Genomic DNA, 230,686 nt, shown 5'->3' with positions numbered 1-230,686 from the left:
ATGATAGTCGCTGGTAAGTACATTTTGATGTGAAGATTATCATGGTATTTTTATCAGAAACATAAATTAAAAAGGAAATCACAACATGGCATCGTGGCATATATTAATAATTTTTATAATCACAACTTTGGCATTTGCTTATATGCCCGGTCCTGCAATGTTATATACCGCGACTCAAACGCTGACGAAAGGTCGAAAAGCGGGTTTGATGGCAGTTTTGGGGATTCATTTGGGTGGTTATTTTCATGTGCTGATTGCGACTTTAGGGTTAACTATTATTTTTGAAATTATTCCTATGCTTTATTTTGTTGTAAAGCTGATCGGTGCATGTTGGTTGATATTTTTAGGTTGGCAATTATTACAAACAAAATTCTCTGCCAATACTGGGACTGTTCTAAATGATTTATCGCCTCAGACATTTAGGCAAAGTATTTGGGTGGAAGTTTTAAATCCTAAAACAGCAATTTTCTACGCGGCTTTTTTGCCACAATTTACGGATGTGCATGCGATATTTTCGATTTGGTTGCAATTTTTATTATTGGGATTATTTGTAAATCTAGCCTTTACTTCAGCAGATGTATGTTGTGTTTATTTGGCCCAAGGTATCATAAGAAAATTAAAGACCACAGCGAAAAGACAGCGATGGATGCGTCGTGTTGGAGCAAGTGTTTTTATGGGGATGGGTATATATTTAATTGTAAATGATAAATAATTTATTACTTTGATTTAGAATTTAATATTTTATATATAAATCAAGATAACTCCTAAAAATGATCCAATTATGATCTGGAAATAAATATATGAATAAATCTTTGTTTTATACACATCGTATTATGGTATTTTTTTATGGCTTAATACTTACATTTTTATGGATCGCCTTTATTTCATTAGGAAAATCTGATGAAATTACATTTCTTTTTTTTATTACAGTCATTTATGTTGGGCTTGGATTTTTACATTTAAAGGCTTCAAATGCTGTTAAAAAAGGGTTGGAAGTGGGTAAAAATTTATCGCAAGGATTGGGATGCTTGATGTTAATTGGATTCCCTCTTGGTACCTTGATCGGGATATTTATTTTAATAAGTACAAGTAAAAAGAAATGGCAAATGGGCAATGAGGAAATACATGGTAACTCGCCAAATCCATTAAATGAGTAATTAAATTGTTCAAAAAAGAAAGCACCCCGTAAGGTGCTTTCTTTATATCTTAGATAAGTATTTAAACCGCCGCAGCATCTGTTACTGGAATTTTACCAATCTTGGCTTGCCAGATTTTAGGTGCAATGGCGTGAATTGAAGTACCATTGACATCAACAGCCACAGAAACAGGCATATCTTCGACGACAAATTTGTAGATTGCTTCCATTCCCAAATCTGCAAATGCAACCACTTCAGCTTCACGAACTGCTTTAGAAACAAGGTAAGCTGCGCCACCAACTGCCATCAGGTAAGTCGCTTTATTGTCCTTAATAGCTTCAATTGCAGTTGGGCCACGATCCGCTTTACCAATCATGCCGAACAGGCCAGTGTGTTCAAGCACTTTGCGTGTGAATTTGTCCATACGTGTTGCGGTTGTCGGGCCAGCAGGGCCAACTACTTCATCGCCCACTGGATCAACTGGGCCAACGTAATAGATAAATTTACCTTTAAGATCAACAGGTAATTCTTCGCCATTGTCGATCATATCGACCATGCGTTTATGTGCTGCATCACGACCCGTGTACATCGTACCACTGAGTAGTAATGTATCACCCGGCTGCCATGAGTTCATTTCTTCTTGCGTAATCGTATCTAAATTTACACGTTTAGATTTAGATGAATCCCAAGTCACAGCAGGATAATCTTCAAGTTTTGGTGCCTGAATATGTGCAACACCAGAACCGTCCAGCTGGAAATGTGCATGACGAGTCGCGGCACAGTTTGGAATCATACCTACTGGTTTACCCGCAGCATGGCAAGGATAATCTTTAATCTTAATATCCAGTACTGTCGTTAAACCACCAAGACCTTGCGCGCCAATTCCAAGTGCATTGACTTTCTCAAAGATCTCGATACGAAGTTCTTCCATCTTGCTTTGAGGGCCGCGACGAAGTAATTCGTCCATGTTGATTTCTTCCATCAATGCTTCTTTAGCAAGCATCATGGCTTTTTCAGCAGTACCGCCAATTCCAATTCCGAGCATGCCCGGCGGACACCAACCTGCACCCATCGTTGGAACAGTTTTAAGTACCCAATCCACAATCGAATCGGATGGGTTCAACATCGCAAGTTTAGATTTGTTTTCTGAACCGCCGCCTTTTGCTGCAACGGTAATATCAACTTTATTACCCGGAACGAGTTTGTAGTGAATGACCGCAGGCGTGTTATCTTTGGTATTTTTACGACCAAATGCTGGGTCAGCCAAAACTGAAGCACGTAATACATTTGAATTTTCTAAATAACCCTGACGAACACCTTCGTTAATGGCATCATCTAGACTCATGTTTAAATCAAATTTAACGTCTAGACCTACTTCAAGGAAAACGTTGACGATGCCTGTATCCTGACAGATTGGGCGATGACCTTCTGCACACATACGTGAGTTAATCAAAATTTGTGCGATTGCATCTTTAGCAGCCTGATTTTCTTCACGGTCATATGCGCGACTCATCGCTTGAATAAAATCTTGCGGATGATAGTAAGAAATGAATTGAAGGGCATCCTTGACCGAAGTGATCAAGTCATCTTGTTTGATAATTGTGGTCATCTCAAAATCTCTTGGGCGGGCAGTTAGCTAGCGGCAGTGATTATATGACAAAATCAGCTTACTGTGGGCAGTTTCCCCTAGATTTTGGTCGAAGGTCTAAGCTTATGAGTTGTTGCTAGCTGTTATTAAAAAAACGATGAAAAAGAGAAAAAATATGAGTCATGTACATTTAGCTAAGAATATCATTCAGATTTATCAAAAATTTGGACGAGATTGGAGCAAGCTTCGGGGTAATCATTTATATGAAAAAAAATGGTTAAATCGCTTTTTAGATGTATTGCCTGCCTCTGCAACAGTCTTAGATTTAGGCTGCGGTTCTGGTAACCCGATTGCAGCGTATCTCATAGAAAATGGCTGTCAGGTGACAGGGGTAGATCGCTCAGAGGTGATGTTGGAAATGGCAAGGGAATCTTTTCCTGAACAAACATGGATCAATGCTGATATTCGTCATTTTCACGCTGAGCAAAAGTTTGATGGAATTTTGGCATGGGACAGTTTTTTTCATCTCACGCCAGACGATCAACATGAAATGTTTGCACAATTTTCAGCGCATGCAAAGTTAGGTGCAGCTCTTATGTTTACCAGTGGGCCGAGTTATGGCGAGGCAATTGGAGAGATGTTTGGTGAGGCATTGTATCACGCTAGCCTGAATGCTGAGGAATACCGCACATTATTGACTCAATATGGTTTTGATGTGGTTAAAATGGTTGCACAAGATCCTGAATGCACAGGACACACCGTTTGGCTTGCGAAAAAAATGAATCATATTCCATGATTGAGTTGATGACCATGCAGAAGGATATTGCATCCATAAAAATACAGTTTTATCTACATTACAAAATGAAAAACTATGTCCTAAAAATAGTCATATTCTTTACAGGGTTGTCGGCATAAGATGAGAATGATTTCTATCACAAAGATCAAAAAGGAATAAAAAAATGACCAGTGAAGCCATTCGTGATCCAAAGCAAGATCATCTATTAACTCCTCAAAATTCAGCTTTTATTTGTATCGATTATCAACCAGTTCAAGTCAATTCGATCGCTTCTATGGATCGTCAGTTATTAGTCAATAATATTGTCGGCAGTGCGAAAGCTGCTATTGTTTATGGTTTACCGATTATTCATTCAACTGTAAATGTCAAAACAGGTTTAAACAAACCACCCATTCCTCAATTACGTAAAGTGTTGGCAGATTATCCAACTTATGACCGTACTTCAATTAACTCTTGGGAAGATGTCGAATTTAAAGAAGCTGTGAAGGCTACAGGTCGCAAAAAACTAATTATGACTGCGCTTTGGACAGAAGCTTGTTTAACATTTCCAGCACTTGATGCACTACAGGAAGGTTACGAAGTCTATGTGGTTGCTGATGCAGTAGGTGGAACCTCATTGGCTGCTCACGAGGCTGCATTACGCCGTATTGAACAGGCGGGCGGTAAATTAATTAGTGTGGCACAATTATTCTGTGAATTACAACGTGACTGGCAACGTAAAGAAACAGTGCCTGATTTTATCAAATTGTTCATTGAAACAGGGGGTACAGCAGGTATCCAGTTTTCTTATGATGCCAGTGAATAAATATGAATTAGACTAAAATCATAATTTGGTTTTCATAAAAAAAAGTCCCTTGAAATGTCAGGGACTTTTTTATGGGGTTATCAATTAAGATGCTTTTGTAGCGGCTTTTGCTTCACCCTGTTGTTCAGCCTGAATTGCGGTGAGTGCAATGGTAAACACAATATCATCGACCAACGCACCACGTGACAAATCATTCACTGGTTTATTTAGACCCTGTAACATCGGGCCAACACTGACTACATTGGCAGAGCGTTGAACTGCTTTATAGGTGGTATTTCCTGTATTTAAATCAGGGAAAATAAACACATTGGCTCGACCTGCAACTTGAGAATCTGGTGCTTTTTGACGTCCGACACTTTCGACCGATGCAGCATCATATTGTAATGGCCCATCAATCAATAGATCTGGACGACGTTGTTTTGCAATTTGAGTCGCTTCAGCCACTTTCTCAACATCTGCGCCTGTTCCAGAAGTGCCTGTTGAGTAACTGATCATGGCAATACGTGGTTCAATACCAAAAGCTTTAGCCGAGTCCGCAGACTGAATCGCGATTTCAGCCAATTGTTGCGCATCGGGATCAGGATTAATCGCGCAGTCACCATAGACATAGACTTCATCTGGTAACAGCATAAAGAAAATGGATGAAACCAGTGAATATTCGGGCGCAGTCTTAATCAACTGAAATGCTGGACGAACGGTGTTGGCTGTGGTGTGAATTGCACCTGAAACCAAACCATCGACTTGATCCAATGCCAGCATCATGGTGCCGAGTACGACGGTATCTTGAAGTTGCTCTTTGGCTTGTAACTCATTGAGTTTGCCTTTACGTAGTTCCACCATTGATGCGACATATTGATCGCGAATGGTATCTGGATCAATAATTTCCAGATCATCTGGAAGTTCAATGCCACGTGCTTTAGCGACATCGATTACAGATTCAGGTTTAGCCAGTAAGATACAATGCGCCAGTCCACGTTCTTGGCAAATAGCTGCGGCTTGGACAGTACGAGGTTCATCACCTTCAGGGAGTACAATGCGTTTTTTGGCAGCAATCGATTTTTGCACTAATTCATGACGGAATGCAGATGGAGATAGGCGAGAACGCACATTTCCATTTATCTGAGCCTTGAGCCATTCGGTATCAATATGACTAGAGACAAAGCGCGTGACTTGTTCAGCTCGTTCCGTATCATCAATTGGAATTTCATTACCAAAATCAGCCAGACGTTGCGCTGTTTCCAATGTATTCAACTGAGTGTGCAAAATGGGTAAGCCACGTTTTATCGCATTTTGGCAAAAATCTAAAATATGTGGGCCAGGAGCGGTACGTTCAGTCAGCACCAGACCTGCCAAAGGAATTCCATTACTGGTTGCCAGACTACTTGCCAAAAGGACATCTGTACGTTCCGAAGCACTAATAATCAGTTCGCCCGCGACAAATTTATTGAGTTCATATTCAATGCTTGAAGCAATTAAACTTGAATGTAAAATACGTCGTTGTTTGGCTTCACCTAAATAAACCCATTCGCCATCGATAACAGATGCAATATCCAATGTACGTGGCACACTTAAGGTATTGCTAAAAGGAACCATCCCAATAATTGGTAATTCTTGAGTACCCAAATGACGATTGTATTTTTGTAGTTCAAGACTAAATTTCTCAATTTCAGCATTTAAACGTAAAGATGGATCAATCGTCAGTGGAATTTGAGCTGATTCTTCAGGCAAACCGCGTGTACGCATAAATAGTACGCCAGCAGTTCGATTTGAATTGACTCCCCCAAACTGACGTAAATGTGATTCGATTCTTTCAGCAGTTTTTCGTGGGTTTTGAATGTCTGCGGTGCTGACCAAAATCACTTTGGCATCGAGTGCCTGTGCAAGAGCAGCATTCAATTCACTGGCAAAATGGTCTTGCCCATTAGGCAGTAAACCTTCAACAATAATCACATCCTGTTGTGCTGCAATTGTACGATGCAGACTGACTGCTTCTTCAAGCAACTCGTCCATTTCTCCTGCTGAGATATATTGCAGCAGCTTTTCATGGGAAATGGATTGTGCTGTATTGCGTTGAAATAAATGGTGAAATAGAGATGTTGTACGATCAACCTGATTCTGGTTTTCCTGCGAAAACGGTTTTAAGAATCCTGCTTTAATCCCATTGCAATCTAGTGCATAGACCATTCCAAGACAGGCTGAGGTTAAACCGACTCCCTCAGCTGTTGGAATCATTAAAATTGTATTCATAATGACCTTAGATAAACATTATATTTTTTGAAAATATCTCAAATTAAACTTGCAATATCAGCTGTTTTTTTCGACTGTTGAATCACTTGCTCTGTTTCTTTCGCAATACGACCTTCTTCATCGGTTGGAATCACCCAAATCTGAGGGCCATGACCTTGATCAATACGGCCTTCTGTACCACGTTTAAGTGTATCGTTTTGAAGTTTATCCAGATGAAAGCCAAAATGCGGCAAATACGTCATGGTTTTTTCACGGATATAAGCTGAGTTTTCGCCAATCCCACCTGTAAAAATCAGACCATCGATTTTTGGTAAACCGCAGCTTAAACCAGCTAATGACTTGGCTAAACGGTAACTAAAGACTTCAATCGCAAGCGCCGCATCCTCATTACCATTTTCTGAAGCTTCGATCAGCGTACGCATGTCATTTGATAGATTGTTAGATAAACCTAGTAATCCACTTTCTTTATTCAGCATTTTATCGATTTTGTCGATATCCCAGCCTAGATTGTTGGCAATAAAACTATGAATGCTCGGATCAACATCACCACTTCGGGTTCCCATAACAATGCCTTCAAGTGGGGTTAAACCCATCGAAGTATCAAGGCTCTCACCGTTCCACACGGCACAGGTCGAACTACCATTGCCTAAATGTGCAGTTAACCAACCACCTTGGCGAAATTGACCCGCCAATTCACTAGCACGATCAGATACATATGCATGGCTTGTGCCATGAAAACCATAGCGACGTACATTGTGTTCAGTATAAAAGAACTTAGGTAATGCATAGCGATAAGCGTGTTCAGGCATGCTTTGATGAAATGCGGTATCGAATACGGCCACTTGAGGTAACTCTGGGAATAGACGCATAGTGGCATCAATACCAACCAAATGCGCAGGATTATGCAATGGTGCCAATGGCGTTGCTGCAACAATACGTTCAATAATTTCTGGGGTGAGTAACTCTGCTTTGGTTAAAGTACCACCGTGTACCACACGATGTCCTATCGCTTGCGGTTTATAATTAGCTAAACGCGCCAAGAGTGTTTCAAGCGCTTTTTCATGGTCGGCATGCGGAATGGACAATTCAAGAGGTTCGCCACCCACTGTAATCCCTTTAATCCGAGCTTCTGCTGTACCCAGATTTTCTGCCAAACCGTAAATTCGATTTTCACGGCGATCTGAAATCAGGGCATATTTGATAGAGGAAGAACCACAGTTAATAACTAAAACAGATGTAGACACGGTGTTATACCCAAAATGTTGTAAATTGTTTCCCTAATGCATTGATTTTACTTATCTGCTTATGGCAGGGTAATCATCAATGTGACATGTTGTAACATGCGTCGTTTTTCTGTCCAAGCTAGACTTTAGCCGATTAGACTTAAGCACTATCGAACATTATTTAATTTATCGCTAGCATTCATGAGTTAAAACCAACGAATTACCAACCTATCTGAATTTTCTTTTTAAAAAAAGAATATAACGTTAATTGGCTTATTTTTATAGCTCGATCATGTTGCAATTTATTTAATAAAAAGTATTTTTAATTGGAAAATCAAGCAAATTGTTTAAAGTTAAAGTGAGTTCTGGTTCTGCCGTCTTAACGACAAAACCAGAGGTAATAAATTTTATTGGCGAATTTGCCCATCACCAAAAACGATCCATTTTTGTGAAGTTAAGCCCTCTAAACCCACAGGGCCTCGCGCATGGATTTTGTCGGTAGAGATGCCAATTTCTGCACCTAAGCCATATTCAAAACCATCCGCAAAACGGGTAGATGCATTGATTATGACTGAACTTGAATCTACTTCAGCTAAAAACTTGCGAACCAGTGAATAGTTTTCAGTCACGATGGCATCGGTATGGTGTGAGCCGTATTGATTGATATGTGTGATTGCTTCATCAATTCCTGTGACCACTTTAACTGCAAGAATTGGTGCTAAATATTCGGTATACCAGTCTTCTTCAGTTGCTACTTTGACACTTTCACCAAGTATTCGGCGTGTTTGATCACAGCCACGAAGTTCTACATGTTTTTCAGCGTAAAGTTCAGCAATACGTGGGAGAAACTCTTCTGCAATATTTTCATCGACCAACAACGTTTCCATGGCATTACATACACCATAACGATGAGTCTTGGCATTAAGAGCAATTGGCAGAGCTTTATGTAGGTCTGCTTCAGCCTCAACAAAAACGTGACAATTTCCATCAAGATGTTTAATGACAGGAATGCGTGCTTCATTGGTAATTCGTTCAATTAAGCTTTTACCGCCACGTGGGATAATCACATCGACATATTCGCTCATGGTAATGAGCTGACCTACTGCTGCACGATCAGAAGTTGTGATGACTTGAACAGCATGTTCAGGTAGGCCTGCTTTTTTAAGGCCGTGTTGAATAGCTTCCGCAATGGCTTTATTGGATTCAAGTGCTTCTGATCCACCACGTAAAATAATCGCATTGCCAGATTTAAGCGCAAGAGAAGCGGCTTCTAGTGTTACATTTGGGCGTGACTCATAAATCATGCCAACGACACCTAAAGGAACACGCATTTTTCCCAGTTGAATGCCAGTTGGGCGATAGGACATATCGGTAATTTCACCGATAGGATCTTTAAGCGCAATCACATCTTTTAAGCCCTGTAACATGCCTTTAAAGCGTGTGGGGTTAAGTTCTAAACGATCAAGTAGAGCACTATCCAGATTGTTATCATGCGCTTTTTTCATGTCGATCGCATTTGCCGCTAAAATTTGCGGTTGACGATCTTCTAGCGCAGTAAAAATGGCTGAAAGCGCATTGTTTTTGACTAAGGTCGATGCGCTAGCAAGCAGGCGGGAGGCCTGACGCGCATTTTGACCTACTGTTTGCATATATTGTTCAATTGAATCGTGCATAGCAGTCTTGATCGGTTAAAAATTCATAAAGGTACAAGTGCATAGTAACAGGCTCTCACCAGATTGGTATAGTCATCATCGTGCTGTAACTTTGAGCAAATGAGTTATTTTATAAAAAAGTGTGAAATTGTTATGGTGGCTTTAAATATTTTGAAACTGGAATAATCTCGAAAATAGATGAGCGGTCATGAAACATGTTGCTTAAAAAAGTCACATCTGTATAGAATGAAACAATAAGGCTATTGACGTTATACAAAAAAATTGAGTAAGGATACATAGCCGTTGTGTCGCATGGAACGGAGCTTGCATAGATAAAAAACAACGCAGGCAGGAGGCAGGAAATGAATTCCATTATCCAGATGGACGCGGATCTTCACCAAGCAGGTTCACCTTTTGGTTTCTTTGATCTTTATCATAAAGATATTTTTAAACAATCTGCTCGCGAAACGTGGATTGATGGATGGAAAGTAGAATACATGGCTATGGCTGATGTACGTACAATTCATCAAACACCGATAGTGATTGTTGGTGGCGCTTTTCAAAACTTCAACTCTTATAAATATTGTGTAGAGCAACTTTTCGCCTGTGGACCAGTGATCTTAATTGATTTGCCTTCAATGGGTGCGAATCAGCAAATCACCAATCGGGATAATGGTGTTTCTGCGGGAACGCTTGAATTGTCTGATTTATCCAAAATGCTAGGGGAATGGCTAGATATTGTGGGTATTTCAAAAGTTTCCATGATGGGGATGTCACTTGGTTCAGTGGTTGCTTCTTCTTTTGCGCATCAGCGACCTGAGTTGGTTGACCGTATGGTTCTAATGGGTGTGATGCAAAAGACCCGTAAAAGTTGGCGTATGATTCTGGATGAATCACTGAAGTTGATGCAGGAAGACCGAATGGAAGAATTTGGTCAAGCGGTGATTTTGTATTTGGTGAATCATGCCAAAATGGATAAAACACGTATGTCACCAACCGCCAGACGTTTGTTTTTTCGGCAAATGGCTGAATTTACCAAAACTGAGCGTTTACGTTATGAAATCAACTGTAATCGTTTATTGCGCTTAAAAGATGTTCCAATTCCGCAGTGCAAAACCTTAGTTGCTGCTGGACAGTATGATAGTTTTACCTTGCCTTTTGAAAATGCAAATTTTGCTTTGCAATGTCCTGATATGCAGTTTGCTTTGATCGCCAATGCGGATCATGTTCCACAACTTCAGCGCCGTAAAGAAACGATGCATTTGTTTGCAACCTATTTAAATGGTGAATCGATTCATGGTCTGGATGGAATTATTACCATGACACGTGAACAAATGAAAAATATGGATCGTCGTGGTGAAGAACGTATAGAAGTCATGCAACCACATACGCAACTGACGCACCGTTATTTGCCTGAGCAGTTCAATGTCACCATTAGTGATTTAAGTTTCTTTGGTGTATTGTTGCAATTAGATCGGTCGAGTGAAGCCAGCCGCGTTGAAAGTTATCCGCGAGACTTGGCTTTACATCTAGAAGATGAAGAAGGTGTGTTTAGTATTGAATGTTTGATATTTCAGGTGGAGTCATCTGGAGTAAGGGCGATCTTTAAGCATGGTAGTTTTGCGGTTGCAGATCGTTTGCTGCGCTATGTGGCGCGACAAAAAGAACATCAACTTCAGTACGCTGAGGTGGTGTAACGCGATTAAAGATATCTGAGAAGCCATATCTTGCCGCGTTATTTGGGGATAAAAAACAGCGTTTTAAACGCTGTTTTTTATTGCAAAAATGTAGAGTAATACATCGGTTTTAACGCTGTTTCTTATGGCTGGCATGGATTGTCCAGACCAAATCGCCCATGTGCTCATGGGTTTGAGATGGGTGTGGGTTTTCTGAGTCAAAATAATGTGTGGGTTGTATGACTTCTACGTCATCAAAACCATTTTCCATAAAAAAAGTTTTAACATCGGCTGGCGTAGTAAAGTGAAAGCTAAAGGCGCTGCGAGACATCCATTTTAGAAGTTTGCTGCTACTCCAGATAATATTTGCCAACTTGTTTTTGACAGGTTCAGGGTACAAGTCTGTGAGATAATGTAGTTCCTTAAATGGCTTACCATATTCAGCAATTGACTGAATTAATTGAGCTAATAAAGGTTTATCAAAATAATTAATCAGCCCTTCACTTATCACCACGAGAGGGTGGGAGGGGTTAAATAAGTCAAACGCTTGTTTAAATTCTTCGGTAAATAAATCAACAGACAGCATTTCGGGTGCATTTGCTTCGATTTGCTGCAATGCAGCCTGTTTGGTTTGTGCCATGTCTGGTAAATCTAGTTCACGGTAAGTGATCTCTGGATAGTGTTGTCTAAACCACCAACCTCGCGGTGAAAGACCACTGGCTATTTCGAGTATCTGTAACTGAGGATGTTGCTCAATTAGCGTTTTAAGCTGATCATCCAGTAAGGTATGTCGTTGTTTGAGAGTACTTCGCATACTGCCGCCGACATATTTTTCTGCCCAACTTTCCAGAGGGTGAACCAGCGCAGCTAAGGACTTTCCCTTTTTGGTAGCAAATACTTGATGTGAGATCCCCATTTGATACCAGATATAACCTGTGTAGTGAGCGGTAAAAGAGATATGTCGATGTTTTGAAAGCGGTTGGGTCATATTCCTGAGCCTGTTATTTTATTTATCATCCATGCATAATTTTAGCCATCATGAATATACCCGTATATTCATGATGTAAAAGCGACTTTATTATAACCTTCAATGCTTTAAAAGCTATCTTTGAATTTTTCGATCTGCGCCTTATGAGATTGCCAGACGTCTCCTAATTCAAGCGTATTGCCAATCTTTAATTCAGGAATCTTGCCTCGCATACGTTCCAAGCGTTGCTGATGTGGTAAAGCTAGATGTTCAATAGAATCGAGTGCCAAACAAGCCGATGAGCGGTCATTGCACACCAATCCCATGTCACAGCCTGCTGAAAGGGCAGCTTGTAAACGTGCATCTGCTCCACCCGCAACACAAGCTGCTTGCATACTCAGGTCATCTGAAAATAACACGCCATCAAAACCTAGCTGCTTACGCAAAATTTCCTGAACCCAGAATGGTGAAAAACCGGCAGGGTTAGGATCGACCTGTTCATAAATCACATGGGCAGGCATGAGTGCATCCAGTTGTGGCATCAATTGGATAAACGTCTGCATGTCTTTTTGATAGATTTCATCATAACTACGATGATCAATCGCTGCGGCAACATGAGAGTCTGCCTGCACAGAGCCATGACCAGGAAAATGTTTGCCTGTGTTTGCCATACCTGCTTGTTGCATACCTTTCATAAATGCAGCAGCTAATGGCACAATATCCTGCGTATTTTTGGCAAAACCACGATCACCAATCACATCACTTACGTCATTGATATCCAAAACAGGTGCAAAGCTAAAATCAATGCCCACTGCCAAAACTTCAGTTGCCATGAGCCAGCCACATTGCTCAGCCAATTGAATCGCTTGTTCTGGTTGATGTTGATACAACTCACCAAAACGCCCCATCGCAGGTAATAAGGTAAATCCTGTTTTTAAACGCTGGACACGCCCGCCTTCCTGATCAACTGCAATTAAAATATCTGGACGGATTTGGCGCATGTGATCTGTTAATGCACGCACTTGTTGTGGCGATTCAATATTTCGTGCAAATAAAATCATGCCACCGACTTGCGGAGTGCGTAAGAGTTCAATATCTTCTTGTGTAAGTTCTGTGCCAGCAATGTCTAGCATCAAAGCGCCGATCATAAAGGTTGCTCGTCTAATTCTTGGATAAAACAATAGCGGAATTTTGCAATGATTTGCTACATTCTGTCAGCATAGAATATGATAAAACTACACGACATACACAAATTAAGTTGGGTAAGATGTTGAATCTGTGACATTCGGGGTCGATGGCACAGCATGTAATATTGGAAAATCCAAGGAAGTATTAAAAATTTATGAAACTTCAAATGATAGCTTGTGCAGTTGCAGTCGCGACTGGTGGATTGTTCTTCACACATGCGATAAACGAAGCAATTGCGGCAACTGATACTGCACCTGCGGCCATCTCTCAAACCATTCAACCGACTCAGGAACAAGCACTGGTTTCTCGCCAGTTAGCGACTTTGGTAGATCGTCAGCATTATTTAAATATGCGTCTGGATGCCAATACTTCCAATCGTATTTTAGATATGTATCTGGATAGTCTAGATCCTGATCATTCTTTATTTTTGGCTTCTGAGGTTCAGGACTACAAAACAAAATATGGCTCGACTTTTGGCGCAGCGCTGAAAGCAGGCAATTTGACAGGTCCGTATGCGATTCATGATCAATACCGTAAACGCTTACGTGCCTTTTATGAATACATGTTGTCTGAACTGAAAAAACCACAAAATCTGCATCAGCCTAACGTTTTTATTGATACTGATCGTGAGAAGGCAACGTATTTTAAAAATACCGCAGAACAGCAAGATTACTGGCGTAAAATGTTAGTGTCACAGCTCATTAACCTCACCATTAGTAAAGAAGAAGATCTGGCTAAACAAAAAGCTTTGAAAGACAACCCAGAGTTGGCGAATGGCCAGGATTTAACCAGTCCGGAAGATCTAACACCTGTTCAAACACTCACGAAACGTTATACCCGTCAGCTTGAGCGTATTAGTCGCGTTAAAAGTGATGATGTGTTAGATAAAACTTTAAACGCCATGATGGCAACTTACGATCCGCACAGTAATTACTATCCACCGATTGATGCGATGGAGTTGAATCGTCAGACTACGCTGCAACTGGAAGGAATAGGTGTTTCTATTCGACCTGAGCGCGGTAATGAAGACTATATTAAAATTGAAACCATTGTAGAAGGTGGTCCTGCAAGTAAGTCGGGTCAGGTCAAATCGGGTGATCGCATTGTTGGGGTTGCTCAAGATGGCGACAAAATGGTAGACGTGATTGGTTGGTCTAGTTCTGAGATTGTCGGGTTGATTCGTGGCAAACGTGGAACTAAAGTCACCATTAAATTGCTAGGACCAGGTGCATCTATGAGTCAGGCGCGTACTGTAAGTTTGGTGCGTGATGTGATCCAGGAAGAAGATGCAGGTGTACGTTCACGTACAATTGATGTTATGCGTGATGGGAAAAAACATACCTTTGGTGTGATTGAAATCCCATCGTTCTATTTGAACTATCGTGCGCGCCGTGCGGGAACAGAATATCGTTCAGTGTCTGAAGATACCAACAATGCTTTAAAATCTCTTTCTGCCAAAAAAGTAGATGGCATTCTTATTGATTTGCGCAATAATCCAGGTGGTTCACTTGAAGAAGTGGCACGTATGCTTGGACAGGTAATCAAATCTGGGCCAGTCGTGCAAATTCGTGATGGTAATGGCAATGTGAGTGTGTTTGAAGATAACGATGGCGGCGCACAAACTTACGCAGGCCCATTGGCAATTTTAGTAAATCTGGCTTCAGCTTCTGCGAGTGAAATCTACTCCGCTGCCATTCAGGATTATGAGCGTGGAATCGTGATTGGAAGTACCACGACAGGTAAGGGTACAGCGCAGGTTCAATTAGATACCTTGGCACATGGTCAGGCGACGTTAACTCAACGTAAGTTCTATCGTATTACAGGTGGAAGTACTCAAAATAAAGGCGTTATTCCAGACATCAAACTGGTCGATATTTATGATGAGGAGTTTGGTGAGCGTAAAGCTAAAAATGCATTGAAGTGGGATACCATTCCAACTGCTCCGTTTAAGCGGGAAGGTTCAATTCAGCCTTATGTAGAAAAACTGTCTGAAGAATCTAAAGCTCGTGTTGCAGTCGATCCTCAATTTAAATATCTTGAGGCACGACGTGCGATTGCTGATAAAACCAAAGATCAAAAACGTATTGTTTTAGATATTGATCAGCGTAAAGCGGAAATTTTAGGGCTTGAAAAACAAACCCTTGATGCAGAAAATCAACGTCGTGCAGCGACAGGCTTAAAACCTTTTAGTAATTGGGAGAGTTATCAAGCATCACTAGATGCATTGAGCGAATCTCGTGCCAAAATGAAGATCAATGCGCGTCCACCTTTACCTGAAGAAGAAACTTTTGTGAATGAAGCGGCGAATGTATTATTAGATTATGCCAAAGCACAGAAGCATTGATTCTCTTTGAGTAAGCAACAAAAAAGCATATTTCGATATGCTTTTTTTATGTCAAAAAACTGTCATCTGGGTATCATCAAAATGTAAAAACGATTGTCTAATATTTGAGCTATGAAAATAAATCAAATGGATAGTTGTATGCAAGGTTCATTCGCTACAACGCTGCTAAAACAAGAAAATTTCCCTGAAAATTTTAAATTCTACTTTAAAAACAGACATGCAAAAATCAGTCAGGATTGGCATGAACTGGATAAATTGGTACGTCCTAAACTTAAAATTGCCATTGTCACCGAGACATGGCCACCTGAAATTAATGGTGTGGCTTTGTCACTGTTACAATTATGCAAGGGTTTACAGCAGCAAGGACATAAGATTTTACTGGTTCGACCTCATCAAAATCTAAAGTGTGAAGAATTTTCACCGAATAAAGAATGTTTGGTGATGTCACAAACTTTACCTAAATATCCTGGTTTACAGTTTGGTTGGCCTCAATATTTAAAAGTCACAAAAGCGCTTGCTACATTTTCACCAGATGTGGTGCATATTGTTACTGAAGGGCCGTTGGGATTGACTGCATTGCATGCAGCACGTAGCAGGAATATTCCTGTATCAAGCGGTTTTCACTCACCTTTTCAGGATTTTAGCCGTTTCTTCGATTTAGCTTTTTTGCTCAAACCAATTCAGGGTTACTTGCGTTGGTTTCATAACAGCACAGATATGACCTGTGTGCCAAGCAAAGATACTGAAAAAGCATTGCGTGGTTTCGGAATTACATGTCCTTTAAGTATTGTAGGACGGGGTGTAGATACTGAAAAATTTTCCCCACAATATCATTGTAAGAAATTACGGGAAAGTTGGGATGCATCAGATGATACAACGGTCATGTTGTATGTTGGACGTTTATCACCTGAAAAAGAAATTCATTTGTTAATTCAAAGTTATGCAGCAATGCAACGTATGCAGCATCGAAAATTTAAACTGGTGATTGTGGGTGATGGGCCAGATCGTATGCGTCTCGAGCAGATGGCGGAGAATTGTGAGGTTGTTTTTACAGGAAGTTTAACTGGCAAGAATCTTGCAACTGCTTATGCAAGTGCTGATGTCTTTGTATTTGCTAGTCAGGTAGAAACCTTTGGTAACGTGGTACTTGAGGCAATGGCAAGTGGGTTACCTGTAGTGGCTTATGATTATGCTTGTGCCAGTCAGTATGTAGAGCACGGGGTGAGTGGTTGGCTAAGTCCATTAGGTCAAGTCAATACATTTATTCAAACCTTATATCAATTGCCTGTAAGATCACAGTTAAAACAGATGGGAATACATGCACTTAAGCATGTTAAACAAAGCGGTTGGCAACAACCTGTATATCAAATGGAACAAGCCTTATATCAGGTGGTCAAAGAGTTCTACCGAGTATAAATCTCCGTTTAAGTGAGAGGAGTGTCACCATGAATTTTAAAAACGCTAAAATTAGAATACTCGATTTAGATTTAAAAGGTTGTCTGTATCTGAACCATTTTTCGCATTCACAGCGAATTGCGCATTTCTTTAAAATCATCAGTCGGCTTGGTGATGGTCTATTTTGGTACGTCATGCTGTTTATGGTTTGGCTATCTCAAGGGTTGTTTTATGGTCTACAAATCATTTACTTATTATTAGGTGGTTCTGTGGGAACTGGAATTTACAAGTTTCTAAAACATAAAACCACACGCCCGCGCCCTTATCAGGTGCATCAGGTGATTGTACTGGGTGAACGCCCATTGGATCATTTTAGTTTTCCATCGGGGCATACTTTACACGCGGTTATGGCGAGCATCGCATTAGGTTATATCCAGCCAATTTTGGTGGTTATTATGCTTCCTTTTACTATTTTGGTAGCTTTGTCTCGCATGGTATTGGGATTACATTATCCAAGTGATGTGATTGTTGGGGCTGTCATTGGGACTGTGGTTGGTTGTGGAATTATTTTTGCAGCACCATTGATGAATATTCATTTATAAGTTTGAATGTGCATTGCCCTTTAATAAATCCAACAGTTCACATGTTCGCTTTGCCTGAAATTTGCTAAAGTAGCATTATTTGATTGATGCAACAGGACATACCATGGGCTTACGCTGGACGGATACCATTGATATCGCAATTGAACTGAGTGATGCACACCCAGATGTTGATCCACAATGGGTTCGTTTTACTGATTTACACGCATGGATTTGTGCTTTGCCAGATTTCTCTGATGATCCTGCAAAATCGACTGAAGGGCTGTTAGAAGCCATTCAAATGACATGGATTGATGAAGTTCGCTAAAAAATCATCGGAAATTTATAACTTTTACACAATCAAGGCTGATTATTACCGTTGACATCGGTATAATGCGCCCAATTTTTTACGTTTAAAATTTTAAGCGAGGAGCCACTCATGGCAATCGAACGTACTTTATCGATCATCAAACCAGATGCTGTTGGTAAAAACCACATTGGCGAAATCATTGCACGTTTTGAGAAAGCGGGTTTAAAACCAGTTGCGATCAAATACAAGCATTTGTCTCAAGCAGAAGCTGAAGGCTTCTATGCAGAGCACAAAGAGCGCGGTTTCTTTGCTGACCTAGTTGCATTCATGACTTCTGGTCCAGTTGTTGTTTCTGCACTTGAAGGCGAAAATGCAGTTCTTGCACACCGTGAAATTTTGGGCGCAACGAATCCGAAAGAAGCAGCACCAGGTACAATCCGCGCTGACTTCGCAACAAGCATCGATGAAAATGCTGCACATGGTTCTGACTCTGTAGCATCTGCTGAGCGTGAAATTGCGTATTTCTTCGCTGCTGAAGAGATCTTCCCACGCACTCGTTAATCGAGAGCATCCAAACCAGATAAGTGGTATTATACTTATCTGGTTTTTTATTTTTCTCTGAATAAATTTGCTGAAATATTAGGCAAGATTTCTTCGTCACTTCTATGGTTTAGGTAATCTCATGGCTTCTGTAATAGATCTCCCAGCACCAACAGAACATGCACAGCCTGCTGATGCGGTGCAAAATGCTGTCCGTGCCAAAGTTAATCTATTGGGTATGTCTCGCGCAGAACTAGAAGGATTTTTTGAACAATTAGGAGAGAAAAAGTTTCGTGCAGGACAAGTGATGAAGTGGATTCATCAGTATTTTGTCACTGATTTTGCTGAAATGACCAATATTTCAGGTAAATTGCGCACCAAACTTGAACAGGTATGTGAAATTACAGCGCCTGAAGTCGTACATCGTCACTACTCTAAAGATGGAACCCGTAAATGGGTGTTCCGTGTGGGTGATGGTGCAGGTTCGTTAGTTGAAACCGTATTGATTCCTGCTGAAGACAAGACTGGGTCACGTAAAACACTGTGTATTTCATCACAAGTGGGTTGTGCACTGGATTGTTCATTTTGTTCTACGGGTAAGCAAGGTTTCCAGCGCGATTTAAATCCTGATGAAATTATTGGACAACTTTGGGTCGCCAATCAGTCTTATATGGAAGATGTGCCTGTAGCAGAACGTAGTCGTTCCGTCACAAATGTCGTGATGATGGGCATGGGTGAGCCATTGCTAAATTACAATGCGGTACTTAGCTCAATGCAATTGATGCTAGATGACTTTGCTTATGGGATGTCCAAGCGCCGTGTAACGTTATCTACCTCTGGCGTGGTTCCAAAGATTGATCAACTGGCACAGGATATTGATGTCGCTCTCGCAATTTCTTTGCATGCACCTAATGATGAACTGCGTAATGAGTTAGTTCCAATCAATAAAAAATATCCACTTGAGCAATTGATTGCAGCGTGTCAGCGTTATCTGGCAAAAGGTGGCAATGAAAGTACGCGTAAACATGTCACGATTGAATATGTGATGTTAGATGGTGTAAATGATCACCCTGAACATGCACAACAAATGATTAAACTATTAAAAAATTTACCAAGTAAAATAAATTTGATTCCATTTAATCCATTTCCGCATGCGCCATATGGTCGTTCTAGCCGAAATCGAATTATTGCCTTTCAAAAAACTTTGTCTGATGCTGGATTTGTGTGTACGATTCGACAGACACGTGGCGATGATATTGATGCGGCATGTGGTCAACTGGTAGGGCAGGTCGCAGATCGAACTCGTCGTGCTGAACAATGGAAAAAGAAAGTCGCAGAGCGACAAGAGATTATTCGTTCACAGGGATAATATATTGGGGGTAGAGTTGTTGAGTAGATTCACTTCACGTTCCACAGTCTGGATTTCAGCATGTTTAATGGCATTGCTGTTAACGGGATGCCAATCTCAAAAAACAACCAAAGACCCAAAAAAAGCTGTACAGGTGCGCACGCAACTGGCAGCTGAATATATTAAGGCAGGTGATCTGGATGCGGCTAAGCGTGCATTAGATCAGGCTTTGGATGTGAACTCGCGTGATTCCATGGCCAATATGATGATGGGTGTGCTTTTACAACAAGAAGGCAGTGCAACAAATCTCGAGAAAGCAGACACGTATTTTAAACGTGCAATCTCGGAAGAACCTACTAATGCACAGGCTCGTAATAATTATGGTACGTACTTATACCAATTGAAACGTTATAATGACGCGATTGAACAATTTACGATTGCAGGGGCAACATTGGGGTACGATCAGCGTTATCGTGCTCTAGAAAATCTGGGGCGTATATATGTATTGCTTGGCGATCGTGTGAATGCTGAAAAGTCATTCAAACAAGCTTTACAGGCAAACCGCGACTCTTATGTATCTATGTTAGAGTTGTCAGAGATTTTTTATTTGCAACAGCAAATGCCAGCGGCGACTCAAATGTATGAACAATATGTCCGTACAGTGGGACAAACCAATCAAGGCGCACGTGCGCTTTGGGTGGGGATTCGTGTTGCACGAGCCAATGGTGATCGAGTTGGAATGCAAGCACTGGTGAATCAACTTCGTGCTTTATTTCCCGATAGTTCAGAATATAAACGTTATTTGCAATTACAGTACAGTACTGAGGCCGTATGGAAATAAATCCTAATTCACAGCAGCCAACTGGCTCAAGTTCACCTACTTCAGCATTAGGAAATGTTCAACGTCCAGGTGAGTACTTACGTCAGATTCGTCTTGCCCAGAAGCTTGAGTTAAATGAAGTGGCATCTGATTTAAATATGCCACCTAAAACCTTAACCGCTTTAGAGCAAGATGACTATAAAAGCTTGCCAGAACCTGCATTTATCAAAGGGTATTATCGCTCTTATGCGAAATACTTAAAAACAGATGCAACTGCGATTATTCAGCGCTTCGATGAAATTTATGCGAATGATACAGGTTTGTTACCAAATCATGCTTTAACCAACTCCCCAATTAAAATTATGGGGAAATTACCTGGTTCAAAAAGTGATCGGAACAGAAAGTGGTTGAAACGTAGTCTTATTCTGATTTTGGCTTTGATTGTGATTGGTATTATTGTGACCATGGTTCAAAACTGGTCTACCAAGAAAAATAATACGGTCGCACCGCAAAGTTCAAGTGTTGAAGTTTTACCATTAAATACAGGAGCAGCAACTTCTGGAGATGAGTTGGTGCTTAACTTTAATCGTCCGACATCGGTACATATTGTCGATTCTACTGGTAAAGTCTTGGCAACAGGGCGTCAGGCATCGACTATAACCTTAAATGGTCAATCGCCATTTCAAATTCGTCTGGATGATGCAGCGGCTGTGTCATTAAGTCTAAACCAAGAACCGATTTCATTGTCTCCATATACGGTAAATGGAAAAGCAGATTTCCGTTTATCTCGTTAATGAAGATTAAATGAGAGTGAAATAATGATCCAGAATCCAATCAAGCGTCGACCAACACGAAAAATTCGTGTTGGCTCAGTGTATGTCGGTGGAGATGCACCTATTAGTGTGCAAAGCATGACCAATACTGAAACCTGTGATGTTGATGCGACTGTCGCACAAATTCAGCGCTGTGCTGACGTAGGTGCAGACATTATGCGGGTGTCTGTCCCATCAATGGAAGCTGCGGAAGCTTTTGGTGAAATTCGTAAACGAGTCACTGTTCCTTTAGTTGCTGATATTCACTTCGATCATAGAATTGCATTGGCAGTTGCAGACTATGGTGCAGATTGCCTACGTATTAACCCTGGTAATATCGGTTCTGATCAAAAAGTACGTGAAGTCGTAGCGGCAGCGCGTCATCATGGTATTTCGATTCGTATTGGGGTCAATGCGGGGTCTTTGGAAAAAGATTTGCAGAAAAAATATGGCGAACCTACAGGGCAAGCTTTACTTGAATCTGCACTACGTCATATTGATATTTTAGATCGACTGAATTTCCACGAATTTAAAGTCAGTGTCAAAGCTTCCAATGTTTTTCTGACCATGGATGCCTATCGTTTACTTTCTCAGCAGATTGATAACCCATTACATCTAGGTGTGACTGAGGCGGGGATTTATCGTACAGGTACAGTGAAGTCTGCGATTGCATTGGGTGGTCTGCTCATGGAAGGCGTGGGAGATACCATGCGTATTTCACTGGCTGCTGAACCAGAAGATGAAATTAAAATCGGTTTTGATATTTTAAAATCATTGGGATTACGTTCTAACGGCATTAACTTTATTGCTTGCCCAAGCTGTTCACGTCAGGAATTTAACGTGATTAAAGTGATGCAGATGCTAGAAGAACGTCTGGAAGATATACGTACACCAATGGATGTTTCTGTGATTGGGTGTAAAGTCAACGGGCCTGGTGAGGCCAAAGAAGCTGATATTGGAGTCGTTGGGGCATCTCCTCGTTCATTGGTCTATCGCAATGGTGAAAAAAGCCATTTAATTGATACAGATCAATTGGTCGAAGAAATTGAGTCAATGGTGCGTGATCGTGTAAAAGCGATTGAAGAAGCAAAATCTAAAGAAATTATTCGTACAAGTTTTGAGTAAGTCATGAGTTCAATTGTTGCAATCAAGGGTTTTAACGATATTCTTCCGAGCCAAACGGCTGCATGGAGACGTTTAGAACAACATCTGGCATCTTTAATGGATACTTATGGCTATCAGCAAATTCGGTTACCAATTGTTGAGCAAACAGGTTTATTTAAACGTGCTATTGGTGATGCGACGGATATTGTTGAAAAAGAAATGTATACTTTTTTTGACAAAGGAACACCGCCTGAATCATTAACTTTACGTCCCGAAGGTACGGCTGGTTGTGTTCGTGCAATGCTAGAACATAATTTATTACGTGGGGCTACACCACGTGTCTGGTATCTTGGGCCGATGTTTCGTTATGAAAAACCACAAAAAGGGCGTTATCGTCAATTCCATCAGTTTGGGGTGGAAACCTTTGGCGTGGCAACCCCTGATATTGATGCTGAAGTGATTTTATTGACTGCGCGTTTGTGGAAACGTTTAGGAATGGCGGATAAAGTCCAGCTTGAACTGAATACTTTAGGCGAAATCGACGAACGTGCAGAATATCGTGCAGCTTTGGTTGAGTTTTTGACTCAGCATAAAGATGCTTTGGATGAAGATTCACAGCGCCGTTTAACCACAAATCCTCTGCGAATTTTAGATTCAAAAATTGAATCGACACAGAAAATTTTAGAAAATGCGCCGAAATTGCATGACTTCATTCAAGAAGACAGCATGAATCACTTTAAACAACTGCAACAGTATTTAACTGATGCAGGTATTTCTTTTGTGATCAACCAAAAGCTGGTACGTGGTCTGGATTATTACAACAAAACTGTTTTTGAGTGGACGACTACAGCATTGGGTTCACAGGGCACCGTTTGTGCAGGTGGACGTTACGATGGTTTAGTTGGACAATTGAAAGGTAAAGCAGATCAATCTGTTCCTGCTGTTGGTTTTGCAATGGGTATGGAGCGTTTATTGTTGCTTCTTGAGCAAATTGAACAAGCACAGGCTGTCCGTGATTGTGATGTGTTTTTGGTGGCTGAACCTGCTTATCAGGGGCATGCACTGATTTTGGCAGAACAATTACGTGATCAGCTTGAAACAAGCAATAGTTCACTGCGTATCAAAACTGGTTCACAGGGCAGTATGAAAAGCCAGATGAAAAAAGCAGATCAGTCTGGTGCTGTTTATGCCATGATTTTGGGTGAGCGCGAATGGAATGCTGGTGAGTTGACCATAAAAGAGTTGGCAACCGCTGAACAATCCAATGTGGCGATTGACCAACTGGTTTCATTTTTAACTAAAAAATTGGCAAAATAAGCGAAAAAGCTGAAGGAAAAAGGAACGTAGATGAGTGCGTTAACTGAAGAAGAACAACTGGATCATTTAAAGTCGTTCGGTAAAAAATATGGCTCTGCCATCATTAGTGGTATTTTGATTGCGCTCATCGCCTTTTTTGGATGGCAATATTGGCAGAAAAAAACACTGGCTGAAAATCAGGTGCGTACTGCAAAAGTACAGCAACTTATGGATCAGGCGCAGGGTGCTGAGTCGAATCCAGATGCTTTAAGTAATTTATATGCCTCTGCAGATAAAATTACCAAAGATGCGCCAGATTCAGTACAAGCCATTCAAACTGAACTGATGTTGGCAAAAGTAGCTTATGATAAAGCTGATTATGCCGCAGCAGAAAAGTCATTAAAGAAAGTCGAAAACTCAAAACTTAATGATAACGGTCTATTGCAATTGGTTAAACTTCGTCTAGCTTATGCTCAACTTGCGCAAAATAAATATGACGATGCGTTAAAAACCTTGTCATCGGTCACGGATCCTGCATTTAAGGCTACGGCTGAAGAAGCACGTGGCGACATATATGTCGCGAAAAAAGATATTGCTTCTGCAAAAAAAGCGTATCAAAGTGCGTGGGATGATTTATTGAAACGCAAGCAAGAGCGTCAAATTTTACAAATTAAACTCGAAAGTGTTGGCGTTTTAGTAGATGATCCTGAGATTGAACGCCCGATTTTAGACACACAGGTGGATAAGTCTTAATGGATAGAAAATTTACGCTCCCGTTTACGCTTGCATTGGTTGCAGCAGCTTTGGTTGGTTGCTCGAGTAATAAACTTAAAGTGGAAGAACCGAAACCCAATCCTTTGCCAAAACTGGCACAGGCAAAAACTTTGGTTCCTGTATTTTCACAAAGTGTTTCTTCAACAGATGAAGCAGATCCACTACGTTTGCAGCTTGATTCTGACAATGGCGTGAATTTTATTGTAAATCCAAAAGGTGAAGTTTCTGCCTATCGTGGTAAACAACGTGTGTGGGAAACTCGTGTCAATAAACACGGATTGACTTCAGGTGTCGAAGCCAAAGAAGGCGTAGTCTTAGTGGGTAGTGCTAAAGGTGAACTCTTTGCACTGGATGAAAGCACGGGTCAGAAAAAATGGCAGGCACAGTTAAGTGGTGCTTTACTTAGTCCATCTTTAATCAAAGATGGACGGGCAGTGACCATTGCCAATGATGGTACAGTCTTTGCGCACGATTTACAGACTGGACAGCAACTTTGGGCGTATAAAATGCCAAACGTACAGTTTAGTCTACGTGGTCAGCCATCGCCTGTTATGTTGGATGATCATACTGTCATCGTAGCATCGGCTAATGCTTATGTTTACGGCATTGATGTGATTAGTGGTGTACCTCGTTTTCAACGTCGTGTTGCAGTCAGTGAAGGTCGTTCAGATGTGCAACGCCTAATTGATATTGATGGTGATCCCGTGGTGGTTGGCCAGTTTCTAGTAACCACCAGTTATCAGGGGCAAGTCACTGTAATTGATGTCGCTGCACAGCAAGTGGTCTGGAGCGAAAACGCCAGTAGTAATAAACGTGCTGAGGTCAGCAATGACAAAGTTTTCGTGGCACAAACCGACGGTAAACTGGTAGCATACAACCTTAGCACAGGCGAAAAAGCGTGGGAAAGTGACGCTTTGATGCACCGCCAGTTGAGTAACCCAGTCGTGTTAGGTTCTGATCTTGTGGTGGGTGATCTGGATGGTTATTTGCACCTAATTGATCCAAATAGCGGACAACTTGTTGGTCGATCAAAAACCAGTGGTGACGTACGTACTTTACGCGTAGTTGATAATCAACTTTATGTGTCTACTCGCAAAGGTGCATTTACTGTTTGGCAAAACCGTTAATTTTATACGGGCTTGTGCTAAACTAGCAGCTAGCGAATTTTATGCTTCATATTCGTCGGGGTGTTTGAATACACAATATTCAAAACCCCGTTGTTTTTTATTCAGGCCTTTGGCCTAAAATCTTCCTTATTATTTCCTTGTTCATGCCAAATGGCTGATCTTGAATGTAGGTTACTTTATGAAACCCGTTATTGCGCTCATTGGTCGTCCCAACGTCGGAAAATCAACGCTATTTAACCAGATTACCAAGAGTCGTGATGCGCTTGTTGCCGATTTTGCGGGGCTTACTCGTGACCGTAAATATGGTGATGCCGTTTACCAAAATAAATCCTTTATTGTGGTAGATACAGGCGGTATCGGCGAAAGTGAGGCGGGGATCGATGCTTACATGGCGGAACAGTCAAAAACCGCCATCAATGAAGCTGACATTATTATTTTCGTGGTGGATGCTCGTGCAGGATTACTTGCTTCAGATGAACAAATTGCCCGTGAAATACGCAGTCTGGGTAAGAAAATTTATTTAGTTGCCAATAAAGTGGATGGTGTACACGCTGAAGCAGCCGTGGTCGAGTTTTATAAACTAGGCTTTGGTGAACCGATCCATGTTGCAGCGAGTCATGGTCGCGGTGTGGCACAGATGCTTGAAGATGTGCTTGAAGATGTTCCTGAAGATGAAAATCCAGAAGAACATGACAAAAATACAGGACTAAGACTCGCGATTATTGGTCGTCCAAATGTTGGTAAATCTACGCTAGTCAACCGGTTGTTAGGCGAAGAACGTGTTGTGGCATTTGATGAGCCTGGAACGACACGTGATTCGATTTATATCCCTTATGAACGTGATGGTCGCCAATATACCCTGATCGATACAGCAGGGGTACGCCGTAAGGGTAAAGTTGATGAAATGATTGAAAAATTTTCAATTGTAAAGACCTTACAAGCGATTAAAGATGCGCATGTGATTGTTGTGGTTTTGGATGCTCGTGAAGGTGTGGTTGAGCAAGATCTACATCTAATTGGCTATGCGCTTGAAGCGGGCCGTGCCATGGTGGTTGCCATTAATAAATGGGACAACATGACTGAGTATGATCGCAAGCAATGTAAACTGGATGTTGATCGTCGTTTTGACTTTATTCCTTGGGCAAAAGTACATCTGATTTCTGCCTTGCATGGCACAGGCGTAGGTGAGTTATATCCATCGATTCACCGTGCTTATGATTCTTCGCATTTAAAAGTTTCACCTGCGAAATTAACCCAAATTTTAAATGATGCAACAGATGCGCATCAACCGCCGATGATTAGCGGTAAGCGTATTAAAATGCGTTATGCGCATATGGGTGGGCAAAATCCTCCGACTATCGTAATTCATGGAAATAAAGTAGATAAAACTCCAGCAGATTATCGTCGTTATTTGGAAAATGTGTTTCGTAAAGTTTATAAGCTTGAAGGTACTCCTGTGCGAATTGACTTTAAAACGTCTGAAAACCCATTTGAAGGACGTAAGTCGCAAATCGATGAGCGCGTCGCTGCGCGTAAACGTCGTTATATTCAAAAATTTAAGAAAGCCGAGAAAAAATTTAAGCGTTAAATTGTGCATAATAAAAAACCCCGATCCAATTTCGGGGTTTTTTATTTATAAGCACTGTATCTTGTTGTTATTTCAGTTAAAATGTAATTTTTTGTTAATTTGAAGACTGGTGCTATAATTTTGCACCAATTTATTCCCCTTTTGTCATAGGCTCGCGTTCAGCATGATCAGATTTCATCTCTCAGCGCTTCGATTGTGCTGTACACAACAAGAGTGTACCGCGCTAGAGTCTTTGCCTGCCATGCAGCGCAGGCGACTTTCGCCTTTGGCAAAATTGGCGATAAATGCCGCCGTGCAAACTCTGGGGCAGCAATCTGTAGATTATATTGTATGGGCTTCTCAGTATGGCGATGAAGTCAAAACATTAGGTATTTTACAAGATGTTTTGACCAATCAAATGCCATCACCTACGCAATTTTCGACTTCGGTTCATAATGCAATTGCTGGTCTTTATTCTATTTTGTGTAAAGACGATACCATTTCGACCAGTTTAAGTAGCGGTTGGTCAGAAGCAATGATCGAAGCCTATGCTATTTTAAAAAGTCAGCCTCAGATTAAAACTGTTTTAGTGGTTTATTATGACGCGCCATTACCTGAAATTTATCAGGATCGACGACATTTTGAGCCGTTTGCTATATCGACTTTAGTCAGTCTGGAACATGCCAATGCTGAGTTGAGTACAGTTGAACAGACTCAACATATTGACGCGCTCAGTTTTTATTCCTTCTGGCAAGATGAGCATCAAACAGAATGGCTAGGATGGCAAAAATGTTAAACAAAGCATCATTAAAAAATAAGATCAATTATATTTGGCGTGTTGCAGCAACAGGTTTCAGTTTTGCCAGTTTTGGTATTGGGGGCGTGGCAATCGCGACTGTGGTTGCACCTTTGGTAAATTTAACTGCGCAGGATCAGGCGACTCGTCGACAACGTGCTCAACAGGTGATTCGTACCAGTTTTAAAGGCTTTACCGAAATGATGGTCAAGTTGGGCATTATGACTTATTCGGTTGAGGGTTTGGAAAAATTACAGCAAAGTCGACAAGAATTAGTAATCGCTAATCATCCGACTTTAATTGATGTTGTGGTTTTAATTGGATTGATGCAACAAGCCAATTGCGTGGTAAAGCAGTCGCTCTGGTCAAATCCATTTACACGAGGCCCTGTGCGCAGCGCGGGTTACGTTTTAAATGCAGGATCTAATCAATTTATCCATGATTGTGTTACAAGCTTACAGCAAGATAATGCGGCATCGTTAATCATTTTTCCTGAAGGAACGAGGACACAAAAAGATGAACAGATTAATGAGTTTCAGCGTGGCGCTGCCAATATTGCAATTCGTGCCGATGTTCCGATTCGACCTGTGTTGATTCGTTGCACACCCACAACTTTAACCAAAAATGAAAAGTGGTATCACATTCCTGCGAAGCCCTTTCTAATTGAGATTAAAATTTTGGATGCCATCCATATTTCAGAGGTACTTTCTGATTTGACGGTCAGTCCTAAAAATGTCCGCGCTCTCAATCAGTATTTACAGCAATTTTTTAAGCAAGAGTTATCTAAATGAGCAATTTGGCCAACGAATTAAAACAAATGATTATTGATGTTTTAGCACTTGAAGACATCACCGTTCAGGATATTGATGATCAGGCACCATTATTTGGAGAGGGACTAGGGCTAGATTCAATAGACGCTTTGGAGTTAGGGCTTGCCCTCAAAAAACGTTACAACATTCATTTAAATGCTGAATCGGATGAGACCAAACAGCATTTTCGCTCAATTCAAAGTCTAGTGACTTTGGTTGAAGCTCAACAAAAAGTATAAGAGGTAGCTATGTTAAGTCAGGAACACATTCTTTCGACCTTACGTGAATGGATGCAGGATTTATTTGAAATTGAGCCTGAAACAATCCAATTAGAATCCAATCTATATTCGGATCTGGATGTTGATAGTATTGATGCAGTGGATTTAATCGTAAAAATTAAAGAGTTGACAGGTAAACAGGTGAAACCTGAGGACTTTAAAAATGTCAAAACAGTGCACGATGTTGTGACTGTTATTCAGAATATGACAGCTTAATGAATCACTTTTTGAAATGGATAACAGCGATTTTTTTTATCGCTTATCCTTTTATTGTGGGTTGGAGTCTATCCCACGGTCATTTTTTTGCCGTCAGTATATTGCTGGTGGCGGTGGGTATGTCACGCCTTGTGTTTAAATCCAATGCATTATTATGGCCACTTTCTATGTTTGCCATTTTATGTGGTGGTTTAAGCGTGATGTTGAATGATCATGCATGGCTTAAATTTTATCCAGTTCTGATGAGTCTGGGAGCTTTGGGTATATTTGCATCGACCTTATGGCGACCACCTTCCATGATTGAGCGTTTCGCACGAATCATGCAGCCCAATTTACCTGAGTCGGGAGTACAATGGACGCGAAAAGTCACCATAGTCTGGTGTGGTTTTTTTCTATTCAATGCAGCTATGGCTTGGTGTACGATTGTTTATGCACCGACCCAGATTTGGGTGTTATATAATGGCTTTATTTCTTATGTCCTCATGGGCATTCTTTTACTTGGTGAATTTATTTTAAGAAAACGCCATCAGCGTTTAAACAATAATGATGAACAATTCCTTTAATCCATTTATTCAGTCACAACAGACCTTAGCGATTACCGTTGACCAACAGCAAATTTCTTTTGCTGCATTTTGGCAAGATGTGTCGCAGCAAGCGCAATGGCTTTCTTTACGACCTGAATCCATCTGGGCGCTTTGGCATCAAGATAGTTACGAGTTTCTGGTGTTATTGTTTGCAGCACTTCAAGCAAAGAAAAGGATCGTGTTGCCTCCACATCGGGTGGCACAACTTGAACAAAATTTAGCTGAACAAAATATTTATTTTTTATCACGTCAGACTTTTACTGAAGTAAACTCGAATTTTGTACTTGATTTTAGTCAGAATTTTCTTGAACAAGCGCAGATCGATTTTTACACTTCTGGTTCAACGGGTGAACCCAAACGTATTGAACGCACTTTAGCGCAATTGTTTAAAGAAGTGCATGGACTCGATCAGACATTTTGCTTAACTGAACAAGTCATTGCATTGGCTACGGTCAGTCATCAGCATATTTATGGTTTATTGTTTAAAGTGCTCTGGCCATTATTTACTGGACGAAGTTTTTTTAGTCCTCAACTGGTTTTTCCAGAAGATGTGATTGCCATACAAAAACATTTTGCTGAATTTGGACTGCAAAACTATGTGATTTCTAGTCCTGCTTTACTCAAACGCTGGACGTTTGATATCAAACTCGTAGATAGTCAGGCCGTATTTTCTTCTGGCGGAAAATTGGAAAATGGTGTTCGACCCTTACTCAATTATACGATTACTGAGATTTTAGGAAGTTCAGAGACGGGTGGAATTGCCTATCGAACTGAAGATGAAAGTGCATGGCAAGCCTTTGCGGATGTGAATATTGAAATTCATCAACAGCTTTTAAATGTACAAACTGAACACGCCTTTTGTTCTGACTGGATTGAAACTGGGGATCTGGCAGAATGGGGAAATGCCAATAACCCAAAAACTGGATTTAAATTATTGGGTCGTGCCGATCGTTTGATCAAGCTGGAAGAAAAACGTCTGAGTTTGGATGCGATTGAGCAAACGATTCAAACATTACCAGCGGTAAAACAATGTCATGCTTTATTGGTAGAGCAGGAACAGCGTCAGTTTTTGGCGTGTATTGTGGTTTTGCACGATGCCGCACGTCAACAGTTACAATGCATAGGTAAACACGCATTTGTATCTGAGATAAAACAACAATTACGTGATGGCTTGGAAAATATCGCAATTCCCCGTTTATGGCGATTTTTGACAGAGCTTCCACAAAACACTCAGTCAAAATTGGATAAACATTATTTAAAAAGTTTGTTTCAGCCGATGCTGCAACCTGTGGTTCTGTCGCAGTTACAAGCAAGTGAATGTCATCAACTGAAACTGGAATTTATGCCTGAACTGCTATGTTTTAAAGGTCATTTTCCAAATCAACCGATATATCCAGGTGTTGGGCAAATTGGATTTATTCAGACATTTGCCAGACAAATCTGGGGTGATTTAGATTGGTGCAATGGTTATGAACAACTTAAATTTCAACATCTGATTGAGCCGTATCATGTTATTGAGTTAAAACTGACGCGCAAACAGCATAAAGTGAGTTTTGAGCTATCTGATGTACAGCAAACTTTGGCATCAGGTCGTTTGTTATTTGCATTGAAAGATTCGGATGAGGAGACAGTTTGATGCAAACTTATGGTTTTGTTATTCCTGTGTTTAATCATCCGCATTATCTTGACGAATTAATGGCAGTTCTAAGTCAGTATAATTTACCTGTGATTGTGGTGAATGATGGTAGTCATGATGAATGTACAATGCGATTGAGAGCATTGGATCAGCTTTATTCGCAGCTTCATTTAATTGAGCATGATCATAATCAGGGCAAAGGTCAGGCAGTCATTACTGGATTGAACTATGCAGGGCAAATGGGACTCAGCCATGCTTTGCAGATAGATGCGGATGGTCAACATCAATGGACAGATATCGATAAGTTTCTGCAATTATCTCAGCAGCATCCTGATGCAGTTGTGATTGGTCAACCTGTATTTGATTTATCCGTCCCCAAAAAACGCTTGTATGGGCGATATGTCACGCATGTCTGGGTTTGGATTAATAGTTTGTCTTTTGATATTAAAGACAGTATGTGTGGTTTTCGGATCTATCCTTTAGCACCAACATTAAAAATTTTAAAACAAGCAAAGTTTCAACCACGTATGGGCTTCGACAGTGAAATTTTAGTCCGTCTAAAGTGGGAAAATGCCAAATTTATAAATGTCCCAACGCCTGTGATTTATCCTGAACATGGGATTTCTCATTTTCATGTCTGGCGCGATAACTTGGGAATGAGTCAGGCACACGCGCGGTTATTTGCTGGCATGTTATGGCGTTTACCCAAACTCATTAAACAAAAAATACAAGGCTAAACATGCAGCGCCAATCTTCTAACTGGAGCGATCGTAAAGAGCGAGGTGGACTGGGGCTGCTCACGCTAGTGCTCTATTTTTATCGTTTGGGTGGGCGTTGGTTATGTAAGGTCGTATTGTACTTTATTATTATGTGGTACTGGCTTTTTGCAGTTTCTGCACGGCAGGCATCACTTGATTATTTGCGCCAATTACATTTATTTGCAGGTGTACATTCTCCATTTTCAAGTTTACCTTCATGGGCAAATAGCTATCAGCATTTTGTCCAATTTGGCATGAGTATTTTGGATAAAATGGAAGGTTGGCTCGGGAATATCCCTGAACAACAGTTACAGTTGTTTGGTCATCAGCATTTTCAACAGGCGTACCAGAAAGGTGCATTATTAGTCGTATCGCATTTTGGCAATATTGAACTGTTACGTGCTGTTAAATCTCAACATTCTCAGAAAATCAATGTATTGGTCTATCAAAAACATGCCACACAATTTAATGCTTTTCTGAAAAAACTCAACGATCAAGCTGACGTGAATCTGATTTCTGTCGATGAATTGGGACTAGAAACAGCCATTTTATTAGAAGAAAAAATGCAACAAGGTGAATGGGTGATTGTCGCGGCAGATCGTGCGCCTGTGCAATCTGATCGCGTTCAACATATTGAGTTTCTTGGTAAAGATGCAGTGTGGCCACAGGGTGCGTGGATACTGGCAAGTTTACTCAAAGTTCCTGTTTTGGCGGTGTTTTGTTATCGACAGCAGCAACATTTTGAAGTGCATATTCATAAAATTGCAGATGTCATCGATTTACCACGAAAGACCCGTATGCAAGCCATGCAAACGGTGACCCGACAATATGTAGCTTTGCTTGAGCAGCATTGCTTACGCGCACCGTATCAATGGTTTAATTTTTATCATTTTTGGACGAAGTAAATTGAATAACAGTATATTAAATACGGGCATAGAACAATTCATTACCGTAGGGATAGAGCCATTAAGTATTGAAGATGTGGTGCGTGTTGCACATGGTTATTGTCAGGTTTCATTACCACAACAACAAACGTGGCGTGATTTTATTCAAAAAGGCGCTGACTTTCTGGATGAATTATTAGAGCAGGAAGGTGTCATTTACGGGGTTACAACAGGTTATGGAGATTCTTGTTTAGTTGAAGTCCCTGCGCATCAGGTTAATGAACTGCCTTTACATCTTTCTCGTTTTCATGGCTGTGGCTTAGGTAAAAATTTGGAATTGGTGACTGCGCGTGCTGTAGTCGTTACGCGATTATGTTCTTTGGCAAGAGGTTATTCTGGGGTTTCACTGGCGTTACTAGAGCGTCTAGTTTGGTTACTCAATCAAAATGTAATTCCTGTCATTCCATCCGAAGGTTCTGTTGGCGCGAGCGGCGATTTAACCCCGCTTTCTTATATTGCGGGGGTATTGGTCGGTGAGCGAGATGTCTATTACCAAGGTCAAATTGTACCTGTCCAACAGGTGTATACAGCAAAAGGTATCGAGCCTTTGACTTTGCGCCCTAAAGAGGGACTGGCTTTGATGAATGGAACAGCAGTCATGACAGCAATGGCATGTTTAAATTATAAACGTGCTGAGCAAGTTGCCCATGCTGCAACATTAATTACTGCTTTAAATGTTTTGGCATTGGAAGGGAATCCGACTCATTTTGATGAAGTGCTTTTTGCTCAAAAGCCACATGCGGGGCAACAGAAAGTTGCAGCACAATTACGTGATTGGCTAGAAAGCGAAGTACAGACAGCCCACCAAAGTCCGCGTTTGCAGGATCGTTACTCATTACGCTGTGCACCGCATATTATTGGTGTTTTTGAAGATTCTAAAGTTTGGTTACGTCAATTTATTGAAAATGAATTGAATTCGAGTAATGACAATCCTTTGATTGATCCTATCAATCTGCGTGTTTTGCATGGCGGACATTTTTATGGGGGACATATTGCGCAAGCGATGGATAGTTTAAAAATCATGATTGCCAATATTGCCGATTTACTGGATCGGCAATTAGCGCAATTGGTCGATCATAAAATGAATCACGGCTTACCGCGTAATTTAACAGGTGCAACAGCAGACCGCTTACCTTTAAATCATGGTTTTAAAGCGGTACAAATTGGCGTATCTGCATGGACAGCCGAAGCATTGAAACAAACCTTATCGGCCTCCATTTTTTCGCGTTCAACGGAATGTCACAATCAGGATAAAGTCAGCATGGGCACAATTGCGGCACGAGATGCCGAACGTGTGATTGTATTGACTGAACAAGTGGTCGCTGCCTTATGTTGTGCCAGTGTGCAGGCAATTCATTTAAAAGGCTTAAACCAACAGCTTTCGCCAGTGCTGCGAGCATTTATGGACTGGACTTTACACAGTTTTGCATTGGTGGTGGAAGACCGACCATTACAAACTGAATTACAACAAATGATTGATCGTTTTGCCAACTTTGAACTGTCTAATACGGATTGGATGCTGCAACAGGAGCAAGCTTATGCAAGCTGAAGTCGTTATTGAAGTTCCTTTTCATGATGTCGATATTATGAATGTGGTTTGGCATGGGCATTATCTGAAATATTTTGAAATCGCCCGCTGTAAGCTTTTGGATCAGTTTCATTATAACTATATGCAAATGCAGGCTTCAGGTTATGCGTGGCCTGTGATTGAAAGCCATGTACGCTATGTACAGGGTATTCAGTTTGAGCAAAAAATTCGGGTACGTGCGATTTTAAAAGAGTGGGAAAATCGTTTAAAAATTGATTATGTGATTTTTGATGAAGCGACTGGAAAACGACTAACCAAAGGTTATACCACGCAGGTCGCCGTTGAAATTCAAACACGGGAAATGTGTTTTCAGTCTCCGCAAGTGTTATTTGATTGTCTGAATGCATGGTCTGAGTTTCAACCCGCGCAGGAGCAAAAACCATGATGGTTTCTATTTTAAATCAACATAAAAAAAGATTTAATTTTGTTCTACTCACAACTTTCGTATTTTGGGTTTTAAGTCTTTCGGTTACTGTGCAGGCAGCTTCACCACAAGCTGAACAGATTTTTAAACAGCTTTCACAAACCACCTTGATACGAGCCAAATTTGAACAGCAAAAAAAACTGGCATCTCTCCAAAAAACTTTTGTTTCCAACGGGGATGTGGTTTTTTCTAAAAGCAATGGTGTGCTGTGGCAGTTACAGCGTCCAGTCCAAGCAGACCTTGTGGTAACGCCCAAAAAACTGGTTCAGAAAACAGCAAAAACCTTGAGTCAGCTTGACGTCAGCAAGTCGCCTTATGGTTCAGTTGCGACTTTATTTTTGCAATTGATGTCGGGCAACTCAGCACTTTTAGATCAACATTTTACCGTCAATAAAACCAGTATCACAGCACAAGGTTGGTCAATCAGTTTGCGTCCTAAAAGCAGCTTATTTAAAAAGTTATTTGTACAGGTGGATGTACAGGGGCAACAATATGTAAATCAAATTATTATCGCAGAACAAGGTCGTAATATAACCACGATTCATTTTAGTCAGCAACATTCACAACCAGCGGCACTCACGACTGATGAACAAGCACTTTTCCAATTGGCAAAATAAATGTAGCGTGGTCTGGCTGGTCATACTCGTTGTGATCAGTTTGATCATGGGCGTGGCATGGCTAAAAAAAGATATTCATATTCAGACCAATATTTTTGCTTTACTTCCTAAACTGAATCAGGATACAGATTTAGCTGAGACGCAGCACTATGTCAGTGAACAGTTAAATAGTAATATTTTTGTCGTGATTGATGCTAAAGATAGCCAACAATTACAACAAGCAACGGACTATCTACAACATTCCGTCAGCCAGAGCAATGTTTTTGAACCTTTAACGGCGCAGGTTGATACTGAGCAATTAGGGCGAATTTTGTATCAACATCGTGCAGGCTTATTGAGTGCTGAAGATCAACAGTTACTTGTACAAAAAGATTATTCGAGTTTGACTGAAAAAAGCCTGATGCAATTGTTTACACCAGGTTTACCGATTAGCGCGGAAAGCTTAAAACAAGATCCATTCATGCTATTTAGCCGTTATTTGCTTGGAGTGAGTCAACAGGTACAACATGACAATGTTGAACTGGAAAACGGTTTTGCTACGATTCATGATCATGACAAAATTTCACGTTTGTTCAGCCTAAAATTAAAACAAAGCCCTTATAACATTGATTATCAGGAGCAAGCTTCAGCTTGGATCGATACGACTCAAAAGCAACTTGCCCAGATGAATGTTAAAAGTCACTGGACTGGAACATTATTATTTTCCAACTATGGTACGCAGTCGGCAAAACAAGAGATTTCGACCATCGGCGTAGGTTCAAGTCTGGGACTAGTGCTATTGGTCTGGTTTGGTTTTCGTTCGTTACGCCCTTTATTGACTGAGTTTGTTGCTGTTTCGACAGGGTGTTTAGTGGCTTTTGCCGCCACTCACTGGATATTTGGTGAAATCCATCTGATGACCTTGGTGTTTGGGGCGAGCCTGATCGGAGTTTGTGTCGATTTTTCATTTTACTTTATGGCAATGCAATCTCAGCACCGTAAGCTGAGTGGTTTTGAAGTTCTACGTCCGCTATTGCCGAGCTTGTTTATGGGATTGATGACTACAATCGTGGCCTATGTGTTTTTAAGCTTTAGCCCTTTCCCTGGTTTTAAGCAAATCGCAGTGTTTTCCATTGTTGGTTTGGCTTCGGCATGGTTGACCAGTATTTTATTATTGCCGCGTTTACCTGCCTTAAATGCTGAACCTGCCATTCAACGATTAAAGTGGATTGGTGAATTTAGAATCTGGTTTCAGCAGCATCGACTAATTCGCTATGTCACTTTGCTGACTATTGTGTTCATTGGAGTGAGCAGTTTATTTTTCTTAAAAACCAATGATGATATTCGCAATTTACAAAGTATGGATAAATCCTTAAAGCAGGAAGATCAGTATGTGCGCGAACGATTTATGGGGCAGCAGGATAGCGATTATTTTGTGGTGCGGGGGCATACGCCAGAACAAATGCAAGCCAATGAACAGGTGTTGATTCAAAAGTTACAGCATTTACAAAATCAAGATCAACTCACAAGTTTTCAGGCTTTAGGACAATGGATTCCTACGCAGCAACAACAGCAACAAAATATTGCCCAGCTTCAGTCGATTTCAGAATCTGTGTTAGAGCAGTATGCGCAAAATATGGGCTTATCCGTAAATGACGTAAAAACATGGCAGCAACAATTAGCTACTTTACCATTATTATCACTACAGGATTTTAAGCAGCATCCATTGGCCTTTTTGCAGGTTCGTTCTAACGAGCGTTTGGTACTTTTAAACGGAGTTAAGCATCTAAATGCTTTAAAACAATTGCAAAACGAGCAAATAATTTTACAGCAACCCATGAATCAGTTATCCGATTTATTTAAACAGCACCGTTTACAGGCACAATCTTTATTTGTCTATGCCTTGATTGCACTGGCGATCGGTCTAGGTGTGATTTATGGTTGGCGCTCTATTGTACCTCTGGTAATGCCTGTCAGTCTGGCGCTGTTGACGACTTTTGCGATACAGGCTTGGTTGGGGGTTGAACTCAATCTGTTTAGTATCATGGGTACTTTTCTGATTGTGGGTATTGGCGTGGATTATGCGATTTTTTATCGACATGGTCATGATCATCCGCAAATAGTAGGTATGGCATTATTCTTATGTATGATGTCGACTTTGCTCGGCTTTGGTTTATTATCATTGAGTCATACTTATGCGATTCATTGTTTTGGTTTAACAGTACTTTTTGGGGTCATTTTTTCATTTATTTATGCCACGTTGTTCACTCCATCGGATGAGCAACACGTGGTGATTTCACGTTATCAGTCAAAGAACTGAGATTAAAAAGGTCAATGTGCCATGCAAGATATGCAACAAAACACGATACAACAAACAGATGTGATCATTATTGGGGCAGGGCCATCGGGCAGTTCAGCAGCTGCTTTATTACGAAAAAAAGGTTTTCAGGTCGCTATCATTGAAAAACAGCATTTTCCTCGGTTTTCAATTGGTGAGTCTTTATTACCACAATGTATGGTCTTTTTAGATGAGGCGAGTTTATTAGACACCGTACGTGAACATGTCGGAACATGCGGCTTCCAGTTTAAAAATGGCGCAGCTTTTTTACGAGGAGGGAAGCGCAGTTTTTATGACTTTACCCAAAAATTTAGTGAGGGGCCGGGGACGACATGGCAAGTTCGCCGTGCTGATTTTGATCAGTTATTAGCTGAAGGGGCGCAAGCTTTAGGTGCTGATATTCGATTTGGACATGAAGTCATTGCTGTGGATGTTAAAACCTCACAGCCGATTTTGACGATTCAGCCTGAACAGGGTACAGCCTATCAAATTCAGGCAAAATTTTTATTGGATGCCAGCGGTTTTGGTCGAATTTTACCTAAATTTTTAAATCTAGAATCACCTTCAAATTTTCCTGTACGTCGTGCGTTGTTTACCCACATTGAAGATGGTATTGGGCTTGATACTGACTTTGATCGCAATAAAATTTTGATTACTGTGCATGATAAAGATCATCGTGCATGGTATTGGCTGATTCCTTTTGCCGATGGACGTAGTTCTTTTGGTGTCGTCGCAGAACAGGATTTTTTTGATGCTTATCTGACTGGCAATGCCGAGCAGGATCAAAATGAAGTCTTACTAAAACGGATTTTGGCAGATGACGAGAGCCTGTCTAAAGTTCTGGCTCAGGCAAAGTTTGATACACCTGTGCGGACATTGGTCGGTTACTCTGCCAATGTTAAACATTTGGCGCAGTCTAATTATGCATTATTAGGTAATGCGGGTGAGTTTTTAGATCCTGTGTTTTCGTCAGGAGTCACTATCGCTTTAAAATCATCTAGTCTGGCAATCCCACTGGTGGAACGTGCGATTAAAGGTGAGCAAATTGATTGGCAAACTGAATATGAACAACCCTTGCGTCAGGGAATCAATGTATTTCGTGCCTATGTTGAAGCATGGTATACAGGTGAGTTTCAGGATGTCGTATTTTCCAGACACAAAAATCCAGACATTGAACGGATGATTGCTTCACTTTTGGCTGGTTATGCATGGGACGAACGCAATCCGATGTATAAAAATGCCAAACGCCGCTTAGCCACTCTGGCTGAGTATTGCCGTGAAGATATTTCTCCTGCACAGCTATCGGAAATTTAAGATGCAATGGATTCGTTTATTGTTATTGGGCTGTATATTGACCGCATTTTCGGGTTGTCAGCATATGATGCCTAAAGCTGTGGGTCTTGAGAGCGGGACATGGCAACAGCAAACGTATCAGCGTCAAGATCAGGTGGATGTACAATGGCGCAAGCAGAGTTTTAGCTTTCTACTCTATCAGCAGCAGCACGGACAAGTATTGCAATTAATCGCGTTGAGCTTGACAGGTCAGCAGTTATTCCAAGTTGAATACAATGGTCAACATATTCAGGTGAAACAGCGTATTGAGCAAATGCGTTTATTACCGTTCGAATTTTTAGTTCGTGATATTTTATTGGCGACCTATCCTGATTTTGACAGTCAGCAGTCAAAGGTCATGGAAAAAAAATTGAATAAAACGGATGAAGAGATTTATATTCAAAAAAATTTGGTTTTAAAGATTCATCATCAACACGATCAGATTTATCTTGAAAATGTTCAAGTGCCTTATCAAATGACATTTTCACCAATTGAAAATACTTTGCAGTCCAATGAATAGATAAAATTATGCAACAAAAACAAAATTCTTCTGCTGTTGGTATTCAACTGAGCAGCAGCCTTTCAGCTTTAGGCAATTGTCCTGAACAGTTACGTCAGCGTTTAACTCTGTCAGAAACCAGCTTATCTATACAATCTGAATGGCTGCCTGAGCGTTCGGTCTGGGTAGGGGCATATACAGGACATTTGATAGAAAACTTACCAAATGCCTGTGAAGCTTGTTCATCTCGTAATTTACGTTTTGCTGTGACGGCTTTACAACAAATTGAAATACCTTTACGTGATTTAACTGAAAAGATTCCCCTAAGCCGCTTAGCGATTGTGATGGGCACATCAACATCTGGTATTGCAGATAATGAGCCGCTATTGGCTCAACATTTTCAGGGAAATGTTGGCTCGTCTATCGATCATCATAAACAGGAAATGAACGCATTGGCTAAAGGCTTGCAGGCCTATTTAGGCTGGCAGGGCGCAGCTTATACCATTTCGACTGCATGTTCATCCAGTGCCAAAGCATTTATTGCGGGGCAAAGGCTACTCAATGCTGATCTCGCTGATGCCGTTTTAGTGGGTGGGGTAGACACACTGTGCCGTTTAACTTTAAATGGTTTTGATAGTCTGGAAAGTCTATCAAAGGGAATTTGTCAGCCATGCGGTCTTGAGCGAGATGGTATTAATATCGGTGAAGCCGCCAGTTTGTTTCTATTGACCAAAGATTCTGCTCCAGTGATGTTTCTTGGTGGTGGTGAATCGATGGATGCATGGCATATTTCTGCACCGCATCCAGAAGGTTTAGGCGCTGCTCAAGCCATGCAACGCGCTTTGGCGGATGCTCAGTTGAATGCCAGTCAGATTGATTATTTAAATTTGCATGGTACAGCCACACCGCAAAACGATGCGATGGAAATTAAGGCAGTACGACAGGTTTTCAATGAGCATGGTGTGCCGATGAGTAGCACCAAACACAAAACTGGGCATTGTCTGGGTGCTGCTGGTGCAGTTGAGGCTTATATCTGCCAACAGGTTTTGCTCGATCAGACATGGTTGCCGCTGCATCAACAAGGTCAACTTGATCCTGAATTGGCTGACCAACACTTTGTTAATCAAAGTAGGGTTAGTCCACAAACAGTTGTTGATCGACCTTTAAATTATGTCATGAGTAATTCATTTGCCTTTGGTGGCAGTAATGTCAGCTTAATTTTTGGAAGATCTTTGCCATGAATATTCAGCAAAAAGCAATTGAATATATTCCTCATCAAGAACCGATGGTGTTTATCGATGATTTGGTCGAGATATTTGAACAATCTGCCGTTGCCAATCTGAACATTCGCCCAGAACTTTTATTCTGTGGTGTAGAGGGTTTACCGACATGGACCAGTATCGAGCTGATGGCACAAACCATCAGTGCCTTTTCAGGTTGGAAAGGGCAACAGCAAGGTCATACTCCCAAAGTTGGTTTTTTATTGGGAACACGTAAATTAAATCTACCTGTGCCTTTTTTTGAAATAGGGAGTACTTTAATCATTCGGGTCGAACAGCAATATTTACATGAAGGTTTGGGACAATTTGCCTGTGAGATTGACTATAAAAATCATAAAATCTCAGCCCTATTAAGTGTTTATGAGCCGACAGGCGATCAAGATAATAAGGAAAATGTGTGAATAGACGTATTTTAGTCACTGGCTCAAGTCGTGGAATTGGTAAAGCGATTGCTTTGCAGCTCGCGCAGGCTGGTTTTGATGTTACGGTTCATGCGCGTTCGCGTGTTGAAGAAGCCCAAGCTGTAGCAGAGCAAATTCGAAGTTTAGGGCAAAATAGTCATATATTGATGTTTGACGTGACTGAACGTGAAGTTGTGCGTCAGATGCTTGAGCAAGATGTTGAAACTCATGGCGCATTTTATGGTGTCGTCTTAAATGCGGGTTTAACCCATGATGCTGCTTTCCCAGCATTAAGTGATCATGAATGGGATGACGTAATTTCGACCTCTCTGGATGGTTTTTATAATGTGCTTAAGCCGTTAATTATGCCGATGATTCATTTGAGAAAAGGGGGGCGTATCGTGACCTTATCTTCAGTTTCTGGGGTCATGGGCAATCGTGGTCAAGTCAATTATAGTGCCGCAAAAGCGGGCTTAATTGGTGCGACCAAAGCTTTATCACTAGAGTTGGCAAAGCGGAAAATTACCGTCAACTGCGTCGCTCCGGGTCTAATTGAAACTGAAATGGTTACTGAAGAAGTCAAGCAACATGCTTTAAAAATGATTCCATTGCAACGTATGGGAAATGTGGACGAAGTTGCCAGTGTCGTGAAATTTTTGTGTTCCGATGATGCATCTTATATCACACGACAAGTGATTTCAGTCAATGGAGGGCTGATCTAATGAAGCGTGTTGTGGTCACAGGTATGGCAGGAATTACTTCGCTTGGTGAAACGGCAGATGCTATTTTTGAACAATTTGCTCAGGCTAAAAGTGGCATTCGTTATATGCCCGATTGGGAGAAATATACAGATTTGCGCACCAAGCTGGGTGGGCCTGTCGAAAACTTTACGGTTCCAAAGCATTTTAATCGCAAAGTCACACGTGGAATGGGCCGAGTAGCCTTAATGTCAGTGGTCTGCGCTGAAACTGCACTGACAGATGCAGGTTTATTAAATGATCCCATTTTAAAAAGTGGCGATGCAGGTGTGGCATTTGGTTCATCTGCGGGAAGTGTCGATGCCGTACGCGAATTTGGTTGTATGTTGATTGATAATGACATGAGCCAAATGAATGCGACCACGTATATTCGAATGATGTCACATACCAGTGCGGTAAATATGACCGTTTATTTCGGTTTAAAGGGTTTAACATTACCGACATCTAGTGCTTGTACATCAGGCTCAATGGCGATTGGACAGGCTTTTGAAGCGATTAAGTACGGCAAACAAACCGTGATGCTGGCTGGCGGTGCAGAAGAACTCAGTGCGGCTGGGGCTGCGGTATTTGATGTATTATTAGCCACCAGTGGTATGAATGATCAGCCTGAACGAACTCCGCGGCCTTTTGATCAAAACCGTGATGGGTTGGTGATTGGTGAAGGGGCAGGCTGTTTAATTTTAGAAGAATATGAGCATGCCAAAGCACGGGGCGCAAAAATTTATGCAGAAATTTTGGGTTATGGCAGTAATACCGATGGTCAGCATGTAACCAGACCCGATCAAGAGATGATGGCGCGTTGTATGCAACTCTCTTTAAAAGATGCAGGACTAATGGCGGATCAGATTGATTATGTTAATGCACATGGAACATCGACTGATCAGGGTGATATTGCTGAAACCCAAGCCACTGCACAAGTTTTGGGTAAAAAACCGATTAGCTCACTGAAAAGTTATTTTGGTCATACGCTTGGTGCTTGTGGCGCGATTGAAGCATGGCTGAGCATCGAAATGATGCATCGGAAGCAATTCATTCCAACTCTAAATCTAGATCATATTGATCCGCTTTGTGGTGATCTGGATTATATTACAGGGCACGCAAGACCTTTAAATGCCAATATTATTATGAGTAACAATTTTGCTTTTGGGGGAATTAATACCTCCTTAATTTTTAAAAACCTTAAATAAGAGGAATACAACAATGTCACTTAAGAAACAATTCAGCCTTGCTGTACTTTGTATGGGATTAATGGGAACTGTACAGGCAGCAGATCAAGTTCATGATTTTGATTTTAAAACAGCTGTAGATCATGCAGTCGCTGATGGAACACTAGATGGTTCTGTAAAGTTTTATTTGAGTGGAACAAAATCAGGTGGCAAGGTTTTACAACAGGGAGCTGTTACGAATAAAAAAACCAATGGCTTTGCCAAGTCTGCTGAAAGCTCTTGTGATCGAGTATTACGTTCAGCTCTGATTCAGTTACAAAGTGCAGCAAAGGCTAAAGGCGGCAATGCAGTCACCAATATTGTGAGCTATTTCAAATCCAATGAAGCGAAAAGCAGTACGACTTACCAATGCTATAAAGGTATGGCTGTGACAAGTGTGGCGCTAAAAGGGGATATTGTTAAGTTTTAACTCAGTCTAAAATAATTTTATCCAGAAGTGAGCCAATGAGCATAAAAAATATTGAGGTGTATATTCGATCATTGGCTGATCTTCTTAATGTATCTGTTCAAGATTTTGCCAGTCGTACTGAATATCAAGCTTATAAAAAAAACAAAATTTATCAGTATCGTGATGAATTAATTTCAAAATTTTTACATGTGCCTATTTCACAATTACAGTATGCGATTGCGGAGCAAGGTAAACCCTATCTACTCGATCATTCCTTACAATTTAATCATTCGCATAGCCAGAATGACTATGCATTGGCACTGAGTTTAAATGTTCAGGATGTGGGTGTGGATATAGAAAGCTTGGATCGAAAAATCCGCTTTGAAGCATTGGCTCAACATGCTTTTCATCCGCAAGAATACCAATGTTGGAAAGCTTTAGGGGAAGATATCAATTATTGGTTTAAGGTCTGGACCACCAAAGAGGCATTATTAAAAGCGCATGGCATGGGGATTCGTCTGGATTTAAATACTTTAAATACTCAGATGCATCCAACACACGACAATGGCCAGATTATTGATGAACGTGTAGGTGTATTTGCGTATCAATGTTTTGATTTGGGACATGCCATGCTGAGTGTGGCGTGGCGTTCTGGAATGGGGTGTGGTCAGTTTATTGTGCCAAAAATTCAGATTATAAATTTAAATGTATAAATTTTTTAAAGTAAAACTTTGGGTGTTATATGAAATTAAAAGTCACTGATCGGGATATCACTTGTCTTTATTATTTATTTTTAATTTGTGCTTTTTGTTCATTCGGTGCTGAAGTCTACGAGAAGTTATTTATTGGTAAAGTAACAATCAACTTATCTTCATTTTATACATTTTTATTTTTTGCCTTAATTACTCGATATTATTATGCCATTATTTATCTACTGATTAAGCTTGAGTGTATCAATCAGCAAGAGCGTCAAAAACAATTAAGCCAAGAGAAAGAAGTGAGAAATAAGCACTTTTAATAAAAAATGCCAGTATTTCACTGGCATTTTTACGTCTTAACTTTTTCAAAGATATTTAAGGAATATCATCTTCAAACTCAGGTTTAACCTGAACGATGAAGTCCTGACGGTTTAGGCCACGCCATAAGGCAAAGGCTGTTCCGATATAAATTGAAGAATAAGTTCCGACAAATACACCGACACACATCGCGACAGAGAACCATTTTAAGCCATCTCCACCCAAGAACATCATAGACACCACAACAAGAAGTAGCGTCATAGAAGTATGAATGGTACGGCGTAACGTTTCAGTCAGTGCAATATCAACGATCTCGCGTGGAGTTGCACCGCGAATCTTACGAAAGTTTTCACGAATACGGTCTGACACGACGATATTATCGTTCAAAGAGAAACCAATTACCGCCAATACTGCTGCAAGAACAGTCAGGTCAAATGGCCATTGAAACAATGCAAACGCACCAATGATGATTAAAATGTCATGGAATAATGACATGATCGCACCAAGTGCCAGTTTGAACTCAAAGCGGATGGTGACATAGATGAGCATGAGTAAAAGTGCCAAAGCCACAGCACCCGCAGAACGGATATAAAGCTCATTCCCGACCTGTCCACCAACTGCATCGACTTTGTGTACCATCGCAGTATTGTTTGGAAGCTGAGCCGCTTGAGAAATTGCTTTACCTAAGTCATCTACCTTAATTTCTTGTACAGGCATGCGTACCAGTAGGTCTTTATTACTGCCTAAAGTTTGCACTACAGCATCTTTAAAACCTGCTTTTTCTAAAGCCTGACTTACCGCAGCTTGATTGACAGGCTGTGAGTAATTAATTTCTGCTGAGATACCACCCGTAAAATCAAGACCAAGATTTAAACCTTTGGTCGCGATAAAGAAAATACTGGCAAGTGTCAGTAGAATCGAGAAGATTGCCGCTGGTTTGGCGATCTTCATGAACGGGATAATGCGTTCGTTATCTGGGCGGCCGTATTGTTTTGGTTGAGTCACATCAGTCATCATCGATCTCCTTATATGCTCAACTTTTTCAAATTACGACGTTTGCCATAAATGAGCTGGACAATCGCACGAGTCACTGTAATTGCAGTAAACATCGAGCAGACGATACCAATCATCAGAGTCACTGCAAAGCCTTTAATTGGACCTGTACCGATGGCAAAAAGAATAAATGCAACAAGGAACGTAGTGAGGTTTGAGTCAAAAATAGTGTTATATGCTCGATCATAACCCGCAACAATGGCTTGTTTGGGCGATGCTCCCCATTTCATTTCTTCACGTATTCGTTCACAGATCAGAACGTTGGCATCAACTGCCATACCGATGGTGATCACGATCCCTGCAATACCTGGTAAGGTAAGGGAAGCACCAATCCACGACATTACCGTTAAAATCATGGCAAGGTTAAAGACCAAGGCGAAGTTGGCAATCAAACCAAACAGACGGAAGAAAATGATCATCCAGATTGCGACTAAAATAAAGCCGACTTCGGTCGATAAGATACCTTTGTCGATATTTTCTTGACCTAAGCTTGGGCCAACAACGCGTTCTTCAACAAAGTACATTGGTGCTGCCAATGCGCCTGCACGTAACATCAATGCAAGTTCAGAAGCTTCTTGTGGAGATGCAAGTCCAGTAATACGGAATTGTGAACCCAAAACAGCTTGAATGGTTGCAGCATTAATGACTACCGACTCTGTATAGGGTGTACGAACTTCTGTTTGTGCGCCTGTTACAGGATCGGCCACATAGCTAATACGTTGTTTATTTTCAATAAACAATACGGCCATGCGTTTTCCGACAGAATTACGTGTAGCATCTGCCATGAGTTTACCACCCGCACTGTCTAGTGTGATGTTCACCTCTGCGCCGCCTGTATCCTGACTAAAGCCAGAACTGGCATTTTGAACACGTTCACCGGTCAAAATACGGTTACGGTTCAGCAATAACTGACGACCACTATCTAGTGATTCGTAAGCAAATACTTCTGTACCAGGCGGTAATGGCTGACCATTATATTTACCTGTATAGCGGTCAATATATTGATCGTTCTGGTCTGAAACCAAACGGAATTCGAGATTCGCTGTACGGCCTAAAACACGTTTGGCTTCTGCTGTATCCTGTACGCCCGGTAATTCCACCACGATGCGGTTATTACCCTGAGTTTGTACCAGTGCTTCTGCCACACCCAATTCATTAATACGATTACGCAATGTGGTTAAGTTCTGATTCACTGCATAAGACTGAATTTCTTGGCGACGAGCATCGGTATAAGTCAAACGCAAGCTTGAGCCACTTTCAGTTGCTACAGCCTGTTGTGTGAACTCATTACCATTACGACGTAAAAAATCCATAGCCGAATCACGGTCAGTATTGTTGGCAAACTGAACGGTAATCGCATTGTTGTTGAGTGAAAGACTATTAAACTTGATATTGTTGTCGCGGAATTGACGACGAATATCACTTGCCGACGTTTCCATACGTTGCGTAATGGCTTTGTCCATATCTACTTCGAGTAGAAAGTGGACACCACCACGTAAGTCAAGACCAAGTTTCATTGGTTTTGCCCCAATCTTTTGCAACCATTCAGGTGTTGTTGGTGCAAGATTGAGTGCCACCACATAGTTTTCACCCAAGTCACGACGTAATACATCCTGTGCTTTAAGCTGATCTTCAGATGAACTTAAACGCAATAAGGCTGCATTGGCACTGAAGCTATTGTCATGGCTTGGAATATTGGCAGTTTTTAAAATTTGCTCTGCTTTTTGTATAATGCTCTGATCAATTTGAGTACCGGCTTTGGCACCTGAAATCTGAACAGCAGGTTCATCTGGATACAAACTTGGCAGCGCGTAAAGTGTACTGATAATAAGAACAACTACAATCAGTACATATTTCCATGCAGGGTAACGCATTCGCTTTCTTCTTAAAATGGAAAAGTCGTGCAACATGCACGACTGTTTTTATGATTAAAGGTTATTCAGAGTGCCTTCAGGAAGAACTGAAATAACACTTGCGCGTTGAATTTTAACTTCATTACCACGATTGAGTTCAACCACCGCGTAATCACCTTCGATTTTAGTGATACGACCCATCAAACCACCAGCAAAAACCACTTCACTGCCGACCCCTAAACTTTCAATCAGGCTACGATGCTCTTTGGCACGTTTGGATTGAGGACGCCAGATCAGAAAATAGAAAATTGCAATAAATACAGCAATCATCAGTAAGTTGGTGACCATGCTTGGACCTTGTGCCGCTGCAGGTGCTGCGTGAGCAGAAGAAATTAAAAAGCTCATTCTGATTTCCTAAACTAAAAACCTAAATTAAAAAAAGGACTGTCAAATCCTGACAAAATACGAGTTCGTTCTGCAATTTACCTTGTCTTTTTGTTGAGCGCAAATCTTGTTGCATCAATCGACAGGGCAAGGAGGAACTTCTAAGCCGCGACGGGTATAAAAGTCAGTCACAAATTCATCAAAAGTCCCATTATCTAAAGCATTTCGAATATCTTGAGTAAAACGCTGGTAGTAACGTAGATTGTGGATTGTACCGAGCATAGATGCCAACATTTCGCCACATTTTTCAAGATGATACAAATACGCGCGAGTGAAGTTCTGACAGGTATAGCAATCGCAATGCGGATCAAGTGGACTTTGATCATGACGATACTTGCTATTACGAATACGTACTAGACCGTCGGTCACAAAGTAATGCCCATTACGTGCATTACGAGTTGGCATCACGCAGTCAAACATATCAATACCGCGACGAATGCCTTCCACAATATCTTCTGGCTTACCAACACCCATCAGGTAACGTGGTTTATCATGCGGCATTTTATTTGGAAGATAATCTAGAACCTTGATCATTTCATCTTTCGGCTCACCAACAGATAAACCACCAATCGCATAGCCATCAAAACCAACTTCAAGCAAGCCATTTAAAGATTCATCGCGCAAATCTTCATACATGCCGCCCTGAATAATGCCAAATAAAGCATTGGTATTTTTCAGTTCATCATGATGATGCGTTTTACAGCGTTTTGCCCAACGTAAAGAAAGTTGTAAAGACTTTTGTGCTTCTTCGTGTGTTGCAGGATAAGGTGTACACTCATCAAATATCATCACGATATCCGAGTTAAGCACCTGCTGAATTTCCATTGAAATTTCAGGTGACAAAAACACTTTTAAACCATCAATTGGTGAACGGAAAGTCACGCCTTCTTCTTTAATCTTACGCATTGCGCCGAGACTAAAGACCTGAAAACCGCCAGAATCGGTCAAGATCGGCTTATTCCATTTGATGAATTCATGCAACCCACCATGTTCTTTGATGACTTCAAGGCCAGGACGCAAGTACAAGTGGAAGGTATTGCCCAAAATAATTTGTGCCTGAATTTCTTCAATGTCACGTGGCAACATGCCTTTGACCGTACCATAAGTACCCACGGGCATAAATACAGGTGTTTCAACCACGCCATGTTCAAGGGTCAAACGGCCACGACGGGCGCGCCCCGACTGACCTAATTTTTCAAACTTCATGCAACTTTCCAAATCGAGGCGAAAAAACAGTTCGCTGATGGCTAAAATAAAGAGCGCTATTTTCCTAGATTTATGCAGGGAGTTCTACTACTAAATGTTATATAGGCGATAAAAAACCAAATTGTACGATCAACCACCTATGACATTATGATTGGGTTGCTAAATTGAAAAAGTGATCCATTGCTCAAGATTGAGAATAGACCACAATTTTAAAAATCCATGATTTAAAAATTTGGACGATAATCAAAACTCTGCGCAGCAGCATGATCACGAAATGGACGAATCGATTTCTTGCCTAACGTTAAGGTGTTAATTATATTGTTAGGGAACACTTCAATGTGATTATTAAACAATTCAACATTGCGGTTAAAAATGGTGATGGCAGCACTGACATTATCATTTTGCTCATCAATCTCATTCATCATGCGTAAATAGATTTCATTGGCTTTGAGTTCTGGATAATTTTCAACGACGATATTTAAACTACGCATCAATTCTTTATTTAAGTTCTCAATACGTTGCAATTGAGCAATATCTGCATGATCGACATTCAGGTTAAGAATGCTTTGGCGTAACTCAGTCACTTTTTCCAAAGTTCCTTTTTCAAAACTGGCATATTGTTCAACCATTGGCGCAAGTTCGTCCAATACTTTTAATTTTTGGCGTTCATAAGTCGCCACATCAGCCCATGCGCGTTTGGTTGCATTAAAATGCAATACAATTTTATTGCGAATTAAAATACCAAAAATAATAATGACTAAAATAATGAGCAGAAAAATCCACAAACCCATTGTATATCCCCAAGATTTTTATTTTAAAAATGTGCTGAGATCAGAACACAGTTGTTCATAATGTTTTAATCGAAAGGTACGTAAATGTCCACGTAAACTTGAAATATCCTGAATTTCTCTTGTTTTTGAACTGAGCTCAAATAGATTCGTATCGCCTAAAAAGCACATCATATTTTGATGAGAATGAAAAATCAGTTCACCTTTACGCACTTTAAAAAAATCAGACAAGCGCAATAATAATGCTGGATTAAGCGTTTTGACCAAATGAAGTTGATCCATACCATAGATTTGTAGTTGCTGATTAATCTGAATATCACTGCTGTTCCATTGGACTTCGTATGGAAAACCAATGTCCCGACGTAAATTAGTTACCGCGAGTCCACCTATTTGTGTCTCAAAGATAAAAATACCCCATTGATTTTTTTCTGTTCGGTTAATGCTGACTTTGTCTCCATCAGCATCTCGGATAGAGATTTCTTCGATGTAAGAATATTGAAAAATAAAAGCAGGGTAGTGATGACCTTCATCATCGCTGATATTTGCACTGGCATACGACACAATCTGATTTGATGTAGAGCCTTTATTAAACAATGGGAAGCTGTTTTTGAGTTGATTAATCAACAAGGTTGAATTCATGCCCAAAGGAAAATGTTCTGGGATCCGCCCAAATTTTAAATCGTAACGGGTCTCAATCGATTTTTCTTCCAAATAACGAATGACTTCTTCAATGGCATCATCAGTTTCATATAAGATGAATGCCAAAAAAAACAAGCCGATGGTGCAGAACAGACCTAAAGCAAAAGGAAGCCCTAAGCGAGGTAGGGCAAACATCATGAAGAAACTGATTACGCCGAGTACCATCAAAAACTTGGGCAAACCATTGTCAAAATGTAGTGTGGGGTTGTCTCCCCATGGATGTAATTGGTCGAGGATTTGCTGATGTGTTTGCGCTTTTTCACCAATCGTCCAAAGCCGTACAATATTACGAAATACATGCGCATTTTTTTTACGACGAATATGTAATGCGCGTTGTAAGCTCTCGACTGGCATCTTGATGATTTACCTTATTGAGTCTGATCGATTAGCATGGCATCACCATAACTAAAAAAGCGATATTTTTCAGCGACTGCATGTTGATAAGCTTTTAAAATATTTTCACGATTTGAGAGTGCCGAAACTAACATCAATAAGGTTGATTCAGGCAAATGAAAATTGGTAATCAAGCGATCTACCACACAAAACTGATAACCTGGATAGATAAAAATTTGAGTATCTCCTGTCCAAGCCGCAATCTGCCCCTGATGTGCCTGCGCTGCGCTTTCCAGTGCGCGAGTTGCGGTTGTTCCAACAGCAATAACTTTATTGCCACGTGCCTTTGTTTGACGAATTAACTCGACAGTGGCTTCTGGTACATCACACCATTCACTATGCATAATATGATTTTTAATATCATCTGTACGCACAGGCATAAATGTTCCTGCACCAACATGTAAAGTGACAAATGTTTTCTGAATGCCTTTTTGTGCTAACTGCTCAAGCAGTGTTTCATCAAAATGTAGACTTGCAGTTGGTGCAGCGACACTGGCAATTTTTTCGGGATCATGAAACACCGTTTGATAACGCTCTGTATCAATGGTTTCTGCTTCGCGATTAAAGTATGGTGGAATAGGGAGTTGTCCATAACGATCTAAGACTGACAATATAGGTTGAGAAAATTCCACCACAAATAAATTCTCATGACGACCCTGTACAACGACCTTGACTCCATCTTCACCCATAAATAGCTCTGCGCCAGCTTTGGGGGTATTGCTGGCTTTTATATGACAATGGGCAATGGTTTGATCCAGCATACGTTCAACTAAAACTTCAACGGCACCACCACTTGCACGTTTACCTTTCAAACGCGCTTTCATGACTTTGGTATCGTTAAGAACCAATAAATCACCTTCATTTAATAAATCTACGATATCCGTAAATAGACGGTCATGATATTGGCCTTGTGCATCTAGATGAAGAAGGCGCGAAGCACTGCGTGATTCAAGTGGATAACGGGCGATTAATTCATCTGGAAGATCAAAGTTAAAGTCTGAAAGCTGCATAATACGGGACATTACAAAATTTGCGCCTAGTATAGTCTTTTTGGCTTTTAGAGGGGAGTCATCATTATTTTATCCCGATAAAAGTTTGTTTGCTGCAAAAGTAGGCAATAGTCAAAGACTTATCGTTGACAAGTTTTTTAAACGCGCTATTATACGCAACACAAAGCAAGCATCATACTCTCCCGAGGTGGTGAAATTGGTAGACGCGGTGGACTCAAAATCCACTGTCAGCGATGACGTGTCGGTTCGAGTCCGACCCTCGGGACCACTTATAAATCAATAAGTTATAATAAATTCAGTTCCCATGCATTTCACAAATTATGTAGACTTTTTTAAATCTGTAGCTCTTTTGTAGACAGTTGCTAATATTTCTCTATCTATTCTATTATCGCCAAATGTTCTGAATTGTCAGTATATACATGGTTACCTATAAAATTACTAAATCGTTCGTCGACAAAGTTGAGTTTGAACAAACTGGTCAAAAAATCTATCGTGATGCTTCTTTTTAGTCAGTTTTAACCGTAAGTAATGAAATTACGTAAAGTAAAAGTGATGGGTTATTTTGCTCAACCTGACAAAGAACAGTATCTAACGGCAAAAACCTCTAGCAAAATGCGTACTTTTGGTATGTCACAGAAATCACGTAAGGTAATTTGAAACATGTGTGCCTAATGGGTTTAATCTTGAACTAAAAACAAAATAGGTTAATAATAACTATTATCATTTGTTTCTTGGTTATTGAGTCCATGGATACGCCTCCTGTTGAAAGCTTGGAAACGCTGTATCGGCAACACCATTCATGGATTTACACATGGTTGTATAAAAAACTAGGAAACTCTGCCGATGCGGCTGATCTTGCACAAGATACGTTTATTCGTGTTTTTAATAAAAAGCCTCTGCATGAAATTGAACAACCGCGAGCATATTTGACCACAGTTGCCAAAAGTTTGATGATGAATTGGTTTAATCGAAAACGAATAGAGCAAGCCTATATCGAGGTATTAGCTAAACAACCAGAATGGGAACAACCCTCTCCTGAACAAAACTATTTGATTATTGAAACATTGGTTGAAGTTATTCAGTTACTAGAAACACTCCCAAGACAAGTTCGAGATGTATTTTTACATGCACAAATTGAAGATATGAGTTACGAACAGATTGCTTGTAAATTCAATATTTCTCTGAGCACAGTAAAAAGGCATATGAAAAAAGCTTACGTGCATTGTTTGACAGCAATGTTGGAACATGAGCTTTAATGTTTAAATCGCGAAAGTCAGAAATATTAGATCAGGCCGTTGAATGGCTGATGCGAATTAAGCAGGGGTCTTTGACGGAGTCTGAGTATCAACAGTTGGCGGAATGGCAAAATCGTAGTCGATTGCATCAAAAAATCTGGCACAAGGCGATCGAACTGGAACAGAAATTTCAGCAACTTCCTCCAAATATCGCGATGCCTGTGATTCAAAAGCAACCATTGAAATCACATCTAAACAATTGGTTGTTGGTTCTGGGAATTTTACCTACGGTCTACTTGATATATTGGCTCAATCAACAGCAACAATGGACGGCAGATTATCGTAGTGGTACAGGTGAGCAAACAACAGTTCAGCTACCTGATGGTGGTAAAATAGTGTTGAATACAAACAGTGCTATTGATGTGAAATACACGGCAGAGCGAAGAAATATCATATTACGTAAAGGCGAGATATGGATTGAAACTCATCATGATTCACAGCATCGTCCATTTATTGTTTACACCCAACAAGGACAAGCACAAGCATTAGGTACAAAATATCTGGTTAAAATGGATCAAAACTCGTCATTTGTGGCGGTAGAAAAAGGTGCAGTGAAAATACAGGCTCATGCCAATGATCATCCTCAAATTTTAAATGCAGGGCAACAAACTGTATTTAATCGGTATACAATCCAAACTACGCAAGATTTTGATGTGAGCCAATTTGCATGGACGAAAGGATTGCTTATGGTCGATGAAATGCCACTATCACAATTTGTAAAACGATTAGAGCCATATCAAAAAGGGGTCATTTATCTGGATTCTGATATTAAAAATATTAGAATATCTGGTACTTATCCTACAAATAATCTGCAACAAGCCTACACAATGCTGGAACATACCTACTCAGTTGAAATTGATCATTATGCAATGAATCATGTTGTTCGGATTCGTTCAAAAAATAATTAAAAAATAAAGTGACACTTTTTTGCCGTTTAACTGTCATTAAGTATGAGGCATTTCATTCTTCTTTCTGATGGGGTATATATGAACAAGCAAGAAAGCGTAAAGCAAATTTCCAGAAAAAAATTAGTCAGTGCAATTCGGTCAGTGATGTTTGGTCTTTGTATCAGTTCTACTGCATTCGTTCATGCAGAGCAGCATGCAACACAACCATATGATGTCGCAGCGGGATCATTAGGTTCAGCCTTATCTAGTTTTGCGGTACAGTCTGGCGTTGCCTTGACGTTTGATCCTGCATTAACACGTGGTTTAAAGACTAAAGGTTTGAAAGGGCAATATAGTTTAGAACAAGGCTTCGCAGAATTATTAAAAAATACCAATTATGAAATTAGACAAATCAACAACAGCTATTATTTAGAACAAAAAATACAAAACAATAAAAATGCAGAAGTTGTGAAGTTAAGCACACTTCAGTCCAAAGCTAGTCACGAAAATTATTTAAATTCTGATACATCTTCAGATTCGGTATTACCGATTATTACCCTGAAAGCTGAAAATCAGGAGAGTCCTTTAAAGCGTAAATCTGCAATCACTGTTTTAGGTAATCAAAGTGTTTTAGACACACCCTTTTCAGTCACTGTGGTTAATCATGAAGATATTGAAAAAAGGGGTGCCAAATCTGTTGGTCAAATCTTTGCAAATGATGCTTCAGTCTACTCGCCAGCTAGCGTGATGACGACAAATTGGTGGGCGACACAAATTCGAGGGCTGGGGGTAAAAAATTATTATATTAATGATGTGCCCATGACATTGAACTGGGGAGGAGATTTTCCTGTCGAGTTTGCAGACAATGTCGTCGCATTAAAAGGGTTAACAGGTTTCATGTATGGCTTTGGCTCACCAGGTGGTGCGATCAGTTATCAATTAAAGCAAGCAACTAAAGAGCCTCAAACCAGTTTGGATTTAGGTTATCGAACAGATCGTATTTTTTCTGCTATGGTGGATACTAGCAGCCATTTTGCACCAGCAAATATTAACTATCGGTTTATTTTGGGAGGTGAAACTGGTACAGCATATAATGACTCAAAAACTGATCGTTTCTTTACTGGATTGATGCTAGATAAGCAATTGCTTGATAATCTGACTTGGGATGCAAATGTCATTTATGAGAAAAATGACTTGGAAAAAGAACCGATGCAGTTTGCATTATGGTCTTATGATCCCACAAATAGTGGGGCGAGTTTACCCAAAGTAACCTATAAATATCAAAATCTAAATGTCGACAACTCGTATTATAAAACAGAAACCTTGATGGCATCTTCAGGACTAAAATGGCAAATTAACGATGACTGGTACGCAAAATATCAGTTTGGCTATACCCGAAAACGTCATGATTCAAATAAATCATTTGCAGATATAAAAAATAGTGCAGGTGACTATGATGGAATTATTTATCAATTTTCATCATTAGATGAAAATTACTTTAATCAATTAATGTTTAACGGTTTAGTGAATTTTGGTCAAATCAGAAACAATCTGGTTTTTGGTATCGGACAAAATGAAAATGCATCACGTTTTGCTAAAAATTCAGTCTGGGATACGTTTTTTACGGGTAATCTTTATCAACCAACCAATTATAGTATAGATTTAAACCCTGATTTTTCCTTGGGTGATAAATCAACTACGACACAAAACTTTGCATTTTTAAGTGATACGATTGATTTTACTGACCAATTTAAAACCATTCTAGGCGTTCGTTATACTGACTATAAGGATGACTCATCCGACCCTGATTATAAAACAAATGCAACAACGCCGACATTTGCATTAATCTATAAACCTAATGCAGACTCTGCACTTTATGCGAGTTATGTAGAGGCTCTGGAAGCGGGGCAACTGGTGAGTGGTGAATATACCAATGCTGGAGAAATTCTAGATGCCACGATTAGCAAACAATATGAATTTGGCTTCAAATATGATTTAGACAAACTTTCATTGAGTACAGGGCTATTTAGAATAGAACGTACTAGTCTTATTACGGAAGGAACTGGCAATCAAAAAGCGCTTGTTCAGGATGGTATGACGATTTATGAAGGGGCTGAACTGAACACAAATTATAAAGTTTCTGATCAATGGAAACTTGGGGTGAGTCTTATTCATCTTGATGCAAAGTTAGATGGCTTAAGTACCAGTAATCAGAATCTGAAAGGAAATACCCCAGCAGCAACACCAGAATGGCAAGTCGTGTTAAATACAGATTACCTCATTCCAGTTGTAGAAGGCTTAAGTTTGCATGCCAATGTCAGATATAATGGTACTTCATATTTGGCTGATGAAAATACGCTCAAGACACCAGCTTACACGGTTGCAAATGCAGGATTATCGTATAAATTTAGGCTTGCACAACACGATGCTATGCTGAATGCTAACGTTAATAATTTATTTAATAAAAAATATTGGACGGTGAATAATGGTGGATATTTTTCTGCTGGCGAAGCTGTAAATGGCTCTGTAGGATTAAAAGTGAATTGGTAATATTTGAGTTCGAGGCGATGCACTATTTGCAAAGGTAGCCATCGTCGCTATCGGGATCGTGGCTATAGCCTAAACCCATAAATTAAAAGCCATCTGAAATATACACCATCTAGATGAGAATCATCTTCTCTTTCATGGGTTTGGCTCAATCAGCATCACTGAATGACCAAGCCCTTATCTATTTCAGAGGTTTATATTATGAATATTACATGTCCACATTGTCATTCCGAACATGTCATCCGTGTGGTTCAACACACTACAATGCGGTGATCACAACAGTATTTAACTGCATCAGCCTCCTTTGCTTCCATGGGTGCAGCCCTATCCAAAAGCTTGCCTGTATCGCCATTGATTGGCGGGATTGCAGGCGTGGTAGTCGGTGGTTTACTCAATAGTTTGTTTGAGAGTAAACCTGTGACCCAGAGTACAAATAGTTGCTTTCAATGCCAGAGCTGTGGTCAGTTGTTTTATAGATTATTAGATCAAATAAGTTAATAAATGTAGAGCAATGAGACTGATTCTCCCTGCTTTTAAACTAGATGATTACAGCTCAAATGTAACTCTAAGCCGTAGAAATAAGATTCAATAATATAGTAATAAAATCAGTAATTAATCTTCAATCAATAAATTTGATCGACAAGCTTCTAGAATTTCATCAGCTAGTTTGGAGTCATCTAAACACGCTCTTGAAAGTACAATAGCGCCTACAGATTCAGCAAGAATACCAATGGCTTTTTTTCTTTGATCTTCAATACTTCCTTTTTGATTTTTTCGTAGATCGTCAGTAATGAATTCAATTAATTTTTCTATACCCGTTTCAAACTCTACTTTTACTTCATCTGCTTGTCTGGCGGCATCACAAGAAAGTGCCGTTAGCGAACACCCCAGATCTCGATGATCTCTGTGAGTTCTTGAAACATATAAACGAATAAACTGGTTTAAATCTAAGTCGTGAATACGATGCAGTATTTCTTGTACTCCATTTTTGACTGTAATGCTGATCAAATCTGTTTTAGAGCTGAAATGCTTATAAAAACCACCATGAGTAAATCCTGCACCCGACATTAAATCAGCAATTCCAATACCGTCATAACCATGAGCCCGAAAAAGTTGAGTGGCCTTTTGAATAATTTTTTCACGGTTTTGTTGTGCCTGAATTTTACTCACTTTCATCTTTAAAGCCTCCTAAGCACATCGTATTTTGCATAAATTATACATTGATTATGATTGACATCAAAATTTAGTTATTTTAGATTATAGTCATCATTAAAAAAGAGCAACTCAAATGACAACACCATCAAAAGTCTTGATTACTGGGTCATCCACTGGAATTGGTGCTATATATGCAGATCGATTTGCACAACGTGGCTATCATTTGATTTTGGTTGCGCGTGACTTAACGCGTTTAAATCAACTCGCCCAACAACTCACACAGACCTATAAGGTTGAGATCGAAGTGATTCAGGCAGATTTAACACAAGATCAAGAGATCAGCAGGGTTGAACAGGTTCTTCAACAAGACCCAAACATTGAGATTCTGGTTAATAATGCAGGAATGAGTGTGAGTGGAAGTTTTGGCCAGCAAAACTTAAACAAGATTGAGCAACTCATAGCTTTGAACATGACAGCCGTCGTCAGACTCTCCCATGCAGTTTGCCAACAATTGATTCAAAAAAAATCAGGTGCAATCATTAATATTGGTTCTGTAGTTGGACTTGCGCCAGAATTTGGCTTAACTCTGTATGGGGGGAGTAAGGCTTTTATTCAGTATTTTAGTCAGGCACTCAATCTGGAATTAAAAGATAAAGGGGTTTATGTTCAGGCTGTACTTCCTTCTGCCACCAAAACAGAAATATGGGAACGTTCTGGTTCGGATATAAAAAATTTACCGCCCATGATGGACGCAAATGATTTGGTCGATGCAGCATTGGTGGGCTTTGATAAAAAAGAAAATATCACCATACCTGTGCTACAGGATGAAAATAAATGGAAAGATTATGAGCAATTACGCATGAAGTTATTACCTGAGTTTTCAACAGCAAAAGTTGCACCCCGCTATCAAAAAGTATGATTAAAAATAAATAAAGAGGAAAATATATGAATGTTTTTGATGCTATTCAACAACGCCGTGCAATGAAGCGTTTTGATCCAGAGTTTCAATTATCTCAAATAGATAAAAAGCAGCTTCTAAACAATGTCATGCAAAATGCTCCCAGTGCATTTAATTTACAGCATTGGCGTCCTGTCTTAATCGAAGATATTGAATTAAGACAACAGGTTCGAAAAATTGCATGGGATCAGCCTCAGGTCACTGAAGCATCATTGCTGATCGTCTTGTGTGCCAAACTAGATACATGGGAAAAAGATGCGAGTCAGGTCTGGACAGGTGTTCCTGAAGAAACCCAGAAAGTGATGGTGGGTGCGATTGACCAATATTATCGTGGGCGTTCGCAAACACAACGTGATGAAGTTATGCGCAGTGCAGGAATATTTGCTCAGACCTTAATGCTACTTGCAAAGGATCAAGGTTTAGATAGCTGTCCTATGGATGGTTTTGATTTTGATGCAATGGGGAAGCTTATACAGCTTCCAGAAGATCACGTGGTTTGCCTGATGATTGCGGTAGGTAAGGGAGCAAGCCAACCTTACCCTCGAATTGGTAAACTTCCCTATGATGATTTGGTGAAGCTCAATCATTTTTAATCCAAATTTGAATATTTCATCATCTAAAATCATGCTTAGATTGCCAAATGTGCTTCAGTTGAGGTTCATTTGGTTATTGCGATAAAGCAGTAACGAGCTCCAATGAAAAAAGAATAGGTTGTTTTTAGAGAATTCAGAATGAGGGATTTTCCCTCAATTTAAATCTGGTTTAGGAAAATCTCTGAGGCTGTAATTCTGGCTGCTCTGCGTCCATAATCACATAGATGACTTTAATGCCCCCTTCGGAAAATTCATATTTAGACAATTTGAAATGTAGATTCTCATTAAAGAACTCCCACATTGCGATGATCGACGGTAATTGTGTACTCATTTCAGTTTTCATAATGATTTGATTGTTGTAATGATGAATGAAAGCAAAGATAGCATTGATCTAAATCATGAAATATTACAGTGCTGTTGTTCATGTAATGCGTTTCGCAACAAAATGTAGAGTTTGCATTAACGTTGTGACTAGAAGATGACTAAATCAAACTTTTTTATCTTAATCGGGCACATGCTTTCGTGATGTTTTTAAAGAAGTATTTATTTAGATAATTTAAAATTAATTCTTGTTATGTAATAAGAGCTAAACATTCATGGTGAAAGATACCGTTTTTTAACAACGGGTCAAAAATATGTCAAGCTTTAAAATAAATACACTTTTATTGTCGCTAGTATCATGTTCTGTATTTTTTACGGGGTGCAACGATAGCCATTCTTCTGATGATGGCTCTACCGCGACTCAGGATACGCCAACAGCTCCGAAAGGCGTAGGTTATGAAGATACAGCGCCCCTACCATCGAATACGCTAGCAACCGTTGATTCATGGATAACAAACCAGAGAGGGGATGCTCGATATGCGACTGTAGAAACAAATGCGGGCGTAAGAGTGCTAAGTGGTTTTCTGGATGTATGGACTCCATCAAGTTTGTTTGTCGATGCTGGTGTATCAGCGCAAGCCCAAGATGGATTTCCTGCTGTCATGCAATCGAACTGGACAGGTTTACCTGGTGATTCTACCGATGGCAGTAAAAAAAATGTAGACGTGTTGAATTACAATATCAATTATTCAATTCAAACTACACATAATCGAACAGAAGATGACGCTATTCGTGCTTATCTGGATGATCGACGAGGCAAAAGCTATAGCGTGACTTCTGGTTTGGGTGCATTGACGGATCAATGGAGAACATTAACAGGTCAGACGACCACTATTAACTCGGTGCCAAATGATGCTTCACAAGTAAAATATGATGATAAGGGGAATAATACAGGGCTTACAACTGCTGAAGGCAATACTAATTTTGGTAAAGTTGTAGAGTTTATTCAAGCTATGGGGAATAACTCCTCGACTGAACCTGCGAAACGTTTCTATAAATATGCTCGTCCGTATCGTTGGAGTACAGATGTAATTGTTGTTCCAAGTCTGGAGCCTGCAAAAAGTAGTACACCATCTACAGATGGAGGTTTCCCAAGTGGTCATACGGCTGAAGCGGGACGTAATGCAATTGCGATGGCATATTTGGTGCCACAGCGTTATCAGGAATTGATTGCCCGTGGTATGGATTTAGGCGATTCACGTATTATTGCAGGTATGCATTCTGCAATGGATGTTATTGGTGGAAGACTTCAGTCGATTGCAGCAGATGTTGCTAACTTAAACGCAATGACCGTCGAGCAAAGAAAAGAAGCATATCTACAAGCACAAACACAGTTGATGAAAGCAAGTAATACGTCAACATTTGAGTCATTTTATACTTTCGCCAAAACTCCCTACGATTCCCACGACCGATTTGCTGACCTTGAAAAACTCAAACAGCAGGTCAACCATTGGATGACCTATGGATTTAGCCAGATTGGTGATAAAACCCGAATTGCAACAGTTCCAAAAGGTGCGGAAGTTTTACTCGAAACACGCTTCCCTTATTTGAGTGCTGATCAGCGCCGTATTGTTTTAAAATCAACTGCTCTTGCCTCAGGATATCCAGTTATGGACGATGTTGAAGGATATGGTCGATTAAATTTATTTAAAGCTGGTGCAGGGTATGGCAGTTTTAATGGGGATGTCTATCTGACAATGGATGCCAGTTTCGGTGGGTTTAATCAATATGACCAGTGGAGTAATGATATTACGGGTGATGGTAAGCTCACCAAGTTAGGTAGTGGAACATTGGCATTGAGTGGAAATAATGCCTTTACAGGCGGTATCGATCTTAAACAAGGGGGGATTGAACTATTGTCTGAGAATGCCGCTGGTCAAGGTGATATTTATATGCATGAAAACAGCATGTTCAATCTCAGTGCGACTAAGACGATAAGTATTTCGGGTAACTTTACTCAACTTTCGGGAACTAACATTCAAGTTAATTTCCAGTCAAACCTAAAACCTGCCATGCAAGTTGGTAAAACTGCTACTTTAAATGGAACATTGCAGTTAGTGACAAAAACTAATTTAGCAGCAGGAACCTATACCGTATTATCGGCTAAAAAACTACAGGGTAGTTTTAAGAAAGTCACACTAAACGGTAAAGACATTACGCCAAGCTATCAGAATAATAGTGTGACTTTCAGTATTTCTTAACGTCTAATTTTAACACTGAAATTTGCGGCCTACTCTTAGAGTAGGCTTGCTTTTGATAGATTAATTTGTACTAGCTCAAACCCGATCAGACATTTAGCTAAATTATTTGCTTTTGCGATAGTTAATTATTGGATTGTCGTATTCCAACAATTTTATCGTGAGTTAGTTAAGCTAAACATTGTTGGGCTTATTTATTTGCTTCGTTGAATAACATGCCTGACCAAATGATAGCGTTTTTTTATCTCACTCATTGCAAGATAATAATGCCTTTTTAAAATTGATGTTTTTAAGACATTATTATCTTTTTTAAGATTAAAGATAGATTGCGACAGTTTGCGTACCTTGTAAAATCAAGTTTCCATTTTGATCCCATAGTTGCATTTGTTGATAAGAATAACCATGTTCCGCAAACAGGCTGTATGAGCGGATTAAGTGCCACTCAGATTGTTCAATTGGACGTAGAATATCCAGATTCCAGTTCATCGAGCTAATAGGGGCAAATTCAGAAAATGTCGTCATGGCAGCAGGCGGTAAACCATCAGCCAAAGCAAGTAGGCTGACATAAGGATTTACCCCATCATCATCCAGATGTTTGATCCATGCAATCAATTCAGGATGATCTGAACCACTGACTGGCATAGACCCCCCCGCAGGACGTAAATCCAGATTTGCCAATGACGCAGGCGCAAGTGGATGTTGTAAGCGCTGATAATGTTCGGGAGATTTTACCTGCTGTGATGGACTAAAATCGTGTGCAATTTGGCTTGCTCGATCTTGTGTAAAAAGGAACGTCACCGATAAACCTAATTCACCATTTGAAAAGCCATCGACTTGATACCAGCGAGAGGATTTTGACTGTTTTAGTAATTTCGATTTAAATTCCAGATTTTCAGCCATGACACCAATAAAGGCAATTTGTGCCGATCTTAATCTTAGATTCTGTTCAGATTCAATTTCTGCAATGATGGATTGCAAGGCAAGAGCTGAAGATAACCCACCATAAACGGTACGTCCTTGAAACCAGTTTGGTGGAGGCGTAAAGGGTTCATTAAAATTGATACTTTTGATAAGTTCGGCTAAATATGGCATGTGATGTTCCTTTTAACTGAGCTGTTGAAGCATAGTTTTTAGATGATGGCGTGTAGTAGCGAGTACTTGTTTAGCCCGTTCTTCATTTTGAATGACTCTCGCAAAGGTCATACAGCCGATCATTTCGGTGAGTAATATGGTTGCAAGCTCTGCTGGATTGGATGTTGTTGATAGTTGTTTAATTGCATTGGACAACTCCAGAAGCAATAAATCCATTCCTTGTTCAAAGACAAGTTGTGTTGACGCTGGCATTTTTGAGATTTCGGTGATGAGTGCTGCCGCAGGACAGCCTAGCTCTGGGTGAGTTCGATGTTTCTCACTTAAGTATTTATCTATATAGTTTTCTAAACCTGATAATGTGTCATCTGTATTCAGGCATTCTTTCAACATTTCCATGCGATCAAGAAACATTTTCTCAATTGCGACATTGATTAAATCCTCTTTGGACTTAAAGTGGGCATAAAACCCACCATGTGTCAGCCCAACTTTAGACATAAGTTTGGGAATACCAATATCTGAACCATTCTTACGAATGGCGAGCATGGCTTCTTTTAGCACTTTATCGTAAGTCTTTTGTTTATGTTCTGGATTATAACGCATCTGATTTACCTTATTCGCCTTGAATGAATCTACTACCAACAGTTTGATATACAAAAATATTTAAATGAGTGCTAACTGCCTGTGCATCTGCTATTTTAAGTTGAAATGAACGCATTTTTTTCCTCCAGTTAATGAGTATCTTTAGGCACTGTCGAGCCTTTTGCTTTGGCAAAAGGAATCAGCAGAGTGGCGATAAAGAACATGATTGCCATCAGGCGAAAGACTTGATCAAAGGCAAGGCTGAGCGCCTGTTGTTTAACGACTTTTTCAAGTATGCTCATTGCTTGAACGAGGGTTTGTTGTGAATCACTGTTGATCTGACTAAGTTGCTGAGTAAGTTGAAGAAATGTGGCATTGAATTGTTGAGGGTGTATGCCTAAATTTTCACTCAGCCTTAAATGACTAATACGGCTCTGATCTTGTAACCACGTATTTACTAGCGCAATGCCAATAGCACCGCCTAAATTACGCATCAGATTAAACAGGCCTGATGCATAACGTAGTTCCATATTTTTAAAACCAGACAATGCAACATTCACACTCGGCACAATACACAACATGATGGATAAGCCACGTAGAATTTGTGGAATTAGAAATTCTGAGAATCCCCATTCATGGTTCATGTTTGACATAAGCCATAAACTATAGGCAAATAGTGGTAAACCGATAGAAAATAAGATGCGGGCATCTGCTTTTTCGGATAGTTTTGCCGCAATAATGGTACTGAAAAACTGGGCAATTCCGACCACGAAAACGGTGAGACCAATTTGCAAACTACTAAAGCCACGAATAGTCACTAGATAAACGGGCACTAAATACGTTGAAGAATATAGACCAAAACCAATCACAAAGTTAAAAATACAGGCAAATAAAAAGCTGGAATTTTTAAAAGCGGTAAGTTTCACAATTGGATTGGCTGAAAAGAAAGAGCGTTCCAAAAACAGACAAAATGAAGCAAGGGAAATCCAAGCGCAAATGGCAATGGTATGATCATTAAACCAGTCCACTTGTGGACCTTCTTCCAGTACATACTGCAAGCAACCCAACGCAAAAATCATGGCAAATAAATGTATCCAGTCAATTTTTTTGAATAATTTAAAATTTGCCTGATCAACCTGAATTTTCTGATAAGCGAACCAAGTCACCAGTGTGCCAGGAATAATATTGATAAAGAAAATCCAGTGCCAACCAATATAGCTGGTAATGATTCCTCCAATGGTCGGCCCTAAAGTGGGTGCTAATACCGACACCATGCCAAGAATAGCAGGTATGATCACTCGTTCTTTTTCATCAAATAATAAAAAACCGACAGCAAATACGGTGGGTATCATTGCGCCACCTGTAAATCCTTGAATGGCCCGAAATATCGTCATACTTTCGATATTCCATGCAAAACCACAGGCAAAACTGGATAAGGTAAATAACCCAGCAGAGATTGAAAATAAAAAACGGGTAGACATGGCTTGAGCCAAAAATGCGGAAAATGGAATCATGACAATCTCAGCCATGAGATAAGCCGTTTGTACCCAACTGATTTCATCGGGGGAGGCCAATAATCCTGCTTGAATATCGTTGAGTGATGCCGCCACAATTTGAGTGTCTAGCAAGGCGAGGAACATCCCAAACGCCATGATTCCGAAGATCAGCATTTTCTGATTTTTGCTAAGCGGCTGTACGATGTTAGATCCATTGATCTGATTTGAATTCATACTGATCTTCCACATCAACATACAGGTTCAATCATCATTGTTGAAAGACTGACCTATTGCATCACCCATGCAGTCATTATATGATGATCATAATATTATACTTATCATATAATGACGCCAAAAATAAATCAACCTTCCAGAGTCAAGGGGAGATCAAAGGAGTTCTTATGGAATCTGAATCTATCGTTTCTGAAGAAACAGTTGAACATCCAGTTGTGGAGAATGACATTCAATCACCACAAAAAGATTCAAAAAAACAGAAAATGCTTGTTATTGCAATTGCTTTGACCTGTATTGGTGGGGGTATCGGCTATATTTTGCTGCCCGCAAGTTCACAAAGTACCGACAATGCATATGTTAGTACTGACAGCATTGCGGTTGCCCCCAAAGTACAGGGTTTGGTTGCACAGGTTTATGTTCAGGATAATCAGGTTATCCATCAAGGCGATCCATTAATTCAAATTGATACAGAAGAATTTGATACAAAAGTAAATTCGGCTAAAGCAGACTTGGCTAATGCTTTGGCAAATGTAAATTCAGTTAAGGCAGAATTTGTGACGCTAAATTCTGAAGAAAAGTATGCATCATCCAATATTCAAGCTGCCCAAAGTTCGATTGTCTCGGCACAAGAAAATGCAAAAACGGCACTACAGAATAAAAAGCGTTATGACCAACTCTTGAAAGCGGGAGCAGTTTCTCAACAAGAAACGGAAGATTTTAATAATACAGCAGTCTCTGCGACACAGTCATTAAGTCGAATAGAAGCCGAACTTAATATTGCAAAAAGTGCCGCAGATGTGACTCATTCAAAACGCATTGCACTGGATGCTAAACTTGATCAGGCTCATGCAAATGTTGAGAAGGCGCAGGCAAATTTAGAATTAGTATTACAAAACCAAAAACATAGCTTAATTGTTTCGCCTATAAATGGATTGGTTGCGAATCGACAAGCTCAGGTTGGTGATTATGTGCAAGTTGGTCGCCAGTTATTGACATTAGTTCCCGAACAGCAACGCTATATTATTGCAAATTTCAAAGAAACCCAGATTGCTGAAATGCATGCAGGGCAAATTGCTGAGATTAAGATTGATGCTTTACCCCAGTATCAATTTAGTGGGCATGTTCAAAGTTTAGCTCCAGGTTCAGGTTCTACGTTTGCGTTATTACCTTTTGAACCTGGTACAGGAAACTTCACCAAAATTGTTCAGCGTGTCCCTGTGAAAATTACGTTTGATACAAAACAAAATGGCCTTGATCTACTCCGTCCTGGTTTATCTGCTGACGTAAAAGTTCAACTCAAATAAAATCAGGGGACTATCCATTGTTCTAATCACAAGTGTTTTTCTGGCGTTGCTCAGGCGATAAGAGTGGAATTCACTTAAAAAGAACACAGTGGCTATCGAATTGTTTGCCAACCAGTACAATAGCCCACCTTAAAGAATATTTGGTATTTCACCTAAAGCAAAAAAACCGCCATTAATGGCGATTTTTTCAATGACAATTGATATGTCGTTCAACCGACAATGGTAAAAATTACCAACTCAACGCACCACCTGTTTGATAGTCTGTTACGCGTGTCTCAAAGAAATTTTTCTCTTTACGTAAGTCCATCATCTCAGACATCCATTGGAATGGATTATTTACGCCTGGATATTGTTCAGGTAAACCAAGTTGTGCCAAACGGCGATTACAGATGAATTTTAAATATTCTTCCATCATCGCTGCATTCATGCCAAGTACACCACGAGGCATAGTATCGCGAGCATATTCGATTTCAAGCAATGTTCCTTCTAGAATCATCTGAATGACTTCCTGCTGAAACTCGGCAGTCCACAAATGTGGATTTTCGATCTTGATCTGGTTGATCATATCGATACCAAAATTCACATGCATAGATTCATCACGTAAAATGTACTGGAACTGTTCAGAAACACCATTCATCTTATTACGACGACCCATACTCAAAATCTGAGTAAAGCCACAGTAGAAGAAAATTCCCTCAAGTACGCAATAGAATGCGATCAGATTACGCAGTAATTGTTGATCTGTTTCAGGTGTTCCTGTTTCAAACTTTGGATCGCTCAAAGATTGCGTGTATTTCAAGCCCCAAGCTGCTTTTCGAGCCACACTTGGAATCTCATGATACATATTGAAGATTTCACCTTCGTCCATGCCCAAAGATTCAATACAATATTGATAAGCGTGGGTGTGAATTGCCTCTTCAAATGCCTGACGCAGAATATACTGGCGACATTCAGGATTGGTAATTAAACGGTAAATCGCGAGAACCAGATTATTTGCAACCAGTGAGTCTGCCGTCGAGAAAAAGCCAAGATTGCGTTTAACAATAATACGCTCATCTTCAGTCAAGCCATTCTCAGATTTCCATAATGCAATATCATGGTTCATGTTGACTTCTTGTGGCATCCAATGATTGGCACAACCATCCAGATATTTCTGCCAAGCCCATTCATATTTGAAAGGAACTAATTGGTTCAAGTCGGCACGACAGTTAATCATGGCCTTATCATCGACCTGCACACGCGCAGCACCAGTTTCAAGCTCTTCTAAACCTGCACTGATATCCAGATTTTTTAAGGATTCAGATGCTCGAGCCAGCGAATTGGTTGAATCTGTTGATCGACTGGAATTGGTTCCAGTGGATTGTACATTTGCCACACGCGACGATGATGGCTCTGCATCAGATACCAACGGCGTAGCAGGCGTTTTTTGCGGTTCGATGGGCGCAGACTTGTGTTCAGGTGCAGCCGGTTTTTGCGAATCATCTTCGAAATCGTCCCAACTCAGGATAGACATAATCAAATTCTCTCTTCGTTGTTAATATCGTTATCGACACCTTTCTACGAAGATGCCATTACTATACGCTTATTCTGTGTAAGCAAAATTAAGTTTTGTCGATGGATGTTCTAAAATCATTCGATAGAACAAATATCCCCACTACTTATTTTGATTACGCTGTTGATTACGAATCTTAAAAAAAGCGTAAACCATAGGCGCGTAAAAGAACAAAAAGGCAAAAACCAGTACAACTAGACCTAATGTATAGTTATGACTAAGATGTAACATAATTTTTACCTCTCTTATAAAAGGAAATATCAAGATCTGATATTTCCTTTAAGGGTGTCTTACTGACAAGCTTCACAATCAGGATTGTCGATTGAACAAGCCATTGGAACTGGTGCTGCCGTCGTGAAACCATCTTCTGCTGCCACTTCAGGTTTTACTTCCTGAGCAACGGCTGCAACAGGCGCAGCTACAGTTGTTGCCTTAACTGCATTTAATGCGCCTGTATTGATGGTTGATTTTTCAGCAGAAGTTGCACCTAAAGCTCGGAGGTAATACGTAGTTTTTAGACCACGTAACCAAGCCATTTTATAAGTGATGTCCAGTTTCTTACCGTTGGCACCTGCAATATACAGGTTCAATGATTGTGCTTGATCAATCCATTTTTGACGACGTGAAGCAGCATCTACAATCCAGCGTGGCTCAACTTCAAATGCAGTTGCAAAGATCGCTTTAAGTTCTTCTGGAATACGTGAAATCTTTTGTACAGAACCTTCAAAGTGTTTCAGATCATTGACCATCACGCTGTCCCAAAGACCACGATCTTTCAATGCGCGGACAAGGTACGGGTTGATTACTGTGAATTCACCAGAAAGGTTCGATTTCACATATAAGTTTTGGAATGTCGGTTCAATTGATTGAGACACACCACAAATATTGGAAATCGTTGCAGTTGGTGCAATCGCCATAACATTTGAGTTACGCATACCATCTTTTTGAACTTTGGTACGTAAAGTATCCCAGTCCAGACGTTGAGTGCGATCTACTTCAAACATACGTTCAGGACGTGTCTTAGCCACAAGATCCAGAGAGTCGATTGGTAAAATACCTTGATCCCAGAGTGAACCCTTAAAGGTTGAGTAAACGCCACGCTCAAGTGCAAGATCGCTTGAAGTTTGAATTGCGTAGTAGCTGATCACTTCCATCGACTCATCGGCAAAATTAACTGCCTCATCGGAACCATACGCCATATTCATTTCATATAGCGCATCTTGGAAGCCCATGATGCCCATGCCAACAGGACGATGTTTTAGGTTTGAATTTTTCGCTTGTGGTACAGCATAGTAGTTAATGTCGATGACGTTATCGAGCATACGTACGGCTGTTTTAATAGTGCGAGCCAGTTTATCACGATCCAGTTCACCACCTTGTACGTGTTGCACAAGGTTGATTGAACCTAGGTTACATACTGCAATTTCATCCTGATTGGTATTCAGGGTAATTTCGGTACACAGGTTCGACGAGTGAACGACACCCACATGTTGTTGTGGTGAGCGCAGGTTACACACATCTTTAAACGTAATCCATGGATGACCTGTTTCAAACAGCATAGACAGCATTTTGCGCCATAAGTCCTGAGCGCGAACTTTCTTGTGCAAGAAGTTTTGTTCTTTAGCAATTGCTTCATAGTGTGCATAGCGCTCAGCAAAGGCTTGACCTGTTAAATCATGCAAGTCTGGTACTTCAGAAGGAGTGAACAATGTCCATTCACCATCTTCAAACACGCGGTGCATAAATAAGTCTGGAACCCAGTTCGCTGTATTCATATCATGAGTACGACGACGGTCATCACCCGTGTTTTTGCGTAGCTCAAGAAACTCTTCGATATCCAAGTGCCAAGTTTCAAGGTAAGCACACACAGCACCTTTACGCTTACCACCCTGATTCACTGCAACAGCAGTATCATTGGCAACCTTCAGGAATGGAACAACACCCTGAGATTTACCATTTGTACCTTTAATATAAGAGTTAAGTGCACGTACAGGTGTCCAGTCGTTACCTAGTCCGCCAGCCCATTTAGATAACATTGCGTTGTCACGCATTGCACCATAAATGTTATATAAGTCATCACCAATGGTGGTTAGATAACAGCTAGATAACTGTGGGCGCAATGTGCCTGAGTTAAATAGGGTAGGCGTCGATGCCATGTAGTCGAAACTAGACAATAAGTCATAAAACTCGATGGCACGTTCTTCACGATTGGCTTCATTAATTGACAGACCCATCGAAACACGCATAAAGAACAATTGCGGAAGTTCGTAGCGAATGCCATCTGAGTGAATAAAGTAACGGTCATATAAGGTTTGTAAACCTAAATAGGTAAACTGATTTGAACGTTCTGGTTTGATTGCTGCTGCAAGTTTGGCTAGATCAAAGTTTAATAATTCTGGATCTAGTAACTCAAGCTCAACTCCTTTTTTAAGGAAGGTTTCAAGCGCGTCACTTTCAAGCGTATCTTCAGATAAACCTAAAAATTCAAGACCTTTGGCAACCAGTTCATTACGCAATAAACGCGCAGTGACATAGGTATAGTTTGGTTCATGTTCAATACGAGTACGTGTTGCCATCATCATTGTGGTGGCAATATCACTGGCTTTTACACCGTTATATAGGTTTTTGATGGTTTCATCGACAATCGCTTGAACATCGATACCCTCAAGACCTTCAGCCGCTTTTTCAACCTCTGCTGATAGCGCATCCAGATCCAAAGGCTGGAGCTGACCATTGGCATCTGTAATCTGTAAAGTCGGATGGTGATTAGCACCAGCTTGCTGACGAGCATTGGCACGTTGATCACGATAGATGACATAAGCACGGGCAACTTTTTGCTCACCAGTACGCATAAGCGCCAGTTCAACTTGATCCTGAATTTCTTCAATATGGATCGTGCCACCAGAAGGTAAACGACGGTTAAAAGTATTCATGACCATTTCAGTCAGTTGAGTAATACGGTCATGGATACGGCTTGAATCCGTTCCCTGTTGACCCTCTACCGCCAGAAATGCTTTACCAATCGCAACGGAAATTTTTTCTGCATCAAATACAGCAACTTCCCCAGTACGTTTAATCACCTGAAGTTGGCCAGGAGTTGAAGTGATTACGCTCATGTCAGCATAGCTCCATTGTCATCTATAGTTATGTTCATTGGACCGTTTGAATCGGGCGAAAAAAGTAGCTCGATATTTGAGGGATAAACACAAGACTTAGTGGTTAATGTTTATTTTAAACACAAGATACGGGAATTTTAGCCTGAGATCAATCTTGACATTTTATTAATTTTTTATTCATTCATTATGTATCTGATTCTGCGATGCATAGCTTAACAAAGTCCTGAAAAATTGCGTATAGATAACTGTGTGGATAACTCAAAAAACAGACATTTAGATGATCAAACTCATCCTATGGAAATATTTTGTATAATATTTATGCGTCTTATTTGCGAGATTTAGATAAGTGGCAAATTTTAAGTCAAAAAAATAAAATTACTGAAAATTCAAGAGCTAATAAATTTGCAACAAAATACAACTGGCGTGTATCAGTTTGGTGAACGAGGACTTGTTTACAATGTAAACGTGTGTATATTGCATTCTATGCAGCATGTCTATCTGTCGGATTTTAAACAGATACACTTAAACATATTACAGGGGCAATGTATGAGCCAAGAAGAAAAGTTACCCAAGATCCTTATCGTAGAAGATGACGAACGTCTTGCGCGTCTTACGCAAGAATATTTGATTCGTAATGGTCTGGAAGTTGGGGTTGAAACAGATGGTAATCGTGCAATTCGCCGTATTATCAGTGAACAGCCAGATCTTGTGGTGCTTGATGTGATGTTACCAGGTGCAGATGGTTTAACCGTATGTCGTGAAGTTCGACCTCACTACCATTCACCTATTTTAATGTTAACCGCACGTACTGAAGATATGGATCAAGTCTTGGGTCTAGAAATGGGTGCGGATGATTATGTGGCTAAACCTGTGCAGCCGCGTGTATTATTAGCGCGCATTCGTGCTTTATTACGTCGTACTGATAAAACAGTTGAAGATGAAGTTGCGCAGCGTATCGAATTTGATGATTTAGTCATCGATAATGGTGGACGCTCAGTCACTTTAAATGGCGATCTAGTTGATTTCACAAGTGCTGAATACGATTTATTGTGGTTATTGGCTTCAAATGCAGGTCGTATTTTATCTCGTGAAGACATTTTTGAGCGTCTGCGTGGAATTGAGTATGACGGTCAGGATCGTTCGATTGATGTGCGTATTTCACGCATTCGTCCAAAAATTGGCGATGATCCAGAAAATCCGAAGCGTATTAAAACTGTACGTAGTAAAGGTTATTTATTTGTAAAAGAAACCAATGGTATGTAATTCATCCATTGTTCAGTAAAAATCTCCCTATAAGGTTGATCGAGTGTTTAAACACAGTATCTTCTTACGCATTTATGCGGGTTTGGTGGTCTTGGTCATGTTGGTGGCATTGTTTTGCTACCTCTTGGTTCAGATCATCAATTACCAACGTGCTCAGGAATATCGCGAATCCTTGACCGATGGCATATCATTTGTGATTAGTGAGGGCGTGGCTCGACAGCCAGGAGAGCAGCAAAAACTGGACTGGATTTCAGATGCTTCAGATTTACTTGAGTTGCCTATTTATTATGTCGATTCAAATAAAATTGAACTTTCCAGAACAGAAAAAAAACGAATTGAAGAGCAAAAGTCTGTTGTTCGTTACGATGCTGAAAATAGCATTGCTTATGTGATTATTGGTTTGCCTGAAGATAATAAGCATTTTCTATATGTTAAGGTGGATAAAATTGGTGAGCGCCAGATGAAAGCGCTGCCAATTTTTATTCTGGATTATTTGATTTATTATCCAGGTCAGGAAAAAGAATATATTAGTCGTATTAAAAAACATTTTTCCTATCCTCTTTCAATCGAAAACGTCAAGGATATTCAGTTAGATTCGGAGCAAATTGGTCGGTTGCGTCAGGATCAAAGCGTCATGTTGTATAAAGATAGTGCAACAATACGTGGAACCACAATTTCTATTGTTTCCCCAATGCCAAATAATCCGACCGAAGTTTTGGTTTTGGGTCCAGTACCAATGTTTAACTGGATGCCATTTCAGTTATCGGCAGGGATTACTTTATTTAGTTTATTTCTGTTGAGTCTGGGCGTTTATGGATTGATTTTGCCTTTGGAGCGAAAAATTCGACAAGTACGTTATGCATTAAATCGTATGAAGTCGGGTGATTTGTCATTACGTGTACCCATTGAAGGTAGTGATGAAATGGCGAATCTAGCGTCTAGTTATAATAACATGTCAGATCATATTCAGCGCCTTATCGAAGCTCAACGTGAACTCATGCGAGCCGTATCGCATGAGTTAAGAACACCTGTGGCGCGGATTCGTTTTGGGATGGAAATGCTGGCTGAAGAAGATGATTACAATTATCGGATTCAGCAAATGGAGATGATCGATAAAGATATTGAGGCGCTTAATACCTTAATTGATGAGATTATGACTTATGCCAAGTTAGAGCAGGGCACCCCATCACTCGATTTTGAAGAAATTGCATTATTGGATGTGCTGGATCAGGTTGCCGTCGAAACAGAAGCACTCAAAACCCAAAAAGAAATTGAACTTATACCACCGCCGAATTATGTGATTGCCGATGCTGAGCGTCGATATCTGCATCGTGTCGTTCAAAATTTGGTGGGAAATGCAGTACGCCATTGTGATCATAAGGTGCGTATGAGTGGGGGTATAAGTGCAGATGGCAATGCTTTTGTTTGCGTAGAAGATGATGGCTCTGGTATTCCAGAAGAAGATCGTAAGCGTGTTTTTGAAGCCTTTGCTCGTCTGGATGATAGTCGGACTCGAGCGTCAGGTGGTTATGGTTTGGGGTTATCGATAGTGAGTCGAATCGCTTATTGGTTCGGCGGCACGATTACTGTAGATGAAAGTCCAGATCTGGGAGGAGCGCGTTTTATTATGCTTTGGCCAGCAAAACGCTTTAATCAAAAGCTCAAACAAAAAAATCTGTCAAAACAAAAAGAAAGCACTCAATAGAGTGCTTTCTTTTTTACTGTTCCATTCTGGATAAAGTTAACCTATTTGAGAATGTGATCTTCATTTATTCTTGTAATGTCGCATCTGGAACAATTAAGGGTTTACCCGCGCGTAAGCTCAATAGAGCATCCTGATTAAAATCAATGAGAAGAAAATTATTTTCGACATCAATTTTATATCCGCTAATGATTTTTTGATCACCGTTGAGGGTTTCAACACGATATTCATCAGTAATATTAAGAATGCCTTCCAGATTGGTTGTGGTTGAAGCAAAATCCTGACGGAATAAGTCATAGATGTCACGTAAATCAAAAATAGCATTGTCTGCATCTGGATGTTTTAGAGCGTACTCCTGAATATGTCGAATAAGTAATTGGGCATAAAGAAAGTAGTTAGGTTTGTGTGTGTATTGCAGACTCATTGATTTTACTCCTTATTCTTGGTTTTAGCATACACATTGACTCTAAGCTGATGTGTATAAAGTTAATTAAAGCATGTAACTGAATTGCAGCGATTTATAGTTAATTTCTGATTATTTTGTGTCTGATCCTGAAATTAGATGATCTAATAAGTTTTACTTTTTATAGTCAGCCAAATTTGAATCGGAATAAAAAGATTACATTTGAAATCATTTTACCTATTTTCAAAAATAGCATGCTATTTTGAATAAGAGATAGTCTTTTTATTGCTTTCATTTTCGGCAAAATCATCTCAATATGTAATCGTATTTCGTTGGGAATTTAAAGAGAGTGATATTTTTAAAAAAAATAGTAAAATAATTCAAAAAAATACATAGAGAGTTTGGTTATATAGAGCTAAATGTGAATTAGGACAAAATTGTCCGAAATATTGGTTAAAATGTAAGAAAATGAAAAAAATAATCATAATGTGAGAATCGATTTAATAAACCGATAACTACCAGTGGATTTAGCGTTCAAGCCATATGTTTTCTAAAATTGCCCAAAAAATCATCCTAAAGACTAGGGTGTGTCACCTAGCAACAGAAATTAGAAATCAGGTACAATTGGCGGGATTAATTTTATGTTTGGTGTATTTGAAGGCCAATACATACATTCTCTGTTAAATAATAGGCCTGCCAGGAGTTATCCCCGCATGAGTGCCATTACTCCATACGATTGGGCAATTATTGCCTTCGTGATCGGTGTTACATTTCTGTGCGTTTTTATGCTTACCGTTCCCTTGCTCCTAGGGGGTAAATCGTGGGGGCGCGCGAAGCAAGAGCAATTTGAATCAGGTGTTGTTAGTGCAGGTGGTGCTCGTATCCGCTTATCTGCAAAATTCTATCTGGTCGCGATTTTCTTCGTTGTTTTTGACCTTGAAGCGCTCTATTTATACGCATGGGCAACCTCTGTTCGTGAAGTGGGCTGGCTTGGTTTTACCACTGTCGTGATTTTCGTTGTCGATTTGTTGATTGCTTTGGTTTATGCATTTGCTGTAGGTGCACTAAACTGGGCTCCTGCGGATCGTCGTAAGTCAGCAGGAATTAAACCTAAAGTGGGTTCAGCGCATATGAATATTGCTGATATTACTCGCTTCAACTCTATTGAGGAGTTGGTTATGGATCCTACAGGACATATTCCAGCTCAATCCTCAGGTCGTATGAAATCTATTTCATCGACTAAAACATCATCTGAACAGGAGTAACTCGGGATGAAATATACATTAACCCGTGCGAATCCGAGTGCCGATCAATACCCATTGCAAGAACGCCAAGTTGTCACCGATCCGCTTGAGGAAGAAGTCAATAAAAATGTCTTCATGACTCGTCTGGAAGATGTGATGCACAATGTGGTCAACTGGGGACGTAAAAACTCAGTCTGGCCATTTAACTTTGGTACTTCATGCTGTTACGTTGAGTACGCAACGACCTTAACAGGTGTGCATGATTTGTCACGTTTTGGTGCTGAGGTTATTCGTGCTTCACCACGTCAGGCGGATTTAATGATTGTTGCTGGAACCTGCTTTGTCAAAATGGCGCCAGTAATTCAACGTCTTTATGAGCAAATGCTTGAGCCAAAATGGGTCATTTCCATGGGCGCTTGTGCTAACTCGGGCGGTATGTACGACATTTATTCGGTTGTACAGGGTGTTGATAAAATTATTCCTGTTGACGTGTACGTCCCAGGTTGCCCACCACGTCCTGAAGCATTGATTCAAGCACTTATGTTACTTCAAGACCAAATTCAGTTAGAGCGCCGTCCACTTTCTGCCGTAATTGGTGATGATCTTAAGCCAGTGTATAAGCCAAAGATGATGCCAGAACGCGATCGCAAAAATGCAGAACGTATTGCGGTGAAAAACTTACGCTCTATGGATGAAATTAAATAATTTTTTCATGATGAAGTTTTGACATATCCCTCGGATATGGTTCATCGGGAAAATTGACAGAATTTGTATTAAATAGGAAGCCAAGCCAATGGCTGAAACTGACATTGCTATGCCAGAATCAACACCAGTTGATTCACGCCCAGCATTTGCAATTGTAGAAGAGCTCCAAACCAAGTTTGGTGAAAACTTCTACGTGCAACCGACTTGTGAAGAGTTTCCGACTGTCTGGGTTGAGCGCGCACGCGTACAAGATGTATTGATGTTCTTGCGTAAAGTAGAACGTCCATATGTGATGCTATTCGATTTGTCTGCGATAGATGAACGTTTGCGTAATAACCGTGATGGGTTACCTGGATCTGACTTCACCGTGTTTTATCACTTATTATCTTTAGAACGTAATAGTGATATTCGTATCAAAGTTGCGTTGAATGAAAGTGATATTAACATTCCTACAGCGACGAACATTTGGCCAAATGCCAACTGGTACGAACGCGAAGCCTACGATATGTTTGGGATCAATTTCGAAGGGCATCCAATGCTGCGTCGAATTTTATTGCCAACTTACTGGGAAGGTCATCCACTGCGCAAGGAATATTCTGCGCGTGCTACTGAATATACACCGTATATGCAGAACAAAGCCAAACAGGATTTTGAGCAAGAACATCTTCGTTTTGTTCCAGAAGATTGGGGTCTAAAACGCGGCAACGCAGATGAAGACTTTATGTTCTTGAACTTGGGTCCTAACCATCCATCTGCGCATGGTGCATTCCGTGTTATTTTGCAGTTAGATGGTGAAGAAGTAAAAGACTGTGTCCCTGATATCGGTTATCACCACCGTGGTGTGGAAAAGATGGCTGAGCGTCAAACTTGGCATTCTTTCATTCCATATACCGATCGTGTCGACTACTTAGGCGGTTGTGCGCAAAATATGCCTTATGTCATGGGTGTTGAGCAGCTTGCGGGTATTAAAGTCCCTGAACGTGCGCAATGTATCCGTGTCATGATGTCGGAATTGTTCCGTATCAATAACCACTTGTTGTATATCGGTACTGCGATTCAGGATGCGGGGGGGATGACTCCAGTATTCTATATGTTTGCCGATCGTCAAAAAGTCTATGATGCTATTGAGGCGATTACAGGTTTCCGTATGCATCCAGCATGGTTCCGTATTGGCGGAACTGCCCATGATCTTCCAAATAATTGGCAAAAACTGATTCGTGACATTCTCGAATGGATGCCAAAACGTTTGAAGGAATATCATACTGCTGCACTAAAAAACTCAGTATTTGAAGGTCGTACCCGTAATGTTGCTCAATATGATGCAAAATCTGCATTGGCTTGGGGTATCACAGGTACTGGTTTACGTGCTACAGGTATTGATTTTGATGTACGTAAATATCGTCCGTACAGTGGCTATGAAAATTACGATTTTGAAGTGCCGCTTGAATACGAAGGCGATGCTTACGCTCGTGTGATGGTTCACTATCGTGAAATCGAAGAATCTCTAAAAATCATTAAACAGTGTCTGGATAATATGCCATCTGGTCCGTATAAAGCGGATCATCCTCTGGCAGTTCCACCACCGAAAGACAAAACCCTGCAAGATATTGAAACCTTGATTACGCACTTTTTGAGCGTGTCTTGGGGGCCTGTCATGCCAGCAGGTGAAGCGTCTGTGATGGCAGAAGTGGTGAAAGGTGCATCTAACTATTATCTGACTTCCGATAAGTCAACGATGAGTTATCGTACTCGTATTCGTACACCAACCTTCACTCACTTGCAGCAAATTCCATCGGTGATTAACGGCAGTCTGGTTTCAGACTTGATCATTTATCTGGCGACCATCGATGTGGTTATGGCCGACGTGGATCGTTAAGGGGTACGCATTATGATGATTCTGACTGATAAAAAGCCACGTGTGAATGTTCAAGAGATTTTGACTGCGGATGAGATCCACGACATTGAACACCACATTGATCATTATCCTTATCCACGTGCTGCATCACTCGATGCACTTAAGTGCGTACAACGCCGTAATGGCTGGGTAGATGATGCACAAATGAATGCAATTGCGCAGTTATTAACGATTAGCGTTGCAGATTTGGAAGGTGTGGCGACATTTTATAACCGTATTTATCGCCAGCCTGTGGGTCGTCACGTAATTTTATTGTGTGACTCGATTGCTTGTTTCCTGATGGGTGCTGAAACTTTAGCTGAAGCGTTTCAACGTGAGCTTGGGATTCAGTATGGTCAAACCACGCAAGATGGCCGTTTTACCTTATTACCAATCTGCTGTTTAGGTAATTGTGATAAAGGCCCAACACTTATGATTGATGAAGATACCCATGGTTTGGTAGATGTATCTTCGGTCAAACAGTTATTGGAGAAGTATGTATGAATACTGAACCAAAACCGATTTATGGCGAAGGTAATCCAGAAACTCATCCGCTCACTTGGCGTTTGAGTAAACAGGAACATGTCCGTAATGCTGATGATTATGAAGCTTTAGAGGGTTACGCAGGCTTCAAAAAAGCCATTGAGTTGAAACCCGCAGAAGTTTTGGAAGTCATTAAAGCGGCAACGGTCAAAGGTCGTGGTGGGGCAGGTTTCCCAGCAGGAATTAAATGGTCGTTGATGGCACCGAATGATGGTGGTCCACGCTATCTCATCTGTAATGCCGATGAAATGGAACCCGGTACGTTTAAAGACCGCTTGCTGATGGAGCGCCTTCCACATCAATTGATTGAAGGGATGTTAATCGCTGCATATACCTTAGAGGCAACGCAGGGTTATATCTTCATTCGTGGTGAATATATCGAAGCGGCTCAATACTTAAATGAAGCTTTGGAACAAGTTCGTGCCAAAGGTTATTTGGGTAACAATATTTTAGATACGGGTTGGAGCTTCGACCTTTTTGTACATACAGGTGCGGGACGTTATATTTGCGGTGAAGAAACTGCATTGATTAACTCGCTAGAAGGTCGTCGTGCTAATCCACGAACTAAACCGCCATTCCCGCAAGTTGCAGGAGCATGGGGTCGTCCAACTATCGTCAACAACGTCGAAACTTATAACAACTTGCCTGCGATCATGCTGCGTGGGCCTGAGTGGTATATCGGTTTATCTGCGGGTAAATCCAAAGATCCGGGCACTAAAATTTATGGTGCCTCAGGTAAGGTTAAATTCCCAGGTCTTTGGGAGTTGCCATTTGGTACGACTGCGCGTGAAGTGATTGAAGATTACGCGGGTGGTATGCGTGATGGACTTAAACTTAAAGCATGGTTACCAGGTGGTGCCTCAACTGACTTTTTAGCAGCTGAGCATATTGATCTTCCAATGGATTCGGAAAGCATCATGAAAGCGGGTTCACGTTTAGGAACTTGCTTGTTGATGGTCGTTGATGAAACTCAGTGTATGGTTTCTGCGGTACGTAACCTTGAAGAGTTCTTTGCGCGTGAATCGTGTGGCTGGTGTACACCTTGCCGTGATGGTTTACCTTGGGCTGTGAAAGCGCTGAAAGCACTTGAGAATGGTGAAGGCAAGATGGAGGACATTCAACATCTGTCTGAACTGACCAAAAAGTTGTGGATCGGTAAAACCTTCTGTGCCCACGCACCGGGTGCGATGGAGCCGCTTATGGGCGCACTCAAATATTTCCGTAGCGAGTTTGAAGCAAAAGTGACCAATCGTCCTGTTGCCCAAGCCAGCCACGTAGAACAAGTTTAAGGAATTCGACTATGGCTACAATTCATGTCGATGGAAAATCATATGAAGTCAATGGGTCAGAAAACCTGCTACAAGCATGTTTGTCCCTAGGCATCGACATTCCATATTTTTGTTGGCACCCATCCTTAGGTTCTGTTGGCTCATGTCGTCAATGTGCGGTGACCCAGTATGCAAATGCTGAGGATACCCGTGGACGTCTGGTGATGTCATGTATGACACCTGCAGCTGACAACACGTTTATTTCGATCGAAGATAAAGAAGCGGTTGATTTTCGTGAGTCAGTGGTTGAGTTTTTAATGACCAACCACCCGCACGACTGTCCAGTCTGTGAAGAAGGTGGTCACTGTCATTTACAAGATATGACTGTGATGACTGGTCATGACCGTCGTCGTTATCGTTTTACTAAACGTACCCATCATAATCAGGAATTGGGTTCGTTTATTGCGCACGAAATGAACCGTTGTATTGCTTGTTATCGTTGCGTGCGTTACTACAAAGATTATGCTGGTGGTACAGACTTTGGTGTTTATGCCAATGCATCACGGGTTTATTTCGGTCGTCCAGAGTCTGGCACTTTGGAGTCTGAATTTTCAGGTAACCTGACAGAAGTTTGTCCAACAGGTGTATTTACCGATAAAACTCACTCTGAACGTTATAACCGTAAATGGGACATGCAGTATGCACCAAGCGTGTGTCAGGGCTGTTCTTCAGGTTGTAATATTTCTCCGGGTGAGCGTTATGGTGAGTTGCGTCGTGTAGAAAACCGTTTTAACGGTGAAGTAAATCAATACTTCCTATGTGATAAAGGTCGCTTTGGTACGGGGTATGTGAACCGTGCAGATCGTCCGCGTCAGCCACAGTTCCGTGTTGGTGAAAAAGTAAGCTCTGTTTCAGTTGATCAAGCACTAGATGAAGTCATCTTAAAACTTCAAGGCAAAAAAGTACTGGGAATTGGTTCACCACGTGCAAGCCTTGAATCTAACTATGCTTTACGCGAACTGGTTGGACAAGAAAACTATTCAACAGGACTTTCGCAAAAAGAACAGAGCTTGGTTGAACTTGCGGCTTCAATCATGCAAACAGAGGGTGTTTACAACCCAAATATGCGTGAAGTCGAAAGCTATGATGCCGTACTGATTTTAGGTGAAGACCTCACTCAAACTGCACCACGTATGGCATTGTCAGTTCGTCAAGCAGCGAAAAATAAAGCCAAGCAAATGGCGGCAGATCGTCGTACTCCAGACTGGTTGGCGGAGCCTGTACAACGTATTGGTCAGGATGAAAAATCTCCGATTTATATTTTGGCAGCGACTCAAACTCGGTTAGCTGATGTCGCAACAGGTGAAGTAGTTGCATCACCAAATGACATCGCGCGTCTAGGTTTTGCTATTGCGGCGGCTGTTAAAGGCGAAACCCTCAATGGTCTAGATGATGATGCCAAAGCCTTTGCTCAAAGCATTGCTGATAGCTTAAAAGCTGCGAAAAAACCTTTGGTGATTTCGGGTACTAGCTTACAAGATCCTGCGATTATGGAAGCTGCTGCGCAAGTAGCACAAAATCTAGGCAATGCTGGTCTTACACTGACTGTGCCTGAAGTGAACTCAATGGGTCTGGCATTGTTTGGTGGTCAAAGCTTAGAACAAGCCTTTGCACAAGATTATGACACTCTTGTTATTGTAGAAAATGACCTATTCCGTCGTTTACCTGCATCTCAAGTCAAAGCTGCATTTGCAAAAGCAGAAACGGTGATTGTACTAGATCATAGTGAAACTGAGACTGTGAAACAGGCTGATATCGTGCTTTCAGCGGCAAGTTTTGCTGAGGGTGATGGTACGGTCGTGAGTCAAGAAGGTCGTGCGCAACGTTTTTACCAAGTATATGACCCAAGCTACTACAAGCCAGAGTATGCCATTAAAGAATCTTGGCGCTGGTTACATGCTATTGAAACAGGTCTACATGGGAAAGCGATTAACTGGACTTTACTCGATGATGTCATTGAATCTGTCGTGAAAAATGTTCCTGTGCTTGAAGCGATTCAGGACGTTGCACCAGATGCAGGCTACCGTGTTCATGGTTTAAAAATTGCTCGTGAACCGCGTCGTTATTCAGGTCGTACTGCACTTCGTGCACCAATTTCTGTACATGAACCAAAACAACCTGTTGATGTCGATTCTGCCTTAACCTTCTCGATGGAAGGCTACGTTGGCCCACAAAAAGCGTCATCTTTAGTACCATTTGCATGGGCACCGGGTTGGAACTCACCACAATCTTGGAATAAATACCAAGATGAAGTCGGTGGTCACTTAAAAGGTGGCGACTCAGGTATTCGTTTATTTGATCGTTTACCAAAACGTCCTGCGCGTAGTTTTGTTGCACCTTCAGCGATTACTGTGAATAGTGAAAGCTTCCGTTTGGTTCCAATGCATCACATTTTTGCATCGGGTGAATTTACGATTAAAACACCTGCGATGCAGTCTCGTATTCCGACAGCAGCTTTTGCATTGGGCGAACAGGATGCAACCCGTTTGAATCTCAAAGATGGTGAACGTCTTTCTGTTCAAGCAGGTGAAACAACTGTCAGTCTGCCTGTACAGGTGATTGAATATTTACCAACAGGTTATATCGGTTATCCAATTGGGTTGGCACCAACAGTGTCTTTGGCTGAACCTGTATCAGTCGCGGTAGGAGTGTAATTCATGCAACAAGAAATTATGCGTCAAACACCGCTTTGGGCTGAGAACTGGCCAATTGCTTATGCTGTGGTTCAAGCGATTGTCATTATGCTTGTAGTTGTATTAATTGCAGCATTAATGTCATTTATTGAACGTCGTCTTTTGGCACTCTGGCAAGACCGTTATGGTCCTAACCGTGTGGGTCCGGGCGGTATGTTTCAGATCGTGGCAGATATGCTTAAGATCATGTTCAAAGAAGACTGGACACCAAAATTTGCCGATAAATTGACGTTTCGTATGGCGCCGGCAGTTGCAATGGCAACTGCGGTCTTGTCATTTATGGTGATTCCAATTAGCCCGACGCTAGGCGTTGCGGATATGAGTATTGGTCTATTGTTCTTTATGGCAATGGCGGGTATTGCAGTTTATGCGGTGCTCTTTGGTGGTTGGTCATCAAACAACAAATACTCGTTACTGGGTGGTTTACGTTCTGCTGCTCAAACCATTTCTTATGAAGTGTTTCTAGGTATTTCTCTGATGGGAGTAGTTGCCATCGCAGGTTCATTTAACCTGCGTGAAATCGTGGAAGCACAACGTGATGTGTGGTTTATCATTCCGCAGTTTATTGGCTTCATGGTATTTGTGGTCGCGGGTGTTGCGGTAACTCACCGCCATCCATTTGACCAACCAGAAGCTGAGCAAGAATTGGCTGAAGGTTATCACGTTGAATATGGAGGTATGAAGTGGGGGATGTTCTTCGTTGCAGAATACGTGAATATCGTACTGATTTCTGCCTTGATTGTGACCTTATTCTTTGGTGGTTGGCTTGCGCCATTTAACCTTGAAATTCCGTTTGTTCCGCCTGTGTTCTGGTTCATTATCAAAACAGCATTTTTTATGATGATGTTTATTTTGGCTCGTGGTTCTTTAATGCGTCCGCGTTATGACCAAGTGATGAACTTTGGTTGGAAAATTTGTTTGCCGCTGGCGTTAGTCAACTTACTCGTGACTGGTGCTGTGATTCTGATGAATCAGGCCTAAGACAGCAGGGAGTACAAAATGTATAAAGTTCTAGCTGGAGTTGGGTCAATCGTTCGTACTTTGTGGATGGTTTTTACCCACATCACGCGTAAACGAGACACAATTCTTTATCCTGAAGTCCCAGGCGAGGAAATTGTACCGCCTCGCTATCGTGGCCGTATTGTTTTAACCCGTGATCCAGATGGTGAAGAACGCTGTGTCGCGTGTAACCTCTGTGCGGTGGCTTGCCCAGTCGGCTGTATTTCACTACAAAAGGCAGAAAAAGAAGACGGACGTTGGTATCCAGAGTTTTTCCGTATCAACTTCTCTCGTTGTATTTTCTGTGGCATGTGTGAAGAAGCTTGTCCAACGACAGCGATTCAGCTTACTCCTGACTTTGAGTTGGGTGAGTACGTGCGTCAGGACTTGGTTTATGAGAAAGAAAATCTACTGATTTCTGGTCCAGGTAAATATCCTGACTATAACTTCTATCGTGTTGCTGGTATGGCAATCGACGGTAAAGGTAAAGGTCAGGCGCAAAAAGAAAGTGCACCTATTGATGTACGGAGTTTATTACCATGATGTGGCCATTTTATTTGATGGCTCTTGTGGCCATTGTCTCTACGATTCGCGTGGTAACCAATGCGAATCCAGTACATGCTTTATTGAGTCTGATTGTTTCATTACTTGCAGTTGCAGGTATTTTCATGATTGTCGGTGCGCCATTTGCTGGTGCGCTTGAAATCATCGTTTATGCTGGCGCGATTATGGTTTTGTTCGTTTTCGTGGTGATGATGCTGAATTTAGGTCAGCATACCGTTGAACAGGAACGTAAATGGTTAAGCTCTGAAACATGGGCTGTTCCGGCACTGATGAGCTTCTTGCTTGGATTGATCTTGGTCTGGATGCTATCTAGTGATTACACTGTGCCAGGACAAGTGATGGGACGTGAGGTGATTGGTCCTAAAGCAGTCGGGCAAGCACTTTTTACTCATTATTTATTATTGGTTGAAGTTGCCGCGATGTTATTGCTTGCAGCATTGGTTGCAGCATTCCACTTAGGTAAACGTGAACCAAGTGCGGAAGGGGAACAATAACAATGGGCAATATCCCTTTAGAACATGGTTTGATTGTGGCGACCATTCTTTTTGCACTGGGCTTTTACGGTGTAATGGTACGACGCAACCTTTTATTTATGCTCATGAGCCTTGAAATCATGATGAATGCTGCGGCATTGGCGTTTGTTTTGGTCGGTAGTGCATGGGCGCAACCCGATGGTCAGATTATGTTTATCCTAATCTTGACCCTTGCTGCAGCAGAGGCTTGTATTGGTCTTGCGATCGTCCTTCAGTTTTACCATCGCTTCCACCATCTGGATGTGGATGCTGCTAGTGAGATGCGCGGATGAGTACTTTATATTTAACGATTCTTTTTCCGCTAATTGGTTTTATTTTATTAGCGATAGGGCGCGATAAGCTCTCTGAAAATGTAGCGGCAATTATTGGTGTCGGTTCAGTTGGACTCTCTGCATTATTTGCATTGATTGCAGGGCTTGCGTTTACGAGCAGTGGGCAACCATTTTTTGTTCAGCATTTGTGGACTTGGTTTAATGTCGGTGGTTTTGCACCGGGGATTACTCTGCACTTAGATGGCTTGTCATTACTCATGACAGGTATGATTACGGGCGTCGGTTTTCTCATCCATATCTTTGCCTCTTGGTATATGCGTGGTGAAGAGGGTTACGCGCGTTTCTTCTCTTATTTCAACCTGTTTGTTGCCAGCATGTTGGTGTTGGTTCTTGGCGATAACTTGGCGTTATTGTTCTTGGGTTGGGAAGGTGTAGGTCTGTGCTCATATCTATTGATTGGTTTTTATTATTCAAATCCTGACAATGGCTGGGCAGCAATTAAGGCATTTACAGTAACGCGTGTCGGTGATGTATTCTTACTTATTGCGTTGTTCTTGCTTTATCAACAGTTTGGTACGTTAAATACTCAATACATCGTTGAAAATGCTGCAACAGTCATGACCCAAAGTTCATCGCTTTCCATTTGGACTGCATTGATGTTGTTCTTGGGTGCGGCAGGTAAATCTGCACAGATTCCATTACAAACATGGTTGGCCGATGCGATGGCAGGCCCTACGCCTGTTTCGGCACTCATCCACGCTGCAACGATGGTGACAGCGGGTGTTTATCTGACCAGCCGTATGCATACCGTGATTGAAATGGCGCCAGCAGTGATGCAATTCATTTCGATTACAGGTGCAGTGACGCTTTTGGTTGCAGGTTTTGCGGCATTGGTTCAAACCGATATCAAACGTATTCTGGCTTACTCAACGATGAGTCAGTTAGGTTATATGTTTATGGCAGTGGGTGCAGAAGCCTATCAGGCGGGTCTGTTCCATATGCTTGCTCACGCATTCTTTAAAGCGCTATTGTTCTTGTCTTCTGGTGCAGTGATTCTGGCGTGTCATCACGAACAAAATATTTTCAAAATGGGTGGTTTGCGTAAGAAGATCCCATTTGTATTCTGGTGTTTTGTGATTGGCGGCGGCGCGCTTGCAGCACTTCCAATCGTGACCGTGGGCTTCTTCTCTAAAGATGCAATTCTGGGTGCAGTTTATGCCCACTCTACGATTGCAAACTTACCGCTTTACAATACATTGTATTGGGTGGGTGTTGCAGGTGCATTCTTAACATCTATTTATACATTCCGTTTAATTTGGGTCGTATTCTTTGGCGAAGAGAAAACAGAAGCACATGCAATTCATGGTGTGACTTACTGGGGACCATTGGCCATACTTGCTTTCTTATCAACAGGTTTTGGTTATTTCCTACAAGCACCAGTGTCGAAATTATTAACAAGTGCCAATATTCCTGCATTTATGATTCCAGAAAGTCTGGAAGCGGCAGTTTCACATGCTGAACATTTAGCAAGTGGTGTAGCAATTGCTGGTTTGATTGTTGGTATCTTGCTGTTTGTATTTGCTTATGCTGCTGTAAAATCTTTTGCTCAAACCAGTTTGGGTTCAGGTTTAGCGCACATTTGCCGTACGGCTTTTGGTTTTGATGCACTGTATAACATCGTGTTTGTAAAACCTTATTTGTTTATTGCGAAGCTTTTCGGTCGTGATCCAGTTGACAGCATGTGGTTGGTGCTTCCTGCACTAGTGAAAAGTGGCAATAGCTTTACTAGCTCACGTCAAACAGGTTCATTGCGTGAATACGCATCCAGTATGTCGCTTGGTGTAGTCGTACTGTTGATGATCCTTATCGTTATTCAGGTGGTGGGGAAATAAAATGGAAAACAATTTAATTTTACCCGCGCTGATTTTAGTTCCTTTCATTGCTGGTTTTATTTGCTGGTTGGTCGATAAACTTGATCAGCATTTACCACGCTGGATTGCATTAATTGGTATGCTGGTGACTTTGGGCTTGACGCTTGCACTTTGGCAAAGTGGTCAATTTCATTATGAACTAGGTGCTCGTGTTCCAACTTGGTCAGCTGAGTTTAATTTACCTTGGATTCAGACTTTAGGAATTAACATTCACCTTGCTGTCGATGGTTTATCATTATTAATGGTTGGCTTGACTGCATTGCTTGGTGTTTTGGCTGTAGGTTGTTCATGGGGTGAAATCCAGAAAAATGTGGGTTTCTTCCACTTAAACCTATTATGGTCTTTAGGTGGTGTCATCGGGGTTTTCCTTGCAGTTGATTTGTTCCTGTTCTTCTTCTTCTGGGAGATGATGCTAGTTCCAATTTACTTCCTGATTGCGCTTTGGGGACACCGTGGTGCAGATGGTAAATCACGTGTTTACGCAGCAACCAAATTCTTCCTTTATACCCAGATTGCTGGTTTAATCATGCTGATTGGTATTTTGGGTCTTGTCGTCTATGGTTACATGATGACGGGTTCAATTGGGTTTGATTATAACTACTTGCTTGCAGTCGCGAACACACTTGACCAACAAGCTCCTGCTGTTGCTTATGCCTTTATGGTGTGTATGTTTATCGGTTTTGCGGTGAAATTACCCGTATTCCCATTACATGGCTGGCTACCAGATGCGCATGCTCAAGCACCTACAGCAGGTTCTGTAGACTTAGCGGGTATTTTGATTAAAACCGCTGCTTATGGTTTGCTTCGCTTTGTGATCCCATTCTTTCCAGCAGCTTCGGCACAATTTGCAGATATCGCAATTATTCTTGGTTTGATTGGTATCTTTTACGGCGCATGGTGTGCATATCAACAAACTGATATGAAACGTCTGCTTGCTTATACCTCGATTTCACATATGGGCTTTGTGCTTCTTGCGATTTATGCGGGTAATCTGCTGACTTATCAAGGTCTTATGATCATGATGTTGGCGCACGGTCTTTCATCTGCTGCATTGTTTATTATGTCTGGGCAGGTCTATGAACGTTTGCATACACGTGATTTACGTTTAATGGGCGGATTACGTGGACAGCTTCAATATTTACCATTCTTCCTGATGTTCTTTGTTGCAGCTTTGGTTGGTATTCCTGGCTTAGGTAACTTTATTGGTGAATTCCTGATATTGATGGGATCATTTAATAAATATCCTGTGTTCACAATTATTGCTGCGATCAGTTTAGTATTTGCTGGTCTATATGGTCTGATTTTGATTCATAAAGCCTTGTTTGGTGAGCCAAATGCAGAACAGAAACAAAAATATACTCTACCACTCAAAGATTTGAATTTGCGTGAATTGAGTATTTTGATGATCTGTTTGATTGGATTGGTTTGGTTAGGTCTATATCCTCAAACTTTCCTCGACATGTCTCACTCAAGCATGCAATGGTTGGCCAACAGCTATAGTCCTGTGCAACCCGTGGTTGACCTGACTCAGCAAGCAGCAACTCAGCTTAGTAATGTGGAGATCCAATAAGCCATGAACTTCACAATGTCTTTTTCTCAGCTTATGCCTTTGGCACCCGTGATGATTGTGGCATTGACCGCAGTCGTCGTGATGATTCTGATTGCAATTAAACGTAATCATAATTTAATTGCAACAGCTTCAGTGGTGGGTCTAAACCTTGCTGCAGCTTATATTCTTTTGACAATGTTTGGTGGTCATTTCGTACCTTCCAATGTCATGGGAATGTTTATGGTGGATCCGTTTACACTGATTTACCAATTACTTATTATTGTGGCTTCACTTGCATGCTGTACCTTGTCGCATGCATATATTGAAACCTACAAAGATAATCGCGAAGAACTATATTTATTGCTTCTGATCTCGGTGTCAGGTGCAATGCTCATGGTTGCAAGCGCACATTACGCTTCTTTCTTCATTAGTCTTGAATTAATGTCGATTCCTGTATATGGCTTGCTTGCCTATACTTACCAGCGTAGTCGCTCGCTTGAAGCTGGTGTGAAGTACCTTGTACTTTCTGCAACGGCATCTGCAATGCTGTTGATGGGTATGGCATATATTTATGCTTATACAGGTTCATTATCATTCTATGATTCTGTACAGGCATTATTTAATGCGATTCGTCAGCCAATGGTGATTTTAGGCCTAGCACTGATTATCTTTGCTGTCGCATTCAAGCTATCATTAGCCCCATTTCACAAATGGACACCAGATGTTTATGCAGGTGCGCCTGCACCGATCGCGACTTTCTTAGCTTCTGCGGCTAAGGTGGCAACGATTGGTCTATTTGTGCGCTACATGTTGACCTCTGGTGCTATCCTTGTTGATTCACTCGTCACCATCTTAACCATTATTGCAGTTCTATCAATTTTAGTGGGTAACTTACTTGCAGTACGTCAGGTGAACCTAAAGCGTATTCTAGGTTATTCATCGATTGCCCATTTTGGTTATCTGTTGATTGCACTTATTAGCATGACCTATGCAAGTTTAGGTAGCGTCACAGTGTATGTCGTGACGTATGTGCTGACTACAATTGGTGCATTTGGTGCGGTTGCTCTGATGTCTAGTCCATACAATAATGTCGATGAAGCAGAAAGTCTTGCGGATTATCGTGGTTTATTCTGGCGTCGTCCTGTATTAACTGCGACTTTAACCGTAATGATGTTGTCACTGGCTGGTATTCCATTGACCGCAGGCTTTATTGGTAAGTTCCTTGTGGTGATGGCTGCGGTAACGACTCAGCATTGGTTCCTTGCAGCCATGATTATTGTGGGTAGTGGGATTGGCTTGTACTACTATTTACGTGTGATGGTTGTAATGTATATGACACCTCCTGATGTTCCTCGTATCGATGCGGATAAGCATTGGGGGCAAAAAGTAGGTGGAATCATGGTCTTGGCTGCCGCTGCATTGGTTTTAATTATTGGTATCTATCCAGATCCAGTGATTAAACTAGCCTTAGAAGGCGAGATTTTATCACCTTTACATTTTGTGTTATCACAACAGCATTAAGCTTGTGTTTTAACAAAAAAAACCTCCATTCGTGGAGGTTTTTTAATTTTCGTCAGCAAAACTATTTATAATATATCAAGTTTAATGTTGTTTTAGGTGTTCTCCCGTGCCCATTCAAGAAATCCGTCATCCTCTCATTCGTCATAAACTTGGCTTATTGCGACGTTCGGATATCAGCACAAAAAATTTTCGTGAACTTGCTCAGGAAGTCACGATGCTTCTGACCTATGAAGCGACAAAAGATTTACAATTGGTTGATCATGAAATCTCTGGTTGGGCTGGCACAGTCACCACTCAACGTATCGCGGGTAAAAAAATTACCATTGTTCCAATTCTACGCGCAGGCATTGGTATGCTAGAAGGCGTACTTAACCTGATTCCAAGTGCCAAAGTAAGTGTACTAGGACTGGAGCGTGATGAAGAAACGTTACAGGCACGAACGTATTATAAAAAATTAGTTCCTGATGTAGCGAATCGTATTGCGATGATTATCGACCCAATGTTAGCGACGGGTAGCTCACTTGTTGCTGCGATTGATGTGTTAAAGGCCAGTGGTTGTAAAGATATTCGAGTTATGATTTTGGTTGCTGCTCCAGAAGGCATTAAAAAAGTGCAGGAATTGCACCCCGAAGTGGAAATTTATACCGCATCTATTGATGAAGGTCTGAATGCTCAAGGTTATATTGTTCCTGGTCTTGGAGATGCTGGAGACAAAATCTTTGGCAGTGTCCAAAAAGATTAAAAGCTTTGTTAAAAAACGCCGCCGTTTGGTGGCTTTTTTTTGAAAAAAAGTTAGGGGTGTCATCAAAATTATTGTTTAATTTATTTTAAAATTAAAATAACCTTAAATTTATAATAAATATTAAATGGAAATAATTATTTACTACCTCAGGTGAATAATAAAATACAATTATAACTATGGAGATAATATGAATAATGTTAGTGATAATTGTTATCAATTGAGATAGGATTGCGCTAATTTTATACAGGGGTACATTTAATGTTTAATACTCAACCCAAAATATTAGCCCGTACAATTTCAGTTATGATGTTCATGGCGGCTGGTAGTAGTTTTATTCACGCTGAAGATATCTTACCGACGATAAAACTGAAAGCAGACGATCAAGATCAGCAAGGTTATACCGTTAAAAAATCTAAATCTGCAACCAAAATGGATTTGGCGCTGAAAGATACACCTCAGTCAGTGAGTGTCATTACTGCGGAACAAATACAAGATCAACAATTAAAAGCACTGAGTGAAGTGTTGGATCAAACGCCAGGTATTTACCAACAACGTTATGGTGCTGCAGGTGCAGTAGGTACTGGCGGAGAATATGCAAGTTATTATGCACGTGGTTCTAAAGTAAACAATTTTTTGATTGATGGCGTTGTTTCAACACCTGTAACAACGGGTCGTACTGGTATGTCGATGAGTACATTGGATCCTGCCATCTATGAAAATGTTACAGTTGTAAAAGGTGCGACTGGCTTAACTTCAGGCGTGGGGTATCCCAGCGCAGCAGTTAACTTAAGTCGAAAACTTGCAACCTCGAAAGTTTCAACAGGTAGTATTAATCTAAGTACATCTTCTTTTGATGATAAATGGGCAGGATTCCGTACGGTTGTAGATGCACAGACACCATTGAATGAATCTGGAACTATTCGAGGTCGTACTGTTGTATCTTATGATGATGACGACTCATTTATGGATTGGGGTGATTCTAATTCTGGGTTGTTTTATACCACTTTAGGCGCTGATTTAGATGCTAATACAACTTTAAACGTCGGTGCTTTATATCAACGTGCCAAATCTAAAGGCTTAAGTGTTCATGGGTTTACCAATTATAGTAATGGTGTATTCAGTACTCGAGATCGTGAAGATAATTCCGCAGCACGTTGGGCTTATGGAAATGTAGATACAATTAATGCTTTTGTTGAATTAGAACATCGCTTCGAAAATGGCTGGAATGTCCAAGCAAATTATAATTATTTAACCCAAGATACAGATGCAGTATATGCTGTTGTTGGGTCAAATCCAGGACGTACGGCAAATTATGCCAATAATACTGGTCGAGTCACGGCGGGTTATCAAAAACTCCAACCAGAGTTACATGGACTTGATCTTTCTGCATCTGGACCTTATCAGCTTTTTGGTCGTGAGCATCAAATGATGGTTGGTGCTAGCTACCAAAATGTGCAGGCGGATGATCCTTATTATAATCGGGCAATTGGTTCAGATTGGGTTAACCTTGATACATGGAATGGTAATATTCCTGTTCCAGCAAGCTTGTATACAAATACAGGAACAAAAAATACAACAGATATGTCGCAATATGGTTATTACGCTGCGACTCGTTTAAATCCGACAGATCGATTACACCTTATATTGGGTGTGCGTGGTTTAGGCTATGACTATAAAGAAACAACAGCTAACGAGACAACGGCTGACTTTTCAAAAAATAAAGCTTCACCATATGCAGGCCTGACATTTGATTTAACTCAAAATCTAACTGCTTATGCAAGCTATACCAATATATTTATGCCACAGTCAGAACGAAATGCAAATTATGCTGTACTAGAACCTGTTCAAGGAGATAGCTATGAAGGTGGTTTGAAAGCAGCATTTTATGAAAACCAGCTAAATTTAACCGCTGCTTACTTTCAATCCAGACTAAAAGATTTCGCAAAATATGTGGGTAGTTTTGATGATGGTCCACATATTGGAGAGAGTATTTACGAAGGTGTAAAAGCCAAAACTGAAGGTTTTGAAGTAGAAGCAAACGGACAAATTCTTCCAAATTGGAATATACAGACTGGTTATACATACGCAAAAACTAAATCTAATGGCGAGACGATTTATCGTGATTATCCAAAACAACAGTTTAAACTTTACACGACTTACAAACTTCCAGTTTTAGATGAGAAAATAAAAGTTGGTGGAGGCGTAAGATGGCAAAGTGAAATTGTAGATGCATCTCTGTCTGGTGCGGCTTATGATGCAAATAAACAAGGTTCTTTTGCAGTCATAGACTTAATGGCTAAGTACCAAGTGACCAATGATTTTGCTTTGGGTATTAATGTCAATAATGTGGGGGACGAGGAGTATCACTTAAATGTTTCAAACGCAACATATGGTGATCCACGGACTTACATTCTTTCGATGAACTATAAGTTCTAAGTATAGATGAGCTAAACAGTAGCTACTTTATGCTGCTGTTTAGAAAAACAGAAAAGATAATTTAATTTATAATCGTTTTTATTCTCATTTGAAATTTTATCTTATATAATTGGCCCAATTTTTATGGGGAAATAATATGAAAAAGAATATTTTATTTTTATCTTTAATCGCTCTTCCAGCATTTGCTTTTGCAGATGAAAGTGTTGTACTACCAACGATCACTGTTAAAGCAGATCAACAGGATAGCTACGCTTCTGGGAAATTAAAGAAAAAAGCTAATCTGGGAAGTTTAGGTGAAAAATCAACGATAAATACGCCTTTTTCTGTAACGACTTATTCAGATCAAATAATTCAGGATCAACAAGCCTCCACAGTATCAGAAGTACTGAGAAATGATCCAAGTGTTCGTGAAACGACAAATGCTGGGCATTTAAATGAAAATATCCAGATTCGTGGTTTCTCTGTAGGTTTTGAAGATTATAACTTAAATGGTCTATTTGGAATGGCTCCAACAGGACGTATTCCAACAGATATTTTGGACTCCATTACACTACTTAAAGGCCCAAATGCATTAGTGGCGGGGATGGCTCCTGCTGGTAGTGTTGGTGGTGTAGTAATGGTACAAACTAAACGTGCAAATAAAGACCTTACCCAAGTTTCAGCGATGTACGAAGATGGTGGATATTATAAGTCTGGTTTTGATATTGCTCGTCGTTTTGGTGAAAATAAAGAATTTGGCGCTCGGGCTAGCGCATCTTATGGACAAGGTGAACATATCATTGATGGTATGGATGACAAAAATGCATCAGGCGTTATTGCTCTTGACTACACAACAGACAAATTAAAAATTAATTTTGATGCATATGCCTTACGTGACAAGCGTGAAGATGGTTCACCTGCTATGGTCTCGATGGGAACAATTAAGCAAGTAATTGCAGCACCAGCAGGTGACAATAACTATTTTTCTAATATTCATGGACAGCAAAATAGCCAATATGTAGGATTATCAGGTGAGTATAAGTTTACTCCTGATTGGAAGGTTTTTGCGGGAGCGGGTTATGCTGAAAAGGACTATTCTGGTCATCTTTTTGGCACACGCATGATCATACAAAATGCAGCTACAGGAGCTGCAACTTCGCAATACTACCGCGTAGGATCGAATGAACATGATTTTGCAGCAAATACTGGTTTCGAGGGGAAATTTGAAACAGGTTTTATTAAGCACACATTAGGCTTACGTGCAGATTATTTGTCTAGAGAATATAGCCAACATAAAGCTGCAACAAGTTCTGGTTTTAATACTAATTTATATAATCCTAGTACAAATGGTGCGATGCCATCTACCTATCCAGTTATCGTACCCTATGCTGATAATACTTATGTGAGCTATACCTTAACAGATCAGCTTTCTATGCTAGATGATAAATTGCAACTAATTTTAGGTGCACGTTATCAGGATATGGATATTAAAGCTTTAACCACAAATACTAAATATAGTGATGACAAAGTATCACCAAGTATTGGCATCGTGGTTAAACCTTTCGGAGAAAATCTTTCCTTCTATGCGAGTTACGTAGAAGGATTGTCTCAAGGTAAGGATTTGTCAGACACCATTTATTCAACAGATGTTAATTATAGAAAGATGTTTGCTCCTTTTCAGACTAAACAGTATGAGTTTGGTGCCAAATATCAGTTAGGCTCTTGGTTAAACACGCTTGCGTTCTATCAAATTGAAAAACCAGATTTGATGACGACTAAATTTGCTGCTGCTGATGCAAACGGGAAAACTCAAATTACAACGGATGATGCTGAAACACGTAGTCGGGGTATTGAGTGGTCTTTCTCAGGTAATATTATAGAGGGTTTAAATGTCATTGGTAATTTGGCCTATATTGATGCTGAGTATAAAAAAGCGTTAACCAATCAGGGCAATACAATTTACGGTATTCCTAAATTTACTGGTTCTTTAGGTTTGGATTATGCAATTCCTACGATTGAAGGATTAAATGTAAATACACGCGTGAGTTATATTGGTGATCAGTATTTGAATAGTGCCAATACGCTTAAACTACCTGATTATACAATTTTTGATTTGGGTGCAAGTTATAAAGTTAAAGTGGGTGGTGTTGATACGACATTCAGAGCAAATGTGGATAATGTTGCCAATAAAAAGTACTGGGCTGGTGTATTCAATGATAATTACGCGATTATTGGCGAGGCGCGTACTTATAAACTCGGCGTAACATTTGATTTCTAACTAATGCTTCCTATAAAAAACCCTTTCATATGAAAGGGTTTTTTATTTCGTGTATATAAATGAAATTAATTCACACGATTTTCACAGAAATTCATAAAGGCTTTTAAACCTGGCCCCTGATATTTTTGACGATGCACTAATACGTGCAGAGGACGAGTCAATTCCCAAAAAGGAGTTTCTAAAATTACCAACTGTCCTTTTTCAATTAAAGGTTCAATGGCAAGTCTAGAAATACAGGACATACCTAAACCGCCCGCTACAATCTTTAAAATTGCTTCATTATGACCCAGTGTGAGACGGATATTGGCATCAGGAACATCTTGTAAAATGGCATTATCAAAGACTTCGCGCGTTCCTGAACCTTCTTCACGTAAAATCCATTCTACGTTTAAAAAATCCTGAGGTGTTAAAGCTCGATCCAATTTAGCCAAAGGATGGTCAGGCGAGCAGCAGACAGCAAGTTCGTCATTCCGCCAATGGATACATTGTAATTGTGGTAAATGACAGGAACCTTCAATGAGTGCTAAATCAAGCTGAAATTGATTGACAGCTTCGATCATCTGGCGTGTATTACCGACTTGCAACTGTAAATGTGCTTGTGGATGAATTTGGAGAAAATCTGCCATGAGGTCTGGGATTAAGTAGTCGCTGATGGTCAAAGTGGCGCCTAAACGCAAATCTATACTTTGTAATTCACCTTTAGCAGCTTGTTCAAAAGCCTCACAACGACCTAAAATTTCTAAAGCTTGTGGCAATAAAAATCGACCTAAGTCATTGAGCTGTAAACGTTTTCCTAGACGATCAAAGAGTGGAGCGCCTAACCCATCTTCAAGGTCAGCCAATGCCATGCTGGCAGCACTCTGTGTGAGGCGTACTGCATCGCTGGCTTTGGTTACTGTTCCTTCTTGAGCGACTGCCACAAAGACAGCCAACTGACGTAATGTCATGCGCATGAATCAAGCCTTACCCTTGAAAAGTAGTCATAATTTCTGCTGTCATGCTAACATGAGCATACCCTGTCGTGCCATGTTGAAATTATGTCAATTGAGAAATTTAGCGTCGAAAAAGTCTTATCTGTACAACGTTGGGCTTCAAATTTATTTAGTTTTACTATGACGCGTCCAGCGCATTTTAAATTCAGCGCAGGTCAGTTTGCCCGAATTGGATTAAAGCTAGGGGACGATTTGGTGGTGCGTGCTTATTCGATTGTATCCTCTCCATTTGATGAAACTCTTGAGTTTTTTTCTATCGTTGTGCCTGATGGTGCGTTTACGTCCAATCTGCAGCATCTAAAAGTGGGGGATGAACTTTACTTAGAAAAAATTCCTTATGGATTTTTGACATTGGCACGTTACCAATTACCAGCACCGCAAGATCTATGGCTTTTAGCAACAGGAACAGGTTTAGCGCCATTTATTTCTATGTTGCAGGACTTTGCAACATGGGAAAATTATCAAAAAATTAATTTAGTCTATAGTGTTCGTACCGTTTCTGAACTGGCTTATGTCGATCGTATACAACAGATTGCAACTACTTTTGGTGAAGACCATCATGGATTTAAATTTATTCCCGTGATTACCCGTGATCCAAATGCCACCTTACATGAAAGATTGCCAGTACTGATTGAAAATGGTGAACTGGAAAAAGTGGTAGGATATTCGCTAAATTCTGCAAGCAGTCATGTCATGCTCTGTGGTAATCCACAAATGGTTGAAGATACCAAAGAGGCTTTAAAACGCCGAGGTCTAACGATGAACCGACGTGGTGAGGGCAATATTGCAGTGGAAAATTATTGGTAGTGAATGGTGATTAAAGCAATATAAAAGCTTTAAAACTGTATAAGATGACTGAGAATTAAAATAATGAAAGCTTATTCAGGACGGATCTATAAGAGCATATGGTTTAGTGTACAAACATATCCATAAATTCACGCAGTTCCTGAATAGCTGTATCCAGATCTGTACTCAACCAAGTGGGTTCAAAAAATCCTGCATAATGTTCAAGACGATCTTGTGGAACGACCAGACGGACTGGACATTCTTCTTCAAGTAATCGCCAAGGTAGGATTGGAACTTCATTATCTAAAAATGAGTTGACGTTACGAATGTCAATGATCATGGCATTGATACAATCAGGAAAAGGCATCACTGAAAATTCTTCAGTACGGCGTCTAAAATATTCTAAATCACCCCATTTCAGTTGATAGCTTGATTTATTAAAACCAATAATCCCGATCAAATGCTCATCACGAGTGTAATGTAAAGAGCATTCATGTGTGACGTCAGTGTCTAAATCCAGAGTGACGCTTTGCTGACGATACGACATAAAGACCTAAGTAAAAAAATGGGTGGGCTATTATAGCCTAATTTTATATACAACGCAGAAACAAAGAACACGATAGCGCTATGCTTTGTCACACAATGCTACATAAGTGCTTGTTATGATAAAGAACAAGGGAATATAAAAAGAGGGGAAGCCCATGACTCATGATTTCAATAAACCATCACCGCATACTTCATCGCCAGAAGAAACTGAAAAGAAACGCCGTTTACCTGTGTATATATTGGCGATTGTCGGTATTTTTTTGATTGCACTGATTGTATATATGGTGGCAGATCAAAAACCAGATGCCAGTGATGCTCCGCCTGATCATCCAAATCCAAACGCAGAACCTGCGACTCCAAACAATTCGACAGCAAATAATCATTAATCTTAATTTGCTTTCTATTTAAATGATTAAGAAGCCATTCAATTACATTGAATGGCTTCTTTGCAATTTTGTGCACCATTTTTGTAGTAGTTCTTATATTGCACCTTGAATAAAAAATAAGCACAAAATAAGGTGATAAAGATCACAATTGATATTCATTCTTAAAACTATTTCATTTTGCTGCTTAACCTTATTAAGCCGTAAGAATATAACAAGAGGGCGTGACATATATGAACGATTACTTTGGCAATGAGGCTGGACAAGCCCATTATGGATTTATGTACTATTGGGACATGTTTCAGCCCATTATTGCAGCAATTGCTGTCTTCATTATTGGCTGGATTTTGGCGCTGATTATTGCTGCGGGTATCAAAAAATTATTAAATTTAATTGGAACCAATCGTCATTTATCTACGGCAACAGGTAAAACACCAGATTTTGAATCAATTATTTCCAGATTTGTATTTTGGTTTGTACTCATTATTGCACTTATCGCAGCTTTAAATGTCTTGAATATTTACAGTGTGAGTGGACCATTTAGTGCCATGATCACGCAGGTATTGGTCTTTGTTCCAAATATTATTGCGGCCGCTGTGGTGGCTTTTGTCGGTTGGATATTAGCGCGTTTGGTGCGGGCTGGACTTAGTAAAGGTTTGGCAAAAACGCAACTTGATGAAAAGCTAAGTACAGAAGTAGGTGTTCGACCACTGAGTGAAAATATCGCAGATATTGTTTATTGGCTGATCCTGCTTTTATTTTTACCCATTGTACTTTCGATCTTAGGTCTTTCAGGATTGTTGCTGCCTGTACAAGCGATGGTCGCTGATGTTGTTGGGTATCTGCCGAATATCTTTATTGCGGGTGTGATTATTTTCGTCGGTTATATTTTAGCGAAAATTGTACGCGGTATTGTTGAGGGTTTAGTTAACAGCGTTGGACTACAGACTCAAGCTGAGAAAATTGGTCTGTTTAAAAACAGTAATATTAGCAGCGTATTAGGTTCATTGGTTTTTGCTTTAATCTTTATTACGGCATTAATTATCGCTTTTGAAGCACTCGGAATTGAATCAATTTCTCAGCCTGCGACCTCGATGCTCAATGAGATCATGTTTGCGATTCCAAATATTATCGCGGCTGGTCTGATTCTGATCATTGCCTATGTGGTTTCTCGTTTTGTTGCAAAACTAGTTGAAGATATTTTGGTTGGCACAGGTGTTGATGAAGTTCCTGCAAAATTCGACTTACAGCGCTTCTTGGGAACGACTAAAATTTCGCATGTGGTTGGCGTTTTAATCGTGTTCTTTACGATGTTGTTTGCGGTTGCAGAAGCAGCGAATCGTCTTGGTTTCGATCAGATTAGTCATTTGATTGCGATCTTTATTGCATTTGGTGCCAATATTCTGTTGGGCGCAGTCATCCTTGTGATTGGTTTCTGGTTAGCCAATATCGTGGCAAATGTGGTACAGCGTGGTGAATATAATAGTTCTCGCTGGTTAGGTAATCTGGTTCGTATTTTGATTATGGGCTTGGTTTTGGCGATGGGTTTGCGCGCAATGGGTATTGCCGATTCAATTGTCAACCTTGCTTTTGGTTTAACACTCGGTTCAGTGGCAGTGGCTTTTGCCTTAGCTTTTGGTCTAGGTGGTCGCCAACCAGCAGAACGTGTTTTGACTGATTTAATTGATAAAGCCAAAGCCGAGGGAAATAAACCCAATCCAATTGCTAAAACACAATCAGCAGTCGTGGTTGAAACTCCTGCGACATCAGCCCCAGTTTCAACGCCAGAAGCGGCAACAGATCATAATGTTCCAACGACTTTTGATGTTGATCCAGCCCATAAACCTTTAAATAATCCTTATGGATCTAAAAGTGAGGGTGGGGATGATCCAACGATAAAACCCGATGATCAACCGAAATAAGTTTTGATTTTTACCGTAGAATCGGCCACTCTATCTTGAGTGGTCGTTTTTTTAGACCAAGAAAATGAATGACTCATAAAAATAACAGAGGAGTGAAATATGCAAAAGCAGCCTAATCGTTTTATTGCACCTATTGTCATTGCAGGAATCACTGTGGGTTTTCTAGTCAGCGCTTATAAATTCGTTTTTGCCAAGCCAAAAGATGAAGCTACAAAACACAAGAGTGAAGACATGCAGGTTATTGCTCCAGATCAGATAGATGCTGCGCCATAAATCATACATATTGTGCAGCCGCATAGGCTGATGACCATGCCCACTGGAAATTGTAGCCGCCTAAATGCCCAGTCACATCTAAAACTTCTCCAATAAAATAAAGCCCTTTTACATGTTTGCTTTGCATGGTTTTTGATGAAATTTCAGCAGTATCAACACCCCCTAAAGTAACTTCTGCGGTACGATAGCCTTCAGTACCTGAGGGTTTAACAACAAAACTGTGTAATTGTTCTGCAATTTGCTCTAAGACTGTATCACTCAGTTGACCAATGGTTGTTTCTGCATAGTCTGGCCAAATCAGTTGTTGTAGTTCAAGTACAATACTTTTTGCAGTGAATTCTGTAACTAAAGTGCGTAGCAACACTTTGGGTTGCTGCTGTTTCTTTTGCCTAAAATAAGTTGCTAAATCTTGAGTTGGGAAAAAGTTAATTTGGAAACTTTGACCAGCGTGCCAATAATTTGAAAGTTGCAAAGCGCTTGGGCCACTTAACCCACGATGAGTAAAGAGTAAAGCTTCGGTAAAACTACTTAGATCGTTTGAAAGTGTAACCTCTAGTGCATTTCCACTTAAGCGTGTCGTTACCTCTTTAAATTGATCTGAAAAAGTAAACGGAACTAGTCCAGCGCGAGTAGGAAAAACGTGATGACCAAATTGTTTTGCCAGTTCATAACCAATACCAGAACCTCCTAGGGTGGGAATAGAAAGTCCGCCTGAAGCAACGACAAATGATTCGCAGGAGAAAGTTCCCTGAGAGCTTGTGATCTGAAATATTTTATTATCGAGTTGCTTTACTGCTTTGACTTCACAATCTGTTTTAATATCGACCTGCTTGGTTTTTTCACACTCAGCAAGCAGCATGTTCAAAATATCTTTTGCACCATTTAAGGTAAAAAGTTGTCCATGCTTACGTTCTTCATAAGCAATCCCATAATCGCAAACTAGACCGATAAAGTCCCAGTTGTTGTAACGTGATAATGCAGAAATAACAAAATGCGGATTTTGTGAAATAAAGTTCTCAGGCTCGACATAGAGGTTGGTGAAATTACATTTACCCCCACCAGACATCAGGATTTTTTTACCGATTTTATTGGCCTTTTCAACAACCAAGACATTGCGCCCACGTCGTGCGGCATGTGCTGCTAGCATCAGCCCAGATGCACCAGCACCCAGAACAATGACATCATAATGCATGGACATAAACGTACTCTGAAGTTATAAAAAGCGCGACATTATAAAAGATTTTGTCTGCCCTGTAATCCACCACTGTGAATCGCTAAAATTCGGGTATGAGGTGGAAAATATGCTTTTTCGATGAGATCAAAAATACCAAACATCATTTTTGCAGTGTAAATTGGTTCTAACGGAATCTGATATTTTTCTTCAAAACGCCGCATAAACTCAATCAGTTGATTTGTGGTTTTTGCATATCCGCCAAAGCAGTAGTCATCTTTAATCTTCCAATTGGTTTTATGGGTGAAATGAGCAACCTCATGTTTTAAGAAATCACCTTTAAGCGCAGAAAAACCCAATAGTGTTTGCTGTGAGCTACTGGCTTCTATCAATCCTGAAATTGTTCCACCTGTACCGACTGCACAGCAAATAACATCGTAATTTTGTAGATCAGCATCACTCAAAATTTCTTTACAACCCTGAATGGCAAGTGCGTTTGTACCGCCTTCTGGAATTAAATACGTATTTGGATAGCGTTGCTGTAATTTGCGGAGAAAATCAGGTTGGTTTTTATTGCGATAATCTTGTCGATTGATAAATTCAAGCTGCATACCAAAATGAGATGCTGTAGTTAATGTTGGATTCAAAGCTTGATGTGCAAGTTCTTCACCCCGAATAATGCCAATACTGTCAAATCCAAAATAATGTGCAGCATAGGCTGTGGCTGCAATATGATTTGAAAACGCACCTCCGAAAGTGATGACCTGATCAAATCCTTGTTTGTGGGCCTCAAGCAGATTGTATTTGAGTTTATAAAATTTATTGCCTGAAATGTGCGGATGAACTAGATCCAGACGTTTAATATCCAGTCTAATCGTGTGATCCACTAAATTCTGATAAGAGATCGGTTGGGCGAGTGCGTCGAACATGGCAAAAATATAATTTTCGATGGTCATCAGTATAAAACGCTGACCATCGAAAAGATTCAATTATTTTGAGGACGTGTCTACCGATGTAATGACTGACATTCCTGGACGCAAACGTTCTAAACCATCCTGATGAGGATCAATCGCGATACGCACCGAAATTCGTTGCACGACTTTAGTAAAGTTTCCTGTTGCATTGTCAGGTTTCAGTACACTAAATTCAGAACCCGCTGCGGGAGAAATTTGTTCAATATGACCTGTAAATTTTTTGTGATTGAGTGCATCTACTGTGAACGTTGCAGTTTGTCCAATTTTCATATTTGAAATTTGGGTTTCTTTAAAGTTGGCAATGACCCACGTTTGTTCTGGGATCAAATATAGCAATTGTGAACCCGCTGCTACATATTGACCAATACGAGGATTGACCTCACCAAGCTGTCCGTCCATAGGTGCAGTGATGATGCTGTAATCTTTGGTTGTCGTCGCCTGATCCAATTGCGCCTGTGCATTGGTCACTTGAGCCTCTAACCCAGTTTGTGCCACTTGTGCTGTTTTTAATGCTTCATTTGCAACACTAACATTGGCTTCTGCCTGTTTGAGTAATGCTAGATTATTTTTAACATCAGCCGCCGCTTTATCACGTTCGGATTTGGATGCTGCACCACTATCGCCCAGTTGTTGATAACGGTTGAGTTGGGTAACAGACAAATCGTATTGCGCCTGTGCCTGATCGACTTTAGCTTGAGCAGCTACAATATCGGCTTGCCGCTGCGCGATCGTCTGTGTTTGATTGGCCAGACTATTTTTTGCTTGTTCAACAGCAGACTGTGCTTGCGTCACTTTTTGGTCATAAGTCGTGGCATCAATATGCATCAAAGGCTGACCCTTTTTTACGTAGTCAAAATCTTTGACAAGCACATCTTTGATATAACCATTAATTTGTGACGATAGAACAGTGGTTTTTCCTTTTACATAGCTATTGTCTGTTTGTTCGATGACTGTATGAAAAGGCCCGATTCGCCATGCCCACATAATTAATCCTAAACCAATTAACAACACGATGAGCATGATTGCCAGTGTCGACTTTTTGGTTGGAATCAGTTTTCCGACCTGTTGTACAGGTTTTAGTGGCGCAGGTTGAGATGTAGCATTTTGAGCAGCAGCAGATTGGGGCTGAGCTGTTTCATTCGAAGTTTGTTCATTCGAGGTGTCGGGTTTTTGCTCGTCACTCATAAGTTATACTCAAACACTCCAAAATCAGGATGAGGTTGATGTGGTTGCAAGCTTTTCTCGATAAGTGAGATACTTGCCCCAGATAATATTGCATAATCCCCATAGGAATAACACAATTGCCACGATGCTATTAAAATTAATCACATCGTTATAAGCACGTACTTGAGCCTCACGATTCACCGTTTGTGATAAGGTTTTAGTGGCTTGTAACTGATCTTGAACAGGATCTGTAATGTTCGGACTAAACTTAGCTTGATACTGTTTTAAACGCTGGTCTATGGTTGGGTCAGTTTGTTCAAGGTTATTATTGATGTCCATTTGATAAACTTGGGTTTGACGTTTTTGATAGGTGTTATAAAACGAAGAACCAATCAAACCACCAAAGTTTTGTGTCGCAGAAAACAATACAATAAAGGTAACGACATGCGCTGGACTTTCTTTTAGCGCCCGACCAAATCCGACCAAAAGCAAGGGGCCAATAAACAACCCATTTGCAAAAGCAATCAGAAATTGACTGTGATAGAAATTTTGTGGACGGATATCACTGGTCAAATGTGCATCAAGTTTACTCGCGACCAAAATTAAAAAAGATGCCAAAACCAAATGGAGTAATGTTCTTTCTCTGGAAAAAGTAGCGGCACTAAATAATACTCCTGCTAACATTCCAAAAAAGATGACACTATATAGACCGACAAACTGATCAGGTCCCATGCCCATAGTTTTTAAGAAATTAACAGCAGCATAACTTTGTTCTGAGAGTAAAAAACGTAAACACAAAGCCCCGAATACAAAACGCAGAACAGCAAAAGTGCCAAGCCAACGCGTCATAATTAAAGGGTTACTACGATGATGCTCGTAAAAGAAGCCTAATATTAATAAAACAAAGCCTGTCATGAGTACATAAGCTAACCACGGTGAATCAAACCACCACAGCAAAGGGCCTTGTGTCAAAACAGCACAGATACAAGCGAAACCTGGTGCAAGTAATAAAAAAGTGAAAATATCTTCTCGTTCAAAAACGGCAATTCGTAAACTGCGCGGTAACTTGAGTGAAACCACCATGGCATAGCAACAAATCGCCATTCCTAATTCAAAGGTGTATAAAACCGTCCAGTCGTTGACAGTAACCAGAGCAGGGGAAATGATCCATGCTAAGGGTACGCCCAATTGCCCAAATCCAAAACCAATGTAAAGACCTCTTAAACGATGTTCTTTGGTAAAACCTTGCATGATGTAATACATGCCAAGTGAGCTAAGAGGAGCTGCGACCATGCCACTAATAAAACGCACAAAAATAGCCATATGATAATTCTGCACAAAAATATGCAGAATCATCACGCCAATAAAAGCAAGTAGACCTATTTCGGTAAAGAGACGTAAACCGTATTGTTGTCTGGCTTTAAATAGGATCAGGTTGGAACTGACATTGGCCATCACATAGGCGGCAGGAAGCCACGCGCTTTCAATTGGGGTTAAACCATATTCACCTTGTAATTGCGGTAAATTAGCCGTGATAAAGCCATTACTGAGTCCAGCGGTGAGAGCAATAAAAGTTCCAATAATAAAATACAAATATCTTTTATGGGATGGGTGCTCAATTGAAGGTGGAGAGCCGGGTAATACAGGACGTTCATCATCTGTCCAGTCTGGTGGTGTTTCCAGATAACGAGGACTCTCAGCCATGATACACCTCGTTATTTAAGCAAATTCCATTGAGCAATAAGTCGACTGCACGATTGGCAAATCTAACTCTTTCGGTTTCATCATGTCCGCGAAAAGATGAAGAAAGCATCGAAACAATACTGCGATAATCTTCAAAATTAAAATCAGGACGGCAAATTTCCTTGTTTATCGCCCGATCAATCAACGGTTGTACAATGAGCTGATGATGCTGTACAAGTGGGATCAGAACTTCATCATTACGATCCAGTATTCGCCAATATTCCATCAGTGCTGATAAATTGTTTAAATTATGAACATGACTTTTAATCAGTCGAATTAAGCCATCATCGTACATGCGGTATTGTTCGGCAATAAATTCGAGATGTGATACCGCTTGTTCCAGTAAAGCATAGACTAAGGCTTTGCGATCGGTAAAATTTCGATAAAAAGTCGCACGACCTACACCTGCATGATCGATAATGACCTGCAAAGGCACATTCATACCATGTAGTTTAAACATTTCAACCGCAGCTTCGAGCAAGTCTTCCCGATTTTTGGCCGCGCGTTTGACATGTTTACTCATAGAGAAAAAAAGCTGAAATTGATCTATATATTTTACGGACGTTTTTGTCCGATTTTCCACTAATATTTTTATGAATTTGTAAATTATAAATGAAAGTTATCAATTGATTAAAAATTGATTATTTTATTTTTTGAATTATGAGGACTAAGCTGAATCAGATAGAGACTACAGGACATATCATTATGACGACGCAGCATGAAGTGAATCAACAACAATATCAAGATAAGTCTGAAGCTTATTTAAATAGCATAGTGCATGCACAAGGAATCGAGTTTGAAAAAATTCGTGAAGTTTTACAACAACAATCTTTTAAACGTGTTTTAGATTTAGGTTGTGGTGGTGGGCATGTCACTTACCATATCGCGCCTGATGTAGAGCAGGTTATAGCCTATGACTTGACTGCTGAAATGGTAAATTTGGTACTTCAACAGGCTAGTCAAAGAAATCTGAATAACGTTATAGGACAGCAAGGGCCAGCAGAAAAATTGCCTTTTGACGACCAGAGCTTATGTTGTGTCGTAAGTCGATATTCAGCACATCATTGGCAAAATGTTCCGCAAGCCATGAGTGAAATCTATCGAGTTCTAAAACCAAAAGGCAGCGTTATTTTTATTGATATTTTAGGAAATCAACAACCTGTACTAGATACTTTTTTACAGAGTATTGAGATCATTCGTGATCCAAGTCATGTACGTGATTATTCTTTGGCAGAGTGGATGACATTTGCTGAGCGTGCAGGTTTTAAAATTGATTAAATTGAGAAACAGAATTTGAAACTAAATTTTCAAAGTTGGGTGGAGCGAATGCAAACACCAGCAGAAGCAGTTGCAACACTACGCTATTTACAGCAAAAAGCATCTGATGTTGTAAAAAATTACTATCAAATACAGCCAGATGGCTCATTTCAAAGTGAAGTGATGTATTTGGTTCTTACAAAGCCTGAGTAATGCGTTAAAATTTACCCTTAAAATGATTAAAAGCATGGGATACACACGTGGATAGTTTGCTACCTTTATTTTCTATTGCGATGGCACTCATGTTAGGTGCAATTAGTCCTGGCCCAAGCTTTATCTATGTTGCTCAAAATTCGATTGCTAAATCACGTAAGCATGGTTTGTTTACCGCTTTGGGAACAGGGACAGGAGCCGCAATTTTTGGCTTACTCGCGGTAATGGGCTTACAAGCGATTTTATTGGCTGTGCCATCGGCTTATCTCATGTTAAAAATTGGTGGTGGACTGTATTTACTCTGGTTGGCTTATAAGATTGTAAAACACGCTAAATCACCCATTGAGATGGATGCCCAACAGCAACAAAGCATGACTTATCAAAGCGCATATCGTTATGGTCTGATTACCCAACTGAGTAATCCTAAAATTGCAGTAGTTCTTGCCAGTGTATTTACCGCATTGTTACCTAAAGACATTCCAAATTATTATTATGTGGCTTTGCCTGTGATTTGTTTTGTAATTGATGCAGGTTGGTATTCACTCGTCGCCTTACTTTTATCGTCTGAAAAACCGCGCCGCGCTTATATAAAAGCCAAAACCCTGATTGATCGAGTAACAGGTGGAATTGTGACTGTATTAGGTCTAAAACTCATTTTCTCAAGTCGTTAAGTTAAAAAGTGGGTGGGCATATTGTCAGTACGTGGTGGTCATTAGTCACGTGTCATAGATAATATATGCAATGTGCTGCGCCTAAAATGTAAAGATTTGGCGAAGCAGGCGCACTACTTCTATCAGACGGTTTGTGAATTTTAGACCTTACAAACCGTATAAAAAGGTCGTGTACTCGCCCAATATACCCAGATTGATCATACTTAGTTTATTCTCTTAAATCTATCTGCCAATTGGATGCCTGAATTTCAAGATTGATTAAGCGTAAATTTTGGCTGATTTCATCTGCTTGTTTTTGTAGCTTAGAAACAGAAACGGCTTTAATCCATTTAATTTCACGAACACTATAACGATCTGTATCTTTTTGCGTATTGTCTATCGCTTGCTGGATGATTCGATGTTCGGCGTTAAGTTGATCACGCTGATTGAGAATATCGAGTAAAGCTTTTCCATTGTTTGCTTGCGCTTGTGCATTGGTTTGATGGATTTTTTGTATAAGCTGAAATAATTGTTTATTCACCATAACAGCTTCATCTATGAGTTGTTCTGGATTTTCACTAGGGGTATCTCCATCTTGCACGAGCACATTTTTATGAATACGTTGCTGCAAGGAAAGCAGTTTTTTCTGTAAATCACTTCTGAGCAATAATGCTTCCGCAAGCTTCATAAAAACTCAATATATAGGTCTAAATAAAATCATCATAAAATGAAAAAAAATCTCTGTCCGTTTCAGAACGTATATTTCTGCTTTTGAATTATATAATTTGAAATGTTTTTTTGCGCATGATTTGAACAGGTTGTGATAATCTGAAGATAAAAATAATGAAAATAATCAGGTGATCATATGAAAAGGATGTTTCTATATGGCTTGTTGATGAGTTCTTGCTTTAGTCTGATGGGATGCGATGTTAAAAAAGATCATGTTCAGCCACCTAAAACAGTTCGAAGCATAAGTATCGCGGGGATGCCTGTCTATGAGAAAGATTTTAAACTAGAACCATTATTGGCAAACGATACTCAAATCAACCAAAATCAATAATCAAATTTAAAAAGCAAAAGAGACGTTTCAACGTCTCTTTAAATAAATTTAAGCCGCTAATAATTTCTTGGCAGCTAAACGATGTTCAGCTTGTAGTTTCTCAATATCAACACTGAGTAATTGACGATCTTTGACAACCCATTTGCCGCCGACCATGACATGTTCAGCATGATCTGCACCACACAACAATAGTGCTGCAATCGGATCGTGACTTCCTGAAAATTTCAACTCATCTAGTTTATACAAAGCAAAGTCTGCCTGATGACCTACCGCAATTTCACCAAGATGATGTTCACGTCCTAAAAGCTTGGCGGAACCCTGAGTTGCCCAGCCGAGTGCCAGTTCGGGTGTAATTTTCTCTGCACCATATTTTAAACGTTGCAAATACATGGCTTGACGAGTTTCTAAAATTAGATTTGAAGCATCTCCAGAGGCAGAACCATCTACCCCTAAACCAATTGTTGCGCCTGCCTGCATTAAATCAAGAGTTGGACAAATACCAGAGGCGAGACGCATATTAGAATGCGGACAGTGACAAATGCCAACGCCTGCCTGACCTAAACGCTGTATTTCTTCAGGATTAAAATGAATGCCATGCGCAAGCCATGTTCGATCGCTTAACCAGCCTACGCTATCCAAATAATCTACCGTTCTCATGCCAAACATCTGCAAACAAAAAGCTTCTTCATCTAGCGTTTCTGCCAAATGAGTATGTAAACGAACATCCAGACGTTGCGCCATTGCTGCACTTTCGCGCATGATATCTTGCGTCACTGAAAAAGGAGAACATGGTGCAAGGGCAATATTGACCATTGCATCTGCATCACGCTGATGGTATTTCCCGACAAGGCGTTCTGAATCCAGCAAAATCTGATCCATATCCTGTACAGTATGCTGTGGAGGCAAACCGCCTGATTCTTCGCCCAGACTCATAGAGCCACGAGTGAGCATCACACGAATACCAAGTTCCTGTGCAGCCTGTACCTGTATATCAATTGCATCAGTCAATTGCTGTGGAAATAAATAATGATGATCTGCTGCAAAGGTACAGCCAGACATGACCAATTCAGCCAAAGCCACCTGTGTCGCAAGATGTAATTGTTCAGGAGTCAGTTTTGCCCAGACAGGGTATAGATTTTTCAGCCACGGAAAGAGAGGAACATTCACCACAGGTGCCCATGCACGGGTGAGCGTTTGATAAAAGTGGTGATGAGCATTAATCAAACCTGGAATGACGACACATTCTCGTGCATCAAAGGTTTGATCAACCGGTTGAGTAGGTAGTTGACCTTGAGCAATCAGTTCAACAATTTTACCATTTTCAATCACGATACCATGACTTGCATCATGTTGATTTGCGGTAAATATCGCAAGCGGGTGCTTGATCCAGAGGCGTGACATGTTGATTACTCATTGATTGATTCATCTGAAAAAAGCAATGTGTGTACCAAGAGTGAACATTTTAAAAGTGAAAATATTGTCTATAAATAAAAAGATATAAAGAGGCATGAATCATGTCGATTCACATTTAAACATCTAAAATTTAAATGCCAGTCAAATGAATTGACTGGCATTTCACAAAGTATAAAGGGTTATTTAAAATTGGTTTAAGAGCGATTTTGAATTGTGGAGGGATTTTCGGTTAAAGTCTGCTTCAAAGCGACTTTGTTCCCTACATGCAAGTGATTAAAGAACAAATTAAGCAGAACAGCCATGATACAGGTAATACTGATACCCGAATGAAACAAGGTTTGAATTGCATCTGGCATAGCATGGAAAAACTCTGGGCTAATTAAAGGAATTAGACCCGCAGCAAGTGAAACCGCTACAATAATCAAATTAGATTGAACTTGATAATCGACTTTAGATAAGGTGCGAATCCCACTGACTGCAACACTACCAAATAACACTAATCCAGCACCGCCGAGTACAGGCATTGGAATAGAAGCAACCAATCGGCCAAATACAGGAAGTAAGCCAAGTACCACCAAGATTCCACCTGCTGTGGCGACTACAAAACGACTTTTAACACCTGTAATGGCAACTAATCCAACGTTTTGTACAAATGCACATTGCATAAATGCGCCAAAAAAAGGTGCAATTGCTGAAGAAAGCATATCTGCACGTAAACCATCTGCAATACGATGATTATCTACCTCAGTATCAACAATCTCACCGATTGCTAAAAGACTCGCAGTTGTTTCGGTCAAAATTACCACAGTGACAATACACATTGATAAAATTGCAGGCCATTCAAAAACTGGCGTGCCAAAACCTAAAATATTAGGTAATGCAATCCATGCGCCGTCACCAACTTTAGAAAAATCGGCCAAGCCAAAGATAAATGCCACAACTGCGCCAAATACGATAGACAATAAAACTGCTAAACGTTTAATGGCAGCCGAACCAAACTTAGTCAATAACAATAGAAATACTAAAGTTAAAGTTGCTAAACCTAAATTTTCAATTGAACCCCAGTTTTCTGCTTTAGGGTTGCCGCCCATAATCCAACGAATAGCGACGGGTAACAGTGAAATTCCAATAATGGCAATAATGGAACCTGTCACGATTGGCGGGAAGAAACGCACAATTTTGGAAAAAAATGGTGCAATAATGATCCCGAAAATCGAGCTGACCATAATTGCACCAAGAATGGACTGAAAACTGCCACCATTTGATCCAATCGCGATCATGCTAGCGACTGCAGCAAAAGATGTACCTTGTACAATAGGTAATTTAGAACCGAACCATTTAAAACCCAATGTTTGCAATAAAGTTGCCAATCCTGCAACCAAAATAGAGGCTGTAATCAGCAGACCAATATCTGCCTGAGATAGCCCAATACCAAGACCTACAACCAATGGTGCAGCAATAAGGCCGCCGTACATCGTAAGCACATGCTGAAAACCATAGGTTAAGTTTTTACCCATTCCAAGACGTTCATGCTCTGGAGATGTGGTTTTAGATTCACTGTGCATATCAAACCCTTTTAACTTTGTGTGACAGGGTAAAATTTGCAACATACATGCCATCTTGCGATTATTTAAATAAACGTAAATTTAAAAATATGAAAATACATATAACAGTAGCGGACACTCTTGGTGGCACAGCAATTGCTCAATCTAGAAAAGGTACAAGTCTTATATAAGTCTAGGCAATGGAGTAAGGTATGAGTGTTTCAATTCCTGTGATTGATATATCAGGTCTATTTAGTTCTGATGTGAAAGAGCGTCAGATTGTCGCGCAACAGATGAAACAAGCATGTGAGGATAAAGGCTTTTTTTATATTTCAAATCATGGAATCTCCACAGCATTGCAACAGGCTGTTTTTGAACAAAGTAAGCAATTCTTTGATTTACCCATGAACGAAAAAGAAAAAGTACATAAGAAAAACTCAATTGCCAATCGGGGTTATGAACCTTTAAAAAATCAAACACTAGAAGCAGGAACGCCCGCAGATTTAAAAGAAGGCTTTTATGCAGGTCGAGAATATGCCTTAGACAGTCAAGCTGTTTTAGCAAAGCGTTTTAATCATGGGCCAAACCAATGGCCTACACAGTTTCCAGAATTTGAATCTACGATGCAGCGCTATCAGGCTGAACTCGAAGTATTGGCAAAATATCTGATGCGTGGTTTAGCCTTGTCATTATCATTGTCAGAAAATTACTTTGATGACTTCTGTCAGGACTCTCTAGTGACTTTACGGTTATTACATTATCCACCACAACCTGCAAATCCTGAACCGAATGAAAAAGGTTGCGGAGCGCATACTGACTTTGGTGCATTAACCTTATTGCTTCAAGATCAGCAAGGTGGACTACAAGTATGGGATCAAAATAGTGAAAGCTGGATCGATGCGCCACCGATTGAAGGTACTTATGTGATTAATCTGGGTGATTTAATTGCACGTTGGACCAATAATCGCTTTAAATCGACTTTGCATCGGGTGATTAATAAATCAGGCAAACAGCGTTATTCGGTGCCATTTTTCTTTGGTGGAAATCCAGATTATCAAGTGCAATGTCTGCCTAACTGTAAAACTGAAAACGAACCTGCACTATTTGCACCGACAACAGTCGAAAAGCATCATATTGAAATGTATCGGAGAACGTATGGCTAAGCATATTGTATTGGTGCATGGTGCTTGGCAGGGAAGCTGGTCATTCGACTTGATCAAGCCATTATTGGAGCAAACTGGCTGGACGGTACACGCGCTTGATTTACCTAACAATGGTTGGAATAGTGACACTCAACTCACTGCCAATCAGGATAATTACTGCGATTTCGTCGTGCAGACGATTCAAAAAATTGGAGAACCAGTTGTATTGCTCGGACATAGTGGCGGGGGCTTAACCATTTCAGCAGTGGCAGAACAGATTCCAGATTTAATTTCAAATCTCATTTATTTGGTTGGGATGATGCTGCCTTCTGAAATGAGCTTTCTGGATTTTAAAAAACTGTGCGAGCAGCATTTTCCAGATGAAGATTTTGCAGGAATTTCACCTTATCTGAGTTTTACTCAAGATGGTTATAGTATTGTGAGTCATGAAGGTGCGAAGAAAATCTTTTTGCAAGATTGTGAGTCTGTTTTAGCAGAGCAGTTAATTGATAAACTTAGACCACAACCAGAGACAGGGCGTGATTTAAAGCCTGTGTTAACGGCTGAGCGATTTGGCTCTGTAAAACGTATTTATGTAGAAGCGCTTTATGATCAGTCGTTATCAATCAACATGCAGCGTTTGATGCAACAATTACAACCTGATAATTTACAAGTTATTAACATGCAAACAGGGCATGTCCCCCAAGCGGTTCAGCCAGAATTATTGATTGAAAAGCTAAATCAGATCCTTATTGAAAAAATATCGGTTTGATACAAAATATGATTCAGGAAAATCGTAATGCTAATACGATTTTCCTGTCGTGGGATGTAGTGAAAGATGGATCCTGATTTAAAATGATCCATCAATCTTTAAAATGTACGGGAATCCACTGATAACTTTTACCATCGGCAGAATATATATGACCAATTCCAGGAAATGGTAAATGTGGCGCAGCAATCGTCTGACCATTTTTGGCAAAATTGGCAAATTGTTTTAAGCGGGTTTGGACGGCTTGTTTTGCGTCTATATCATATTCAATTGCGGTTTCAGGTCGGTCAAACTGAACCGTATGTGAATGGACAATATCTCCAATAAATACAACTGTTTCATTCTGAGTTTTTAATTCATAGCTAAAATGTCCTGGTGTATGTCCACTGGTGCTAATCACTTTAAAACCCTGAATGTCATCACCTATTTTAAAAGTTTTAAACTGTTGCTTGGTTTGATAAGGTGCTAATGCCGCTTTAATTTTTTCCACTGTACCTAAATAGCCTGCGCGTTTGGCTTGTGGAATTTTCTCGGCTTGTTTGGGGTCTAACCAATAATTGGCTTCATCTTGTGATACATACACTGTGGCATTAGGAAAATTAGCCTTTCCATCTTTGCTGATGCCACAGACATGATCTGGATGTAAATGAGTGAGTAAAATACTATCGACTTGTTCAGGCTTGTATCCAGAAGCTTTTAAATTGCTTAAAACTGAACCTAAATGTGCGCCAAAACAACTTGCTGCACCACTATCGACCAAAACTAAAGATTTTCCTGTATTCACCAAAAAGGCATTCACAGAGGTTTGTACGCCTTTCTCTTGATCGGCATAGTATTTCTTTAAAATCTCATGAACTTGTTTTTGCGGTATGTCTTTAAACAGCGTAGGCGACATAAAGTTTGTACCATCTAAAAGTGCTGTGATTTGAACGTTTCCAGCTTGATATTGATAAAAACCTGCCACTTGTTTTTGTTGTTCGATGATGGGGAGCGTTTTAGTGGTTTCAGCCACAGTTGAAAATGAGCTGAATAGTGCAATTGAGGTTGTAATGCTTAAAATGGATTGTTTCATTATGCTATATGGTTTGATGGCGATGATAATTTTCTAACATGAATTAGGTAATATTTGGAATTTTTATTGATGAAAAAAGTGAGTTTTTATAGGTTAAAAATTTTTTAGTTTGCTTATTGAGCTATGGTATTTAATCATTAAGACTTGAACAATTAATATTTTATAATAATCTGTAAGTTAATAAATAAGGTTGGATTTTTATATAAATGAAAAAAGATTGGTACGATTTTCAGGAGCGAATTGCCCATCATTTTAGAGGTTTAGGAGTACAAGCTGTAACGAATAAAACTATCAAAGGTGTTAGGACGGATCATGATTTAGACATCTATGTAACATCAAAATATTTAGGCACTAACATTAAATGGATAGTTGAAGCTAAGTATTGGCAGACTAAAATTCCTAAAGAAAAAGTATTAGCTTTAAGAACAATTGTTGATGATATAGGTGCAGATAAAGGGTTTATTATTTCGCAGGTAGGTTTTCAATCTGGATCTAAGGAAGCAGCGTTAAATTCAAATATAGAATTACTTACTTTTGATGAGTTAGTGCAGAGATCAACTTCAGAAATTAATACAATCATTTTGGAGTCTTTTAGCAGACGGCTACGTTTATTAGAACAACGATATTATTCCCATTCTAAAAAAAACAGAATTGAATATGGTTTAAGAGGAGACATATTAGAATTTCCTATACGTTTTTCAGGTAACCTTTTGATAATTTTTATGTTTAATGCCTTAGATCAAGCACGGAAATTTGAGTATCCCATTTTTTTCGATAAATGTATGACTGAAACCATTGGAGAAGAAAAAGCTGATAACTTTTCAGAATTGATAAATTGGCTTAATCAAAATTTAAATTGGTTTGATGAAAAAATTTTATTTGCCGAATATCAGATGCTTAAAGATGGTAAATTTTGTCCATGGATTGAAAAAATCGTTACAGATATACCCACTACTTATGAAATGACTTTAATAACAGATGGATTAGATGTTGAAGAAAAAGAAAAAACTATGGCACCCTATAGGTACTCATATTTTAATGCAAAGAATGGATAGATAATATTTATTTATATGTTAAAAGCCCCTACAAAGTAGAGGCTCTTTGTTATTTAAGAACTAAACCTTAAGAAACTTTATCACCAGCTTTAGCACCAGATTCAGGTGAAATCACCCAAACACCTTCGCCATTACCTGCAGCAAGCACCATCCCGTTAGAAATACCAAAACGCATTTTACGTGGAGCAAGATTCGCCACCATCACCACCAATTTACCTTTTAAGTCTTCTGGTTGATAAAACTCACGAATACCACTAAATACATTGCGCGGTTCAGCTTCGCCGACATCTAAAGTGAGTTGAAGAAGTTTATCTGAACCATCAACGATTGCTGCTTCAAGCACTTGGGCCACACGCAAATCAACTTTTAAGAAATCATCAATTTTAATCGTGCTTGTTTCACCAGTTGCAGCAGGGGCTTCAACTTTTTTCTCAGCCACTTTTTCTTTTTTCTTTTCTGCTTTCGGTGTTTCAGCCGTAGCAGTTAAAGAATCTTTAGATGCATCGACCATTGCAGTCACCGCTTTCGGGTCGACGCGCTGCATTAAAGGTTGGAATTGAGCAATTTCATGATTCACTAAAATCTGCTTGCGCGATGCAAAATCAAAGCTTTCTAGTTGTAAGAAAGCCTGTACTTGCTCCGCAAGTGTAGGTAACACTGGCGCAAGATAAATTGCCAATTGACGGAACAGGTTAATCCCGACAGAGCAGACGTCATGAACTTGCTGTTCTTGACCTTCTTGTTTTGCCAATGCCCACGGTTTTTTCTCATCAATATATTGATTGGCACGATCTGCAAGCGCCATAATTTCACGAATGGCAGCACTAAACTCACGTTCTTCGTAGGCTTTGGCAATCGAATCGCCTGCATCAATAAAGCTTTGAACTAAATCAGATTCCGCGCAATTTGTAGATAAAGTATGATTAAAATCTTTATTGATAAACTTGGCACAACGACTGGCAATATTCACGACTTTACCGACCAGATCTGAGTTTACTTTTTGAATAAAATCATCCAGATTCAAATCTGAATCTTCAACTTTATCAGAAAGTTTAGAAGCAAAGTAATAGCGCAAATATTCAGGGTTCAGGTGTTCTAAATAAGTTTCAGCTTTAATAAATGTACCGCGCGATTTCGACATTTTTTGACCATTGACTGTCAAAAATCCATTTACAAATAAACCTGTTGGCGTGCGGTAATTTGCACCCTCAAGCATCGCAGGCCAGAACAATGCATGGAAATAAACAATATCTTTACCAATGAAGTGATAAACCTCATTTTCACTGTCTTTTTTCCAGTAATCGTCAAAATTTAAATCTGGGCGTTTCGTCTTGATGTAGTTTTCAAAACTTGACATATAGCCAATCGGTGCATCGACCCAGACATAAAAATATTTGTTTGGTGCATCTGGAATTTCAAAACCAAAATAAGGCGCATCACGGGAAATATCCCAGTCTGCCAAACCTGCTTCAAACCATTCATCTAACTTGTTGGCAATCGATACAGGTAAACGACCCGCATCACGTGTCCATTTCTGTAAGTACTCTGAAAAATTTGGCAGTTTAAAGAAATAATGATCAGACGATTTTTCGACAGGTGTTGCACCGCTTAGGGTCGAACGTGGATCAAGGAGTTCAGTGGCATTATAAGTTGTGCCACAGACTTCACAGCTATCGCCGTATTGATCGGGTGATTTACATTTTGGACAAGTACCTTTAATAAATCGATCCGATAAAAACATTTGCTTTTCGGGGTCAAAAAGTTGGGTTACAGGACGAATGGCAATATTGTCAGCATCACGGTTTTTTAGATAAATTTCTTGTGAGCGTGATTTATTGGTGTCGCTATGAGTTGAATCATAATAATCAAAACTAATCCCAAAACCAGCAAAGTCGCGTTCATGTTCTTTTTGCACATTGGCAATTTGCTGTTCTGGGGTAATCCCATTGGCTTCAGCACGTAGCATAATTGCTGTGCCGTGAGCGTCATCCGCACAGACATAAGTCACGTCATGTCCCATAGCGCGCATGGCACGAACCCAGATATCTGCTTGGATATAACCGAGTAGGTGACCCATATGGATCGGACCATTGGCATAAGGAAGGGCATTTGTGACTAAAATTTTACGCACGGATTTCATTCTCTCATTCGTATTCATCAGAAGGTCAATGATTTTACTTGAACAGCGAGGGAAAATAAACTTAAAGCATCTTTTTAAGGCTTTGGCTGAATGTTAAGGTGAAAACTAGAAAATATATAACCAATATCTCAATCTGTCTTGAACAAGAACCCAAAAGAAATATTTATTTTTCAGCTAAAATGAGCGCTTTGATAAAAAAAGCTTTTTCAAAGTGGTTTAATTGATGTTTCTTGATCCACCATTCAGCCGCTTCCATCAGTAATTCTGGATCGTCATTTTTATTGCTAAAAAATGCGTAAAAAGACAGTCCAACATTTTCGCCTTTTTTTGCAATTTTTTCATTACAAATTTGGATGATTTTTTCTCTTAATGACTGTCGCATATCTGAGTGGAACTCTATGTTTTAGGTATAAAAAATTTAAATAATTCATTGCTATTGTACGATATAAACGTGTTGAATCGGGGAGGATGCGGTTTGAAAATCGATAAGCTATATTTATAACCGAAAATGCTTAGATACATCCTGTATCTACTTTGTTTCAAATTGCAGTTTTTACTTAAAAATCATTTAAATCCATGTATAAATAAAGTCAGATTGAATTATTTCAATGCGCGTTAACCCCGCGTGTTTCTAATTATTTTTAAAATCAACAATGAGGGCGTAATAATGACAACTGAAAACAAACTTGATGATTTGAAAGCTAAAGCAAGTGATTTGGGCGATGAAGCAAAATACAAAGCTGAACAAGCAAAAATCGAAGCTGAAAAAGCACTCGATAATGTCAAGCATACAGCTGAAGAAGCTAAGTTGAACGGCGAAAAAGCACTGGATGATTTCAAGAAAGATGCATCTGAACAATACGCTGAAGATAAAGCAGCAACTGATGAAAAAATTGATCAGGCAAAAAATAAGTGGGATGAAACCAAACAAGATGCTCAGGAAAAATACGACCAGCTTAAGACAGAGGCAGGTCACAAACTGGACGAAGCTAAACTCAAAGCGAATGAGCTAAAACATGATGCTGCCGAAAAATTTGATGAGCTAAAAGCTCAGGCAAGTAGCAAATTTGATGAACTCAAAAAAAGTGCGTCAGATGTCTTAAATAAACTAAAAGGCGACGACAAAACCTAAAGTCTGTCTTTTTCCCAAATAACGCAATTGCTTAAGATAACTGCTCATATTGATATGGGCAGTTTGTTTATAAAATATTTGTTCAAACCATATCAGTAAAATCAAGTACGCGCCTATAAAATAATACTGCTAAACTAACAACCGTTTAGTTTAAAATTCCATAGTTGGAGTAAATATATGTCATGGCTTTCTTCATTAAAATCAGTTTTTTCACCTGCCCAAGAGGTGAAAGAAGATGAAATCCAGACTATTTTACAACAATATCAATTCCCAGAGTCTGAGCACTTCCTCAAAGATCGAATTACACAGGTCAATGTAGAGGGTCGTGTGCTGCAACTTACGATCAATACTTATCCGCAAGAAGCCGATCACTTACAACAAATACATGACGATCTTGCAGCTGCTTTACATAAATGTGGGATCGAAGAACTGAATTTACATGTTATCCAGCAAAAATCCGCCAAGTTGGGACAAGATAAATCACAAAATGAAAATCACTCAGTTCAAACGCCAGATTTACCTCCAGTGATTGATGCATCTGCCCAAGTTTCAGAAGATCCTAACAATCCACCTATTCAAAAAGCTGCACCAAAACAAAGAGATGTTCCTGCACATCCCCGTATTAAAAACGTGATTTTAGTATCATCTGGTAAAGGCGGTGTGGGGAAATCGACCACAACTGTGAATTTGGCACTTGCGTTACAGCAGCAGGGCCTTAAAGTTGGGGTGTTAGATGCCGATATTTACGGACCAAGTATTCCAACCATGTTGGGCAATGCTGGCAAAACGCCTATGATTGAAAATGAACACTTTGTACCCTTAGATGCTTATGGGCTAGCAGTACTTTCAATCGGGCACTTAACAGGGGATCATAATACCCCTGTTGCATGGCGTGGACCAAAAGCCACGGGCGCTTTAATGCAATTGTTTAATCAGACTTTGTGGCCAGATCTAGACGTTTTAGTGATCGATATGCCACCAGGTACAGGTGATATTCAACTGACACTTGCACAACGTATTCCAGTGACGGGCGCTGTGATTGTGACTACGCCACAAAATGTTGCACTTATGGATGCAACAAAAGGCATTGAATTATTTAATCGGGTGAATATTCCTGTATTGGGCGTGATTGAAAATATGTCGACGCATATTTGTTCAAATTGTGGTTATGAAGAACAAATTTTTGGTGTGGGTGGTGGAGATAAACTTTCAGCTCAATATCAGATTCCATTATTAGGACGTTTACCATTAAATGTGCAAATTAGAGAAAATGCCGATAGTGGCAAACCGAGCGTGATCGCCAATGATGATGCGGCAGATAGCTATATTCAAATTGCAGAAGCAGTCTGGCAGCAGCTACAAAAACAGCCACATCGCCAACGTGATGATAAACGCATTTTTTAATTAACGCTGTTCAAAGCCCGAAATTATAAAATTCGGGCTTTATTTTAAGTAAAAGTACAATCCGTTTAAAAATATAAAATGGCATATGAATTGCTAAATATTTATCGAATAAAAGTATTTGGGAAAACGTTGGCATTTAAAAACATTTTCTCTATTCCGACTTTATGCGTTATATCATCACAAAGCTGCGTAACAAAGGATCTTGTGTCATGAATAAGAATAATCAACGACAATTAGCACCGATCATTATACAAGGGGCATTGCCTGTCGAATCTGAACGCATGGCATCTAAACTAGAGGATGTCCTGATTGAAACCATTGGAGGTTGGAAATTTTGGAAAGGAACCTATCATGGCTATCCTATGATTATTTCCAAAACACGGATGGGAATGAGTAACTCGGCGGCTGCAACCGCGATAGCCATTCTACGTTATCAACCCATTGCCATTATTAATCAGGGAACCTCTGGTGGACATGATCCACAACTCAATGTTTACGATATTATTTTAGGTAAATACGCGATCAATATCGGAGCATTTAAAACCCCGTCAAAATGTATTGAAGCTGGATCAAATTCACTTGAATGGGTTGAGGCATTTGATGTACTACCTGAAGATGAAACCGATCCAGAACCAATTGCTATTCGTAGGTTTGAAGCAGATTCTAAATTACTGGCAGTGGCTCATCGTATTCAACATTTATATACCAAAGGCAAAGTGGTAGAAGGAACGATTGGTTCGGCAGATGTCTGGAATAGTGAACTTGACCGAATTCATTTTTTTTACAAACACTATGCAACGTCAATAGAAGAAATGGAAGCAGCTTCAGTGGCACAAATTGCCAGCCAGTTTAATATTCCATTTATGGGGATTCGGGTGGTATCTAATAACATAACCAACGGTGGAACGTACGATGCGGGGACTGGTGAAGCCTGTCAGGATTTTGTTTTAGAAGTTGCAGAACAGTATATGAGTGAACAATAAGAAATTAAGGCGTTGTTTTTCGGTGCACTGCGTGCATTCTGGTATTTGAATGTTCTGCTTTACGTTTTTTCCAATGACGATAAACACTTAAACGCCAGAGAACTTCAGTGAGAAGATATAAAACTAATGCAACCGCAAAAGCTTCTATGACTAATCCTGATACCAAAATTTTGGCAAGGCTCAAATCAATATGACCATGTCCCAAATGTTTGACCCAATTACAGATCTGATGCAATACACCAAGCATCATCTCTTTATTAATCATATGTACATGAAAAATTTGAGTACCAATCCAAAAACCAATATACAAAATAGGCACGAGTGTAAAAGGATTGCTTAACCAAGCTAGTGCGAGACCAACGGGTAAATTCACTTCAAAAAATAAAATAGCTGCAACAATAAAAATACTATGAAAGGGAATAGGCAATAGCCCAAAAAAAGTGCCAATAAAGACTGCTTTTGCAATGGATTTTCGGTTGACGTACCAAAGCACAGGATTTAAGGTTCTTTGCCCAAAAATCCGCATAAATTTCAGACTGGAGACTTTCTGTGGAGAAGGAAGCCAGGATTGAAAAAATTGCTTTGCCATAGACTGATGTTCGGAGAGTATTGTCTGAGTAAGCTTTATAAATCAATGGACTAGACTGATTGTAAAGCATCTATACATAGACATAGTGAGTGTGAAAACTTAGCCAAAGCTTAAAACTGGATTTAAATATTGGTTAAAAAGAAAACACTAAAGACTGATGGTTATAAATTACGCCTTTCGCTGCATGAAGTCAATTCCATATATATGTTATGGCTTTTTCTCAATGTTCAATGCAAAATAAATTCAGATGTATCAAATTATTACGCTAATTTTTCATTTAAAAATTTTAAATCCTAGAATTGGATATGAAATATTGACTATGAAGTCAAATCAATTAATAACGTGATTTTATAAACTTTTTGTAGGTTTTTGCTTATTTTTTTAACAACTTATTTAAGTTTGTTTTGATTGTTTAAATACTTTGGATTAGTCTTGCGAAATTACATAGCGAGGCCATCCTATGATTTCATGGCTTTTTGTTGGCCTTGTGGCTGCACTACTCCTGACGCCTGGTCCAACCAATACATTATTAGCCTCATCTGGTATACAGATGGGAATGCGTCGTTCGCTTAAACTCATTCCAGCGGAAGCGATGGGTTATGTGATTGCGATTAGTACATGGGGCATGATGATCGATCACGTCGCTAAAACACTTGCTCTTTTACCGACGATATTAAAACTTTTAAGTGCATTTTATATTTTATATTTGGCTATTAAGTTATGGCGAACGGCTGATCTTGAACTTAATTTAAATCAGCCGACCATTCGTTTACCTGAATTATTTTGTGCAACGTTGCTCAATCCAAAGGCATTATTATTTGCATCTGCTATTTTTCCTGCAAATACATGGATGAGTCTACCAATATATTCAGCACATATTTTGACCTTTTTATGTATGATTGTTCCAATTGCTATGCTATGGATTTTTATAGGTTCTGTGCTCGCGTCTAACAAAATTCACTGGCTCAATGCTTGTAATTTACAGCGAACCGCATCTTTGGTTTTGGTCAGTTTTTCTATTCCACTAAGTTATTCTGCAATTTTAAAGTTTTAAATGAGGTATTGAAGCTGCGTTCATTTCATTGAAAGATTTTCATTGGAAGTGAATTAAGTTAAAGTAGCCGACAGTAAAATCTTGAACATTGGGATAAACAAATGGCAATTAAGTCTGATCGTTGGATTCGCGAGATGAGCGAAAAACACGGCATGATTGAACCGTATGCAGAAAATCAGGTTCGCTTTAATAATGAAGGCGAAAAACTGATTTCCTATGGTGTATCAAGCTATGGTTATGACGTGCGTTGCGCTCCTGAATTTAAAGTCTTTACCAATGTCCATTCTGCGATTGTTGACCCGAAAAACTTCGATGAAAAGAGCTTCATTGATATCGAGTCCGATGTTTGTATTATTCCCCCCAATTCATTTGCTCTGGCGCGAACCGTCGAATATTTCCGTATTCCGCGTAATGTCCTGACAATTTGTTTAGGAAAATCGACCTATGCACGTTGTGGAATTATTGTGAATGTAACTCCGCTAGAACCTGAATGGGAAGGTCATGTGACACTGGAGTTTTCCAATACCACCAATTTGCCTGCACGTATTTATGCAGGGGAAGGGGTGGCACAAATGCTATTTTTTGAAAGTGATGAAGTGTGTGAAACATCTTATAAAGATCGTGGTGGTAAATATCAGGGGCAATTGGGTGTGACTTTGCCCAAAGCTTGATAACGACTTGATCTAAAAAGTGTTTTAATCAACGGCCTGAAAGGGCCGTTTTTTCGTTTATCGGAAAAGTTTTTTTTTACATGTTTTTTTTTGCATTTGCGTAATTAATACGCATAATAGAAATTGAGTAAGGGTTGGCAAAAACTGCCAAAATTTATGCTTAAGCATTAAGTGCTTAAGATAAGGGATTGATAGAAAAAGAAATATGGTGCGGAGCATCGTATAAAAGGATGGTCATGATGACGGCAATTACTTATACGGTAAATTTTAAAAAAACCGTTTTAGCGAGCGTAATTGGCTTATTTTTAAGTCAGTCCTGTTTTGCTCTGCAAGAAATTTCTGATGAAAGTTTAAGTGAAACGACAGGTGAGGGGATTGCAGTTCTTCCTCAAAATTTTTCTTTTCAGTTTAATGGTGCGGATAATACATCAGGTGCAGGTTATATTCATATAATTCCTGTAGGGCCTTTAACTCCACAATCACTAAATACGAACAAGGATAAAGATGCTAATGGTAATGATATTATAAATAGTTCAGATTTGGCTGTTGGTAAAGCTGATATTTATTTATATGGTTTAGCATTATCTCAAGCGAACAATTCTAAAAGCTCAACCATTACGTCCTCTGATTGGAATACGCGATTTGGTAAAGATATTGTAAGTTGGGGCACTGCCGAGAATCCATGGATTATTAAGGTAGCAACTGAAAAGAATGTTCCTAATTTCTCGGCAACTTCACCAACAGATTCTGGTAAGGGTGATATTAGTTATTTATCTATAGAAGCTCCTTTATATAATAAAGTTTTACCAACTACAGATGAATTAGGTGCAGGCGCATATAATCTAAAATTAGGGCTGTGGGGTGATTTGCTAGTTCGTGATCCTAGTAAAATAGAAGGAGATTCAGCTCAGTTCCAATTAGGACAAATGTATGGAAGTGCGTCAGATGCCACCAGGGCAAATCGTTTAAGGTTACAAGCTGTATTAAATGGTTTTAGTTTGAATGGAACAAACCTTAAACTTTTTCAAACGCTTGGTGGGGCAACCAATACAGGTGGTATGAGTACTAGTTATAATAATACATTGGGTTTAACAGGTGTTATGCGGCTAAACACAGGAGATAGCTCAACTTTAAGAGGTACTGCTACATCTACCACTACTAAAGGTGGTGAAACTACAAATCTATTATATCCAGTTTCTGGTTCAACTACTCCTAATCCTAATTCTGGCTGTGACGCAAGTTTAACAAGTTTTGCTAATGGTAGGTGTACCACTCAAGAGAGAGTAATTCAGCGGACAGATATAACTACTACGACTTGGAAAGCTCCTATTTTAACGAATGTTTTAAGGCTGAGTACTAGAGAAAAATCAGGTTATGAGCAAGGATTAATAACAACCCCTGCAATCGATAGTTCTTCGACTATGCCAACTTTTGATGATTCAGAAGGATTATTTTTATATAACGTCAATGCGAACTTGGTATTAGGGAATTTATATCAGCCAGTGACTTTGGGTGTTGCTAGTGATGGAAAAAATATTGTTTTAGAAATAGCTCGTATTCCAAATAAACAAGATATTTATTCTAAAGTCTATACTCGTTATGCTGGAGATACTGGTGATTCTGGAGTGACCTATAGTGGCTCTACTTGTAATATTTATAAGTGTGGAAGTGAATTAACGCTTGGCGGAGTGACTTATCAGGGTGCTAATGCCACACATAGTAGTATTACGATCGGCTCAACGAATTATGATGCAATAAATAATCTTCTTACAGCATCATCTGATATTGGTGCGGTTGGTATTTCCTTTGGTGCAACTGTTGATGGAACAGGTATTTATAATAAAACTGTGCAACAAGTTCAATCACAAGGTAGGCGTTGGACAACCACGTTAAAATGTTCATCAAATTGGTTAGGATGTACAAGTGGTCCAGATATTCGTACAGATGCTTGGCAAGCTTGGGGTACTTATCCTACCTCTGGTACTGGTTGGTATAATGTCGATAGAACAACAATCTCAACCCCTCAGGTAGTTTCTACCAATGGTGTGGCAGGTATGCCAACAAATGCAATCGTACAACAATCCGCACCTTCGAATAATTTTGGATCTGCTGCAATTGATGGTTTGCTTATCCAACATATGAAAATAACAACGAAAGGACTATAGGAGCTCAAAAAATGAAAAAACTATCATTTATTCTATTTGCTTCTATATTTATTGCAGTTTATGCAAATGCGGGATTAAAAGAAATTAATTCAGATGATTTGAGTCATATTACGGGGCAGGCAGGAGCGGATATTTCACTTAATTTGTCTTTAAACCAAACCTCTGATTACCAACTGGATTCATCAGTATGTTCTGATCCTATATATTGCCGTTTAGCGGTTTCATTTAATAACCGTTATCATGATGGTTCGCAAGATACTTATACTAATGGGGTCAGGACTCCCTCAGTGACTGGAAAGAAACAATGGTTAGTATTTAAAGGAATACAGGGAACGGTTAATATTCAACGTTTAGGTTTGGATGGTGCCGATTTAACTTATCGGAATAAAGCAAATACTGTAAATGTATTAAAACCAGCTATTCAATTAAGTTCAAGTAAAACTAAGCCAATCCAGATACGTAATTTAGGCTTTAATGCCATCTCGATTGAAACGGATACGGTCGCTAATGAAGGTTCTGGAAATACGCCAGGATATCTGGCAGCAACTACCGGCACTGGGTATAGCAACGGAAAATATACTATAGCAGGTTTTGATAATGGTAAAGAAACTGGTTTTACAGGTTTAATGATGAATGGGAATCTTGCATTAAATGGTAAAGTCATGATTTTTAGTTGTGATTCAACTCATCCACGCTGTTAAGTAAAATAAAAAGGGAGTTTGAAAATGACGGCTAAACTGAATAAACAAAAAAAATTTCTTTTAAGTGTTCTTAGCTGTAGCATTTTATTTTCTATGCAAAATAGTTATGCCATGCAGGTAATGAACGATAGCGATATGCGGGCAGTGGATGGGCAGGATGGAATTGTAGCTGAGGTTAGTTATGGTTCAGTTGGTTTTGATCAGCTTTATTGGGATGATAAAACTGGAAGTTCCGCAACAGCAAATACACAGGATAGTTTAAGAGCAAGTTTGACTGGCGTGAAAATAACAACGGCAAATGCCAATCAGTCAAATGTGACAGTAAAAATGAATGCAGGTAGTTTGGCTAATGGCAGCAAAACAGGGCTGGATTTAGAAATTGCTGCGAATTTAGGAACTGTTCAGGCAGATAAATTTACGCTATGTAAAACATCGGATTCGATTAGTACCTGTACGAATGCAGCTTCATTTGGAAAATTAAGTATTCAAAATACTGCGAATACACCGATAACGATGCGCATGACGACTGCTGATGGTCTATTTAGTAAAACGGGCTTTTCCTCATTGGATTTAGGTATTAAAGGTCTAGATATTGGTTTAAGTCAAAAACAAGATAGTTCAACTTATAATGCGCTTGTAATGAATGATTTTAATTTTAATTTTGGTGCCAAAGGTTATATGTATGTTGACCCGACGGAAGGGTTAGTATTAAGAACTAACCCTGTCTCAGGAAGCAGTGCAACAGATATTGGCTATGTTGACTTTAAAAGAGATTCAAATGGGAAATCTGGTTTAAATCTAGAATTTATGGTGCAACCAAATGTGGCTAATAATGGAGCAACCATTAATGCTAGTTCTGCAAAAGGCATCATACGTGCCGGTGCAAATGGTCGAATGATTAATGGTGTATTACAACTCCGTGGTACTAAAGATACAGCAAATACAATTTTAGGAGTGACACCGAGTGGCAACTCCATTGCTGGTGATACAGGACTCGCATTTCGCTTAAATGGTGAATTCACAAGCGATCGAGATAACTTATCTGGCGTTGAGGCGACGAGTTTAGAGCTCGGTGGTGCTGGTAATCAGACCTATGGGGTACGTTTTAGTAACATTACACCATTGCTAACGCGTAAAAATATAACTGGGTCAGAAACGACTTCAAATGTAGCATTAAATAGTGATCATGCTGGTTTAAGTATGGATGGTATCTATTTTAATTTAGTAAATGCCAATCAAATTACATTACCTACCAATACAGCACTCACTTCAACATATTTAGGTAATTCAGTTGATGCGAATAGATTAGTCAACACAAATGACTACATCCAAACACTCTCAACTAATAATACTCCTTATACGGTGTTGGCAATACGAGGTATGAATTTTTCAGCATTGTCTCGTCGAGGTCAATTTATTTATACAGATGCCAATGGTGTAGTAAGTCCAGTATCTACAACAACTAAATGGGGTTTGGGTTTACCTATTTATAATTTAAATGCTAACTTTGCATTTAGTCCAAGGTCAAGTAATGGCACAGCCAGTGGGGATTATTTAGTTGCTTATAATAATGGTGTCATTAAAAAAACAGCAGTGAGTGGATCTGAACGAATTGGCTTTAGTGGTTCTATTAGTACTCAAGGTGTAAGTAGTGATGGTTCAAAATCAACTTCAATCATTCTAATCGATGGTGGAGCAAATACTAACGATAATAATAACCCAACTGATTATTACGTTGGTCTTCGCAATATTGATATGTTACTTAATGGTACAGGTAGCATGGGTTTTGAAAATGGTCGGATTAATGTCAGCATGCCAAAACTTCTTATGGCAATGTCCGCCCAATTAGCGGCGGGCTATCTACCAGGTGCTAAGTATAAAACTTGTCCTACAACAGGTGGATGCTATGCCTCTTCAGACAGTTTTACGAAAAATTATGATGTACTTGCTGCGATTAAATTAAGATTGGCGGGACAGGCGAATTTTTCGATCATTCCTCTTTCTTTGGCTGCTTCAGATTATAATAGTGATGGAACTCCCAAAGAAGGTAAAAATGCGCTTAACTTTATTGGTCTTTTGGAGCTAGATAAGGCTCAAAACAATACGATTCAAATTGTCGATCCTATAGATGGTTCAACGATGGGATTGGATAACATTGTTGGAACAGTGGCATTTGATAATAAAATAATTGTAAATGCACAACGTGATAGTACTGCTGACCCTAATAACACCAACAGTGTTGGATTTAATTTTGGGTTTAATTTTAATCCAAATAAAACTCCAGCGGAGGTTTTTCGTGTTCGGGACGTAAATTTTTATCCTAATGCTGGTAAAGATACTAATAATAACCCGATTATTGGAAGTGCACAACGCTTAGGTGAAATGGCCATTACTGGTGGACGTTTAACTAGTGAAATGAAAATTACACCACGAGATACTGCATTTTCATTTAATTAATTAGGACGAGTGAAATGGAATTTAAAAAACTATATTTAGCGATATCATTAGCATTGGTAGGTTCATTTTCTAATGCAACAGGTTTAACAAATCTGACTGATAAAGAATTATCTGAACAAACAGGACAAGCATTATTTAATCTGTCGTATATTGCTCCGGGTGCAAGTGGAAACACGGATGCAAATAATACCGGTGTCGGATTTTATAAGCTGGGTATGGAGGCGACGGTTGAACTAAATGCCAATATCAAAAAGCTACAACTCGGTTGTGGTGGTATGAATGGAGCTGGTGGCTGTGATATTGATATTGATAATATGAGCCTGAGCGGCAATGCTGATACTCGTGAAGGGCGTGCAGGCTCATCGGCTGTTTTAACTAATCCCTTTATTCAATTTGCTATTAAAAATCCTAATTCTGCATCAACTCGGTCGATTGCAGGGTTTCGCCTAAGTGCTGAAGATATTGTTGGGCTTTTAACCTTTGGAGATAATAACGGCACACCTAATGGTATTAATAGTTTAAGTGGTTACTTGAAGACGCAAGCGACCAATGGTACAACCTATACAACCGCCAGTAATCCCAGTGATAAATCTACTTTATTTGGGACCTCGGCTTCTCAAATTGTATCGGGATTACTGAATATTTCTGCGCCTTTATGTACAGCTGGATGTGGAAAAAATCCATATAATGGATTTTCTTCAGATCCGAGTAATTCAAAAACAACAGGTCTAGTAATTCCCTCTCTTAGAGCCGATTATAACGTCCCAGCTTCGACAGTTTCTGGAAATCGTATGAAAAGTGTTGTAATACAAGGTGTGGAAACAACAAAAATTCAGGATATGAATTTGACTTACGACAGTGGAGCTTTACATGTTAATCTAAATACATGTGTTTCAGTAATAGCGGGTTGCTGGGTTGGAGACACTACTTTCAATATGCAGGCTACAATCACTGGAGTAAAAGCTAAGATTAATTTTGAAGAAAATATGGGGTATATCCATAAACTTCCTTTAAGTGGTGGTGGATTTTATTTAGGGCTTCAAAATCAGGCAATTCATTGGCCTGGAGCAGCAAGTGACGATATTGCATTACCTGGTTGGTGGATGTCATTTGCAAATCCTGTAGATTTGGGGGTGTTAAATACTCCTGACGGTTACACTGTAGATTTTAGTTCAGCCTATCCACAAATCGCTAATGCCCTGAGTGTAGCGCTTTCTCAAAATCCAACTGCTATTAGTGGCAATGAAGCGGTTGGTGCTTTACTTACAGGTGGTATCAAGAAAGACATGGGAATTATTGATCTAAGTAGCCAACCGCCAGCTCTTATTAACTTGACAAGTGTGCCGCTATCGAATGCTGCACAAGGCGTTACACCAAATTGTTATGGAAGCTTAAAATTCTGCTAATCCGCCTTTAATCGGATAGAATCTACATATAATTGTAATTGCTGTAATATGTACAAGAAGTAATCAGATCGGCATTTGTCTTAAGGAATAGGACAATGAAAAAAAATAAAATACTCGGATGTATAAGTCTTATTTGCTTTGCACCTTTGACTTTTGCAATGCAGCCACTAGACGACCAAAGTCTGTCAGCTACTACAGGACAGGATGGTATTAATATTGGTGTAGGTATTAATAAAGTACAATTTAATCAAGTTTCTTTGATTGATACAAATGGTTATGGTGCACAGGCAACTTCATACGCAAATAGGGCAAGTTTAGTTGTGGCAGGTCAAAATGCAAGCCCAACAACGCTTACTTTTAATGGTGCAAATAATACTCCAAGTTTAAATATCATCGCTGATACAGATGGTGGTATCAATAATAAAGCATTTGCAAATTTGGCGGTTTCATTCGCCAATCAAATTACTGGTCTTACTATTTCACCTTTTTCGATTTACTTAGCAGGAACAAATTCAACTTCTGCTCCAAACAGCTCTAAATCTATATTTACAGGAACAAACTTAAATAGTGATGTCAAAGAACTCCTACGTGTTGGCAGTAATATTGATGTAAATTTTGTGTCTGGTAATGCACCGAAAATGAACATTCAGCTCGGCAATGCTCCGCAAGGGCATATGATCCAGTTTGGAGGCGCAATTAGTTCGATTTGTAGTGGAGGATGCCCAATCACTTTAGTATCCCAATATGTTGACGCACAGACACCTGCTAATTCATATTCTACAGGGGTTACTTTTGATCTAGGTCTTAAAGCAACAGACACTGTTAATGGTTTTTCTCTTAATAATTTTTATGCGGGTGTTGAGTCAGGTGGTTTTGTATTTGGAAATACAGGAACATCCAGTAAATTGGATGCTTCTCTAGGCAATGTAACAATGGGAACTGTAGGGAAAACAGATAGTAACGTATTTAACGGTATACAAAATGGTCCGATTGGTAATGTTGGTGCTGTGGGTGCATCGGTTACAGATTTAAAAGTAAAGATCAGTGGTATGTAGTGACATTACTTATAATTTATAGGTTTAATCTATGTTTTATACTATCGAATAATGGTCATAAACTGTTTAGATGGTTATCCTATATTTAATTGACTTTTGGTCAAGGAATTATTTTGATAAAAAGAATCCGTAGGATGAGTTTAGAGTCAGTGTTAAATCACCTAGGAAAATGGCTATTTAGTGTATAATTGATTCATTAAAATAAAAATATAAGTAAATTTTTATGACTTTGGTAAATATTTTGCTTGATTAGGGATATTCGATAAATTAGCTAGGTGCAAGGTTATGGACCCACTCAGCCAAGAAATGGATTTAAATCATCACTCATGCAAAGCAGATTTTGCACAGAGTTTGATGTCAAATATTTGTGGTGAGCATCATCTAGATACGATCTATCGTGATACGCTTAATTTTCATTATGATGGAATGCGTCTACCACGAAAAAAGTTAGCAATAGGCACAATCAGTTATGGTGCAAATGTTGCTATCAATATTTCTCATTTAAAAGCATATAGTATTAGTCTTCCCATTCAGGGACAGCAAACTTTGATGAAAGCTGGAGTCCATTATACTTCAAATGAAAAAAGTGGATTAATTGTTTCCAACTCTGAATGGCAAAATCTAGTTATAGATAAAGATTGTAAAAAAATGCAGGTGGTCATTCCTGAAGAAAGTCTGCAACTGGTTTTAGTTGATTTATTAAAGCAGCCGATTGATCGCCCTGTTATTTTTAATCCAGAAATGCATCTAGATTCTGAGAAATTAATTGGAACATGGTGGAATAATATTCAAAATTTTTTGCAACTTAAGTCGCAATATAATCATTTTTATGGGTTGCAAATGTTATCTGAGGATTATGAAAATTTTATTATTAAGGCTTTACTTTTATCACAGGAAAATAACTACACTGCGGCGCTAAAAGCATTATCAGCTCAGTATGTTCCTGCATACCTTAAAAAAGTTGAAGTTTTTATTGTTGAACATGCCCGTGAAGATTTAAATATAGATATGTTACATGTTTTAGCAGGAGTATCTAAATCAAAATTATATGACGAATTTCAGCAGTTTTATAATATGAGTCCTATGTCTTATTTGCGTAAATATCGTTTAAAACAAATATATAAAGTATTAAGTCGAACAGAGATCAATCAAAAAATTTCAATTTCGAAACTTGCTTTTGATTGGGGATTTACACATTTAGGGCGTTTTTCTAGTGCTTATCGTGAAGAGTTTGGTGAAAGCCCAAGTGAAACAAAGAATCGAAAGTTTTAATAACACTAAAAAAGAAAAGGTAAAATCAAGATTTTACCTTTAGTTTCTGAATAAGCTATCCGCTCATATTTTGTTTCAATTATTAAACTTGCACAGTATTACTTTGCAAGAATTTTTCACTATAGATCCGATAGTTTTGTAGAGCCTGTTGGTCAAGCCATGTTTTGACTGCTTCAATCATGGGCGGTGGACCGCATAAATACATATCAAAAGCCTGTTCAGCCAGTTGGTTTTTATCCAAATGCTCAGGGATATAGCCAGACTTACCTTGCCATTCGATACTGGCTTTACTCACAATCGGATGATAATTAAAATTTGTAATACGCTCTGCATATGCTTTCAAACGCGCTTGTTCACATAAATCAGCTTCGTTATTTACACCATAATAAAGATGTACAGGCGGAGCATCAACTTGTTCAGCAATATGATCCAGCATACCTAAAAATGCAGACAAACCCGTACCACCTGCCACAAAAACCAATGGACGTTCTACTTCACGTAAATAGAAACTCCCTAACGGCGCTTCAATCACAATAGACTGTCCCACCTGACAGCGATCACGCAAATAATTACTCATTACACCATCAGGCAATAAACGAATCAAAAATTGCAACTGATTTGTGGCATTGGGACGGTTTGCAAACGAATACGAACGCCAGTCCTGAGTATCTGGAATACAAATTCTCGCATATTGTCCTGGTAAAAATTGCAACTGTTCTGTATAAGCACTGGCATCTAAATGAAGTATGGCCGTCGTTTCAGAAACTAACTCGACCTGAGTCACTTTGGTTTCTATTTTAAGAGTTTCACCTGCATTACAAATGTCCGAACTGTGATCAAAATAGAAAGCCGCATTCGACTGAACACGTGTCTGACAGGCCAGCATTTTACGTTCTGCCAAATCGCGTTCGCTCAATGCATCTTCATCAACATAATCTTGCTCATAAGCACCTGATTCACATTTTCCCTGACACGTGCCGCATACACCTTCACGGCAGTCCAAGGGTAAATGGATACCTTGCCGAACTGCAGCATCTAGCAATAACTCATCGTTATTCACTGAAATAAAAAAAGTTTTACCATCTGCAAAATTTAATGCAACAGAATGTCCCATCTTATCTCTCCTTAAACATGATAAAAGTCGAGAACTGAATCAATTTTGTCATTCAGCAACACACTATGCTGACGACGGATACGAAAGCTATTGTCCACTTTACGCAGAATATAGGTGGCATGCCCATAAAAACGACCTTCTAAGCCTTGACGGTTATACAGGGTTTGCCATGCAACTTTCGCTTCAATCAAACCATCATCCATTTGTGTTACGCGGATATTATTTAATGTGTGTAAGGTCCGAGGTAAGGGCGTAGCAGAAGCGGCTTTACCTGTACGAATGCGGAATATACGGTCTTCCAAACCTGTACGATCTGCATAATAAATATAAGACAGCCCTTGATTGGGATCCTGTACATATTGATGATCGTCAATCCATTGCGGAATATGGTATTCACTATCTTCATCGTAAAGAGCAAGATAAGCATCCCAGTCATAAGCATCACAAAGTTCTGCTTTATTGATCAAAAACTGCGAAACTGAAAAATGGAGTTCTAAAGACATGATTACACTCCTTCAACCGTATGGGTTTCTAATTCAAAACTGATATCCTGCATCTTGAGTGCTTTTTTATTCAGTCCATCTAAAAGCAAACGTTGCCACTGGCCATGCTGATTGACATATAAACCTTCATGAGTAAATTCACGACCAGTCATCACAGGCTGAATGCCGAGATCTTGCGCATTCTGGCTCGTGCCATATTCCCAACGATGAGATCCGCGAGAAATATCACTCCAGCGTTCCAAACGTGCTTGAAAACCCTTTTGTTGCTCACGAAATTCGACCAAATCATCAGGGGTACCTAAGCCAGAAACATTAAAGAAATCTTCAAACTGGCGAATACGATTACGACGCGCTTCAGCAGATTCACCCTTGACCCCAATACACTGGCTAATCACCTCAGTTTTATTCCATGCCACTGGACGGACAATACGTAACTGCGAACTGATCTGATCCATAAAAAACAGACTTGGATACAAGTTCAGATTACGTAAACGATGCATGGCCCATTCCGCCCGTTTTTCACCAAACTTCTCCACTAAGTAAGGCATTACGGTGGCATAGCCTGGACGTACAGTAGGATTTGGCATGTCACTAAATAAAACGCTATGACCATTTTTAAAACTGAACCAACCATCATCAGTGGCCTGATCGCCTGCACCCAATTTACTGTAATCTAGCGTATCCAGATCTTCACCTTTTTCGATGTTGACCTGTTGGCGGTGCTGAACAGTAGATACATAGTTATAATGAACAGTACTGACATGGTAGCCATCCAGACCATTTTCGTTTTGCAATTTCCAGTTGCCTGCAAAAGTGTAAGCAGATTTACCTTGCAAAACTTCGAGTTCACCAGTTGGGGATTGTTCTACCATCAGATCCAGAAAAATCTTGGCATCTCCCAGAAACTCTTCAAGAGGATCTGTCGCTTGAGTATCCAGACTAACAAAGACAAAACCACGGTAGCTAGAAATACGACCTTGTTTTAAGCCACGACTGGATTTATCAAAATCTTCACAGTATTCGCCAGGTGCTTTGACCTTGACCAAACGACCATCCGATTTATAACACCATGCATGGAACGGGCAGGTAAATGTGGACTGATTGCCTTTAGAAACACGGGTTAGGGTCGCACCACGATGTTCACAGGCATTGACCATAGCGTGTAATTCGCCTTTGGCATCGCGGCTGATAATGAGGGGTTGGCGACCAATTTGTACCGTGACAAAGTCATTATTGTTTGGAATTTCACTTTCATGGCAGGCGTAAATCCAGACCTTTTCAAAGATATGTTCCATTTCTAAATCGAACAGTTCAGGCTGTGTAAACATGTCTCTTGCGATACGATAAACGCCATCGTCTGGACGAAAATCGATACATCCCTGAACAAAATTCTGCCATTCAATCATATTACGTGAGCTCATGATTCGATCCTTTCTCTGAACCAATACGTTAAGTTGATTGAACAGCGCACGTGATTTTATCTCTATCCACTTTTTCCAGATCTTTATCCACTTTCTCCATTTAAATTTTTATAGTCTTGTTGATCATTAAAAATAATTTTTAAGTATTTGAATATCATTGTTATTATTTAAAATTAAATAATTTTTGATACAAATTATTTGCTGTTATTCTTGGGTTTATCTTTTTAAATCTGGACAAAACTTTTCAAGTTGACCCAACTTCAGCAAGCATAAAATCATTTTTTATCGTTCACTGAATGAGCCAGTAGTACAAGCTGCTGATCCATTTTGAACTTATAAACTGACATGCCTGCTAGGTCAGCTACTTTTGCATCACCAATATTGGGATATTCATAAATAGCTATTACAGTTGTATCTACATTGTTCTTTTGCTGACGAGCAAGCTTCTTACCAAACATTAACCTGATTGGCTGCACTACGACTTTCTGCCTTATCTTAGAATCTTGCCAATTCTATAATTTCGCTGCATCAAATTTTATTTTTGTTCTACTTTTGAATTTGATCAGAGTGGGCTGTAATATTGGTGAGTAACTACATTTATCCAAGACTAAATTCATTGGGTAAATTAACCCATTTTTAACCCACAAAAAGCAAAAAAGTAGTAAAACCATATCGAATTTCGTCGGACAAATAGACCAACAAAAAAGCCTTTAAGTATTGAACTTAAAGGCTTTTTTGTATTTTATCGGATTGCTCCGAATCGAATCTTGGTGGAGATGGCGGGAGTTGAACCCGCGTCCGCCAGCACTACACTCGAGAATACTACATGCTTAGATATCGTCTATTGTTTTAACACCAAGTGACCCGACGAACAGGGTACAAGTTGCGATCCTCTAAGTTTGGTATAAAGCCCCGAGGCTTGACTCTATACGGACTTGTGTGCGTGCGCTACAGTCGGGTTCCTAAACCACAAGTATTCTAGGAAGCGGACAAGCTGCCCTTAGGCAGCTAGAGCGTAAGTTTCGTCGTTTGCGACTATTAAAATGCAAATTTGATTTACGAGAGGAAATGCGCTCTCGGCATGCATCTATGAGCTTCATCACCAGCGTCGAAGCCAATAACATCCCCAGATGAGTCATACATCATAACACAGACATCAAAAATTGCTATGCAATTTATAACCAACTAGATTCTGCCGATGTATTTAACTTTATAATTGAGCTAATATTTTAATTTTCAAGTACACCTATAAAAAATATGAGCTATTTACTTGCACTCGATCAGGGAACGACTTCTAGCCGCGCGATTATTTTTGATGAACAAGGACGTGTTCATGCAACAGCTCAGCGAGAAACTAAAATAAAAACTCCGCATTCTGGCTGGGTGGAACAAGATGCCGACGAAATTTGGTCAAGTCAGATTGCCGTTGTGCAGCAGGCCTTAGCTTCTGCGCATGTGTTGGCAAAAGATATTAAAGCGCTTGGGTTGACCAATCAGCGTGAAACTACGGTCGTGTGGGATAAGCGTACAGGCAAGGCGCTTGCACCTGCCATTATCTGGCAGGATCGTCGTGCAACTGAATGGTGTACCAATCTCATTCATAAAGGCTTACAGGATAAAGTCCACCATAAAACAGGACTGAGAATAGATCCTTATTTTAGTGCAGGAAAATTAGTTTGGTTACTTGAACACATTGACGGTTTGAAGATATTGGCTGAGCAAGGTCATGTCGCTTTTGGAACCATCGATAGTTGGTTGATCTGGAATTTGACGCAAGGTGCAGAGCATGTGATTGAAGTCAGTAATGCTTCACGAACAATGTTGATGAACCTTCAAACCCAACATTGGGATGAAGAATTACTCGAATTATTTCATATTCCAATTTCTGTATTGCCCAAAATTATTTCATCTGATGCATATATTGCCGATACAGCGCAAGGTTTGTTGGGGAGCACCATACCAATTGCAGGGGTTTTAGGAGATCAGCAAGCCGCGTTGTTCGGACAGTCCTGTTTTGAAATAGGAACAGCGAAAAATACCTATGGAACAGGCTGTTTTATGCTGTTCAATACGGGTGAAGAACTTCAGTTCAGCCAAAACCAACTACTCACTACATTAGCATGGCAATGCCAGAATCAAACTCGATATGCGCTTGAAGGGAGTGTGTTTATGGCGGGTGCAATCGTGCAATGGTTACGTGATGGTTTAGGGATTATCCAGAGCAGTGTTCAGGTTGAACAATTGGCCAATCAGGTCAAAAGCAGTGAAGGTGTTGTATTAGTACCAGCATTTACTGGCTTGGGTGCGCCGCATTGGGACAGTGAGGCACGTGCGCTACTGTGTGGCATGTCACGTGGAACCAATAAAGCACATATCGCGCGGGCAGCGTTGGAGTCGATTGCTTTTCAGGTATCAGACGTGCTCTGCGCCATGCAATCTGATCTATCACAACCATTAAAAGAATTAAGAGTCGATGGTGGGGCCAGTCAGAATGATATGCTGATGCAATTTCAGGCTGATATTCTTAACGTACCTGTATTACGACCGAAAATGTTGGAATCTACAGCATGGGGAGCAGCCGCAATGGCAGGCTTAAAATTGGGAGTTTTTTCAAATCTGAATGAAATTGCCCAGTCTTGGAAACTTGATCGAGCTTTTGAACCTCAAATGAATGAAGATGAACGTGCGCATCATCTTGATTTATGGGCACGTGCTTTAAAACGTGCAAAATCAGATTTATATTAGTTTTAAAAAAACTTGGTAATAAAGCTGATGAAAACTTGATTGAAAAAATCAGGCAATTTCAAATAACTCAATTGCCTGATTTTGCTGTTGAAATATAAATAATTATTCAGCAACTTCCACTGTTAAGCCATAAGTATAAATATCGCTAACTGGTTTTTTAGTTGCATCTGGATTTGCTTCTGGATATGTCGTGGTTATAAGGTAAATCCCTGTTTTTTCAAACTTGATTTCAACTTCACCTTTGCTGTTGGTTTTTGCATGAGGTTGTTCGCGTTGGGCATTTAAATCATAATTGTCAGCACCTTTAAATACATCGATTTCAAGGTTTGGAACAGGTTTTCCATTAAATAACACTTGAGCTTTTAATCCCTCACCCGCATAAAGTTCACCTGGATGGGTGATTAACTTTACTTCAAGACCTTTGTTGCTAATTGCTGGAATTGGAGAGGGTTTGCCTTTGGTCACAAAGCTTTCAGCAATCAAATGATTGGTCACTTCGACCACTTGTGCATTTTATGGTAGTTGATCTTCACTCACGAATCGAGGTGGTTGGTTATTGGCAGGTGTGGCAGGGCGTTGTTCTGTTTTTGCAGCGTCAGCGGGTTTATTCGTTTGGTTTGGGTTTTGCATTGGCATACGGTTAGCACGTACACGTAACCAGCGGCCATCAACCAAGGCATATTTGCTTGGGTTACCAATCGCGTTTTGTGTACGAATACGATATGTGCCATCTTCACTCAAATCGAATTCTGCAACATTGAATTTTTTTAGGGCAGCAGCAGCATCAAGGTTTTTTTGTTGTCCAGATGGCGTGCTAATGACATAACTTGTTTTAAAATTAAAACTAGGTACAAAAAATTTTTCAAGCGTAATCGAGCTCTGAAAGCTTACCGAATTTGCCGAAGACGTATCAAATACATCAGGTAAAATATATGGACTTGCAGTATGAGCCGAAGCTAAAACAGGTAGTGCAGACGTTAAAATTAACGCTTGAAGCCATGAAGTACGCATAAAAAAATCTCTCAAGAAAATATCGTAACGCAATAAAACATTTTCCCAACAATTTACTTGATAATAAATATCATTTTCAATATTATTTTTGCAGAAAATTCTGGAGAATGGGCATGACTCACATTGCTTTGAAAAATGTTCTTAAACAATCCTCATCTGTATTTCGTTTAAAACCCATCGTAATTGCGATTTCGCTTATTTCTCCACTGACGACCATCGATGCATTTGCTGCAACTTCGCTATCATCAGATTCTACGTCTGAATTAAATCATACGACACATCGTTTTCATCAAGATCATATTTTGGGAACATCACTCGATGTTGTGATGACTGGCGCAAATCCACAAGAAGCCAACAAAGCATTTCAAGCGGTACAACAGGAAATTGCCCGCTTAGATCAGATTCTTTCAACTTGGCGAGCTGATAGTGAAATTAGCGGATTAAATCATCATAAAGATGCGCAGGTTTCAAATGAATTATTTGAAGTGATTGCTGCTTGTGAAAGCTGGCGCAGTAAAAGTTGCGGCGCGTTTGATGCACGTTTAGGTCAGTTGATTGGTTTGTGGGAAAAAAATAATGGTGTACATCAACTTGATGAAAATACACGTCAGCAGGTGATTCAACAAATACAAAAACAACCGATTCATCTGGATGCACAGAAAAATCGAGTGAAACTGGATGAAACTGTAAACATCGCGCCTGATGCTTATGCCAAAGGTTATATTATTGATCGTGCATTAATGGCAGCACGACAGGCTGTTCCTTCTTTACAAGGTCTGATGATTGATATTGGTGGCGATTTACGTGTTTGGGGTGAAGCACCTCAAAAGTCTGGCTGGAAAGTAGGAGTTCAAAGCGCTCTAGCCAAATATGACAACGCCTTACCTGAACAGGTTCTCAACTTAAATAATCAGGCGATTGCCTTTAGTGGTCAGGGTTATCGTGAATTGGCAGGGCAAAGCCATTTGCTTGATCCAAAAACAGGATTGCCATTGCAACATGTTGAGCAATGTGTGGTGATTGGACATTGCGCAGCAGATGCGGATGCTTTGGCGACAGCACTTGCCGCCATGCAACCAGAACAGGGCATGGCACTCATTGAGTCTTTGATTGGCTATGAAGCTAAAATGACCATGAGTAATGGTGATGGCTATCAAACAACTGGTTGGGGAAAAATGGTTGAAGCCCGTCCACAGGCAGAAATGTTAAATGTTGCTGTGGGTGCATCATCGTCGTGGCCAGCAGGTTATCAGGCGATTCTAGAGTTGGTTATTCCTAAAATTGCAGTAGAAAACTATCGTATTCCATATGTTTCGGTCTGGATCACAGACAGTAATAAAAAATTGGTGAAGACACTGGCAGTTTGGGGCAAAGACGAAAAATGGATCAATTCAAATTATGTCTGGTGGCGTCGTTATGGTCGTCAAATGCCAAATCTGGATGCCGTCGCCAAACCATCACGTCAACCTGGTCAGTATAAACTGGCATGGGATGGTAAAGATGAAACAGGTAAAGCTGTAGCAGCAGGTCAATATATTGTGCATGTTGAAACCTCGCGTGAGCATGGCGAGCATTCTTATCAGACTTTTGATCTGGATGTAAAAGCGAAAGCTTCAAGTCAAACTTTGCCAGCACAAAAAGAAATTGGTGCATTGAAATTGAATTTCCAGAAAGTGAACTAATTTTTTAAATATAGACTGGGATTTTATTCGTGTATCAACGCCGTGATTTTTACCGCCATGCACGTTATGTGCATGGTTGGCTCTCTGCTTTTGCCTTTCTGGTTCTGATTTTTTTTGCTTTAACAGGTCTATTTTTAAATAATCCAGACTGGTTTAAATCTTCTGCACAAGAACAGACTCATCAGCTCACGATTCCTCATGATGTATTGGATCGCATCCAACATCAGGAAAATCCAAGTATGGCGTTATTGGATTACATTCGACAAAAGCAAAGTATTGTTGGACGTTATCGTAGTAGTGAAGTACTGGATGATGAAGTGATGATTCGACTCGAAAGCCCAGCAGGAACCACTGATATCTCTGTATTGCTAGATACAGGGGATGCCGAAATTACTCAAAAATCAGCGACATTGGTTTCTGTGTTAAATGATTTGCATCGTGGCAAAAATGTCGGAACTTCATGGCATTGGTTAATTGATATCAGTGCGATTTTAATTTTATTGCTTTCTCTTGCAGGCTATATTTTATTTTTAAGTATTAAGACTCGTTTAGTGACACATCTGCTGCTAACCGCAATTAGTCTGGCAGTTTTAATCTTACTGGTCTGGTTTGCAGTATGAGGACATCGTTATGACCTCTGCGGTACTTTGCATTCTCATTTTACTTTCAGTTTTGTTATTTGTTCATCTGTGTGTGATTGCAATTTTATTATTCAATAAGCGTCGCTCGCATGCGCATGCAGTTTTTAATCATGAAGGCTATCTTGTGGTCTATGCCAGTCAGTCTGGTCATGTGGAACATTATGCAAAACAATTTGCACATCAATTACAGCAATCAGATCAGTTAAATGCCGTACTGGATATGCAATATTTATCGATTGCTGAATTAAGCGCTGCTAAAAAAATCTTATGGTGTGTGAGTACTTATGGGGAAGGGGATGCACCAGATCGTGCGCGAACGATTGCCAAAAAACTTTTGAGACAATCACTCGATTTATCTGAGCTACAATATGCAGTTTTAGCTTTTGGTGATCGTCGCTACGCACAATTTTGCGCCTTTGGTCAACGTTTGGATCAATGGCTTAAAGCTCAACATGCCCAACCACTTTTTGAAATGGTTTGTGTCAATGCACTAAGTTCTAGCGATCTTGCGAAATGGAATACCCAAATTGAGCACTTGACGCAAATTAAACTGAACACTCAATCAGAGCATCAAGCATGGCAGAAATTTAAATTACAGCAAAGAAAATGTTTAAATATAGGAAGTTCTGGTCAACCAATTTTTCAGTTGCAATTGCAGTGTCTTGAACAAACTTATTGGCAATCGGGCGATATTTTAGAGATTCAATGCGGCAATGCGAATACAACAATTCAAGCATTCTTAAAAGCATATGACATTGTAGATCATACTGAATTTATACAGCAGTTACGTGATAAAAATTTGAGAAATGTGCCTTTGCGATTGGCTACTGAGTCAGTAGAAGCATGGTTGCAGCGTTTCGATATATTAGCTACTCGTGATTATTCGATTGCCAGTATTCCTGACCAAGGCTATGTTGAGTTGGTGGTGCGCCAGCAACATACAGAACAAGGACTGGGTTTAGGTTCTGGTTGGCTGAGTGCTGCTTTAGCCTTAGGACAGATCATTTCTGCACGAATCCGTTCTAATCCGTCTTTTCATCTTATTCAGCAACAGCAACCGCTCATTCTGATTGGCAATGGAACTGGAATTGCAGGGTTAATGTCGCATTTGCGTCAACGTGAAAAATGGCAAGATCAACAAAACTGGCTGATTTTTGGTGAACGACAGCAACACTATGATCATCTTTATGCAGAGCAGCTACAACAGTGGCAGCAGCAAGGTTTTTTAGCTGATATTGATTATGCTTTTTCACGCGATCAACAACAAAAAATCTATGTACAGGATCGATTATTACAAAAAGCAGATCAGCTCAGACAATGGGTAGCAGACGGGGCAGCCATTTATATTTGTGGTAGTTTGAATGGAATGGCACAAGAAGTAGAACATGTGTTGATACAAATTTTAGGACAAATCGAGCTTGGACAACTTCGGGAACAACATCGCTATCAACGTGACGTATATTAAGATGTGAAAATTAAGATCATGCTTGTTGCTGGTTGATATAGCAACTCAAGTTTGTTGCTAAAAAGCCGCTACATTGGGTAGCGGCTTTTATGATTTAATTTAAAATTTCTTTTCAATCGTCAATAAAATATTTGGAATCGATTCATTGATTCGAGCTTGATATAAGCTACCATCAGATTGATTACGTAAATATTCCTTATAATCGCTGCCTAGAATATTTCTTAAACTTAATGTAGCGCCCCAATTATGACTAAAGTTTTTGGTGGTACTAATATCCACCGTTACTCGATTATTGGTGGTGCGATCGTAGGGTTGATTGTCCAGAGCACGGGTAAACTTAGGTGTGTAGCTGATATTTACGCTATTCGACAGTTTCCATGGTTTATAGCTATAAGAAATGCCTGAACTTGCCGTATATGGCGCAACATCACTGGCTAAACGATCATGACCTTCTGTATCTTCAATACTGACATGAATGGTTGAAACTTGTCCTGTCAGCATTAAGCTATGTCCTGCTTGAGTTTCCTTAATCGCATAGCGCCCAGTAAGTTCAGCACCGTAGGCAGTCGCTTTGTCTTGGTTGATTGGCCGTTGTACATAGCGCGAACCTTCAAGCCGAATGACATTTTCAATATAGTCTTTAATTTCACGATTAAACGCCGTCAAGTTAAAACCACCCGCAGGTGTGTTGTAGCCCAGAGTCGATTCAATCGCTGTGATTTGTTCAGGTTTAAGGTCTGGGTTTCCACCACGATCAGGGTTATTCAAGCTACCTGAGTCGCTATCGGTCGATATAGTCACGGTCGGGGCTAAACGGCTGGCATTAGGTGCCTGAAATGCCTTGCTTAAATTGGTTTGTAATGACCAATGGTCATCAAAATCATAGCGATGTGCTAAAACTGGACTCGCATGTTGGTCGCTATAATCGACCAGACCGCTACGATTAATCCATTCTTGTCTTACACCCAATGTTACAGTTTGTTGATCTGTAAAACGCCAGCTTCCTTCGCCATAGAGTGCATAACGTTCTTCATCTAGTGTCTCGGCAACATTGCTTTGTAGTTCATTTTTTCGGGCTTCAAAGCCAAATTTGATTTGTTTATTTGGATCTAGCTTTCTGACACCATCATAGCCAATGGCATACTCATTGACCGTTTCATCTGTATAAACATCACCCTGACGTGTGCCTGTCAGTTCAGTTTCATTCTGGTGCTCACCCGTAAGGCGGATCTTATCTGAACCCTCATCTGTTTTTCGCTCATAACGCGTATTTAAACGAATGCTATCATTTTGATCTTGTTGAATCTGATCCTGTCGTGTGCCATCACTTTTAGTATTGCGATAAAACAGATCGGCCACCAGTTTTTGAGTGTCATCAATGGCATATTCCAGACGTGGAGAAAACATTTGCATCGTGCGATCGGTTGTTCGCTGCTGTTGACGCTCGCCATTACTATCAATGGTTTTGGTTACTGAAGTGGTATCTTGCCAAGTTTGATTTGCAGAAAGACTATAACTCCATTGATTATCACGTCCATCGGTTTGCAGACTGATTTGTTTGCGTACTTCTTCTTGTGGGCTAGATTTAGCAATGCCATAACCGACACGTATATTTCCGTTGATGAGTGTGTTTAATGGCTCTTTTAAAATAATATTAATCACAGCAGAAGATGCAACAGAAGCTTGTGCAACGCTCGGTTGTTTAACGACTTCGATACGCTCAATCATATCGGTGGTGATGGTATCAATGACAGACATACCACCACGAGGCCCACCCTGAACAGGTTCACCATTAATTAAAAAAGTTGGACCTGCACCACCGCGAAAACGCATACTTGAAGCAGGATTATTTCCGCGTGGCCCTTGACCTGGCGCTGGCATTTGAAAACCTGCTGCACGGCGTAATGCATCACTGACAGACTGATCACCATATTGCAGCATTTCTTCACGGGTAATAATTGTTTTTGGAATCGCGCTGATATCGTTATCTTTATTACTTTGTTCAGAGGCTGCTTTAAGAGTAATGGTCTTTAGGGTTTGGGTCGGTGGTAGTGAGGGGGTAGATTCAGATGTTGCGGTTGTTGTATTTGTCTGTGCTGTTGAGTGATCTGCATCCGCTCCCCATGAATATGTGCAAATTGAGAGTAAAGCAAAACTTAATGGTGAAATCTTACAGAAAACATGAGGATGTTTCATGATTCTTATTCCGTTATGAGTTAATTTTTGCGCAGCATAGCTCACAATTGTGGAGAAAATTTAAAGAACTACAACAATCCTGCATCAAAAGTAAAATTTATTTATCATTATTTATTTTTCCTAAAAAAAACTTAAAAAAGTGATAAAAATTAAGTTTTTCATCATTTAAAGCGTCAATAATGGTGCATGTCTGCTTCAAAAAAAGGCAATAGCAATGGGTTTGTTGTTGATATCACACCAATAGCGATAGATAAGTTATCTTAATCAGTTAGAAAATTTGAGAAATTTAAAATTAAAGCCAAACTGGCATAATCATTGCTTTAATTTAGGCAGAGTATAAGCTGTCAACATATTGAGCTGATCATTATGTGGGTCATTGCTCTAAGCGACATTGGTTTTCTTTGTGAAAAGATTGATGTTGTTTAGCGTGACTCAATGACATATTCGACTCGTGTCATAACCTTGAGTCACATCATTAAAGTTTTATTTTAATGTGAGTGATAAGCATGAACAGTTTAAACACCAATACCGAATTTTCTCTGGAAGAATTAAAAAAAGAATCTGTAATGGGCGTAATGGGAACTGAAACCCAACGTGAAGTACGGATTATTGATCTGAGTGATTTTGAAGATCGTAAATATGAAATCGCTGACCAACTTTGGGATGCTGCTGTTGAAATTGGTTTTTTCCAAGTGTCCAATCATGGTATTCCTCAAGCGGAAATTAATCATGCATTTGGATTGGCAGAACAATTTTTTGCTCTGCCACGTGAAGTAAAAGCGCAGTATCCTCTAAATCGTAATTCAGGTTGGGAAAGTAAAGCGCAAATTCGCCCTTCAACGAAGACTCCTGATCAAAAAGAATCGTATCAAATTACGCGTCCGCGTATGAGCAACTTGTGGCCAACGCAACAAGAATTGCCAGATTTCAAAGATCAAGTATTAAACTTTGAAAGTCAATGTTGGTCTGTAGGCATGAAAATTCTGTCTTGTTTCGCCTATAAAATGGGCTTTTCAGAAGATTTCTTTACATTGGCACATGATCCATCGAAAGAAACCTATCAAAGCACTTTGCGGATGTTGCATTATTTCGCAGTAGATCCTGCGCTTAAAGATGAATTGGGTTTATGGCGTGCAGGCGCGCATACCGATTTTGACTGTTTAACTTTGTTGTTCCAACAAAAAGGACAGGGTGGCTTACAGGTCTGTCCAGGTAAAGAAATGGAAAATCGTGCTTGGACTTCGATTGAGCCACGTGACGATTTAATTACCTGTAATATTGGCGATATGTTGATGCGTTGGAGTGATGATGTGTTACCGTCGAATTTCCATCGTGTGAAAAATCCTGCCGATCATGAATATCAAGGTGCGCGTTATAGTTTGGCCTTTTTCTGTCAAGCTAATGAAGATGTCATGATTCAAAGTCCAAAAGGCAAATATCCAGACATTACTGCAAAGGATTATCTGGCGCAGCGAATCAGTGCGAATTTTTCAGGCAAGTACTAGATTGATTGTTCTTTCAAATTTTAAAAAGCAACGCTGTGCGTTGCTTTTTTTGTCCTTTATTTTTGAGATAAAACCAGAAGAAAAACATTGTCATGACTGTGATGAACTTGTTAGCATCGATTGAGATTTTTCCAATACAAGTGGCTGTTATGTCTTCGGGACAACAAGTTTTAATTAAGCTTAGAAAAATGATTATTGCAGGTGAACTTGAGGGTGGTAGTCGTATTGCAGAAATCCCAACGGCTGAAATGTTGGGTGTGTCACGTCAGCCTGTACGCATGGCTTTTCGTTTGCTTGAGCAGGAAGGGTTACTTATTAAGAATCCGACTCGCGGCTATATCGTGCGTGAAATTTCTGATGAACTGATACAGGACGCGTTAGAAGTTCGTGGTGTGCTTGAAGGCTTGGCAGCAAAAACACTGGCGGAAAAGGGGATCAACGAGGAGCAGAAAGAAACTTTACGGCATTGTATAGAACAAACCGAAAAGTTGTTTGAAGGCAAAACAGAATTTGGCGATGATGAACTCGAAAAATATCATCATTTTAATGTGATCTTCCACGATACTATTATTCAAGGCGCAAATAACGTTGCCTTAATGCAGGCATTGGCAAAAAACAATCAGCTGCCGATGGCCTCTGCACAAGCACTAACTTATGACCAATCTCGTGCATTATCGGAATATCGGCGTTTACATTATGCACATTTGCAGCATTGTTCTATTTATGATGCTTTAATCAAACGTCAGGCAGGACGCGCTGAAAGCCTGATGCGAGAACACAGTAGTGTGGTCATGCTAGGCGAAACGGTCAAACAGATTTTATCTGCATAAATAAAAAAACTCCTATACAAGGGCTTGATGAATTGTATAGGAGAAAAGCGTAAAGTTTTAAGCCAGTTCGATCACTAAAGTCTTGGTTTTAGCGCGAGAACAACATGGGGTAAATTGATCATTTAAAGCATGTTCACTTTCCGTCATAAATACATCGCGATGGTCGGGTGTACCTGCTACAACCCGTGTGATACACGTTCCGCAAATACCTTGTTCACAGGAAATTGGGACATCAAAACCATTTTCGAGCAAAGCTTGAGTTGCCGTTTGATGCGGATGAACTTCAATTTTTCGGTCTGAGCCTACAACTTCAATGGTAAATGCTTCATTTTCACTTTGATTGATCTGCTGTGCGACAAAATGTTCCTGATGCAATTGCTCGGTTGACCAACCAGATTGTGCCGCTGAATCCATGACAAACTGCATAAAACCCGTTGGACCACAGACATATAAATGTCTTTGTGTTGAAACCTCTTTTAGAACACCTTGCATATTACATTGAGTTTCTGGCTGATCCTGAATATGAAAATGGATTTGATTTGGGAAGTGCTCATTCAAATTGCCATAAAATGCGATCATTTCATGGCTGCGTACAAAATAATGTAATTCAAAAGGAATTTTCTGATATTTCAGCCGATACGCCATCGATAAAATCGGGGTAATACCAATACCGCCTGCAAATAAAATAGCCTGTTCTGTTTCAGGATGAATCTCAAATAAATTACGTGGTTCGCCTATCGTCAGCCGATCACCCTCTTGATATTCAGTATGGATACAACGTGACCCGCCACGTGAGTGTGCATCGTGTAATACGCCAATCACGTAACGATGGGTTTCACTACAACAATTGGAAAGTGAATATTGTCGTATTAGTCCATTTTTTAAGTGAACGTCAATATGCGAACCTGCCTCGAAAATGGGCAAAGCAGTACGATTCGCTGAGACTAATTCAAAGGCACGAATGTTTGACGTCAGTTGATGAATTTTATTGATGATCACGTCCATGTGTGAACTCCTTAAATCACGCGAATATTGGGGAATTTTCGGTTTTGGTTTTCAGGAGATGTCATATTTTCCTGAGCAAGCAGACGCTCAATAATTTTTCGTGACTGTACGCCACCTGCATCAATATTCAACATGAGTAATTGGCGATGTGGATTACGCAAAATATTTTGCTGCTGTTGTTCTAGCATTTCTAAATCTTCAGTAAAAATTTTGCCTTGACCTTCACGAATTTGATCAGTCAGTTCAATATTCTTAGGCTGGAAATTACGTGCCATACCCCAGAAATACCAATGCGATGTTTCGGTTTCAGGAGTAATAAAATCCACCACAATCGAAGACACTTTTTTATCTTTGGGTGCATGATAACCGCCGTGACCTGCGTGGGCGACGCCTACTTCGATATGAACATTACTTGGCGCAAAAAAATGACAACGCTGCCAGCGATCGACAGGTACATCATCGGCTAAATGATTGCCACGTAATGCCATTTGCCAAAATGGTGGTGCAATTACATTTTCTATATAACGCTCGGTAACGACGTGATCAGCATCAACTTTGGTCACAGGAAGAGACTCATCAATTTCTTTTTGACCAATACTGCTCGAATGCACATAGGTTTCATGGGTTAAATCCATGAGGTTATCAATCATCAAGCGATAGTCACATTGAATATGAAATAATCCGCCGCCGTAGCTCCATTCAGGATGATCTGCCCACTCTAAAACAGGTAAATCAGCTTCATCAGCTAGGGATTTTTCACCCGGCCAGACCCAGATAAAACCAAATTTTTCTACGACTGAGTAGGATTTGTTGCATGGGAAACCGCCCACACGTTGGGCAGGCATAGAAATGGTCTTACCTTCACAACCCATGACAAGGCCATGATAACCACAAACCAGATTACCATCTTCGACATAACCTAAAGACAGAGGTGCCCCACGATGTGGACAGAAATCTTCAACTGCGGCCACTTTATTTTCTTTACCACGATAGAAAACAATTTTTTCTCCACAAATGGTACGACCAAGAGGCTTATCCTGAATTTCCTCAGGACGGCAGGCAACATACCAAGCATTTTTTATGAACATGTGTGACGACTCCTTATCACTTATTGGATCCAATTTATGCTAAATTTTGACAATCGTCAACTGAATTTAGTCTGTTTTGATCATAATGGATCCTAAGTTAGAAATTGAGAGATAACGAATTATATTGTGTAAGCTATGTATTGTAATTAATTCAAGATTTTATTTTACGATTTAGTTTAAGTGAGATATTTTTGGATAAGGTTTTAGGTGGATCCAAAAATAATTTTTAGATCGCGATATAACTACTAAAATTTGACCGTATAATTTAACATCATACGTTGCTCGTCTAAACTTTTACCGTATTTCGTATCGTAATTTATATACAGATAAAGAAGTTTAAGATTTTTGATCCATGCATTTAAATCATATTGCACCAGAATGTCACTTTCCTGCTCAGAATTATTTGTAATGGATCCATAATTTTTAAAAATAAATTAATCATTAATGGTGATTTTGTTATTAAATTCATATTATTTAAAACTATATTTAAATTTTATTTATTTTTTGTACGGTGATCGAACAAAATATTGTAATACACAATTGATTTTTTGGATCCATTAAATCAGTATATCAAAAGAGCAGGAAGCTCCAAAAAGCGGGTCACATAACTGAACCTGTTTTTTGCAATCAAATTATTCCTTCTAGGCAATTATGGATATGGATATGCATAATCACCCAGCATCTCATTACAGAATGTCGCGTGTATATCTTGTCCAAATTGGGAGATATGCAAATGGAAAGAGATGTTCTTAGTGAAATCAATCAAAATCAAATGAGCCGTTATCAATGGTTTGTCATTACGATTTGTCTTTGCCTTAATATTATTGATGGTTTTGATGTCATGGTTATGGCATTTACGGCACCTTCTGTTTCTGCTGAATGGTCACTTTCAGGTGCGCAAATTGGATTGTTGCTGAGCTCTGGCTTATTTGGTATGGCAGCAGGCTCCATCTTTTTAGCTCCACTTGCCGATAGAATTGGCCGTCGATTATTGATTTTAATCTGTTTGGTGATTGCGGGATTAAGCATGATCGCGTGTGCATTTGTACATAGTCATAGCTTACTGGCAGTACTTCGTTTCATTACAGGTATTGGCGTAGGGGGGATTCTGGCAAGCAGTAATGTATTAGCCAGTGAATATGCTAATGCTCGCTGGAGAAGTCTGGCCGTCAGTTTGATGTCAACAGGCTATGGAATAGGCGCAACATTGGGTGGAATTTTATCACTTGTTTTAATTGAACATTTGGGTTGGCGTTTGATATTTCTGGTGGGTGGTTTAACCACCATGTTGATGTTATTGATGAGTATGTGGTTATTACCCGAATCACTCGATTATTTGTTTGCCAAAAAGCCAAAACAAGCATTAGAAAAGGTAAATACTGTGATGCAGCGGATGGAATTAAATCCATTATCTGCTTTGCCACACTATGAGAAAAATCAAAATAAGGGCGGAGAAGTTGCCAAGCTATTTCATGGACAACTCGGTTTTCAGACCTTTTGTTTATGGGGTGCGTTTTTTATGGTGATGTTTGGTTTTTACTTTGTGATGAGTTGGACACCTAAAATTTTAATTTCAATGGGTATGTCACCAGATCAAAGTGTGAGTACGGGTATTTTAATTAGTATTGGTGGAATTTTTGGTGCAGCGATTATTGGTTTACTCGCATCGCGTATGAAAATTTTTCATGCCTTGAGTTTGTTTCTTGGCTTGACCGCGGCCTGTGTCTTTTTATTTGTAGCAGTCTCTTCTCAAGTGGGAATTGCGCTCATCGTTGGCTTATTGCTTGGCACACTTATTAATGGTTGTGTTGCAGGTTTATATTCAATTTCACCTACTATTTATAGCGCCGATATTCGTAGCCGTGGTGTGGGTTATGCCATTGGTTTTGGTCGTATTGGGGCAATTTTATCTCCAACTGTTGCAGGAATTTTTCTGGATCAGGGTGTAGCACCTGCGACGTTATATGCCTATTACGGCATTGTTTTTATTCTTGCGATCTTCTTGATTTTAAGTTTGGGTAAGGCATTTTATCGCCAGCAAAAAGTTCAAATTTATTCTATGAAAACAGTCCCTTAACTTACTAAAAAATTAAATGTAGAGATAAAAAATGAAAATGACATCCTTCTGGGTGGGGGTCTGTTTGTGCCCATTATTTACCCCATGTGTTCATGCTGAGTTTATTGACGATAGTAAAGCTGAGTTAACATTAAGAAATTATTATTTTGATCGTGAATATAAAAAGGATCCATATCCTTATACTGCTGCCCGTGATTGGGCACAAGGCCTGATTTTTAAAGGGCAATCGGGATATACCGAAGGCACCGTTGGTTTTGGTGTTGATGTACTGGCAATGGCAGGTTTTAACTTACTTGGTCACCATGCTGATGACTACGCACGAAGTGGTTTGTTACAGGTAAATTCCGATAATACACGTGATGATTATTATGGAAAAATAGGGGTTACCGCTAAAGCAAAATATCGCCAAAATGAATTGTTTGTAGGTGATCTTGTTCCTTTACTGCCTACTATTTTTTCTTCACCTGCAAGGCTTTTTCCACAAACGTATCGTGGTGTTCGTTTCCTATCGACTGAAATTCCAAATTTGCAGTTGGAAGGCTTTTATGTCGATGAAGTACGGCAGCGTGATTCAACACGTTATACCGATGTTGGTATTGATAATATTAATCATCGTTTTGATAAAGTAGCAACGACAGATCATTTCTATAGCATTGGCGGAGCCTATCAGTTTAAAAATTATCGGGTACGTGCTTATCAAGCAGAGCTTCAGAATATTTATCAGCAGCAGTTTTTAGGATTCAATGGCAAACAAGCGCTGAATGATCAATTGAATTTTCTAAGTGATGTGCGTTTCTTTAATAGTGAAGATACAGGTTCTCGTAAAGTCGGTAATGTTGATAACCAGCATTTAAGTGGTTTATTCGGTTTGAACTATCAAAATCACACTGTTTCTTTAGGTTATATGCAAGCCTTTGGTTCAACAGGATTGCCATTTTTATCAGGCACAGAAAGTCCAGTCGTTCTGGATTTCATGAGTTCAGATTATTCCAATAAAGATGAAAAAGTCTATTCGATTCGTTATGAATATGATTTTAAAGATACGCGGATGGGAGATGTTTCTTTAAATGGTCTGCGCTTTATGACACGTTATGCCAAAGGTGAGGATATTGATTTACTGAGTTATGGGGATCAGCGTTTTAAGGAGGACTCACTCGAGTTTGATTTAGGCTATCGCGTTCCAGAAGGAAAGTTAAAAGGACTTGGATTACGGGCCCGTTTCTCTCATTATCGTAATGATATGCCCACCAATATGACATTTCACTCGGCAAATGAAACCCGTTTGAATGTGGACTATAGCTTTAAGTTTTAAATAATTTGATTGGAAAAAGATAAGATCATATCGATACGATCTTATCTTTTTGATCAGATTTGAGATTGTTATATCGTCTCTAGTTGAGTGTTCCATGCATCATAATTATATACCCAGTCGGCATTTCCCTGTTGTTTCATCCATTGGTTTCCACGTGAACCTAACTGAATTTGCGCAGTGCGTTGCTGACGTGTTTTTTCATAAATTTTTAGTGCTTGCTGTGCCTGCTGTTTGGTCTTTGCATTTTGCAGACAGCGTCCGAGAACGACAGCATCTTCAATGGCCATGCCTGCACCTTGCGCCATAAAAGGAAGCATCGGATGGCAGGCATCTCCCAATAAAGTCACTGTTTCTACAGACCAAACAGGAAGCGGATCACGTTCATATAAGGCACTTTTTAATGTAGTTTCACAGGCATCCAAGAGAGCTTTTGCATCAGGATGGAAGTCTTTATAAAAATCACGGAGTTCATGTACATCTCCTGCACTCGTCCATGATTCTTCAGTCCAACTCTCTTGACCGGTTGTGGCAAAAATAAAAGTATCTTTACCTTGATTGAGAGGAAAGGTCACAATTTGCTGCTCTGGAACGGGTCCCCACCATTTGGTAAAAGCCTCTATTTCGGGAACATCTTTGACTTTTTCAGTTGGAACGACGGAACGGAACGAGACAATTCCTGTAAAACGTGGAGATTCTTCGCCAAATAACGCAGTACGCACGCGAGAATGAATACCGTCTGCACCTACAACAATATCAAACTGTTGAGTTGAACCATCTTCAAAATGAAGTTGTGTGGTATTTTCATTGTGTTGCAAGGATTTTAATTTTTTGGAAAATTGAATGTTTTCAAGTGGAAATAATGCAGCAAGGGCATTGATAATATCAGCACGATGAATCGTGACTTGTGGTGCCCCATAACGCTGTTCAGCATCTTTACTCATCCCTAGTCTTGAGGTTTCAATGCTGGTATCCCAATCGCGACTAATACGATAAGTCGGCATGGCACCAAGTTTACGAATGGCTTCACCCGCACCTAGACCATCAATGGCTCGAACTACGTTAGGTGTCAGGTTAATATCCGCCCCAACTCTGGAAAAACCTGATGCCTGTTCAAAAACCGTGACATCATGCCCATACTTTTTTAAAGCAATTGCAGCAGCTAAACCTCCGACACCACCACCAATAATTGCAATTTTTAAAGCGTCCATACCAATTCTCACTGTTTGATGTTTAAAGAATCACGATAATTTAATGTTTTATTAGTAAAACAATGTTGTCTATATTAAACTTTATTTATAATTATGCTGAATCGAATTCAAGTCAACCATTTTTTATTTTTTTATAAATTTTAAATAAAACGAGAGAAATGTAAGGTTAAAAAATATTTGTAAATATACGGTTTTAAAAAATAAATTGGCAATCCTTTGCCTATTATTTTAATAAATAAATTTAGAGATTTTATTTGCAGTTTCAATAACTTGTTTTGAAATAGTATTTTTAAATGTATTTTCATCATAGGTGGTGATCGGGCAACTTACCGATAGTACAGCGACCATATCTTTTGATGATTGACGATAAATTGGAGCTGCACAAGCTGCCATATCGTTATTGTAATGCCCCCAACTGACCATCGAGGATTGAGTTTTCACATAGTTTAAGCGCAGTAATAGTTCCTTGAGGTTCTTTGGGGTGAGATCAGAAAAAGTATCCCATTCATTAAATTTGCGGTAACGATGGCGTATTTCTGTTTCAGGGAGATTGGATAAGAGGAGCTGACCAATCACGGTTGCGTGTGCGGGCCAACGTGTACCTAAATTAATCGTACTGGTAAAAGGTCCACTCGATTGAATGTTATTTACAAATACAATATGAGTACCTTCCAAGATTGAAAGATGAACTGCGATTTTAGTGTGATCTCGAAGTTCTTTCATTAATGGAGTGGATAAATCCAGTAAAGAAAGTTTGGCTAAACTGTTAAATCCGAGCTCCATGACTTTTGAATCAAGCGCGTAGGTTTTTTGCGAAGCTTTACGCAAATATCCGCAGGATTCTAAGGTATAAATCAGTCGAAATGCACTAGAACGGTTCACATCCAAAATTTCCGCAATTTCAGAAATGGTCATTTCCTGCGCTTCTTGATTAAAGGCTTGTAATATTGCCAGCCCTCTTACAAGCCCTGGAACTAAATAACGGTCGTCATTTTTTGTGCTTTCAGATTCTTGTACATCTTCTTCAACTACTAAGTTCATTCGATAAAAATTCCTGCAAATAAAAAGGGGTGATATTGGTGCAGACTGCTTTATTTTGGATCTATTGTAATGCTATAGAAGTTATAAAACAATGTTTATATATAAAACTATTTTTTAATAATAAAACGTAATAAAATATTAATATTTTAACAACTATATGAATTATATTGTTTTTTATTTGTTGACATAAAAACATAATGGGTATTATTCTGTGCATATGTTTTGAAAATCAAATAAAGTTTTGTATATAAAACAATATCGAGGGCTCAAACGATGAGTTGGATTTCAGTTTGTGGCATTGATGATGTCTCGGAAGATGAACCAAAAGCCGTGGAAGTAAATGACAAAAAAATTGGTGTATTTGTCATTGATGAAAGCTATTTCGCAATCGAAAACGTCTGTCCACATGCTTTTGCATTATTGACAGAAGGATTTATCGAGGATCAGACCGTTGAGTGTCCACTGCATGAAGCTATTTTTGATATCCAGACGGGTTCGCTCATGAGTGGTCCAGGATGTCGTGACTTATGTACTTATCCAGTACGTGTAGAAGGTCAAGACATACAGATTCAACTGTAATGGATAGAAGGAATTCACCATGAAACAATTTAATGAAAAACTGGAAAACTGGATCAATGCGACACCTTCTAGGGATGCTGGCATTAATAATATTCAGATTCCTGGGCAAGTTGAACATTTGGTCTGGCAGACTCGCTACAAAGTGCCGACCATCTACGAACAGGACTTTGTTCAGCATTTAATACGAGCTTTTGGAGCAGGTATTACTGAATTGAATGATTTGGTCAACGCATTAAACCAACAGGGTTTTCGTCGTGAGTCAGGTGAAGTCTGGACAATGCAGAGCTTTACAGAAGAAATGCAGCGTTTGGGTTACTAAGTTCAGGGAAGACAATAATGAATGCAATTTATCAACAAGCTCCAAGTACTGAAGAATACCTTGATTTAGGTTTACGTGATCAATGGTATCCAGTTCTCGCCAGTTGGGAAGTCAATGCAAATCCCGTCGGGATTACTCGTTTAGGCGAAAATATTGTGGTTTGGCGCGATCAGGATGGCCAACTACATGCGCTTGAAGATCGCTGTCCGCATCGTGGAGCACGTTTATCATTAGGCTGGAACTTAGGCAATCGTGTGGCATGCTGGTATCACGGTGTTGAAGTTGGCGGTGATGGTGTAGTGGTCGATGTGCCTGCTGTACATGACTGTCCAATGAAAGGCAGTGAGTGTGTAAAAAGCTACCCAATCATTGAAAAGCATGATGCCATTTTTATTTGGTTTGGTATTGATGCAAATGAACCACCTGCTGAACTTGAATTTCCTGAGCAGTTAGCCAGTACAGAATGGAGTTCATTTTTATGTCAGGCCGACTGGAAAGTGAATCATCAATACGCCATCGATAACGTGATGGATCCGATGCATGGCACCTATTTACACTGCACTTCGCACTCCATGGCAGAGGGTGAACGTACTGCGGAAATGAAACACCGTAGTACTGAAAATGGATTTATTTTTGAAAAAGAAGGTCAAACAGGTGTCAATTTTGACTGGGTAGAATATGGCAATACTGGAGCAAGTTGGTTACGTCTGTCTATTCCGTATCGTAAAGAATTTGGTCCAGGTGGGGTGTTTTGGATTGTAGGTTTTGCAACACCAATTGATGCCAACAATACCCGTGTATTTTTCTGGCGTTGCCGTAAAGTCAGTGGTTGGCAGCGTAATGTCTGGCGTTTCCTATACCGCAATCATTTAGAAAAATTGCACTGGGATGTGTTGGAGCAGGATCGCATTATTTTGGAAAATTTGGCACCAAATGCACGTTCTAAAGAGTTTCTTTATCAACATGATGTTGGTCTATCTCGTCTGCGTCGTTTAATGAAAAAAGAAGCAGAGAAGCAATTGAAAAAAATTGCAGTGCTAGATACTTCATCTTTGACTGAAACACCATAAGGATTGTGGCTATGACCATTCACACATTACTGCAAGGTAAAAAAATCATGGTAACAGGAGCAGCGCGTGGCTTAGGTCTGGGCTTTGCTCAGGCGATTGCCAAAGCGGGGGCAACCGTTGTCATGGCGGACATTCTGACCGAACTGGTTGAGCAAGAGGCAAAGCAGTTACAACAGCAGGGCTTGGGTGTTCACGCTGTTGGGCTGGATTTGTCTCAACCTGAATCTATTCGGTCAGCTGTTCAATTTGCAGCAGATAAACTGAATGGTCTGGATGGTCTGGTGAATTGCGCAGCACTCGCAACTGGTGTGGGCGGCAAGGATTTAATGCAATACGATCCTGATCTGTGGGATCGAGTGATGACAGTCAATGTCAAAGGCACGTGGTTGATGGTTCAGGCCTGTGTTCCGTATTTGAAACAGTCTGATTGTGCAAAAATTATCAATGTCGCTTCAGATACTGCACTTTGGGGAGCACCTAAACTCATGGCTTATGTCGCAAGTAAAGGGGCGATTATTTCCATGACGCGTTCTATGGCGCGTGAACTTGGTGAGTTTAACATTTGTGTCAATACTATTTCTCCAGGATTGACGTTAGTTGAAGCAACAGAGTATGTCCCACAAGAACGTCATGACCTTTATGTTACAGGTCGAGCGATTCAGCGTCAGCAACATCCACAAGATTTAAATGGCACAGCTTTGTATCTACTTTCTGAACTGGCATCTTTTGTCACAGGGCAGAATATCCCAGTCAACGGTGGTTTTGTCTTTAATTAGGAGCAAATAACATGATTACAGGAATCGAAGTTTTAAAGTTTGGGGTTGAAGACAAAGCTGAAGCAATCAAGTTTTTAACTGATTTTGGTTTGTCAAAACAAACAACAGATATTGAAGATACTGAACTGTTTCAAACTCAAAATGGCAGCAAGATTTATTTATTTGATATCGCAGATTCACGGTTACCTGCTGCGATTGAAAATGGTTCAACCCTTCGTGAAGTGACGTGGGGTGTAGACAATGATCAGGATTTAATCCAATTTGCTGAAAATTTAAGAGATGTAGAAGGCTTTGTACAAAGTGCAACACAGGTGCAGTGTCGAGATCCGAATGGCATGACGATTGTTTTTCAACATTCGATTACCAAAGATGTACCTGAACAAAAAACAGAAGGTATTAATCAGTACGGCAATATCCAACGTGTCAATGCAGCTAGCCCTGTTTATGAAAAAGGTGAACCAATCGCAATTGGTCATGTTGTGTTCTTTACTCCAGATTTAGCTGCTACAGAAAATTTTTATAAAGAAAAATTAGGCTTTCATTTATCAGATGCCTATTTAAATCGTGGTGCTTTCCTGCGTTGCCGCGCAGAGGGTTTCCATCATGATTTATTCTTGCTTTCTATCCCAAATAAACCAGCAGGTCTGAATCATGTCGCTTTTGTGGTGCGTGATATTCACGAAGTGATTGGCGGTGGTTTGAATATGAATCGTTCCGACTGGTCAACTTTTATTGGACCAGGTCGTCATCCTATTTCCTCTGCTTATTTCTGGTATGTCAACTCACCTCTAGGTGGTGCATTTGAATATTACACCAATGATGACTATTTGACTGAAGAGTGGCAGCCACGTGTTGAAGAGCATCGTTTGGAACTGTTTACCGAATGGGCGATTGAGGGTGGTCTAGATCATGATACTCGCCGTCAGGTCAAACCCATTCAAGGTTAAGGTTTAGGTAGAAGGAGAGAGGCTCATGGAAAAAATCGTCGTGGTTGGAGCAGGTCAGGCAGCAGGTTGGGCGGTCAGTACTTTGCGTCAGGAAGGATATAGTGGTGAAATTCATGTGGTGTCCAATGAACATCAGATTTTCTATGAACGCCCACCGCTTTCTAAACAAGTGCTTTCCAAAGAAGCCAGTTATGACAGCTTAAATCTGTTTTCTCCTGAACAAATTGATGCTTTTTCAGTGCAATGGCACAAGCCTGATCTAGCCACACAAATTGATCGCCATCACAAACAGGTCATTTTGGAAAGCGGCAAGATTTTACCTTATGACAAATTATTAATTGCAACAGGTAGTCGGGCACGTGTACCTGTGAATACGTGGAAAGAAATTTCGAATGTCGTAACTTTGCGTGACGTTCAAGACTGCGAACGTTTGGCAGATTTACTTGAACATGCAAATTCTATTGCGATTATTGGTGGCGGTTGGATCGGGCTTGAAATTGCTGCAACAGCACGTAAGCAAGGCAAGGCAGTACATGTTTTTGAATATGCTGATCGCTTATGTGGTCGTAGTGTGAGTCCTGAAGTTTCAGCTTTCTTAAAAGATATCCATGAACAACAAGGTACGCAAATTCATCTGGACAGTAAAAATTTGCACCTGATTGAAAGTTCAGATCAAACCATTCAAGTACTGAATCATCCGCAGACTGCACAGGTTTTTGATTGTGTAGTGGTGGGTGCAGGTGCCGAGATTGCCAAAGAATTGGGTGTAGATGCAGGTCTTGATGTGAAAGATGGCATCGTGGTCAATTGTTATGGTCAAACTTCTGACGCTGACATCTATGCAGCAGGTGATGTTGCCATTCACCCTGTTTTAGGCTACTGCATCCAATCTTGGGCAAATGCACAAAATCAAGCGATTGCTGCGGCAAAATCAATGTTGGGTGTCGCCACTGAATATGTCGATATTCCGTGGTTATGGTCAGATCAGTATCACTTTAATATCCAGATTTTAGGGACTTATCAACCACAGTTAAACCCGAAATTGGTCATCCGTCAAAGCAGTCCTACACAAGTTAGCTATTTATATTTGGATGAACAAAGCCGTCTGATCAATATGATCGCGGTCAACGATTCCAAGCTCGTCAAACTGGCCAAACGCTGGATTCAAAGCGGTACAGTGTTGAACCCAGAACAATTAACCGATCCTGAATTTAATGTCATGAAGCTAAAACCCTAATAACGCTTTAAGACCTCTAGCCAGAACAATCATTTTAGATCTTTAGCCAGATCGAAGGAACGCTTGCATGTTAAATGATGTAGATGAAAAAAAAGGATTCAAACACTGGATACCCGCATTTGTCCTAATGGCCTGTGTCGTACTGGCATTTTTTGACAAGATTAGTATTGCAGTTTTGTTTTCAGATCCACATTTTCAGGATGCGATGGGAATTGCACAGGATAAAGCCAAGTTGGGCTGGCTAATGACCAGTTTTCTACTGGCATATGGTTTTTCATCTATATTCCTGAGTTTTCTAGGGGATATTTTCAATCCCAAGAAAATGTTGTTCTGGAGCGTTGCCTCATGGGGCGTTCTAATGTTGATCATGGGCTTTACTACGCATTATGGCAGTATGCTGTTCCTACGTGTTTTATTGGGCATAGCTGAAGGGCCATTATTTGCATTGGCGTATGCGATTGTTAAACAAACCTACACAGATCGTCAGCAGGCACGTGCCTCTACCATGTTTTTATTGGGTACACCCATTGGTGCCTTTTTAGGGTTTCCGATCACTGCGGCTGTCTTGGCTAAACACGACTGGCATACCACTTTCTTTGTAATGGCTGCAATGACCTTATTGGTCTTGGTCTTTGTTGTGGTTGGACTGCGTAACTTAGAACTACGCAAAACCATTGAGCTTGAAGATTCTAGTAAGCGTATCAATTTTAAGGGTCATCTTCGTAATACTAAATTGTTATTACAAAACAGCGCGTTCTGGCTGGTCTGTATCTTCAATATCGCTTTAATGACTTATCTCTGGGGCCTAAACAGTTGGGTACCATCTTATCTCATTCAGGATAAAGGCTTTAATTTAAAAGAGTTTGGATTTTATTCAAGTCTACCATTTATTGCCATGCTCGTGGGTGAGGTGGTTGGAGCTGTATTCTCCGACAAGCTTGGTAAACGCGCAGTACAGGTGTTTGGTGGCTTACTGGTCGCAGGTATCTCATTGTACGTCATGGTGTTAATGACCAATCCGCTTCTTATTATTTTGGCCATGTCGATCAGCTCAATGGCATGGGGTTTCGGTGTAGCTGCGGTATTTGCTTTATTGGCGCGTGTCACTACAGCGGATGTCGGAGCGACAGCAGGCGGTATTTTTAATGGTTTAGCAAACTTTGCCAGTGCGATTGCGCCAGTATTGATTGGCATGATTGTGATGCAAACGGGCAGCTTTAATTTGGGAATCACGTTCTTGGCAGTGGTGGCTATCGTGGGTTCCTTTTTCCTTACACCATTACTCAAACGTTACTAATTACAGTTTTCATTTTAATCAGGAGTAAGACATGAGCACTCAACAATTTGAATCATGGACGCAACCCGAAGGTGCGAGCTTAGAAGAATGGTTAAACACCCGTATTGCACGTTTTGAAACTCGCAAATATGACTTTAACGCACTGAAATTTCAGGCAGATTATGATCCGAAATATCGCCGTGCACAAATGCGCTACATGGGAACAGGTGCAACAGGTGTTTCCAATGATAACAACACTGTTCCTGCTGAAAACTTTACGTTTTCTACGATGGTTTTACCGCCACAGTGTGAAGGGCCTTTGCATATTCACCATGATGTTGAAGAAGTGTTCTTTATGTTGCGTGGTGAAATTGATTTGTTCATTGAGCATAACGGTGAAAAGTTCAGTACTCGTTTAAAAGAACGTGATCTGATTTCAATTCCACCTGGCATCTACCGTGGATTATTTAATCCCGGTCAAGAAGATGCCTTGATGTGTGTGATGTTAGGAACAGGTAAACCAACAATTCCAAACTATCCACCTGAGCATCCACTTTCTCAAATTAAACGTAACTAAATGGATTGAATCTGAGTTGCAAAAAGAGGTTTGAAACTCTGATTGTGGCCTTAAAGGAAAATGATGATGACACTTGTTGAAACTCTACAACAATTTCCAGTGAAATCTGTCGAGATCGATGGACACAAACAAAGTTATCGTGAAGCGGGCACTGGAGAGCATTATCTGGTGCTACTGCATGGCATTAGTTCTGGCGCAGGTTCGTGGGTCAACCAACTGCAAGATTTAAATCATCATTTTCATATCATTGCATGGGACGCACCAGGTTATGGTTCGTCCGATGCCTTAACCACTTTGCAGCCTAATGCTGAAGATTATGCACAGCGTTTGGCAGATTTATTTGAATGTTTACACATTAAAAAAGCAATTGTTGTTGGGCATTCACTGGGTGCATTACAAGCAAGTGCCTTTGCGCGACGTTATCCAGATTATGTTGAAACATTGGTTATTGCCAATGTTGCACAGGGTTATCAGCATTATCCCGTTGAACAACAAGCCGAAGTTTATAACAAAAGACCAAAAATGCTGGCAGAACTAGGAAATCAGGGTTTAGCGCAAAGTCGTGGACCACATTTAACTTATTTGAAGAAACCTCAAACGCTTGAACTGATTGGACAGGTCATGCAAAACCTGAATTTGGGAGGTTTTACCCAAGCTTCTTATTTGTTGGCTCACGATGAAATTCGTAATTATTTAACAGATTTGGCGGTGCCATGCGTGATGGTTTCAGGACTGAACGACAGTATTACACCGCCGCAAGCAATTGCAGCTTTGGCAAAGGAAATCCAGTGCCAAAACTATATTGAAATTGGTGAAGCAGGACATTTGAGTTATGTCGATCAACCTGCAATTTTTAACGACATTATTGTGTCTGCACAGCAGCATTGAAACGAGAGAGAATATATGAGCTTCCAAGTAGAAGGAAAAGTAGCGGTTGTCACAGGTGGCTCTTCTGGCATCGGATTGGCTGCAGTTGAGATTTTAGTCGCAGAAGGCGCGAAAGTAGCGTGGTGCGGGAGAGATGAACAGCGTCTTGTAGAATCAAAGCTTTATATTTTAGAAAAATATCCACATGCCCATGTTTTTACACAGGTTTGCAACGTATTGGATAAAGAAGATGTCAAAAACTTTGCTCATACAGTGAAACAGCATTTGGGCAATGTCGATATGTTGATTAACAACGCAGGTCAAGGACGAGTTTCTACTTTTGAAAATACGCAAGATGAAGACTGGATGAAAGAAATTGAACTGAAATATTTTAGTGTCTTGCATCCAATTCGTGCCTTTTTAGATGATTTAAAAAGCTCGAATATTGGTTCAGTGACCAATGTGAACTCATTACTCGCTTTGCAACCTGAACCGCACATGATCGCGACTTCATCGGCACGTGCGGCGTTGCTTAATCTTACTCATTCACTGGCACATGAATTTATTCAATACAACGTTCGTGTTAATTCAATTTTATTAGGCATGGTCGAATCGGCACAGTGGAAACGCCGCTATGAAACACGTTCAGATCCAAATCAATCATGGCAAGACTGGACTGCGAATATCGCAAAAAAACGTGGAATTCCAATGGCGCGTTTAGGTAAACCCGAAGAACCAGCCCATGCATTGGTATTTTTAGCCTCACCACTTGCTTCTTATACCACAGGCTCGACCATTGATGTGTCTGGTGGTTTTAACAAACATTTATAAGGTGAATGCAATGAAACAATTGATGATGATTGGTTTTGGCGCAATGGCCTCGGAAGTATATGCACATTTGCCACATGATCTTGAGTTGAAATGGATTGTGGTACCTGAACGTAGTGTTGAAAACGTAAAGCAAAAAGTAAATTCAAACATTCAGGTTATTTCTGATGTCAATCAATGCGATGGCACACCAGATTATGTGATTGAAGTTGCTGGTCAGGCCGCAGTAAAAGAACATGCCAAAAAAGTACTGGAAAATGGTTGGACCATTGGTTTGATCTCTGTGGGTACTTTGGCAGATAGCGAATTTTTTACCGAACTTCAGCAAACGGCGGAACAAAATGGCGCGCATTTACACCTATTAGCAGGTGCAATTGCAGGCATAGATGGTATTGCCGCTGCAAAAGAAGGTGGACTTGAAAAAGTCACTTATAAAGGTTGTAAAAGCCCCAACAGTTGGCGTGGTAGTTATGCCGAGCAATTGATTGATTTGGATCAAGTACAAAAAGCCACCGTGTTTTATCGAGGGACAGCGCGCGAAGCCGCGCTGAATTTTCCTGCCAATGCCAATGTCGCTGCAACTATCGCGCTGGCGGGTGTAGGCATGGATAACACGATTGTAGAACTAACCGTAGATCCAGAAACGACCCAGAACAAACATACTATTGTTGCCGAAGGTCGTTTTGGGCAAATGACGATTGAAATGGTCGGTGTTCCGCTTGCATCTAACCCTAAAACATCCACATTGGCGGCACTTAGCGTGATTCGTGCTTGTCGCAATAGTGTTGAAGCCATTCAGATTTAACAAGGATTATTATCATGGTTAAGGAACTTTATATTGCGGGTGAATGGCGTTTGGGTCGCGGTCATGTGATTCAAAGTACATTCCCAGCAGACAATTCAGTAAATGCCGAAATTTCTACAGCAAGTCCTGAAGATATTGAAGAAGCGATTGTTAAAGCAGATCAGGCTTGGCGTGCGCCTGAATGGCGTAATCGTATGCCACATGAACGCGCCAAAATTTTATATAAAGTCGCGGATATTATTGAAGCACGAGTGGATGAGTTATCTCAATTACAAACCCGTGATAATGGTAAGCCTTTGGCAGAAACTCGTGGTTTAGTCTTAAGCGCGGCTGCGACAGCACGTTATGTGGCGGCTGCCTGTGAAACACTCAATGATGAATTGACCACTCAACGTGCGCCAGATTTTATGACATTAAGTGTGCATGAACCTGTAGGTGTCGTGGCTGCGATTACTCCATGGAATTCACCTATTGCCAGTGAAGTACAAAAACTGGCTCCTGCTTTGGCAGGTGGAAATGCAGTGATTTTAAAACCTGCTGAAGCTACTTCGCTGATTGCACTGGAATTGGCAAAGATTTTTGAAGAAGCGGGTTTACCTAAAGGCCTATTGAGCGTCTTAGTGGGGAAAGGTTCGGTCGTCGGTGATGCCATTGTGAAGCATCCATTAGTTCGAAAGATCTCTTTTACAGGTGGAACCACAACAGGACGCCATTTGGCACATATTGCAGCAGATAAACTGATTACCACATCTTTAGAGTTAGGTGGTAAGTCGCCAACGATTGTACTCCCAGATGCGGATATAGAGCTTGCTGCAAAAGGTATTGCATACGGCATTTTTAGTTCTGCGGGACAAGCGTGTATTGCAGGTTCTCGTTTGTTTATTCATAGCAGTATTTTTGATCAGTTCCTCGCACGTCTGGTGGAAATTACCAAAGGCTTACGGGTTGGGCATCCTGAACAAAAAGATGTTCATATGGGGTCTCTGATCAATCAGGCGCATTTACAGTCTGTAGATCGTTATGTACAACTCGCCAAGCAAGAAGGTGGGGAAGTTTTGACAGGTGGCGAAGCATTGACAACAGGTGAATTTGCCAAAGGTAGTTTTTATTTGCCGACCATTATTACTGGATTGAAAAATCAGGCAAAAGTATGCCAAGAAGAAATTTTTGGCCCTGTGTTAGTGGTCATGAAATATGACAATGAGCAAGATTTAATTCAGCAAGCCAATGATAGTTGTTTTGGTTTAGCGGCGGGTATTTGGACTGAAAGCTATCGTAAGGCGTGGCGGATTTCTCGTGCGCTTGAAGTGGGTACAGTATGGATTAATACCTACAAGAAATTTTCAATTTCAGCGCCATTCGGTGGTTTTAAAGACAGTGGTATTGGACGTGAAAAAGGACGTTTGGGAATTTTGTCTTATATGCAGCAAAAAAGCATTTATATGGGATTAAGCGACAAGCCAAATGCATGGTGTGACTGATCATTAAAGCCCAAGAAGTTTTAAACGATTTAACCATTTCAATGGATATTAAACAGAATTTAGAGGAAGATTTTCATGACTGAACGTGTCAATGTGGGTGAAGCAATTGCTCGCTTATTAGAAGAACATGATGTAAATAGCATTTATGGCGTGATCTCCATTCATAACTTGCCGATTGCTGATGCTGTGGGTCGCCGTGAAAAAATCCGCTTTGTGGCGGCGCGAGGTGAAGCGGGTGCAGTCACTATGGCCGATGCACATGCACGATTTAAAGGTTTGGGCGTTGCTTTAACCAGTACGGGTGCAGGGGCAGGCAATGCCGTGGGTTCATTGATTGAAGCCATGAATGCAGCCAGCCCTGTGTTGCATTTAACAGGTCAAGTGGAGCGTGAATATTTGGATCGTGATGCCAGTTTTATTCATGAAACCAAAGATCAGCTCACTTTTTTACGTGCTTCTAGTAAAGCTGCATTTCGCATTACCAGTCCAGATAACGCGATTGGGGTCATTCGTGAAGCGATTCGTGTCGCTACAACTGTCCCAATGGGACCTGTCAGTGTTGAATTACCAATTGATGTGCAAGCAGCAGAAATTGATTTACCGTTGGATTTAAGTCCAGTGAAAGCGATGCAATTGCCTGCGGTAGATGAAACTCAGGTTCAGTTATTGGTTGATCAAATCAAGCAAGCTAAACGTCCAGTATTTTGGATTGGTGGCGGTGCATTAAATAGTGTGGATGAAATCAAGGCGATTGCAGATTTGGGTATTCCTGTAGTGTCCTCTACACATGGTCGCGGTATTTTACCCGATGCACACCCACGTAGCTTAGGTGCATTTCATAACTCGGCTAAAGTCGAAGAACTATTAAAAAATGCTGATTTATTAGTCGTTGTGGGTTCTCGTCTACGCAGTAACGAAACCAAAACTTATTCGGTTCAGTTTCCCGAAAATATCATTCAGATTGATGCCAATCCTGTCGCACAACAACGTAATTACAAAATTCATCATTTCATTTGTTCGGATGCTAAAGATATTTTGTCGCGTAGTTTGATTCAACTTAATGGTGTTTCGAAAGTTGATGCTGACTATGATCAAGCCATTGTTGATGCTAAAAATGCTGCGGTCGATGCACTACGTAAACAGCTTGATCAATACGCATTGATTTGTGATCACTTACGTGCGGCTTTACCCGAAGATGGTATTTTTGTCCGCGATATTACGATGTCGGGAAGTACATGGGGTAGTCGCTTATTTCCTGTACAAGCACCAAATCGAAATATTCACTCATTGGCAGGGGCAATCGGTTTAGGTTTGGCTCATGCGATTGGTTCAAGTATCGCTAATCCAGACAAAAAAGTAGTCGGTCTGGTCGGCGATGGTGGTTTGATGCTAGGTATCGGTGAAATCGCAACGATGGCGCAGGAAAATACCGACATGGTGTTAATGATCATGAACGACGGTGGTTATGGTGTAATGCGCGGTATTCAAAATAACTACTTTGGTGGTCGTCAGTATTTTAATGAGTTACATACTCCAGATTATCAAAAACTGGGGGAATCGATGGGAGTTAAAAGCTGGAAAGTGGGTAGTGCAGATGAGTTTAAAGTTGCGATCCAAGAAGCCATCGATTTTAACGGCCCTGCGGTCATCGAACTAGATATGCATTCTATTGGTCCGTTGAACTTTGCGGGTCCACCACAGAAGAAGCTTTATTAAACTAGGTTTTTTGGGTTTCATTTAATTTCATCAATTTAGATCAGTTTAAATTTCTATCTTGCGTTACTTATGTGCAAAGGCAGGTAAGTAACAAACTAAAAAATGGTGATGAATAATATGCCATGAGCTAAGGATTGCTCTCGCTTCAAATAGGATCACCAAATTTTTTTAGGTAAAAATCAAAATAAACAAAGTTTTATATATAAAACATGAGTTGCTATTTTTCACTATCAGCTCGTGGCTAAATATTGGGAAGCGATGATGAAAAAAAGTGTAGTTTCAACAATAAGTGTTTCAATTTTCTGTTTAGGTGTTTCGACTGGCTCTTGGGCAGAGGCATCACCACTTGAGTGGAAAAATGAAGATGGTACAGCTTCATTTAAAGTGGGTGGGGTGATTCGTGTGCAGGATCGCTATGAAAGCTGGCCACAAAGTTCCAATCGAGGAATGGGCAAGTTGGACTTTGATGTCCTACGACTTGATCTCAAGGGAACGTATGATGATTTTTATTTAAATTCTAGTTTTTTATTGCAGGATCAAGAATTTACCTCTATAGAAAAAGCCTATGTAGGATATAAACTCAATCCTAACAATAGTCTGGAGGCAGGTTTCGTCTACAAACCATTTGCTATTTATCCTTATCCGCAAAATGGCTGGACATATCATTTGCCGTTCTTTTTAGGCTATGGCAACAACATTGCCCCTGGCTTGAACTGGAATTATGATGACAAAAATTGGGATATTAAACTGGGTTATTATCCAAGCATGCTTGAAACCAATATGCGTTATTCTCCAGAAAGCGGCTCTTATGATGATCTGAAAAATACTTTTCCAAATCAGAAAGGCTATCAAAATGAAAAACAAAATCAGGTCAATGCCCGTGTCGTTAAAAAGTTTGATACGACGCTAGGCAAGCAAGAAGTTGGATTATCAGGGGCTATTTCACAACTGCATAATAAAATCACAGATGATGATGGAAAATATTATGCTTTAGGTCTTCATGCCAATAGCAATCTTAATCGATGGAACATTCAGGGTTCCATCATTCACTATCAATACGATGCCAAAAATCCAGAAGGTGTGGACGATCGTATGACTTTAATGGGAACCAATGGTTTAACACCTTCTTATTTGATTGCTTCTGAAGGGACTGTTTCGAGTCTCAATGTCTCTTATACCTTGCCAATCAAGGATATGTGGAAACTTAAAGCAATTAAATTCTATAACGACTTTAGTTATCTGGATAAAACACATACAGATTGGTCAGCGTCACAGATGAATACCACAGGCATGATGTTTATTGCATCTCCATTTATGGTCTGGGCAGATTATACTTGGGGAAAAAATGCCAATATTATTGGAGGTTCGACCAATAGTACGGGCTATACCACAGCAACTTCCTTGAATAGTGATAAATGGCTATATCGGGTCAATTTAAACTTTGGCTTTAGTTTTTAATTCTTTTATTTCGTTTGTAGCCATAAAATCCAAGAGCGGTTTTATGGCTTTTTAAATTCTGGATGATCTCAAATTCATCATACAACATTAAGTTGATTTACTGGTTTTTAACATATGAATCGTATCGTAATGCGCCAACCATTCACGATGAATGACCTGAAATCCCTGTTTTTGCCAGAAATATTCAGCGGCAGGTAAAAAGGGATGAGTATGCAGATAAAAATATCGAATATTTTGTTGTTGAGCATATTCAAATAATGCATGGCAAAGTTGCGATGCTAAACCTTGTCGGCGATATTCGGGCTGTACAAATAGTTTAACCACCTCGACAACTTTCAACGGTAAGTCCAAATTAAAACGATGGTTATAAGCTCGATAAGCCACCATGCCAATAATTGTGTGCTTATCTTTGACCACGAAGCAAGCGCCTTGCGGGTGTTCAAGATAAGTTTGGCTGAAATGAGTCAGATCATGAGGAAGTTCAGATTGATATACTTCTGGAAAAAGAAGTTGGCGTGTATAAATCGCAAATTGAATTGCTTGATGTAAGTCATTTTGCTGTAAAAGTTCGATGCCTAGAGCCATGAATAGTCTGGCACTACAATGGTTTTGTCCTGAATCATGGCCTCATGAAATTCAACATCATAAACACTTTTTAAAAAGACAGGATCCGTCAGGCGTTGCCGAGATTCAGGTCGAATAATTTCATGTTGACGCATAAAAAATAATTCGTCTGCAAATAAAAATGCCAGATTAGGATCATGCATAATGGCAATCACGGTATAGTTGTGTCGAGAAAGTTGACGTAATTTTTTCATCAAATAAGACTGATAATAGACATCCAGATGATTCGTTGGCTCATCCAGTAAAATCACTTTGGGTGCTTGTACTAATATTCGAGCGATCATCACCAATTGTCGTTCTCCACCTGAAAGCTCAGTATAAGCCTGATGTTTTAAATGGCCGATATCTAGCTCTTCCAATGCCTGATCTACCAGATATTCATCCTGTTTGGTGGGGTGAAAATGACTAAACGCAGCACGGCCTGTCAAAACGACATCTTTGACTTTAAAGGGAAAAACGGTTTTGTGAAATTGTGGTAAAAAGCCTAAAAGTTCAGCACGATGTTTGCCTTTATACTGATCCAAACGTTTGCTTTTATATAAAATACTGCCACATTGTAAAGGTTCCAGACCTGCCATGAGTCTAAATAAGGTCGATTTACCACAACCATTTCGTCCTAAGATGACTGAAAACTGATGTTCAGCAAATGAGAGATCGATATTTTTAAGCACCTGTTTTTGCCCATAAGCAAAGTTAAGCTGATGAATATGGATCATGACCAATTCATCCGCTGGCTTTTCATGAGCAGCAAAAAGAAAGGTGCGCCAAGCAGCATGGTAAAAATTCCAATTGGGATTTCAAAGCTCAATAAAACACGTGAGAAATTATCAATCAATAATAAAAAACAGCCGCCCAATATCATATTACAGGGAATGGTTGTACGATGATCAGGCCCAACTAGTATTCTCACAATGTGGGGCATAAATAAACCATATAAACTAATAATTCCAGCCGCAGCCACAGAAGCAGAGGTGCATAAGGTGACCAATCCAATCAGCAAGATTTGTTCCCATTTGGGATTAATGCCGACCGCTTGGGCTTCTTCTGTACCAAGTGCGAGCAAGTTGAGTCGCCAACGCATTAAAAATAAGCCCAGAAGTCCGATACAAATAGGCAATACTGCATATTGTACTTTATTCCAATTGGCCTGATGCAAATTACCCATCGTCCATTGCACAATGGCCTGTAATTTAAACGGATCACTAATATATTGAATGATGGTTAATCCTGCCAAAAACAGCCCTGAAACAATCATGCCTGCCAAAATAATCATGACCAAAGAGGTTTGTTGTTCCTGTTTTTGATAGGCAAATAAATAAGTCAGAAGTACTGCAGCAATACCAAAAATAAACGCCAATAAATTAGGTGAATTTAAGTTAAAAGACAAAGCCAGTGCCGCACCAAATGCTGCTCCAGAAGAAATACCAAGTACATAAGAATCCACCAGTGGATTCCGAAATAAAGCTTGTAGACCATTTCCTGCGGTTGCCAGTGCCGCACCAACCATAAAGGTAAGTAAAATTCTGGGTAGGCGTACATTCCAAAGAATATTCTGCATCAGAGCATATTGTTCAGGAGCAATATAGCTTCCACCAAACAGACTTTGCCAGAACCAGAGCAGATAATCCTGATAACTTAAAACATGACTTGGCCCAATTAATAAGGAACAAAAAAGACAAAGCAGAGGTAAAACAATAAAGCCAGTATATCTAATTAGAGGATGTAATTGGGTGATGGATTCAAGACGCATCATCTTCATGGGAGTGATCAATTTCATGGGGCATTCAGGGCTTGTGCTGCTTTTGAACCATACAACATACTCAGCACTTGGTATTGGGTTTTTTTCATGTTGTCAGATGATTGTACTTCAGTATAAATGTGGTGATGTAAATAAAGTGCAGTCAGCACGATTTTGATAGTATGAGGATTATAGATAAAAGCAGGACTTAAATTAAAAACTCTACGCTGTTGAACAGACTTCAGCGTTTGTAATTCAGGGCGTTGATAAATCAGCTGCGGATCGGTATTCCAAAGCACGATATTATCAGGATTCCATTCAATCAAGGTTTCTGGGTTGACGTTGGGTTGATTGGTTTTCGTCGACACAATATTTTTCGCGCCAGCCAATTCGATAAAATCATTGGTAATCGATTGAGTTCCTGATGTAGAAAAAATACGACCGCCCGACCATGCATAATAAATAGTTTGCTCATGGGGTTGTTTTGCAGTATTACGCTGAATCTCTGTTATTTTTTGATCTGAATATTGCAGTATGGTTTTTGCACGTACTGTTGCATCGGTTAAAATCGCAATGTTCGATAATTCTTCTTTGACCTGAGCATAAGTCGAAGATTCCATAATATAAACTGCAATGCCTAACTTGCGCAGAAGGGCAATGGTTTGTTTTTCTCCTCCACCCATAATGACTAAATCAGGTTGTAGCATTAATAGACTTTCGATATTGGTCGCATTATTGCCTTGAGAGGGGCTTTGAATCTGTTTAGCCTGAATGCGTGGATCTAAAACAGAATATGCGTGATATAACAACGGTTGTTGATAAATTTCCGCAGGAATTCCTACAATTTTATTGCCCTGCTTGAGCATATATAAACCATCACAACTCGACTCAAATAAACACACCACACGTTGGGCAGGATGCTTCAACGTGACACGATAACCCGAAGAATCAACAACACTAAGACGAGAATGTGATGGTGTGGTTTGAATCGATTGAGTCTCTAATTGTGGTTTTTGCTCTGTAATGTCTCGGGGTTTACAGGCTGTCAATGTGATTCCCAAAAGTACACAAATACTGAACGTGACAACTTTTGGGAATGAAAAATGTGACAAGATCAAATCAGAATGTCCATTGTACCGAGAGTGATGCATTTAATGGATCACCTGGCTGGATCCACAGATCACTATAACTTTCAACATAGTAGGTTTTATCAAACACGTTGTTAATATTGAATTGATAACGTAACTGGCTACTCGGTTCATAATACGCATTTAAATTGACCAATGTATAATCGGGTAATTCAAAGCCTGTGCTTTGCGTACCATTACGTTTACCAACATACTGTACATTTGCTCCAATACCTGCTTTTTTTATAGCCTGTTGTAAAAGCACATAATCTAGTGCCAGATTACCACTATGGCGAGGAATATTATTGAGCGAAGTTCCTTTGGCAATGGTCGTATCTTTATGAATCTGTGCATCGGTATAAGCATAGTTTGCCATCAAATGCAGTTGATTTGTGAGTTGACTTTGCAGATCTACCTCAATGCCCCGACTTAATGCTTCACCTGCGGCATACTGATAATTTGTATCGCTTGGATTGGTGGTGAGCACATTGCGTTTTTTCATGTGAAATAATGCCAGACTCAATAAGGATGTTTCATTAAGCTGATATTTGCTTCCGATTTCATAACTTTCACCTTTTTCAGGTGCAAACACTTGTCCGTTGACATCTGTACCACTGTTCATGGCGAAAGAGCGTCCATAATTCGTATAGAAAGACAACTGCTCATTCCATTTATAATTTATACCCGCACGAGGCGAAGCCTGATGAAAAGTTTTATCGGTAGAAGTATTGGCTTTGTAATTATCTAAAGACTGTTTGACTTGGTCGAAACGTGTACCAACTAAAAGACTCCATCGATCATCGAAGAACATTTGATCCTGAAGATTTAAAGCAAAATAGTCCTGTTGTTCACGGGTATTGGTTTGCAGCCCCATATTGGGTAAATACACGCCATATTGAGGATGATAGACATTGATCTGATTGATACAGTAACGTGTGCCTGAATATTTATAATCACAACGGAGCTGATATTGGTCAGAAGTCAATTGACCTGCTTCAGTACTGATCAGGATCTCATGACGCGCCCAATCAGTATTTACCTGACCTAAAAGCTCAGCCTGTGCGAGTAGATCTTTGGTGAAATAAGCACGATAACGACGTTGACGATTTAAGGTCTCGCCATCTGATTCAAAGGACTTAGGTTCAGTTGAAAAGCCTTTCATCAATCCTTGCTTATAACTGACTGCACTATTGAGTTTCCATTCATCATTTAATTCATGTGTTAGACGAAGTTGATAAAACTGATCATTCAATTTCATGTCGCCATCGTCTGGTTCGCCTGTAAAAGTTTTTGGACTCATCAGAATCTGGCCTTTATAGGCGCTGATACCACGATCAAAAGTGCCTTTTTGATGAGTGATTTCGCTGTCAAAATCAAGTTGAGTCTGATCAGAGATTTTCCAACTTAACTGTGGTGAAAAAAACCAGCGTTCACTATTCACCTCATCACGAAAGCTTTGATTATCTTCATGGGCAATGGCCAAACGATAAGCAAGTTGATCATTCAGTGGCGCAGTATATTCAAAACTACCACGATATTGTTGTTCGGTATTGGCACGTAAGTTGAGTTGCCCTTGCGGCTGCCATTGTGGCTTTTTTGTGGTGATATTAAGCAAACCACCCATTTCACCACGACCGTATAGCGCGGCGGCAGGGCCTTTTAAGAAGTCCAGAGATTCAATATTAACCATATCTCGTGGTGCACTTAACCCTCGATTAAGACTTAAACCATTACGGATACTGGCTGCGCCAAGATTAGGATCTGTTGCAAAACCACGAAAAGAGTAATTATCCCAAAAGCCACCGCCATAATTATTTTGTGCAAATACACCACTGACCAGATGAATTGCATCTTCAATACGTTGACTATCTTGTTGTTTTAAAATGTCCTGTGAAAGATAGCTACGGCTAAAAGGGATATCTAAAACATCATGTGCAAATTTGCTTGCAGCAGAGGAGGTTTTTTCATCTTCCTGATTTTGATCGGCCTGTAGGGTGATTGTAGAAAGAACATTATTTGGAGAATCGGCCCAACTGAGACCAGAAACAAAAGAAAAGCCAATAAATGACGACAGCAAACGATATTTATGCTGCATAAACCCCTCGATAAACAAGACAAAAAACAATTTATGAAATAATATAACATTTCATAAATTGAAGATATAGCGTGTATGTCGAAAGCAAAAATTATTCCACGTCTCCAATCTATCGATGCATTACGCGGTTTGGTGATTATGATCATGTTACTAGATCATGTTCGTGAAACATTTTACTTACATAAACAGGTCAGTGATCCAATGAATGTCACCGAAACTGAACCTGCACTTTTTTGGAGTAGGGTTTTGGCACATTTGTGTGCACCTGTATTTGTTATGCTCACTGGAATGTCTGCTTTTTTATTTCAGCTTAAAACCCAGAGCATTGAACAAACTCGTCATTTTTTATTGAAACGTGGTTTGTTTTTAATTTTATTGGAATTAACTTTGGTTAATTTTGCATGGACAGCCACTTTTCCTCCAGAGGTGATTTATTTACAAGTGATCTGGGCAATTGGTCTGAGTATGGTGATCTTGTCAATGTGTATCGGGCTACCTAAAAAGATTTTACTCAGTGTCGGGTTGTTGATCATTTTTGGTCATAATTTGCTAGATCAAATAAGCTTTAAAGATATTCCAATACTTGAACATTTTTGGTTGATTCTGCACGAGCGGGGCTGGATTGAATTTGAATGGTTAAGAATCAGAACGTCATATCCAGTACTACCGTGGGTTGGCGTGATTTTGATCGGTTACTGTTTAGGGCAGTTTTTTCAGCCCAAGTTTAGTGTGCAGCAACGGGATGGTTATTTATTGTTGATTGGTATGGTGAGCATTTTATTATGTGTACTGTTACGTTTGATCAATGTTTATGGTGATCATGCTTGGCAAAGTTATGATTCGGTTATGCTTAGTCTGATGAGCTTTTTTAACTTAACCAAATATCCGCCGTCATTGCTTTTTATCTTATGCAATGTGGGAGTGGGGCTAATTCTTCTGATTGTATTTGAAAGATTAGTTCGGACACGCTTTGTTAACATACTGGTGGTATTTGGTTCAGTGCCTATGTTCTTTTATCTGCTGCACTTGTATGTTTTAAAGCTCTTATATGTTGTATGTGTCATGTTGTGGGGTAGCACAACAGCTTCTGGTTATTTCTCAGTATCAAGCGTTGGTCAATTGTGGTTGATCACATTTTTGTTGACGCTATTGCTTTATCCAGTGGTGAACGCATTTTCAACTTATAAACATGCGAATAAACAAATCAAGTGGTTAAAATATTTTTAGCGCCCACTGAAATCAAAAGAGGCTATGGCAGTTTGGTGATATGACCCTGTCATAGACCGCCATATTTTTGCCAGCTTCCGTTATTGGGAAGCGAGTCATAATAACCTTTGAGCATGCTGAGTTCATAATACTGTATGGCTGCCAACGCAATGAGAGAGATCAATAAGACCGTTTTGAGTAGATATGCCTTCTGGGGGTGCTGAGAAATAGAAGGAAGTCCGAACAAAGTCAAACAAATGGATGGAAGAAGTACAATGGCTTTCAAATGAGTCAAAAACATAAAGCCATAACTATAGACGAGACCCATCACCAGAACGATTAAACCCAAGCCTGCAATATTGCGGCTGCGTTCAGATTCGCGAAGAGCGAATATGCTTTGTAAAGCAAGCACCAGAACCGCAAAAAAATAAAACGGCGTACCTCCAATCATGACATCGTAGGTTGCGTTTAGGGCACAAAATACCCCAATCATGGCGATAATCAAAAGGTATATTACAGAATAAAACTTATGCGAAATGCTGTTTATTCTCGTCATATTCATTTTATTCCTCGATCTGTAAATATATGTGCTAAGCATATTCTTTTCAGAATGTTGGTTCTATTTTATGCATGTAAATTGTGTATAAAGGATGTTTGATTTTTAGACATAAATGCTATCCCAAGCTTATACAAGCTCAGCATTTTTTTAAGAAAAAGCTTTTTAAATATTCTTATTTTTTAAAATGAGCAATAAAACGAGGCAGGGCGGAGGGTTCAATACTTCTAAAATGATGAGAACTAAAAAGGATGTAGGCTTAAAAATAAAAGAAATGGAATGTAGCGGCATCTAACGTTTAGAGGGAGGGTAACTAATCTATTTATTCTAAATACATTAATTTTGTAGATGATCGCTACATTCCAATGGATACATATTCTAGAAGAGATAGCTATGAATAATCGAATTTTAATTTGAAATGGTTAAATTTTTACAATAAATACAAATTATACTATAAAAATACTTATTTTATTCATAATGTTGTGAAACTGGTATTTTTTGTGGGTGTTTATTATATTGCCGTTTAAGTCTAAAAAATGTGCTGTGCTTAAAAAAAACAAGTGAAAATTTATGCATATTCTAATAAATGTTCGATAAACAAATTGTTTTTTTATGCATCGAACATACATGCAATACATGTATGTTCGATGATTTCATCAAGATTTATGTGGCACGATAGAATGGTGCTTTTGAGCGGGGCAATGCTGTCCTTTCACGAATTTGATCTGCAATTTTTTCTGCAATCATAATCGTGGTGGCATTTAGATTACCTGTAATGATCAGCGGCATGATCGAGGCGTCAACAACACGTAAGCCTTGCATACCATATACACGACCTTGATAGTCAACCACTGCCATATCATCTTCACCCATTTTGCAGCTACATGATGGATGGTAAGCTGTTTCGGCATGATTGCGTACAAAGTCATCAAGCTGATCATCTGTATTTAACGCATTCCCTGGACTGATTTCTTCACCGCGATAAGGATCAAGCGCGGGCTGATGCATAATTTCACGGGTAATGCGAATAGCGGCACGAAATTCTTGCCAGTCCTGTTCAGTAGACATGTAATTAAACAAAATACTTGGATGGTCAAATGGATCTTTGGATTTTAGTTTGATACGACCACGTGATGGAGAACGCATGGAACCCACATGTGCTTGAAAACCATGTTCCTTAACTGCGTTACTTCCATTGTAGTTGATCGCGACAGGCAAAAAATGATATTGAATATTTGGCCATTCAAATTCATCCGAAGAGCGAATAAAACCACCTGCTTCAAATTGATTGCTTGCACCTATGCCTTTTCCTAAAAATAACCATTGCGCACCAATGGCAGGTTGGTTATACCATTTAAGGGCGGGATAAAGGGACACAGGTTGCTTGCATTTATATTGCAAATACATTTCCAGATGGTCTTGTAGGTTTTCACCAACACCCGGCAAATCATGAACGACCTGAATGTCCATCGATTTTAAAAATGTGCTTTGACCGACACCAGAACGTTGTAAAATTTGTGGTGACGCAATTGCGCCTGCACACAACAGCACTTCTTTATTGGCATAGACTTTTTTGAGATCATTTTTGTTTATGCCATGAATATACTCAACGCCGATCGCCTGTTTGTCTTTAAACAGAATTTTGTTGGTCGTCGCATGGGTCACAATTGTTAAATTTGGACGATCTTTTGCCATATCCAGATAGCCACGCGCGGTACTGGAGCGGCGACCATTTGGGGTCACAGTTCTATCCATCGGGCCAAAACCTTCTTGCTGATAACCGTTTAAATCATCGGTTCGAGGATAACCCGCCTGCACGCCTGCTTCGACCATGGCATGAAATAAGATGTTATTGTCCTGTTTTGGTGTTGCAACACTGACTGGGCCATTTTCACCATGATAGTCATTGCCACCAATATCGCGGGTTTCCGCTTTCTTGTAATAAGGTAAACAATCGGCATAGCTCCAATTTTCCAGACCTTTAAGTTTTGACCAACCTTCAAGATCCATTGCATTGCCACGGATATAGCACATACCATTGATCAGCGATGACCCGCCTAAACCTTTACCCCGACCACATTCCATACGGCGGTTATTCATGTACGGTTCAGGATCGGTCAAATACGCCCAGTTGTATCGGCGACCTTGTAATGGATAAGCCAATGCTGCGGGCATCTGAGTACGGAAGTCCAGACGATAGTCAGGTCCTCCTGCCTCTAAAAGCAAGACCGAAACATGAGCGTCTTCAGTTAAACGTGCAGCCAGTACATTGCCTGCTGAACCAGCACCAATAATAATGTAATCGTAAGATTGAGTTGTCATTACTATTCCTTAATATTGTATGCGTCAAGCTGCCTGAGCAGCATTGACAGCAGATGTTTTGAGGAAAATAAAAAGAGAAAAAGTCTGGGTTAAAACACGCTTTGATAATCACCCAGTTCAACTTGAATAGACTTGGTACGGGTATAATGATTAAGGGTTGAAATGCCGTTTTCACGTCCAACGCCTGACTGTTTGTAGCCACCAACAGGCATTTCAGCAGGGGATTCACCCCATGTGTTGATCCAGCAAATACCTGCTTCAAGCTGATGAATAATGCGGTGTGCCTGAGAAATGTCTTGAGTCACAACACCCGCAGCCAAGCCAAAATTAGTATTGTTAGCGCGTTGAATGGCTTCTTCAATATGCTCATAGCTTAAAATGCTCATGACAGGGCCAAAGATTTCTTCCTGTACAATCTTCATGTCATCGGTACAGTCCGTAAATACAGTGGGTAAAACATAAGCTCCGTTTGCGAGTGAACTGTCTGTAGCACGCTCACCACCGATGAGCAATTTTGCCCCTTGTTGCTTGCCTGATTCAATATAAGACAAGACTTTTTCCATATGTGGAAAACTGGTCAACGGGCCAAAATTGGTGTCCATAACAAGTGGATCACCGATGCGAATCCGTTGAACACGTTCAACAATTGCTTGCTCAAAATCAGATTTTAGCGATTTTGGAATAAAGACGCGTGTACCATTGGTGCAGACTTGACCTGAACTAAAGAAATTTGCCATCACAGCAATATCCGCAGCACGATCAAGATTAGCATCTTCACAAATAATCAGTGGGGATTTTCCACCAAGTTCCATTGTGACTTCTTTAAGGGTAGAACCCGCAGCACTGGCCATGACTTTTTTGCCTGTTTCTACTCCACCAGTAAAAGAAATTTTCTCAATGACAGGATGCTCAGTGAGCCATTGTCCGATGTCGCGACCTGCACCTTGCACTACATTAAATACACCATCAGGCAGTCCTGCTTCTGTATAAATTTCAGCAAGTTTAAATGCTGTAAGTGGTGTCACTTCACTCGGTTTAAAAATCATGGCATTACCTGCAACAATGGCAGGAGCCGATTTCCAAAGAGCAATCTGGATTGGGTAGTTCCATGCGCCAATGCCTGCGACGACCCCTAAAGGTTCGCGGCGAGTATAGAAAAAACTGCTTTCACGTAATGGCACTTGTTCACCCTGAATTGCAGTCGCCAATCCTGCGTAATACTCAAGAACATCAGCACCAGTGACAATATCAACTGTCGACGTTTCACTATAGGCTTTTCCTGTATCCAGTGTTTCTAAATGAGCCAGTTCATCATTACGTTCACGTAAGATATCGACTGCACGACGCAAGATACGTGAACGTTCCATCGCTGTTTTGGCGGCCCAAATTTTTTGACCTTGAGTCGCACTTTTTACCGCTGTTTCGATGTCTGACTCAGAGGCTTGTTGAATGGTGGCAATGACTTTACCTGTTGCAGGGTTGATGCTGTTAAATGTTTTGCCACTGGTTGCATCTACATATTGTCCATGAATATACAAACGATAAAGTTGTGCTTCATTCATTTTGTTTCTCCTGCTTTGTTTGTTGCATCAGCTTTAGCTGTGTATCGACATAGTTATAAGCAATCGAACGAGCCATTGTTGCGTCAAATTCCATATCACCATTTAAACTTCCACGTAACCATAAACCGTCAATCAATGCGGCAAGACCACGAGCAGCAATACCTGCCTGATCTTTAGGAAGTAATTCCAGAAAATGAAATTTCAGGTTGGAATACAAACGTTGATCATTAATGCGTTGTAATCGTCCCAATTCTGGCATATGCATACTTGCCGACCAAAAATCCAGCCAGATGCGCATTGCTCTTTGATTGACCTGACTAATGTCAAAATTTGAATCAATAATTGCTTTAATCATGTTTTGCGGATGTGGGTCGGTTACTTCCGCTTTGTATTGAGTGGTTTTACCTCGTAATACATTCAGCATTTCTAACATACAGGCATTAATTAAACCCTGCTTATCGCCAAAGTAATGACTCACAATACCCACCGAGAGTTGGGCTTTTTTTGCAATTTGCGCGATGGTGGTATTGGATAATCCCACTTCAAAAATCACATCATAAGCGGCGTTCATAATTTCTTCACGGCGCACACTTTCAGGTTTAACTTGACGTTTGTTCATGTATGTCCTTAAAAATATAAGGTTTTGCTTCAATAACTCATTTGCAGAACATGATAGCATTTTATGATGATAACGTTTATTGATTGAACGTTCAATCAATAAACGTTATCATGATTTTGTAGAATTGTTTCAATGGTGTGTTGAGTAATGATGGATTAATTTCTCAATGCATCATCATTCGTGATCTTTCTAATTTCAGATTTATCATGAGCTATGACGGAAAAACCTTTGCATTTTCTATACATAGAATATCTAGATTTGTGGTTGCGGATCACCAATGATGTGGCAAATAGATATTGATTGAGAACGTTAAGAGTCTATTGCAAGCTTATATTTTTCTCTAATTTAAGTTTGAATAGATTGCTTTTATTCACAGGCATATCACATTAAGTGTTTTTATTTTTTTCCTAATATTTACTTGAGGATTGTATGGCAACAGATAATCCAAGAGCAGTTGATGATCAAACGACTCATCCAAAAGATCGTTTAAATCGTGTGGTCTTTTATGTTTCTGCCCTTATTATTTTAATATTTTCACTCACCACTATTTTATTTAATGACTTTGCCAACCGCGCTTTAAATGCAGTGTTGGGGTGGGTCAGTTCAACCTTTAGCTGGTACTATTTGCTGGCAGCTACTTTATATATGGTGTTTGTGATTTTTATTGCCTGTTCACGTTATGGCAATATTAAACTTGGCCCAAAACATTCCAAACCTGAGTTTAGCTTATTAAGCTGGTCAGCCATGCTATTTTCTGCGGGTATTGGCATCGATTTGATGTTTTTCTCGGTGGCTGAACCATTATCGCATTATATGCACCCGCCAGTAGGAGAGAGTCAGACTTATGAAGCTGCAAGACAAGGCATGGTCTGGACGCTGTTTCATTACGGCTTAACAGGCTGGTGCATGTATGCCCTCATTGGAATGGCATTAGGTTATTTTAGTTATCGTTATAACTTGCCACTTACCATTCGATCTGCCTTATATCCAATTTTTGGTAAAAAAATTAATGGACCCATCGGGCATAGTGTAGATACTGCTGCGGTCATCGGTACGATTTTTGGTATCGCGACGACTTGTGGTATCGGGGTGGTACAACTGAATTATGGCTTACACGTTTTATTCGACTTACCTGAAAATTTATGGATTCAAACGGCACTCATTTTAGTGGCGGTCATTATCACCATTATTTCGGTCACGTCTGGTGTCAATAAAGGGTTAAGGATTTTATCTGAGATTAATATTTACGTCTCAGTTGGCCTTATGTTGTTTATTCTATTCTTGGGCAATACCGAATTTTTACTTAATGCATTAGTACAAAATATCGGAGATTATTTGAGCCGATTTCCAAGTTTGGCACTTGAAAGCTTTGCATTTAATCAACCCAAAGAATGGATGAATAGTTGGACACTATTCTTCTGGGCATGGTGGGTGGCATGGTCGCCATTTGTAGGACTATTTCTGGCGCGTATTTCACGAGGGCGTACGATTCGTGAATTTGTATCTGGAACACTGATTATTCCACTTTTATTCACATTAACTTGGCTATCCATCTTTGGTAATAGTGCCTTACACAATGTGATTTTCGATGGTAATATCGCACTTGCTGAAACAGTATTATCTAATCCTGCCCACGGCTTTTATGATCTATTGGCACAATATCCATGGTTTCCTTTTATTGCGGGTGTTGCCACGATTACAGGGTTATTGTTTTATGTAACTTCAGCAGATTCAGGCGCATTGGTTTTGGGTAACTTTACCACTCAATTTACAAATGTTGATCACGATGCACCGCGTTGGCTCAGTGTATTTTGGGCAGTTGCGATTGGCTTGTTAACTTTAGCCATGCTCATGACCAATGGGATTACCGCACTACAAAATGCCACGATTATTATGGGATTACCCTTTAGCTTTGTGATGTTTTTAGTCATGGCGGGACTCTATAAATCATTAAGATTAGAGGATTATCGGCAAGCCAGTGCCAGTTTGAATGCTGCACCTGTGGTCGGAAATGTAGATATTTTAAACTGGAAAAAACGCTTATCCCGTGTCATGCATCATCCAGGAACATTTGAAACCAAACGTATGCTCAATGAAATCTGTCGTCCTGCGGTTTTGGCTGTTGCAGAAGAACTGGAAAAGCGAGCAGTGCAGGTCGATGTTGCTGAAATCCCATTAGAAGAAGATGCTGAGTTGTATCATCTGGATATTACGATTCATCTTGAAGAAGAACAAAATTTTATCTATCAGATTTGGCCTGTGCGTTACATCGCGCCAAACTTTAGTGAGCGTGGTAAGCGCGGCAAACAATTTTATTATCGTTTGGAAACTTACCTGTATGAAGGCTCTCAGGGTAATGATTTGGTTGGTTATACCAAAGAGCAAGTGATTAACGATATTTTGGATCGTTATGAACGGCATATGACCTTTTTACATATTAATCGGATTAGCCCTGGTCATCGTCCACTTTTTCCAGACCCGAAAGCTTAGGAGAGCAGTTGAATGTTAACGCCTTATATTCATTCCTTTGCCTTGTTTTTTTCCTTGCTCAATCCCTTTTTGATGAGTATTTACATGATTGGCATGATCCGAAATTCGGAAGCCAAAGTGTTTAATAAGGCTTTGATTCAGGGTTGTGTGATTGCCTTTTTTGTATTTGTGCTGTTTGCATGGGGCGGCGAAACCATTTTTAGTAAATACCTGAACGTGCGTTTTGAAGCGTTTCAGATTTTTGGTGGACTTATCTTTTTAGTGATTGGTTATCGCTATGTGTTTCAGGGTGCAGACACCATTGGAGAAATGCGCGGTGCTCCTGAGCATTTAGCTGGAACTATTGCCATGCCTTTTATGATTGGGCCTGGTACGATTAGTGCGGCGGTTGTTACAGGGATTGGCTTACCCATAGGCGGGGCGGCTTTCATCATTGCACTTACCCTTACCGTGACATGTAGTTTATTGATCTTGATGAAGTTCGCCCATGATCATTTACGTTATAAACATGCTAAATACATTGATCGCTATGTTGATATTGTTGGGCGTTTATCTGCCTTGCTCATTGGAACTATTGCAATTGATATGATGATTACAGGAATCGTGGGCGTAATGAACGATATTCATTAATCAATTGAGCGTTGTTGAAATCCGAACTATTTATTTTAAAATGGTTCGGATTTTCATTTAAACTAGACTGAACTCTTTTTAAATAAAGATTAAATTTTAATTTCACATTTATTAAAAATATAAATCCATTATTAATACTTTTTAAATAATGCAATGATTTGCCGATATAGACATTTTTTTCTTTTAAGAAAAGGATCATAATAGAAGCTTATGTTATTGTTTCATAGAGTCAGTAAGAATGTCTCCATTAGATCAAATTACTCAGGCATCAGATGATCAGTCTGAGCTTGCGATGTCAGTCCTCATGACCCCCGATATGGCAAATTTTTCAGGAAACGTGCATGGTGGAACAATCCTAAAGCTGCTTGATCAAGTCGCGTATGCGTGTGCAAGCCGTTACTCTGGAAGTTATGTGGTGACTTTGTCTGTGGATAAAGTGACATTTAAAGAACCGATTTATGTGGGTGAGCTAGTCACATTTATGGCGACTGTCAACCATGTTGGTCGAACTTCAATGGAAATCGGTATTCGAGTTGAATCGCAGGATATTCGTAAAAGAAGTATTCGTCATACCAATAGTTGTTATTTCACCATGGTTGCTGTCGACGAAAATGGCAAGCCACAAGAAGTTCCGACGCTAAAACTGGATAGTGAAGTAAAACGTTGCCGTTTTGAAGCTGCCGAACAACGTAAAATTCATCGTTTACAGCAAAATACCCAACCATCATGCAGTATGTATCGTAGTAACTCACATAGCTAATTACGAGTCATATTTTGCAGACGTTACGATCCTGAGCTAATCAGGTAAAAAAAGACCGCTTAAAGCGGTCTTTTTTTACGATTAATTTTCTATTGAAAATTAACGTTTGATGTCGCGTTGAGTTTCGCCAGTGTAAAGTTGACGAGGACGACCAATTTTGTAAGGTGCGCTGTGCATTTCTAACCAGTGGCTGATCCAGCCTACAGTACGTGCAAGAGCGAAAATTACAGTAAACATTGTCGTAGGGATACCAATCGCTTTAAGAATGATACCTGAGTAGAAGTCTACGTTCGGATACAAGTTACGTTCGATGAAGTATGGGTCAGAAAGCGCAATACGCTCAAGTTCCATCGCAAGTGCAAGTTGTGGATCGTTAATACCCAATGCAGCAAGTACTTCGTCACAAGTTTGTTTCATGACTTTAGCGCGTGGGTCGAAGTTTTTATAAACACGGTGACCGAAGCCCATGAGTTTAACTTCTTTACGTTTCACTTTTTCCATGAATTCAGCAACGTTCTCTACGCTACCAATTTCATCAAGCATTTTCAGAACAGCTTCGTTAGCACCGCCATGAGCAGGGCCCCAAAGTGCAGAGATACCAGCAGAAATACATGCATATGGATTTGCGCCAGTTGAACCTGCTAAACGTACTGTAGACGTAGATGCATTTTGTTCATGGTCAGCATGCAAAGTAAAGATACGATCCATTGCTTTAGCAAGCACAGGATTAACTTTGTAGTCTTTATCAGCAGGAGTAGCAAACATCATGTATAGGAAGTTTTCAGCGTAACTTAAATCGTTACGTGGATACATGAATGGCTGACCTACAGTGTACTTGTAGCTCCACGCTGCAAGAGTAGGAATTTTAGCAATTAAGCGAACCGCTGTAATTTCGCGATGATTAACATCTTCAATATCAAGTTGGTTGTGATAAAACGCAGATAAAGCACCTACGACACCAACCATGATTGCCATCGGATGCGCATCACGACGGAAACCATTATAGAAGCGGCTGACTTGATCGTGAACCATCGTATGGGCACGAACTTTCTTGTCAAACTCTTCTTTCTGCTCTTGATTTGGAAGTTCACCATTGAGAAGAAGGTAGCAAGTTTCCAAATAATCTGTTTGCGTTGCAAGTTGATCAATTGGATAACCACGGTGTAACAAAATACCTTTGTTACCATCGATGAACGTGATCTTTGATTCACAAGAAGCAGTCGCCATAAAACCAGGATCAAAAGTAAAGTGACCTGAGGCCAATACATCTTTAACGTCGATTACATCTGGGCCCAATGTGCCGCTGTAAATTGGTAATTCAATTTCTTTGCCATCAAGCTGTAATACGGCTTTTTTGCCAGTTGCTTCAGACATTCAATAGATCTCCTGTCCTGGTGAATGTTAATCTGACTCGAAGTACTAATCTTTTAATGCGCGAATCAGACGGGGTCAAAAATTGCTATAAGATTAGAGGCTACTGTGATTTTGTCAATCATACTTATGGATGAAAAACGCTTGATCCATAGGGAGATATTCCATGTGCATCACTCAGAAAAAACTGAATAAAATCACAGTCTCGACGGGCTATAATAAGTCAAATTTATGGCAAGGTGCAGAAAAAAATCAGTCCTCGGGAGTAAATTGTAAGCAAATTTATTATGTGCTAGTCGCATTTTTGATCTGAGACAAAATGCTAGTTTTTACTTAAAATGAATGAAATACGATAACTTAGCTTCGCATAGAGACTGCATTTATTTGGGTAAATTTAAAAAATAAAAAAAAGAAAATAAATAAAAATGAAAGTTTGATTGATTAAAAAATAGCTTGTTGAATTGTTGGTTTTGTATAAAAAATGGTCATCATGAGCTGTGTAAGGGAGTTTTCATAAGCTATTTAAGGGGGATAATAGGTGGGGAGTGAGGCAGATCTTATAAGTTATGCACATATTAAGTTACTCTTTCTCATACGTTTGTGGCGCAAAATGTATAAGAAGCAAGTCTTACATTTTAAAAAGAAATATAGTCAGGTTGGTAAAAAGTCGGTTGAAATATAGAAAAATTAAAAGAAAATCATATTGTGAGATTTTAATTAAAAAATAATTTTGATCTTTAGTCTAATTAGTTTTTGCCTTGTTTAAGAAAAGTCCGAAATTTAAAATACGATTGTTAATTTATAAAAAATAAGGACATAGATAATCCTTATAACGGAATAAATTTGCTAAATCTCTGATTATGCATGTGAATGATTCTTATTTAATGATATTTTTAGAAAAAAGCCAAATGTGATCGTTTGTATTTTGATATTTGACGATTTATAATTCGGTGTCGTTTATTAAGTTTAGGCATTTGCTTGCCTGACAATGCCAGCTTTCCTTCGAATTAATTCCAACAAACTCCGGCTGGAGTTTTTACCTACAGGATGCCCGCTGTGAAAAGCAACAGACCTGTCAATTTGTCCATGGGTCAGGTGTTAGCGGTAAACTTACGCTCACCCGTGGCTATTGCATCAATCTTACACCGTCTCTCTGGTGTGATCGTATTCTTATTAATTCCTGTTCTTTTATGGATTCTAGATAAATCTTTATCTTCACCAGAAGGATTTGAATACGTTAAAAATGTCGTTTTCGGAAACTTTTTCGTACGTTTCATCGTATGGGTATTTGTAGCAGGTTTGATTTTTCATTTTATTAATGGGATCAAACACTTACTTGCTGACCTTGGTTTTGCTGAAGAACTACAGAGTGGTCGTACTGCTGCTACAATTTCATTGATCTTGTCTGTGATTGGTATTCTCGCAGCATTCGTATGGATTATGTTCTAATGAAAAGTGCTACAGGTTTAACAGGTTCAGGTTCTCGCGATTGGTTTATCCAGCGTGTTAGCGCGGTCGTGTTAGCGGTTTACACCGTGGTGATTTTAGGCTGGATTCTGCTTCATGGTGGCTTTAACTATGAACAGTGGTCTGGTTTTATGATGACCTTGCCAATGAAGATTTTGTCTTTACTTTCAATTTTATCATTGGCTGCACATGCGTGGATTGGGATGTGGCAAGTATTTACTGACTATGTAACTACTCGTCAAATGGGTCCTTCAGCTTCAGGTTTACGTCTGGTACTTACATCGGCTGTAATTATTGCAGTATTTGTATTTGTGATCTGGGGAATCCAGATTTTCTGGGCGAATTGATAGGAAGACATCATGGGCGCGATTACCCCTAAAGAAGATTATTCAAATATCCAAAACCTCACTTTCGATGCTGTCATCGTTGGTGGTGGTGGTTCAGGTATGCGTGCTGCTTATCAACTTGCTCAAGCAGGTCTGAAAGTTGCCGTGCTGACCAAAGTGTTCCCGACACGTTCGCATACAGTTGCTGCTCAGGGCGGTATTGGTGCATCGTTAGGTAACATGCAGGAAGATAACTGGCATTTCCACTTTTATGACACAGTAAAAGGTTCTGACTGGTTAGGTGATCAAGACGCGATTGAGTTTATGACGCGTGAAGCACCTAAAGTTGTTTATGAACTTGAACACTTGGGTATGCCTTTTGACCGTAATGCCGATGGTACAATTTACCAACGTCCGTTTGGTGGTCACTCTGCAAACTATGGTGACAAACCAGTTCCACGTGCTTGTGCTGCTGCTGACCGTACGGGTCACGCACTTTTACATACGCTTTATCAAAGCAACGTAAAAATGGGTACTCAATTCTTTGTTGAATGGATCGCTTTGGATCTTATTCGTAATGAAGAAGGCGATGTGCTTGGTGTAACTGCTTACGATCAGGAAACTGGTAACGTTGCAGTGTTCCAAGCAAAAGCGACCCTGTTTGCTACAGGTGGGGCAGGTCGTGTTTATCGTGCATCAACCAATGCTTACATCAACACAGGTGATGGCTTGGGCATGGCGGCACGTGCAGGTATTCCATTGCAAGATATGGAATTCTGGCAATTCCACCCAACAGGTGTGGCAGGTGCAGGCGTACTGTTAACTGAAGGTTGTCGTGGTGAAGGTGCAATCCTTCGTAATAAAGACGGCGAACCATTCATGGAGCGTTATGCTCCAACGTTGAAAGACTTGGCACCGCGTGACTTCGTTTCTCGTTCTATGGATCAGGAAATTAAAGAAGGTCGTGGTTGTGGTCCTAAGGCGGATTATATCTTACTCGATATGACTCACTTGGGTGTTGAAACTATCATGAAGCGTTTACCATCTGTATTTGAGATTGGTAAAAAATTCGCGAATGTAGATATCACCAAAGAGCCAATTCCGGTTGTCCCAACGATCCATTATCAAATGGGTGGTATCCCGACCAATATTCATGGTCAGGTTGTGGTTCCAGTTGCAACTGAAAATCTGCATTTGGAAACCAACTATAACAACGATACTAAAGAATATACTTTTGAGACTAACTGTCCCGATTTCGTAAAACCTGTTAAAGGCTTTTATGCAATTGGTGAATGTTCTTGTGTATCAGTTCATGGTGCTAACCGTCTAGGTACAAACTCATTGCTTGACCTTGTGGTTTTTGGTAAAGCTGCGGGTGAGCATATCATTGACTATGTGACTAAACATCATGGTGATGATTATGCGCCACTTCCTACAGATGTACTGGAAAACACGCTAAAACGTATTCATCATTTAGATGATTCAACTTCTGGTGAAAATGCACAAGAAGTTGCGGATGAGATTCGAGAAATTGTTCAAAACCACGCAGCAGTATTCCGTACTCAGGAATTACTTGATGAAGGTGTTAAGCAAATTCTTGCGATTGAACCACGTGTTCGCAATATTCACTTGAAAGACAAATCTAAAGTATTTAATACAGCACGTGTTGAAGCTTTAGAAGTTGAAAACTTGTATGAAGTCGCGAAAGCAACCTTAATTTCTGCTGCCGCACGTAAAGAGTGTCGTGGTGCGCATACGGTTGTGGATTATGAGTTACCGCCTGATCATCCAAACTACCCATACGGTCGTCGTGATGATGAATGGATGAAGCATACACTTTGGTATTCGGCAGATAACCGTCTTGAGTATAAGCCAGTGCGTTATAGCCCACTGACTGTTGACGCGATTCCACCTGCACCACGTACATTCTAATCGGGAGAACAAAGATGAGTAGAGGTACTCGTACATTCGAAATCTACCGCTACGATCCTGATAAGGATAAAGCGCCGTACATGCAAACTTATAAGTTAGAGCTAACCGACAAGCATCGTATGTTGCTTGATGCTCTACTTGCACTTAAGGTTCAGGATGAAACACTCACTTTCCGTCGTTCTTGTCGTGAAGGAATCTGTGGTTCTGATGGTGTGAACATTAATGGTAAAAATGGTTTGGCTTGTTTGTGGAATTTGAACGATTTACCAGAAAAAATCGTGATTCGTCCATTGCCTGGTCTTCCAGTGATTAAAGATTTGGTTGTTGATATGAACCAATTCTATGATCAATACGATAAAATTCAGCCATTTTTGATTAACAATCAACCTGCACCACCAAAAGAGCGTTTACAGTCACCTGAAGAACGTGAACACTTAGATGGTTTATATGAGTGTATTCTTTGTGCATGTTGTTCTACATCATGTCCGTCATTTTGGTGGAACCCAGACAAATTCTTGGGGCCATCTGCATTGTTGAATGCTTACCGCTTCATTATTGATTCGCGTGATACAGCAACTCAAGACCGTTTGGCTCGTTTAGATGACCCATTCAGTTTGTTCCGCTGTAAAGGTATTATGAACTGTGTATCTGTTTGTCCAAAAGGGTTGAACCCAACGAAGGCAATTGGTCACATCCGTAATATGTTGCTCGATCAAGCAGGTTAAAATCCTTTAAGAAAAAAGCGCACGTATTTATGTGCGCTTTTTTTTATTTTTGATATTTTGCTATTTAAGAATAGAGGGTGAAATTCGGACTATTTTTTTAAATCTACTAAGGTATTGAGTGTTCCTTTAGGATGTTTTTTTGAAAATATTTAGATAGGAAGACTATATCTGGTTAAAAAACTAACAGAGTCTATATTTTTTAAAAAAAGTGATAGGACTTTGGTCTAAATGCTTGTAATTTTGAACATAAGGCACCATATATTAGTAGATAAAATGCTTTGTGTATTTCGCCAATTTATAGGAGGTATGTGTCAAAAAAATCAATCGATTGTTGAGAACATGATACGATTTGACACAAATCTTTATATGAAAAAAGAGCATAATATTATCTATGTTCTTGCAGGCATGATGTGGGTATTGTGCTTAATTTTTATATAATTAAAGTCATTTTAGAAAAGCTAAATCATGATTTATTTTTTCCAAGATGATTTGCAAAAATTGCTCGGTGTCGCCGAGTATAAACTTGAGTGATGATGCCAAACAGGGCGTTATGATTCATTCACTGTGTTGGGTTAAATTCAATGCGGTAATAACGTTCCCTACTGGTCTGAGTACCAAATTGGGTGAGTAACGCCATTTTACCATTTGGTGTTATCAATCATGGGTATGCTTAACAAGCAGACCCTAATGTTTTTGCAATAGGAAATGGGTCCACAAATGCAAGAAGTTGCTGACGCATTGCGTCTTGACACTGAACTTTCCGCTGATAGTGCAGCGTATATTGAAGATCTTTACGAGCAGTACCTATCCTCCCCAACCTCCGTCGATGAGGACTGGCGCCAGTATTTCGATAAATTCCCTAAGGGTGACCAACCTCATGGTTCAGTGCGTGAGCAGTTCCTTTTACTAGGTCGTAATTCAAGTCGTGTTCAGCCTGTTGTACAAAGTACAGTAAGTACTGAACATGAACGTCGTCAAATTGGCGTTTTACAACTGATTGCTGCATATCGTAACCGTGGTCACCAAAAAGCTAAACTTGATCCATTAGGTCTTGCAAAACGTGAAGACGTACCTGATTTGGATCTTGCTACACACGGATTAACCAAGTCTGATCTTGATACTGTATTTAATACAGGTAATCTTGCGATTGGTAAAACAGAAGCTACCTTAGGTGAAATGGTTGAAGCCATGGAAGGAGCTTACTGTGGTTCAATCGGTGCAGAATATATGCACATTGTGGATACCAAAGAAAAGCGCTGGATTCAACAACGTCTTGAAGGTGCACGTGGTCATTTCAATTTCAGTAAAGATCAGAAAAAAGGCTTTTTAGAGCGATTAACTGCAGCTGAAGGTCTTGAAAAATATCTCGGCAATAAATATGTTGGTGCTAAACGATTTGGTCTGGAAGGTGGTGAATCTTTCATCCCAATGATGAATGAAATTATTCAACGTGCTGGTTCTGTAAGCTGTAAAGAAGTTGTGATTGGGATGCCTCACCGTGGTCGTCTTAACCTACTTGTAAATATTTTGGGTAAAAACCCAGCTGAACTTTTCGGTGAGTTTGAAGGTAAAGCTCTACACAAAAAAGGTTCAGGTGATGTGAAGTATCACCAAGGTTTTTCATCTAACGTGATGACACCTGGTGGTGAAGTGCATTTGGCATTGGCATTTAACCCATCTCATCTAGAAATTGTAGGGCCTGTGGTTGAGGGTTCAGTGCGTGCACGTCAGGTTCGTCGTCGTGATATTGGTGGTGATGATGTGCTGCCAGTTATTGTGCATGGTGATGCTGCATTTGCTGGTCAGGGTGTGAATCAGGAAACCTTCCAGATGTCACAAACCCGTGGTTATACTGTTGGTGGTACAGTTCATATCATCATCAATAACCAAGTCGGTTTTACTACTTCAGATCCACGTGATGCCCGTTCTACAGAATACTGTACAGATGTGGCGAAAATGGTTCAGTCTCCAATTTTCCATGTAAATGGTGATGATCCAGAAGCGGTTGCTTTTATTGCACAGTTGGCACATGACTTCCGTCATACTTTCCGTAAAGATGTGGTTATTGATTTGTTCTGTTATCGCCGTCGTGGCCATAACGAGGCAGATGAGCCATCTGCAACTCAGCCGTTGATGTACCAAGTCATCAATAAAAAACCAACGACTCGTACTTTGTATGCAGATCAATTGGTTCAGGAAAAAATTCTTGACCGTGCTGAAGCTGATAAAATGACTGAGGATTATCGCTCAGATTTAGAAGCTGGTAATCATGTAGCCAATGCACTGGTTTTAGAACCTAATACTAAAATGTTTGTGGACTGGAAACCTTATCTGGGTCATGACTATACCGATGTTTGGGATACTACATTTGATCTTGTTCGCTTAAAAGCATTAGGCGAAGGCATGCGCAAATTGCCTGAAGGCTTTGTGATGCAGCGTCAGGTTTCTAAAGTGATCGATGATCGTTTTAAAATGCAAACGGGCGAAATGCCATTAAACTGGGGTGCTGCTGAAACTCTTGCTTATGCAACCTTGATTGATGAAGGCTATCTAGTACGTATTACGGGTGAAGATGTCGGTCGTGGTACATTCTCACATCGTCATGCTAAATTGCATAACCAAACTGATGGTTCTACTTATATCCCGCTTTGTAATGTCAAAGAAAATCAGCCACGTTTTGCTATTTATGACTCACTTCTTTCTGAAGAAGCTGTACTTGCATTTGAATATGGCTATGCCACTACAATCCCACATGGTTTGATCATCTGGGAAGCGCAATTTGGTGACTTTGCCAACTGTGCGCAGGTCGTGATTGACCAGTTTATTGCTTCTGGTGAAACTAAATGGGAGCGTGTTTGTGGTTTAACCATGCTACTTCCACATGGTTATGAAGGTCAGGGTCCTGAACATTCTTCTGCACGTTTAGAGCGTTTCTTGCAGTTATGTGCTGAAGAAAATATGCAGGTATTAACCCCTACAACACCAGCGCAAATTTTCCATGCATTACGTCGTCAGGCTGTTCGTCCAATTCGTAAGCCAATGATCGTAATGTCACCAAAGTCTTTACTTCGTCATAAATTAGCAACTTCAACTTTAGATGAGCTAGCGACTGGTACATTCCAGACAGTCATTGATGAAGTCGATCAAGTGAATAAATCTGACGTTACCCGCATCGTGTTATGTGGTGGTAAAGTTTATTACGACTTGCTTGAAAAACGTCGTGAAGCAGAATTGAACAATGTTGCAATTGTACGTATTGAACAATTGTATCCATACCCAGAACAACGTTTGGCGGAAATTCTGGCAGCATATCCAAACGTTAAAGAGTTGGTTTGGTGTCAAGAAGAACCGAAGAACCAAGGCGCATGGTTATTCATCGCACCTCGTTTATATGATGATGTATTAAAATCTGGTAAACAAATCCGTATTAGCTACGCAGGTCGTGAAGCTTCTGCTGCACCGGCTTGTGGTTCAGCTTACTTGCATGCAAAACAACAGGCTCAGCTCATCAATGATGCACTTGCAATTCAGGCTGACCAATCAGGAGAGACTAAATAATGGCAACCGAAATCAAAGCACCGGTATTCCCAGAGTCAGTTGCGGACGGGACAATTGCGACATGGCACAAAAAAGTAGGGGAAGCGGTATCACGTGACGAAGTGATCTGTGATATTGAAACTGACAAAGTTGTCTTAGAAGTTGTTGCTCCTGCAGATGGTCAAATTACTTCGATTGTTAAAAACGAAGGTGATACAGTTCTTTCTGACGAAGTGATTGCTCAGTTTGAAGAGGGTGCAGTTTCTGGCGCATCGTCTACTCAAGCAGTTCAAAGTGAAGAGAAAGTAGAACAAGCTGCTGCTAAAACTGAAGCTGGTGCAGCTCCTGTGGTGGAGCGTTCACAACCTGTTTCTGATCAGGCGCCTGCTGTTCGCAAAGCATTGACTGAATCTGGTGTGAATCCTGCCGATGTACAAGGTACAGGTCGTGGCGGTCGTATCACTAAAGAAGATGTTGCCAACCATCAAACTAAGCCTGCTGCACAGCCATTAAGTGTTGCTGTTGGTGAGCGTATCGAAAAACGTGTTCCTATGACACGTCTTCGTAAACGAGTGGCTGAGCGTTTACTTTCTGCGACTCAAGAAACAGCAATGTTAACAACGTTTAACGAAGTGAACATGAAGCCTGTGATGGAAATGCGCAAGCAGTACAAAGATGCTTTTGAAAAGCGTCATGGTGCGCGTCTTGGCTTTATGTCGTTCTTTGTAAAAGCAGCCACTGAAGCACTTAAGCGTTATCCTGCGGTAAATGCATCAATTGATGGCGATGATATTGTTTATCACGGTTACTATGATGTAGGTGTTGCGGTATCTTCTGATCGTGGTCTAGTCGTTCCAGTACTACGTGATACTGACCGTATGAACTACGCAGAAGTTGAAAATGGTATTGGTGCTTACGCTGCAAAAGCGCGTGACGGTAAACTTTCAATTGAAGAAATGACAGGCGGTACTTTTACCATTACTAACGGTGGTACTTTCGGTTCGTTACTTTCTACACCAATTATCAACCCGCCACAAACTGCAATTTTGGGTATGCATAAGATCCAAGAGCGTCCAATGGCAGTGAATGGTCAGGTTCAAATTCTACCAATGATGTATCTTGCATTGTCTTATGACCATCGTTTAATCGATGGTAAAGAAGCTGTAGGTTTCTTGGTAACGATTAAAGAATTGTTGGAAGAACCTGCAAAACTTATTCTTGATCTTTAATTTCTTGTGAATCATAAAACTCAGATAGAGCGATCCTCTATCTGAGGCTTGGAGATAACAATGTCTCAACAGTTTGATCTTGTTGTAATTGGCGGTGGCCCAGGTGGCTATGAAGCAGCAATTCGTGCTGCGCAACTTGGTTTTAAAGTTGCTTGTATTGAAAAACGTATTCATAAAGGTAAACCATCTTTAGGCGGTACTTGCTTAAACGTAGGTTGTATCCCTTCTAAAGCATTGTTAGATTCTTCACATCACTATGAAGATACTCTTCATCATTTGGGTGATCACGGAATTACCACAGGTGAAGTGAATATCGACATTGCAAAAATGTTGACCCGTAAAGATAAAGTTGTTGATAACTTAACAGGCGGTGTTGCTCAATTACTTAAAGGTAATGGCATTGAGTGGTTACAGGGTTCTGGTAAATTGCTTGCAGGTAAGAAAGTTGAGTTCACACCGTTTGAAGGTGAAGCTCAAATTTTAGAACCAAAATATGTCATTCTTGCGTCTGGTTCTGTACCTGTAAATATTCCAGTTGCAGCGGTTGATGAAGACTTAATTGTTGATTCAACTGGCGCACTTGAATTTGCAGAAGTACCTAAGCGCTTAGGTGTCATTGGTGCAGGTGTTATTGGTCTTGAACTTGGTTCAGTATGGCGTCGCCTAGGTTCTGAAGTTGTTGTCTTTGAAGCATTAGATGCATTCTTGCCTATGGCTGATAAAGCGTTGTCTAAAGAATTTCAGAAAATTCTGACTAAACAAGGTTTAGACATTCGTATTGGCGCTAAAGTATCTGGTACTGCAGTTAACGGCCGTGAAGTGACTGTTAAATATAATCAGGGCGGTGAAGACAAAGAACAAGCTTTTGATAAATTGATTGTTTGTGTAGGTCGTAAACCATATGCCGAAGGTTTATTGGCAGAAGATTCTGGTATTAAACTGACTGATCGTGGTTTTGTTGAAGTAAATGATCAATGCTTAACATCTGTAGAAGGTGTTTATGCGATTGGTGACTTGGTACGTGGACCAATGCTTGCGCATAAAGCCATGGAAGAGGGTGTGATGGCTGTGGAGCGTATTCACGGACATGCCGCACAAGTAAACTATGACACCATTATTAGTGTGATTTATACCCACCCTGAGGCAGCTTGGGTCGGTCTAACTGAAGAAGCAGCGAAAGAAAACGGCCATGAAGTTAAAACGGGTCAATTTCCATTTGCAGTCAATGGCCGTGCTTTAGCAGCAGGTGAAGCTTCAGGTTTTGTGAAATTTGTTGCTGATGCAAAAACAGATCGTTTGTTAGGTATGCATGTCATTGGCCCTAGTGCTTCTGATATTGTACATCAAGGCATGATTGCACTTGAATTTGTGTCATCAGTTGAAGATCTACAGTTAATGACTTTCGGTCATCCAACTTACTCTGAAGTGGTGCATGAAGCTGCACTCGCAGTCGATGGTCGTGCCATCCATGCGATTCAACGTAAACGTAAATAATTTTATTAAAAAGAGCGGTTAATCCGCTCTTTTCTCATTATTCACAGTAGTCACTATTGTGGATAATAAAAAGAACATAACAACCAATATTACTGTGAAGGATGTTTAATTATTGGTTCGTTATTAATAAGGGCAGAAGTAAAAATAGGTAACTAAATGAACTTACATGAGTATCAAGCCAAAGCGTTGTTGAAAAAATACGGAGTACCAGTCCAAGAAGGGATTCTTGCAAAAAACGCTGCAGAAGCAGTAGCAGCATTTGAACAACTTGGTGGTAAATTTGCCGTCATTAAAGCGCAAGTACATGCTGGTGGTCGTGGTAAAGCTGGCGGTGTGAAAGTCGTTAAGTCAAAAGAAGAAGCGGCTGAAGTCGCGAATGAATTGATTGGTAAGAACCTTGTTACTTATCAAACTGATGCAAATGGCCAACCTGTAAATAGTGTGTTGGTTTGTGAAGATGTCTACCCTGTTGAACGTGAGTTATATTTGGGTGCGGTTGTAGACCGTTCTACCCGTCGTGTAACGTTTATGTCTTCAACCGAAGGTGGCGTAGAAATCGAGAAAGTTGCTGAAGAAACTCCAGAAAAAATTATTAAAACAACAATCGATCCATTAGTAGGATTACAACCATTTCAAGCGCGAGAAGTTGCGTTTGCATTGGGTTTAAAAGATAAACAAGTGAATCAATTTGTTAAATTAATGACAGGTGCGTATCAAGCATTTGTAGAAAATGATTTTGCATTATTTGAAATTAATCCACTTTCAGTGCGTGAAAATGGTGAAATTTTGGCAGTGGATGCCAAAATTGGTATTGATTCAAATGCATTGTATCGTTTACCAGAAATCGCAGCATCTCGTGATAAATCGCAAGAGAATGAGCGTGAATTAAAAGCATCTGAATTTGAACTTAATTATGTTGCGCTTGAAGGTAACATTGGTTGTATGGTGAATGGTGCTGGTCTTGCGATGGCAACCATGGACATCATTAAGCTATATGGTGGTCAACCTGCGAACTTCCTGGATGTAGGTGGTGGTGCAACCAAAGAGCGTGTGATTGAAGCGTTTAAATTGATTCTTGCGGATACTTCTGTGCAAGGTGTTTTAATTAACATCTTCGGTGGTATTGTACGTTGTGACATGATTGCTGAAGCAATTATTGCAGCCGTTCAAGAGGTGAATGTAACAGTTCCAGTGGTTGTTCGTTTAGAAGGGAACAATGCTGAACTTGGTGCAAAAATCCTTGATGAATCTGGTTTGAAATTAACTTCTGCTAACGGTTTATCTGATGCGGCAGAAAAAATTGTTGCTGCGGTAAAAGGCTAAGGGAGTATCAATCATGAGCGTATTAATTAATAAAGACACTAAAGTATTGGTACAAGGCTTTACTGGTAAAAACGGTACGTTTCACTCAGCTCAAGCGCTTGAGTACGGCACTAAAGTTGTGGGTGGTGTAACACCAGGTAAAGGTGGAACGACTCATCTTGACCTACCTGTTTTCAACACAATGAAAGATGCAGTACGTGAAACAGGTGCAGATGCTTCTGTAATTTATGTACCAGCACCTTTCGTTTTAGATTCAATTGTTGAAGCAGTTGACTCAGGTGTTGGTCTGATCGTTGTGATCACTGAAGGTGTTCCAACTCTAGATATGTTGAAAGCAAAACGTTACCTTGAAACTAATGGCAATGGTACTCGTTTGGTTGGTCCTAACTGTCCAGGTGTGATTACACCAGGCGAATGCAAAATTGGGATTATGCCAGGTCATATTCATCAACCAGGTCGTATCGGAATTATCTCACGTTCTGGTACATTGACTTATGAAGCAGTTGCTCAAACGACTAAGCTTGGCTTAGGTCAGTCTACATGTATCGGTATTGGGGGTGACCCAATTCCAGGTATGAACCAGATTGATGCACTTAAATTGTTCCAAGATGATCCTGATACAGATGCAATTATCATGATTGGTGAGATTGGTGGTACAGCAGAAGAAGAAGCTGCTGAATATATCCAGTCAAATGTAACCAAGCCTGTTGTTGGCTATATCGCAGGTGTAACAGCACCTAAAGGTAAGCGTATGGGTCATGCAGGTGCAATTATTTCGGGTGGTAAAGGTACTGCTGAAGAGAAATTTGCAGCATTTGAAAAAGCAGGCATGGCGTATACACGTAGTCCAGCAGAGCTTGGCTCAACTATGCTTCAAGTATTGAAAGAGAAAGGTTTGGTTTAATTTTTTAAACTAACTTCGATTAAAAAAACCTCGCTATTGAAGCTCAATAGTGAGGTTTTTTATTGATTTAAAACAATTGAGTTGAATTTGTTTCGATATTGATTTTTAATAAAAAAAGCTATAAAAACAAGAATAATGTTAAATAATTTAACAGATATTTAATAAAATGTGATTAAATTGGCATTATTGCGGTGTACATAATTATAATTTTGTACTTTTAATTAAAGAGATAAATATGGGCCTAATGACAAAAAAAATAAATTTTCGATCTGTCACAATCATTAGTTTGTGTTCAATATCCATTATTAGCTTTGCCTCAACTCCACAGGATCAACAACGTGAAGCGATTATTGCTGAAATTAAGCAGGGCAAAATTGAGACAGGCATTGCAAAACTAGAAAGCTTGAGAGCGCGATACCCGAATGATCAAAGGCTTCTAGCTGATTATATTATTATTCTTTATCAGAACCATGCCTTTGGAGTGGGGCAGATCAGCTTACTTAAGAATTTAGATTTAAAAACCTATCCAGAATACGGACAGCTAGTTTTGATTAAGGCTTTACGTGATTTAAAGCAACTTGATCTTGCGGAACAATACGCGAAACAGTTTAATCAACGTCAATCTTCTAATGATATGCAGTTGTTATTAGGTGTTATTCAAGCTGAGTCTAAAAAGAAACCCCAAGCTGTACAGACATTAAAATCGATTAACTTAAAAAGTTTGAATGCGGAACAATTGGCTCAGCTTACATATGCTTATCGGTTGCTGGATATGCCTGTAGATGCCTTGATCGCAGCAAATTTAGCAATTACAACTTCTCAACCTAGTCTCAATATTCAGGAACAATATATATATGCGTTGATGATGAACAGCGATTTTCGCACTGCCGAACAATATATTCAGCAACAGCAACTTGAGCAAAAAATTCCTAATATTAGCTATACTGTAAAAACACGTGAATTTTCACAAAAAATTAAAAATGCGATTCAATATTATAAGGTTAAGAATTATCAGGGAGAAGTAACGGAATCTTATCTTATTTTGGATCAAGTGCTTGCTGAAATGCAATCTTATGAAAATGAGTTGCCATCAGATCCTACGTTAAAACGTTTGTTTTATTATGACTACATCTACGCATTAAGTTTTCGTAACCGTTATGCAGATGCGCTTCAAGCTTTAGCAAAACTGGATCAACCTTATGATCAGATACCACCGTATGTTCGGCAGGCTGCGGCAGATTCATTTTTAAAAACCAGACAACCCGCTCAGGCGGAATATTTGTATAAAAGTTTATTGAAAGAAAAGAACTACCCTGACTACAGTGTTTACTCGGGTTTATATTATGCCTTGATTGAACAGGAAAAATTTGATGAAGCCAATAAACTGGTACAGGATATGGATCATCTATTACCTACATTTCGTTATAGTGCAGCCAAAGGGGTCGATAAAACAACCCATGAAGACCGTGCAGAGTATTTGGCACTCGTAGGTTTAAATTATGCTTATCGAAATGAACATGCCAAAGCAGAGCGTTATTTTCAAGCTTTAGTGAGTAAAGCACCAAATAATGTTGGATATCAAAACAATCTAGCGACTGTCCAACGTTGGCGTGAAAAACCACTAACTTCGTCGGCGACTTTGTCTCAATTTAATGGTATCGAACCTATTTCGATCAGTACATTGGTTAATCAAATGCAAAATAATCAGGCACTCACTCGTGTAGCTGATTGGCGTGAACAAAACCGCTTATTAACTGCCATTGCTTCTGACGACACAGGTGTACAACAAAGCAAAAAGGAATTGGAAGATCGAAATCATGCTTCGATTCAGCATCAAAGTATGTTTTCCAGAAGTCGCGCAGATCAGCCAGAAGTTTTACAAAATTTAACTGGCTCATCTGAGCGGGAACATCAAACACGTATTAATACGCCATGGTTTGCCGATGACTATCGTGCGTATGTCGATCTCGCACAACGCAAAGCTGAATTTAGAGGCGAAGATTTAACGGATGAGCGCTACGGTGTCGGCGTAGAGTGGGCCAATAATCGACGTTGGGCGAATTTGGAATTAAGTCAGCGTTCTCATTCTAATGATGTTGGTATTCAAGTCGATTGGTCACAGTGGCTTAATGATCATTGGCAATATGTATTGGGCTTTGACAGTCAAGCAGATATTCCTCTTCAGGCGCTTAAACAGGGCGATGATGGTAAAGCCTATAAGGCGCAGTTATTGTGGCAAGCCAATGAATCTAGAAAAGCAGGTGTGGCATATCAATTTACCGATATTGATGATGGTAATCATCGGCATGAAATCGTGGGCTATTTCAGCCAACAGATTTATCAAGCACCGCATCATATTACCCGACTTACACTGAGAAATGAGTATGATAAAAACTCTGATATTCAGGTCAATTATTTCAATCCGCGTTATAGCAATAGTGCAGAAGTCATTTTAACGCATGACTGGATGACTTGGCGGAATTATGAACGTCATTTTAGCCAACATTTTGAAGTGGGAACAGGTGCATTTTCACAGGCAGATTATTCAACCAAAGCTTTATTTAATATTTTGTATCGACATGATTGGCAATTATCTAGAACGTGGTCGATGAACTATGGCATTGGGTGGTCTAATCATCCTTATGACGAAGAAAATGAACATAAAACATATGCCCAATTCGGTTTTGAGGGACGATTCTAATGCTTAAAAAATTAAAAATAATGATGATTCTTATCTTTTTAAATCCTTCAGTAATTCTACATGCACAAGAAATCAAAGAAGATGCTGAGTTACATACACAGGGTCAGTTTGTGACTTTGACGTTTCACGATGTACGTGATGATGTTGCTAGCAATGGTGATCGGGATACATATGCGATTAGTAGTAAAAATTTAGGTCAGTTTCTGGCATGGTTAAAACGCTCTGACTGGAAAGTGATTCGGCTTGAAGATGTCTGGCAGGCACGTCAAAATAATGTAGCATTACCTGATAAAGCACTGTTACTTACATTTGATGATGGCGCTTTAAGTAGCTACAACCGTGTTTATCCTTTACTTAAGCAGTATCAGCTACCCGCTGTTTTTGCGATTGTGACAAGTTGGATCAATGGGAATAGTTACGATGCATACGAGGCTTATGGACAGGGCAATTTGATGAACTGGCAGCAGATGCGTGAGATGCAAAACTCCCATTTAGTCGAATTTGTTTCGCATTCGGACAATCTACATAAAGGAATATTGGCAAATCCCCAACAAAATATGGAACCCGCAGCAATTACTCGCCAATATTTAGCTACACGACAAAGCTACGAAACCGATGAGGTATATCACCAGAGAATACTGGATGATTTAAAAAAATCGAAGACTGTTTTAGATCATGAATTAGGCATCGATACCAAAGCAATCTTCTGGCCTTACGGGGCTGTGACCAAAGAAACTGAACAGCTTGCAAAGCAGGCAGGATTGCCACTTTCCTTTAGTTTAGGTGATGTTTCAGTTCATGAAAGCTCTATAAAGACATATCAACGTGCAATTGTGATGGGAAATCCAGTACCTGAAGAGCTGCATTCTCAAATGCTTAGATTTCTCGAAGATATCAGACGACCTTCTAAAAATAGAAAAAGTATTATTTCTATTGATCCATCTGATTTAGTGAATGCGGATGGAACGCTAGTTGATGAAAAATTGGGTCAAATGCTAGATCAATTAGCCAGTTTAAAAACCAATGCAATTATTTTTAAGGTAATTTCTGATAAAGACCAGAATGGGAAAGTACAAAATGCATTTTTCCCGACTGCTTTATTGCCACACTATCACGATGTACTCAATCGAATTATCTGGCAGGCGAAGACAAGAATTGGGCAACAGGTTTATACAGAATTACCACTTGATTTAGAAACTGAACAGCATATTTCGCTTGCGCGTTTAACTGAGGACTTATTCAAAAATAATAGTTCATTGGATGGCTTGATTCTAAATGTACAAGATCAGATGGATTGTGCGCTGCAAGGTCAGAAATGGAGTCAACAATGCCAACAAAATGTTCAGCAAATTTTTAAGATCAAAGAGCAAGTTAAAAATAAAGCCAATGAATTGGTGAATATCAGTACTAATTTCCGTACTGTGCTCAAGGTAAAACCTGATATATCCCAATTTGATGGTCTGAAACCATTGCTTGACCAAGGACTCATGTATAGTGATTTAATCTATGTCGAACTAGATCCTTTACGTTCTCCTAAGACATACAATGCCTTTGAAAAATCTAGCCAACAACTCACCAATATGCAGAAGCAACGATTAATGGTTGGCTTTGATATATCTGCAAAACAGGCAAAAGATTGGAAAATATATAAAAAAGCCTATCAACAGCTTAAGGCTTCAGGCATACAAAAACTGGGGGTCGCAAGTTATCAACTGAATCAGGGGCGGGCAATTCATGAAAATCTGTACGTTGATTTAAGCTTAAATGATTCCGCACTGAATTATAAAGATCCATATGTTATTGAATCTAAAGCGGAGCATAAATAATGTTTGAATTAAGTCAGCTTCGTTTCAGCGATATAGTTTTCGGTTTTGCATTTTTATATCCATTATTTATGGCTTGGGCATGGATTGCGGGTGGTTTATGGTTTTACTTTAAACGCGAATTTAAACGGCCAGCGCATCCCATTCCAAGTCAGGAAGGCTGTAGTATTCTTATTCCATGTTTTAACGAGGAAAAACAGGTTCGACAAACTATTCGATATGCATTGCAAAGTCAGTATCCAATATTTGAGATCATTGCAGTAAATGATGGTAGTTCTGATCGTACCGCTGAAATATTAAATGAACTGGAAAAAAAGCATCCACAGTTACGTGTTGTACATTTGGCTGAAAATCAGGGGAAGGCGCATGCTTTAAGATCAGGTGCTATGGTAAGTCATTATGAATATTTGGTTTGTATTGATGGAGATGCCTTGCTGCATCCTTACACCGTACTATGGATGATGCACCATTTGACCACTTTCCCTCGTGTGGGTGCAGTTACAGGGAATCCACGAATTATCAATCGTTCCAGTGTGCTCGGCAAAATTCAAGTCGGCGAATTTTCTTCGATTATTGGACTCATTAAGCGGGCGCAGCGAACATACGGTCGCTTATTTACTGTGTCAGGTGCAATCGTGGGGTTTCGTAAAATAGCACTTGATCGTATTGGCTATTGGCGCGACGACATGATTACGGAAGATATTGATGTTTCATGGCGATTGCAGTTCGACCATTGGGACTTACATTATGTGCCACAGGCACTTTGTTATATTTATATGCCTGAAACTTTTAAAGGGCTATGGAAACAACGTTTACGATGGGCGCAAGGTGGCATCGAGGTTATTTTTGCTTATGTCCCTAAAATTTTTAAATGGCGACTACGTCGTATGTGGCCGATTGCTTTTGAAGCTTTGATCAGTGTGATCTGGGCATATGTGATGTTTAGTATCTTTGTTTTATATTTCTACGGCTTATTTTTTAGCTTACCCGGAGAGTGGGCGATTCAGTCACTTTTACCACAGTGGTATGGGGTGATTTTAGGTCTCACCTGTTTAATTCAGTTCTTAGTCAGTTTACTCATCGATCGGCAATATGATCGCCGACATTTTCGCAATTATTTTTGGGTCATCTGGTATCCGCTTTTTTTCTGGATATTGGCAATGCTATCAACCGTTGTCGCTTTACCTAAAACTATTTTTAAAACTCAGAAGCGGGCGCGTTGGGTGAGTCCTGATCGTGGTTTTGGAGCAGAGAAAGAATATGAAAAATGAACAAACTCATTTAAATACTGATCAGCAATCATTAGATATTCCACAATATATTGATCGACCAGAATATGTGAAAAATAAATTGGCAGGCTTTTCCTTACAAATCCTTGGTTGGACTTTATGGATGTGGCTAATTATGCCGCTTTTTACTATTTTTTTATGGTGGTTTGAAGGGCAAAATATCTATAAGCAATTGTTTTTATCAATAAATAATAATGGCCGATACAGTCTTTATATGTTGGCTGGCTGCATTACTATTTTAATTCTGTTCCTGTTGGTATGGGCATCGTATAATTGGATACGTTTTTATAATGTTCAAAGACGTACATTCCCAGAGCCAGCTACAGAAGCTAAAATTGCACAAAGTTTCAATGTGAGTACGCAAGATATTCATATAATGAAAAATACAAAAAATATGACATTGCATTTTGATGATCATGGAAATTTGGTTAGATATCAATCTGATTGATAAAATGAATCTGACACATTTCCTAAAAAGGGTATTTTAGAATCTAAAATATCCTTTTTAATTTAAATTTTTAAATAATTGTTAAAATTCAACATAATAACTAAATAATATGAAATATTTTAAAGACCAATATAAATGAAAAAGTTAAACTTATCATGTTTTTATTATTTGAAATTTTAAGATAAATAAATGTTGATTAATTATTTCTATCAAAAAAATAATCTGATTAAAGTGTCTAAACCAAATAATAGAATATGTCATTCCAAATGATTGAACCCAAGAAAAATCAATCTTAGATGTAATTTATTTTGAGACTAATAGCTGTTTGGGTTGACATATAAATCAGCGTTTAAAATGATAGAGGTAAGCATGCTTACAGATTTAAATCGATATAAATGGTTGCTCGTTACCGTCGTTACTCTGGGATTTGTCCCCATTACCCATGCTGAAAACTGGCAGATCAAAGTGGGCGGTAGTTTTCTCGCTCCTGCACATGATAATGGTGTGTTGGCAGGTGCTAAGGCCGATGTTAGTAATGAATTTAATGCGACACCGTCAGTTGAGTATTTTTTTGGAGACTCTCCCTTTTCCGCAGAATTATTACTTGCTCTTGCGCCGTTTCAACATGATATACAATTGAACGGGGTAGAAGCTGCCAAGTTTAAACATTTGCCACCCACACTTACTGCCAAGTATCATTTTAGAAACTCCACACGTTTTACGCCTTATATTGGGGCAGGGCTTACCGTAGCGATTCCGTGGGATGAAAAATTAATTGGAAGTGATGCCAAGCTGAAAGCAGATGTCACTTATGGTTATGCAGGCCAGATCGGGTTTAATTTTCAACCAGCAGATGCTAAAAACTGGGGTGTCTTTGCTGACGTGCGTTATGCACAAGTAGAAAGTGATGTCAAACTTGATGGGCAAAAGATTGGGCGACTGGATGTCAATCCTGTGGTTTATACCATTGGTTATAGTTATCGTTTTTAATATCAATTTAACTTGATGAAAATGCGAATTTGGAATCGCATTTTCATCTAAATAAGTTTTATTGTTCTTTATGCAGTTGTGACTTTAAACTTTGAGTAAAACCATTCATATCACCCCCTTGTAAACCTAACTCATTCATCAAACTGTCAATTAAAGGCGCTTGAGAACGATAACGCAGCGCGCTGTTAACGACCTGATCAGACAAAGATGTTTGTGTATTTTCCTGACTTTCTGTGCTATTAGCGCTGCTTGCGAAACCATTTAAACCATTCACTTGCAAAATTTTAATGTCATCAATATTTTCCATTGGTTTAACGCTCTCACGAATAATTTCAGGCAAATATTTCATCAAAGCAAGGCGAATTTGCATTTCAACTTGCTCGGTCGATAAAACATTAGATGCTTCATTGACTGCGCGAGTACCTTCGGCATCGACCCGATATTGTTTCTCTTGAGCCTGAGCGAGTAACATTTTGGCATCGGATTCACCTTTGGCTTTTAAACGTATTTTTTCAGCCTCAGCTTCAGCGGCTATTCTCACTGCTTCTGCATCGTCTACCGCTGCTTGTTTAGATGCTTCTGCTGCAACAGTAATGGCAATCGCATCTTTTTCGGCTGCCTGTTTAGCTGCTACCAACTCAACCGCTTTTTCACGTTCTGCACGTTGTGTTTCACGTACGGTTAATACTTCTTCTTCAGCTTTCACTGCTGCTGCACGAGCCTGATCTGCCAATGCTTTGGCTTCCGATTCAGCTCGAGATTTTTCAGCAATCGCAATTGCACGATCCTGCTCTGCAAGTTCAATGGTTTTTTTCTGTTCAACCTGCGCTTTTTGGATCAATTGCGCTTTTAAGATATTTTCATTTTCTACATCACGAGCAGAAGCAATGCGTTTAATTTCAACTTCACGTTCAGCTGCAATTCGAGCTTCTTCTGCCTCACGTTTTTTAGCTGCTTCTTGCGACGCAATTTCTGCAAGTTGCTCAGCACGACGAATCGAAATTTCACGTTCTTGTTGCAATTTCGCATATTCTTCTTCACGTAAAATTTGTAAACGAGCCTGTTCAGTTTCAAGGTTCTTGGCTTTAATCGCCAAATCGGCATCCTGCTCAATGTCATTGCGCTTTTTACGACGATCTTCAATGGTTTCGGTTAGTTTGGTCAAACCTTCTGCATCAAATGCATTTTGGGGATTGAAAAACTTAAAGCTGGTTTGATCTAGTCCAGTCAAAGAAACGGTCTCCAGTTCCAGACCATTTTTAAATAAATCTTCAGACACAACCTGTTGTACTTTTTGTACAAAGTCGACTCGTTTTTCATGGAGTTCTTCCATCGCCATTTCAGCCGCAACGGCACGTAAAGAGTCTACAAATTTACCTTCCACCAGATCTTTGAGTTCCTGTGGCGACATGGTTTTTTTACCCAGGGTTTGTGCTGCTGTCGCAATAGATTCAGCTGTTGGTTTAACACGGACATAGAACTCAGCCATGACATCTACACGCATGCGATCACGTGTGATGAGTGCCTGATCCGCTGCACGTTTTACTTCTAACCGTAAGGTGTTCATATTGACTGGAATAATTTCATGCAAAACAGGAAGTACAATTGCGCCGCCATTTAAAATCACTTTTTCGCCACCAAAACCTGTGCGCACAAAAGAGACTTCCTTACTAGAGCGTCGATAAAGACGGGCGATAATTATGCCAATAATCACAAGGGCAACAAGAATAATGCCAGCAATGATGAGAATCTCAAAAAGAGCAGAATTAAACATATTATTGTCTCTTAATCATTTGTATGTTGAGAAATCGCTTGAAAACCAAACTTGGTTTTTCGAGTTAAAGTAACAGTTTGTCCTTGTTGAAAAATTTCGTCTTGTTCTGGTTCGACCAATACATAGTGAGTTTGTCCGAATTGATCTTTCACTTTGGCCTGAGCGGGTGAGTTCGCTTGGGCGATCCCTAAAATAATTTTTGCCTGATGTCCGATTAAATCTTCACTGAAAATTGCCGTGGTTTCATCTTTAGGAATTATTTTGCTAATCAATGCAGAAGCCCAGCGTACAAAAGGCATAGCGAGAAAAAGTACAGCAGGTGCAATCAGCCAAACTGAAAAAAAATGTTCAGTAAATGTATAAAACGTTCCCTGAATGATGAAACCTGTCAGGGCATAAGTCGTAAGAAAGACAATTAACCAGATTAGTAAAGGGATTCTGCCCAGATACAGCCAGTCAAAAAATTGCCAGAACATGCTCTGATCTGCGTCTAAATCGACATTGGGCTGGTAATCGTTTAATTGCTCTGGAAGAAATTGATCCAAAACCTGAGACGAACCTCCAATCAAAAGCAAAACCAGCTCAAGTATTCCAATGGCAAAACACAACACTAGACTGATACTAAAAATATAATTTGAAGGATGAGTAAACAATTCCCACAACATAAAATGGCTCTTTATCTTTTTGAATTAAATTATTTTTCTTACTATATTCTCATAAGTAAATTATAAACGATAACATTTATCATTTGTAAAGTCTATTGTAAGCCTATCAATTTTATTCCTTTTAATTTTTTTAGATTTAATTTTAAAAGGCAAAGATATAAAAAATTAAAAGGAAAAATTTTTTGAATAATTAACAGACAATACTTGAAAGATATGATTTACTACTAGAGTAAATTTTAAACAAAAAAAAGCGCAATGATTGGGGTGATCATTACGCGGAACAACGAATCTGTTGTACACAGGTTCGGTTAAGGAGAAATGTCATGAAATTGGGGAAATTCATAACCTTCATGGCTTATACTAATTTTATAGTTGATCAATTTCATTGGTATTCACGTTAAGTAGTGTTAAATCACGTTAATAAAATGATGATTTTGTGAGCTGTATATCATTTAAAAAACATGATTTATATTCATCAATAAATTTAAAAAATAAAGGCTCTTAATATTAAGAGCCTTTAAATTAAAAATAATATAATGATCAGAATTTAAATAAACCTAAACCATCTTTTACTTCATCTAATGTCTGCTGAGTGATAATTCGGCATTTTTCAGTGCCATCACGCAATACATCCATAATATAATCAGGATCTTTGGCTAATTCTTCACGACGTTCACGGATTGGGCTGATCAGGTCTTTTAGAACACCTTCAAGGCGTTTTTTGACTGTCCCATCACCTAAACCGCCACGACGATAATGTGCTTTTAATTCTTCAACTTCTTCTGGATTTGGATCAAAAGCATCCAGATAAGTAAATACAATATTACCTTCAACCTGACCTGGATCTTCAATCCGCAGATGATTTGGATCGGTGTACATGGCATTTACTGCTTTTTTGATGTCTTTATCTGAAGCATTGAGCACAATGGTATTGCCCAAGGATTTTGACATTTTGGCCTTACCATCAAAGCCTGGTAAACGTGCCATATTTGAAAGCAGGGCTTTACATTCAGGTAGTAAGTCCTGACCAATTTGACGATTGACACGACGTACAACTTCATTGGTCTGTTCAATCATTGGAATCTGATCTTCACCTACTGGAACTACAGTCGCTTTAAACGCAGTAATATCTGCGGCTTGTGCCACTGGATAGCATAGGAAACCTGCTGGAATATCACGTTCAAAACCACGCATCTGAATTTCAGATTTAATCGTTGGGTTACGTTCAAGACGTGCTACGGTTACAAAGTTCAAATACAGCATGGTCAGTTCATTTAGGGCTGGTAAACAGGACTGAACGCAAATTGTAGTTTTAGTTGGGTCGATTCCTACCGCTAAATAGTCCAGTGCAACTTCAAGAATATTGCGACGAACTTTATCTGGATTATCTGCATTGTCTGTTAATGCTTGAGCATCTGCCAATAATAAATGTTGATGATGGCTGTCTTGTAAGCCTACACGTGAGCGCAGTGAACCTACAAAATGGCCTAAATGAAGCTGTCCAGTCGGACGGTCGCCAGTCAAAATAATTGGACGATGATCAAGATTACTCATTCTCTATTCCAAAGTAGTATGAATCTACATATCATTAAACGATTGAATAGGCGACATTGTACGGCATAATTTTTTTTAATGTCAGTCACAATAAAAAAGAAGCCTAAAAAACCTAAGGAAAATTAAATGGCGAGCAGCTTACTTTTATTATTAGATGATATTGCCACTGTGTTGGATGACGTTGCAGTCATGAGTAAAATGGCAGCAAAAAAAACAGCAGGCGTATTAGGTGATGATCTTGCTTTGAATGCGCAACAGGTTAGTGGTGTGCGCTCTGATCGTGAACTTCCCGTAGTTTGGGGGGTGGCTAAAGGATCATTTATCAATAAATTGATTTTAGTACCTTTGGCATTACTGATTAGCGTCGTTGCACCGTGGCTGATTAATCCATTGCTGATGATTGGTGGTTTATTCTTATGCTATGAAGGCATAGAAAAGGTGATTCATTCCTTACATCATAAAAAGGCAGCTACTCCCGAAGAAGCTGCTGAAAAGTTAATGAAAGATGAAACAGATCTAGTAAAATTTGAAAAAGAAAAAATAAAAGGGGCGGTTCGTACTGACTTTATTTTATCTGCTGAAATTGTGGTGATTTCACTTGGGACTGTGGCGACCGCAGCTTTTATGACCAAAGTCACTGTTTTGAGCATTATTGCCATTATTATGACCGTAGGGGTTTATGGTTTCGTTGCAATGATTGTCAAAATTGATGATTTGGGACTCTATCTAACGCAACAACCTTCAAATATTAAACAGGCAATCGGACGAGGTCTATTGGCATTTGCACCTAAGCTGATGAAAACCCTGACCATTGTCGGCACGATTGCCATGTTTCTGGTGGGTGGAGGCATTATCTCGCATACGATTCCATTGCTGCATCATTTTACTGAAGACACGACAGACCATCTGGAGTTGATTCCAAATGTCGGAAATATTATCGGAGCAATTACGCCAACCATGATTAATTTGGGAGTTGGGATTGTTGCTGGTGCAATCGTATTATTGGTTGTAAGCTTAATACAAAAGTTCTTGCCTAAAAAAGCAACTTCATAGAAGACAATAATCATAAAAGAGGTGAATCATTATGCGCTGGAAAGGTCGTCGAATTAGTACTAATGTGGAGGATCGCCGCGGAGGTGGTGCTGCTAAAGCAGGTGGTATTAGTATTCTGGGTTTAATTGTTGCGTTTGTCGCATGGAAGTTTTTAGGTGTCGATCCGCAAATGGCGTATCAAGCGACACAAACTGTGACTCAACAACAGCAACCAAGTGATCAAGCGCCTGAACATCTCACTCCTGAGCAGCAGGAAGCCTCGGAATTTGTTGGAACAGTATTAGCGGATACAGAAGATACTTGGTCGCCCATTTTTAAACAATTAGGCGGAACTTATACTCCACCAAAATTGGTTATGTTTTCTGGCGCGATTCGTTCGGGCTGTGGTACAGCTCAAGCTGCAATGGGCCCATTTTATTGTCCCGCAGATCAGAAAGTGTATATTGATACCGCTTTCTTTAAAGAGATGCGTCAACAAATGGGGATTTCGGGTGAGCAGAATCAGACAGAATTATCCCGTCAGGATCAAGCAGGAGATTTTGCGCAGGCTTATGTGATTGCACATGAAGTTGGTCATCATGTGCAAAATCTGCTTGGAATCTCTTCTCAGGTACAACAAGCACAGGCAAAAGGTAGTCGTACTCAAGGCAATCAGCTTTCGGTTAGATTAGAATTACAAGCAGATTGTTTTGCGGGTATCTGGGCAAATCATAATGAGCAGAGAACCCAGTTTTTAGAGCAGGGTGATATCGAAGAAGCGATGGATGCAGCACAAAAAATTGGCGATGACTATCTACAAAAGCAAGCTACAGGTCAAGTCGTTCCTGATAGTTTTACTCATGGTACAAGCCAACAGCGGATGCATTGGTTTCAAGCTGGGTTGAAAACGGGCGATATAAATCAATGTAATACATTTGAAGCGAATATCTAAAAATAAAGGGCTTTATTAAAAGCCCTTTATTTGGTTAGTTTTATTCATGTTCATTATGTTGCGGTGGTGGATAACGGAATCCACGGGTTTTATAAGCTAAATAGCCAACACCAATCGCTGCCCAGATTAAACCAATTTTAAGTGCGAGCTGATCAATCTCAAGCCACATCATAAACACACTGGCAAAACCAAGCGTAGGAATCACAATATAATTCATGATGTCTTTGATATTTTTAGTGCGACCATCACGCAAAGCATATCTTGAAATCACAGAGAAATTGACAAAACTAAATGCCGTCAAAGCCCCAAAGCTAATCAGATTTGCGATATGTTCAAAATCAAGGAAACCTGCTGTCAGTGCCACAACACCTACAATAAGAATGTTATAAGTTGGCGTGTACAGCTTAGGGCTGATATGACCAAATATTTTCTTATTGATGACTCCGTCACGCCCCATAACATACATTAAACGTGAAACACCTGCATGCGCTGAAATGCCTGAAGCCATCACAGTTACAATGGCAAAATAAAGGATAACCGTCTGGAAGGTGATTCCTCCGATTGCCAATAAAATCTCAGGCTGGGTTTCATCAATTTTCTTGAAGTAATTTGCAGGGTCACTTGGGAAGTAAATCTGCATAAAATAGGTGCTAATAATAAAAATCACACCAGCAATTAATGCAGTCAGGAAAATTGCTTTAGGCAATACTTTTTCGGTGTCTTTGGTTTCTTCTGCCAAAGATGATAATGCATCAAAACCTGTAAATGAGAAACATAGAATTGTTGCACCTGTAATCAGTGCACCAACAGACGTCATTTCATTCCAGAAAGGTGCAATACTCCAGAGTTGGTATTGGGATTGATCTAGACTGCCATCGGCATTGATACCTTGAGTCAGTAGTAAATAGACTTTATAGGTAAAATAGAAAATTACACCAATCTGCAAAAATACAATCGTACTGTTGAATCGTGCAACAAAACGCGCACCGAACAGATTAACGACTGTCATTAAAATAGTAAGACCAATGACCCAGATCCAGTTATTTACGCCAGGGAAAAGCGCGCGTAAATAAATATCTGCCAAAATAATATTGACCAGAGGGGAGAGCAAATAATCTAGCCATGACGACCAGCCCACCATAAATCCGACATTAGGATGAATGGACTTTTGTGCATAGGTATAGGCAGAACCCGCTGAAGGATAACGCTTAATCATATGCCCATAGCTTATGGACGTTAGTAGAATTGCAATAAGGGCAAAGATATATGATGTGGGTACATGCCCATGGCTATCTTGAGATACTAAACCAAAAGTATCAAAAACAGTCATTGGCTGAATATACGCTAAACCGATGATAATGATGTGCCACATTACCAGATTTTTTTGCAGTTTAGCCGCAGGTTGAGTCCCAGTGTGAGTTGTCAACGGCGTATCCTCATAATCGTTGATCAAGGATCAGTCATGTCTGTTAAGGATCGTTTGAGACGAACGATCCCCCCTATATGAAAAAGTAAAGTGCGCCAATCTATCCTAAATTGATGCCTTTTGTCAGTAACTTTATGGAGTTTTTAGCAATTTTTTTGCCAATTTATTCCACTATCTGATGAATAAAAATTCACCCAAAAATAAAAAGTCTGAATTGAGTTAGAATTCAGACTTTTATCAAATTACAAGCGAACGTGATGATGACATTACCAGGCTTTTTGTAGAATAGCTTTTAAATCCTGAAAATTTGCTTCTTTAGGATTATAGATAATAGAGCCATCATTTAAGGCTTTTTCAGCAATTTCATCAAGCTGCGCTTCTGTCACTTTACCAGTTTCACGCAAATTACGTGGTAGTTTGGTTAGACTAAATAAACGGTCACGCATTGCTAAAATAGTAGAAATCGCTTTCTCTGCACGTAGATTAGCTGGAGTTTGAGCATAAATATCTGCACCCGCGAGTGGGAGTAATAACTCGCCAATTTTATTGCCATTTATTTCCTTGTTATATTCAAGAACATAAGGAAGAAACAAATTCATGCATAAACCATGCGGCAGATGAGCTACAGCACCTAATGCATGACCTAAAGAGTGTACTAGACCGACCATAGAGTTAGAGAATGCAATCCCACCCATGGTTGAAGCTTGAGCGAGTTCCAGACGGCCTTGAGCATCGGTTGGATTTTCAATCACATTAAACAGATTTTCACTAATTTTTTTGATACCTGCACTTGCATAGGCATCGCTTAAAGGGTTGGCAGCTAGACAAGTATAAGCTTCAACACAGTGAGTTAATGCATCCATACCTGTCATTGCTGTTAGATGGGCAGGTAGGGTTAATGTCATACGTGGATCAAGAATCGCCGCATGTGGCATTAAATAGTAAGACGCAAATGCCAGTTTTACATTTTTTTGTGTATCCGAAACTACGGCAACCATCGTAACTTCTGAACCTGTGCCAGACGTGGTTGGAATCACAAAAAAAGGTTTGAGTGGTTTAGGTAAGTTATGCGCACCTGAGTATTTGAGTAGATCGTTACCACCTTCAGACACTAAAATATTGGTTGCCTTTGAGGTGTCGATGACTGAACCGCCACCGACTGCAATAATTGCATCGCAGTTATTGTCACGATAAAACTGGGCTGCATTGCGAACAGTTTCAAGACTTGAATCTGGGGGTACATCATCAAAAATATAACCAATTTCTGCATCAGTGCTTGCAAATGCAGTTTCGATTGGTTCAAGGAGTTTATTGGCACGAACGCCTTTGTCAGTAATGATCATTGGGCGTTTTGAACCTAAAGTGGCAAGTTCAAATGGAATGTGTTCTAAGGCAGCACTACCCGCGATTACTTTAACTGGGCAAAAAAATTCGTAATAAGGTTTAGCCATTTTATACACTCCGTTTTAAGTATGACTGTGCGACTTTAAGATAAATATTGGCAGCTTCGCTCAATTTATCTTTCAAACCAAGCTCGCTTGGATATTGTTTTACTGCTAGAGAGGCGACGACTTTCGGTAAAATCAATGATTCCATTTTGTTAAGACAACGTACCAATCGAATTGCGCTAGATACATCCCCATCAGCAATCATACGATCATTTGCAAAAGCTTGAGCGGTACTTTCCTGAAATGAAAACACCATGAAAGCATGGGTTAAATGCTTAAATGTAATGGTCAAATCAGGTTTTCCTTGTTCAAGGGTAATCAGTTGCAGTTTTTTATCTGAGGTAACTTTAGCCACAAATGCAGGTCCATTGGGGAATACATTCATGGATAAAACAAAGCCTTCTGGAAATTTAGCCACTTCATTTTGTATTTCTTCATCGACCTGACTTGCCATCACGAGACCGCGTCCAATCACATCCATCATGAGTTTGACGTAGCCCATTTGCAGTGCGGGTTTTACAGTTTTACTTGAAATCACACGTCTATCCCTTTTACATTCTAATTTTAAGTTTTAGAGTAATTACTCTAAATAGTTTATTGAAAAAAATAAAGTGAATTATTTAAAAATGACTTGTACGTCACTAAAGTAATCGGTGTTGTTAAAATATTCAACTACATCTTTAGCAAGCTGTTCAAACTTTGGATATTGGTCAATAAGATCACACAAACGAACCATCTCAAGACCTGCATAACCACATGGGTTAATCGTTTGAAATCCTGTCAAATCACAGTCAATATTTAAAGCCAGACCATGATAGCTGCGTCCTCGGCGAATTTTAAAACCTAATGACCCTATTTTGCGTTCATCTACATAAACTCCAGGCGCATCAGGTTTGGCATAGGCTTTAATTCCATATTTGTTTAACAGATCGATCATCAGCTTTTCAGCAAAAGAGACCAATGTTCGTACATTCCATTTCAAGCGATTTAGATCAAACATAAAATAAATGACCATTTGACCTGGACCATGCCAAGTGACTTGTCCACCGCGATCGGACTGAACGACAGGAATATCTGTTGGAATAAGGATGTGTTCAGGCTTTCCTGCTTGCCCCTGAGTAAGCACATCAGGGTGCTGTAAAATCCAGAGTTGATCTGGAGTGTTTTCATCGCGTTGTTCAGTCAGGCTTTTCATTTCCTGAAAACGGTCGGCATAAGGAGTTAAGCTTTGATATTGATGTATTGTCAAAGTTGGTTTGATTACGACGTTACTCACAAATGTCAGCCCTATGTTCAATCAAAATACCTGTTCATTATAAAGAAGTTAGTTATGAATAAAATCATGGATTACACTGATTTATATGTGATGCGTGTAAATCATGAATAAAAAATCGCTATAAAATTATTCATAAATTGGTTGAGATGGTTGAAGAAGCAACTTTTAATTTGATTCAAGATCCGATCATTGATTTTAGATTTTGTTCAGCCATAAAAAAACACGCCAATATGCGTGTTTTTTATTTCTCGCTTTACTTATAGAGCAGTACGAATATGTTCGCATGCAGCTAAGTCGGCATACAAAGCATGTACTTGTTCTAATTCATCAAAACGCAATTGTGCAGTTAATGAGTGATATTTTCCAGTGCGGGACGGCTGAACTTGAAGAGAATTACCATCAAATTCTGGAAAATGTTTTTGCAAAATATCAATCACTGCATCACGAAGTTCGTCACCAGCATTGCCAATCAATTTGATTGGATAATCCATTGGGAAAACCCAAAGATGTTCTTGTAATTCGCGAGAAGGAGTACGGTCTAACATAACATTCTCCATATGAAATGCCTGCGAAAATGCAGGCATTTGTATGTATTTGAATATTAAATGGGGACAGTCACTCAAATTTCAAGTGACTGTTCATTTGGAATTAAATTAGTCATTTTCAAGGAATGAACGTAAATGCTCAGAACGTGAAGGATGGCGTAATTTACGCAAAGCTTTAGCTTCAATCTGACGAATACGCTCGCGGGTAACATCAAATTGTTTACCCACTTCTTCCAAAGTGTGATCGGTAGGCATATCAATACCAAAACGCATTTTTAAGACTTTCGCTTCACGTTCAGTCAAGTTTTCAAGCACTTCACGCGTTGCTTCTTTCAAGCCTTCTGATGTCGCTGCATCGACAGGTGAGGTGATATTTGAGTCTTCAATGAAGTCACCCAAATGTGAATCTTCATCATCACCAATCGGTGTTTCCATCGAAATAGGTTCTTTGGCAATTTTCAACACTTTACGAACTTTGACTTCATCCATTTCCAGACGTTCGCCTAATTCTTCAGGTGTTGGTTCACGCCCCATTTCCTGTAACAGCTGACGTGATACACGATTGATCTTATTAATGGTTTCAATCATGTGTACAGGAATACGAATCGTACGCGCCTGATCTGCAATCGAACGGGTAATCGCCTGACGAATCCACCATGTTGCATAGGTCGAAAATTTATAACCACGACGGTATTCAAACTTATCGACTGCTTTCATCAAACCAATGTTACCTTCCTGAATCAAATCAAGGAACTGTAAACCACGGTTGGTATATTTTTTGGCAATCGAAATTACCAGACGTAAGTTAGCTTCGACCATTTCTTTTTTGGCACGACGAGCTTTAGCCTCACCGACAGCCATGCGTTTAGAAATGTCTTTGATCTCGCGAACATGTAAATCAAGATCTTGTTCGATATCCGCAATTTTTTGCTGGAATGCCAATACGTCAGGACGGACTTTCTCTAAATAAGAACGAGTTTCAGCAGGCGTTTTAGCAATTTGCTCATCTAACCATGCTGGGTTAGATTCCTGACCTGGAAAGCTCGTGCGGAACTGATTACGATCCATACGACCACGGCGCACGGCATAACGCATAATTTCACGTTCGTTGGCACGAATTTGTTCGTGTGTACCACGAATCATCTCTGAAATAATATCAAATAAACGTGGGGTGAATTTGAACATCATAAATACAGTTGCAAGTGATTCTAGCGCATCTTTGGCTTGTTCACTGCTACGACCATGTTGTTCAATCACAGCTTTAGTATTTTTCCATGCCGCATCTAACTCTTCAAAACGGACTTTGGCTACTTCAGGATCTGGACCAGATTCACCTTCAGAATCATCATCACTTTCAGATTCTTCCTCTTCGTCATCATCATCAAGTTTTACGTCTTTCGTAGTTTTAGATGAAGCTTCTTCATCTTCTTCCAGTTCGGCTTCTTCTTCAAGCACCTCAGGAATGTCTTCATCGGTTTCAGGGTCAAGATAGCCTGAAAGAATATCGGCAAGGCGACGTTCACCTGTCAAAAAGTCATTATATTCTTGGAGTACAACTTCAACGGCATTTGGCCAGTAAGCGATCGAGTGCAAGACATCACGGATACCTTCTTCGATGCGTTTTGCAATGCTGATTTCACCTTCGCGGGTCAGGAGTTCAACTGTTCCCATCTCACGCATATACATACGCACAGGATCTGTGGTACGACCTGGTTCACTTTCAACCGATGCCAATACTGCTGCGGCTTCTTCCTCTGCAACTTCATCGGCTGCTTCAGTAGAGTCGCCAAACATCGTATCATCAGATTCAGGGGCACGTTCATGTACAGGAATACCAACGTCCTGAAGCATCTGAATGATGTCTTCAATTTGTTCGCTTTCAGTGATTGAGTCTGGGAGATGATCGTTGACCTCAGCGTAGGTTAGGTAACCTTGTTCTTTGCCTCGGCTAATCAGAGCCGCTACCTGAGAAGTAGGGGAATGCATATCGCTCATCTTTGCTTACTCTTCGTTGAATCTGTGGCAGTAAAAAACCGTGCATGATAGCACAATTTGCTATAAAAGTTTTCGATTTGATCGTTTACATCTGAATTAAAAAATATATTTGATTTCACAGCTATTTTTTGAATATTGGGTTTGAATTGTTTTTTTCAAGTTATGCCATCCTAAATTTTTCATCAAGAATTATCGATAGAAGTTAGCAAGAGTTTTATAAATATACAAATTTTTTGATGAAAAAAGATACAAATAGTTGTTTGAAAGCAAAAAAAATAAAAAAAACTTGACATGCTTGATCAGGCAAGATAAATAGCGCCTAGACCTATTCACATTTTTTCACTACGAGGTAGTTTTAGTGTCTTCTACAGATTTTGAATTAGATGATAGCTACGGTGATGATGATGATGTTAGTTTTGATGAAGCATCAGGCAAAATCAGTGCAAAAGAGTCATTGGAAAAGCGTCGTTTAATTGATGATCTTTTGGCGCAGCGCCGTTTAGAGCGTGAGTTGAAAGACTTTGAGTATGACTTCGATGATGATCTGGATGATGAAGACTAACAATCAAACGCCGCATAAACATATCTGAAAATGATATGCTATGCGCTATTTTAAATACACTGGATAAACAATGAGTACCTTAGATTTAGATCAATTAAGTGATTATCTGGATGGTGACCAAAACGAACATGGTCTGGACTTTGCGGCAACTCATGGTTTTCTATGTGCAATTGCGGTCGGCCCTCAGTTTGATCGTTGGTTGGATGAACTCTTTGACAGTAATCAGAAAAAAGTTCCTGCTGCCATCATTGAGCAAATTAAGCTTTGGCTAGATTCGATTCGTCAAAATTTAGCCAATGAAGAAGGGATTGAGTTTCCTTTTGAAATTGAAGAAGCCGATGTTGATTCAAGTTTAGGTGACTGGAGCGTTGGTTTTGTCGATGCGATGTTCTTAAATGAAGATGCTTGGTTTACACCTGAATATGAAGACCAATTGGTAGATCTCACTTTACCAATTATGGTGTTTAGTGGAATTGATGAAGAAGATCCGCAAATGGAATCTTTCCGTCGCAATGGTCAGTTGATGGATGAGTTGGCAGAAGAAATTCCAGATAACTTGAATGAATTGTATCTCATGTATCACACGCCTAATTAAATGTTCACTTTACGAAGTGAAGCAAAGCAATCATTGAAAACACCTCAAATTGAGGTGTTTTTTATGCTTATTTTTTAGGGTTAAGTCGCCACACTTTACTGAGTGGATTATCTCCCTTGTTCTGCTGTGCATCTACATATTGTTCTTTTAAGCATTTAATATCATAGTCATGATCATAGAGATGCTCGATTTCAGTAGGTTCAACTGAAAATGGAGGTCCTTCAAAGCTGTTCTGATCATATTCATAACTAATTAGAAACTGTGGTGCTGCCTGACTGATATGAATAAGATGTTGTGTATATCGTTGTCTCATTTCTTTGGGTAGCGCAATCAGAGCAGCACGATCATAAATCGCATCTATCTGCACAAGTTGCTTTTGAGTGAGATCAAAAAAGTCACCGACAAAAATATCGATTTTTGGGTGTGAATAATGAATGAGATTATTTTCTTCTGATATTTTAAAATCAAAATTAAAGTCTGTCGTAAGTTGCTCAATCAATGCAGTAACTGCAATTTGGCTGAGTTCAACTGCGACTACGCGAAAACCTTGTTGTATTAGCCAGCTAATATCCAGTGTTTTACCACTTAATGGAACAAAAACTCGTGCATTTGCATGAAGTTCTAAGCAGTTAAAATATTCAACGAGCAGTGGACTCGGTCTAAATTGGTGAAAACCAATCCGATTTTCTTGCCAGCGTTGATGCCAAAATTCGTGTTGCATATTGATTACCTTGATTTATTGGGCTTATAAAATTTACGATATAACCACCAACCACCCAATAATAAAGTAATTGCTAAAATGATATATCCAACCCGATGCATAATTGTAAACATGAGTTCTTGATTTTCACCAAAATAGAAACCAACACAAGCTAAAAATGTTGTCCAAATTACGGTTCCCACGCTACTGTAAAGCATAAATTTGCCAAAAGGCATATGACTCATACCTGCAGGAATACTAATTAAAGAACGAACAGCGGGAATCATTCGACCAAAAAAAACAATACGGTGTCCATAATGCTCAAACCAATCGAGTGCTTTTTCTAGGTCTTTGGACTTAATAAATAAATATTTTCCGTAACGATCTACCCATTTAAATAGAGCAGCGTGAGGAATTTTACGACCAATTGCATAGAGTACTGCGGCTGCAAGTATTGATCCTAAACTGCCTGCAATAATTACACCCACGATTTGAAGTTGCCCACGAGATGCAGTATATCCAGCACTTGGCATAATGACTTCTGAAGGAATGGGAGGGAAGACATTATCCAGAAACATGAGGATGGCGATACCGAAGTAGCCCAGATTTTCAATCATCTGGATGATCCAATTGTCCATATATTTTCATGAGTAAATAAATTGATCTTAAAGGTTAAGTCGCTGTTTTTAAATATTTCTTATGTAAATAAGTGGACTAAATTTTTTTATACATTTCCCTACATAATCACGCATGTAACTTAAACAATGATCGATTAGGATGAAACATGACAATAACAGGATAAAATTATGCAACAAGGTATGATCATAATGTCTGGCTTAAATTTTAATCTTGTAACCAGTGAAATTGAGCCATATAAATTGTACTTAATTTAATAAAAACAATGAATAAGTTCAATTATTGGCTGTAACCATCATTAAAAGTGAGGTAGGGATATGACACAGATCAAAATCAGAAAAGCGATTAAACAGGACAAAGACTGGATGCTTAAGTTATATCAAAACAACTCAAAACAACAATTGAGCCAAGTTGGAAAAGATCTGGATTCAGGCTTTGTTCAAGATAATCCGCATTTTGATCAACTGCTTCAGCACTGGATTGATGTATCAGCTATTGATGTGGCTGAACTAGATGGACAGTCCTCTGGGTTCTTAGTGATACAACGTGAAATTGAATCCAAAGGACCAGAAATTTTGGCGTATATTCAAGAGCACGCCAATATTTTAATTTTGCAGGAAACACCTTTGGCAGATTTACGCTACGCGGCTTATGGACCAATTTTGGTAGATGATCAGTTTCGCGGCAAAGGTATTGCTAAAGCCTTACATGATCAGGCATTGAAAGATCTAAAAACACAAGGATTTGATGCTATTGTGGCTTTTATTGATACTGATAACCCTGTTTCGCTTAAAATCCATGATGCTCTAGGAATGCATGTTTTAGATAAAGTGGTACTGGCTTCTGGACAATTTTTTATTTTGGGGCAGATGACCTAAGCTGCATTAAAAAAGCCGAAATTTTAAATTTCGGCTTAAAATGATCTCAGTCTAAAAAGGCAACTCAAAGGCGTTTGCGCTTTGCAGCTGCAATTTGTGACTGACGCATACGGAAACCTTCTTTTTGTTTTTCAGATGTTTTATCGATACAGTACACACATGAAACACCATGTTCATAGCTAGCTAGAGCTGATTCTTCTGGGGTAAGTGGCCAACCGCAAGCATGGCATTTGACATTTTGACCTTCTTCTACGCCATGGGTAACCGCAGTACGACCATCAAATACAAAACATTCACCTTCCCATAAGCTTTCTTCGGCAGGTGTTTCTTCCAGATATTTTAAAATACCGCCTTTTAAGTGATAAACCTCGTTAAAACCTTCTTGCAGAAGTAAAGAAGTTGATTTTTCACAGCGAATACCGCCCGTACAAAACATCGCAATTTTTTTGTCTTTGTGCTGTTCAAGATTTTGTTTGACGTATTCTGGAAATTCGCGGAAAGTTTCAGTTTTTGGATCAATCGCGCCCTTAAATGTTCCCGCTTTATATTCATAATCATTACGGGTATCGACTAAGATCACATCGTCACGGCTAATCAGCTCGTTCCATTCTTTAGGATCAAGATAATGGCCGACTAAATCACGTGGTTTGACTTCAACACCTAAGGTCACAATCTCTTGTTTGAGTTTGATCTTCATTTTACGGAACGGTTTTTCTGAACTTTGCGATTCTTTGTACTCCATCGCATTAAAACCTTCACTCAGTAAAAACTGATAAATTTTATCAATGGCTTGTCGATCACCTGCTACTGTGCCGTTAATTCCCTCACTTGCAACGATCAGAGTTCCACACAGATTGATGTTTTTGACTAAATCGAGCAAGCGTTGCTGTAAATCCGCAGCATTGCTCACTTCTTTAAATTGATATAGTGCGGCAACAACCCAATCAGTGGTCGCTTGCTGTTCTACAGGTGCAAGCTGTTCTACAGTAGCGTTCATGGAAAACTCCAAAAGCATGAGAGAAAAATTCTGGCGCGTATTTTAGCGTGAAATACATCATTAGGCGAGAAAGTAATACATTTTATAGGGATTATTTTTTGAAAATAAAAAGAAATTGAATAAAACTAAAATCTTTCACATTACAGTGAGATATGGTGTGCATGGTAAGGCGCAACTGATAATTGTCGTATTTCTATGCAAAATACCAAGTATTGTGGTTAAAATTTTATTGCATACAAGATATAGTATAAGCATATGTCACAGAATGAACTAAAGCCATCCTGATTTAGACTTTAACCAGAGAGATAGATTTTGAGTAATGATCGCCGCATCCCTACGATAACCCCATGTGCAGGACGCTGTTCAACGACGTTTGGGGATAATGTTTGTCGTGGATGTCGCCGTTTCAATCATGAAATTATACGCTGGAATACATTTACGCTTGAACAGCAGCTCAGTATATGGAAGCGCTTGGATTCACAATTAGATCAGATTTTAATTCCCATGCTGCCCAATGCCAATTTAATTGTGGTGATGCAATTTCTAGAGTTAAAGCGTGTTCGTGTGCTTGAACATGCGACGAAAGGGCGAAAGTTATATCATGCGCTGAAACTTTGTGAAAAAAATAAACATCTGGCTGAGGAGAGTGGTCTATCAATTCGTGGGGATCAGGTTAAAGCTATTTGGCAGGAATTTGAAAGACGTATCTTATCATTGGCACAAGCCAGTTATGACTTTGCATGGTTACGCGCAGACGGGATGCGGACTCATTTACTACCTATAGTCGAAGAATCTTAGACTGAGTATGATTACTGTAATTTACCTACAAGTAATTTCAATAGGGCTTTGTTTTGATCCGCTATGTCTTGATTAAAGCCTTCTACCAAAAAACGGCTTATTAAACTTTCAATAAAGTTATAACATAATTCAGTAATCGCATCAGCGTGTTTTAAATTTTGCACTTTGGTTGAAATAAATAAATAAATCCATTGTTTATGAGCTTTAGAAATCTCATGTACTTCATTTTCTTTGATGGTTGACTCAGCCACTGCGCGAATGAATAGACAGCCTTTAAAATGATCTTGTTGAAACCACTGAATATGCCAATCATAAATTTTATCGAGTGCTTCAATGTCCTGTGCTTCACCTACAAAATTTTGTAGGCTTTCTCTAAATCTTTGATCACGTTCTTTGAGTACTTTAAGTACCAACTGTTGCTTATTTTTAAAATACGTATACATCGTGGTTTTAGAACAGCCTGACACGTCCCTAATTAAATCGACCCCAACAGCGCTAAAGTTATCGCGATTAAAGAGTACCTCTGCGGTTGCTAAAATTTTATTTGCAGATTTTGACATGAATAATTTGCTCTTGATTAAAATAGTACAGATCTGTACTATTTTGGAATTATAGCTTGCAGTCATTCTAAAATCAATGAAGGAAATATATTCATGTTTTCAATTTTTATGGGCAAAGAAAAATTGGCACCTAGACCAGCATATGCTGATATCTTAAGAGGTTTAATCGGTGGAACGCTTAGTATTGCTTTGCTATTAGGTTTAGGACAATGGTCTGGTCATCTGTGGATTATGGCACCATTTGGTGCAACCTGCGTGTTGCTTTATGCTGTTTCCCAGTCACCTTTAGCGCAACCGCGGAATATTATTTTGGGGCATTTTGTTTCTGCATTGATTGGTTTGGTTTTTTTAAAAATTTTAGGTAGTCATTTCATAAGTATTGCTTTGGCTGTAGGTTGTGCAATTGCGTTAATGCAATTACTACGTTGTGTACATCCACCTGCAGGTGCAAATCCTTTAGTCATTTTACTCACAGCACAAAGTGTGAATTATTCTTGGGGTTTCTTAATTTTTCCAGTTCTGACAGGAGCGGTTGCATTGGTGGCCATTGCATGGTTAGTAAATAATATTAAAGCAAGCCAAAAATGGCCTTTATATGGTTTGGGGTTTTGGCAGAGTAAATAAGAAATCCCGAATACAGTGATTCGGGAAAAATGAAAAGACTTAAATTTAAATATTATGTTTGATTCGATATTGAACCAACTCTTCAATAGTGATCACAGTAAGGTGATGGGTCTGAGCATAAGCTAAGACTTGAATACCCGATGCCATCGTTCCATCTGGATTTGTTAACTCACATAGCACTCCCGATGGTTTTAATCCTGCAAGTCGAGCAAGGTCAATCGTAGCTTCTGTATGACCACGTCGGCTTAAAATACCACCATTTCTTGCGCGTAAAGGAAATACATGACCAGGACGATTTAGGTCACTGGCAACAGCGCCATCTTTAATCGCGGTATGAATCGTTGTGACGCGATCTTTTGCCGACACACCTGTTGTTACGCCTTGAGCCGCTTCAATCGTCACAGTAAATGCAGTGTGAAACTGGCTAGAGTTATTTTGTACCATTGGTGGTAATTGTAGATGATCTGCAAGATCTTCCGTTAAGCAAAAACAAACAATTCCAGAACCATCACGGATCATGCGGGCCATGGTGTCTACATTTAATGTTTCAGCGGCAACAATCAGATCGGCTTCATTTTCACGATCAAAGTCATCCATCACCAAAACGGGTTTTCCCTGACGGATATCTTCTAGGGCTTGTTGAATACGTTGTTCGGCAGGGGATAGGGCTGAAAAGAAAATTTCAGGTTGAATCAAACTAGACATATGAAATGCTCTCGTAAAGTTACGGTTAAACATTTCAGGACTGATGCAGAAATAGGGTCGTAACAATAGACCAGAGTTGATCTACTGTGGAACGTCGTCTTCTTTCATCCGGACTATACCGTCGGCTTTGGATTCGCACCAAATCTGCGATTGATCATATAAAATCAATTGCTCGCGGGCTTACTCGTGGTGAGTTTACCGCCGGTGGGGAATTACACCCCGCCCTGAAGCGATGTTCCATAATTATAGTCTTTTTCAACTAAAAAACGAGATCTTTTTTAGAACAAGAGTTTCAAAGCATATTTGAAAGAAGTATAAAAAAGCCCGTCTATGCGGGCTTTTCAAATATCTTGGACTGTTAAGCCACTTGAACTGGAATACAGTTTGCTGTGTGATTCACAGTGTTATCTGGATTCGCATATACCAAACGTGGTTTATGAGCATTCGCTTCGGCTTCAGTAAAGTCACCAAAAGTTGCGATAATCACCAGATCACCCACATCAGCTTGATGCGCTGCGCCGCCATTGACTGAAATAATACCTGAATGGTCTTCACCACGAATCGCATATGTTGCAAAGCGTTTGCCGTTGGTGACGTTCCAGACATGGATTTCTTCGTATTCGCGAATCCCAGCTAAATCCATTAATACGCCGTCAATTGCACAAGAACCTTCATAGTGAAGTTCGGCATGCGTAACCACTGCACGGTGAATTTTGCATTTTAATAAACGAGATAGCATGGCTAGCGTCTCCTGAGTTGACCTAAGCGTATGATCTTAAGGTTAAAACCTAATCTGACTTTTTGAGTCGGCATTTGCATGCGCATTTTGCTCTTAAAAAGAGCATATGGCAAGCGGGAATATTCAACAAATCATGTTAATTGGGTTTGTAAGCATTGATTTGATTCATTGCCTGTGAAAATTGGCCATCGACCATTAATTCCACTTTAGATAACGCATGATGAATCGCATCATCCATTAACTGTTGTTCATCTTTCGGTGCTTTACCCAGTACATGTCCTGAAACACGCTCTTTAGAGCCGGGATGACCAATACCAATACGTAACCGATGAAAATTTGAACCGATATGGGGGACAATGTCACGCAGACCATTGTGACCACCATGTCCACCACCGCTTTTGAGACGAATAATGCCTGGATCCATGTCCAGTTCGTCATGAGCAATTAAAATGGATTCTGGGGTAATTTGATAAAATTTGGCAAAGGGAACAACACTTTGACCGGATCGATTCATAAACGTAGTCGGGATTAATAGGCGAACATCATGTCCTTCTATTGTACCACGTCCAGTATAACCGTTAAATTTTGGATCTTTTTTAAGGGTAATGCCATATTGATCTGCAAGCTGTTCAACAAACCAGAAACCTGCATTATGGCGAGTTTGGGCATATTCCGTACCGGGATTGCCCAAACCAACAATTAGCGAAATATTTGACACTAATTTACGCTCAACAACTTACGCGCGTTTAAAGTCTGCGTGCATTGGTGTGTTTTTAGCAGGATGACGTTGTAACGCTTGGATTTTAACGTTTTCAACTTTATCACCAATTTTGATTTCAATAACTTCTTCAAAAAAAGCATTGTTTTCTAAAGCTTTTACAACTTCACGAAGTTCTAAAGTTACTGCTACAGGCTCTGCATTACCACCGTAGATGATAGCAGGAATCAATGCTTCATGACGAAGGCGGCGGCTCGCACCTTTCCCTTGTTTGTCTTCAGCGCGCGCTTGAGCGTTTAATACGAAGTTTGCCATGAGAAAATCCTCATTAAGGTTTAAATAAACTAAACTTGCGACCAGTTTAGTGATAGAAAACCCTAGCCAAAGCTAGGGTTTGAAAAAAGCTGCGCTATTATAGATAACTATCGAACATTGCGCTAATAGATTCTTCGTTATTAATACGACGAATTGTTTCAGCGACCATGCCAGCAACAGAAACCTGACGAATCTTGCCTAGATTTTGTGCTTCGACAGAAAGAGGAATTGTGTCAGTTACGACTAATTCATCAATCACAGAATTTGTAAGATTTTCGATCGCTTTACCTGAAAGTACTGGGTGAGTTGCATATGCAATCACACGGCGCGCACCAAACTGTTTTAGAGCATCAGCAGCTTTACACAATGTACCAGCAGTATCTACCATATCATCGACAATGACACAGTCACGATCTTTTACATCACCAATCAAATGCATCACTTGGGATTCATTGGCTTTTTGACGACGTTTATCGATAATTGAAAGATCAATATCGCCCATTTGCTTGGCGACTGCACGAGCACGAACAACACCACCAACATCTGGTGAAACGACCATTAAATTATGATGTTGCTGTTGACGTAAGTCAGCCAACAAAGCAGGAGTACCATAAATGTTATCGACAGGAATATCAAAGAAACCCTGAATCTGGTCAGCATGTAGGTCGATCATCACCACACGGTCAATACCGACTGTAGTCAGCATATCTGCAACTACTTTTGCGGTAATAGGAACGCGAGTTGAACGTGGACGACGGTCTTGACGGGCATAACCAAAATAAGGAATCACAGCCGTAATACGTCCTGCACTTGCACGACGTAATGCATCTGCCATAACCAGAATTTCCATCAGGTTATCATTGGTTGGTGCACAGGTAGGCTGAACAATGAAAACGTCTTTGCCACGCACATTTTCAGTAATTTCGACAGTGATTTCACCATCAGAAAATTTACCTACAGCAGCAGCTCCCAAAGGGATGTGCAAATGACTAACGACTTTTTGAGCAAATTGTGGATGAGCAGTTCCACTAAAAACGACAAGATTGGGCATGAAGCACCTGAGCGAGGATTACGTGAAGCAACGCTTCACCCGAGCGCAAGGGAAAAAACGATGATTTTCCAAAGGGGTTAAGCAATGCTTCGCCCGAGCGCAAAAGAAAAATAGTTAGTTTTTCTAACGGGTAGTTTAAAGAACAATCTGTTATATGGCAGGGGCGGCTGGATTCGAACCAACGGATGCCGAGATCAAAACCCGGTGCCTTACCACTTGGCGACGCCCCTAATGCGGCAGAACTTTAATGGTTTTACCTGTTTATGTCAAGAAAATTCAACAAAAAACAAAGTAAATAACCTGTCTGACATTTAATGATGTAAATGGCAGGGGCGGCTGGATT

205 protein-coding genes, 2 tRNA genes, 1 other RNA gene, 5 pseudogenes and 1 riboswitch (1 of these 214 running past the window's edge) are annotated in these 230,686 nt (G+C 39.8%); of the genes and pseudogenes, 136 read left to right on the top strand and 77 right to left on the bottom strand.

Going from position 1 to position 230,686, the window contains the following annotated elements; translation table 11 throughout:
* The 3 genes from A7A69_RS13075 to A7A69_RS13065 form a co-directional block, all read left to right on the top strand.
* Window positions 1-17, top strand: the final stretch of a protein-coding gene (locus A7A69_RS13075) for a cold shock domain-containing protein (protein WP_152877962.1). It extends 586 nt beyond the left edge of the window; only the last 17 of its 603 coding nucleotides appear in the window; its start codon lies beyond the left edge, outside the window; the stop codon is at window positions 15-17.
* Between the two features lie 68 nt (window positions 18-85).
* Window positions 86-712, top strand: coding sequence for a LysE family translocator (locus A7A69_RS13070; protein ID WP_152877960.1), 627 nt, complete (start codon window positions 86-88; stop codon window positions 710-712).
* A gap of 88 nt (window positions 713-800) precedes the next feature.
* Entirely contained in the window at window positions 801-1,157 is a 357-nt protein-coding gene (locus A7A69_RS13065) for a hypothetical protein (RefSeq protein ID WP_152877958.1), read from the top strand.
* A 61-nt stretch (window positions 1,158-1,218) separates the two neighbouring features.
* Here A7A69_RS13065 and A7A69_RS13060 read toward each other — a convergent pair whose 3' ends face one another.
* The gene (locus A7A69_RS13060) at window positions 1,219-2,745 is read right to left on the bottom strand and encodes a fumarate hydratase (protein WP_120368564.1); all 1,527 of its coding nucleotides are present in this window, start codon (window positions 2,743-2,745) and stop codon (window positions 1,219-1,221) included.
* 154 nt (window positions 2,746-2,899) lie between these two features.
* On the opposite strand from A7A69_RS13060, the gene A7A69_RS13055 reads away from it, so the two are divergent.
* The gene (locus A7A69_RS13055) at window positions 2,900-3,520 is read left to right on the top strand and encodes a class I SAM-dependent methyltransferase (protein WP_152877956.1); all 621 of its coding nucleotides are present in this window, start codon (window positions 2,900-2,902) and stop codon (window positions 3,518-3,520) included.
* 163 nt (window positions 3,521-3,683) lie between these two features.
* Entirely contained in the window at window positions 3,684-4,325 is a 642-nt protein-coding gene (locus A7A69_RS13050; protein ID WP_152877954.1) for a hydrolase, read from the top strand.
* 84 nt (window positions 4,326-4,409) lie between these two features.
* Here the strand turns inward: A7A69_RS13050 and pta are convergent, their stop codons facing one another.
* The 3 genes from pta to A7A69_RS13035 form a co-directional block, all read right to left on the bottom strand.
* A complete protein-coding gene (gene pta, locus A7A69_RS13045) occupies window positions 4,410-6,572 on the bottom strand; it encodes a phosphate acetyltransferase (RefSeq protein WP_120368567.1) in 2,163 nt (720 codons plus the stop codon).
* 38 nt (window positions 6,573-6,610) lie between these two features.
* Window positions 6,611-7,816 (bottom strand): acetate/propionate family kinase, encoded by a 1,206-nt coding sequence (locus A7A69_RS13040; RefSeq protein ID WP_120368568.1) that lies wholly within the window; start codon window positions 7,814-7,816, stop codon window positions 6,611-6,613.
* A 386-nt stretch (window positions 7,817-8,202) separates the two neighbouring features.
* On the bottom strand, window positions 8,203-9,468 hold the full coding sequence (locus A7A69_RS13035; RefSeq protein ID WP_151980770.1) for a glutamate-5-semialdehyde dehydrogenase: 1,266 nt from the start codon (window positions 9,466-9,468) through the stop codon (window positions 8,203-8,205).
* 341 nt (window positions 9,469-9,809) lie between these two features.
* On the opposite strand from A7A69_RS13035, the gene A7A69_RS13030 reads away from it, so the two are divergent.
* The gene (locus A7A69_RS13030) at window positions 9,810-11,144 is read left to right on the top strand and encodes an alpha/beta fold hydrolase (protein WP_152877952.1); all 1,335 of its coding nucleotides are present in this window, start codon (window positions 9,810-9,812) and stop codon (window positions 11,142-11,144) included.
* 109 nt (window positions 11,145-11,253) lie between these two features.
* Here A7A69_RS13030 and A7A69_RS13025 read toward each other — a convergent pair whose 3' ends face one another.
* Both A7A69_RS13025 and nagZ read right to left on the bottom strand, forming a co-directional pair.
* The gene (locus tag A7A69_RS13025) at window positions 11,254-12,111 is read right to left on the bottom strand and encodes a class I SAM-dependent methyltransferase (RefSeq protein ID WP_152877950.1); all 858 of its coding nucleotides are present in this window, start codon (window positions 12,109-12,111) and stop codon (window positions 11,254-11,256) included.
* 107 nt (window positions 12,112-12,218) lie between these two features.
* Window positions 12,219-13,238, bottom strand: a complete 1,020-nt coding sequence (gene nagZ / locus A7A69_RS13020; RefSeq protein WP_120368572.1) for a beta-N-acetylhexosaminidase — start codon at window positions 13,236-13,238, stop codon at window positions 12,219-12,221.
* Between the two features lie 194 nt (window positions 13,239-13,432).
* Here nagZ and A7A69_RS13015 point away from each other — a divergent pair, with 194 nt between their 5' ends.
* The 34 genes from A7A69_RS13015 (at window position 13,433) to A7A69_RS12850 (ending at window position 45,162) form a co-directional block, all read left to right on the top strand.
* On the top strand, window positions 13,433-15,622 hold the full coding sequence (locus A7A69_RS13015; RefSeq protein ID WP_151980774.1) for a carboxy terminal-processing peptidase: 2,190 nt from the start codon (window positions 13,433-13,435) through the stop codon (window positions 15,620-15,622).
* Between the two features lie 138 nt (window positions 15,623-15,760).
* Complete coding sequence (locus A7A69_RS13010; RefSeq protein ID WP_151980775.1) at window positions 15,761-17,038, top strand: glycosyltransferase family 4 protein; 1,278 nt, start codon at window positions 15,761-15,763, stop codon at window positions 17,036-17,038.
* Window positions 17,039-17,067: 29 nt separating this feature from the next.
* Window positions 17,068-17,619: a phosphatase PAP2 family protein gene (locus A7A69_RS13005; RefSeq protein ID WP_120368575.1), complete on the top strand. Its 552-nt coding sequence runs from the start codon at window positions 17,068-17,070 to the stop codon at window positions 17,617-17,619.
* 103 nt (window positions 17,620-17,722) lie between these two features.
* Complete coding sequence (iscX, locus tag A7A69_RS13000; protein WP_152877947.1) at window positions 17,723-17,923, top strand: Fe-S cluster assembly protein IscX; 201 nt, start codon at window positions 17,723-17,725, stop codon at window positions 17,921-17,923.
* Between the two features lie 111 nt (window positions 17,924-18,034).
* Complete coding sequence (gene ndk / locus A7A69_RS12995) at window positions 18,035-18,466, top strand: nucleoside-diphosphate kinase (RefSeq protein WP_004994861.1); 432 nt, start codon at window positions 18,035-18,037, stop codon at window positions 18,464-18,466.
* 121 nt (window positions 18,467-18,587) lie between these two features.
* Window positions 18,588-19,814, top strand: a complete 1,227-nt coding sequence (gene rlmN / locus A7A69_RS12990) for a dual-specificity RNA methyltransferase RlmN (protein WP_120368576.1) — start codon at window positions 18,588-18,590, stop codon at window positions 19,812-19,814.
* A 67-nt stretch (window positions 19,815-19,881) separates the two neighbouring features.
* Entirely contained in the window at window positions 19,882-20,634 is a 753-nt protein-coding gene (gene pilW, locus A7A69_RS12985) for a type IV pilus biogenesis/stability protein PilW (RefSeq protein ID WP_151980832.1), read from the top strand.
* Window positions 20,625-21,407, top strand: a complete 783-nt coding sequence (locus tag A7A69_RS12980) for a helix-turn-helix domain-containing protein (RefSeq protein ID WP_152877945.1) — start codon at window positions 20,625-20,627, stop codon at window positions 21,405-21,407. The genes pilW and A7A69_RS12980 overlap by 10 nt, the downstream gene beginning before the upstream one ends.
* 24 nt (window positions 21,408-21,431) lie before the next feature.
* Entirely contained in the window at window positions 21,432-22,550 is a 1,119-nt protein-coding gene (gene ispG, locus A7A69_RS12975) for a flavodoxin-dependent (E)-4-hydroxy-3-methylbut-2-enyl-diphosphate synthase (protein ID WP_120368579.1), read from the top strand.
* A 3-nt stretch (window positions 22,551-22,553) separates the two neighbouring features.
* Entirely contained in the window at window positions 22,554-23,846 is a 1,293-nt protein-coding gene (hisS, locus tag A7A69_RS12970; RefSeq protein ID WP_120368580.1) for a histidine--tRNA ligase, read from the top strand.
* A 30-nt stretch (window positions 23,847-23,876) separates the two neighbouring features.
* A complete protein-coding gene (locus A7A69_RS12965; protein ID WP_120368581.1) occupies window positions 23,877-24,578 on the top strand; it encodes a YfgM family protein in 702 nt (233 codons plus the stop codon).
* A complete protein-coding gene (bamB, locus tag A7A69_RS12960) occupies window positions 24,578-25,726 on the top strand; it encodes an outer membrane protein assembly factor BamB (RefSeq protein ID WP_120368582.1) in 1,149 nt (382 codons plus the stop codon). Before A7A69_RS12965 ends, bamB begins: the two co-directional genes overlap by 1 nt.
* 178 nt (window positions 25,727-25,904) lie before the next feature.
* A complete protein-coding gene (gene der / locus A7A69_RS12955) occupies window positions 25,905-27,314 on the top strand; it encodes a ribosome biogenesis GTPase Der (protein WP_004992690.1) in 1,410 nt (469 codons plus the stop codon).
* 163 nt (window positions 27,315-27,477) lie between these two features.
* Entirely contained in the window at window positions 27,478-28,089 is a 612-nt protein-coding gene (locus A7A69_RS12950) for a beta-ketoacyl synthase chain length factor (protein WP_152877943.1), read from the top strand.
* Complete coding sequence (locus A7A69_RS12945; protein WP_152877941.1) at window positions 28,083-28,880, top strand: lysophospholipid acyltransferase family protein; 798 nt, start codon at window positions 28,083-28,085, stop codon at window positions 28,878-28,880. The genes A7A69_RS12950 and A7A69_RS12945 overlap by 7 nt, the downstream gene beginning before the upstream one ends.
* Entirely contained in the window at window positions 28,877-29,137 is a 261-nt protein-coding gene (locus A7A69_RS12940; RefSeq protein WP_120368585.1) for a phosphopantetheine-binding protein, read from the top strand. Before A7A69_RS12945 ends, A7A69_RS12940 begins: the two co-directional genes overlap by 4 nt.
* 9 nt (window positions 29,138-29,146) lie before the next feature.
* Window positions 29,147-29,392, top strand: coding sequence for an acyl carrier protein (locus A7A69_RS12935; protein ID WP_120368586.1), 246 nt, complete (start codon window positions 29,147-29,149; stop codon window positions 29,390-29,392).
* Window positions 29,392-29,955 (top strand): COG4648 family protein, encoded by a 564-nt coding sequence (locus tag A7A69_RS12930; protein ID WP_151980783.1) that lies wholly within the window; start codon window positions 29,392-29,394, stop codon window positions 29,953-29,955. Before A7A69_RS12935 ends, A7A69_RS12930 begins: the two co-directional genes overlap by 1 nt.
* Window positions 29,936-31,612: an ApeI family dehydratase gene (locus A7A69_RS12925; protein ID WP_152877939.1), complete on the top strand. Its 1,677-nt coding sequence runs from the start codon at window positions 29,936-29,938 to the stop codon at window positions 31,610-31,612. Before A7A69_RS12930 ends, A7A69_RS12925 begins: the two co-directional genes overlap by 20 nt.
* Complete coding sequence (locus A7A69_RS12920; protein WP_152877937.1) at window positions 31,612-32,349, top strand: glycosyltransferase family 2 protein; 738 nt, start codon at window positions 31,612-31,614, stop codon at window positions 32,347-32,349. The genes A7A69_RS12925 and A7A69_RS12920 overlap by 1 nt, the downstream gene beginning before the upstream one ends.
* A 2-nt stretch (window positions 32,350-32,351) precedes the next feature.
* Complete coding sequence (locus A7A69_RS12915) at window positions 32,352-33,275, top strand: LpxL/LpxP family acyltransferase (protein WP_152877935.1); 924 nt, start codon at window positions 32,352-32,354, stop codon at window positions 33,273-33,275.
* A gap of 40 nt (window positions 33,276-33,315) precedes the next feature.
* Window positions 33,316-34,863, top strand: coding sequence for an HAL/PAL/TAL family ammonia-lyase (locus A7A69_RS12910; RefSeq protein ID WP_421721595.1), 1,548 nt, complete (start codon window positions 33,316-33,318; stop codon window positions 34,861-34,863).
* Window positions 34,853-35,287, top strand: a complete 435-nt coding sequence (locus tag A7A69_RS12905) for an acyl-CoA thioesterase (RefSeq protein WP_004994820.1) — start codon at window positions 34,853-34,855, stop codon at window positions 35,285-35,287. The genes A7A69_RS12910 and A7A69_RS12905 overlap by 11 nt, the downstream gene beginning before the upstream one ends.
* Window positions 35,284-35,943 (top strand): LolA family protein, encoded by a 660-nt coding sequence (locus A7A69_RS12900; protein WP_152877931.1) that lies wholly within the window; start codon window positions 35,284-35,286, stop codon window positions 35,941-35,943. Before A7A69_RS12905 ends, A7A69_RS12900 begins: the two co-directional genes overlap by 4 nt.
* Window positions 35,912-38,242 (top strand): MMPL family transporter, encoded by a 2,331-nt coding sequence (locus A7A69_RS12895; RefSeq protein WP_152877929.1) that lies wholly within the window; start codon window positions 35,912-35,914, stop codon window positions 38,240-38,242. The genes A7A69_RS12900 and A7A69_RS12895 overlap by 32 nt, the downstream gene beginning before the upstream one ends.
* A 21-nt stretch (window positions 38,243-38,263) precedes the next feature.
* A complete protein-coding gene (locus tag A7A69_RS12890) occupies window positions 38,264-39,574 on the top strand; it encodes an NAD(P)/FAD-dependent oxidoreductase (protein WP_152877927.1) in 1,311 nt (436 codons plus the stop codon).
* A 1-nt stretch (window position 39,575) separates the two neighbouring features.
* Window positions 39,576-40,112 (top strand): DUF3261 domain-containing protein, encoded by a 537-nt coding sequence (locus A7A69_RS12885; RefSeq protein ID WP_152877925.1) that lies wholly within the window; start codon window positions 39,576-39,578, stop codon window positions 40,110-40,112.
* A gap of 8 nt (window positions 40,113-40,120) precedes the next feature.
* Window positions 40,121-41,332: a beta-ketoacyl-[acyl-carrier-protein] synthase family protein gene (locus A7A69_RS12880; RefSeq protein ID WP_152877923.1), complete on the top strand. Its 1,212-nt coding sequence runs from the start codon at window positions 40,121-40,123 to the stop codon at window positions 41,330-41,332.
* Entirely contained in the window at window positions 41,329-41,772 is a 444-nt protein-coding gene (locus tag A7A69_RS12875) for a hotdog family protein (protein ID WP_152877921.1), read from the top strand. Before A7A69_RS12880 ends, A7A69_RS12875 begins: the two co-directional genes overlap by 4 nt.
* A complete protein-coding gene (locus tag A7A69_RS12870; protein ID WP_187349223.1) occupies window positions 41,769-42,494 on the top strand; it encodes a 3-ketoacyl-ACP reductase FabG2 in 726 nt (241 codons plus the stop codon). The genes A7A69_RS12875 and A7A69_RS12870 overlap by 4 nt, the downstream gene beginning before the upstream one ends.
* Window positions 42,494-43,717 carry a beta-ketoacyl-ACP synthase gene (locus tag A7A69_RS12865; protein ID WP_152877919.1) on the top strand — a complete coding sequence of 408 codons (1,224 nt, stop codon included), beginning with the start codon at window positions 42,494-42,496 and terminating at the stop codon, window positions 43,715-43,717. The genes A7A69_RS12870 and A7A69_RS12865 overlap by 1 nt, the downstream gene beginning before the upstream one ends.
* A 13-nt stretch (window positions 43,718-43,730) precedes the next feature.
* Window positions 43,731-44,165, top strand: a complete 435-nt coding sequence (locus A7A69_RS12860; protein ID WP_152877917.1) for an excinuclease — start codon at window positions 43,731-43,733, stop codon at window positions 44,163-44,165.
* A 35-nt stretch (window positions 44,166-44,200) separates the two neighbouring features.
* Window positions 44,201-44,857, top strand: coding sequence for a 4'-phosphopantetheinyl transferase family protein (locus A7A69_RS12855; RefSeq protein WP_152877915.1), 657 nt, complete (start codon window positions 44,201-44,203; stop codon window positions 44,855-44,857).
* Window positions 44,858-44,886: 29 nt separating this feature from the next.
* The gene (locus tag A7A69_RS12850) at window positions 44,887-45,162 is read left to right on the top strand and encodes a hypothetical protein (protein WP_152877913.1); all 276 of its coding nucleotides are present in this window, start codon (window positions 44,887-44,889) and stop codon (window positions 45,160-45,162) included.
* A gap of 55 nt (window positions 45,163-45,217) precedes the next feature.
* On the opposite strand, the gene secF is transcribed toward A7A69_RS12850, so the two are convergent.
* The 7 genes from secF to queA all read right to left on the bottom strand — a co-directional run bounded on the left by secF (window position 45,218) and on the right by queA (window position 52,606).
* Complete coding sequence (gene secF / locus A7A69_RS12845; RefSeq protein ID WP_151980799.1) at window positions 45,218-46,177, bottom strand: protein translocase subunit SecF; 960 nt, start codon at window positions 46,175-46,177, stop codon at window positions 45,218-45,220.
* Between the two features lie 8 nt (window positions 46,178-46,185).
* Window positions 46,186-48,087, bottom strand: a complete 1,902-nt coding sequence (secD, locus tag A7A69_RS12840; protein WP_152877911.1) for a protein translocase subunit SecD — start codon at window positions 48,085-48,087, stop codon at window positions 46,186-46,188.
* 54 nt (window positions 48,088-48,141) lie between these two features.
* Entirely contained in the window at window positions 48,142-48,471 is a 330-nt protein-coding gene (gene yajC / locus A7A69_RS12835; RefSeq protein ID WP_004992746.1) for a preprotein translocase subunit YajC, read from the bottom strand.
* Window positions 48,472-48,585: 114 nt separating this feature from the next.
* Window positions 48,586-49,716, bottom strand: a complete 1,131-nt coding sequence (gene tgt / locus A7A69_RS12830) for a tRNA guanosine(34) transglycosylase Tgt (protein ID WP_152877910.1) — start codon at window positions 49,714-49,716, stop codon at window positions 48,586-48,588.
* 224 nt (window positions 49,717-49,940) lie between these two features.
* A complete protein-coding gene (locus tag A7A69_RS12825; RefSeq protein WP_120368606.1) occupies window positions 49,941-50,507 on the bottom strand; it encodes a LemA family protein in 567 nt (188 codons plus the stop codon).
* Between the two features lie 18 nt (window positions 50,508-50,525).
* Window positions 50,526-51,557: a hypothetical protein gene (locus A7A69_RS12820; RefSeq protein ID WP_152877908.1), complete on the bottom strand. Its 1,032-nt coding sequence runs from the start codon at window positions 51,555-51,557 to the stop codon at window positions 50,526-50,528.
* Window positions 51,558-51,571: 14 nt separating this feature from the next.
* The gene (gene queA / locus A7A69_RS12815) at window positions 51,572-52,606 is read right to left on the bottom strand and encodes a tRNA preQ1(34) S-adenosylmethionine ribosyltransferase-isomerase QueA (protein WP_152878048.1); all 1,035 of its coding nucleotides are present in this window, start codon (window positions 52,604-52,606) and stop codon (window positions 51,572-51,574) included.
* Between the two features lie 181 nt (window positions 52,607-52,787).
* Here queA and A7A69_RS12810 point away from each other — a divergent pair.
* The 6 genes and pseudogenes from A7A69_RS12810 to A7A69_RS12790 all read left to right on the top strand — a co-directional run bounded on the left by A7A69_RS12810 (window position 52,788) and on the right by A7A69_RS12790 (window position 57,833).
* Window positions 52,788-52,874 (top strand) — tRNA-Leu (locus A7A69_RS12810).
* 260 nt (window positions 52,875-53,134) lie between these two features.
* Window positions 53,135-53,263 carry a hypothetical protein gene (locus A7A69_RS16970; RefSeq protein ID WP_277752942.1) on the top strand — a complete coding sequence of 43 codons (129 nt, stop codon included), beginning with the start codon at window positions 53,135-53,137 and terminating at the stop codon, window positions 53,261-53,263.
* 89 nt (window positions 53,264-53,352) lie between these two features.
* The gene (locus A7A69_RS12805; RefSeq protein ID WP_152877906.1) at window positions 53,353-53,862 is read left to right on the top strand and encodes a sigma-70 family RNA polymerase sigma factor; all 510 of its coding nucleotides are present in this window, start codon (window positions 53,353-53,355) and stop codon (window positions 53,860-53,862) included.
* Window positions 53,862-54,809, top strand: a complete 948-nt coding sequence (locus A7A69_RS12800; protein WP_152877904.1) for a FecR family protein — start codon at window positions 53,862-53,864, stop codon at window positions 54,807-54,809. The genes A7A69_RS12805 and A7A69_RS12800 overlap by 1 nt, the downstream gene beginning before the upstream one ends.
* 78 nt (window positions 54,810-54,887) lie before the next feature.
* Window positions 54,888-57,338, top strand: a complete 2,451-nt coding sequence (locus A7A69_RS12795; protein ID WP_152877902.1) for a TonB-dependent siderophore receptor — start codon at window positions 54,888-54,890, stop codon at window positions 57,336-57,338.
* Window positions 57,339-57,536: 198 nt separating this feature from the next.
* Window positions 57,537-57,833, top strand: a pseudogene (locus A7A69_RS12790) (hypothetical protein).
* A gap of 114 nt (window positions 57,834-57,947) precedes the next feature.
* Here the strand turns inward: A7A69_RS12790 and A7A69_RS12785 are convergent.
* A complete protein-coding gene (locus A7A69_RS12785) occupies window positions 57,948-58,511 on the bottom strand; it encodes a TetR/AcrR family transcriptional regulator (RefSeq protein WP_152877900.1) in 564 nt (187 codons plus the stop codon).
* Between the two features lie 112 nt (window positions 58,512-58,623).
* Here A7A69_RS12785 and A7A69_RS12780 point away from each other — a divergent pair, with 112 nt between their 5' ends.
* Window positions 58,624-59,409 (top strand): SDR family NAD(P)-dependent oxidoreductase, encoded by a 786-nt coding sequence (locus A7A69_RS12780; protein WP_152877898.1) that lies wholly within the window; start codon window positions 58,624-58,626, stop codon window positions 59,407-59,409.
* 26 nt (window positions 59,410-59,435) lie between these two features.
* Entirely contained in the window at window positions 59,436-60,041 is a 606-nt protein-coding gene (locus A7A69_RS12775) for a nitroreductase family protein (RefSeq protein ID WP_152877896.1), read from the top strand.
* A gap of 169 nt (window positions 60,042-60,210) precedes the next feature.
* Here the strand turns inward: A7A69_RS12775 and A7A69_RS16635 are convergent, their stop codons facing one another.
* Window positions 60,211-60,372: a hypothetical protein gene (locus A7A69_RS16635; RefSeq protein WP_171406670.1), complete on the bottom strand. Its 162-nt coding sequence runs from the start codon at window positions 60,370-60,372 to the stop codon at window positions 60,211-60,213.
* A 304-nt stretch (window positions 60,373-60,676) separates the two neighbouring features.
* Between A7A69_RS16635 and A7A69_RS12770 the strand changes: the two genes are divergently transcribed.
* Window positions 60,677-62,623: an acid phosphatase gene (locus A7A69_RS12770; RefSeq protein WP_152877894.1), complete on the top strand. Its 1,947-nt coding sequence runs from the start codon at window positions 60,677-60,679 to the stop codon at window positions 62,621-62,623.
* Window positions 62,624-62,935: 312 nt separating this feature from the next.
* Here the strand turns inward: A7A69_RS12770 and A7A69_RS12765 are convergent, their stop codons facing one another.
* The 3 genes from A7A69_RS12765 to A7A69_RS12755 all read right to left on the bottom strand — a co-directional run bounded on the left by A7A69_RS12765 (window position 62,936) and on the right by A7A69_RS12755 (window position 66,021).
* A complete protein-coding gene (locus A7A69_RS12765) occupies window positions 62,936-63,712 on the bottom strand; it encodes a thioesterase family protein (protein WP_152877892.1) in 777 nt (258 codons plus the stop codon).
* Between the two features lie 12 nt (window positions 63,713-63,724).
* A complete protein-coding gene (locus tag A7A69_RS12760; RefSeq protein WP_152877890.1) occupies window positions 63,725-64,312 on the bottom strand; it encodes a TetR/AcrR family transcriptional regulator in 588 nt (195 codons plus the stop codon).
* Between the two features lie 128 nt (window positions 64,313-64,440).
* Window positions 64,441-66,021, bottom strand: coding sequence for a DHA2 family efflux MFS transporter permease subunit (locus A7A69_RS12755; RefSeq protein WP_152877888.1), 1,581 nt, complete (start codon window positions 66,019-66,021; stop codon window positions 64,441-64,443).
* 167 nt (window positions 66,022-66,188) lie between these two features.
* Between A7A69_RS12755 and A7A69_RS12750 the strand changes: the two genes are divergently transcribed.
* Window positions 66,189-67,325, top strand: a complete 1,137-nt coding sequence (locus A7A69_RS12750; protein ID WP_171500817.1) for an HlyD family secretion protein — start codon at window positions 66,189-66,191, stop codon at window positions 67,323-67,325.
* Window positions 67,326-67,554: 229 nt separating this feature from the next.
* Here A7A69_RS12750 and A7A69_RS12745 read toward each other — a convergent pair whose 3' ends face one another.
* The 3 genes from A7A69_RS12745 to A7A69_RS12735 form a co-directional block, all read right to left on the bottom strand.
* Entirely contained in the window at window positions 67,555-68,838 is a 1,284-nt protein-coding gene (locus tag A7A69_RS12745; RefSeq protein ID WP_152877884.1) for a ribonucleotide-diphosphate reductase subunit beta, read from the bottom strand.
* 141 nt (window positions 68,839-68,979) lie between these two features.
* Complete coding sequence (locus A7A69_RS12740) at window positions 68,980-69,111, bottom strand: preprotein translocase subunit YajC (RefSeq protein WP_373867808.1); 132 nt, start codon at window positions 69,109-69,111, stop codon at window positions 68,980-68,982.
* Window positions 69,112-69,167: 56 nt separating this feature from the next.
* Window positions 69,168-71,993, bottom strand: a complete 2,826-nt coding sequence (locus A7A69_RS12735) for a ribonucleoside-diphosphate reductase subunit alpha (RefSeq protein WP_152877882.1) — start codon at window positions 71,991-71,993, stop codon at window positions 69,168-69,170.
* A gap of 546 nt (window positions 71,994-72,539) precedes the next feature.
* Between A7A69_RS12735 and bfmR the strand changes: the two genes are divergently transcribed.
* A complete protein-coding gene (bfmR, locus tag A7A69_RS12730; RefSeq protein ID WP_005005226.1) occupies window positions 72,540-73,256 on the top strand; it encodes a response regulator transcription factor BfmR in 717 nt (238 codons plus the stop codon).
* 43 nt (window positions 73,257-73,299) lie between these two features.
* Window positions 73,300-74,961 carry a sensor histidine kinase BfmS gene (gene bfmS / locus A7A69_RS12725; RefSeq protein ID WP_120368624.1) on the top strand — a complete coding sequence of 554 codons (1,662 nt, stop codon included), beginning with the start codon at window positions 73,300-73,302 and terminating at the stop codon, window positions 74,959-74,961.
* 64 nt (window positions 74,962-75,025) lie between these two features.
* Here bfmS and A7A69_RS12720 read toward each other — a convergent pair whose 3' ends face one another.
* On the bottom strand, window positions 75,026-75,382 hold the full coding sequence (locus A7A69_RS12720) for a hypothetical protein (RefSeq protein ID WP_120368625.1): 357 nt from the start codon (window positions 75,380-75,382) through the stop codon (window positions 75,026-75,028).
* Between the two features lie 692 nt (window positions 75,383-76,074).
* Here A7A69_RS12720 and ndhC point away from each other — a divergent pair.
* The 16 genes from ndhC (at window position 76,075) to A7A69_RS12640 (ending at window position 96,572) form a co-directional block, all read left to right on the top strand.
* Window positions 76,075-76,626: an NADH-quinone oxidoreductase subunit A gene (gene ndhC, locus A7A69_RS12715; RefSeq protein ID WP_152877881.1), complete on the top strand. Its 552-nt coding sequence runs from the start codon at window positions 76,075-76,077 to the stop codon at window positions 76,624-76,626.
* 6 nt (window positions 76,627-76,632) lie between these two features.
* Entirely contained in the window at window positions 76,633-77,310 is a 678-nt protein-coding gene (locus A7A69_RS12710) for a NuoB/complex I 20 kDa subunit family protein (protein WP_120368627.1), read from the top strand.
* Window positions 77,311-77,398: 88 nt separating this feature from the next.
* Window positions 77,399-79,186, top strand: a complete 1,788-nt coding sequence (gene nuoC / locus A7A69_RS12705) for an NADH-quinone oxidoreductase subunit C/D (protein ID WP_120368628.1) — start codon at window positions 77,399-77,401, stop codon at window positions 79,184-79,186.
* 12 nt (window positions 79,187-79,198) lie between these two features.
* Window positions 79,199-79,708: an NADH-quinone oxidoreductase subunit NuoE gene (nuoE, locus tag A7A69_RS12700; RefSeq protein WP_120368629.1), complete on the top strand. Its 510-nt coding sequence runs from the start codon at window positions 79,199-79,201 to the stop codon at window positions 79,706-79,708.
* The gene (nuoF, locus tag A7A69_RS12695; protein ID WP_120368630.1) at window positions 79,705-81,036 is read left to right on the top strand and encodes an NADH-quinone oxidoreductase subunit NuoF; all 1,332 of its coding nucleotides are present in this window, start codon (window positions 79,705-79,707) and stop codon (window positions 81,034-81,036) included. The genes nuoE and nuoF overlap by 4 nt, the downstream gene beginning before the upstream one ends.
* An 11-nt stretch (window positions 81,037-81,047) precedes the next feature.
* Entirely contained in the window at window positions 81,048-83,729 is a 2,682-nt protein-coding gene (nuoG, locus tag A7A69_RS12690) for an NADH-quinone oxidoreductase subunit NuoG (RefSeq protein WP_152877879.1), read from the top strand.
* A 3-nt stretch (window positions 83,730-83,732) separates the two neighbouring features.
* Window positions 83,733-84,749 (top strand): NADH-quinone oxidoreductase subunit NuoH, encoded by a 1,017-nt coding sequence (nuoH, locus tag A7A69_RS12685; RefSeq protein WP_120368632.1) that lies wholly within the window; start codon window positions 83,733-83,735, stop codon window positions 84,747-84,749.
* Between the two features lie 18 nt (window positions 84,750-84,767).
* A complete protein-coding gene (gene nuoI, locus A7A69_RS12680) occupies window positions 84,768-85,310 on the top strand; it encodes an NADH-quinone oxidoreductase subunit NuoI (RefSeq protein ID WP_120368633.1) in 543 nt (180 codons plus the stop codon).
* Window positions 85,310-85,825 (top strand): NADH-quinone oxidoreductase subunit J, encoded by a 516-nt coding sequence (gene nuoJ, locus A7A69_RS12675; protein ID WP_171406683.1) that lies wholly within the window; start codon window positions 85,310-85,312, stop codon window positions 85,823-85,825. Before nuoI ends, nuoJ begins: the two co-directional genes overlap by 1 nt.
* Window positions 85,826-85,827: 2 nt before the next feature.
* Window positions 85,828-86,136: an NADH-quinone oxidoreductase subunit NuoK gene (gene nuoK, locus A7A69_RS12670; protein ID WP_151980008.1), complete on the top strand. Its 309-nt coding sequence runs from the start codon at window positions 85,828-85,830 to the stop codon at window positions 86,134-86,136.
* Window positions 86,133-88,028, top strand: a complete 1,896-nt coding sequence (gene nuoL, locus A7A69_RS12665; RefSeq protein WP_120368636.1) for an NADH-quinone oxidoreductase subunit L — start codon at window positions 86,133-86,135, stop codon at window positions 88,026-88,028. The genes nuoK and nuoL overlap by 4 nt, the downstream gene beginning before the upstream one ends.
* Window position 88,029: 1 nt before the next feature.
* Window positions 88,030-89,637, top strand: a complete 1,608-nt coding sequence (gene nuoM / locus A7A69_RS12660; RefSeq protein WP_120368637.1) for an NADH-quinone oxidoreductase subunit M — start codon at window positions 88,030-88,032, stop codon at window positions 89,635-89,637.
* A gap of 3 nt (window positions 89,638-89,640) precedes the next feature.
* Complete coding sequence (nuoN, locus tag A7A69_RS12655) at window positions 89,641-91,137, top strand: NADH-quinone oxidoreductase subunit NuoN (protein WP_120368638.1); 1,497 nt, start codon at window positions 89,641-89,643, stop codon at window positions 91,135-91,137.
* 106 nt (window positions 91,138-91,243) lie between these two features.
* Window positions 91,244-91,879 (top strand): uracil phosphoribosyltransferase, encoded by a 636-nt coding sequence (gene upp / locus A7A69_RS12650; protein ID WP_151980010.1) that lies wholly within the window; start codon window positions 91,244-91,246, stop codon window positions 91,877-91,879.
* 258 nt (window positions 91,880-92,137) lie between these two features.
* Window positions 92,138-94,315 (top strand): TonB-dependent siderophore receptor, encoded by a 2,178-nt coding sequence (locus A7A69_RS12645; RefSeq protein ID WP_152877877.1) that lies wholly within the window; start codon window positions 92,138-92,140, stop codon window positions 94,313-94,315.
* Window positions 94,316-94,451: 136 nt separating this feature from the next.
* Entirely contained in the window at window positions 94,452-96,572 is a 2,121-nt protein-coding gene (locus tag A7A69_RS12640; protein ID WP_152877875.1) for a TonB-dependent receptor, read from the top strand.
* Window positions 96,573-96,637: 65 nt separating this feature from the next.
* On the opposite strand, the gene gigC is transcribed toward A7A69_RS12640, so the two are convergent.
* Entirely contained in the window at window positions 96,638-97,525 is an 888-nt protein-coding gene (gene gigC / locus A7A69_RS12635; RefSeq protein ID WP_119686481.1) for a LysR family transcriptional regulator GigC, read from the bottom strand.
* Between the two features lie 84 nt (window positions 97,526-97,609).
* Between gigC and A7A69_RS12630 the strand changes: the two genes are divergently transcribed.
* A complete protein-coding gene (locus tag A7A69_RS12630; protein WP_152877873.1) occupies window positions 97,610-98,371 on the top strand; it encodes a ferredoxin--NADP reductase in 762 nt (253 codons plus the stop codon).
* A gap of 103 nt (window positions 98,372-98,474) precedes the next feature.
* Here the strand turns inward: A7A69_RS12630 and A7A69_RS12625 are convergent, their stop codons facing one another.
* Complete coding sequence (locus A7A69_RS12625; protein WP_120368643.1) at window positions 98,475-98,897, bottom strand: hypothetical protein; 423 nt, start codon at window positions 98,895-98,897, stop codon at window positions 98,475-98,477.
* A 154-nt stretch (window positions 98,898-99,051) separates the two neighbouring features.
* Here A7A69_RS12625 and A7A69_RS12620 point away from each other — a divergent pair, with 154 nt between their 5' ends.
* From A7A69_RS12620 to A7A69_RS16630, 3 genes are all read left to right on the top strand, one after another.
* Entirely contained in the window at window positions 99,052-99,282 is a 231-nt protein-coding gene (locus tag A7A69_RS12620; protein ID WP_152877871.1) for a hypothetical protein, read from the top strand.
* Between the two features lie 230 nt (window positions 99,283-99,512).
* The gene (locus A7A69_RS12615; RefSeq protein ID WP_152877869.1) at window positions 99,513-101,201 is read left to right on the top strand and encodes a mechanosensitive ion channel; all 1,689 of its coding nucleotides are present in this window, start codon (window positions 99,513-99,515) and stop codon (window positions 101,199-101,201) included.
* Window positions 101,202-101,300: 99 nt separating this feature from the next.
* Entirely contained in the window at window positions 101,301-101,474 is a 174-nt protein-coding gene (locus tag A7A69_RS16630) for a hypothetical protein (protein ID WP_171406674.1), read from the top strand.
* Window position 101,475: 1 nt separating this feature from the next.
* On the opposite strand, the gene A7A69_RS12610 is transcribed toward A7A69_RS16630, so the two are convergent.
* From A7A69_RS12610 to A7A69_RS12590, 5 genes are read right to left on the bottom strand one after another with little or no spacing between them, the layout of a single operon-like run.
* On the bottom strand, window positions 101,476-102,672 hold the full coding sequence (locus A7A69_RS12610; protein WP_152877867.1) for a BaiN/RdsA family NAD(P)/FAD-dependent oxidoreductase: 1,197 nt from the start codon (window positions 102,670-102,672) through the stop codon (window positions 101,476-101,478).
* A 32-nt stretch (window positions 102,673-102,704) separates the two neighbouring features.
* Complete coding sequence (locus tag A7A69_RS12605; protein WP_152878043.1) at window positions 102,705-103,574, bottom strand: 1-aminocyclopropane-1-carboxylate deaminase/D-cysteine desulfhydrase; 870 nt, start codon at window positions 103,572-103,574, stop codon at window positions 102,705-102,707.
* A gap of 60 nt (window positions 103,575-103,634) precedes the next feature.
* On the bottom strand, window positions 103,635-104,804 hold the full coding sequence (locus A7A69_RS12600) for an HlyD family secretion protein (protein ID WP_152877865.1): 1,170 nt from the start codon (window positions 104,802-104,804) through the stop codon (window positions 103,635-103,637).
* 24 nt (window positions 104,805-104,828) lie between these two features.
* Complete coding sequence (locus A7A69_RS12595; protein WP_120368648.1) at window positions 104,829-106,487, bottom strand: MFS transporter; 1,659 nt, start codon at window positions 106,485-106,487, stop codon at window positions 104,829-104,831.
* The gene (locus A7A69_RS12590) at window positions 106,480-107,049 is read right to left on the bottom strand and encodes a TetR/AcrR family transcriptional regulator (protein ID WP_120368649.1); all 570 of its coding nucleotides are present in this window, start codon (window positions 107,047-107,049) and stop codon (window positions 106,480-106,482) included. Before A7A69_RS12590 ends, A7A69_RS12595 begins: the two co-directional genes overlap by 8 nt.
* A 182-nt stretch (window positions 107,050-107,231) precedes the next feature.
* Here A7A69_RS12590 and A7A69_RS12585 point away from each other — a divergent pair.
* Together A7A69_RS12585 and A7A69_RS12580 are read left to right on the top strand one after the other, a co-directional pair.
* Window positions 107,232-107,996: pseudogene (locus A7A69_RS12585) on the top strand (class I SAM-dependent methyltransferase).
* Window positions 107,997-108,076: 80 nt separating this feature from the next.
* On the top strand, window positions 108,077-108,667 hold the full coding sequence (locus A7A69_RS12580; RefSeq protein WP_152878041.1) for a LysE family translocator: 591 nt from the start codon (window positions 108,077-108,079) through the stop codon (window positions 108,665-108,667).
* 208 nt (window positions 108,668-108,875) lie between these two features.
* Here the strand turns inward: A7A69_RS12580 and A7A69_RS12575 are convergent, their stop codons facing one another.
* On the bottom strand, window positions 108,876-109,334 hold the full coding sequence (locus tag A7A69_RS12575) for a DIP1984 family protein (protein ID WP_120368651.1): 459 nt from the start codon (window positions 109,332-109,334) through the stop codon (window positions 108,876-108,878).
* A gap of 177 nt (window positions 109,335-109,511) precedes the next feature.
* On the opposite strand from A7A69_RS12575, the gene A7A69_RS12570 reads away from it, so the two are divergent.
* Window positions 109,512-109,706, top strand: a complete 195-nt coding sequence (locus A7A69_RS12570; RefSeq protein ID WP_152877863.1) for an NF038215 family lipoprotein — start codon at window positions 109,512-109,514, stop codon at window positions 109,704-109,706.
* 48 nt (window positions 109,707-109,754) lie between these two features.
* On the opposite strand, the gene A7A69_RS12565 is transcribed toward A7A69_RS12570, so the two are convergent.
* Window positions 109,755-111,107 carry an 8-oxoguanine deaminase gene (locus A7A69_RS12565; protein ID WP_152877861.1) on the bottom strand — a complete coding sequence of 451 codons (1,353 nt, stop codon included), beginning with the start codon at window positions 111,105-111,107 and terminating at the stop codon, window positions 109,755-109,757.
* A 206-nt stretch (window positions 111,108-111,313) separates the two neighbouring features.
* On the bottom strand, window positions 111,314-112,684 hold the full coding sequence (locus tag A7A69_RS12560; RefSeq protein WP_120368808.1) for a nucleobase:cation symporter-2 family protein: 1,371 nt from the start codon (window positions 112,682-112,684) through the stop codon (window positions 111,314-111,316).
* A 191-nt stretch (window positions 112,685-112,875) separates the two neighbouring features.
* Here A7A69_RS12560 and A7A69_RS12555 point away from each other — a divergent pair, with 191 nt between their 5' ends.
* Complete coding sequence (locus tag A7A69_RS12555; RefSeq protein WP_151980024.1) at window positions 112,876-113,826, top strand: isopenicillin N synthase family dioxygenase; 951 nt, start codon at window positions 112,876-112,878, stop codon at window positions 113,824-113,826.
* Window positions 113,819-114,577 carry an alpha/beta fold hydrolase gene (locus tag A7A69_RS12550; RefSeq protein ID WP_120368655.1) on the top strand — a complete coding sequence of 253 codons (759 nt, stop codon included), beginning with the start codon at window positions 113,819-113,821 and terminating at the stop codon, window positions 114,575-114,577. Before A7A69_RS12555 ends, A7A69_RS12550 begins: the two co-directional genes overlap by 8 nt.
* Window positions 114,578-114,668: 91 nt before the next feature.
* Here the strand turns inward: A7A69_RS12550 and A7A69_RS12545 are convergent, their stop codons facing one another.
* Complete coding sequence (locus A7A69_RS12545) at window positions 114,669-115,646, bottom strand: MBL fold metallo-hydrolase (protein WP_152877860.1); 978 nt, start codon at window positions 115,644-115,646, stop codon at window positions 114,669-114,671.
* Between the two features lie 206 nt (window positions 115,647-115,852).
* On the opposite strand from A7A69_RS12545, the gene A7A69_RS12540 reads away from it, so the two are divergent.
* Window positions 115,853-116,701 (top strand): restriction endonuclease, encoded by an 849-nt coding sequence (locus A7A69_RS12540; RefSeq protein ID WP_120368657.1) that lies wholly within the window; start codon window positions 115,853-115,855, stop codon window positions 116,699-116,701.
* Between the two features lie 67 nt (window positions 116,702-116,768).
* On the opposite strand, the gene metG is transcribed toward A7A69_RS12540, so the two are convergent.
* Both metG and A7A69_RS12530 read right to left on the bottom strand, forming a co-directional pair.
* The gene (gene metG, locus A7A69_RS12535) at window positions 116,769-118,841 is read right to left on the bottom strand and encodes a methionine--tRNA ligase (protein ID WP_152877858.1); all 2,073 of its coding nucleotides are present in this window, start codon (window positions 118,839-118,841) and stop codon (window positions 116,769-116,771) included.
* Window positions 118,842-119,004: 163 nt separating this feature from the next.
* Window positions 119,005-119,223 carry a DUF6500 family protein gene (locus A7A69_RS12530; RefSeq protein WP_120368658.1) on the bottom strand — a complete coding sequence of 73 codons (219 nt, stop codon included), beginning with the start codon at window positions 119,221-119,223 and terminating at the stop codon, window positions 119,005-119,007.
* Window positions 119,224-119,508: 285 nt separating this feature from the next.
* Here A7A69_RS12530 and A7A69_RS12525 point away from each other — a divergent pair, with 285 nt between their 5' ends.
* The 3 genes and pseudogenes from A7A69_RS12525 to A7A69_RS12515 form a co-directional block, all read left to right on the top strand.
* Complete coding sequence (locus A7A69_RS12525; protein WP_151980028.1) at window positions 119,509-119,973, top strand: hypothetical protein; 465 nt, start codon at window positions 119,509-119,511, stop codon at window positions 119,971-119,973.
* A gap of 177 nt (window positions 119,974-120,150) precedes the next feature.
* Window positions 120,151-121,377, top strand: coding sequence for an iron-sulfur cluster carrier protein ApbC (gene apbC / locus A7A69_RS12520; protein ID WP_152877856.1), 1,227 nt, complete (start codon window positions 120,151-120,153; stop codon window positions 121,375-121,377).
* Between the two features lie 233 nt (window positions 121,378-121,610).
* Window positions 121,611-122,360, top strand: a pseudogene (locus A7A69_RS12515) (5'-methylthioadenosine/S-adenosylhomocysteine nucleosidase); the annotation flags it as partial.
* A gap of 4 nt (window positions 122,361-122,364) precedes the next feature.
* Here A7A69_RS12515 and A7A69_RS12510 read toward each other — a convergent pair.
* Complete coding sequence (locus A7A69_RS12510; protein ID WP_151980031.1) at window positions 122,365-122,949, bottom strand: DUF2062 domain-containing protein; 585 nt, start codon at window positions 122,947-122,949, stop codon at window positions 122,365-122,367.
* A gap of 460 nt (window positions 122,950-123,409) precedes the next feature.
* On the opposite strand from A7A69_RS12510, the gene A7A69_RS12505 reads away from it, so the two are divergent.
* From A7A69_RS12505 to A7A69_RS12470, 8 genes are all read left to right on the top strand, one after another.
* On the top strand, window positions 123,410-124,003 hold the full coding sequence (locus A7A69_RS12505; protein ID WP_120368663.1) for a LysE family translocator: 594 nt from the start codon (window positions 123,410-123,412) through the stop codon (window positions 124,001-124,003).
* A gap of 101 nt (window positions 124,004-124,104) precedes the next feature.
* Window positions 124,105-124,674: a dCTP deaminase gene (dcd, locus tag A7A69_RS12500; protein ID WP_120368664.1), complete on the top strand. Its 570-nt coding sequence runs from the start codon at window positions 124,105-124,107 to the stop codon at window positions 124,672-124,674.
* A gap of 239 nt (window positions 124,675-124,913) precedes the next feature.
* Window positions 124,914-126,839 (top strand): hypothetical protein, encoded by a 1,926-nt coding sequence (locus tag A7A69_RS12495; RefSeq protein ID WP_120368665.1) that lies wholly within the window; start codon window positions 124,914-124,916, stop codon window positions 126,837-126,839.
* An 11-nt stretch (window positions 126,840-126,850) separates the two neighbouring features.
* Window positions 126,851-127,540 (top strand): DUF6160 family protein, encoded by a 690-nt coding sequence (locus A7A69_RS12490; protein WP_120368666.1) that lies wholly within the window; start codon window positions 126,851-126,853, stop codon window positions 127,538-127,540.
* 24 nt (window positions 127,541-127,564) lie between these two features.
* The gene (locus tag A7A69_RS12485) at window positions 127,565-129,997 is read left to right on the top strand and encodes a DUF6160 family protein (protein WP_171500816.1); all 2,433 of its coding nucleotides are present in this window, start codon (window positions 127,565-127,567) and stop codon (window positions 129,995-129,997) included.
* A gap of 14 nt (window positions 129,998-130,011) precedes the next feature.
* Complete coding sequence (locus A7A69_RS12480; RefSeq protein WP_152877852.1) at window positions 130,012-131,403, top strand: hypothetical protein; 1,392 nt, start codon at window positions 130,012-130,014, stop codon at window positions 131,401-131,403.
* Window positions 131,404-131,498: 95 nt separating this feature from the next.
* Window positions 131,499-132,458, top strand: coding sequence for a DUF6160 family protein (locus tag A7A69_RS12475; protein ID WP_152877850.1), 960 nt, complete (start codon window positions 131,499-131,501; stop codon window positions 132,456-132,458).
* A gap of 285 nt (window positions 132,459-132,743) precedes the next feature.
* Window positions 132,744-133,730 (top strand): AraC family transcriptional regulator, encoded by a 987-nt coding sequence (locus A7A69_RS12470; protein ID WP_120368669.1) that lies wholly within the window; start codon window positions 132,744-132,746, stop codon window positions 133,728-133,730.
* 82 nt (window positions 133,731-133,812) lie between these two features.
* On the opposite strand, the gene antC is transcribed toward A7A69_RS12470, so the two are convergent.
* The 5 genes from antC to ssrA form a co-directional block, all read right to left on the bottom strand.
* The gene (gene antC / locus A7A69_RS12465) at window positions 133,813-134,844 is read right to left on the bottom strand and encodes an anthranilate 1,2-dioxygenase electron transfer component AntC (RefSeq protein ID WP_120368670.1); all 1,032 of its coding nucleotides are present in this window, start codon (window positions 134,842-134,844) and stop codon (window positions 133,813-133,815) included.
* Window positions 134,845-134,855: 11 nt separating this feature from the next.
* On the bottom strand, window positions 134,856-135,347 hold the full coding sequence (gene antB / locus A7A69_RS12460) for an anthranilate 1,2-dioxygenase small subunit (RefSeq protein WP_152877848.1): 492 nt from the start codon (window positions 135,345-135,347) through the stop codon (window positions 134,856-134,858).
* 2 nt (window positions 135,348-135,349) lie between these two features.
* Complete coding sequence (gene antA, locus A7A69_RS12455) at window positions 135,350-136,768, bottom strand: anthranilate 1,2-dioxygenase large subunit (protein ID WP_120368671.1); 1,419 nt, start codon at window positions 136,766-136,768, stop codon at window positions 135,350-135,352.
* A 275-nt stretch (window positions 136,769-137,043) separates the two neighbouring features.
* Window positions 137,044-137,244, bottom strand: coding sequence for a type II toxin-antitoxin system RelE/ParE family toxin (locus A7A69_RS12450; protein ID WP_338325134.1), 201 nt, complete (start codon window positions 137,242-137,244; stop codon window positions 137,044-137,046).
* 292 nt (window positions 137,245-137,536) lie between these two features.
* Window positions 137,537-137,896, bottom strand: a transfer-messenger RNA (tmRNA) gene (ssrA, locus tag A7A69_RS12445).
* A gap of 129 nt (window positions 137,897-138,025) precedes the next feature.
* On the opposite strand from ssrA, the gene glpK reads away from it, so the two are divergent.
* The gene (glpK, locus tag A7A69_RS12440; RefSeq protein ID WP_120368672.1) at window positions 138,026-139,513 is read left to right on the top strand and encodes a glycerol kinase GlpK; all 1,488 of its coding nucleotides are present in this window, start codon (window positions 138,026-138,028) and stop codon (window positions 139,511-139,513) included.
* Between the two features lie 102 nt (window positions 139,514-139,615).
* Here the strand turns inward: glpK and A7A69_RS12435 are convergent.
* A pseudogene (locus A7A69_RS12435) lies at window positions 139,616-140,524 on the bottom strand (DUF4198 domain-containing protein).
* A 113-nt stretch (window positions 140,525-140,637) separates the two neighbouring features.
* Between A7A69_RS12435 and A7A69_RS12430 the strand changes: the two are divergent.
* From A7A69_RS12430 to A7A69_RS12420, 3 genes are read left to right on the top strand one after another with little or no spacing between them, the layout of a single operon-like run.
* A complete protein-coding gene (locus A7A69_RS12430) occupies window positions 140,638-142,206 on the top strand; it encodes a DUF2271 domain-containing protein (protein ID WP_120368674.1) in 1,569 nt (522 codons plus the stop codon).
* A gap of 29 nt (window positions 142,207-142,235) precedes the next feature.
* On the top strand, window positions 142,236-142,826 hold the full coding sequence (locus A7A69_RS12425; protein WP_120368675.1) for a PepSY-associated TM helix domain-containing protein: 591 nt from the start codon (window positions 142,236-142,238) through the stop codon (window positions 142,824-142,826).
* Window positions 142,827-142,836: 10 nt separating this feature from the next.
* Window positions 142,837-144,312, top strand: a complete 1,476-nt coding sequence (locus A7A69_RS12420) for a sulfite reductase subunit alpha (RefSeq protein WP_152877846.1) — start codon at window positions 142,837-142,839, stop codon at window positions 144,310-144,312.
* A 99-nt stretch (window positions 144,313-144,411) separates the two neighbouring features.
* Here A7A69_RS12420 and A7A69_RS12415 read toward each other — a convergent pair whose 3' ends face one another.
* A complete protein-coding gene (locus A7A69_RS12415) occupies window positions 144,412-146,508 on the bottom strand; it encodes a TonB-dependent receptor plug domain-containing protein (RefSeq protein WP_120368677.1) in 2,097 nt (698 codons plus the stop codon).
* Between the two features lie 506 nt (window positions 146,509-147,014).
* On the opposite strand from A7A69_RS12415, the gene A7A69_RS12410 reads away from it, so the two are divergent.
* Window positions 147,015-148,013 carry an isopenicillin N synthase family dioxygenase gene (locus A7A69_RS12410; RefSeq protein ID WP_120368678.1) on the top strand — a complete coding sequence of 333 codons (999 nt, stop codon included), beginning with the start codon at window positions 147,015-147,017 and terminating at the stop codon, window positions 148,011-148,013.
* 149 nt (window positions 148,014-148,162) lie between these two features.
* On the top strand, window positions 148,163-148,843 hold the full coding sequence (locus A7A69_RS12405) for a GntR family transcriptional regulator (RefSeq protein ID WP_120368811.1): 681 nt from the start codon (window positions 148,163-148,165) through the stop codon (window positions 148,841-148,843).
* A gap of 57 nt (window positions 148,844-148,900) precedes the next feature.
* Here A7A69_RS12405 and A7A69_RS12400 read toward each other — a convergent pair whose 3' ends face one another.
* From A7A69_RS12400 to A7A69_RS16870, 3 genes and pseudogenes are all read right to left on the bottom strand, one after another.
* On the bottom strand, window positions 148,901-149,848 hold the full coding sequence (locus A7A69_RS12400) for a PDR/VanB family oxidoreductase (protein WP_152877844.1): 948 nt from the start codon (window positions 149,846-149,848) through the stop codon (window positions 148,901-148,903).
* Between the two features lie 11 nt (window positions 149,849-149,859).
* Window positions 149,860-150,936 carry an aromatic ring-hydroxylating dioxygenase subunit alpha gene (locus A7A69_RS12395; RefSeq protein ID WP_152877842.1) on the bottom strand — a complete coding sequence of 359 codons (1,077 nt, stop codon included), beginning with the start codon at window positions 150,934-150,936 and terminating at the stop codon, window positions 149,860-149,862.
* Window positions 150,937-151,181: 245 nt separating this feature from the next.
* Window positions 151,182-151,340 (bottom strand): annotated as a pseudogene (locus A7A69_RS16870) (OprD family outer membrane porin); the annotation flags it as partial.
* Window positions 151,341-151,669: 329 nt separating this feature from the next.
* Between A7A69_RS16870 and A7A69_RS12385 the strand changes: the two are divergent.
* The gene (locus A7A69_RS12385) at window positions 151,670-153,013 is read left to right on the top strand and encodes an MFS transporter (protein ID WP_120368681.1); all 1,344 of its coding nucleotides are present in this window, start codon (window positions 151,670-151,672) and stop codon (window positions 153,011-153,013) included.
* Window positions 153,014-153,044: 31 nt separating this feature from the next.
* A complete protein-coding gene (locus A7A69_RS12380; protein ID WP_120368682.1) occupies window positions 153,045-154,325 on the top strand; it encodes an OprD family outer membrane porin in 1,281 nt (426 codons plus the stop codon).
* A gap of 68 nt (window positions 154,326-154,393) precedes the next feature.
* Here A7A69_RS12380 and A7A69_RS12375 read toward each other — a convergent pair whose 3' ends face one another.
* Both A7A69_RS12375 and A7A69_RS12370 read right to left on the bottom strand, forming a co-directional pair.
* On the bottom strand, window positions 154,394-155,533 hold the full coding sequence (locus tag A7A69_RS12375) for an FAD-dependent monooxygenase (protein ID WP_120368683.1): 1,140 nt from the start codon (window positions 155,531-155,533) through the stop codon (window positions 154,394-154,396).
* Window positions 155,534-155,761: 228 nt separating this feature from the next.
* Window positions 155,762-156,574 (bottom strand): IclR family transcriptional regulator, encoded by an 813-nt coding sequence (locus A7A69_RS12370; protein WP_120368684.1) that lies wholly within the window; start codon window positions 156,572-156,574, stop codon window positions 155,762-155,764.
* A gap of 273 nt (window positions 156,575-156,847) precedes the next feature.
* Between A7A69_RS12370 and A7A69_RS12365 the strand changes: the two genes are divergently transcribed.
* The 14 genes from A7A69_RS12365 (at window position 156,848) to A7A69_RS12300 (ending at window position 170,510) form a co-directional block, all read left to right on the top strand.
* Window positions 156,848-157,153: a non-heme iron oxygenase ferredoxin subunit gene (locus A7A69_RS12365; protein ID WP_120368685.1), complete on the top strand. Its 306-nt coding sequence runs from the start codon at window positions 156,848-156,850 to the stop codon at window positions 157,151-157,153.
* A 19-nt stretch (window positions 157,154-157,172) separates the two neighbouring features.
* Entirely contained in the window at window positions 157,173-157,472 is a 300-nt protein-coding gene (locus A7A69_RS12360; RefSeq protein WP_034698594.1) for a recombinase-like helix-turn-helix domain-containing protein, read from the top strand.
* 17 nt (window positions 157,473-157,489) lie between these two features.
* Window positions 157,490-158,542: an aromatic ring-hydroxylating oxygenase subunit alpha gene (locus tag A7A69_RS12355; protein WP_120368686.1), complete on the top strand. Its 1,053-nt coding sequence runs from the start codon at window positions 157,490-157,492 to the stop codon at window positions 158,540-158,542.
* Between the two features lie 11 nt (window positions 158,543-158,553).
* Window positions 158,554-159,318, top strand: coding sequence for an SDR family oxidoreductase (locus tag A7A69_RS12350; protein ID WP_044436193.1), 765 nt, complete (start codon window positions 158,554-158,556; stop codon window positions 159,316-159,318).
* Between the two features lie 11 nt (window positions 159,319-159,329).
* Complete coding sequence (locus tag A7A69_RS12345) at window positions 159,330-160,265, top strand: VOC family protein (protein WP_151980051.1); 936 nt, start codon at window positions 159,330-159,332, stop codon at window positions 160,263-160,265.
* A 25-nt stretch (window positions 160,266-160,290) separates the two neighbouring features.
* Window positions 160,291-161,502, top strand: a complete 1,212-nt coding sequence (locus tag A7A69_RS12340) for an NAD(P)/FAD-dependent oxidoreductase (protein WP_120368688.1) — start codon at window positions 160,291-160,293, stop codon at window positions 161,500-161,502.
* Window positions 161,503-161,569: 67 nt separating this feature from the next.
* Complete coding sequence (locus tag A7A69_RS12335; protein WP_120368689.1) at window positions 161,570-162,799, top strand: MFS transporter; 1,230 nt, start codon at window positions 161,570-161,572, stop codon at window positions 162,797-162,799.
* Window positions 162,800-162,830: 31 nt separating this feature from the next.
* The gene (locus A7A69_RS12330; protein WP_004990771.1) at window positions 162,831-163,355 is read left to right on the top strand and encodes a cupin domain-containing protein; all 525 of its coding nucleotides are present in this window, start codon (window positions 162,831-162,833) and stop codon (window positions 163,353-163,355) included.
* Between the two features lie 63 nt (window positions 163,356-163,418).
* Window positions 163,419-164,243 carry an alpha/beta fold hydrolase gene (locus tag A7A69_RS12325; RefSeq protein ID WP_152877839.1) on the top strand — a complete coding sequence of 275 codons (825 nt, stop codon included), beginning with the start codon at window positions 163,419-163,421 and terminating at the stop codon, window positions 164,241-164,243.
* 15 nt (window positions 164,244-164,258) lie between these two features.
* Window positions 164,259-165,053, top strand: coding sequence for an SDR family oxidoreductase (locus tag A7A69_RS12320; RefSeq protein WP_120368691.1), 795 nt, complete (start codon window positions 164,259-164,261; stop codon window positions 165,051-165,053).
* A gap of 10 nt (window positions 165,054-165,063) precedes the next feature.
* The gene (locus tag A7A69_RS12315; RefSeq protein ID WP_044436340.1) at window positions 165,064-165,855 is read left to right on the top strand and encodes an aspartate dehydrogenase; all 792 of its coding nucleotides are present in this window, start codon (window positions 165,064-165,066) and stop codon (window positions 165,853-165,855) included.
* A 14-nt stretch (window positions 165,856-165,869) separates the two neighbouring features.
* A complete protein-coding gene (locus A7A69_RS12310) occupies window positions 165,870-167,336 on the top strand; it encodes an aldehyde dehydrogenase (RefSeq protein WP_152877837.1) in 1,467 nt (488 codons plus the stop codon).
* 75 nt (window positions 167,337-167,411) lie between these two features.
* Entirely contained in the window at window positions 167,412-169,052 is a 1,641-nt protein-coding gene (locus tag A7A69_RS12305) for a thiamine pyrophosphate-binding protein (RefSeq protein WP_120368693.1), read from the top strand.
* Between the two features lie 261 nt (window positions 169,053-169,313).
* Window positions 169,314-170,510 (top strand): hypothetical protein, encoded by a 1,197-nt coding sequence (locus A7A69_RS12300; protein ID WP_120368694.1) that lies wholly within the window; start codon window positions 169,314-169,316, stop codon window positions 170,508-170,510.
* Window positions 170,511-170,597: 87 nt separating this feature from the next.
* Here A7A69_RS12300 and A7A69_RS12295 read toward each other — a convergent pair whose 3' ends face one another.
* Genes A7A69_RS12295 through A7A69_RS12275 form a run of 5 tightly spaced genes read right to left on the bottom strand, consistent with a single transcriptional unit; the run spans window position 170,598 to window position 176,094 of the window.
* Complete coding sequence (locus A7A69_RS12295; RefSeq protein ID WP_152877835.1) at window positions 170,598-171,095, bottom strand: GNAT family N-acetyltransferase; 498 nt, start codon at window positions 171,093-171,095, stop codon at window positions 170,598-170,600.
* Entirely contained in the window at window positions 171,086-171,850 is a 765-nt protein-coding gene (locus A7A69_RS12290; protein WP_152877833.1) for an ABC transporter ATP-binding protein, read from the bottom strand. The genes A7A69_RS12295 and A7A69_RS12290 overlap by 10 nt, the downstream gene beginning before the upstream one ends.
* Window positions 171,847-172,884: a FecCD family ABC transporter permease gene (locus A7A69_RS12285; protein WP_152878037.1), complete on the bottom strand. Its 1,038-nt coding sequence runs from the start codon at window positions 172,882-172,884 to the stop codon at window positions 171,847-171,849. Before A7A69_RS12285 ends, A7A69_RS12290 begins: the two co-directional genes overlap by 4 nt.
* Window positions 172,885-172,907: 23 nt before the next feature.
* On the bottom strand, window positions 172,908-174,023 hold the full coding sequence (locus A7A69_RS12280; protein ID WP_152877831.1) for an ABC transporter substrate-binding protein: 1,116 nt from the start codon (window positions 174,021-174,023) through the stop codon (window positions 172,908-172,910).
* Window positions 173,992-176,094 (bottom strand): TonB-dependent siderophore receptor, encoded by a 2,103-nt coding sequence (locus A7A69_RS12275; protein WP_152877829.1) that lies wholly within the window; start codon window positions 176,092-176,094, stop codon window positions 173,992-173,994. Before A7A69_RS12275 ends, A7A69_RS12280 begins: the two co-directional genes overlap by 32 nt.
* Before the next feature lie 75 nt (window positions 176,095-176,169).
* On the opposite strand from A7A69_RS12275, the gene A7A69_RS12270 reads away from it, so the two are divergent.
* Entirely contained in the window at window positions 176,170-177,321 is a 1,152-nt protein-coding gene (locus tag A7A69_RS12270; RefSeq protein WP_152877827.1) for an acetyltransferase domain-containing protein, read from the top strand.
* 49 nt (window positions 177,322-177,370) lie between these two features.
* On the opposite strand, the gene A7A69_RS12265 is transcribed toward A7A69_RS12270, so the two are convergent.
* The 4 genes from A7A69_RS12265 to betI form a co-directional block, all read right to left on the bottom strand.
* Complete coding sequence (locus tag A7A69_RS12265; protein ID WP_120368700.1) at window positions 177,371-177,862, bottom strand: hypothetical protein; 492 nt, start codon at window positions 177,860-177,862, stop codon at window positions 177,371-177,373.
* Between the two features lie 657 nt (window positions 177,863-178,519).
* Window positions 178,520-180,178 carry a choline dehydrogenase gene (betA, locus tag A7A69_RS12260; protein WP_152877825.1) on the bottom strand — a complete coding sequence of 553 codons (1,659 nt, stop codon included), beginning with the start codon at window positions 180,176-180,178 and terminating at the stop codon, window positions 178,520-178,522.
* A gap of 89 nt (window positions 180,179-180,267) precedes the next feature.
* Window positions 180,268-181,740 (bottom strand): betaine-aldehyde dehydrogenase, encoded by a 1,473-nt coding sequence (gene betB, locus A7A69_RS12255; protein WP_152877815.1) that lies wholly within the window; start codon window positions 181,738-181,740, stop codon window positions 180,268-180,270.
* Window positions 181,733-182,359 carry a transcriptional regulator BetI gene (betI, locus tag A7A69_RS12250; RefSeq protein WP_152877814.1) on the bottom strand — a complete coding sequence of 209 codons (627 nt, stop codon included), beginning with the start codon at window positions 182,357-182,359 and terminating at the stop codon, window positions 181,733-181,735. The genes betB and betI overlap by 8 nt, the downstream gene beginning before the upstream one ends.
* Window positions 182,360-182,788: 429 nt before the next feature.
* On the opposite strand from betI, the gene A7A69_RS12245 reads away from it, so the two are divergent.
* From A7A69_RS12245 to A7A69_RS12235, 3 genes are all read left to right on the top strand, one after another.
* Window positions 182,789-184,849, top strand: coding sequence for a choline transporter (locus A7A69_RS12245; RefSeq protein WP_152877812.1), 2,061 nt, complete (start codon window positions 182,789-182,791; stop codon window positions 184,847-184,849).
* A gap of 12 nt (window positions 184,850-184,861) precedes the next feature.
* Window positions 184,862-185,479, top strand: a complete 618-nt coding sequence (locus A7A69_RS12240; protein WP_120368705.1) for a MarC family protein — start codon at window positions 184,862-184,864, stop codon at window positions 185,477-185,479.
* A gap of 238 nt (window positions 185,480-185,717) precedes the next feature.
* The gene (locus tag A7A69_RS12235; RefSeq protein WP_120368706.1) at window positions 185,718-186,239 is read left to right on the top strand and encodes an acyl-CoA thioesterase; all 522 of its coding nucleotides are present in this window, start codon (window positions 185,718-185,720) and stop codon (window positions 186,237-186,239) included.
* Between the two features lie 99 nt (window positions 186,240-186,338).
* On the opposite strand, the gene gltA is transcribed toward A7A69_RS12235, so the two are convergent.
* Window positions 186,339-187,613, bottom strand: coding sequence for a citrate synthase (gene gltA / locus A7A69_RS12230; RefSeq protein WP_120368707.1), 1,275 nt, complete (start codon window positions 187,611-187,613; stop codon window positions 186,339-186,341).
* Between the two features lie 1,044 nt (window positions 187,614-188,657).
* Here gltA and sdhC point away from each other — a divergent pair.
* The 14 genes from sdhC (at window position 188,658) to A7A69_RS12155 (ending at window position 207,798) form a co-directional block, all read left to right on the top strand.
* On the top strand, window positions 188,658-189,059 hold the full coding sequence (sdhC, locus tag A7A69_RS12225) for a succinate dehydrogenase, cytochrome b556 subunit (protein ID WP_010588832.1): 402 nt from the start codon (window positions 188,658-188,660) through the stop codon (window positions 189,057-189,059).
* The gene (sdhD, locus tag A7A69_RS12220; protein WP_004996249.1) at window positions 189,059-189,424 is read left to right on the top strand and encodes a succinate dehydrogenase, hydrophobic membrane anchor protein; all 366 of its coding nucleotides are present in this window, start codon (window positions 189,059-189,061) and stop codon (window positions 189,422-189,424) included. The genes sdhC and sdhD overlap by 1 nt, the downstream gene beginning before the upstream one ends.
* Before the next feature lie 12 nt (window positions 189,425-189,436).
* A complete protein-coding gene (locus tag A7A69_RS12215; protein ID WP_120368708.1) occupies window positions 189,437-191,335 on the top strand; it encodes an FAD-dependent oxidoreductase in 1,899 nt (632 codons plus the stop codon).
* A gap of 14 nt (window positions 191,336-191,349) precedes the next feature.
* Complete coding sequence (locus A7A69_RS12210) at window positions 191,350-192,060, top strand: succinate dehydrogenase iron-sulfur subunit (RefSeq protein ID WP_004990705.1); 711 nt, start codon at window positions 191,350-191,352, stop codon at window positions 192,058-192,060.
* Between the two features lie 717 nt (window positions 192,061-192,777).
* Window positions 192,778-195,618: a 2-oxoglutarate dehydrogenase E1 component gene (locus A7A69_RS12200; protein WP_120368814.1), complete on the top strand. Its 2,841-nt coding sequence runs from the start codon at window positions 192,778-192,780 to the stop codon at window positions 195,616-195,618.
* On the top strand, window positions 195,618-196,826 hold the full coding sequence (odhB, locus tag A7A69_RS12195) for a 2-oxoglutarate dehydrogenase complex dihydrolipoyllysine-residue succinyltransferase (RefSeq protein WP_120368709.1): 1,209 nt from the start codon (window positions 195,618-195,620) through the stop codon (window positions 196,824-196,826). The genes A7A69_RS12200 and odhB overlap by 1 nt, the downstream gene beginning before the upstream one ends.
* Before the next feature lie 60 nt (window positions 196,827-196,886).
* Window positions 196,887-198,320 (top strand): dihydrolipoyl dehydrogenase, encoded by a 1,434-nt coding sequence (gene lpdA / locus A7A69_RS12190; protein ID WP_120368710.1) that lies wholly within the window; start codon window positions 196,887-196,889, stop codon window positions 198,318-198,320.
* Window positions 198,321-198,476: 156 nt separating this feature from the next.
* Complete coding sequence (sucC, locus tag A7A69_RS12185) at window positions 198,477-199,643, top strand: ADP-forming succinate--CoA ligase subunit beta (protein WP_120368711.1); 1,167 nt, start codon at window positions 198,477-198,479, stop codon at window positions 199,641-199,643.
* 13 nt (window positions 199,644-199,656) lie between these two features.
* Window positions 199,657-200,547, top strand: a complete 891-nt coding sequence (sucD, locus tag A7A69_RS12180; RefSeq protein ID WP_120368712.1) for a succinate--CoA ligase subunit alpha — start codon at window positions 199,657-199,659, stop codon at window positions 200,545-200,547.
* A gap of 244 nt (window positions 200,548-200,791) precedes the next feature.
* Window positions 200,792-203,248, top strand: coding sequence for a poly-beta-1,6 N-acetyl-D-glucosamine export porin PgaA (pgaA, locus tag A7A69_RS12175; protein ID WP_152877808.1), 2,457 nt, complete (start codon window positions 200,792-200,794; stop codon window positions 203,246-203,248).
* The gene (gene pgaB, locus A7A69_RS12170) at window positions 203,248-205,074 is read left to right on the top strand and encodes a poly-beta-1,6-N-acetyl-D-glucosamine N-deacetylase PgaB (protein ID WP_152877806.1); all 1,827 of its coding nucleotides are present in this window, start codon (window positions 203,248-203,250) and stop codon (window positions 205,072-205,074) included. The genes pgaA and pgaB overlap by 1 nt, the downstream gene beginning before the upstream one ends.
* On the top strand, window positions 205,074-206,342 hold the full coding sequence (gene pgaC, locus A7A69_RS12165; protein WP_152877804.1) for a poly-beta-1,6-N-acetyl-D-glucosamine synthase: 1,269 nt from the start codon (window positions 205,074-205,076) through the stop codon (window positions 206,340-206,342). Before pgaB ends, pgaC begins: the two co-directional genes overlap by 1 nt.
* Window positions 206,332-206,808 (top strand): poly-beta-1,6-N-acetyl-D-glucosamine biosynthesis protein PgaD, encoded by a 477-nt coding sequence (gene pgaD / locus A7A69_RS12160; RefSeq protein ID WP_120368715.1) that lies wholly within the window; start codon window positions 206,332-206,334, stop codon window positions 206,806-206,808. Before pgaC ends, pgaD begins: the two co-directional genes overlap by 11 nt.
* A 369-nt stretch (window positions 206,809-207,177) precedes the next feature.
* Window positions 207,178-207,798: an OmpW/AlkL family protein gene (locus tag A7A69_RS12155; RefSeq protein WP_152877802.1), complete on the top strand. Its 621-nt coding sequence runs from the start codon at window positions 207,178-207,180 to the stop codon at window positions 207,796-207,798.
* A gap of 58 nt (window positions 207,799-207,856) precedes the next feature.
* Here A7A69_RS12155 and A7A69_RS12150 read toward each other — a convergent pair whose 3' ends face one another.
* From A7A69_RS12150 to trpS, 3 genes are all read right to left on the bottom strand, one after another.
* Complete coding sequence (locus A7A69_RS12150) at window positions 207,857-209,572, bottom strand: flotillin family protein (RefSeq protein ID WP_152877800.1); 1,716 nt, start codon at window positions 209,570-209,572, stop codon at window positions 207,857-207,859.
* Between the two features lie 11 nt (window positions 209,573-209,583).
* Window positions 209,584-210,237 carry a YqiJ family protein gene (locus A7A69_RS12145; protein ID WP_120368718.1) on the bottom strand — a complete coding sequence of 218 codons (654 nt, stop codon included), beginning with the start codon at window positions 210,235-210,237 and terminating at the stop codon, window positions 209,584-209,586.
* Between the two features lie 540 nt (window positions 210,238-210,777).
* Complete coding sequence (gene trpS / locus A7A69_RS12140; protein ID WP_120368719.1) at window positions 210,778-211,791, bottom strand: tryptophan--tRNA ligase; 1,014 nt, start codon at window positions 211,789-211,791, stop codon at window positions 210,778-210,780.
* Window positions 211,792-211,917: 126 nt separating this feature from the next.
* Between trpS and A7A69_RS12135 the strand changes: the two genes are divergently transcribed.
* Both A7A69_RS12135 and ypfJ read left to right on the top strand, forming a co-directional pair.
* Window positions 211,918-212,844: a DUF808 domain-containing protein gene (locus A7A69_RS12135; RefSeq protein ID WP_120368720.1), complete on the top strand. Its 927-nt coding sequence runs from the start codon at window positions 211,918-211,920 to the stop codon at window positions 212,842-212,844.
* Between the two features lie 31 nt (window positions 212,845-212,875).
* A complete protein-coding gene (ypfJ, locus tag A7A69_RS12130) occupies window positions 212,876-213,775 on the top strand; it encodes a KPN_02809 family neutral zinc metallopeptidase (RefSeq protein WP_120368721.1) in 900 nt (299 codons plus the stop codon).
* Window positions 213,776-213,815: 40 nt separating this feature from the next.
* On the opposite strand, the gene A7A69_RS12125 is transcribed toward ypfJ, so the two are convergent.
* From A7A69_RS12125 to rpoD, 6 genes are all read right to left on the bottom strand, one after another.
* Window positions 213,816-215,201 carry an APC family permease gene (locus A7A69_RS12125; protein ID WP_120368722.1) on the bottom strand — a complete coding sequence of 462 codons (1,386 nt, stop codon included), beginning with the start codon at window positions 215,199-215,201 and terminating at the stop codon, window positions 213,816-213,818.
* A gap of 266 nt (window positions 215,202-215,467) precedes the next feature.
* Window positions 215,468-216,652 (bottom strand): iron-containing alcohol dehydrogenase, encoded by a 1,185-nt coding sequence (locus A7A69_RS12120; protein WP_120368723.1) that lies wholly within the window; start codon window positions 216,650-216,652, stop codon window positions 215,468-215,470.
* 1 nt (window position 216,653) lies between these two features.
* Complete coding sequence (locus A7A69_RS12115) at window positions 216,654-217,187, bottom strand: hypothetical protein (protein ID WP_120368724.1); 534 nt, start codon at window positions 217,185-217,187, stop codon at window positions 216,654-216,656.
* Window positions 217,188-217,265: 78 nt separating this feature from the next.
* Window positions 217,266-217,925 (bottom strand): lipoyl(octanoyl) transferase LipB, encoded by a 660-nt coding sequence (gene lipB, locus A7A69_RS12110; protein WP_151980073.1) that lies wholly within the window; start codon window positions 217,923-217,925, stop codon window positions 217,266-217,268.
* Window positions 217,926-218,182: 257 nt separating this feature from the next.
* Window positions 218,183-218,470 (bottom strand): YbeD family protein, encoded by a 288-nt coding sequence (locus tag A7A69_RS12105; RefSeq protein WP_152877798.1) that lies wholly within the window; start codon window positions 218,468-218,470, stop codon window positions 218,183-218,185.
* Between the two features lie 108 nt (window positions 218,471-218,578).
* Window positions 218,579-220,465 (bottom strand): RNA polymerase sigma factor RpoD, encoded by a 1,887-nt coding sequence (rpoD, locus tag A7A69_RS12100; RefSeq protein WP_120368727.1) that lies wholly within the window; start codon window positions 220,463-220,465, stop codon window positions 218,579-218,581.
* A 358-nt stretch (window positions 220,466-220,823) separates the two neighbouring features.
* Here rpoD and A7A69_RS12090 point away from each other — a divergent pair, with 358 nt between their 5' ends.
* The gene (locus A7A69_RS12090) at window positions 220,824-221,027 is read left to right on the top strand and encodes a PA3496 family putative envelope integrity protein (protein ID WP_120368728.1); all 204 of its coding nucleotides are present in this window, start codon (window positions 220,824-220,826) and stop codon (window positions 221,025-221,027) included.
* A 70-nt stretch (window positions 221,028-221,097) separates the two neighbouring features.
* Complete coding sequence (locus A7A69_RS12085; protein WP_120368729.1) at window positions 221,098-221,622, top strand: YecA/YgfB family protein; 525 nt, start codon at window positions 221,098-221,100, stop codon at window positions 221,620-221,622.
* Between the two features lie 67 nt (window positions 221,623-221,689).
* Here the strand turns inward: A7A69_RS12085 and tmpT are convergent, their stop codons facing one another.
* Window positions 221,690-222,343: a thiopurine S-methyltransferase gene (gene tmpT / locus A7A69_RS12080; RefSeq protein WP_152877796.1), complete on the bottom strand. Its 654-nt coding sequence runs from the start codon at window positions 222,341-222,343 to the stop codon at window positions 221,690-221,692.
* Window positions 222,344-222,348: 5 nt separating this feature from the next.
* A complete protein-coding gene (locus A7A69_RS12075; protein ID WP_152877794.1) occupies window positions 222,349-222,960 on the bottom strand; it encodes a DedA family protein in 612 nt (203 codons plus the stop codon).
* Window positions 222,961-223,275: 315 nt separating this feature from the next.
* On the opposite strand from A7A69_RS12075, the gene A7A69_RS12070 reads away from it, so the two are divergent.
* Window positions 223,276-223,836, top strand: coding sequence for a GNAT family N-acetyltransferase (locus tag A7A69_RS12070; protein WP_151980078.1), 561 nt, complete (start codon window positions 223,276-223,278; stop codon window positions 223,834-223,836).
* A gap of 64 nt (window positions 223,837-223,900) precedes the next feature.
* Here A7A69_RS12070 and trhO read toward each other — a convergent pair whose 3' ends face one another.
* Window positions 223,901-224,833 carry an oxygen-dependent tRNA uridine(34) hydroxylase TrhO gene (gene trhO / locus A7A69_RS12065; RefSeq protein WP_120368735.1) on the bottom strand — a complete coding sequence of 311 codons (933 nt, stop codon included), beginning with the start codon at window positions 224,831-224,833 and terminating at the stop codon, window positions 223,901-223,903.
* Between the two features lie 312 nt (window positions 224,834-225,145).
* Between trhO and A7A69_RS12060 the strand changes: the two genes are divergently transcribed.
* Entirely contained in the window at window positions 225,146-225,631 is a 486-nt protein-coding gene (locus A7A69_RS12060; protein WP_004990639.1) for a DUF1289 domain-containing protein, read from the top strand.
* An 11-nt stretch (window positions 225,632-225,642) separates the two neighbouring features.
* Here A7A69_RS12060 and A7A69_RS12055 read toward each other — a convergent pair whose 3' ends face one another.
* Window positions 225,643-226,191: a TetR/AcrR family transcriptional regulator gene (locus A7A69_RS12055; protein ID WP_152877792.1), complete on the bottom strand. Its 549-nt coding sequence runs from the start codon at window positions 226,189-226,191 to the stop codon at window positions 225,643-225,645.
* Between the two features lie 93 nt (window positions 226,192-226,284).
* Between A7A69_RS12055 and A7A69_RS12050 the strand changes: the two genes are divergently transcribed.
* On the top strand, window positions 226,285-226,815 hold the full coding sequence (locus A7A69_RS12050; protein ID WP_152877790.1) for an HPP family protein: 531 nt from the start codon (window positions 226,285-226,287) through the stop codon (window positions 226,813-226,815).
* A 45-nt stretch (window positions 226,816-226,860) separates the two neighbouring features.
* Here the strand turns inward: A7A69_RS12050 and ribB are convergent, their stop codons facing one another.
* From ribB to A7A69_RS12020, 6 genes are all read right to left on the bottom strand, one after another.
* Entirely contained in the window at window positions 226,861-227,520 is a 660-nt protein-coding gene (ribB, locus tag A7A69_RS12045) for a 3,4-dihydroxy-2-butanone-4-phosphate synthase (RefSeq protein WP_120368736.1), read from the bottom strand.
* 92 nt (window positions 227,521-227,612) lie between these two features.
* Window positions 227,613-227,755, bottom strand: a riboswitch (FMN riboswitch).
* A gap of 123 nt (window positions 227,756-227,878) precedes the next feature.
* Window positions 227,879-228,259: an aspartate 1-decarboxylase gene (gene panD, locus A7A69_RS12040; RefSeq protein ID WP_120368737.1), complete on the bottom strand. Its 381-nt coding sequence runs from the start codon at window positions 228,257-228,259 to the stop codon at window positions 227,879-227,881.
* Between the two features lie 136 nt (window positions 228,260-228,395).
* Window positions 228,396-228,977, bottom strand: coding sequence for an aminoacyl-tRNA hydrolase (gene pth / locus A7A69_RS12035; protein WP_187349222.1), 582 nt, complete (start codon window positions 228,975-228,977; stop codon window positions 228,396-228,398).
* A gap of 18 nt (window positions 228,978-228,995) precedes the next feature.
* Window positions 228,996-229,292: a 50S ribosomal protein L25 gene (gene rplY, locus A7A69_RS12030; RefSeq protein ID WP_152877788.1), complete on the bottom strand. Its 297-nt coding sequence runs from the start codon at window positions 229,290-229,292 to the stop codon at window positions 228,996-228,998.
* A gap of 97 nt (window positions 229,293-229,389) precedes the next feature.
* A complete protein-coding gene (locus A7A69_RS12025; protein ID WP_120368740.1) occupies window positions 229,390-230,343 on the bottom strand; it encodes a ribose-phosphate pyrophosphokinase in 954 nt (317 codons plus the stop codon).
* A gap of 155 nt (window positions 230,344-230,498) precedes the next feature.
* Window positions 230,499-230,573 (bottom strand) — tRNA-Gln (locus tag A7A69_RS12020).
* Window positions 230,574-230,686 lie beyond the last annotated feature (113 nt).

The sequence above is a fragment of the Acinetobacter guerrae genome, from assembly GCF_009372255.1.
Lineage (GTDB): Bacteria > Pseudomonadota > Gammaproteobacteria > Pseudomonadales > Moraxellaceae > Acinetobacter > Acinetobacter guerrae.
This window is presented reverse-complemented; position numbering and strand designations above follow the sequence as displayed.

Coding starts and splice junctions, on each gene's coding strand:
- A7A69_RS12335 (WP_120368689.1), top strand. CDS start 161,570: ATGTTAAATGATGTAGATGAAAAAAAAGGATTCAAACACTGGATACCC.
- A7A69_RS12200 (WP_120368814.1), top strand. CDS start 192,778: ATGCAAGAAGTTGCTGACGCATTGCGTCTTGACACTGAACTTTCCGCT.
- A7A69_RS12415 (WP_120368677.1), bottom strand. CDS start 146,508: ATGAAACATCCTCATGTTTTCTGTAAGATTTCACCATTAAGTTTTGCT.
- secD (WP_152877911.1), bottom strand. CDS start 48,087: ATGCGTTACCCTGCATGGAAATATGTACTGATTGTAGTTGTTCTTATT.
- odhB (WP_120368709.1), top strand. CDS start 195,618: ATGGCAACCGAAATCAAAGCACCGGTATTCCCAGAGTCAGTTGCGGAC.
- A7A69_RS12210 (WP_004990705.1), top strand. CDS start 191,350: ATGAGTAGAGGTACTCGTACATTCGAAATCTACCGCTACGATCCTGAT.
- A7A69_RS13005 (WP_120368575.1), top strand. CDS start 17,068: ATGAATTTTAAAAACGCTAAAATTAGAATACTCGATTTAGATTTAAAA.
- nuoM (WP_120368637.1), top strand. CDS start 88,030: ATGGAAAACAATTTAATTTTACCCGCGCTGATTTTAGTTCCTTTCATT.
- A7A69_RS12215 (WP_120368708.1), top strand. CDS start 189,437: ATGGGCGCGATTACCCCTAAAGAAGATTATTCAAATATCCAAAACCTC.
- A7A69_RS12610 (WP_152877867.1), bottom strand. CDS start 102,672: ATGTCCATGCATTATGATGTCATTGTTCTGGGTGCTGGTGCATCTGGG.
- dcd (WP_120368664.1), top strand. CDS start 124,105: ATGGCAATTAAGTCTGATCGTTGGATTCGCGAGATGAGCGAAAAACAC.
- A7A69_RS13070 (WP_152877960.1), top strand. CDS start 86: ATGGCATCGTGGCATATATTAATAATTTTTATAATCACAACTTTGGCA.
- A7A69_RS12860 (WP_152877917.1), top strand. CDS start 43,731: ATGTCACTTAAGAAACAATTCAGCCTTGCTGTACTTTGTATGGGATTA.
- queA (WP_152878048.1), bottom strand. CDS start 52,606: ATGCAGCTTTCAGACTTTAACTTTGATCTTCCAGATGAATTAATCGCC.
- A7A69_RS12055 (WP_152877792.1), bottom strand. CDS start 226,191: ATGTCAAAATCTGCAAATAAAATTTTAGCAACCGCAGAGGTACTCTTT.
- A7A69_RS12915 (WP_152877935.1), top strand. CDS start 32,352: ATGCAGCGCCAATCTTCTAACTGGAGCGATCGTAAAGAGCGAGGTGGA.
- A7A69_RS12880 (WP_152877923.1), top strand. CDS start 40,121: ATGCAACAAAAACAAAATTCTTCTGCTGTTGGTATTCAACTGAGCAGC.
- A7A69_RS12625 (WP_120368643.1), bottom strand. CDS start 98,897: ATGTCGTATCGTCAGCAAAGCGTCACTCTGGATTTAGACACTGACGTC.
- apbC (WP_152877856.1), top strand. CDS start 120,151: ATGTCATGGCTTTCTTCATTAAAATCAGTTTTTTCACCTGCCCAAGAG.
- A7A69_RS16635 (WP_171406670.1), bottom strand. CDS start 60,372: ATGAGTACACAATTACCGTCGATCATCGCAATGTGGGAGTTCTTTAAT.
- panD (WP_120368737.1), bottom strand. CDS start 228,259: ATGCTATCTCGTTTATTAAAATGCAAAATTCACCGTGCAGTGGTTACG.
- nuoC (WP_120368628.1), top strand. CDS start 77,399: ATGGCTGAAACTGACATTGCTATGCCAGAATCAACACCAGTTGATTCA.
- A7A69_RS12475 (WP_152877850.1), top strand. CDS start 131,499: ATGAAAAAAAATAAAATACTCGGATGTATAAGTCTTATTTGCTTTGCA.
- A7A69_RS12770 (WP_152877894.1), top strand. CDS start 60,677: ATGTCAAGCTTTAAAATAAATACACTTTTATTGTCGCTAGTATCATGT.
- A7A69_RS12865 (WP_152877919.1), top strand. CDS start 42,494: ATGAAGCGTGTTGTGGTCACAGGTATGGCAGGAATTACTTCGCTTGGT.
- A7A69_RS12825 (WP_120368606.1), bottom strand. CDS start 50,507: ATGGGTTTGTGGATTTTTCTGCTCATTATTTTAGTCATTATTATTTTT.
- A7A69_RS12930 (WP_151980783.1), top strand. CDS start 29,392: ATGAATCACTTTTTGAAATGGATAACAGCGATTTTTTTTATCGCTTAT.
- ispG (WP_120368579.1), top strand. CDS start 21,432: ATGATCCAGAATCCAATCAAGCGTCGACCAACACGAAAAATTCGTGTT.
- A7A69_RS12570 (WP_152877863.1), top strand. CDS start 109,512: ATGAAAAGGATGTTTCTATATGGCTTGTTGATGAGTTCTTGCTTTAGT.
- A7A69_RS12565 (WP_152877861.1), bottom strand. CDS start 111,107: ATGTCACGCCTCTGGATCAAGCACCCGCTTGCGATATTTACCGCAAAT.
- A7A69_RS12380 (WP_120368682.1), top strand. CDS start 153,045: ATGAAAATGACATCCTTCTGGGTGGGGGTCTGTTTGTGCCCATTATTT.
- nuoJ (WP_171406683.1), top strand. CDS start 85,310: ATGTGGCCATTTTATTTGATGGCTCTTGTGGCCATTGTCTCTACGATT.
- A7A69_RS12530 (WP_120368658.1), bottom strand. CDS start 119,223: ATGCGACAGTCATTAAGAGAAAAAATCATCCAAATTTGTAATGAAAAA.
- A7A69_RS12590 (WP_120368649.1), bottom strand. CDS start 107,049: ATGAGTAAACATGTCAAACGCGCGGCCAAAAATCGGGAAGACTTGCTC.
- A7A69_RS12775 (WP_152877896.1), top strand. CDS start 59,436: ATGAATGTTTTTGATGCTATTCAACAACGCCGTGCAATGAAGCGTTTT.
- antB (WP_152877848.1), bottom strand. CDS start 135,347: ATGTCTTTAGAACTCCATTTTTCAGTTTCGCAGTTTTTGATCAATAAA.
- A7A69_RS13030 (WP_152877952.1), top strand. CDS start 9,810: ATGAATTCCATTATCCAGATGGACGCGGATCTTCACCAAGCAGGTTCA.
- trpS (WP_120368719.1), bottom strand. CDS start 211,791: ATGAGTAATCTTGATCATCGTCCAATTATTTTGACTGGCGACCGTCCG.
- A7A69_RS12395 (WP_152877842.1), bottom strand. CDS start 150,936: ATGTTCATAAAAAATGCTTGGTATGTTGCCTGCCGTCCTGAGGAAATT.
- A7A69_RS12145 (WP_120368718.1), bottom strand. CDS start 210,237: ATGTTGTGGGAATTGTTTACTCATCCTTCAAATTATATTTTTAGTATC.
- A7A69_RS12575 (WP_120368651.1), bottom strand. CDS start 109,334: ATGAAGCTTGCGGAAGCATTATTGCTCAGAAGTGATTTACAGAAAAAA.
- A7A69_RS12420 (WP_152877846.1), top strand. CDS start 142,837: ATGACCTCTGCGGTACTTTGCATTCTCATTTTACTTTCAGTTTTGTTA.
- A7A69_RS12640 (WP_152877875.1), top strand. CDS start 94,452: ATGAAAAAGAATATTTTATTTTTATCTTTAATCGCTCTTCCAGCATTT.
- tmpT (WP_152877796.1), bottom strand. CDS start 222,343: ATGCAACACGAATTTTGGCATCAACGCTGGCAAGAAAATCGGATTGGT.
- trhO (WP_120368735.1), bottom strand. CDS start 224,833: ATGAACGCTACTGTAGAACAGCTTGCACCTGTAGAACAGCAAGCGACC.
- der (WP_004992690.1), top strand. CDS start 25,905: ATGAAACCCGTTATTGCGCTCATTGGTCGTCCCAACGTCGGAAAATCA.
- A7A69_RS12265 (WP_120368700.1), bottom strand. CDS start 177,862: ATGAATATGACGAGAATAAACAGCATTTCGCATAAGTTTTATTCTGTA.
- A7A69_RS12805 (WP_152877906.1), top strand. CDS start 53,353: ATGGATACGCCTCCTGTTGAAAGCTTGGAAACGCTGTATCGGCAACAC.
- A7A69_RS12905 (WP_004994820.1), top strand. CDS start 34,853: ATGCAAGCTGAAGTCGTTATTGAAGTTCCTTTTCATGATGTCGATATT.
- A7A69_RS12745 (WP_152877884.1), bottom strand. CDS start 68,838: ATGTCTATCCTGAGTTGGGACGATTTCGAAGATGATTCGCAAAAACCG.
- nuoL (WP_120368636.1), top strand. CDS start 86,133: ATGAGTACTTTATATTTAACGATTCTTTTTCCGCTAATTGGTTTTATT.
- A7A69_RS12765 (WP_152877892.1), bottom strand. CDS start 63,712: ATGCCATATTTAGCCGAACTTATCAAAAGTATCAATTTTAATGAACCC.
- A7A69_RS12075 (WP_152877794.1), bottom strand. CDS start 222,960: ATGGACAATTGGATCATCCAGATGATTGAAAATCTGGGCTACTTCGGT.
- A7A69_RS12900 (WP_152877931.1), top strand. CDS start 35,284: ATGATGGTTTCTATTTTAAATCAACATAAAAAAAGATTTAATTTTGTT.
- A7A69_RS12050 (WP_152877790.1), top strand. CDS start 226,285: ATGTTTTCAATTTTTATGGGCAAAGAAAAATTGGCACCTAGACCAGCA.
- A7A69_RS16630 (WP_171406674.1), top strand. CDS start 101,301: ATGCAAAAGCAGCCTAATCGTTTTATTGCACCTATTGTCATTGCAGGA.
- A7A69_RS12710 (WP_120368627.1), top strand. CDS start 76,633: ATGAAATATACATTAACCCGTGCGAATCCGAGTGCCGATCAATACCCA.
- A7A69_RS12315 (WP_044436340.1), top strand. CDS start 165,064: ATGAAACAATTGATGATGATTGGTTTTGGCGCAATGGCCTCGGAAGTA.
- A7A69_RS13035 (WP_151980770.1), bottom strand. CDS start 9,468: ATGCACGATTCAATTGAACAATATATGCAAACAGTAGGTCAAAATGCG.
- A7A69_RS12580 (WP_152878041.1), top strand. CDS start 108,077: ATGGCACTCATGTTAGGTGCAATTAGTCCTGGCCCAAGCTTTATCTAT.
- A7A69_RS12595 (WP_120368648.1), bottom strand. CDS start 106,487: ATGGCTGAGAGTCCTCGTTATCTGGAAACACCACCAGACTGGACAGAT.
- sdhC (WP_010588832.1), top strand. CDS start 188,658: ATGCCCGCTGTGAAAAGCAACAGACCTGTCAATTTGTCCATGGGTCAG.
- A7A69_RS12755 (WP_152877888.1), bottom strand. CDS start 66,021: ATGAATTCAAATCAGATCAATGGATCTAACATCGTACAGCCGCTTAGC.
- ndhC (WP_152877881.1), top strand. CDS start 76,075: ATGAGTGCCATTACTCCATACGATTGGGCAATTATTGCCTTCGTGATC.
- A7A69_RS12980 (WP_152877945.1), top strand. CDS start 20,625: ATGGAAATAAATCCTAATTCACAGCAGCCAACTGGCTCAAGTTCACCT.
- pta (WP_120368567.1), bottom strand. CDS start 6,572: ATGAATACAATTTTAATGATTCCAACAGCTGAGGGAGTCGGTTTAACC.
- A7A69_RS12290 (WP_152877833.1), bottom strand. CDS start 171,850: ATGATCCATATTCATCAGCTTAACTTTGCTTATGGGCAAAAACAGGTG.
- A7A69_RS12470 (WP_120368669.1), top strand. CDS start 132,744: ATGGACCCACTCAGCCAAGAAATGGATTTAAATCATCACTCATGCAAA.
- A7A69_RS12325 (WP_152877839.1), top strand. CDS start 163,419: ATGATGACACTTGTTGAAACTCTACAACAATTTCCAGTGAAATCTGTC.
- nuoG (WP_152877879.1), top strand. CDS start 81,048: ATGGCTACAATTCATGTCGATGGAAAATCATATGAAGTCAATGGGTCA.
- nagZ (WP_120368572.1), bottom strand. CDS start 13,238: ATGATCGGCGCTTTGATGCTAGACATTGCTGGCACAGAACTTACACAA.
- bfmR (WP_005005226.1), top strand. CDS start 72,540: ATGAGCCAAGAAGAAAAGTTACCCAAGATCCTTATCGTAGAAGATGAC.
- nuoK (WP_151980008.1), top strand. CDS start 85,828: ATGGGCAATATCCCTTTAGAACATGGTTTGATTGTGGCGACCATTCTT.
- A7A69_RS12925 (WP_152877939.1), top strand. CDS start 29,936: ATGATGAACAATTCCTTTAATCCATTTATTCAGTCACAACAGACCTTA.
- A7A69_RS12025 (WP_120368740.1), bottom strand. CDS start 230,343: ATGCCCAATCTTGTCGTTTTTAGTGGAACTGCTCATCCACAATTTGCT.
- nuoE (WP_120368629.1), top strand. CDS start 79,199: ATGATGATTCTGACTGATAAAAAGCCACGTGTGAATGTTCAAGAGATT.
- A7A69_RS12135 (WP_120368720.1), top strand. CDS start 211,918: ATGGCGAGCAGCTTACTTTTATTATTAGATGATATTGCCACTGTGTTG.
- sdhD (WP_004996249.1), top strand. CDS start 189,059: ATGAAAAGTGCTACAGGTTTAACAGGTTCAGGTTCTCGCGATTGGTTT.
- gltA (WP_120368707.1), bottom strand. CDS start 187,613: ATGTCTGAAGCAACTGGCAAAAAAGCCGTATTACAGCTTGATGGCAAA.
- A7A69_RS12560 (WP_120368808.1), bottom strand. CDS start 112,684: ATGCACAGTGAATCTAAAACCACATCTCCAGAGCATGAACGTCTTGGA.
- A7A69_RS12300 (WP_120368694.1), top strand. CDS start 169,314: ATGAAAAAAAGTGTAGTTTCAACAATAAGTGTTTCAATTTTCTGTTTA.
- bamB (WP_120368582.1), top strand. CDS start 24,578: ATGGATAGAAAATTTACGCTCCCGTTTACGCTTGCATTGGTTGCAGCA.
- A7A69_RS12850 (WP_152877913.1), top strand. CDS start 44,887: ATGAAATTAAAAGTCACTGATCGGGATATCACTTGTCTTTATTATTTA.
- A7A69_RS12280 (WP_152877831.1), bottom strand. CDS start 174,023: ATGCATCACTCTCGGTACAATGGACATTCTGATTTGATCTTGTCACAT.
- A7A69_RS12385 (WP_120368681.1), top strand. CDS start 151,670: ATGGAAAGAGATGTTCTTAGTGAAATCAATCAAAATCAAATGAGCCGT.
- A7A69_RS12085 (WP_120368729.1), top strand. CDS start 221,098: ATGAGTACCTTAGATTTAGATCAATTAAGTGATTATCTGGATGGTGAC.
- A7A69_RS13010 (WP_151980775.1), top strand. CDS start 15,761: ATGCAAGGTTCATTCGCTACAACGCTGCTAAAACAAGAAAATTTCCCT.
- A7A69_RS12760 (WP_152877890.1), bottom strand. CDS start 64,312: ATGCGTTATAATCCAGAACATAAACAAAAGACTTACGATAAAGTGCTA.
- pgaA (WP_152877808.1), top strand. CDS start 200,792: ATGACAAAAAAAATAAATTTTCGATCTGTCACAATCATTAGTTTGTGT.
- A7A69_RS13060 (WP_120368564.1), bottom strand. CDS start 2,745: ATGACCACAATTATCAAACAAGATGACTTGATCACTTCGGTCAAGGAT.
- A7A69_RS12780 (WP_152877898.1), top strand. CDS start 58,624: ATGACAACACCATCAAAAGTCTTGATTACTGGGTCATCCACTGGAATT.
- pilW (WP_151980832.1), top strand. CDS start 19,882: ATGGCATTGCTGTTAACGGGATGCCAATCTCAAAAAACAACCAAAGAC.
- pgaB (WP_152877806.1), top strand. CDS start 203,248: ATGCTTAAAAAATTAAAAATAATGATGATTCTTATCTTTTTAAATCCT.
- A7A69_RS12340 (WP_120368688.1), top strand. CDS start 160,291: ATGGAAAAAATCGTCGTGGTTGGAGCAGGTCAGGCAGCAGGTTGGGCG.
- pgaD (WP_120368715.1), top strand. CDS start 206,332: ATGAAAAATGAACAAACTCATTTAAATACTGATCAGCAATCATTAGAT.
- A7A69_RS12945 (WP_152877941.1), top strand. CDS start 28,083: ATGTTAAACAAAGCATCATTAAAAAATAAGATCAATTATATTTGGCGT.
- betB (WP_152877815.1), bottom strand. CDS start 181,740: ATGAATGAAGCACAACTTTATCGTTTGTATATTCATGGACAATATGTA.
- A7A69_RS12400 (WP_152877844.1), bottom strand. CDS start 149,848: ATGGACGTGATCATCAATAAAATTCATCAACTGACGTCAAACATTCGT.
- A7A69_RS12950 (WP_152877943.1), top strand. CDS start 27,478: ATGATCAGATTTCATCTCTCAGCGCTTCGATTGTGCTGTACACAACAA.
- yajC (WP_004992746.1), bottom strand. CDS start 48,471: ATGAGCTTTTTAATTTCTTCTGCTCACGCAGCACCTGCAGCGGCACAA.
- A7A69_RS12240 (WP_120368705.1), top strand. CDS start 184,862: ATGTTAACGCCTTATATTCATTCCTTTGCCTTGTTTTTTTCCTTGCTC.
- A7A69_RS12295 (WP_152877835.1), bottom strand. CDS start 171,095: ATGGCTCTAGGCATCGAACTTTTACAGCAAAATGACTTACATCAAGCA.
- A7A69_RS12270 (WP_152877827.1), top strand. CDS start 176,170: ATGTCGAAAGCAAAAATTATTCCACGTCTCCAATCTATCGATGCATTA.
- A7A69_RS12795 (WP_152877902.1), top strand. CDS start 54,888: ATGAACAAGCAAGAAAGCGTAAAGCAAATTTCCAGAAAAAAATTAGTC.
- sucC (WP_120368711.1), top strand. CDS start 198,477: ATGAACTTACATGAGTATCAAGCCAAAGCGTTGTTGAAAAAATACGGA.
- betA (WP_152877825.1), bottom strand. CDS start 180,178: ATGACAACTCAATCTTACGATTACATTATTATTGGTGCTGGTTCAGCA.
- A7A69_RS12275 (WP_152877829.1), bottom strand. CDS start 176,094: ATGCAGCATAAATATCGTTTGCTGTCGTCATTTATTGGCTTTTCTTTT.
- A7A69_RS12320 (WP_120368691.1), top strand. CDS start 164,259: ATGAGCTTCCAAGTAGAAGGAAAAGTAGCGGTTGTCACAGGTGGCTCT.
- A7A69_RS12525 (WP_151980028.1), top strand. CDS start 119,509: ATGACAACTGAAAACAAACTTGATGATTTGAAAGCTAAAGCAAGTGAT.
- A7A69_RS12600 (WP_152877865.1), bottom strand. CDS start 104,804: ATGAGTGACGAGCAAAAACCCGACACCTCGAATGAACAAACTTCGAAT.
- A7A69_RS12105 (WP_152877798.1), bottom strand. CDS start 218,470: ATGTTAGACCGTACTCCTTCTCGCGAATTACAAGAACATCTTTGGGTT.
- rlmN (WP_120368576.1), top strand. CDS start 18,588: ATGGCTTCTGTAATAGATCTCCCAGCACCAACAGAACATGCACAGCCT.
- A7A69_RS12070 (WP_151980078.1), top strand. CDS start 223,276: ATGACACAGATCAAAATCAGAAAAGCGATTAAACAGGACAAAGACTGG.
- A7A69_RS12540 (WP_120368657.1), top strand. CDS start 115,853: ATGAAAAAAGATTGGTACGATTTTCAGGAGCGAATTGCCCATCATTTT.
- rpoD (WP_120368727.1), bottom strand. CDS start 220,465: ATGAGCGATATGCATTCCCCTACTTCTCAGGTAGCGGCTCTGATTAGC.
- A7A69_RS12885 (WP_152877925.1), top strand. CDS start 39,576: ATGCAATGGATTCGTTTATTGTTATTGGGCTGTATATTGACCGCATTT.
- A7A69_RS12310 (WP_152877837.1), top strand. CDS start 165,870: ATGGTTAAGGAACTTTATATTGCGGGTGAATGGCGTTTGGGTCGCGGT.
- A7A69_RS12875 (WP_152877921.1), top strand. CDS start 41,329: ATGAATATTCAGCAAAAAGCAATTGAATATATTCCTCATCAAGAACCG.
- A7A69_RS12800 (WP_152877904.1), top strand. CDS start 53,862: ATGTTTAAATCGCGAAAGTCAGAAATATTAGATCAGGCCGTTGAATGG.
- A7A69_RS12370 (WP_120368684.1), bottom strand. CDS start 156,574: ATGAACTTAGTAGTTGAAGAAGATGTACAAGAATCTGAAAGCACAAAA.
- rplY (WP_152877788.1), bottom strand. CDS start 229,292: ATGGCAAACTTCGTATTAAACGCTCAAGCGCGCGCTGAAGACAAACAA.
- A7A69_RS16970 (WP_277752942.1), top strand. CDS start 53,135: ATGAAATTACGTAAAGTAAAAGTGATGGGTTATTTTGCTCAACCTGAC.
- A7A69_RS12855 (WP_152877915.1), top strand. CDS start 44,201: ATGAGCATAAAAAATATTGAGGTGTATATTCGATCATTGGCTGATCTT.
- A7A69_RS13015 (WP_151980774.1), top strand. CDS start 13,433: ATGAAACTTCAAATGATAGCTTGTGCAGTTGCAGTCGCGACTGGTGGA.
- A7A69_RS12605 (WP_152878043.1), bottom strand. CDS start 103,574: ATGTTCGACGCACTCGCCCAACCGATCTCTTATCAGAATTTAGTGGAT.
- antC (WP_120368670.1), bottom strand. CDS start 134,844: ATGGGACATTCTGTTGCATTAAATTTTGCAGATGGTAAAACTTTTTTT.
- A7A69_RS12245 (WP_152877812.1), top strand. CDS start 182,789: ATGGCAACAGATAATCCAAGAGCAGTTGATGATCAAACGACTCATCCA.
- pgaC (WP_152877804.1), top strand. CDS start 205,074: ATGTTTGAATTAAGTCAGCTTCGTTTCAGCGATATAGTTTTCGGTTTT.
- A7A69_RS12550 (WP_120368655.1), top strand. CDS start 113,819: ATGGCTAAGCATATTGTATTGGTGCATGGTGCTTGGCAGGGAAGCTGG.
- A7A69_RS12965 (WP_120368581.1), top strand. CDS start 23,877: ATGAGTGCGTTAACTGAAGAAGAACAACTGGATCATTTAAAGTCGTTC.
- nuoN (WP_120368638.1), top strand. CDS start 89,641: ATGAACTTCACAATGTCTTTTTCTCAGCTTATGCCTTTGGCACCCGTG.
- A7A69_RS12735 (WP_152877882.1), bottom strand. CDS start 71,993: ATGAGCGTAATCACTTCAACTCCTGGCCAACTTCAGGTGATTAAACGT.
- nuoH (WP_120368632.1), top strand. CDS start 83,733: ATGCAACAAGAAATTATGCGTCAAACACCGCTTTGGGCTGAGAACTGG.
- tgt (WP_152877910.1), bottom strand. CDS start 49,716: ATGAAGTTTGAAAAATTAGGTCAGTCGGGGCGCGCCCGTCGTGGCCGT.
- A7A69_RS12405 (WP_120368811.1), top strand. CDS start 148,163: ATGTCTTCGGGACAACAAGTTTTAATTAAGCTTAGAAAAATGATTATT.
- A7A69_RS12750 (WP_171500817.1), top strand. CDS start 66,189: ATGGAATCTGAATCTATCGTTTCTGAAGAAACAGTTGAACATCCAGTT.
- A7A69_RS12305 (WP_120368693.1), top strand. CDS start 167,412: ATGACTGAACGTGTCAATGTGGGTGAAGCAATTGCTCGCTTATTAGAA.
- sucD (WP_120368712.1), top strand. CDS start 199,657: ATGAGCGTATTAATTAATAAAGACACTAAAGTATTGGTACAAGGCTTT.
- gigC (WP_119686481.1), bottom strand. CDS start 97,525: ATGCGCATGACATTACGTCAGTTGGCTGTCTTTGTGGCAGTCGCTCAA.
- metG (WP_152877858.1), bottom strand. CDS start 118,841: ATGAAATCCGTGCGTAAAATTTTAGTCACAAATGCCCTTCCTTATGCC.
- nuoF (WP_120368630.1), top strand. CDS start 79,705: ATGAATACTGAACCAAAACCGATTTATGGCGAAGGTAATCCAGAAACT.
- A7A69_RS12940 (WP_120368585.1), top strand. CDS start 28,877: ATGAGCAATTTGGCCAACGAATTAAAACAAATGATTATTGATGTTTTA.
- antA (WP_120368671.1), bottom strand. CDS start 136,768: ATGAGCTCACGTAATATGATTGAATGGCAGAATTTTGTTCAGGGATGT.
- A7A69_RS12480 (WP_152877852.1), top strand. CDS start 130,012: ATGGAATTTAAAAAACTATATTTAGCGATATCATTAGCATTGGTAGGT.
- nuoI (WP_120368633.1), top strand. CDS start 84,768: ATGTATAAAGTTCTAGCTGGAGTTGGGTCAATCGTTCGTACTTTGTGG.
- A7A69_RS12360 (WP_034698594.1), top strand. CDS start 157,173: ATGAAACAATTTAATGAAAAACTGGAAAACTGGATCAATGCGACACCT.
- A7A69_RS12510 (WP_151980031.1), bottom strand. CDS start 122,949: ATGGCAAAGCAATTTTTTCAATCCTGGCTTCCTTCTCCACAGAAAGTC.
- glpK (WP_120368672.1), top strand. CDS start 138,026: ATGAGCTATTTACTTGCACTCGATCAGGGAACGACTTCTAGCCGCGCG.
- ribB (WP_120368736.1), bottom strand. CDS start 227,520: ATGTCTAGTTTGATTCAACCTGAAATTTTCTTTTCAGCCCTATCCCCT.
- A7A69_RS12935 (WP_120368586.1), top strand. CDS start 29,147: ATGTTAAGTCAGGAACACATTCTTTCGACCTTACGTGAATGGATGCAG.
- A7A69_RS12410 (WP_120368678.1), top strand. CDS start 147,015: ATGAACAGTTTAAACACCAATACCGAATTTTCTCTGGAAGAATTAAAA.
- A7A69_RS12720 (WP_120368625.1), bottom strand. CDS start 75,382: ATGAGTCTGCAATACACACACAAACCTAACTACTTTCTTTATGCCCAA.
- A7A69_RS12430 (WP_120368674.1), top strand. CDS start 140,638: ATGACTCACATTGCTTTGAAAAATGTTCTTAAACAATCCTCATCTGTA.
- ndk (WP_004994861.1), top strand. CDS start 18,035: ATGGCAATCGAACGTACTTTATCGATCATCAAACCAGATGCTGTTGGT.
- A7A69_RS12545 (WP_152877860.1), bottom strand. CDS start 115,646: ATGAAACAATCCATTTTAAGCATTACAACCTCAATTGCACTATTCAGC.
- A7A69_RS12615 (WP_152877869.1), top strand. CDS start 99,513: ATGAACGATTACTTTGGCAATGAGGCTGGACAAGCCCATTATGGATTT.
- A7A69_RS12350 (WP_044436193.1), top strand. CDS start 158,554: ATGACCATTCACACATTACTGCAAGGTAAAAAAATCATGGTAACAGGA.
- A7A69_RS12345 (WP_151980051.1), top strand. CDS start 159,330: ATGATTACAGGAATCGAAGTTTTAAAGTTTGGGGTTGAAGACAAAGCT.
- A7A69_RS12235 (WP_120368706.1), top strand. CDS start 185,718: ATGTCTCCATTAGATCAAATTACTCAGGCATCAGATGATCAGTCTGAG.
- A7A69_RS12355 (WP_120368686.1), top strand. CDS start 157,490: ATGAATGCAATTTATCAACAAGCTCCAAGTACTGAAGAATACCTTGAT.
- A7A69_RS12150 (WP_152877800.1), bottom strand. CDS start 209,572: ATGTTTAATTCTGCTCTTTTTGAGATTCTCATCATTGCTGGCATTATT.
- A7A69_RS13025 (WP_152877950.1), bottom strand. CDS start 12,111: ATGACCCAACCGCTTTCAAAACATCGACATATCTCTTTTACCGCTCAC.
- A7A69_RS12505 (WP_120368663.1), top strand. CDS start 123,410: ATGATTTCATGGCTTTTTGTTGGCCTTGTGGCTGCACTACTCCTGACG.
- A7A69_RS12285 (WP_152878037.1), bottom strand. CDS start 172,884: ATGCGTCTTGAATCCATCACCCAATTACATCCTCTAATTAGATATACT.
- A7A69_RS13050 (WP_152877954.1), top strand. CDS start 3,684: ATGACCAGTGAAGCCATTCGTGATCCAAAGCAAGATCATCTATTAACT.
- A7A69_RS12645 (WP_152877877.1), top strand. CDS start 92,138: ATGTTTAATACTCAACCCAAAATATTAGCCCGTACAATTTCAGTTATG.
- A7A69_RS13065 (WP_152877958.1), top strand. CDS start 801: ATGAATAAATCTTTGTTTTATACACATCGTATTATGGTATTTTTTTAT.
- lpdA (WP_120368710.1), top strand. CDS start 196,887: ATGTCTCAACAGTTTGATCTTGTTGTAATTGGCGGTGGCCCAGGTGGC.
- A7A69_RS12330 (WP_004990771.1), top strand. CDS start 162,831: ATGAGCACTCAACAATTTGAATCATGGACGCAACCCGAAGGTGCGAGC.
- iscX (WP_152877947.1), top strand. CDS start 17,723: ATGGGCTTACGCTGGACGGATACCATTGATATCGCAATTGAACTGAGT.
- A7A69_RS12120 (WP_120368723.1), bottom strand. CDS start 216,652: ATGGCTAAACCTTATTACGAATTTTTTTGCCCAGTTAAAGTAATCGCG.
- A7A69_RS12490 (WP_120368666.1), top strand. CDS start 126,851: ATGAAAAAACTATCATTTATTCTATTTGCTTCTATATTTATTGCAGTT.
- A7A69_RS12890 (WP_152877927.1), top strand. CDS start 38,264: ATGCAAGATATGCAACAAAACACGATACAACAAACAGATGTGATCATT.
- A7A69_RS12630 (WP_152877873.1), top strand. CDS start 97,610: ATGTCAATTGAGAAATTTAGCGTCGAAAAAGTCTTATCTGTACAACGT.
- A7A69_RS12555 (WP_151980024.1), top strand. CDS start 112,876: ATGAGTGTTTCAATTCCTGTGATTGATATATCAGGTCTATTTAGTTCT.
- A7A69_RS12365 (WP_120368685.1), top strand. CDS start 156,848: ATGAGTTGGATTTCAGTTTGTGGCATTGATGATGTCTCGGAAGATGAA.
- secF (WP_151980799.1), bottom strand. CDS start 46,177: ATGATGACTGATGTGACTCAACCAAAACAATACGGCCGCCCAGATAAC.
- hisS (WP_120368580.1), top strand. CDS start 22,554: ATGAGTTCAATTGTTGCAATCAAGGGTTTTAACGATATTCTTCCGAGC.
- ypfJ (WP_120368721.1), top strand. CDS start 212,876: ATGCGCTGGAAAGGTCGTCGAATTAGTACTAATGTGGAGGATCGCCGC.
- betI (WP_152877814.1), bottom strand. CDS start 182,359: ATGAACAAACGTCAAGTTAAACCTGAAAGTGTGCGCCGTGAAGAAATT.
- A7A69_RS12485 (WP_171500816.1), top strand. CDS start 127,565: ATGACGGCTAAACTGAATAAACAAAAAAAATTTCTTTTAAGTGTTCTT.
- A7A69_RS12785 (WP_152877900.1), bottom strand. CDS start 58,511: ATGAAAGTGAGTAAAATTCAGGCACAACAAAACCGTGAAAAAATTATT.
- A7A69_RS13055 (WP_152877956.1), top strand. CDS start 2,900: ATGAGTCATGTACATTTAGCTAAGAATATCATTCAGATTTATCAAAAA.
- A7A69_RS12620 (WP_152877871.1), top strand. CDS start 99,052: ATGACTCATGATTTCAATAAACCATCACCGCATACTTCATCGCCAGAA.
- A7A69_RS12895 (WP_152877929.1), top strand. CDS start 35,912: ATGAACAAGCACTTTTCCAATTGGCAAAATAAATGTAGCGTGGTCTGG.
- A7A69_RS12820 (WP_152877908.1), bottom strand. CDS start 51,557: ATGCCAGTCGAGAGCTTACAACGCGCATTACATATTCGTCGTAAAAAA.
- A7A69_RS12375 (WP_120368683.1), bottom strand. CDS start 155,533: ATGGACGCTTTAAAAATTGCAATTATTGGTGGTGGTGTCGGAGGTTTA.
- A7A69_RS12920 (WP_152877937.1), top strand. CDS start 31,612: ATGCAAACTTATGGTTTTGTTATTCCTGTGTTTAATCATCCGCATTAT.
- A7A69_RS12155 (WP_152877802.1), top strand. CDS start 207,178: ATGCTTACAGATTTAAATCGATATAAATGGTTGCTCGTTACCGTCGTT.
- A7A69_RS12495 (WP_120368665.1), top strand. CDS start 124,914: ATGACGGCAATTACTTATACGGTAAATTTTAAAAAAACCGTTTTAGCG.